Annotated in this window: 209 protein-coding genes, 3 tRNA genes, 3 pseudogenes, 2 riboswitches and 4 other annotated features (1 of these 221 running past the window's edge); of the genes and pseudogenes, 35 read left to right on the top strand and 180 right to left on the bottom strand. The window is 29.1% G+C overall.

The window, feature by feature from the left end; genetic code table 11:
* From CURI_RS04385 to infC, 14 genes are all read right to left on the bottom strand, one after another.
* A protein-coding gene (locus CURI_RS04385; RefSeq protein WP_014967073.1) for a copper amine oxidase N-terminal domain-containing protein crosses the window boundary here: on the bottom strand, positions 1–719 show its 5' portion. The gene continues 88 nt to the left of window position 1, outside the view; the window shows 719 of its 807 coding nt (coding positions 1–719); the start codon lies at positions 717–719; the stop codon falls past the left edge of the window.
* A gap of 351 nt (positions 720–1070) precedes the next feature.
* Complete coding sequence (locus CURI_RS04380; RefSeq protein WP_014967072.1) at positions 1071–1496, bottom strand: 2-thiouracil desulfurase family protein; 426 nt, start codon at positions 1494–1496, stop codon at positions 1071–1073.
* A gap of 8 nt (positions 1497–1504) precedes the next feature.
* Positions 1505–3883, bottom strand: coding sequence for an endonuclease MutS2 (locus tag CURI_RS04375; protein WP_014967071.1), 2379 nt, complete (start codon positions 3881–3883; stop codon positions 1505–1507).
* 9 nt (positions 3884–3892) lie between these two features.
* Positions 3893–6331 (bottom strand): U32 family peptidase, encoded by a 2439-nt coding sequence (locus CURI_RS04370; RefSeq protein WP_014967070.1) that lies wholly within the window; start codon positions 6329–6331, stop codon positions 3893–3895.
* A 45-nt stretch (positions 6332–6376) separates the two neighbouring features.
* The gene (locus CURI_RS04365; RefSeq protein WP_014967069.1) at positions 6377–6997 is read right to left on the bottom strand and encodes a DUF421 domain-containing protein; all 621 of its coding nucleotides are present in this window, start codon (positions 6995–6997) and stop codon (positions 6377–6379) included.
* Positions 6998–7064: 67 nt separating this feature from the next.
* Positions 7065–7703 carry a cell division protein ZapA gene (locus CURI_RS04360; protein ID WP_014967068.1) on the bottom strand — a complete coding sequence of 213 codons (639 nt, stop codon included), beginning with the start codon at positions 7701–7703 and terminating at the stop codon, positions 7065–7067.
* A 295-nt stretch (positions 7704–7998) separates the two neighbouring features.
* Entirely contained in the window at positions 7999–10395 is a 2397-nt protein-coding gene (pheT, locus tag CURI_RS04355) for a phenylalanine--tRNA ligase subunit beta (RefSeq protein WP_014967067.1), read from the bottom strand.
* An 81-nt stretch (positions 10396–10476) separates the two neighbouring features.
* A complete protein-coding gene (gene pheS / locus CURI_RS04350) occupies positions 10477–11499 on the bottom strand; it encodes a phenylalanine--tRNA ligase subunit alpha (protein ID WP_014967066.1) in 1023 nt (340 codons plus the stop codon).
* Positions 11500–11555: 56 nt separating this feature from the next.
* Positions 11556–11781, bottom strand: a binding site (T-box leader).
* A gap of 160 nt (positions 11782–11941) precedes the next feature.
* Positions 11942–12757 carry a 23S rRNA (guanosine(2251)-2'-O)-methyltransferase RlmB gene (rlmB, locus tag CURI_RS04345; RefSeq protein WP_014967065.1) on the bottom strand — a complete coding sequence of 272 codons (816 nt, stop codon included), beginning with the start codon at positions 12755–12757 and terminating at the stop codon, positions 11942–11944.
* A 30-nt stretch (positions 12758–12787) separates the two neighbouring features.
* Positions 12788–13435: a potassium channel family protein gene (locus tag CURI_RS04340; protein ID WP_014967064.1), complete on the bottom strand. Its 648-nt coding sequence runs from the start codon at positions 13433–13435 to the stop codon at positions 12788–12790.
* A 17-nt stretch (positions 13436–13452) separates the two neighbouring features.
* Positions 13453–14778 carry a TrkH family potassium uptake protein gene (locus tag CURI_RS04335; protein ID WP_014967063.1) on the bottom strand — a complete coding sequence of 442 codons (1326 nt, stop codon included), beginning with the start codon at positions 14776–14778 and terminating at the stop codon, positions 13453–13455.
* A gap of 216 nt (positions 14779–14994) precedes the next feature.
* Positions 14995–15345 carry a 50S ribosomal protein L20 gene (gene rplT, locus CURI_RS04330; protein ID WP_014967062.1) on the bottom strand — a complete coding sequence of 117 codons (351 nt, stop codon included), beginning with the start codon at positions 15343–15345 and terminating at the stop codon, positions 14995–14997.
* A 25-nt stretch (positions 15346–15370) separates the two neighbouring features.
* Entirely contained in the window at positions 15371–15565 is a 195-nt protein-coding gene (gene rpmI, locus CURI_RS04325) for a 50S ribosomal protein L35 (RefSeq protein ID WP_014967061.1), read from the bottom strand.
* 22 nt (positions 15566–15587) lie between these two features.
* Complete coding sequence (gene infC / locus CURI_RS04320) at positions 15588–16097, bottom strand: translation initiation factor IF-3 (RefSeq protein WP_041701535.1); 510 nt, start codon at positions 16095–16097, stop codon at positions 15588–15590.
* Positions 16098–16510: 413 nt separating this feature from the next.
* On the opposite strand from infC, the gene CURI_RS04315 reads away from it, so the two are divergent.
* Entirely contained in the window at positions 16511–18046 is a 1536-nt protein-coding gene (locus tag CURI_RS04315; RefSeq protein WP_014967059.1) for an ATP-dependent metallopeptidase FtsH/Yme1/Tma family protein, read from the top strand.
* Positions 18047–18083: 37 nt separating this feature from the next.
* Here the strand turns inward: CURI_RS04315 and CURI_RS04310 are convergent, their stop codons facing one another.
* From CURI_RS04310 to CURI_RS04225, 19 genes are all read right to left on the bottom strand, one after another.
* Positions 18084–18683, bottom strand: coding sequence for a DUF445 domain-containing protein (locus CURI_RS04310; protein ID WP_014967058.1), 600 nt, complete (start codon positions 18681–18683; stop codon positions 18084–18086).
* A gap of 68 nt (positions 18684–18751) precedes the next feature.
* Entirely contained in the window at positions 18752–19618 is an 867-nt protein-coding gene (ytxC, locus tag CURI_RS04305; protein ID WP_014967057.1) for a putative sporulation protein YtxC, read from the bottom strand.
* A gap of 156 nt (positions 19619–19774) precedes the next feature.
* Positions 19775–19849: transfer RNA gene (locus tag CURI_RS04300), tRNA-Cys, on the bottom strand.
* Between the two features lie 7 nt (positions 19850–19856).
* Positions 19857–19931: transfer RNA gene (locus CURI_RS04295), tRNA-Gly, on the bottom strand.
* A 40-nt stretch (positions 19932–19971) separates the two neighbouring features.
* Positions 19972–20047: transfer RNA gene (locus tag CURI_RS04290), tRNA-Phe, on the bottom strand.
* Between the two features lie 163 nt (positions 20048–20210).
* Positions 20211–21092 (bottom strand): Hsp33 family molecular chaperone HslO, encoded by an 882-nt coding sequence (hslO, locus tag CURI_RS04285; RefSeq protein ID WP_014967056.1) that lies wholly within the window; start codon positions 21090–21092, stop codon positions 20211–20213.
* Between the two features lie 194 nt (positions 21093–21286).
* On the bottom strand, positions 21287–21487 hold the full coding sequence (locus tag CURI_RS04280; protein ID WP_014967055.1) for a cold-shock protein: 201 nt from the start codon (positions 21485–21487) through the stop codon (positions 21287–21289).
* Positions 21488–21634: 147 nt separating this feature from the next.
* Positions 21635–22375: a class I SAM-dependent DNA methyltransferase gene (locus tag CURI_RS04275; protein WP_014967054.1), complete on the bottom strand. Its 741-nt coding sequence runs from the start codon at positions 22373–22375 to the stop codon at positions 21635–21637.
* Positions 22376–22467: 92 nt separating this feature from the next.
* The gene (locus CURI_RS04270) at positions 22468–22641 is read right to left on the bottom strand and encodes an alpha/beta-type small acid-soluble spore protein (protein ID WP_228370476.1); all 174 of its coding nucleotides are present in this window, start codon (positions 22639–22641) and stop codon (positions 22468–22470) included.
* A 118-nt stretch (positions 22642–22759) separates the two neighbouring features.
* Positions 22760–23776 (bottom strand): protein-glutamate methylesterase/protein-glutamine glutaminase, encoded by a 1017-nt coding sequence (locus CURI_RS04265; RefSeq protein WP_014967053.1) that lies wholly within the window; start codon positions 23774–23776, stop codon positions 22760–22762.
* A gap of 6 nt (positions 23777–23782) precedes the next feature.
* Positions 23783–24598: a CheR family methyltransferase gene (locus tag CURI_RS04260; RefSeq protein ID WP_014967052.1), complete on the bottom strand. Its 816-nt coding sequence runs from the start codon at positions 24596–24598 to the stop codon at positions 23783–23785.
* A gap of 99 nt (positions 24599–24697) precedes the next feature.
* Positions 24698–26377 (bottom strand): methyl-accepting chemotaxis protein, encoded by a 1680-nt coding sequence (locus CURI_RS04255; RefSeq protein ID WP_014967051.1) that lies wholly within the window; start codon positions 26375–26377, stop codon positions 24698–24700.
* 34 nt (positions 26378–26411) lie between these two features.
* Entirely contained in the window at positions 26412–26870 is a 459-nt protein-coding gene (locus tag CURI_RS04250) for a chemotaxis protein CheW (protein WP_014967050.1), read from the bottom strand.
* Between the two features lies 1 nt (position 26871).
* Entirely contained in the window at positions 26872–28833 is a 1962-nt protein-coding gene (locus CURI_RS04245; RefSeq protein ID WP_041701532.1) for a chemotaxis protein CheA, read from the bottom strand.
* A 138-nt stretch (positions 28834–28971) separates the two neighbouring features.
* Positions 28972–29886, bottom strand: coding sequence for a CPBP family intramembrane glutamic endopeptidase (locus CURI_RS04240; protein WP_014967048.1), 915 nt, complete (start codon positions 29884–29886; stop codon positions 28972–28974).
* Positions 29879–30016 (bottom strand): hypothetical protein, encoded by a 138-nt coding sequence (locus CURI_RS15765; RefSeq protein ID WP_187287420.1) that lies wholly within the window; start codon positions 30014–30016, stop codon positions 29879–29881. The genes CURI_RS04240 and CURI_RS15765 overlap by 8 nt, the downstream gene beginning before the upstream one ends.
* Before the next feature lie 382 nt (positions 30017–30398).
* On the bottom strand, positions 30399–31619 hold the full coding sequence (locus CURI_RS04235) for an amidohydrolase (RefSeq protein WP_014967047.1): 1221 nt from the start codon (positions 31617–31619) through the stop codon (positions 30399–30401).
* Positions 31620–31954: 335 nt separating this feature from the next.
* Positions 31955–32644, bottom strand: a complete 690-nt coding sequence (locus CURI_RS04230) for a single-stranded DNA-binding protein (protein WP_041701531.1) — start codon at positions 32642–32644, stop codon at positions 31955–31957.
* 113 nt (positions 32645–32757) lie between these two features.
* On the bottom strand, positions 32758–33933 hold the full coding sequence (locus tag CURI_RS04225) for a Mur ligase family protein (protein WP_014967045.1): 1176 nt from the start codon (positions 33931–33933) through the stop codon (positions 32758–32760).
* 108 nt (positions 33934–34041) lie between these two features.
* Here CURI_RS04225 and CURI_RS04220 point away from each other — a divergent pair, with 108 nt between their 5' ends.
* Positions 34042–34272 (top strand): hypothetical protein, encoded by a 231-nt coding sequence (locus tag CURI_RS04220; RefSeq protein ID WP_014967044.1) that lies wholly within the window; start codon positions 34042–34044, stop codon positions 34270–34272.
* Between the two features lie 77 nt (positions 34273–34349).
* Here the strand turns inward: CURI_RS04220 and CURI_RS04215 are convergent, their stop codons facing one another.
* On the bottom strand, positions 34350–35120 hold the full coding sequence (locus CURI_RS04215; protein WP_014967043.1) for a polysaccharide deacetylase family protein: 771 nt from the start codon (positions 35118–35120) through the stop codon (positions 34350–34352).
* Positions 35121–35350: 230 nt separating this feature from the next.
* Here CURI_RS04215 and CURI_RS04210 point away from each other — a divergent pair, with 230 nt between their 5' ends.
* The 4 genes from CURI_RS04210 to CURI_RS04195 all read left to right on the top strand — a co-directional run bounded on the left by CURI_RS04210 (position 35351) and on the right by CURI_RS04195 (position 38321).
* Positions 35351–36241, top strand: a complete 891-nt coding sequence (locus tag CURI_RS04210; RefSeq protein ID WP_014967042.1) for a phosphatidylserine decarboxylase — start codon at positions 35351–35353, stop codon at positions 36239–36241.
* 75 nt (positions 36242–36316) lie between these two features.
* A complete protein-coding gene (locus CURI_RS04205; protein WP_014967041.1) occupies positions 36317–37261 on the top strand; it encodes a Na/Pi cotransporter family protein in 945 nt (314 codons plus the stop codon).
* 141 nt (positions 37262–37402) lie between these two features.
* Positions 37403–37615 carry an alpha/beta-type small acid-soluble spore protein gene (locus CURI_RS04200; protein ID WP_014967040.1) on the top strand — a complete coding sequence of 71 codons (213 nt, stop codon included), beginning with the start codon at positions 37403–37405 and terminating at the stop codon, positions 37613–37615.
* 169 nt (positions 37616–37784) lie between these two features.
* The gene (locus CURI_RS04195) at positions 37785–38321 is read left to right on the top strand and encodes a DUF4364 family protein (protein WP_014967039.1); all 537 of its coding nucleotides are present in this window, start codon (positions 37785–37787) and stop codon (positions 38319–38321) included.
* Positions 38322–38379: 58 nt separating this feature from the next.
* Here the strand turns inward: CURI_RS04195 and CURI_RS04190 are convergent, their stop codons facing one another.
* The 8 genes from CURI_RS04190 to CURI_RS15760 form a co-directional block, all read right to left on the bottom strand.
* Positions 38380–41064, bottom strand: a complete 2685-nt coding sequence (locus tag CURI_RS04190; RefSeq protein ID WP_014967038.1) for a calcium-translocating P-type ATPase, PMCA-type — start codon at positions 41062–41064, stop codon at positions 38380–38382.
* Positions 41061–43772, bottom strand: a complete 2712-nt coding sequence (locus CURI_RS04185; RefSeq protein ID WP_014967037.1) for a calcium-translocating P-type ATPase, PMCA-type — start codon at positions 43770–43772, stop codon at positions 41061–41063. Before CURI_RS04185 ends, CURI_RS04190 begins: the two co-directional genes overlap by 4 nt.
* A gap of 15 nt (positions 43773–43787) precedes the next feature.
* Positions 43788–44669 carry a YncE family protein gene (locus CURI_RS14945; RefSeq protein WP_051003969.1) on the bottom strand — a complete coding sequence of 294 codons (882 nt, stop codon included), beginning with the start codon at positions 44667–44669 and terminating at the stop codon, positions 43788–43790.
* Between the two features lie 126 nt (positions 44670–44795).
* Entirely contained in the window at positions 44796–45455 is a 660-nt protein-coding gene (locus CURI_RS04170; RefSeq protein ID WP_051003968.1) for a protein kinase family protein, read from the bottom strand.
* 18 nt (positions 45456–45473) lie between these two features.
* On the bottom strand, positions 45474–45827 hold the full coding sequence (locus tag CURI_RS04165; RefSeq protein ID WP_014967034.1) for a zinc ribbon domain-containing protein: 354 nt from the start codon (positions 45825–45827) through the stop codon (positions 45474–45476).
* Between the two features lie 123 nt (positions 45828–45950).
* Entirely contained in the window at positions 45951–47246 is a 1296-nt protein-coding gene (locus tag CURI_RS04160; RefSeq protein WP_014967033.1) for a bifunctional folylpolyglutamate synthase/dihydrofolate synthase, read from the bottom strand.
* A gap of 21 nt (positions 47247–47267) precedes the next feature.
* A complete protein-coding gene (locus CURI_RS04155) occupies positions 47268–49916 on the bottom strand; it encodes a valine--tRNA ligase (RefSeq protein WP_014967032.1) in 2649 nt (882 codons plus the stop codon).
* A 34-nt stretch (positions 49917–49950) separates the two neighbouring features.
* Positions 49951–50124 carry a hypothetical protein gene (locus CURI_RS15760; protein WP_014967031.1) on the bottom strand — a complete coding sequence of 58 codons (174 nt, stop codon included), beginning with the start codon at positions 50122–50124 and terminating at the stop codon, positions 49951–49953.
* Positions 50125–50170: 46 nt separating this feature from the next.
* Positions 50171–50391, bottom strand: a binding site (T-box leader).
* Between the two features lie 285 nt (positions 50392–50676).
* Here CURI_RS15760 and CURI_RS04145 point away from each other — a divergent pair.
* A complete protein-coding gene (locus CURI_RS04145) occupies positions 50677–51264 on the top strand; it encodes a hypothetical protein (protein WP_014967030.1) in 588 nt (195 codons plus the stop codon).
* Between the two features lie 351 nt (positions 51265–51615).
* Here the strand turns inward: CURI_RS04145 and CURI_RS04140 are convergent, their stop codons facing one another.
* Both CURI_RS04140 and pgsA read right to left on the bottom strand, forming a co-directional pair.
* Positions 51616–52965 (bottom strand): CCA tRNA nucleotidyltransferase, encoded by a 1350-nt coding sequence (locus CURI_RS04140; protein WP_014967029.1) that lies wholly within the window; start codon positions 52963–52965, stop codon positions 51616–51618.
* A gap of 98 nt (positions 52966–53063) precedes the next feature.
* The gene (gene pgsA, locus CURI_RS04135) at positions 53064–53600 is read right to left on the bottom strand and encodes a CDP-diacylglycerol--glycerol-3-phosphate 3-phosphatidyltransferase (protein ID WP_014967028.1); all 537 of its coding nucleotides are present in this window, start codon (positions 53598–53600) and stop codon (positions 53064–53066) included.
* Between the two features lie 202 nt (positions 53601–53802).
* Here pgsA and CURI_RS04130 point away from each other — a divergent pair, with 202 nt between their 5' ends.
* Both CURI_RS04130 and CURI_RS04125 read left to right on the top strand, forming a co-directional pair.
* Positions 53803–54831, top strand: a complete 1029-nt coding sequence (locus tag CURI_RS04130; protein ID WP_014967027.1) for an ABC transporter substrate-binding protein — start codon at positions 53803–53805, stop codon at positions 54829–54831.
* A gap of 135 nt (positions 54832–54966) precedes the next feature.
* Positions 54967–55377, top strand: a complete 411-nt coding sequence (locus CURI_RS04125; protein ID WP_014967026.1) for a YhfM domain-containing protein — start codon at positions 54967–54969, stop codon at positions 55375–55377.
* Between the two features lie 79 nt (positions 55378–55456).
* Here CURI_RS04125 and trpS read toward each other — a convergent pair whose 3' ends face one another.
* The 12 genes and pseudogenes from trpS to CURI_RS04065 all read right to left on the bottom strand — a co-directional run bounded on the left by trpS (position 55457) and on the right by CURI_RS04065 (position 73125).
* Positions 55457–56458 (bottom strand): tryptophan--tRNA ligase, encoded by a 1002-nt coding sequence (gene trpS / locus CURI_RS04120; protein WP_014967025.1) that lies wholly within the window; start codon positions 56456–56458, stop codon positions 55457–55459.
* A gap of 191 nt (positions 56459–56649) precedes the next feature.
* Positions 56650–58932, bottom strand: coding sequence for a YhgE/Pip domain-containing protein (locus CURI_RS04115; protein ID WP_014967024.1), 2283 nt, complete (start codon positions 58930–58932; stop codon positions 56650–56652).
* A 49-nt stretch (positions 58933–58981) separates the two neighbouring features.
* Entirely contained in the window at positions 58982–59467 is a 486-nt protein-coding gene (locus CURI_RS04110; protein WP_187287419.1) for an IS607 family transposase, read from the bottom strand.
* A gap of 122 nt (positions 59468–59589) precedes the next feature.
* Positions 59590–61638 carry a thioredoxin domain-containing protein gene (locus tag CURI_RS04105; protein WP_014967022.1) on the bottom strand — a complete coding sequence of 683 codons (2049 nt, stop codon included), beginning with the start codon at positions 61636–61638 and terminating at the stop codon, positions 59590–59592.
* A 241-nt stretch (positions 61639–61879) separates the two neighbouring features.
* The gene (locus CURI_RS04100) at positions 61880–62122 is read right to left on the bottom strand and encodes a hypothetical protein (protein ID WP_014967021.1); all 243 of its coding nucleotides are present in this window, start codon (positions 62120–62122) and stop codon (positions 61880–61882) included.
* A 443-nt stretch (positions 62123–62565) separates the two neighbouring features.
* Positions 62566–63246, bottom strand: a complete 681-nt coding sequence (locus CURI_RS04095) for an ABC transporter ATP-binding protein (RefSeq protein WP_014967020.1) — start codon at positions 63244–63246, stop codon at positions 62566–62568.
* A gap of 126 nt (positions 63247–63372) precedes the next feature.
* The gene (locus CURI_RS04090) at positions 63373–65937 is read right to left on the bottom strand and encodes an ABC transporter permease (protein ID WP_228370454.1); all 2565 of its coding nucleotides are present in this window, start codon (positions 65935–65937) and stop codon (positions 63373–63375) included.
* A gap of 603 nt (positions 65938–66540) precedes the next feature.
* Positions 66541–67416, bottom strand: a pseudogene (locus CURI_RS04085) (IS982 family transposase).
* Positions 67417–67601: 185 nt separating this feature from the next.
* A complete protein-coding gene (locus tag CURI_RS04080) occupies positions 67602–68285 on the bottom strand; it encodes an ABC transporter ATP-binding protein (RefSeq protein WP_014967018.1) in 684 nt (227 codons plus the stop codon).
* Between the two features lie 39 nt (positions 68286–68324).
* Positions 68325–70898 carry an ABC transporter permease gene (locus tag CURI_RS04075; RefSeq protein WP_014967017.1) on the bottom strand — a complete coding sequence of 858 codons (2574 nt, stop codon included), beginning with the start codon at positions 70896–70898 and terminating at the stop codon, positions 68325–68327.
* A 182-nt stretch (positions 70899–71080) separates the two neighbouring features.
* On the bottom strand, positions 71081–71878 hold the full coding sequence (locus CURI_RS16065; protein ID WP_228370453.1) for a sensor histidine kinase: 798 nt from the start codon (positions 71876–71878) through the stop codon (positions 71081–71083).
* A 536-nt stretch (positions 71879–72414) separates the two neighbouring features.
* A complete protein-coding gene (locus CURI_RS04065) occupies positions 72415–73125 on the bottom strand; it encodes a LytR/AlgR family response regulator transcription factor (RefSeq protein WP_014967015.1) in 711 nt (236 codons plus the stop codon).
* A 527-nt stretch (positions 73126–73652) separates the two neighbouring features.
* Here CURI_RS04065 and CURI_RS04060 point away from each other — a divergent pair.
* Positions 73653–73994 (top strand): TOBE domain-containing protein, encoded by a 342-nt coding sequence (locus CURI_RS04060; RefSeq protein WP_014967014.1) that lies wholly within the window; start codon positions 73653–73655, stop codon positions 73992–73994.
* Positions 73995–74567: 573 nt separating this feature from the next.
* Here CURI_RS04060 and CURI_RS04055 read toward each other — a convergent pair.
* Together CURI_RS04055 and CURI_RS15260 are read right to left on the bottom strand one after the other, a co-directional pair.
* The gene (locus tag CURI_RS04055; RefSeq protein WP_014967013.1) at positions 74568–76346 is read right to left on the bottom strand and encodes an alkaline phosphatase family protein; all 1779 of its coding nucleotides are present in this window, start codon (positions 76344–76346) and stop codon (positions 74568–74570) included.
* Positions 76347–76644: 298 nt separating this feature from the next.
* A complete protein-coding gene (locus CURI_RS15260; RefSeq protein ID WP_014967012.1) occupies positions 76645–77382 on the bottom strand; it encodes a cold shock domain-containing protein in 738 nt (245 codons plus the stop codon).
* A 357-nt stretch (positions 77383–77739) separates the two neighbouring features.
* Here CURI_RS15260 and CURI_RS04045 point away from each other — a divergent pair, with 357 nt between their 5' ends.
* Positions 77740–78498 (top strand): Eco47II family restriction endonuclease, encoded by a 759-nt coding sequence (locus tag CURI_RS04045; protein WP_014967011.1) that lies wholly within the window; start codon positions 77740–77742, stop codon positions 78496–78498.
* A 36-nt stretch (positions 78499–78534) separates the two neighbouring features.
* Here CURI_RS04045 and CURI_RS04040 read toward each other — a convergent pair whose 3' ends face one another.
* From CURI_RS04040 to CURI_RS15245, 5 genes and pseudogenes are all read right to left on the bottom strand, one after another.
* The gene (locus tag CURI_RS04040; protein WP_014967010.1) at positions 78535–79824 is read right to left on the bottom strand and encodes a DNA cytosine methyltransferase; all 1290 of its coding nucleotides are present in this window, start codon (positions 79822–79824) and stop codon (positions 78535–78537) included.
* Positions 79825–80199: 375 nt separating this feature from the next.
* Positions 80200–80268 (bottom strand): annotated as a pseudogene (locus CURI_RS16515) (DUF255 domain-containing protein); the annotation flags it as partial.
* Between the two features lie 615 nt (positions 80269–80883).
* Positions 80884–81153 carry a type II toxin-antitoxin system PemK/MazF family toxin gene (locus CURI_RS04035; RefSeq protein ID WP_014967009.1) on the bottom strand — a complete coding sequence of 90 codons (270 nt, stop codon included), beginning with the start codon at positions 81151–81153 and terminating at the stop codon, positions 80884–80886.
* A complete protein-coding gene (locus CURI_RS04030; protein WP_014967008.1) occupies positions 81138–81344 on the bottom strand; it encodes a hypothetical protein in 207 nt (68 codons plus the stop codon). Before CURI_RS04030 ends, CURI_RS04035 begins: the two co-directional genes overlap by 16 nt.
* A gap of 172 nt (positions 81345–81516) precedes the next feature.
* Positions 81517–81705: pseudogene (locus CURI_RS15245) on the bottom strand (DUF255 domain-containing protein).
* Positions 81706–81971: 266 nt separating this feature from the next.
* Here CURI_RS15245 and CURI_RS04025 point away from each other — a divergent pair.
* On the top strand, positions 81972–82835 hold the full coding sequence (locus CURI_RS04025; protein ID WP_014967007.1) for a YitT family protein: 864 nt from the start codon (positions 81972–81974) through the stop codon (positions 82833–82835).
* A gap of 82 nt (positions 82836–82917) precedes the next feature.
* Here the strand turns inward: CURI_RS04025 and CURI_RS04020 are convergent, their stop codons facing one another.
* From CURI_RS04020 to CURI_RS04010, 3 genes are all read right to left on the bottom strand, one after another.
* Complete coding sequence (locus CURI_RS04020) at positions 82918–83286, bottom strand: HsmA family protein (protein ID WP_014967006.1); 369 nt, start codon at positions 83284–83286, stop codon at positions 82918–82920.
* A 749-nt stretch (positions 83287–84035) separates the two neighbouring features.
* The gene (locus tag CURI_RS04015) at positions 84036–84602 is read right to left on the bottom strand and encodes a TetR/AcrR family transcriptional regulator (protein WP_014967005.1); all 567 of its coding nucleotides are present in this window, start codon (positions 84600–84602) and stop codon (positions 84036–84038) included.
* A 340-nt stretch (positions 84603–84942) separates the two neighbouring features.
* A complete protein-coding gene (locus tag CURI_RS04010) occupies positions 84943–86385 on the bottom strand; it encodes an ATP-binding protein (protein ID WP_014967004.1) in 1443 nt (480 codons plus the stop codon).
* 502 nt (positions 86386–86887) lie between these two features.
* On the opposite strand from CURI_RS04010, the gene CURI_RS16320 reads away from it, so the two are divergent.
* Positions 86888–87013, top strand: a complete 126-nt coding sequence (locus CURI_RS16320; RefSeq protein WP_266353834.1) for a hypothetical protein — start codon at positions 86888–86890, stop codon at positions 87011–87013.
* Between the two features lie 113 nt (positions 87014–87126).
* Here the strand turns inward: CURI_RS16320 and cphA are convergent, their stop codons facing one another.
* The 6 genes from cphA to CURI_RS15755 form a co-directional block, all read right to left on the bottom strand.
* On the bottom strand, positions 87127–89766 hold the full coding sequence (cphA, locus tag CURI_RS04005; RefSeq protein WP_014967003.1) for a cyanophycin synthetase: 2640 nt from the start codon (positions 89764–89766) through the stop codon (positions 87127–87129).
* 41 nt (positions 89767–89807) lie between these two features.
* The gene (locus tag CURI_RS04000; RefSeq protein ID WP_014967002.1) at positions 89808–90614 is read right to left on the bottom strand and encodes a cyanophycinase; all 807 of its coding nucleotides are present in this window, start codon (positions 90612–90614) and stop codon (positions 89808–89810) included.
* Positions 90615–90641: 27 nt separating this feature from the next.
* Positions 90642–91787: a beta-aspartyl-peptidase gene (gene iadA, locus CURI_RS03995; RefSeq protein WP_014967001.1), complete on the bottom strand. Its 1146-nt coding sequence runs from the start codon at positions 91785–91787 to the stop codon at positions 90642–90644.
* A 1865-nt stretch (positions 91788–93652) separates the two neighbouring features.
* Positions 93653–93826: a cyclic lactone autoinducer peptide gene (locus CURI_RS15240; protein WP_014966999.1), complete on the bottom strand. Its 174-nt coding sequence runs from the start codon at positions 93824–93826 to the stop codon at positions 93653–93655.
* Positions 93810–94520: an accessory gene regulator B family protein gene (locus CURI_RS03985; protein WP_014966998.1), complete on the bottom strand. Its 711-nt coding sequence runs from the start codon at positions 94518–94520 to the stop codon at positions 93810–93812. Before CURI_RS03985 ends, CURI_RS15240 begins: the two co-directional genes overlap by 17 nt.
* Before the next feature lie 887 nt (positions 94521–95407).
* Positions 95408–95650 (bottom strand): hypothetical protein, encoded by a 243-nt coding sequence (locus CURI_RS15755; protein WP_051003967.1) that lies wholly within the window; start codon positions 95648–95650, stop codon positions 95408–95410.
* 385 nt (positions 95651–96035) lie between these two features.
* Here CURI_RS15755 and CURI_RS15750 point away from each other — a divergent pair, with 385 nt between their 5' ends.
* Positions 96036–96572 carry a sensor histidine kinase gene (locus tag CURI_RS15750; RefSeq protein ID WP_187287418.1) on the top strand — a complete coding sequence of 179 codons (537 nt, stop codon included), beginning with the start codon at positions 96036–96038 and terminating at the stop codon, positions 96570–96572.
* Positions 96573–96644: 72 nt separating this feature from the next.
* The gene (locus CURI_RS03975) at positions 96645–97373 is read left to right on the top strand and encodes a LytR/AlgR family response regulator transcription factor (protein ID WP_014966995.1); all 729 of its coding nucleotides are present in this window, start codon (positions 96645–96647) and stop codon (positions 97371–97373) included.
* Between the two features lie 238 nt (positions 97374–97611).
* On the opposite strand, the gene CURI_RS03970 is transcribed toward CURI_RS03975, so the two are convergent.
* From CURI_RS03970 to CURI_RS03920, 12 genes are all read right to left on the bottom strand, one after another.
* Positions 97612–99351: an ABC transporter ATP-binding protein gene (locus tag CURI_RS03970; RefSeq protein WP_014966994.1), complete on the bottom strand. Its 1740-nt coding sequence runs from the start codon at positions 99349–99351 to the stop codon at positions 97612–97614.
* 373 nt (positions 99352–99724) lie between these two features.
* The gene (locus CURI_RS03965; protein WP_014966993.1) at positions 99725–102466 is read right to left on the bottom strand and encodes an insulinase family protein; all 2742 of its coding nucleotides are present in this window, start codon (positions 102464–102466) and stop codon (positions 99725–99727) included.
* Between the two features lie 264 nt (positions 102467–102730).
* Positions 102731–103471, bottom strand: coding sequence for a radical SAM protein (locus tag CURI_RS03960; protein WP_014966992.1), 741 nt, complete (start codon positions 103469–103471; stop codon positions 102731–102733).
* Between the two features lie 150 nt (positions 103472–103621).
* A complete protein-coding gene (locus tag CURI_RS03955) occupies positions 103622–104977 on the bottom strand; it encodes a radical SAM/SPASM domain-containing protein (protein ID WP_014966991.1) in 1356 nt (451 codons plus the stop codon).
* A gap of 5 nt (positions 104978–104982) precedes the next feature.
* A complete protein-coding gene (locus CURI_RS03950; RefSeq protein ID WP_144275998.1) occupies positions 104983–106401 on the bottom strand; it encodes a radical SAM/SPASM domain-containing protein in 1419 nt (472 codons plus the stop codon).
* Between the two features lie 23 nt (positions 106402–106424).
* A complete protein-coding gene (locus CURI_RS03945) occupies positions 106425–107744 on the bottom strand; it encodes a radical SAM/SPASM domain-containing protein (RefSeq protein WP_014966989.1) in 1320 nt (439 codons plus the stop codon).
* 462 nt (positions 107745–108206) lie between these two features.
* Entirely contained in the window at positions 108207–109598 is a 1392-nt protein-coding gene (locus CURI_RS03940) for a radical SAM/SPASM domain-containing protein (RefSeq protein WP_014966988.1), read from the bottom strand.
* A gap of 191 nt (positions 109599–109789) precedes the next feature.
* Positions 109790–109918, bottom strand: a complete 129-nt coding sequence (locus tag CURI_RS16315) for a hypothetical protein (RefSeq protein ID WP_266353828.1) — start codon at positions 109916–109918, stop codon at positions 109790–109792.
* Between the two features lie 980 nt (positions 109919–110898).
* Complete coding sequence (locus tag CURI_RS03935) at positions 110899–113313, bottom strand: ABC transporter permease (RefSeq protein WP_014966987.1); 2415 nt, start codon at positions 113311–113313, stop codon at positions 110899–110901.
* Positions 113313–113993, bottom strand: a complete 681-nt coding sequence (locus CURI_RS03930) for an ABC transporter ATP-binding protein (protein WP_041701518.1) — start codon at positions 113991–113993, stop codon at positions 113313–113315. Before CURI_RS03930 ends, CURI_RS03935 begins: the two co-directional genes overlap by 1 nt.
* 72 nt (positions 113994–114065) lie before the next feature.
* Complete coding sequence (locus CURI_RS03925) at positions 114066–115310, bottom strand: sensor histidine kinase (protein ID WP_014966985.1); 1245 nt, start codon at positions 115308–115310, stop codon at positions 114066–114068.
* 10 nt (positions 115311–115320) lie between these two features.
* Positions 115321–116013 (bottom strand): response regulator transcription factor, encoded by a 693-nt coding sequence (locus CURI_RS03920; protein ID WP_014966984.1) that lies wholly within the window; start codon positions 116011–116013, stop codon positions 115321–115323.
* A gap of 442 nt (positions 116014–116455) precedes the next feature.
* Here CURI_RS03920 and CURI_RS03915 point away from each other — a divergent pair, with 442 nt between their 5' ends.
* A complete protein-coding gene (locus CURI_RS03915) occupies positions 116456–116797 on the top strand; it encodes a carboxymuconolactone decarboxylase family protein (protein WP_014966983.1) in 342 nt (113 codons plus the stop codon).
* 226 nt (positions 116798–117023) lie between these two features.
* On the opposite strand, the gene CURI_RS03910 is transcribed toward CURI_RS03915, so the two are convergent.
* A complete protein-coding gene (locus CURI_RS03910; RefSeq protein WP_014966982.1) occupies positions 117024–117713 on the bottom strand; it encodes a DUF421 domain-containing protein in 690 nt (229 codons plus the stop codon).
* A 295-nt stretch (positions 117714–118008) separates the two neighbouring features.
* On the opposite strand from CURI_RS03910, the gene CURI_RS03905 reads away from it, so the two are divergent.
* The gene (locus CURI_RS03905) at positions 118009–118581 is read left to right on the top strand and encodes a cupin domain-containing protein (protein ID WP_144275997.1); all 573 of its coding nucleotides are present in this window, start codon (positions 118009–118011) and stop codon (positions 118579–118581) included.
* 123 nt (positions 118582–118704) lie between these two features.
* On the opposite strand, the gene CURI_RS03900 is transcribed toward CURI_RS03905, so the two are convergent.
* Together CURI_RS03900 and CURI_RS03895 are read right to left on the bottom strand one after the other, a co-directional pair.
* A complete protein-coding gene (locus tag CURI_RS03900) occupies positions 118705–119163 on the bottom strand; it encodes a GyrI-like domain-containing protein (RefSeq protein ID WP_014966980.1) in 459 nt (152 codons plus the stop codon).
* Between the two features lie 69 nt (positions 119164–119232).
* Positions 119233–120135 carry a helix-turn-helix transcriptional regulator gene (locus CURI_RS03895; protein WP_014966979.1) on the bottom strand — a complete coding sequence of 301 codons (903 nt, stop codon included), beginning with the start codon at positions 120133–120135 and terminating at the stop codon, positions 119233–119235.
* A 792-nt stretch (positions 120136–120927) separates the two neighbouring features.
* Here CURI_RS03895 and CURI_RS03890 point away from each other — a divergent pair.
* Positions 120928–121263, top strand: a complete 336-nt coding sequence (locus CURI_RS03890) for a helix-turn-helix domain-containing protein (protein WP_014966978.1) — start codon at positions 120928–120930, stop codon at positions 121261–121263.
* 487 nt (positions 121264–121750) lie between these two features.
* Here CURI_RS03890 and CURI_RS03885 read toward each other — a convergent pair whose 3' ends face one another.
* Positions 121751–122509: an AIM24 family protein gene (locus tag CURI_RS03885; RefSeq protein WP_014966977.1), complete on the bottom strand. Its 759-nt coding sequence runs from the start codon at positions 122507–122509 to the stop codon at positions 121751–121753.
* Between the two features lie 303 nt (positions 122510–122812).
* The gene (locus tag CURI_RS03880; protein ID WP_014966976.1) at positions 122813–123757 is read right to left on the bottom strand and encodes a DMT family transporter; all 945 of its coding nucleotides are present in this window, start codon (positions 123755–123757) and stop codon (positions 122813–122815) included.
* A 146-nt stretch (positions 123758–123903) separates the two neighbouring features.
* Between CURI_RS03880 and CURI_RS03875 the strand changes: the two genes are divergently transcribed.
* Positions 123904–124470: a helix-turn-helix domain-containing protein gene (locus CURI_RS03875; protein WP_014966975.1), complete on the top strand. Its 567-nt coding sequence runs from the start codon at positions 123904–123906 to the stop codon at positions 124468–124470.
* Between the two features lie 376 nt (positions 124471–124846).
* Here the strand turns inward: CURI_RS03875 and CURI_RS03870 are convergent, their stop codons facing one another.
* From CURI_RS03870 to CURI_RS03855, 4 genes are all read right to left on the bottom strand, one after another.
* Positions 124847–125536 (bottom strand): YczE/YyaS/YitT family protein, encoded by a 690-nt coding sequence (locus CURI_RS03870; RefSeq protein ID WP_014966974.1) that lies wholly within the window; start codon positions 125534–125536, stop codon positions 124847–124849.
* A 186-nt stretch (positions 125537–125722) separates the two neighbouring features.
* Positions 125723–126328, bottom strand: a complete 606-nt coding sequence (locus CURI_RS03865; RefSeq protein ID WP_041701938.1) for a CatB-related O-acetyltransferase — start codon at positions 126326–126328, stop codon at positions 125723–125725.
* 110 nt (positions 126329–126438) lie between these two features.
* Positions 126439–127986, bottom strand: coding sequence for an ABC-F family ATP-binding cassette domain-containing protein (locus CURI_RS03860; protein ID WP_014966972.1), 1548 nt, complete (start codon positions 127984–127986; stop codon positions 126439–126441).
* A 215-nt stretch (positions 127987–128201) separates the two neighbouring features.
* The gene (locus CURI_RS03855) at positions 128202–128468 is read right to left on the bottom strand and encodes a CD3324 family protein (RefSeq protein WP_014966971.1); all 267 of its coding nucleotides are present in this window, start codon (positions 128466–128468) and stop codon (positions 128202–128204) included.
* A gap of 355 nt (positions 128469–128823) precedes the next feature.
* Between CURI_RS03855 and CURI_RS03850 the strand changes: the two genes are divergently transcribed.
* On the top strand, positions 128824–129693 hold the full coding sequence (locus CURI_RS03850) for a methionyl aminopeptidase (protein WP_014966970.1): 870 nt from the start codon (positions 128824–128826) through the stop codon (positions 129691–129693).
* Between the two features lie 190 nt (positions 129694–129883).
* Here the strand turns inward: CURI_RS03850 and CURI_RS03845 are convergent, their stop codons facing one another.
* Complete coding sequence (locus tag CURI_RS03845; protein ID WP_014966969.1) at positions 129884–131182, bottom strand: acetamidase/formamidase family protein; 1299 nt, start codon at positions 131180–131182, stop codon at positions 129884–129886.
* A gap of 423 nt (positions 131183–131605) precedes the next feature.
* Positions 131606–132145 carry a PadR family transcriptional regulator gene (locus tag CURI_RS03840; RefSeq protein ID WP_014966968.1) on the bottom strand — a complete coding sequence of 180 codons (540 nt, stop codon included), beginning with the start codon at positions 132143–132145 and terminating at the stop codon, positions 131606–131608.
* A 232-nt stretch (positions 132146–132377) separates the two neighbouring features.
* Here CURI_RS03840 and CURI_RS03835 point away from each other — a divergent pair, with 232 nt between their 5' ends.
* The gene (locus CURI_RS03835) at positions 132378–133271 is read left to right on the top strand and encodes a CPBP family intramembrane glutamic endopeptidase (protein ID WP_014966967.1); all 894 of its coding nucleotides are present in this window, start codon (positions 132378–132380) and stop codon (positions 133269–133271) included.
* Between the two features lie 212 nt (positions 133272–133483).
* On the opposite strand, the gene CURI_RS03830 is transcribed toward CURI_RS03835, so the two are convergent.
* The 18 genes from CURI_RS03830 to CURI_RS03750 form a co-directional block, all read right to left on the bottom strand.
* Entirely contained in the window at positions 133484–133981 is a 498-nt protein-coding gene (locus CURI_RS03830; protein WP_014966966.1) for a GNAT family N-acetyltransferase, read from the bottom strand.
* Positions 133982–134090: 109 nt separating this feature from the next.
* Complete coding sequence (locus CURI_RS03825; protein WP_014966965.1) at positions 134091–134606, bottom strand: GrpB family protein; 516 nt, start codon at positions 134604–134606, stop codon at positions 134091–134093.
* 41 nt (positions 134607–134647) lie between these two features.
* Positions 134648–135346: an MBL fold metallo-hydrolase gene (locus CURI_RS03820; RefSeq protein ID WP_014966964.1), complete on the bottom strand. Its 699-nt coding sequence runs from the start codon at positions 135344–135346 to the stop codon at positions 134648–134650.
* 144 nt (positions 135347–135490) lie between these two features.
* A complete protein-coding gene (locus CURI_RS03815; RefSeq protein ID WP_014966963.1) occupies positions 135491–135865 on the bottom strand; it encodes a cytidine deaminase family protein in 375 nt (124 codons plus the stop codon).
* Positions 135866–135977: 112 nt separating this feature from the next.
* Positions 135978–136448 carry a GNAT family N-acetyltransferase gene (locus CURI_RS03810; RefSeq protein WP_014966962.1) on the bottom strand — a complete coding sequence of 157 codons (471 nt, stop codon included), beginning with the start codon at positions 136446–136448 and terminating at the stop codon, positions 135978–135980.
* Positions 136449–136695: 247 nt separating this feature from the next.
* Positions 136696–137091 (bottom strand): RidA family protein, encoded by a 396-nt coding sequence (locus tag CURI_RS03805; protein ID WP_014966961.1) that lies wholly within the window; start codon positions 137089–137091, stop codon positions 136696–136698.
* Positions 137092–137363: 272 nt separating this feature from the next.
* Positions 137364–138176, bottom strand: coding sequence for a MerR family transcriptional regulator (locus CURI_RS03800; RefSeq protein WP_014966960.1), 813 nt, complete (start codon positions 138174–138176; stop codon positions 137364–137366).
* 226 nt (positions 138177–138402) lie between these two features.
* Positions 138403–139959, bottom strand: coding sequence for a 2-isopropylmalate synthase (locus CURI_RS03795; RefSeq protein ID WP_014966959.1), 1557 nt, complete (start codon positions 139957–139959; stop codon positions 138403–138405).
* Between the two features lie 50 nt (positions 139960–140009).
* Positions 140010–140277: a binding site (T-box leader), on the bottom strand.
* A gap of 129 nt (positions 140278–140406) precedes the next feature.
* The gene (locus CURI_RS03790) at positions 140407–141096 is read right to left on the bottom strand and encodes a Fic/DOC family protein (protein ID WP_014966958.1); all 690 of its coding nucleotides are present in this window, start codon (positions 141094–141096) and stop codon (positions 140407–140409) included.
* A 12-nt stretch (positions 141097–141108) separates the two neighbouring features.
* Complete coding sequence (locus tag CURI_RS16310; RefSeq protein ID WP_266353824.1) at positions 141109–141231, bottom strand: hypothetical protein; 123 nt, start codon at positions 141229–141231, stop codon at positions 141109–141111.
* 326 nt (positions 141232–141557) lie between these two features.
* Positions 141558–142058 carry a CD3072 family TudS-related putative desulfidase gene (locus tag CURI_RS03785; RefSeq protein ID WP_014966957.1) on the bottom strand — a complete coding sequence of 167 codons (501 nt, stop codon included), beginning with the start codon at positions 142056–142058 and terminating at the stop codon, positions 141558–141560.
* Positions 142051–142626, bottom strand: coding sequence for a CD3073 family putative ECF transporter S component (locus CURI_RS03780; protein WP_014966956.1), 576 nt, complete (start codon positions 142624–142626; stop codon positions 142051–142053). Before CURI_RS03780 ends, CURI_RS03785 begins: the two co-directional genes overlap by 8 nt.
* 321 nt (positions 142627–142947) lie before the next feature.
* Entirely contained in the window at positions 142948–144951 is a 2004-nt protein-coding gene (locus tag CURI_RS03775; protein ID WP_014966955.1) for a methyl-accepting chemotaxis protein, read from the bottom strand.
* Between the two features lie 292 nt (positions 144952–145243).
* Positions 145244–145930: a CDGSH iron-sulfur domain-containing protein gene (locus tag CURI_RS03770; RefSeq protein WP_014966954.1), complete on the bottom strand. Its 687-nt coding sequence runs from the start codon at positions 145928–145930 to the stop codon at positions 145244–145246.
* Between the two features lie 331 nt (positions 145931–146261).
* Positions 146262–146996, bottom strand: a complete 735-nt coding sequence (locus tag CURI_RS03765; protein ID WP_014966953.1) for an amino acid ABC transporter ATP-binding protein — start codon at positions 146994–146996, stop codon at positions 146262–146264.
* Between the two features lie 17 nt (positions 146997–147013).
* Complete coding sequence (locus CURI_RS03760; RefSeq protein WP_041701511.1) at positions 147014–147787, bottom strand: amino acid ABC transporter permease; 774 nt, start codon at positions 147785–147787, stop codon at positions 147014–147016.
* Between the two features lie 67 nt (positions 147788–147854).
* Positions 147855–148691: a transporter substrate-binding domain-containing protein gene (locus CURI_RS03755; protein WP_014966951.1), complete on the bottom strand. Its 837-nt coding sequence runs from the start codon at positions 148689–148691 to the stop codon at positions 147855–147857.
* A 145-nt stretch (positions 148692–148836) separates the two neighbouring features.
* A riboswitch (Lysine riboswitch) is annotated at positions 148837–149018 on the bottom strand.
* 210 nt (positions 149019–149228) lie between these two features.
* The gene (locus tag CURI_RS03750; RefSeq protein ID WP_014966950.1) at positions 149229–150299 is read right to left on the bottom strand and encodes a tetratricopeptide repeat-containing glycosyltransferase family 2 protein; all 1071 of its coding nucleotides are present in this window, start codon (positions 150297–150299) and stop codon (positions 149229–149231) included.
* A 2513-nt stretch (positions 150300–152812) separates the two neighbouring features.
* Between CURI_RS03750 and CURI_RS03745 the strand changes: the two genes are divergently transcribed.
* Positions 152813–154123, top strand: coding sequence for a BclA C-terminal domain-containing protein (locus CURI_RS03745; protein ID WP_014966949.1), 1311 nt, complete (start codon positions 152813–152815; stop codon positions 154121–154123).
* 175 nt (positions 154124–154298) lie between these two features.
* Here the strand turns inward: CURI_RS03745 and CURI_RS03740 are convergent, their stop codons facing one another.
* From CURI_RS03740 to CURI_RS03720, 5 genes are all read right to left on the bottom strand, one after another.
* Positions 154299–155897, bottom strand: a complete 1599-nt coding sequence (locus tag CURI_RS03740; RefSeq protein ID WP_144275996.1) for a putative polysaccharide biosynthesis protein — start codon at positions 155895–155897, stop codon at positions 154299–154301.
* A 305-nt stretch (positions 155898–156202) separates the two neighbouring features.
* The gene (locus CURI_RS03735; protein WP_014966947.1) at positions 156203–156493 is read right to left on the bottom strand and encodes a rhodanese-like domain-containing protein; all 291 of its coding nucleotides are present in this window, start codon (positions 156491–156493) and stop codon (positions 156203–156205) included.
* A gap of 119 nt (positions 156494–156612) precedes the next feature.
* Positions 156613–157206, bottom strand: a complete 594-nt coding sequence (locus CURI_RS03730; RefSeq protein WP_014966946.1) for a 4Fe-4S binding protein — start codon at positions 157204–157206, stop codon at positions 156613–156615.
* Positions 157207–157212: 6 nt separating this feature from the next.
* Complete coding sequence (locus tag CURI_RS03725; RefSeq protein WP_014966945.1) at positions 157213–157404, bottom strand: ATP-binding protein; 192 nt, start codon at positions 157402–157404, stop codon at positions 157213–157215.
* Between the two features lie 110 nt (positions 157405–157514).
* Positions 157515–159590 (bottom strand): methyl-accepting chemotaxis protein, encoded by a 2076-nt coding sequence (locus tag CURI_RS03720; protein ID WP_014966944.1) that lies wholly within the window; start codon positions 159588–159590, stop codon positions 157515–157517.
* A 234-nt stretch (positions 159591–159824) separates the two neighbouring features.
* On the opposite strand from CURI_RS03720, the gene CURI_RS03715 reads away from it, so the two are divergent.
* Positions 159825–160031: a TOBE domain-containing protein gene (locus tag CURI_RS03715; protein WP_014966943.1), complete on the top strand. Its 207-nt coding sequence runs from the start codon at positions 159825–159827 to the stop codon at positions 160029–160031.
* Positions 160032–160174: 143 nt separating this feature from the next.
* Positions 160175–160429, top strand: coding sequence for a glutaredoxin 3 (gene grxC / locus CURI_RS03710; protein WP_014966942.1), 255 nt, complete (start codon positions 160175–160177; stop codon positions 160427–160429).
* A 56-nt stretch (positions 160430–160485) separates the two neighbouring features.
* On the opposite strand, the gene CURI_RS03705 is transcribed toward grxC, so the two are convergent.
* From CURI_RS03705 to CURI_RS03660, 10 genes are all read right to left on the bottom strand, one after another.
* On the bottom strand, positions 160486–160707 hold the full coding sequence (locus CURI_RS03705; RefSeq protein ID WP_041701509.1) for a heavy-metal-associated domain-containing protein: 222 nt from the start codon (positions 160705–160707) through the stop codon (positions 160486–160488).
* A 350-nt stretch (positions 160708–161057) separates the two neighbouring features.
* Positions 161058–162341, bottom strand: coding sequence for a hypothetical protein (locus CURI_RS03700; protein ID WP_014966941.1), 1284 nt, complete (start codon positions 162339–162341; stop codon positions 161058–161060).
* Complete coding sequence (locus tag CURI_RS03695; protein WP_014966940.1) at positions 162328–162957, bottom strand: PilN domain-containing protein; 630 nt, start codon at positions 162955–162957, stop codon at positions 162328–162330. Before CURI_RS03695 ends, CURI_RS03700 begins: the two co-directional genes overlap by 14 nt.
* A gap of 10 nt (positions 162958–162967) precedes the next feature.
* Positions 162968–163951 carry a type IV pilus biogenesis protein PilM gene (pilM, locus tag CURI_RS03690; protein WP_014966939.1) on the bottom strand — a complete coding sequence of 328 codons (984 nt, stop codon included), beginning with the start codon at positions 163949–163951 and terminating at the stop codon, positions 162968–162970.
* A 276-nt stretch (positions 163952–164227) separates the two neighbouring features.
* Positions 164228–165022 carry a prepilin peptidase gene (locus CURI_RS03685; protein ID WP_014966938.1) on the bottom strand — a complete coding sequence of 265 codons (795 nt, stop codon included), beginning with the start codon at positions 165020–165022 and terminating at the stop codon, positions 164228–164230.
* A gap of 165 nt (positions 165023–165187) precedes the next feature.
* Positions 165188–166300, bottom strand: coding sequence for an RNA-guided endonuclease InsQ/TnpB family protein (locus CURI_RS03680; RefSeq protein ID WP_014966937.1), 1113 nt, complete (start codon positions 166298–166300; stop codon positions 165188–165190).
* A gap of 243 nt (positions 166301–166543) precedes the next feature.
* Positions 166544–166951: a type II secretion system protein gene (locus CURI_RS16440; RefSeq protein WP_051003964.1), complete on the bottom strand. Its 408-nt coding sequence runs from the start codon at positions 166949–166951 to the stop codon at positions 166544–166546.
* 76 nt (positions 166952–167027) lie between these two features.
* Positions 167028–168236 (bottom strand): type II secretion system F family protein, encoded by a 1209-nt coding sequence (locus CURI_RS03670; protein WP_014966935.1) that lies wholly within the window; start codon positions 168234–168236, stop codon positions 167028–167030.
* A gap of 161 nt (positions 168237–168397) precedes the next feature.
* Positions 168398–170086 (bottom strand): GspE/PulE family protein, encoded by a 1689-nt coding sequence (locus tag CURI_RS03665; RefSeq protein ID WP_014966934.1) that lies wholly within the window; start codon positions 170084–170086, stop codon positions 168398–168400.
* 108 nt (positions 170087–170194) lie between these two features.
* Positions 170195–170278, bottom strand: a riboswitch (cyclic di-GMP riboswitch).
* Positions 170279–170443: 165 nt separating this feature from the next.
* Positions 170444–170914 carry a 4Fe-4S binding protein gene (locus CURI_RS03660; RefSeq protein WP_014966933.1) on the bottom strand — a complete coding sequence of 157 codons (471 nt, stop codon included), beginning with the start codon at positions 170912–170914 and terminating at the stop codon, positions 170444–170446.
* Positions 170915–171082: 168 nt separating this feature from the next.
* On the opposite strand from CURI_RS03660, the gene CURI_RS03655 reads away from it, so the two are divergent.
* Both CURI_RS03655 and ytvI read left to right on the top strand, forming a co-directional pair.
* The gene (locus CURI_RS03655) at positions 171083–171370 is read left to right on the top strand and encodes an ArsR/SmtB family transcription factor (protein WP_014966932.1); all 288 of its coding nucleotides are present in this window, start codon (positions 171083–171085) and stop codon (positions 171368–171370) included.
* A 123-nt stretch (positions 171371–171493) separates the two neighbouring features.
* Positions 171494–172540 (top strand): sporulation integral membrane protein YtvI, encoded by a 1047-nt coding sequence (ytvI, locus tag CURI_RS03650; RefSeq protein ID WP_014966931.1) that lies wholly within the window; start codon positions 171494–171496, stop codon positions 172538–172540.
* A 46-nt stretch (positions 172541–172586) separates the two neighbouring features.
* Here the strand turns inward: ytvI and CURI_RS03645 are convergent, their stop codons facing one another.
* Positions 172587–173141 (bottom strand): class I SAM-dependent methyltransferase, encoded by a 555-nt coding sequence (locus tag CURI_RS03645; RefSeq protein ID WP_014966930.1) that lies wholly within the window; start codon positions 173139–173141, stop codon positions 172587–172589.
* Between the two features lie 140 nt (positions 173142–173281).
* Here CURI_RS03645 and CURI_RS16305 point away from each other — a divergent pair, with 140 nt between their 5' ends.
* Positions 173282–173407 (top strand): hypothetical protein, encoded by a 126-nt coding sequence (locus tag CURI_RS16305; RefSeq protein WP_266353811.1) that lies wholly within the window; start codon positions 173282–173284, stop codon positions 173405–173407.
* 202 nt (positions 173408–173609) lie between these two features.
* Positions 173610–173759 (top strand): hypothetical protein, encoded by a 150-nt coding sequence (locus CURI_RS15745; protein WP_014966929.1) that lies wholly within the window; start codon positions 173610–173612, stop codon positions 173757–173759.
* Between the two features lie 200 nt (positions 173760–173959).
* On the opposite strand, the gene CURI_RS03640 is transcribed toward CURI_RS15745, so the two are convergent.
* From CURI_RS03640 to CURI_RS03550, 20 genes are all read right to left on the bottom strand, one after another.
* Entirely contained in the window at positions 173960–175417 is a 1458-nt protein-coding gene (locus tag CURI_RS03640; RefSeq protein WP_014966928.1) for an aryl-sulfate sulfotransferase, read from the bottom strand.
* 29 nt (positions 175418–175446) lie between these two features.
* Positions 175447–176478, bottom strand: a complete 1032-nt coding sequence (locus tag CURI_RS03635) for an ABC transporter substrate-binding protein (RefSeq protein WP_014966927.1) — start codon at positions 176476–176478, stop codon at positions 175447–175449.
* Positions 176479–176513: 35 nt separating this feature from the next.
* Positions 176514–177287: an ABC transporter ATP-binding protein gene (locus CURI_RS03630; protein ID WP_041701506.1), complete on the bottom strand. Its 774-nt coding sequence runs from the start codon at positions 177285–177287 to the stop codon at positions 176514–176516.
* A 14-nt stretch (positions 177288–177301) separates the two neighbouring features.
* On the bottom strand, positions 177302–178129 hold the full coding sequence (locus CURI_RS03625; protein WP_014966925.1) for an ABC transporter permease: 828 nt from the start codon (positions 178127–178129) through the stop codon (positions 177302–177304).
* Between the two features lie 250 nt (positions 178130–178379).
* A complete protein-coding gene (locus CURI_RS03620) occupies positions 178380–179516 on the bottom strand; it encodes an aryl-sulfate sulfotransferase (RefSeq protein ID WP_014966924.1) in 1137 nt (378 codons plus the stop codon).
* A gap of 11 nt (positions 179517–179527) precedes the next feature.
* Positions 179528–180319 (bottom strand): ABC transporter ATP-binding protein, encoded by a 792-nt coding sequence (locus tag CURI_RS03615; protein WP_014966923.1) that lies wholly within the window; start codon positions 180317–180319, stop codon positions 179528–179530.
* An 11-nt stretch (positions 180320–180330) separates the two neighbouring features.
* On the bottom strand, positions 180331–181167 hold the full coding sequence (locus CURI_RS03610; RefSeq protein ID WP_014966922.1) for an ABC transporter permease: 837 nt from the start codon (positions 181165–181167) through the stop codon (positions 180331–180333).
* A 70-nt stretch (positions 181168–181237) separates the two neighbouring features.
* Complete coding sequence (locus CURI_RS03605; protein WP_041701504.1) at positions 181238–182236, bottom strand: ABC transporter substrate-binding protein; 999 nt, start codon at positions 182234–182236, stop codon at positions 181238–181240.
* A 29-nt stretch (positions 182237–182265) separates the two neighbouring features.
* Positions 182266–183174 (bottom strand): methyltransferase, encoded by a 909-nt coding sequence (locus CURI_RS03600; protein ID WP_014966920.1) that lies wholly within the window; start codon positions 183172–183174, stop codon positions 182266–182268.
* Between the two features lie 269 nt (positions 183175–183443).
* Positions 183444–183611: a hypothetical protein gene (locus tag CURI_RS15740; RefSeq protein WP_187287417.1), complete on the bottom strand. Its 168-nt coding sequence runs from the start codon at positions 183609–183611 to the stop codon at positions 183444–183446.
* 33 nt (positions 183612–183644) lie between these two features.
* On the bottom strand, positions 183645–184277 hold the full coding sequence (locus CURI_RS03595; protein ID WP_014966919.1) for a CatA-like O-acetyltransferase: 633 nt from the start codon (positions 184275–184277) through the stop codon (positions 183645–183647).
* A 193-nt stretch (positions 184278–184470) separates the two neighbouring features.
* Positions 184471–185043 (bottom strand): orotate phosphoribosyltransferase, encoded by a 573-nt coding sequence (gene pyrE / locus CURI_RS03590; RefSeq protein ID WP_014966918.1) that lies wholly within the window; start codon positions 185041–185043, stop codon positions 184471–184473.
* 44 nt (positions 185044–185087) lie between these two features.
* Positions 185088–185987 (bottom strand): dihydroorotate dehydrogenase, encoded by a 900-nt coding sequence (locus CURI_RS03585; RefSeq protein ID WP_014966917.1) that lies wholly within the window; start codon positions 185985–185987, stop codon positions 185088–185090.
* A gap of 18 nt (positions 185988–186005) precedes the next feature.
* Positions 186006–186728: a dihydroorotate dehydrogenase electron transfer subunit gene (locus CURI_RS03580; protein WP_014966916.1), complete on the bottom strand. Its 723-nt coding sequence runs from the start codon at positions 186726–186728 to the stop codon at positions 186006–186008.
* The gene (gene pyrF, locus CURI_RS03575; protein ID WP_014966915.1) at positions 186718–187578 is read right to left on the bottom strand and encodes an orotidine-5'-phosphate decarboxylase; all 861 of its coding nucleotides are present in this window, start codon (positions 187576–187578) and stop codon (positions 186718–186720) included. Before pyrF ends, CURI_RS03580 begins: the two co-directional genes overlap by 11 nt.
* 25 nt (positions 187579–187603) lie before the next feature.
* Positions 187604–188788: a dihydroorotase gene (locus CURI_RS03570; RefSeq protein ID WP_014966914.1), complete on the bottom strand. Its 1185-nt coding sequence runs from the start codon at positions 188786–188788 to the stop codon at positions 187604–187606.
* Between the two features lie 12 nt (positions 188789–188800).
* Positions 188801–189232, bottom strand: a complete 432-nt coding sequence (locus CURI_RS03565; RefSeq protein WP_014966913.1) for an aspartate carbamoyltransferase regulatory subunit — start codon at positions 189230–189232, stop codon at positions 188801–188803.
* Positions 189233–190156, bottom strand: coding sequence for an aspartate carbamoyltransferase (gene pyrB, locus CURI_RS03560; protein WP_014966912.1), 924 nt, complete (start codon positions 190154–190156; stop codon positions 189233–189235).
* A gap of 244 nt (positions 190157–190400) precedes the next feature.
* Complete coding sequence (locus tag CURI_RS03555) at positions 190401–190655, bottom strand: spore coat protein (RefSeq protein ID WP_014966911.1); 255 nt, start codon at positions 190653–190655, stop codon at positions 190401–190403.
* Between the two features lie 16 nt (positions 190656–190671).
* Positions 190672–190878 (bottom strand): hypothetical protein, encoded by a 207-nt coding sequence (locus CURI_RS03550; RefSeq protein WP_041701501.1) that lies wholly within the window; start codon positions 190876–190878, stop codon positions 190672–190674.
* Positions 190879–191135: 257 nt separating this feature from the next.
* Between CURI_RS03550 and CURI_RS03545 the strand changes: the two genes are divergently transcribed.
* From CURI_RS03545 to CURI_RS03535, 3 genes are read left to right on the top strand one after another with little or no spacing between them, the layout of a single operon-like run.
* Complete coding sequence (locus tag CURI_RS03545) at positions 191136–192149, top strand: methionine ABC transporter ATP-binding protein (RefSeq protein ID WP_014966909.1); 1014 nt, start codon at positions 191136–191138, stop codon at positions 192147–192149.
* A complete protein-coding gene (locus tag CURI_RS03540; RefSeq protein ID WP_014966908.1) occupies positions 192142–192795 on the top strand; it encodes a methionine ABC transporter permease in 654 nt (217 codons plus the stop codon). Before CURI_RS03545 ends, CURI_RS03540 begins: the two co-directional genes overlap by 8 nt.
* 42 nt (positions 192796–192837) lie before the next feature.
* Positions 192838–193686 (top strand): MetQ/NlpA family ABC transporter substrate-binding protein, encoded by an 849-nt coding sequence (locus CURI_RS03535; RefSeq protein ID WP_014966907.1) that lies wholly within the window; start codon positions 192838–192840, stop codon positions 193684–193686.
* A gap of 87 nt (positions 193687–193773) precedes the next feature.
* Here the strand turns inward: CURI_RS03535 and CURI_RS03530 are convergent, their stop codons facing one another.
* From CURI_RS03530 to splB, 10 genes are all read right to left on the bottom strand, one after another.
* Complete coding sequence (locus CURI_RS03530; RefSeq protein WP_014966906.1) at positions 193774–194541, bottom strand: DUF4097 family beta strand repeat-containing protein; 768 nt, start codon at positions 194539–194541, stop codon at positions 193774–193776.
* A 16-nt stretch (positions 194542–194557) separates the two neighbouring features.
* The gene (locus tag CURI_RS03525; protein WP_014966905.1) at positions 194558–194872 is read right to left on the bottom strand and encodes a PadR family transcriptional regulator; all 315 of its coding nucleotides are present in this window, start codon (positions 194870–194872) and stop codon (positions 194558–194560) included.
* 39 nt (positions 194873–194911) lie between these two features.
* On the bottom strand, positions 194912–195496 hold the full coding sequence (locus tag CURI_RS03520) for a DUF1700 domain-containing protein (RefSeq protein WP_014966904.1): 585 nt from the start codon (positions 195494–195496) through the stop codon (positions 194912–194914).
* A 253-nt stretch (positions 195497–195749) separates the two neighbouring features.
* Positions 195750–196193 (bottom strand): GNAT family N-acetyltransferase, encoded by a 444-nt coding sequence (locus tag CURI_RS03515; protein ID WP_014966903.1) that lies wholly within the window; start codon positions 196191–196193, stop codon positions 195750–195752.
* Positions 196194–196270: 77 nt separating this feature from the next.
* Complete coding sequence (gene ppsA, locus CURI_RS03510; protein WP_014966902.1) at positions 196271–198628, bottom strand: phosphoenolpyruvate synthase; 2358 nt, start codon at positions 198626–198628, stop codon at positions 196271–196273.
* A gap of 99 nt (positions 198629–198727) precedes the next feature.
* Entirely contained in the window at positions 198728–200080 is a 1353-nt protein-coding gene (locus CURI_RS03505) for a L,D-transpeptidase (protein WP_041701500.1), read from the bottom strand.
* A 79-nt stretch (positions 200081–200159) separates the two neighbouring features.
* Positions 200160–200891, bottom strand: a complete 732-nt coding sequence (locus CURI_RS03500; protein WP_014966900.1) for a DUF881 domain-containing protein — start codon at positions 200889–200891, stop codon at positions 200160–200162.
* 122 nt (positions 200892–201013) lie between these two features.
* Entirely contained in the window at positions 201014–202327 is a 1314-nt protein-coding gene (gene argH / locus CURI_RS03495; protein WP_014966899.1) for an argininosuccinate lyase, read from the bottom strand.
* Positions 202328–202344: 17 nt separating this feature from the next.
* Positions 202345–203544: an argininosuccinate synthase gene (locus CURI_RS03490; protein WP_041701498.1), complete on the bottom strand. Its 1200-nt coding sequence runs from the start codon at positions 203542–203544 to the stop codon at positions 202345–202347.
* Positions 203545–203778: 234 nt separating this feature from the next.
* Positions 203779–204795: a spore photoproduct lyase gene (gene splB / locus CURI_RS03485; RefSeq protein ID WP_014966897.1), complete on the bottom strand. Its 1017-nt coding sequence runs from the start codon at positions 204793–204795 to the stop codon at positions 203779–203781.
* A gap of 225 nt (positions 204796–205020) precedes the next feature.
* Here splB and CURI_RS03480 point away from each other — a divergent pair, with 225 nt between their 5' ends.
* A complete protein-coding gene (locus CURI_RS03480; protein ID WP_014966896.1) occupies positions 205021–206088 on the top strand; it encodes an HD-GYP domain-containing protein in 1068 nt (355 codons plus the stop codon).
* A gap of 72 nt (positions 206089–206160) precedes the next feature.
* Here CURI_RS03480 and CURI_RS03475 read toward each other — a convergent pair whose 3' ends face one another.
* The gene (locus tag CURI_RS03475) at positions 206161–206424 is read right to left on the bottom strand and encodes a hypothetical protein (RefSeq protein ID WP_014966895.1); all 264 of its coding nucleotides are present in this window, start codon (positions 206422–206424) and stop codon (positions 206161–206163) included.
* 153 nt (positions 206425–206577) lie between these two features.
* On the opposite strand from CURI_RS03475, the gene CURI_RS03470 reads away from it, so the two are divergent.
* Positions 206578–206802 (top strand): DUF378 domain-containing protein, encoded by a 225-nt coding sequence (locus CURI_RS03470; RefSeq protein WP_014966894.1) that lies wholly within the window; start codon positions 206578–206580, stop codon positions 206800–206802.
* 102 nt (positions 206803–206904) lie between these two features.
* Here the strand turns inward: CURI_RS03470 and CURI_RS03465 are convergent, their stop codons facing one another.
* From CURI_RS03465 to trpE, 13 genes are all read right to left on the bottom strand, one after another.
* Positions 206905–208245: a TldD/PmbA family protein gene (locus CURI_RS03465; protein WP_014966893.1), complete on the bottom strand. Its 1341-nt coding sequence runs from the start codon at positions 208243–208245 to the stop codon at positions 206905–206907.
* 3 nt (positions 208246–208248) lie between these two features.
* The gene (locus tag CURI_RS03460) at positions 208249–209637 is read right to left on the bottom strand and encodes a TldD/PmbA family protein (protein WP_014966892.1); all 1389 of its coding nucleotides are present in this window, start codon (positions 209635–209637) and stop codon (positions 208249–208251) included.
* A 131-nt stretch (positions 209638–209768) separates the two neighbouring features.
* Positions 209769–210314: a class IV adenylate cyclase gene (locus CURI_RS03455; protein ID WP_014966891.1), complete on the bottom strand. Its 546-nt coding sequence runs from the start codon at positions 210312–210314 to the stop codon at positions 209769–209771.
* A 111-nt stretch (positions 210315–210425) separates the two neighbouring features.
* Positions 210426–211358 (bottom strand): NAD(P)H-dependent flavin oxidoreductase, encoded by a 933-nt coding sequence (locus CURI_RS03450; RefSeq protein ID WP_014966890.1) that lies wholly within the window; start codon positions 211356–211358, stop codon positions 210426–210428.
* Between the two features lie 331 nt (positions 211359–211689).
* Positions 211690–213516, bottom strand: coding sequence for an ABC transporter ATP-binding protein (locus CURI_RS03445; RefSeq protein WP_014966889.1), 1827 nt, complete (start codon positions 213514–213516; stop codon positions 211690–211692).
* Between the two features lie 15 nt (positions 213517–213531).
* Positions 213532–215322 carry an ABC transporter ATP-binding protein gene (locus CURI_RS03440; protein WP_014966888.1) on the bottom strand — a complete coding sequence of 597 codons (1791 nt, stop codon included), beginning with the start codon at positions 215320–215322 and terminating at the stop codon, positions 213532–213534.
* A 648-nt stretch (positions 215323–215970) separates the two neighbouring features.
* A complete protein-coding gene (locus tag CURI_RS03435; RefSeq protein WP_041701497.1) occupies positions 215971–217002 on the bottom strand; it encodes an ABC transporter substrate-binding protein in 1032 nt (343 codons plus the stop codon).
* A 49-nt stretch (positions 217003–217051) separates the two neighbouring features.
* Positions 217052–217852: a tryptophan synthase subunit alpha gene (gene trpA / locus CURI_RS03430; RefSeq protein ID WP_014966886.1), complete on the bottom strand. Its 801-nt coding sequence runs from the start codon at positions 217850–217852 to the stop codon at positions 217052–217054.
* Positions 217853–217999: 147 nt separating this feature from the next.
* Positions 218000–219202, bottom strand: coding sequence for a tryptophan synthase subunit beta (gene trpB, locus CURI_RS03425; RefSeq protein WP_014966885.1), 1203 nt, complete (start codon positions 219200–219202; stop codon positions 218000–218002).
* The gene (locus tag CURI_RS03420) at positions 219202–219822 is read right to left on the bottom strand and encodes a phosphoribosylanthranilate isomerase (protein WP_014966884.1); all 621 of its coding nucleotides are present in this window, start codon (positions 219820–219822) and stop codon (positions 219202–219204) included. The genes trpB and CURI_RS03420 overlap by 1 nt, the downstream gene beginning before the upstream one ends.
* A gap of 56 nt (positions 219823–219878) precedes the next feature.
* Positions 219879–220661 carry an indole-3-glycerol phosphate synthase TrpC gene (gene trpC / locus CURI_RS03415; RefSeq protein ID WP_014966883.1) on the bottom strand — a complete coding sequence of 261 codons (783 nt, stop codon included), beginning with the start codon at positions 220659–220661 and terminating at the stop codon, positions 219879–219881.
* Complete coding sequence (trpD, locus tag CURI_RS03410) at positions 220649–221671, bottom strand: anthranilate phosphoribosyltransferase (RefSeq protein ID WP_014966882.1); 1023 nt, start codon at positions 221669–221671, stop codon at positions 220649–220651. The genes trpC and trpD overlap by 13 nt, the downstream gene beginning before the upstream one ends.
* 116 nt (positions 221672–221787) lie before the next feature.
* Entirely contained in the window at positions 221788–223218 is a 1431-nt protein-coding gene (gene trpE / locus CURI_RS03405) for an anthranilate synthase component I (protein ID WP_041701495.1), read from the bottom strand.
* Positions 223219–223323: 105 nt separating this feature from the next.
* Positions 223324–223646 (bottom strand) — a binding site (T-box leader).
* Positions 223647–224095: 449 nt separating this feature from the next.
* Here trpE and CURI_RS03400 point away from each other — a divergent pair.
* The gene (locus CURI_RS03400) at positions 224096–224674 is read left to right on the top strand and encodes an accessory gene regulator B family protein (protein ID WP_014966880.1); all 579 of its coding nucleotides are present in this window, start codon (positions 224096–224098) and stop codon (positions 224672–224674) included.
* On the top strand, positions 224649–224807 hold the full coding sequence (locus CURI_RS15735; RefSeq protein WP_187287416.1) for a hypothetical protein: 159 nt from the start codon (positions 224649–224651) through the stop codon (positions 224805–224807). Before CURI_RS03400 ends, CURI_RS15735 begins: the two co-directional genes overlap by 26 nt.
* On the opposite strand, the gene CURI_RS03395 is transcribed toward CURI_RS15735, so the two are convergent.
* From CURI_RS03395 to CURI_RS03365, 7 genes are all read right to left on the bottom strand, one after another.
* Positions 224790–225797, bottom strand: coding sequence for a sensor histidine kinase (locus tag CURI_RS03395; protein ID WP_144275995.1), 1008 nt, complete (start codon positions 225795–225797; stop codon positions 224790–224792). The genes CURI_RS15735 and CURI_RS03395 overlap by 18 nt on opposite strands.
* Before the next feature lie 29 nt (positions 225798–225826).
* Positions 225827–226081: a hypothetical protein gene (locus CURI_RS03390; protein ID WP_041701494.1), complete on the bottom strand. Its 255-nt coding sequence runs from the start codon at positions 226079–226081 to the stop codon at positions 225827–225829.
* Positions 226072–226782, bottom strand: coding sequence for a LytR/AlgR family response regulator transcription factor (locus tag CURI_RS03385; RefSeq protein WP_014966878.1), 711 nt, complete (start codon positions 226780–226782; stop codon positions 226072–226074). The genes CURI_RS03390 and CURI_RS03385 overlap by 10 nt, the downstream gene beginning before the upstream one ends.
* A gap of 191 nt (positions 226783–226973) precedes the next feature.
* Entirely contained in the window at positions 226974–227792 is an 819-nt protein-coding gene (locus tag CURI_RS03380) for a hypothetical protein (protein ID WP_014966877.1), read from the bottom strand.
* Positions 227793–228023: 231 nt separating this feature from the next.
* Positions 228024–228857 (bottom strand): hypothetical protein, encoded by an 834-nt coding sequence (locus CURI_RS03375; protein WP_014966876.1) that lies wholly within the window; start codon positions 228855–228857, stop codon positions 228024–228026.
* Between the two features lie 235 nt (positions 228858–229092).
* Positions 229093–229926: a hypothetical protein gene (locus tag CURI_RS03370; protein ID WP_014966875.1), complete on the bottom strand. Its 834-nt coding sequence runs from the start codon at positions 229924–229926 to the stop codon at positions 229093–229095.
* Between the two features lie 122 nt (positions 229927–230048).
* Positions 230049–230294 (bottom strand): hypothetical protein, encoded by a 246-nt coding sequence (locus tag CURI_RS03365; RefSeq protein WP_041701492.1) that lies wholly within the window; start codon positions 230292–230294, stop codon positions 230049–230051.
* Positions 230295–230686 lie beyond the last annotated feature (392 nt).

Genomic DNA, 230686 nt, shown 5'->3' with positions numbered 1-230686 from the left:
TATTGTACATCTGATGCAAACTCAGCTATATAGTAAACACCGCTATCATAGTTTAATAAATACCCTGGAATAATGTCTAACACTTGTGGACTATAAGTTTTAGAAACTCTAAACAATAGACCTCCCTCATCTTTTGTTTTATCTCCATGGCTATATGCATCATAAAAGATAACTCTGTTTTTACTTTCCTTTATTATTAGTTTATCTTTAAGTTCACTTGGTATTTTTAAACTAAATCCATTTTCTAAAGACTCATATTTAAAATAATTTTCTTCTTCTAAATATCCTTTTGTTGTATAATCTCCTACTATCGCTACTCTATTATTGTTGTCCCAGCTTACTTCTCTATTAAAAACTTCAGATATAAATCTCAAAGGAACATAAGTTATATTGTTTTTTATAAACGGTTTTACATCAATTGTTAATATCTTTCCATTAAATATAGCTTCTTTTTTGCCAATACCAATTTGTAATATATTTTCTGCATTTTCTATCTTAACAGTCGCTGTTTCAGAATCCCAATGTACATCATATCCTAGCTTTTCACTTATAATTCTTAAAGGAACTATCAATCTACTATCTTTAAGAATTGACTCATTTCCGCCTTCTACTAGTTCTCCATCTATTATAGTGATTATATTACTTTCTTCTATTGCATAACTCGGAACAGATACCATTAAAAGAATAGTAATTATAAAAATAGAAATAACTCTTGACACCCCTATCAACATCTCCTTTTTTAAATAATACTAATTTATTATAGAACCCAGTAGTAAACTTAAGTCTATATTCATATTGCCTTTGATTATATATTAGTGGCTTTCACAATATAATGTTACATTTATTTTAGAAACTTTCTATATGATAATTTGGAAGTGTAACATAAATTCAAACATTTGATTTATATTCACATGAAATCCTATCATAAATTATATACGTGTCAAATATAGAATTATTATTTATAGCTTGTTTTTGTATATATAATATTTATATTGATTTAATCTTGTCTTTTCTCAAATTCTTATTTTATAAAATAGTATACAACTATAGATAAAGGACTTGTGTAGTAATCACAAGTCCTCTTCAGTATATATCTTTATTCCATTTTTCTCTAATAACTCAGATGTTACTCCATTTCCTTTAATGATAGTCTTCGAAAAAGTTCCATCATATATTTTCCCATATCCACAAGAAGGACTTCTAGCCTTTAATATTGCTTTTTTTATTCCCATCATTTTTGCTATTTTAAGAGTTTCTTCTGCTCCCTTAAGAAAGTTTTCTGTTACATCTTTTCCATTGTTTGATATAACTTTTACATTTCCATTATCAGGCACTATTTCGCTAGGTAGTCTAGGGGTGCTTAGACCTCCTAATTGTTCTGGACATACTAAAATAGCTTTACCTTCTTGTACTAGTTTTAAGATCTTTTCATTTTTATTGTTTTTCCCATCATATTTACAGTCTATTCCTGCTAAGCAAGCACTTATTATATACATTTTTTCACCTACTTAATTTCAACTACAGTTACTCCAGTTCCACCTTCACCGTAGTTACCTAGTCTACTTGCTTTTACATGTCTATGTCTTTTTAACAACTGTCCTATTCCTTCTCTCAGTATACCCGTACCTTTTCCGTGAATGATATTAACAACTTTTAATCCTGCTAGGTATGCATCGTCTAAGAACTTGTCTACCTCTAACATAGCTTCTTCTAAATTCTGTCCTCTAAGGTCAAGATCTGATTTTACATTCACTGATTTACTTTTTATAACAGATTTTGCTGACCCTTTAGTTTGTACTTTACTTTCTTTCTTAGACTTTTCTATAGTATCTAGTGGTACTGTTATCTTCATTATACCTACTTGAACTAAAACATTTCCATTTTCATCTGGTGCTGATAAAACTGTACCCGTTTGATTTAATGAAAGTATTTTAACATTCTCTCCTATGTCTACACTAGCTAGAGGTTTTGCACTTTTCTTAGATAATATCTGTTCAGATAAGTCACCTTCTATATTATCTATATTTCCTTTAAGTTTTTCCTTAGCTTCTTGTAATCTTCTACTTTGTTCTTTTTCTATTTCTATAGATACTTCTTTTAGTTCATTTAGTATTTCTTCAGATTCTGCTCTTGCTTTTAACAGAACATTTCTAGCTTCTTCTCTTGCTTCTCTTAGAATTTTTTCTCTATTATTTTCTATTTTTAATGTCTTTTCTTCTAATTCTTCTTTTAGTTGATTTACTTCTCTTCTAAGTCTATTAGCTTCTTCTCTGTTCTTTTCAGTTTCTATTCTGTCTTTTTCTATACTTGCTAATACATCCTCAAATGCTATGTTCTCTTTAGATATAAATTCCTTTGCGCTATCTATTATAAAGTCCTGAAGTCCTAGTCTTTTAGAAATTTCAAAAGCATTAGACTTTCCTGGTACTCCTATTAATAGTCTATATGTTGGGCTAAGAGTTTCCACATTAAACTCTACGGATGCATTTTCTATACCTTCAGTTGTAAGTGCATATACTTTTAACTCACTATAGTGAGTAGTTGCTACGGTTCTTATCTTTCTATTATAAAGATAGTCTAATATAGACATAGCTAATGCTGCTCCTTCAGTAGGATCAGTCCCAGCACCTAATTCATCAAATAATACTAGAGAATTATCGTCTAAGTTATTAAGAATATCTACTATATTTGTCATATGAGATGAAAATGTACTTAAACTCTGCTCGATACTCTGTTCATCACCGATATCTGCAAATATATTTTCAAATACAGCCATTTCAGTTCCATGTTCTACCGGAACTTGTAGTCCTGACTGCATCATAAGTGTAAAGAGACCTACTGTTTTTAATGTAACAGTTTTACCTCCAGTATTCGGTCCTGTGATCAAAAGTGTAGTGAAATTATCACCTAAGTAGATATCCGTAGGAACTACATCTTTAACACCAAGTAATGGATGTCTACCTTTTTTAATATTTATATATCCTCTGTTGTTTATGTTTGGCTTACTTCCATTCATATCTAGTGATAATTTTCCCTTTGCAAATATAAAGTCTATTTGGCTAAGTATCTTTTGATTTGATCTAATTCCTTCATTTTCTTCTCCGACCATCTCACTAAGTTCTGTAAGAATTTTTTCTATTTCTTTCTTTTCATTAAGCTTAAGTTCTTTCAGCTCGTTATTTAAGTTTACTATTGCCATAGGCTCTATAAATAAAGTTGCCCCACTAGATGATTGATCGTGAATAAGTCCAGGAAATATACTTCTATATTCTTGCTTTACAGGAACTACATATCTCTCACTTCTAATAGTTATAATCGCATCTTGAAGATACTTTTTATTTGTACTAGAGTTTATTATAGAGTTTAATTTAGTTCTTATATTATCATTTTTAATTTGTATTTGTTTTCTTATATTTCTTAAGTTAGAACTTGCATTGTCAGATATCTCTTCTTCGCTTACTATAGCATTAAAAATATTATCTTCTATTTCTCTATATGAGTTTAAATCTCCAATCAAACTCTCTAGTATTGGATAGCTTGAATTATTTTCATCTTTTTCTTGTTTTAAAAATCCTTTTATCTTTCTTGCTGCTCTTATAGTATCAGCTACTCTTAATAATCCGCCCGGAGAAAGTATACCACCTATTTCTGCTCTTTTAACTTCTGATAATACATCATGTATTCCCCCTAATGGTGGACTCCCTCTTTTTAAAAGTAAACTAACTGCTTCATCGGTTTCATCTTGTAGATATTTAACTTCCTCGTAGTTTAAACTTGGACTTAGTTTTAAAGCTATTTCTTCTCCTAGAGATGATTCCGTCTTATCTGTTAATTTTTCTATTATTTTGCTATACTCAAGTACCCTTAAAGTCTTTTCGTTCATATACTCCTCCTATAATACACCTCTAAAAAAGTGACCGTTAGTTATCCCCTCTTTAGTTTTAAGCTTATCTACAAACCTCTCTATTTCACTTATGTCTATTTTTCCATTAGCAAAATCATAATATGCTGCTTGTATATCTTTTACTTCTTCTTCCAAGGTAAAGTCTAATCTAACCATATCCACTTTACTAGAGTATATTTTTGCCAAATGCTCTGGAACTACTATTGGCTGACTATTGTAGATAATAGTACTATTTTCTTTTCTTTTGAAATCAAAAATCATATCTTTTCTATCTAAAAGTCCATAACCTTCTCTTAAGTTACAATTTTTACATTCTTTCATGGATTTACAGTTTTTTATTACTGACATAGGACAGTGTTTCATAACCATTACAGGTAAATATCCATATCCTATTACTTCGTATTGCATAATATCACTTCTACATATTTTCTCTATCTGACTAAGTTTGAGTTCTGGCGATAGTGTAGAGCTACTTACTTTGTTTTCCGAAAGCAATTTTACTGTAGACGTGTTAAATATATTTAAACCTATATCACAGTGAATTTTAGTATCATATCTATCTTTAACAAGTTTTAATGTACCTAAGTTAGACACACTTATTCCATCTATATCCTCTATTATTTTATCAAATATTTCCTGTAGTTTGTTAAACTCTTTATTTTCTACTATTTTTTCTGTTGATATATATACTTCCTTATTATATTTCTTAACTTCTTTCACTAGGTCATCTATATCTTCTTTGAAATTTAGATACACTCTATCTAATTTATCAAGATTTAATTCTTTAAATTGCCCGATATTGTCTACCTTTACACTTATTTTTCTACTTTTATTTTCATTTTTTCCCGGGAAATTAAAAAGTTCTTTTATTTTCTCTTCTAAATCACTTCTTTTTACTATTATTCTACCATTAAAATTACCTCTTTTTTCAACTAGCTTTGATATAGCTTCTCTTCTTAGCTTATTCAGTACACTTACGGGTACCATAACTTCATCTTCTAGTGATACTTCTATACTCTCCAATATATAAGGAGTATCCCCTAATTTCTCCATTTGACCTCTAACTTTTTCTTCTGTCAAACTAACTTTCATTGCCTTCTCAGCTAATTCTTCACTTTTAACTACTGCTTGGTTTTCATTATCTAATACTTTTAGACATACAGGTTTTCCTATCTTTATTTCTATTTCCATGTATATTGGATGTTTTTTATTCTTCTTACTTTTTTCAAAACTAGCTCTAGCTTTTTCATTTAAGTCTATATCTAAAGTTTTATTTACTATATCACCAGGTTTAGCTTCCCTAATACATCTTATCTTAGCAACATTCTTATTATCAATAGTTATAGAGTCTATTATAAGACCTTTACCTTCTCCATCTTTTCCTACTATTTCTATTCCGTCGCCTTTTTTTAGAGAGTCCTCTAATTTTATATAAGTAAATTCTCGATCTGCCTTGATAACTTTTCCTATATATATCCCCCTATTATTAGGCTTATCAAGTGATACTATATTTCTTCCAAAGTCTTGCTTCAGGAATCCACTAGTAAACCCACGATTAAACATTTGAGCTATATCTTTTTGATCCTTTTCTGTTATACTTTTCTTTTCTTTACCTAATATGTTGTCTATAGCTTTTCTATATCTATTTACTATTACTGCTACATATTCTGGCTTTTTCATTCTTCCCTCTAATTTCAGAGAAATTACACCTGCATTTATTATATCGTTTAAATTTTCTATACTATTTAAGTCTTTTAAGCTCATTATATGTTTTTCATCAAATTCTCTGTTTAATGATTTATTATTTTTAGTATCTACTATTGTATATTTCATTCTACATGGTTGGGCACAAGTTCCCCTATTTCCACTCCTACCTCCTATCATACTACTTATCAGGCATTGTCCAGAGTAACTAACACAAAGCGCACCATGTACGAAAGTTTCTAACTCTATATTATTTTTTTCACTTATTTCTTTAGTTTCTTCTACCGATAATTCTCTAGCTAGAATAGCTCTTTTAAATCCTATTTCTTCTAGAAAACTTGCTCCCATATAGTTATTTATACTCATCTGTGTACTTCCATGTATCTCGAAGTCTGGAAGCATTGTCTTAATAATTCTATATAGTCCTAGATCTTGTATTATGAGTGCGTCCACATCTATATTATAAAGATATATTATATAGTCTATAGCTTCTTTTAACTCTTCATCTTTTAATATTATATTTACTACTACATATACTTTTACATCTCTTAAGTGAGCGTATTCTACAGCTGATTTAAGTTCATCATAATCGAAATTAGATGCATATTGTCTGGCGTTAAAAAGTTTACCTCCTAAGTAAACAGCATCTGCTCCATTTTTTATAGCTGCATATAATGACTCCACACTTCCAACCGGTGCTAGTAGTTCTAGTTCTTTTAACATAAATACATCCTCTCCAAAATTAAATAAAAGAGTAGTAGCCTACTCTTATTTATTGTTATTTCTAAGTTCTATTATAAGGTTATTAATCGTTGTATTCAATCTATTGATTTCTTTTTCTACCTGTGAAAATCTTTCATCTATATACTGTGATGTTTTTCCCTCACCATGTATTCCTAAATCTTTCTTTGTAACAGGCCCTTCTTCTTCTTTTAAGATAACACTAAATTGACCACACGATTCTATAGTCATCTTTTCAACCACTGATTCGTCTTCTAGACCATAGCCTCTGAGCTCTTTTCTTACATCTTCATAACTTATTTTTTCTTTTTCTAAATTCTCTCTTATAAGCTTTCCACCTTCAATTAATACAGTAGGCTCTCCTTCTATAATCTTAGCCATTTTCTGACTCTTTATTGTGATTTTTGAAAGTATTAGCTCTAAGCTCGCCAATGTAGCTATTACTAGCACTCCATCATGAAAAGGCACCTTTCTTTCGACCATCATGAATGCCATTACATCTCCTATACTTGCCATAAGTACAAAATCAAAAGGGCCTAATTCTCCTATTGATCTTTTACCCATTATTCTAACTATCAAAAGTGTTACAAAATATCCACCAAATGCTCTTAACATATAAATTGGATCTATAGATAAATGATTGTGCATAGTATTCCCTCCAAAAAAAACATGTTTCGTTTAGTTTTCCAGAGTAAACTATTTCTTATTCACTTGATTATTTATCTAGTAACTTTAAAGATTCTTCCAATTGCTTCTTCATCTGTACTATTTCCATTTGATGTTCAAATATTTTATCTTGTAAATCATTTATTATTTTTTGATTGCTTAAAAGTTCATCTTCTTTTATTTGTATAGCGTTTTCAAATTGTTTGTTCTTTTTAGTCAATTGTTCTATTTCATTTTTCGCTTTCAATAGTTGCTCTTTATATGGTTCATTTTCTTCTTTTAAATTTTTTATTTCATTCTCATTTTCTTCTATTATAGATTGTATTTTTGTTTCACTTTCTTCTTTTATAGCTTTTACTTTAGCTTCGCTCTCTTCTTTTATAATTTCTATTTTAATTTTAGTTTCTTCTAATTCTTTTTTAGTTTCTTCTAGTTCATTCAATGGCTTTACTACATTTTCTTTTATATCTTTTAATTCATATGACTTTTTATAATATCTATCCGCTATATTAAAAGCAGCTAATACTCCCGCCATAGTATTGCTTAGCTTGCTATTTTTATCCAATATTTCTTTTATATTCTCATCTACATATCGTGCTATTTCTTTTATATATTCTTCTGATTCTATACTTACTACAGTATAGTCTTGCCTATTTATATTAACTATAACTTTTTTTCTATCAGTCACAACGCTAACCCTCTCTTTCAACCTATCTAATTACTATTTCGTCTTTATATATGTATTTTCCTTTATATTTTATAAGAGTTATATTTAATTTTATTTCTTTTAGTATTATAACATAAACTATGTTAATCTTTTATGTTATTCTTAGCCATTTAACTTAGAGTAACATAAAAATAAAGAATAGAATCCTAAAAGTTTAAACTAAACTTCTGGAATTCTATTCTTTAATTGATATTAACTCTCTAAGAGTATTGATTGCCTTAGATCACTTAAAATTTTTTTAATTATTTACTTATACTTAGCTTCTTAAAGTTGCATTTAATTTTTCTTCTAATTCTTGTAAAATCTTATCATGCACTTTTACTACTTCTTCATCTGTTAGTGTCTTCTCACTTGATCTATATACTATAGAGTAAGCAACACTTTTCTTTCCTTCTTCTACTTGACTACCAGTATATACGTCAAATAACTTTATACTTTCAACTAATCCTTTTCCATTTGCAAGAATTATTTTTTCTATTTCTCTAACCAATACATCTTCATCTATTAAAAGTGCTATATCTCTAGCTGTTGATGGATATTTAGGAAGAGGCTTATATTTTTTCTCTAAGTTTGATAACTCAACTATAGCATCAAAATCTAATTCTCCTATTAGACATCTTTCTTTCATGTCATAGTTCTCAAGCACGTCTGGATGTATTTCTCCTATTATTCCTAAAACTTTATTACCTACTACTATTTTTGCAGTTCTTCCTGGATGGAAAGTTGTATTGTCTGATACCGGCTCATATTCACTTTCACTTATTCCAAGTCTATTTAATAATTCTTCTACTACTCCTTTTAGTGAGAAAAAGTCTACTTCTCCATACATTCCTAACGAAAGAAGTTTCTTTTCTTCTGGAAGTTCTGTAACTGGTAGTTGTTTTGGTATGAAAGTATTTCCAACTTCGAAAGTAGATGCACTTTCAACCCCATATTTATAGTTTCTTGATAAAACTTCCATTGTGTTTCCTATAAGTGTAGTTCTCATTACACTATAGTCTTCTCCTAAAGGATTTCTAAGTTTAATATAGTTTCTCTTTGGATCATCCTTAGGTAGAGCTATTTTGTCATAAGTTCTAGGGCTTATAAATGAGTAAGTCATTATTTCATTTAGACCAATACCATAAAGTATATTTTTAGCCATATCTTCTAAAACTCTAGTTGCAGACTTTTCTCCTCTTGTTAAAGTTCCTACTAAAGGTGCAAATCCTATATTATCAAATCCATAGATTCTAGCTATTTCTTCTACTAAATCCGTTGCCATTTCTAAATCATTTCTAAATGTAGGTCTTTTAGATATATATACGCCGTCTTTGAATTCAGTTTCTATTTCTAATTCACTTAGTATTTCTATTACTTTTTCTCTAGCTATTTCTTTTCCTATGATTTTAGCTATCTTTTCTTCTGGAAGCTCAATAGTTCTCTCTTCCACTTTATTTTCATATACATCTATAACTCCGCCGATTACTTTACCAGCACCTATTTCTTCTATAAGCTGACAAACTCTTTCACAAGCTATTTCTGCAGTATTAGGATCTAATCCTTTTTCATACTTAGTAGATGCTTCTGTTCTAAGTCCTAGTTTTTTAGAAGTAAGTCTTACACATCTACCTTTAAAGTTTGCTGATTCTATAAGAATATTTTTCGTATTTTCAGTTATTTCTGTATCAAAGCCCCCCATAACTCCTGCAATTGCAACTGGGTCACTTTCATCTGCTATTACAAGCATAGAAGGATCTAACTTTCTCTCTACTTCATCAAGAGTTTTTATTTTTTCCCCTTCTTTTGCTTCCCTTACTACTATCTTCTTACCTTTTAGTGTATCAAGATCAAAAGCATGTAGTGGTTGACCGAATTCCAGCATAACATAGTTTGTTATATCCACTATATTATTTATAGGTCTTACTCCTGCTTCCATAAGTCTAGTTTGCATCCAAATTGGAGACTCTTTTATTTGTACATCTTTTATAACTCTAGCATAGTATCTTTTACAAAGTGACGAATCTTCTACTTCTATTCCGTTTAAGAAGTCTTTAATATTGCCTTCTTCATTTACTATGCTTATCTTTGGTGCTTTTAAATGTTCACCTAAAGTCGCAGCCGTTTCTCTAGCCATTCCAATAATACTTAGACAATCTGGTCTATTAGGAGTTATTTCGAACTCTATAACCTCACCAGTTAATGAAAGTTCTTCTTTTATATCAGTTCCTAGTTTATAGTTTCCATTTAATATATAGATACCGTCTTTTTGGTTCTTAGGTATTACATTGTCTGCTATTCCTAACTCTTCCGCTGAACAAAGCATTCCAAAAGATTCTACTCCTCTAAGCTTACCTTTCTTTATCTTAACTCCTCCTGGTAACTTTGCTCCTACTTTAGCAACGGGAACTATATCTCCTTCACTTATATTGTTAGCTCCAGTAACTATTTGAACTACTTCTGTTCCTGTGTCTATTTGAGTTATTACAAGTTTATCTGCATCTGGATGTTTTTCTATTTTTAATATTTTACCTACAACTACATTTTCTACACCTTTATCAACACTTTCTATAGTCTCAACATGTGATCCTGAAGCTGTAAGTTTTTCTGCTAATTCTTTACTATCTATCTCAATATCAACATAATCATTAAGCCACTTAACAGGTACTAGCATTTTATCATTCCTTTCTTATTTCTATCAGTAATAATTATAATCTCGCTCTATTTTACAAAAATATTAAAGTTGATTCGCTACTTAAAATTGTTTTAAGAATCTCATATCATTTTCAAATAATAGTCTTATATTATTTATTCCGTATTTAACCATTGCAATTCTATCTACACCTAATCCAAAAGCAAATCCACTATATTCGTTTGGATCTATTCCACAGTTTTCTAAAACTTTAGGATGTACCATTCCACAGCCTAAAAGCTCCATACTCCATCCTGTTCCTCCGCAAACACTACAACCTTCACCTAAACATTTGAAACAAGTTACGTCTACTTCTAAACTTGGTTCTGTAAATGGGAAGTAATGTGGTCTAAATCTAGTCTTCATTTCACTTCCGAATATTTCTTTTATAAATAGATCTATAGTGTGCATAAGATTTTGTACTGTAACATGTTTATCTACAACTAATCCTTCTAGCTGGTGGAACATTGGTGAATGAGTATCATCAACATCATCAAATCTAAACGTTCTTCCTGCTGATACTATTCTAATAGGTGGCTCAGTAGCTTTCATAGTTCTTATTTGAACTGCAGATGTATGAGTTCTTAAAAGAATATCGTCATTTATATAGAACGTATCCGATTCATCTCTTGAAGGGTGATTCTCTGGTGAATTTAGAGCATCAAAGTTATTATATACAGTTTCAACTTCTGGCCCTTCAACTATATCAAATCCCATATTCATAAATATATTTTCAAGCTCTTCCTTAACTAAAAGTAGTGGATGTCTATGACCAAGAGTTACTGAACTTCCTGCCATTGTAACATCTAATTTTTCTACCTTTAACTTTTCAAGCTTTTCTTTGTTTTTAAGGTTGTTCTTCACTTCTTCTATCTTTTCTTCTATAGCTTCTCTAACCTCATTAGCTATTTGACCTATTACTGGTCTTTCCTCTTTAGTTAAGTCCTTCATACCTTTTAATATGTTTGTTAGTTCACCTTTTTTTCCTAAGTATTCAATTCTTATCTCTTCTAACCCATTTAAATTGCTTACACTATCAATTTTTGAAAGTACAATTTCTTTTATATTCAATAATTTTTCTCTCATGATAATTCTCCTTTCTTACTTTTCTATATATATACACAATAAAAAAGACTCCGTCCGCAAGGGACGAAGTCTTTCCGTGGTACCACCCTAATAGCATAGTTTTATAATAAAATTATGCCACTTAACTTATTTAACGGTAATCCCGAATAAGCTTACTTATATATTTCAGCCTATTTGTTCAGGAGTGAACTTCTGTGTCTAGAGCTTTGGAAGTACTTTCAGCCATGATACTTCCTCTCTGAAAAGTCATTTGACACATACTCTCTCCATCATAACATTTAAATATTAAATTACTTCACTTTCTAATAATAATTTCTTATATATTAGATAAGCATCAATAGACCCTGTAATTTTAAAAATTACCCAATAAAAATTAGCCCCCATATTCTCTAAACACCCCTTTTAGGATATTTAAATAGATTATAGCATGATATATTGTAAATTACAAGGTTTTACTTCTTTGCCTCAACACTTCATACATAACTACACCCGATGCCACAGCGGCATTTAATGACTCTGCTTCTCCAGTCATCGGAATTTTTATCAAGTAGTCCGAGTTATCTAGTACATCTTTAGATATGCCTGATGCCTCGTTTCCTATCACTAGTGCACAGTCTGATTTAAGATCTACATCATAGCTATATTTATTAGTATCTAGTGAAGTTGCTATAATCTCTATATTGTTCTTTTTTAAGTTCATAATACATTCTTTTATATCATCAAAATGTACTATCGGTATTTGAAATATAGATCCCATAGTAGATCTAATCGTCTTTGGATTATATATATCCACACATCCACTTGTTACTATTATGCCATTAGCCCCAAAAGCATCTGCTGTTCTAATTATAGTTCCCATATTACCTGGATCTTGCACTCTGTCTAATACTATTAAAAAATTACTCTCTGAAAGTAGAATATCTTCTAGTTCATACTCTTTAAATCTAACTACTGCTAAAATTCCTTGAGGTTGCTCAGTATCTCCTATATCTTTAAAAAGCTTATCTGATATATGATATGTTTTATAGTTTCTTTTCTTTACTTCTTCAAGAAGGTCCTTTCCACCGTTGTTAGTAAATAATTTTTCAGAGTATACTATATATTCAATCTCTGCTTTAGCTAATATGCTTTGCTCTACAGCCCTAATTCCTTCTATAAAGAAACTCTTTTTATTCCATCGTTCTCTCTTTTTATGGAGAAGCTTAATTTGTTTAACTATACTATTTGAAGAACTAGTTATAATATCTGTATCTACCAAAACTATCTATTCATCCTTTCCATAAAAAGTTTAGTCTTCTAACTTTCTCAAACTCTCTGTATCTCCTATAAATATTAGTATGTCTCCTTTTTGAATAACACTTTCAGCATAAGGTGATATGTTTATATTGTCTCCTTGTTTTATAGCGATAACATTTATACCATATCTATTAGATAACTTTAATTCACTTAGCTTTTTATCTACCCAATCTTTAGGAGCTTCTATTTCTACTACATTATAGTCTTGTGTAAGTTCTATATAGTCTAAAACATTTGATGTTACTAAGCTATTTGCAAGTCTTATTCCCATATCTCTTTCTGGAAATACTACTCTGTCTGCACCTATTTTATATAGAACTTTTGCGTGTACATTATTCTGTGCTTTTGCTACTACAGTTTTTACACCTTCTTCTTTTGCTATAAGTGTAGCTAGTATAGATGCTTGTATATCTGCACCTATACTTATAATTGCAATATCGAAGTTTCTAATACCTATTGACTTTAATGCACTTTCATCCGTAGCATCAACTTGAATAGCATGTGTTACATATTCCGATACCTCTTGAATTATTTCTTCGTCCTCATCTAACACCAAAACCTCATGTCCGTATTCACAAAGTGTTTTAGCAACACCTTGCCCAAATCTACCACAGCCTATAACTACAAACTGCTTTTTCATAATTTCATTTTCCTCCCCTATCCAATAATAATTTTTCCTTCAGGATATTTATAGTTTTTCTTATTTGGTGTTCCTTTTCCTCTATTGGTAAGGGCAAGTGCTAGTGTAAGAAAACCTACCTTACCTGAGTACATTGTAAAGGTTATTAATAATTTTCCCATATCAGATAGCTCTGGAGTTATGTTTCTTGTAGAACCAACAGTAGCAAATGCCGACATAGTTTCAAATAAAAGGTCTATGAAAGGCTTAGTTGGTTCTGTCATGGTAAGTAAGAATGCCACTACTAGAACTAATGTTAACCCAGCTGATAATAATATAAATGCTTTAGATATATGCCATTGAGGTATTCTCTTTTTAAAAACCTCTACATCCTCTTTTCCTCTTATAACAGATATTAGTGTTAATACTATAGTTGCAAATGTTGTTGTTTTAATCCCTCCAGCTGTTGAACCTGGAGAACCTCCTATAAACATGAGTATTATGAGAAAAAATACACTAGAGTTAACCATACCATTTAAATCTATACTATAGAAACCTGCCGTTCTTGCCACTACTGATTGGAAGAAAGATGCTAATACTTTTTCATACAGTGTCAAGTTACCCATAGTGTTTGGATTGTTATGTTCTGATATAAATATAACAACTCCTCCCACCACTATGAGTAGTGCTGAAACAATTAAGACAATTTTAGAATGTAAAGAAAGCATTCTATAGCTTTTTCTTTGTTTTATATCTATATATACTGTATATCCAAGACCTCCTAATATTATAAGTCCGCCAATAGTAAGATTCATAACTGTATCTCCTACAAATGGTACCAAACTATCTCCGAATAAATCAAATCCTGCATTACAAAATGCTGATATAGCATGAAACACAGAATATCCTATGCCCTTTATAGGACCATATATCGGTATGAGTCTTGTAGATAGTAATAATGCCCCTATACCTTCGATAGCTAAAGTAGCTAATATTGCAAATCTAGTTAATTTAACTATGCCTGATAATGAATCTTGATTTAGTTGTTCTTGCATTATTAATCTCTCTTTTAAACCTATTCTTTTTCCTGTTATAAGTGCTACTAAGGTAGCTAGAGTCATGAACCCAAGTCCACCTGCTTGTATTAAAAGTATTATTACGACTTTTCCAAAAATAGTCCAATGCTCTGCGGTATTAACCACTACAAGACCCGTTACACTCACTGCTGAAGTTGCTGTAAGTAATGCATTTAAAAAACCTATACTTTGCCCATTATTTGATGATATAGGTAAGTTTAATAATATTGCCCCTATTAACATTATGGCCGCTATACCAAGTGAAAGTACTAGTGCAGGTTTTTGCATTAATTTTTGATAAAAACCAGGTTTTATTCCAATCTCCTCCTTCTAAATATCCTTTATTGTTTTATCTATCATTTTATTGCCTACACAATAAAATGTAAATTCTCATTATTCATTATATTGAACTATATTGACCCTATATAAACCTTTTTTACACATAAAAATAAAAGTTCCACACTGGGAACTTTTATTTCTATAGTTTATTCGATTTTTCTATGCTTAAGCGTTTTTTGCAACTTCTACTAACTTAGCAAAACCTTGTGGGTCATGAATACCCATTTCTGATAACATTTTTCTATTTACTTCAATACCAGCTTTTTTAAGCCCATTTATAAATGTGCTATATGACATTCCATTCATTCTAGCTGCTGCATTAATTCTTGTTATCCATAACTTTCTAAAGTCTCTTTTTCTTAATTTACGTCCAATATATGAATATTGTAAAGACTTCATAACTGCTTGGTTTGCTGGTCTATATAATTTGCTTTTAGCACCGTAGTATCCTTTAGCAAGTTTTAGTACTTTTTTATGTTTTTTTCTTGCATTTATAGCTTTTTTAACTCTTGCCATTTTTTTGCTCCTCCTCGATCACTTATTAGTATGGTAGTAATGGGCTTATTCTTTTTAAATCTCCACTACTTACTAATGTTGCTTTTCTTAGTTTTCTCACTCTTTTAGGACTTTTTTTACCTGTTAAGTGACTTTTGTACGCTTTATATCTTCTTAATTTTCCTGAGCCAGTCTTTTTGAATCTTTTAGCTGCTCCTCTGTGTGTTTTCATTTTTGGCATTATGTTTCCTCCTTCCAGATTATCAGTTTTTAGGATTTAAGAACATGACCATGTTTCTGCCTTCAAGTCTCGGTTGCTTTTCTATAACCCCATATTCTGAAGTTAATTCTGCAAATTTTAGAAGAACCACTTTTCCAGCTTCCGTATGCCCTAGTTCTCTACCTCTAAATCTAACTGATACTTTAACTTTATCTTCATCTTTTAAGAAATCTATAGCTCTGTTTGCTTTTACTCTTAAGTCATTTTCTTCTATAACAGGAGTTAATCTGATTTCTTTAACGTTTATAACTTTTTGTTTCTTTCTAGCTTCTTTTTCTTTTTTAGCTAGTTCGTACTTGTACTTTCCGTAGTCCATTATTTTACATACTGGTGGATTTGCAGTAGGAGCTATTTTAACTAAATCTAATTTTTTTTCATCTGCTAGTTCCTGTGCTTCCCTAGACGATACTACCCCTAGCTGTTCTCCTTCTACTCCGATAAGTCTTACTTCTTTATCCCTGATCTCTTCATTAATTTGAAGTTCTTTAATGATAAGACACCTCCTGAGTTTTTTATATAATAGAAAAGCGAATAGTCTTTAATAACTATCCGCTCTATTATACAATAATACAATAATCAACTATAATACATCAGAAGTAACAAGTAGTTACTATTAATAGTTGTTAATGCTTTATATTAACCTTATAAGTTACATAACCATAAGGTGAGAAGCGGATACTTCTACTTTATTTTTAAATTGTCACTGCTTTACATTTAGTTATTATATTCTAATTTTTATTTTTTGTCAATTATAAAGTATAATTTTTTTTATTTTTTTATATTAATTTTGATTAATTTTCTAATTTATAACATTTTATTGATATTATATTTACCTTTATCTTGGTTAAACTACTATCATAACAAAGAATTTTCAACTTAATTAAATAGTAGAGAGGTGATAATACATTGAAAAAAACTATACTTTTAACTACAATTGTCTATGCTTTTGCACTAGTTCTGATTCCAACAGCTAGTGTTGATAATTATAGTATATTAAGAAAAGTTGGATTATTTATTTTTGCCGTATCGCTTCTAGTCTATTACTTAAAATCAAATAAAAGAAATATGTTAGTTACTGCCTCTATAGCTACTGATAATAAATTCGAAGAAAAAGGTAAGAACAATAGGTCTGACATATCTTTTAAAGACGTCGCTGGTCTTGATGAAATTAAGGATGAGTTAGAAGAGATTATAGCATTTTTTAATAATCACGATAAGTTCAACAAAATGGGTGCAAAAATACCTAGTGGTGTTCTTTTTTATGGTCCTCCTGGAACGGGAAAAACTTTACTTGCTAAGGCATTAGCTGGTGAAGCTAATTCAAATTTTCTGTATTCAAGTGGTTCAGAATTTGTGGAAAAATATGTTGGTATAGGAGCTAAAAGAGTAAGAAGTCTTTTTGAAAAAGCTAGAAAAGATTCCCCTACGATAATATTTATAGATGAAATAGATGCTATAGGTACTAGAAGAAACTCTGACAGCAACAATGAAAAAGACCAAACCCTTAATCAATTACTAATAGAAATGGATGGCTTTAATAAAGATAAAAATGTGGTAGTGATAGGTGCAACTAATAGGTTAGATTTACTAGATGAAGCGCTCTTAAGACCTGGTAGATTCGACAGACATATATATGTTGGTAATCCTAATGCAAATTCTAGAGTTAAGATACTAGATAATCACACTAAGAATAAGCCTCTTCATTCTAACGTTAACATTTCTGATATAGCAAGAAAAACTCATGGTTTTTCAAGTGCACAACTTGCCAATATTGTAAATGAAGCTGCTATAATTGCAGTTAGGAACAATAAAGATAATATAGATAACGATGATTTTAATGCTGCAATCGAACGTATAGTTGCAGGATTAGAGTTAAAAAATCCATCTGTCCTAGAAAAAGAGCGAAAGGTTGTAGCATATCACGAGGCAGGTCATGCTTTGGTTGGTAAACTACTTAGTGTAGATATGATTCAAAAAGTTTCAATAATACCTAGAGGTCAAGCACTTGGATATGTTTTAAAACTACCAGATGAAGAACGGTACTTATTAACTCAAGTAGAACTATTAAATAAAATTAAAGTATTACTTGGAGGAAGAGTAACTGAAAAAGTAATGTTTAATGAAGTAACTACAGGTGCTAAAGACGACCTTGAAAAAGCTACTGAAATTGCTCATCAAATGGTATGTAATTACGGTATGAGTTCTATAGGTAATATATCTATAAAAAAAGAACATATTGAGTATTCTTTTAAAGAAATAGATAGAGAAGTAAAATATATAATTAATTCTTGCTTCAAGGAAACATTGACTATTATAGAACAAAATAAAGATTTAATTTCTCGTATAGCAGATTATCTAATACAGAATGAAACTATGACTGGCGATGAGCTAGATTTACTTGTCGAAAATTTTAATACAGAAAAACTATCTAATATTGTTTAATATAAAAAAGCATGTCTGTTTAAATACGACATGCTTTTTATATTAGTGTTACTATTAGGCCTTGTACTACTCCTATTAAAAATCCTAATACTCCACCTAAGATTTCTATATGTTTCAATTCCCTCTTAGCAATAGATATAATTATCTTTTCTATTTTTTCTAACTCAAATGAATTTATCTTTTCTTCGACTATTTTAGAAAGGCTTATATTTTTTAAGGCTTTATCACTTACTCTATCTATAAGTTCTTCTATAATGTCATCACCTTCATTATCTATCATATTGTCCACATAAGAATCCACCTTATCCTTAAATGGTCCAAGTATGAATGAAGGAACCTTCTGAATTATCACATCTTTTATTTTTACCTTTAAAACCTCTTTAACACTATCTATGTTTTCATCAGTTACTATAGTATTCATTATATCTGTTATAGATATAAGCTCATTTTCTACTACTTCCCCTATACTTTTAGCTATTTCATCTCTTCTTTTTGGTATAAGTCCCTGAATTTTTATACCTAAAAAAGATACAGGTTTTAATGGTCTAAATATTAATTTTATAGCTAGTACATTAGTTATCCAGCCTATTAAAGCGCCTATACTAGCTAATATTAGTATCTTTATAACATTATCCATCTTCTAAAGCACCTCCACAATAATAATTGATTATATCATATTTCGTGGAATTGTAAAAACCCCTAAGATTACTTAGAGGTTTTGCATATAGTTACCTTATCTTCAAAAACACTTTTTATTATATTTACTACTTCTCTTTCTGATTGCTCTTTGTCAGTATGAATTATAACTTCCTTTGGAGCTATCGTTATAAGAGAACTTATTAAAAGATCATCGTAAGTTATATCTATATCACTTAATTCACTTGCTATCTCTTCTAAATAATCATTACTTATAACGTTGTTATTATTATCAATAAGTTTATATTTCTCATCTTCTATCATTATATTTATTAGATCAACCTTAGGCTCTTGTATCTCTATAAAGTACTGTAGGATTTCTATAAATTCTCTATATTCCTTTTCAATTGCTAATTCTTCTAACTTTCTTTGTATAATATTTTCTAAATGATCTTTATAAAATCCAAGTCTAAAATCTATAAATCCATCTATATTTATATTAGTATCTTCATCAAAGTAATTCATAATTTTCATAAGTATCTTATTTCGAATATTTTGTCTATAGAAACTATTGCTTATTCCAATATACTCTTGATTATACAAATCTTCTTTTACTCTATCTTTTACAAATTCCATATCCGATTTATTTAAAGGATAAAATCTATCAATTATAGTCTCCTCTATTATATCTAATATATAAATATTAAATATTATATCTAATATTCCATTTGATATATAAATCTTAAGTGTGTCATAATAATTTAATAAGGTACTTCTATCTTTATCTACTTTGCATTTTATGGTACTAAATGCATCTAATTTATCTACATAGTAATCTATATATAATCCTTCTTTTTTAAGGAATGATAACTTTTTATCTAATATATCACATATAGTATCTACATTGTAAGTTGTTGTTATAGAAATTTCATTCAAATATTTCACTCCTTTTTCATTTTTCTAATAGTAGTATATGTCTTCTGCATGTCTATATTCACTAATTATTTATATACATTAATTACATTTTTGAATTTTTTCTAAAATTAAGAAAAACAAAAAAGCAGCTTATATATAAGCTGCTTTTCATAATTATGGAGGCGGCACCCAGATTTGAACTGGGGAATAAAGGTTTTGCAGACCTCTGCCTTACCACTTGGCTATGCCGCCGTATTTTTGGAGCGGAAGACGAGATTCGAACTCGCGACCCTCGCCTTGGCAAGGCGATGCTCTACCACTGAGCCACTTCCGCATACTACTCTATTATATGTATCTAACGTAATTATGTTACCTGGTGCCCAGAGGCGGAATCGAACCACCGACACGGGGATTTTCAGTCCCCTGCTCTACCGACTGAGCTATCTGGGCTTATGTAATTCTTTCGGCGACATATGTTATTATATTATAACTAATTTATAATGTCAACTATATTTTTATGTTTTTTTAAAAAACATAGGATAAATCCTTATGGTTTATTTTTTAGCTTATATATAGGTATAGGATTTATCCATTAGCTATTTTAATTCATCTGTTAAATTTTTGCTTGCTCTAATATTTTTATAAGTTCTTCTTTATTAAATTTATACTTATGATTACAGAAGTGACATACAACCTCTGCTTCTCCATCTTCTTCAATTATATCTGTTAATTCTCTTTCTCCCATACTTATAAGAACCTTTTCTATTCTATCCGTTGAACAATCACATACTAGTTTTAGATCTTTAGTCTCCGTAATCTTCATCTCTATACCATCACATATATATTCTAATATATCCTCTGGGCTATATTTTTTATCTATTAGTGTAGATACTGGTTCTACATTTGATAGTCGTTGCTCTAGTTTACTTATTATTTCTTCATCTGCGTTCGGTAGAATTTGAATTATATATCCACCAGCTGCTCTTACACTTAAGTCAACATCTACTAATACCCCAAGTGCTACTGCTGATGGTTGCTGTTCAGAGTACACAAAATAATTAGTTAAATCTTCTGCTATTTCTCCAGATACTAAATCAGATTGGCCTATATAAGGCTCTCTAAGTCCTAAATCTCTTATAACTATAAGTTTACCTTCCCCTATTGCAGCACCCACATCTAACTTTCCTTTTCTTTTTAATGGTGGATTTGCATTAGGATTTGATATATATCCTTTTACTTCACCTTTATTATTAGATACCGCTAAAACATTTTTTATTAAAGCACTACCCATTATTTGAAGTGAAATAGTATCACTATCATTCTTTAACGTATTTCCCATAAGTGACGCAGCTGTGAGTGTTCTTCCTAAAGCAGCTGTAGCTGTAGGTGCTGTGTTATGTGTTTGTCTAGCTTCTTCTACTAAGTTAGTTGTGCTTGCTACAAACACTCTAATATTTCCACCCTTATCCATAGCTCTAACTATATAATCTTTCATACATTACTCCTTTCTAAATTCATTTCTTTCTATTTATATTATTTATTATTCTCATTTTTTTATTATTTAACAAAAAACATCAAAAGCCCCTATTACGGGGCTTTTCTTGGTGCTTGCAAAACTATATGATTTAAGTAGGTCGAACATAATCTATATATTTAAATCAATTAAATCTTGAATTTTTTATTCAGTGATTATAGTTTTGAAACGTTTGTAGCTTGAGGACCTTTTTCGCCTTCAACTATTTCAAACTCAACGTTTTGTCCTTCTTCTAAAGTTTTGAATCCATCTCCTGATATAGCTGAGTAGTGTACGAATACATCTTCTCCGTTTTCAGATGAAATAAATCCATATCCTTTTGTTGCGTTAAACCATTTAACTGTTCCTTTAATCATTTAGAATTCCTCCATATAAAAAAAATTATCGAATGAGTATGTACTTCATTCTATTTAAGTTTATCATAGCATAATTCTATTGTCAACAAGTTTTCGGTGCATTTTGCAAATATCTTTTTCCTATGTTTTATCTTTCCAATTCGTCCTTCACTTTCTAGCCACAAAAAATATTCTTTCACTTTCATATTGCGGATCGTCAAAAGTAAAGTTATCGTACATGAAAACTTCTTTAAATTTAACTCGTTTTAAGTAATTTAATATATCTTCATTTTTATAAGCCTTCTCTATATGAACTTCATCAAATCTTTCATACATCTCATCTTCTTTAACAAAAAAAGTTAAATAGAAGTTGCAAACTTCATCTTCTTCTATAAACTCATTTTCCCACACATAAAATATATCTTCTCTATCCTGTACAAACGTATTTTCTCCAATTATGTTTTTTAGTTTATAGTAAGAGTTTATGTCAAAAATAAATAATCCATCATCAGATAAATGATTGTATGCATTCTCAAATACCTTTAATAGATCATTCTTATCTGTAACATAATTTATGCTATCACATGCACATATTATAGAATCAAATTTTTTATTACTCAGATTTAAAGTTACCATATCTTGTTTTATAATATTTACATTTTTAAAGCTTCCTAATTTATCATATGCTATAGATAGCATATCATCTGACAAGTCAAAACAAGTTACATCATATCTTTCTTCACAAAAATATTTAGTCAGATTTCCAGTACCACAAGCCATCTCTAATATACTTTTAGGACTCTTATCACATTTTTTAAATATATCTTTTATATAATTAAACCACTTATAGTAATCTATATCATCCATAAGTTCATCATATAGCAATGCAAAGTCTTGATAAGCTGTCATTGTATTCCTCTTCCTTTATCTTAAGTTAATACTAATTATTATTCAATACAGCTTATTTTATTATAGATTTTCTTTTATTTCAAGTTTTCTAGTTATTCTGTTTCTTTTTTACTACTTTCCTTGTCTTTCATTTCTTTCTTCCTAACAGTAATTAAACCACCGATTCTTCCCGTTTCCTTGGCAGTCAATCCACCCCAACCTTCTGCTTTTATTTTATCTAGCAATCCTAGTTCTCCTGCTATTTCATACTTTAACTTATCTTCAATTGTCTCTATTTTTTCTTCTTGTTTTTCCTAGTATTTTTCCCCATAAAAATCCCTCCTTATTTTTTTATTCTTTCTATAAGGAGGGGTTCTTATACATTATAAATCTTTTAGTATAATATTACTTGCTTACTGATTTATAAACTTCTCTTGATATTTTATGAATAGGTAACACTTTAGTAGTTGCACCTATTTGATAAGCTACTCTAGGCATACCGTATACTACAGATGTCTTCTCATCTTGGGCTATAGTTATTGCTCCTGACTCCTTCATCTTAAGTAATCCCTTTGATCCATCACACCCCATTCCTGTGAGTATAACGCCTACAGCTTTCTTCCCAAAACAGTCTGCTACAGAATTGAATAGTACATCTACAGAAGGTCTGTGTCCATTTACTTTTTCATCTCTAAAGCAGTCTACTATATATTTATCTCCTCTTTTCTTAACTTCCATATGATATCCTCCTGGAGCAATTAATGCTTTCCCAGGGGTTACAATATCTCCTTTTTCAGCTTCTTTTATGTCTATTTCACATATGTTATTTATTCTGTCCGCATACATTTTTGTAAATTTAGCTGGCATATGCTGAACTATTACTATGCCTGGAATATCCTTATGGAAGTCTTTTAATATTTTAAGAATAGCTTCTGTTCCTCCTGTAGATGCCCCGATTGCTATAATCATATTTTTATTTATATTACTCGTATCATAAATACTTTCTATATTTACATACCCTTCTTGAGGATATCCTACTTTAGATATCGATGCTATTTTTATCTTTCTTATGAGTTCACTTATAAAATAATCTCTATTATTAATATCAGATTTGGTTACAAAATCTATAGCCCCATATCTAAGTGCATCGAGTACCCCACTATCTATAGCACTAACTACTATTACTGGTATTGGATACTGCGGCATAAGTTTTTTCAAGAATTCTATTCCATTCATTCTAGGCATATCTATATCTAATGTTATAACATCTGGTTCAAATTCTATTATTTTATCTCTTGCTATATAAGGATCAGTAGCTGTTGCTACTACATCTATTAAGGGATCTTGTGATATTCCCATTGATACAACTTCCCTAAACATAAAAGAATCATCTACTACAAGTACTTTTATTTTCCTTGCCATACATATCTATTCCTTTCTATATACTGATGGAAGTACATACTTATATTTTGTATCATTTTTATTGATAGTTTCTGAATGTCCAATAAACAAATATCCACCTTCTTCTGTCATTTCATAGAATTTGTCTATTAGCTCTTTTTTCGTTTTTTCATCAAAGTAAATCATAACGTTCCTACAGAATATAGCATGGAACTTCTTTTTAAAAGGAAATATATTATTCATAAGATTAAATCTTCTAAAAATCACTTCATCCTTTATATTATTATTTATCATATATCGATCACTATCTATCTTTGTAAAGTACTTGTTTGTCCAATATGGCGAAACATTAAATAAACTTTGTGAATCGTATATTCCAACTTTGCCTTTATTTAATGTTTTTTCGCATATATCAGTAGCCAATATTTTTGTATTCCATAGAAAACCTTCTTTATCGAAGTATTCGTCTATAAACATTGCTATTGTATATGGTTCTTCTCCACTTGAACATCCTGCACTCCATATTCTCAAATCTTTAGAAGTCTTTTCATATTCCTTTATATAGGGTAGTACAGTATTTTTTAAAAATTCAAAGTGTTCAGACTCTCTAAAAAAAAACGTATGATTTGTTGTAAGCTTGTCTATGAGCAATGAAACTGCTATACCTGTTTTGTCAGATATCATATAGTTATAAAACTCAGTAAAGCTTTCAAAGTCATTTTGAACTAAATAGTTTTGCATTCTGTTGTGTATTAGACTTCTCTTTTGCGCTAAGTCTATCCCAAAATTCAGATGAACATATTCTATTATTCTTTGAAATTCTATATCAGTCATCTTTATCATGTCTAACCACCTTTTTTATTTCACATACTATTAAAGTTTCAACCTACTATATAGAATATAAATAGGTTGAAACTTATAACTTTATTTAAAAGATATACCTTAAGAATATTTATCGAATTCTGTATCATCTAATTTTATTTCTATTTTATCTTTGTTTTCTTTTTTCATTTTATTCTTCGGCTTTAGAATTATTTCATTTCTATTCATATTATTTGTATTTCTTTTCATGTCTTTTAATTTAAAACCCTCTAGCATCTTTTTAAGCATTTCTGCTTGGCTAGATAATTCTTGACTTGCAGATGCACTTTCTTGTGATGTTGCTGTATTAGCTTGCGTTACCATCGATACTTGATCTATAGCTTGACTTATCTGGCTCATAGCGATAGCTTGTTCATTAGAAGCAGTTGATATTTCCTCCACTAAGTCTGATATGTTATATGCTCCCTGTACTATAGTCTCAAGCTCTTTAGCTGTTTTATTAGCTATTTTTGTTCCGTTTTCAGCTATTATAACTGAACCTTCTATAATCTCAGTAGTTTCTCTCGCTGCTTTTGCACTTCTCGCAGCTAAGTTTCTTACCTCTTCTGCTACTACTGCAAATCCTTTTCCATGTTGACCTGCCCTTGCTGCCTCTACTGCTGCATTTAATGCTAATATATTAGTCTGAAACGCGATCTCATCTATTACCTTTATTATTTTAGAAATATTAGAAGAGTATTCGTTTATTTCTTTCATAGCCTTTAGCATCTCTTTCATCTGGTTATTGGCCTCTTCACCCTCAGCCTTAGTCATATCCGTTATCTCATTTGCTTTGTTTGCATTTAATGCATTTTGTTTAATTTGCTCAGATATCTCTGTTATAGAAGCCGTTATTTCTTCAACTGAACTTGCTTGTTCAGATGTTCCCTGAGCCAATGTCTGACTTGTATGAGAGACTTGTACTGAACCTGCTGATACTTGATCTGCTGCAGAGCTTATTCTCCACATAATATCATTCATATTTCGTGCCATATCATTAAAAGCTCTAGATAAATCTCCTATTTCATCTTTTGTATCTATATTTAGCTTCACATCCAAATTACCTCGTGAGAAACTATCTATTTCTTTTGATAACTTAGCAATAGGTTTGCTTATTGATCTATAAGTTACTAAATATATTAGAGTTGAAATTATAGTTCCAAGTATTATAGTATTTAGCATCAGTTTTGTTGCAAGATCAATTTCTTGGGTGTTTTTTGCTTCTTCTTCAATAACTTGTTCCCTTTTTTTACTATAGAACTGATCTATATATTGTTCCGTTTCTCTTAACAGCCTACTAACTTCAGCATCACTTACTAAAGCTATTGCTTCATCCCTTTGTTCCGATAAAATTAATGCTTCAAACTGATTTACTATAGACTTTACTTGATTTATATTATCTAATATCTTTTCATATTCTTTTTTATCACTTTCATCCTTTAATCTTTCTTTAATTTTATCTAAATTATCATCTATATTTTTTTGAATTCTTTCTATATTTTCTATTTCTGTTTTTATATTACTCATGTCATTTGAAATTATTTGACTAGTAATACTTACACTAATTTTTTGAAATTCAACACCTATATCTGCTAAGCTATCTTTCGAATCTACTATTCGATATCTATATTCTTTAGTAGATTTTTTTACATCTAAAAGACTTTTTATGCCTATATATCCCGTTATAGAAGATGTCGTCATCATAACTATAAATGCTATAAGAAGTTTTTTCCTTATTTTCAAGTTATAGAACCATCTCATTATATTTCCCCCTTCTATATTTAAAAACTAATTTCTATTTAGTCGATATAAAATTATCATTATTTAGTAGGTTTTCTAAATCTAAAATTAACCTTATTTTGTCTCCTACTTTCCCAATTCCTTTTATATATCTTTGGTATGATTGCTTTGATACTTTTGGTGGCTCTGATATATTATATTCAGGTATGTTTAATACTTCCACTACTTTGTCCACTATAAGACCTACAGACACATCTTCCATATTTACTACTATTATGCAAGTCCTATCATGATAGTCTATAGCTTCTTTTAGAAATCTATTTCTTACATCTATAACAGGTATTATCTTTCCTCTTAAATTTATTACACCTTTTATATAGTCAGGTGTATCTGGTATTACTGTTATAGGATGTATTCCTACTATTTCTATTACATATTTTATTTCTATACCATAGTCTTCTTTGCCTAATGAGAATATAAGATATCTATCTTTCTGAGTATCCTCTTTAATCAAATTAACCTACCTCCTCACCTGCATATTTACTTATTAAACCTTTTATATCTATTATCAGGCTTATACTTCCGTCGCCTAGTAGCGTACATCCTGCTAAAGTTTTAACTTGTTCCATATACTTTGGTAGAGGTTTTATGACTACTTGTTGCTCTCCTATTAATTCGTTCGCAAAGATACATACCGTTTCAGATCCTGATTCTATAGTTATTAATATTCCTTCCTTTGTACTTTCTTGATTTACAGGTATATTTAATAGCTCATGAAGTCTTAATATAGGATAATTTTTATTTCTTACCATAATCATTTCATTTCCATCTGGATCTATTATTATTTCATCTTCTTTTGGTCTAAAGGATTCTTTTATAGATATAGTTGGTATCGTAAATTTAGAATCTCCTACACCTATAATCATTCCATCTATTATTGCTAGAGTAAGAGGAATCTTTATAGTTATAGTTGTCCCTACGTTACTTTGACTATCTATAGATATAGTTCCTTTTACCTTTTCTATGTTTTTAACTACTACATCCATTCCCACACCCCTACCCGATAGCTCGGTTACACTTTCTTTCGTAGAAAACCCCGGCATCAGTATAAGTGAATATATCTCTTTATCAGTAAGTTTTGATGTTTCCTTGTCCACTAATCCATTTTGAATTGCTTTTTTTAATATCTTATCTTTATCTAGTCCCTTACCATCATCTTTTACGATTATATAGACGTCTCCTCCAGAGTTTTGAGCTTCTAGTGTTATCTTTCCCTTTTTTCCTTTCCCCTTAGACAATCTTTCTTCTCCAGTCTCTATTCCATGATCTAATGAGTTTCTGATTATATGCATTATTGGGTCAGATATATGTTCTATTATATTTTTATCTACTTCTGTTTCTTCACCTATAATTTCTAATTCTACTTCTTTATTTACTTTTCTTGACATATCTCTAACTATTCTATTCATTTTTTGAAAAGTTAAAGAAAGTGGAACCATTCTAACTGACATTACAACATCTTGAAGATTATTTGTTATTCTTGTCAGCTGACTTGTTGCCTTATAAAAATCATCTAATACAAGTCCTTCTAACTCAGGATTTCTAGTAACCATAGCTTCAGCTATTACTAACTCTCCTATTAAGTCCATAAGCAAATCTAGTTTTTCTACTTGTACACTTATACTTTTCTGAGCTTTAATACCCTGAGTCTTATTTAACTTTAATTCTTTCTTTGTTGGTGGTGTCTCTTTTACAACTATTTCTTCTAGATGATATTCTTTTAAAAATGCACTATTATTTAGAAATTCTTTAATAAAAGTTTTGTCCTCACTAGTATTAAAAGTTATTTCAAATCCCTTTTTTATAATTTCCTTTGCACTATCTTCATTCTCAACTATATCTCCTGGTATGAATTCCTCTATATCTGAGAAGTCTTTCATTTTGTGTATAATAGTATATGCCCTTATATTTTCCATTCCACATCCTTCTTCAAAGTGTATCCTTACCTTGTACACATTACTTTCCTTTTTAGATGTGTCTATTAAAAGTTTATTAGACTTTTGACCTTTCCCTGTTTTTATATCTTCAAGATATTCTCTTATAGCTTGAATAAAGCTTTTAGGATCTCCATCGGCTTCTTCTCCACTTTCTATTTTTTCTACTTCATTTTTTATAAAGTCTATAACTTCTAATAATTTGTCTGTTAATAAATTTATATCTATATCTTTAGGTTTTTGTTTTCTTATATAATCAAATAAATCTTCAACAGCATGTGCAATAGTAGATATATTATTAAAAAGCATCATTGAAGAGTTTCCTTTTATCGTATGCATAGCTCTAAATATCTCATCAACGGACTTTTCAAATTCTCCTTCTTTTTCACTACTTATAATATGATTCTCTATTTGTTCCAATAACTGATGCATTTCAGTTATATATATATCTAGCATTGGATCTCGCTCTATATTGTCACTCAACAAAATCCCCCCTAACAAAATAAAAAAGTAACTATCTCAAGATGCTAAGCACTTAAAATAGTTACTTTTTTATACATTTGCATCATTATATATAATATGCAAATTGTACATGTTTTGATTCTATATATGATTTTTTATTTACTTCATTATATATTGAAAGTAGTTATAGGTTACAAATGTAAATATAATTAGAGTAGCCAGTATAGGAACTAGGTGCATTACGGTAACTTTTTCACTTTCCATATAAATATAGTTATATGAATTAGATTCAAAAGTTAGTTCATTAGATGATAGTTGTCTTAATAGAAGATATACTATCATTAGCAGAAATAACGAGAATAGTCCTAGACCTATTAAACCCGTTATAAGCTGATCTGTCTCCAATGCACCTTGTGGTGCTTCTGGACTTTGTACAAACCTTGTTAATATGAGAGCTATACTATTGTTCACAGTATGAGCTACAATTCCTGTATATAGGGAGTTTGTCTTATATACCATATATCCAAACAGTACTCCTAAGAACGTAGGCCCTAAAAAGTTCTGTATATTAAAGTGGAAAATTCCGAAAAGTATTCCTGTGAAAAGTATAGACTTTATATAACCCTTTTTTTCATAAGAGCTCATCATGATACCCCTAAACATCATTTCTTCACATATTCCAGGTGTTATAGCAAACAAAAACAACCCTAGTAAAAATTCAGGAGTATTTTCAGGTATGGGTAATGGTGATGGCTGAATCTCTCCAAATATGTTTATAATAACTATCATTATGTAGTTAAAAAACATTCCAATAGGATACGACAATATAACTATAAGTATTGTCAACATTATCTGCTTTAAAGTGATTTTATTTAATCTAAAAACTTTCTTAAAGTCATATTTTTTAACAAGTACTAACATAACTACAGGTAAAAGCACTATAATATATTCAGTTATAAATATACCACTATAAATATTCTTATACTGTGCGAATGCACCTACAGTTAATAGTAGTATTGCTAGTATTAAGTAAAGATAGTTCACTTCTAATATTGAGGGAACTTTTTTATTCATTTAATTTACCTCGATTCCTAGCTATTAGCTTTTTTATATCTTTTAATTCGTATAATATTTTATTTAGTGAATATTGCATACTTATTAGTATAGTGAAAAATATAAATATAATTACTATGTCGCTATTCAAGTAGCATATCTCCTTTCTTTAATATTAAACAACTATTTTGCTATAATGAAATTTTGTGATAATTATCATTATACCACTTTATGTCTAATTCTTCCACGGTGAATAAGAAATCATACTTTTAGCAATGTCTCTTAATCTCTCTTTTATTTATATATCCTTTATCTCTTACTTTAATACTTTTCTTTTATTCAACTTAAAGATAATTTACTTTTTTATTAATAAAACTTAACTTTTATACAAATATTCAATGTAGCGTATTTTTCATATCCTTATCTAGACATCATAATTTAAATTACTTGTATAAAAAAACGGTATTTCACAGATTCATAGTGAAATACCGTTTTTAAAACTATTCATTCTTTATATTAAAAGGCTTTTATGACTAAAAAGTTCCTGATACAATAGAGCCTCTAAACATAACCGTTCTTCTTTCTGGTACTCTAGCTATAGACTCTGCTGAACATGAACTGTTAATGAAGATCATACTGGCTTCATCTCCAATTTGAGGCCAATTACGTTTTCCTTCTCTATCTAAAGGTATCTTGCTATTTGTAATAAATCCAATAGCTCTTGTTAGTGAATATTCATCAATCCATCCAAACTTTTCTGCCATTCTACTAGCTCTTTGTAAAAGATCTCCAGTTCCAAAAGGGCTCCAATGGTCATTAATATTATCATTAATTATATATATTTTTACTCCCTTTTCATAAAGCAGCGGAATTGGAGGACCTGGTACATCTATTGGAGATGTAGTAGCTAAACTTATTTCTAACTCTGTCAATACTTCAGCTAACTCACTAACCTCTTCTAAGGTAATATCTCCCATACAATATCCATGACTGATATTAACTCTTCCTTGCCATTTAGCTTCTTCTACTAGTTGAGCAAGTCGTTTAATAGTATACACTCCTAATGAACCTCTATCGTGAAGATGTATATCTACATCAGCATTAAATTCTACTGCAATATCCATCATTTTTTGTAAAGAGGATTCAATATCATTGTCAATAGTTGCCGGATCTAATCCTCCTACAACTTCTACACCATTTCTCATAGCCTCTTTCATAAATGGTATAGAATCACTTCGCAGCAACCCGTGCTGTGGAAATGCAGTTAATTTATATGTTAACTTATCTTTATAGCTTTCTAAAGCTTCTGAAACTTTTTCTACATTACTCAGTCCTATAACAGGATCCACATTACACTGAACACTAGCATGAGTTACTCCGTAGCTTGTGATTAAATGTAAGAGCTTCTCTGCTCTTTCTTTAGTATAAGGTAGAAAGCTTCGAAGAAAACCTTCTTCTTCCTTAATTCTATCAAAAACACTTGTAAATGGTGTACTAGCTTTCCATGGACCACCAAAGTGGCCTTTATCTAAATGAATATGTTTCTCTATAAGGGAAGGTAAAGCCAGTAGTCCTTTTGCATCTATTACTGGTGTTCCATCCTTTGGTATTTCATCTACCCTAATATCTATAATTTTTCCGTCGTCAATTAGTAGGTTCTCAATATTTGCTCTTGTACCAATAATATTATTGTTACTATCATATTTAAAGCCTTTTTCTAACAATACATTACTTAACCAAAATTTTTTACTCATTTTTTACTCCTTTCAATCGCTCATAAGTTACTTTTTATTTATCTTTGGTTATATTATTTAACTTTTATGTTATGATATCACATAAAAACATATACAAAAAATATTAATTATATTTCATTTGTATACGTTTTTCATATATTAGAAAAAACATAAAAATCACATTTTTATATTTACTGTTATATGAAAAACAATAAACATAGAAATGTGATTTTTAAATATTTAATATATTCCATTGTATAAGTTAAGATCTAGCAATATTTTTACATATTGCTAGATAGAAAAGAGTTAATTAAAGTTTTAATTTAATACTATTCTTACGACTCATCTTTATATATTTATGCTTCTAACTCCTCAACTTCATCTTCTTTACCTTCTCTGTTATTATCTTCTGCTAAGTACTCTAGCTTAGAAACTGAAACTTCAAAAGCTACTCTGCTTATCACTTCTCCATCTTCTTTTTTCTTCTGATAATCTCTACTTTGAATTCTTCCCCAGATTCTTATGTGATCTCCTACTTTTAAATTCTCACAAAATCTTGCATTTCTTCCCCAAGCTATAGACGGTATGTAATCTGATTTATTATATGGTCTATTCACGGCGATTAATAAGTCTGTTATTTCTCTTCCAAATGGCGTAGTTCTGTAAATAGGTGACTTGCATATAAATCCATCTAGGTAAATTTCATTTGGCTTTCTCATTAACTCATTTAACTCTTCATCATCTTTTGGAGAATATACTTCTCTTGCAAATATAGTTAATATAAGTCTATTTTTCCCATTTATATACCTGTTGTACGATCGTAACTGTCCTTCTACTACTATATGATCTCCTTCCTTTAGCTCACTGTCTATTAAAAGTCTTTCTGATACAGTTATAGGTAGTATGTCCGATTGGTCACTTAATCTAGACACCTCTAAGTTAAAAGTATAAAATCCTTCTCCATACATTTCATGACTAAATTCTTTTTCACCTACAACTTTTCCTATTAGTGAAACCATATTTGTATCAATTACTTGATCAGCCATTTTAGCCTTACTCCCCTTTCTAGTCTTATGTTTTTTGATATTATACAATTATCTTTATTCAGAATAGTTCAGTATTATGATTATTTTCTTTTATATTTTAAAAAATCATAAGACTATATTAACTTCTGTAGTCTTATGATTTCTTTTCCATTATCCATGTCTTTTCCACCTAATAGTAGAAATATATCATCTGATTTTATATTATTTAATCCCTCTTTTATGCTATCTTCTAGACTTCTATATGTTTTACATTTTATATTATTGTCTTTAAACATTTTTCCATAGTAATCTGCTGTCTTCTCATTATCTTCATTAGAAGCAAATAGTACCATCTCCAAGTTTAATATATCTTTCCATTCAATAATTATATTTGCTATTTTATCATTTACTTCTTTGCTTTTCTCATCTGATATAGAGTTTACTATTATCAACTTATTATAGTCTAAGCTTTGTATAGTATAAAGTGCACTTTCATAATTAGATGGAGAATCAGCAAAACAGTCTATTACTATAAATTCTTTATCATATATCTTTTTTAGCATCCTATGAATCCCTTCAGTGTTTAAAAGAGTCCTAGATATAGTATCTAAACTTATATCAAGATAAAGACACGCACCTATAGCTGCTAATGTATTATACATACTATCTCTACCCAATAAATTTGAAGATATAGGAAACTCTAATGGATCAATTTTATTCCCACATGCTGTAGTTATTCCTCTTTGTAAACATAGGTTAAATTTACTTACTTTATCCAATGATAAACTTGAAGCTGTTATACTCGATTTTCCGTTAAGTCCATAGCTTATAACTATTATATCTTTATTTTTTTCAATTAACCTTATGGAGTTATCATCATCTATATTTATTATTGCTATTTTACTATCTTCTAGAGAACTGATTAATTTAATTTTATCTTCTAGATATCTGTCATTTTTATATTCATCTAACATTGTATTTGTATGAATCAAAATATCTATTTCTAAATTTTCTTCACATAGTGCTTTTATTTGTGATGATTGAATTTCTATTATAATTACATCTATATTTTCATGCTTCATATTTTTTACTATGTTATTTATTTTAAATTGTTCTCTATCTCTTTCACTGATAATATAGTTTTTACCATCAACTAATATATTTGATTTACTTATTAGTCCAGTTCTATATCCTGCATTTCTTAATATCTCCTCAAGAATATATGCCGTTATAATTTTGTCATCACTTCCTATTATTCCGATTATCTTTGTACTATCTAGTTTTCTATAGACATTAGATTCATTTTTCATAATCCTATTTCTCCTTTAATTAAAATGATTTAAGATATTGTTCTCCTACTATTATTTGTATTAATAAATTATTTAATTCTGCTAATAATACTATTGAGGTGATAAATTGTGAAAAAAAGTTCAAAAATTAAAAATTCATTAACTAATAAAAGTATTAATAGAGAGTATAAAGAAGAATTAGCAAAAGAAATGGAAACAAGTTTTATTGATCAAGATAATTTTGCGACAAAAGTTATTACTAATGAATCTTCTGATATAGAGTCAAGTTTTAAATCAAGCACCGCATCTAAATCTAAAAAAGGTAGAAGTAATAGCGACTATCGTTTAGGTAGATCTTAGTTTAAAAATTTTCTATAAAACATTAGAGCACCATCAAGATTATTGAATTTCAATAACTTTGATGGTGCTTCTTTTAATTATTTTTTATTTTGAACTTGTTTACCGTCACTTTCCATTCGATAGTTTTCTTTATATATAAGTTCTGATATAGGAACTATTTCATATCCATCCTTTTGCAGCTTATCAATTACTAATGGAAGATACTCTTGTACATACTTTGCATTATTATGGAACAAAACTATAGACCCATTCTTTACATTTCTAGTAACCCTATCTACTACAGGTTGTGCTCCCATCTCTTTCCAATCTAGTGAATCAACATCCCATTGTATTACATGATAATTAATTTCTCTAGAAGTTTGTATTAGACTATCGTTATAGTCTCCAAAAGGCGGTCTGAATAATGTTGTTTTTTTTCCGATTATTTTTTCTATACTTTCCTCAGTTGTTTTAATTTCTTTTATCATATCTTCTTTTGATAACTCAGACATTTTGGGATGTGTTGTCGAGTGGTTTGCCACTTCATGCCCTCTACGATCTATCTCTTTTACCATATCAGGATGTTTGGTTACCCAAAAGTCCACTAGAAAAAAAGTAGTCTTAACATTGTATTTATCAAGTATATCTAGTATAGCCTCAGTATGTTCCGTACCCCATGCTGCATCAAAACTTATTGAGACTTTCTTTTCTTTACTGTCTACATAGTATATGGGCAGTTCCTTGTTAGGATTAAATACAGATTCTATATTTATATTAAACTCATTAGTTCCTATTATAGAAACGCCTAAAACTAACAGTACTACTGCCATTTTTAATATAGTTTTTCTATTTATTAAATATATTTTCAAAATTTTATCCCCCTTTTTAAAATCATGACAATATATTATATTATTTATATGTGTAAAATATTACAAAAGTATTAAGTGGATATCTTAATTCAATTCTTCTAAATATTTAGTGGCTTAATATAATTACTTTTGATTAAGGAAATTTATTAAAATTCTTTATGCTTTTTATCGTTTATGAGTTATATTAGATAAGGGGTAGAATTAAAATAGTTCTTGAGGATGTGTTTTAAATGGATATTTATTATATTGATAGAAAAACAGGAGAGAAGAAAAAGGAAATAGTGGCTGGTTCAAAATTATTAACTTGGTTATATGAAACAAATACCGGTCTTAATATATTAGAGCTTATTGTAAAAAAGAAACTTTTTTCTTCGTTTTATGGAAAGTTACAGGATTTATCATACAGTAGAAGAAAAATAGATAAATTTATATCAGAATTGAATATAAATATAGATGAAGCTAAAATAGATAATACATCTGACTACAAAAACTTCAATGACTTTTTCACTAGAGAATTAAAAAGCGAATCTAGACCTATATGTAGTAGTAACAATATTTTGATATCACCAGCTGATGGGAAGATTTTAGCTTATGAAAATATAGATATAAATAATATTATTCAAGTAAAAGGAATGTCTTATAGCTTAAAAGATTTAATTAACGACCAAGATTTATCAAATAATTATACTGGTGGTACTTGTTTGGTTATTAGGCTATCACCTTCAGACTATCATAGGTTTCATTTTCCAGATAGCGGTGTACCAAGCGAAACTAAGAAAATTAAAGGTCTTTTTTATTCTGTAAATCCTATTTCATTAAGAAACATTGCTAATATATATTGCCAAAACAAAAGGGAGTTTTCTATATTTAAATCTGATAATTTTGATGAAATTATTATGATGGAAGTTGGAGCAACTTGTGTTGGAAGTATAATCCAAACTTATGAACCCAAAGTTCATGTAGAAAAAGGATCCGAAAAAGGCTATTTTAAATTTGGTGGATCTACAGTTATTTTGTTTTTCAAAAAAGATTCTCTAAAAATAGACAAGGATATTATTTACAATACAATTAATGGATTTGAAACTAAAGTTAATATGGGAGAACAAATAGGGGAAAAGTAATATATAAACTTCTTTCTTTCTTTTTATCTGCATATATATTATTTAAAATATATTGCATAGTTAGGAGGAAGTTTCTTGTTTGTTATAAGTGGAGTATTAGGTTTACTGTTATTTCTGCTAGGAATAAAGTTTATGTCTAGCAGCTTTAAAGGCTTAGTATCAAATAAATTTAAATATAAAATAGATAAATTTACTTCAAATAAAGTTTTAAGTGTTTTTAGTGGCATTATTATAACTTCTATACTTCAAAGCAGTAGCGCCACTACTCTTATAGTAGTAGGTTTAGTTCATAGTAATATGCTAAGTCTTTATAATGCTGTTCCAATAATAATGGGGGCAAATATAGGCACCACAATCACTTCTCAGCTTGTAGCTTTTAACTTTAATATTCCTATTGAGATTATTTTATTTGTTAGTGCTTTTTTATTTATCATATTTAGAAAAACTAAATTTAATATAATTTCAAAGTTGATAATAAGTGTTTCACTAATTTTTTTAGGTTTAGATATGGTTTCAACCGCTATAACTCCATTAAAAGGAAGTGAAACGTTTTTTAATTTTATAGCTTTTATAAGTAAAAACAAAATTTTATCGTTCTCTGGCGGTATTCTTTTAACTGCTATAATACAGAGTACCACTACTGGTATCACTATTTTACAAGTTATGGCTTCTAGTAGCATAGTTTCTGTAAAAGCTGCTATTCCAATTATCTTAGGACAGAATGTTGGAACTTGCTTAGATACCGTAATTGGAAGTCTTGCCACTAACAAATCTGGAAAACAAGCTGCTCTCGTTCAAGTTTTATTTAATTTATCCGGTGCTTTAATATTTTTATTTTTAACCGACTACATATATGCTACAGTTACTTATTTATCTCCTGACAATATATCAAGACAAATTGCTAATGCTCATACTTTATTTAATGTTTTGTCAACTATTTTGCTACTTCCTTTTTCCAATATTTTAGCTGATATCTCAAAAAAATTATTAAATAACTTAGTCCTGTTTTTAAGATTCTAATTATAACCAATAACTCTATGCTTTATACCATATTCATTATTTTACCAGAGTATTATTTTTGCTATCCGGTTATATTAATATTACAATAGCTCACAGTAGTTATTGTAAAAAAATTATAAAATTATACTGGAGGTAATATAAATGGCTAACAACAGATCTTCAAACAGAATAGTAGTTCCTGAAGCTCGTCAAGCATTAGATCAATTAAAATTAGAGATTGCTAGTGAATTAGGACTAAGCAATTACGATTCTATAGATAAAGGTAATCTATCTTCTAGACAAAATGGATATGTTGGTGGATATATTACTAAAAGATTAGTAGAACAAGCTCAAAGATCATTAGCTGGTAAATAGTTTAAATATTTATCTAAATAATCTTTAACTTAAATTGTTACTAAACCTATCCTAGCACTTAATAATTTATATAAATTATTAAATGCTAGGATAACTATAAAGATAAGTGGAAAACTTCCACTTATCTTTTTTTATATGATATAATCTAAATATATCTTTAAAGAAGGTGATGATTTTGTTTACTGAAGATACTAATGAGTTAGTCCAGTATAAGTTGCTTATTTTATACATATTAGAAAAAGTCGATATACCTATGACTAATTCAGAGATTACACAGTTTATATTAGAAAACAATTATATGAACTATTTTATGGTTCAACAATTTCTAAGCGAACTAGTTAACTCTAAGTTTGTGGAATTTTCAACGAAAGATGGAAGTGAGTATTATCATCTTTCTAAGGCAGGAAAAGATACTTTAGTTTATTTTAATGATAGAATACCACAACATTTAAAAGATGAAGTAGATAGAAAACATGAAGATAAAAAGATAGAAATGATTAAAGAAACTCAAGTTATAGGACACTATTTTAAGAAAAGTGATTCAGAGTATATAGTTAATCTAAGGGCAGTTGAAAAAGATATGGTTTTACTGAATCTATCTTTAAGTGTAGTTTCTAGTAAACAAGCTAAGCTAATATGTAATAATTGGAAAGAGAATCCTCATGATATTTATAAAAAAGTAGTTGATTTACTTATTCAAGAATAATTCAAGAGCAAAATAAGCTTGCTAGATTAACTGTTATTTTCTAGCAAGCTTATTTTTATTACTTAGCATCTGTTGATTTTATTTTGTAAGAATACTTATAATTAGGTTCTTTAGTCTCTTCATCTTTAAATAGCTTTGAGAACTCAACTATAATTAGTGGTACTAGTGAAAGTAATATAATTGTGATCCAATTCATAAATCCTAGCTTAGATAGTTTAAATATATCTCTAAGTGCAGGAATAACCGTTACTGATATCACTAGTAATGCAGAACATATATTAGCCTTAATTAAGTATTTATTTGAAGCTATTCCAATCTTAAATATAGACTTATCTGATGATCTTACATTAAATGAGTGTGCTAGTTGAGAAAAACATAGTGTACATAAAGCCATAGTTCTTCCTACAGCTAAATTTTGCATCATACCAAATTGGAATGCTATCTTTGTTAGTAAACCTATCATAATTCCTTGTACTATCAGTGTAAACCCTAATCCATTAGTGAACATACTTTTCTTAGGATCTCTAGGCTTTCTCTTCATTATATCTGGTTCTGCTGGATCTAAACCTAGTGCTAGGGCTGGTAAGCTATCTGTCACTAGATTTACCCATAGTATGTGTATTGGCAATAATGGTAATGGTGCTCCTAATACTACTGCTATAAAAAGAGCTACTATTTCACCTATGTTGCAAGATAATAAAAAGTGAATTGATTTTTTTATATTATCAAATATATGTCTTCCTTCTTCTATGGCTGATACTATCGTTGCAAAGTTATCGTCTGTTAATATCATATCTGCAGCTTGTTTAGATACATCTGTTCCTGCTATTCCCATAGCACAACCTATATTGGCTCTTTTCAATGCTGGGGCATCATTTACTCCATCACCTGTCATCGCTACTACTTTCCCTTTTTTCTGCCATGCACTTACTATCCTTACCTTATGTTCTGGAGATACTCTTGCATATACTGAATATTTCTCTATATTCTTAGTTAAGTCTGCATCTGACATATTCTCGATTTCTTTTCCTTCTATAGCTTCATTTTCATTTTTTAATATTCCTAATTGTTTCGCTATAGCTATTGCTGTTATTTTATGATCTCCTGTTATCATAACTGGCTGTATACCTGCTACTTTACATGTACTTACTGCTACTTTTGCTTCTTCTCTTGGTGGATCTATCATACCTTGCATTCCTACAAACACCAAGTCTTTTTCTATTACTTCAGGTGTAATTTTGTTTGGCATTTGGTTTTCATTTCTATATGCAAATCCTATTACTCTTAAAGCTTTTGAAGACATTTCATAGTTTACTTTCCTTATCTCTTCTTTTATACTATCTGTAAGTATCTGCTCTCTTCCATCTATAAGAACCTTTTTACACTTGTCCATTAAAAAGTCTAACGCACCTTTTGTAAAAACTTTATATTTATGTCCATCTCTATGAACTGTTGTCATGAGCTTTCTATTAGAGTCAAATGGTATTTCCCCTACTCTTTCTAATTTTTGTTCCTCTTCTTTTTTATTTATATTAAGTTTTCGTCCTGACGATACTAACGCTATTTCAGTTGGATCTCCTATTCCATTTTCCTCACCAAATACTATATCTATCTCAGAATCATTACATAATACTCCTATTTTTAGTGCTAGTTTCTCACTTTTATTTGAAAGATTTACTTCATCTATATCTTTTAATTGTCTATAAGTATATACTTGTGTTACTTCCATTTTGTTTTGTGTAAGTGTTCCAGTTTTATCTGAGCATATCACCGATGCAGTTCCTAGTGTTTCCACTGCTGGTAGTTTTCTTATTATTGCATTTTTACCTATCATTTTTTGAACACCTATAGAAAGAACTATTGTCACTATTGCAGGTAGTCCCTCCGGGATTGCTGCCACAGCTAATGATACTGATGTCATAAACATTTGAAGCAATGGTCTTCCTTGCAAATATCCCATTATAAATATTACTGCACATATTCCTAATGCTCCAATTCCTAATACTTTTCCGAGTTCATCTAGCTTTTCTTGCAGTGGTGTTCTTACTTCCTTCTGATTTTCAAGTAATCCTGCTATCATTCCTATTTCTGTACTCATACCTGTTTCTGTTACTACAAATTTTCCTCTACCTTTAGTTACTAAACTTGATGTAAATACACAGTTTTTTCTATCCCCGAGAGGTATTTCTTCTCCAGCTGGTATTTTTGTTTCTTTTTCTACTGGCACCGATTCTCCTGTAAGGGCTGATTCTTCTATCATTAAACCTATACTTTCAAATAATACTCCATCCGCTGGGACAAAGTCTCCCGATTCTAAAAGTACTATGTCTCCAGGTACTAATTCTTCTGATCTAACTTCTAATCTTCTTCCATCTCTTTTTACTGTGGCTATTGGACTAGATAACTTTTTCAGGGCTTCTAATGATTTTTCTGCTTTATTTTCTTGTATTACTCCTAATAATGCGTTTAGAAGTACTACTAACATTATTATAGCTGTATCTCCTATTTCTCCTAAGAAGCCTGATATTATAGATGCTATAATCAATATGATTACCATAAAGTCTTTAAACTGATTTATAAACATACTGATTATGCCATTTCTCTTAGCCGAGACTAATACATTCTCTCCATATTCTTCTCGCCTCTTTAAGACTTCTTCTTCAGAAAGTCCTTGTTCCATACTTACTCCTAATTCACTTTCTAGCTCTTCTCTGTTCTTTTTAAACCATAGTTTTTTACTCATTTAGTTCCCTCACTTTCTTTATCTGTTATAGCTTGTCTTTGGCTTTCTATAAATTTATATGTGAGAGAACTAAAATAATTCCTATTTTTTATTTTTCTTTTAAATAACTTTACAATTTCTACTACAATTAATGGAGTTAATGTAAGTCCTATTATGTCTAATAGCTGTGTACCACTTATTGTAGTTAACTTAAACACCTCTCTTAACTTTGGTATAATAATTATTATAGATACTGAAAGTATTGATAACAAATCAGCCCCTACTAGATACTTATTTGAAAATAATCCCATTTTGAATATAGATTTATCTATTGATCTTACATTAAGTGTATGGACTATTTGTGATAAGCTAAGAGTTATAAAAGCCATTGTTCTTCCTAACTCTATACTAGTTCTTCTACCTACATTAAATGATATTAATGTTATTACTCCTATTATTACACCTTGTACTATTATTGTAGTCCAAAGTCCACCCGCAAATATACTTTTCTTAGGATCTCTTGGTTTTCTCTTCATTATATCTGGCTCTGCCGGATCCATTCCTAGCGCTAGTGCTGGTAGGCTATCTGTCACTAGATTTACCCATAGTATGTGTATTGGTAGCAACGGTATTGGCATTCCTAATACTACTGCTATAAAAAGAGCTACTACTTCACCTATATTACAAGATAATAAAAAGTGAATTGATTTTTTTATATTATCAAATATACTTCTTCCTTCTTCTACTGCTGAAACTATAGTTGCAAAGTTATCGTCTGTTAATATCATATCCGCAGCTTGTTTAGATACATCTGTTCCTGTTATCCCCATTGCACATCCTATATTTGCCTTTTTTAATGCTGGAGCATCATTTACTCCATCACCTGTCATTGCCACTACCTTTCCGTTATTCTGCCATGCGCTCACTATTCTTACCTTATGCTCTGGAGATACTCTTGCATATACAGAGTATTTTTCTACATTTTTATTAAGATCTTCATCTGACATATTTTCGATTTCTTTTCCTTCTATTGCTTCTACTTGATTCTCTAGTATTCCTAATTCTTTAGCTATAGCCATTGCAGTTATCTTATGATCCCCTGTTATCATTACTGGTTTTATACCTGCCATTTTGCACTTTTCTACAGCTACTTTTGCTTCTTCTCTTGGAGGATCTATCATGCCTTCCATTCCTACAAATATTAAATCATTTTCCACCTTCTCTGATGTCATTTCAGCTGGTATTTTACTCTCTTCCTTATATGCTAATGCAATTACTCTAAGTGCTTCTTCTGACATTTCATGATTTACTTTTCTTATATCTTCTTTTATTTCTTCAGTTAAATCTTTTATCTCACTATCTATAAGTATACTTTTACATCTTTCTAGTAAGACATCTAGTGCTCCCTTAGTGAATACTTTATATCCATCATTGTCTTTATGTACTGTAGTCATAAGTTTTCGATCTGAATCAAATGGTATTTCTTCAACTCTTTCTAATTTTTTTTCTTCATTTGTTTTATCCATTCCATGACGACTCGCTGAAACAACTAATGCAATTTCAGTTGGATCTCCTAAACCACCTTCAGATTCTTTACTAGTTTCTATTACTGAGTCGTTACACAGTAACCCTATTTTTAAAGCTAATTCTGTATCTTTATTTGAAATATTTATATCTTCTATATTCTCAAGATTGCCATAAGTATATAATTTTGTTACTGTCATTTTATTTTGTGTAAGTGTTCCAGTTTTATCTGAACATATCACTGATGCAGTTCCTAATGTTTCTACTGCTGGTAGTTTTCTTATTATTGCATTTTTACTTATCATTCTTTGAACGCCTATAGATAATACTACTGTCACTATTGCTGGTAATCCCTCTGGAATTGCTGCTACGGCTAACGATACTGATGTCATGAACATTTCTAGTAGGGGAGTTCCTTGTAAATATCCTATTATAAATATTACTACGCATATTCCTAATGCACCTATCCCCAGCATTTTTCCTAGTTCATCTAGCTTCTCTTGTAGTGGCGTTTTCATATCTTCTTGATTTTGAAGCATACCTGCTATCTTACCTATCTCTGTATTCATTCCCGTTTCTGTTACTATAACTTTTCCTCTACCATTAGTTACTAAGCTCGATGTGAAAACATAGTTCTTTCTATCTCCAAGAGGTATATTTTCACCCTCTGGTATATTAATCTGCTTTTCTACAGGTACAGATTCACCTGTTAAAGCTGACTCTTCTATCATTAAGCTTGCACTTTCAAATAATACTCCATCAGCTGGAACAAAGTCACCAGCCTCTAGTAGTATTATGTCTCCCGGAACTAGTTCAGATGATTTCACTTCTAATCTTTTTCCATTCCTTATTACTTTAGCTATTGGACTTGATAAACTTTTAAGTGCTTCTAAAGATTTTTCTGCTTTGTTTTCTTGTATTACCCCCAAGAGCGCGTTTAGTAATACTACTAGAAGAATTATTACTGTATCACTTATTTCACCTAATAATCCTGATACTATTGACGCTATCAGAAGTATTATTACCATAAAGTCCTTGAATTGACTAAAAAACATACTTATTATAGACTTTCGCTTTCCTTCTTTTAATATGTTTTCTCCATATTTTTCTTTTCTTAGTTTTACTTCTTCTTCACTTAATCCAACACTAATATCTACATTTAGCTCACTAGATAGTTCTTCTATATCTTTTTCATACCAAGACATTTTATCACTCACCTTTCATCGTAAAAGTAAACCACTTGGCTCTAACCCTACACTAATTTTAGAAGTTATTTCTTCTGAGTCATATTTAAATACTATTATCATATTATTTAATGTATCTGAGATATATAATCGATCTCCACTGCATACTATATTATTAAGCATACCCCCTATTATATATTTTTCTAATATAACTTCTTTATTATAATCTACTTTATATAAACATCCATTTTCAGCATTAGTGACATATATTATGTCCTCTCCGTCTATCTTTACCATATCTACAACTATTCCATCTATTTCTATGCTTTTTTCTAATATTTCATCGTCTAAATCTATTACTTTTATTTGACTATTTTTATTTCCATGGCAGAGTACGAACATAAGTCCATCAATTATAGCTAAGTGAAATGGATTACAGTCTAGAGTAATCTTTGCTTCTATATTTCTTTCCAAATCTATAGTATTTATACTGTACCCATTATGATTAGTAATAAATATTTTTTTATTGTTACTCTCTATTTTTATATCGTGTGGCTTTTCCCCAACAGATATACTGCCTATGACACTAAAATTTTTCTCATCTACTATAGTTACCACATTGGAGTCACTACATACAACATACATACTTCCATTTATAGTTTCAATGTGTGTAGGGTATCTTCCCACAAATACTATATCCTCTATCTCCTTTTTTTCAATATTTATTTTATATATACTATTGTTATAAGAATTTACTAGATATACTCTTTCGTCGTCTTTGTTTACTAGCTCATGAGGCCCTACATTTTCTTCCCCTATATACATTTCTTCAACTTTTTCATCTTTTTCTATATCTATAATAGATATAGAGTTACTCCCCGTATTAGCCACTATCAACTTGTTTTTGCACTCCTCCAACAGCATCACCTCCGCACTTCTCGTCATACGTTTAGTTTATGCATAGTACATTTTTAGGTGATTAGCTAAAAACTAAAAAAAGTGTAAACATAGAGTTTACACTTAGCATAATATTTAATCATTATTTTAAATTTTATATAAATTCAAAAAATCATATTCTATTTTTTCAATAGTTTTATATGGTTCTTCTAATCTCAGTAGCTTTTTCAAAAAAAGCTTTTCGTCATTAGATATGGGTAGCTCATCATACCAAGGGATTTTTTTATCTTCTTTTACTTCTATTGAAGAATATAATAAGTATAATAATAAGTCTCCTAAGTATGAAAAGTCAATGTCTCTTGTGTATATTTTATTATCTATAAATCTTGCTAGACCAAAATCAATAAGTGAAACTGTACCTTCATTTACGATAATATTCGGTATTCTAATATCTCTATGGACTATATTGTTCTTATGAAGATAATTTATTATTTGTATAAGCTGTTTTCCAATATTATAAATCTCTTTTTTTGAAAAACTATATTTTTGTTTAAAAAGCATATGTTCAACCGTATATCCTGTCTTTTCTTCTATCACTATACCCTTAAAACTTTTTTCATCGATTATATCAATTAGTTTAGGGATAGATTTATGATCTAGTCTTGAAAGAATAATAGGCTCAAATTTATTCTTTTCATAGTATCGCTTAAAAAAGTTAGTCTTATTTTTTTTAACTACAACCCTTTCTCCTTTTAATTTAGCTAAAAAGCATACCCCATATCTACCTTCACCAATCTTATTTAATATTTCATAGTTGCTTAAAACTCAAACTTTTTTACCACAACTTGAACAAAAACTATCATTCGGAGAGATATCTTTACCACAATTAGGACAATACTGTCTACTTATCATCTTTTCTCCACAACTATTACAAAACTTTGCTTCATGAGAATTTGGAGTTTTACATCTTGAACATATTATTGATCCATTTGTATTTTGTTTATGAAATGATTCACCAAAATATTTATTATGTTCCCTATACTTTCTATGAGATCTACTACTAGAATTCAAAATATTAAATATATTGTCTATCAATCCCTTTTTCTTGTAGTGTTTACTTCCATAATGTCCATGCTTATATTTGTGTTTGTCAGATGATGATCTGGAAAAAAAACCCATGATTAAATCCTCCCTTTCAGCATAAAATATAATAATATTCTTATTCTATACTAAAATTAAATAAATAAACAGTAAAAAAAACAGCTAAAAAGTTTTTTACTTCTTAACTGTTTTTTTATTTCTCTATTTATTTTTAGCATACTTTCTAACATCACCTATTAAATAAAGCGATCCTGAGAATAATATTAAGTCATTTTCTCCTGCCATTTCTATAGCTTTATCTATAGCTTTTTCTATATCTTTTTCTACTATATAGTTTTTGTTGTATTTACTTATTCTTTCTGCTAATTCTTCTGCTTTCATGGCTCTAAATATATTTGCTTCTGTAACTATTATTTGATCTCCTAATGGTGCCATTTCTGCTATCATATGATCTACGTCTTTATCTGCTAATATTCCTAATCCTAAAATTAGTTTATCGTAGTTAAATATTTCTTGTAATGTTTTCTTCAGCGCTTCTATACCTTGCATATTGTGAGCACCATCAATTATAAATCTAGGAGATTTTTTTAGTAACTCTAATCTTCCTATCCATTTAGTTTCTTCTAATCCTTTTCTTACATGCTCTTCTGTTATATTTATCTCACCTTTGTCTCTAAGAGCAAATAGAGTTGTTAAAGCTGTAGATGCGTTATATGCTTGATGTTTTCCTATAAGGCTTATTTGTAAATCTTCTAGTTCATAATTTCCATATTTAAAATTGAACTTAGTTCCCATTTCACTTACTTCTTTTATACTAACATTTTCAGTTGGAACTGTGATTAATTCTGCATTTTGCTCTTTTGCTACAGTTTCTACTACTTCTTTTGCTTCTGGCTCTTGTGGATAAGTTATTACAAATCCATTTTCTTTTATAATACCAGCTTTTTCATAAGCTATTTTTCCTAAAGTATCCCCTAGTACATCTATATGATCCATAGCTATAGGAACTATTACAGATGCTATCGATTTATCTATAATATTAGTTGAGTCATATCTTCCACCAAGTCCAACTTCTAGTACTACATAATCTACTTTTTTTCTTTTATAGTATTCAAAAGCTATAGCAGTTACCAGTTCAAATTCTGTTGGATGATTGAATCCTTTTTCTAGCATTTTTTCTACACTTTCTTTAGCAAAAGTAGTTACTTCTGCTAAGTCATCATTAGGTATGTTTTCACTACCGATTCTTATTCTTTCATTAAATGTCTCAAGATATGGAGAAGTAAACAGCCCTACATTATATCCAGCTTTACTTAATATACTAGTAATGTATGAGCAAGTAGAACCTTTTCCATTTGTTCCAGCAACGTGAATAAACTTTAAGTCTTTTTGAGGATTGCCCATTAATTCTAAAAGTTCTTTTATATTTTCTAGTCCTAATACACTTCCAAATTTATTAGTTTCGTGTATATATTCTAGTGCTTCATTATAGTTCATTTTATCACCTCATGTAGTATTTTACTTATTTTTTAAACTTTCTAGTCTTTCAACTACTTTATCCATCATATCTTGATATTTTTCTTGTTTTTCTTTTTCTTCATCTATTACTTTTTGTGGTGCTTTGCTTACAAATCCTTCATTTGAAAGTTTACCACTAACTCTTTTTAATTCATCTTCAAGTCTTTTTCTTTCTTTTTCAAGTCTTTCTATCTCTTTTTGTAAATCTACTAATTCTTCTAATGGTAAGAATATTTCACACTTACCAACCACTGCTGACATTGCATCCTCTCCAACGCCATCTTTATCTTCTTTTAACTCTATATTAGATGCAGACGCTAGTGTAGTAAAGTATATTTCTGATTTACTAAGTATTTCTTTTAATCTTTCATCTTTAGTAACAAATATAGCCTTAGCTTTTTTAGAAGGAATTACATTCATCTCAGCTCTTATATTTCTTATATCTTTAATACACTCCATTACAAATTCCATAGCCTTTTCAGACTCTATATATTGATTTTCATCACTATATACTGGCCACACTTCTACTATTAAGCTTTTCTCCGTATGAGGTAAGTGTCTCCAGATTTCCTCTGTTATATATGGCATAAATGGATGTAATAACTTTAATATATCTTTTAATACTTTTAAAAGTACCGACTTAGCTGTATCTTTATCTATACCGTCTTCTCCATATAATCTAGGTTTAGCTAATTCTATATACCAGTCGCAGTATTCGTTCCAAGTAAAGTCATATACTTTTTGTGCAGCTATCCCTAGCTCATATTTATTTAGATTTTCAGTTACTTCTTTAGCTAAATTATTAACTCTCGATATAATCCATTCATCTTCTTGTTTTAAAGAGTCCTTTATACTTTCAAAATCTACTACGTTTTCATCTAGGTTCATAAGAACAAATCTAGAAGCATTCCATAACTTATTTGCAAAATTTCTACTTGATTCTACTTTTTCAACGTGGAATCTCATATCATTTCCTGGACTATTTCCTGTAATTAGCATAAATCTAAGCGCATCCGCACCATACTCATCTATAAGTTCTAGAGGATCTATTCCATTTCCTAAAGACTTACTCATTTTTCTACCTTGAGCATCTCTAACTAGTCCATTTATAAGAACATCTTTAAATGGAACTTCTCCCATTTGCTCAATTCCTGAGAATACCATTCTAACTACCCAGAAGAATATAATATCGTATCCAGTAACTAATACGTTCGTTGGATAGAAATATTTTAAGTCCTCAGTACTTTCTGGCCATCCTAGTGTTGAGAAAGGCCAAAGCGCTGATGAGAACCAAGTGTCCAATGTGTCATTATCCTGCACTACATTTGAACTATTACATTTAGAGCAAGTTTTTACATTGTCTTTAGATACCATTACTTCTCCACAATCATTACAGTAGTAAACTGGTAGTCTATGTCCCCACCAAAGTTGTCTAGATATACACCAATCCTTTATATTTTCAAGCCAATGAGTATATATCTTACCAAATCTATCCGGAACAAAGTTTACTTTTTGTTCTCTATAAGCTTCTAGTGCTGGCTTTGCCATGCTTTCCATTGCAACAAACCATTGCTTAGATATTATAGGCTCTACTATTGTTCCACATCTTTCACAATGTCCCACGTTGTTGTTGTGATCTTTTACTTCTACTAGTAGTCCATTCTCTTCTAAATCTTTAACCATTTGCTTTCTAGCTTCATATCTTTCTAAGCCTTCATATTTTCCACCTTGAGCATTTATAGTTCCATCATCATTCATGATTCTTAGTTGCCCTAAGTTATGTCTAGCTCCAACTTCAAAGTCATTAGGGTCATGTGATGGAGTTATTTTAACTGCCCCTGTACCAAATTCCATTTCTACGTAATCATCTGCTATTACTGGTATTTCTCTGTTTACTAATGGTAGTATAAGTGTTTTTCCTATTAAGTTTTTGTATCTATCATCTTCAGGATTAACTGCTACTGCAAGATCTCCTAACATAGTCTCCGGTCTAGTAGTAGCTATTACTATAGATTCATCGCTATCTTTAACTGGATATCTTATATGCCAGATACTTCCTTGTGATTCTTCATGTTCAACCTCTGCATCCGATATAGCAGTTCCACAACTTATACACCAGTTTATTATTCTATCGCCTCTATATATAAGTCCTTTTTCATATAGTCTTATAAAAACTTCCTCTACTGCCTCACTTAGTCCTTCATCAAGAGTAAATCTCTCTCTAAACCAGTCACAAGATACTCCTAGTTTTCTTAATTGATTTCTAATATTTCCACCATATTTTTCTGTCCATGCCCATGCTTCTTCTAAAAACTTTTCTCTTCCTAGTTCATATTTGTTTTTTCCTTCTGATTCTATCTTCTCAACTACTTTAGCCTCTGTTGATATACTTGCATGGTCTGTACCCGGTAGCCATAGTGCTGAATACCCTTCCATACGCTTCCATCTTATTAAAATATCTTGCATTGTATTTACTAGTGCATGTCCCATATGCAAGTTACCAGTTACATTTGGCGGAGGCATCATTATAGTATAAGGTTTTTTATTTTTATCTACCTCTGCTCTAAAATAGTCTTTATCTTCCCAGTATTTATATATCCTATCCTCAAATTCTTTAGGACTATATGTTTTTGCCATATCTTCGTTCATATTAAAATCCTCCTATCTTCTTTCAATCTTTACTTTATCTATTCCCTAAAAGCATAAATATTACAGATATAAATAGTAGACCTGTTCCTACACTTTTAATTTTCACTAGACCTTCTAATGTATTTATTTTACCCCGTCTATAGAGATTATCTGGTACAAACATTACTAAAGTTGCAAAAATGAATAAAATATATCCGAAAATAGCCATAGTTTCACCCTTTTTTATTATAAATAAAAAAACCTTCATCCTGAAATATAAGGACGAAGGTTATCTCGCGGTACCACCTTAGTTCTAGATACATAGTATCTAGCGCTTAAAAAATTATAACGGAATCTCCCGTTCAAACTTACTGCTATTTCAGTTTGAAAGCTCAGAAGCTACTTTCAGTAAATAGTGCCTTGCATAGTTTTCCAGCCAATGAACTATACTCTCTTGTTAGGATGTTTACTTACTCCTCTTCTTCATAGCAAAATATTATATTCTCCTTATAAGTTATTATATTAATTGTTTCTTGTCAAGATAGTAAAATTAAATTTTGTAAGTTAACTCTTTTCTAATTAGTAAAAAATATCATATGCTGTAATCAGCATATGATTATCTTATTTTCAATATATAGCCATATACAAAACAATATAATGGAATATTGTATAACCATTAACATGTATGCCAATATTGTGCTATAATCTTTATAGCATTCTTTTTATTTCTTAACTTAAGGTGAGTATAATTGATTTTATTACAATACGGAGGTTATTTTATATGAAAAAATTTAATTTTTTAAAAAACATTACTTTATTTTTAGGTCTACTTATCTTATTGGTAGGATGCAACAATAAAGGAGAAAAGGTTAGTAAAGTAGAGCCTATGAAAGTAGATTTTGAATCAAAAGAGTATGCAGGAGAAGGATTTACAGTTAATTATCCAAGTTCATGGGAAATTACGCCAAATCCCCTTGTTCCAAGTCAAGATATGTTCGTATTAGACAATCAAGATAAAAGTAGTAATTTTTTAGGTAATGTTATAATACAAATATCAAGTGACAAGCCAGAAGTTGAATCAGTAGATGAATATGTTGAAGAAATGAAAAAATTTATAGAATCTGAAGAGTCAGCAGATTCTCCCTTAACAGAATTTGTTAATGTAGAAAAAGTAACTTTAAGTAGTGGAGAAGTAGCTAAACTTGAAGCTGTAACGACTATTAATGATCTCAAAGTTAAGCAGATTCAGTTTCATGTATTCAATAAAGACAATTTAGCGACTATAACATACTCCAACCTTCCACAAAACTTTGATGTAGGTATAGAAGCTACTACATATATGGCTGATACATTCAAGTTTACAAAGTAAATTTATTAAACTTTAAAACTCACTTTATACATACATATAAGAATGTTATAAAGAAGCTAGCTATTAAAAATAGCTAATTTCTTTTATTTTTGTAGATGTTTATATTTTTTATACTAAATTATCTGTATTGAAATAATACTTAGAAAAGTTTATAACAAGTTCACTAGATATCTAATGTTTTTATAGTCCTGTAGAGAAACCAGAGCATTTATAGTGAGAAGTTTTTGTAAACATAAAAAATAACTAAAATATAGTCAAGTTTCCCTACTATTCAAAACTAATTTTTTAAATTTTTGATATATGTTCAGTATGATAAATATAAAAATAGATTTATTTGTAATCATCTTTTTCTTATTCAGACTTATTTTTTTTCATACTTTTCACTTTATCTAGCAAAATACCTTTTTCATTTAATTCAGGCTTATCTATAACTTTTTCTAAAAGTTTATTTAAAATTATACCAATTTCTTTACCTGGCTCTATCCCTATATCTATTAAGTCTCTACCGTTAATTGCTAAGTTTTTTAAGCTAAAGCACTGTTCTTGCTCTACAACTTCCTTATAAACCTCTTTTATTTTTTCTATGGTATCAAGCCTATCAATATATTCTATATTTTGTCCCTTTATATCTGCCTCTTTTAATTTTAATAAATCTAAAAATATATCTTCTCCTACTTGATTTAATGCTCTTCTTACGCTTTTTTCTCTTGGTTCTATAGGTCTATCATGATAATAAACTAATCTTTCAACTTTGTTTAATATATCATTGCTAAATCTTAATTCTTTTAAGAATCTTTTTGCTACCTTTGTACTCACTTTATTATGTCCATAAAAATGATCTATACCTTTTTCATCCGTAGTCCTACACTTTGGTTTTCCCATGTCGTGTAGTAATGCTGAAAGCTTTAACACTATATCATTATCCACACTATTCACTACCTTTATTGTATGTATGCCTACATTATACATATGGTATGGATGATTCTGCGGTGTCTCTAAACTCTCAGATAATTCAGGTAGTACGTCTTCTAGTAAAATTGACATTAATCTTATGTACTTTAGTCTATTATTCGATAGTAGAGTCTTAGTTAATTCCTCATTTATTCTTTCCTTACTAATGTTTCTAACTAAACTCTTATTTTTATCTATAGTAACTTTTATTGACTTTTCTATCTTCATATCTAGTTGATTTGCAAATCTCACTGCTCTGAAAGCTCTTAAGAAATCTTCTTTCATCCTATCTTCTGCATTTCCTACAGCTCTTATTATTCCTTCCTCCAAATCAACTCTTCCACCATAATTGTCTACAAGTCCTTTATTCGGATTATATGCCATTGCATTTATAGTAAAATCTCTGCGTTTTAAATCTTCATCTATTGACTTAGAAAAGTTGACTTTACTTGGCCTTCTTCCATCATTATAATCACCATCTGCACGATAAGTAGTTATTTCAAATGATTCATCATCTATTATAACTGTGATAGTTCCATATTCTATCCCTGTAGGTATTGTCTTATATCCCATAGACTCAAATATCATTATTATATTTTCAGGTACTGCATCCGTAGTAAAATCATAATCTTTTGGTTCTTTTCCAAGCAATTTATCTCTAACAGAGCCACCAACTAAAAATGCTTCATGATTATATGATTCCAATATTTCAAATACCCTTTGTACTTCATTTGGTAATTTAATGTTCATTTTTTTTTAATCTCCCCCTATAAATCGAATTATATTAATATTTCAATTTAAACTTCTCTATTTTCATGCTTCCATATTTAAAGTATTTTATACTTTCTTTATTTTTTTAAGTCTTTGTGTGCTTGTGTGAAATCCATAAAATAGTTAATAAAAGCTATTATAGTTAATACTACTGTAAGTGATATTAGTACTAAGCTCAGTATACTACTAATATTTGTTGCTACTATAAATATAGCAACATAGAATGATATCGTCGCTATTTTACCAAACTTATTTGCAGGTATTACAGTCTTGTCTCCAAAATAATACAAGAATATTCCTCCAAATATCATCAGTACCTCTTTTATACCTATTACAACTATAACCCACATAGGTATATAATCTTTAATAGTGAAACAAATCAGTACAGTAAGTTGCATAAGTTTATCAGCCAACGGATCTAATACTATTCCTAACTTAGTAACCATGTTATAAGTCCTAGCTATGTAACCATCTATTACATCTGTGACCCCAGCTATTGCAAATATCAGTGTTGAGTACATCAAACTATTCTCTACAGAAGAAAAAAACATAACTACAAATGCGGGTATTAAAAAAAATCTCATAGTTGTTATCAAATTTGGCAAGTTTGTCATATTTATCACACCTCTTATCATCCTACATAGTCTTAATATTAATTTTTCTCGTAATATAGTCTACATTATAACATACATTTTAAGTATTTTAGATAATTGATTTACATAATAAAACTTATTTCCTAGATATTAATCTTGTAACCATTGTTTTTTGTAAGAATATATTAAAATTAAGATTTTTTTAGTATTAGGAGGTTTTCTTATGTATAAAAAGAGATTATTATCTTTGCTTTTAATAGTTTTAATAATATCTAGCTTATTCTTGGTTGGTTGTCAGGAAAAAGGCAACTTAACTAAAGTTCGCCTTATAGAAGTTACTCACTCGTTTTTTTATGCACCTCAATATGTTGCTATGTCTAAAGGCTTTTTTGAAGAAGAAGGTATTAAGATAGAGCTAATTAATGGTAAGGGCGCTGATAAGTGTATGACTGCTCTTTTAAGTGGTGAGGCTGATATTAGTTTCATGGGATCAGAAGCTTCTATTTACGTTTATAATCAAGGTAAAGATGACTTCGCTATAAATTTTGCTCAATTAACTCAAAAAGATGGTTCCTTTTTAGTCTCTAGAGAAAAAGAAAAAAACTTTTCTTTCGATAATTTAAAAGGAAAGACTATAATAGGTGGGCGTATAGGTGGTATGCCTGAGATGACACTTGAATATGTGCTTAGAAAAAATGGAATAGATCCAAGTAAAGATGTTAAGCTACGTACTGATATTCAGTTTGATGTTATGGCTGGTGCTTTTGTAGGTGGGGAAGGAGACTATGTAGCACTCTTTGAGCCTATTGCAACCTCTATTGAAAAAGAAGGTAAAGGGCACATTGTTGCCTCAATAGGTGCAGAAGGTGGATATATTCCCTATACATCTTATAGTACAACTAAAGACTATCTAGCGAAAAATCCTGATACTGTTCAAAAGTTTACTAATGCCATTTATAAAGGAATGTTGTGGGTACAGTCTCACTCTCCTGAAGAAGTAGCAAGTGTTTTAAAAGAGCATTTTCCAGATGCTGATGAAGATACTTTATCTACTTTAGTTGCCAGATATAAAGATCAAGATACTTGGAAGCCAGATCCTGTAATGACTGAAGAAGGATTTGATCACATTCAGAATATTATGATAGAAGCTGGACAATTGGATAAAAAAGTTCCTTATGAGAGCTTAGTTATAACCGATTTTGCTAAAAAAGCTATAGAAAGCATTAAACTAGACGATATCAACAATAAATAAAGTTTTTTAAAAATAAAAATCAAGTAATATTTAAATATTACTTTGATTTTTATTTATTTTATGCCTAATTTGAAAATATCATTTCTTTTTAGTATAATCTAACTATTATTTATATATCTTATGAAGGAGCTTAATATGAAAAAATTTTTTCCATTGATCTTGTCTATAGCATTTGGAATTTCAGGATTTTTATATTTTAATAATAGTAACGTCTATAATTTTAAAGTAGAGAAAGTACATATATACACTTACGAAAATTATAAATCTAAAAGTCCTTCACCAACTATACTATTAAATAAAAAAGAACTTATAAATATACTCGTGAATACTATTAACTCTAGTAATAAAATTCAAGATACATTAAATTTAACTTCACCTAATTATGTGGTGGATATTTTATATTCTAAAAAGAAAAAAGATACTTTTTACCTATGGATAAGTGATAATTCTAATAGTGGAATATATGTAAATGCTAAAGATACTAGCAAGGGATATGCTATTTTGAAAGATGATACCAGCAAGTTAAAAACTTTGCTTTATAGATAACTTCTATTTACATATGATTGATTCTGTCATTCCGAATAAGTTAGTAAAATTTTACTTATTCAGAATGACAGTTTTTATTTTAGTACTTTCTTTCAATAAATCCTATCTTTTTATAAACTTTTCTTAGTGTTTTTCTAGCAACCTTTTCTGCTTTTTCCGCTCCCTTAGTGTAAACCAATTCTAACTGATCTTTGTTCTTTAAAAGATATTCTGCTTTTTCCCTAACTGGTCTTAATCCTTCTGCTACTACTTCAGCTAAATCTTCTTTAAATACACCATAACCTTTACCTTCATATTTATTTTGTATAGACTCTATGCTTTCTCCAGATAGTTTAGAGTATATAGTCATTAAATTCTTTACTCCTAATTGTTCATCATTATAACTAACTACTCCTATTGAGTCTGTAACTGCTCTCTTAATTTTTCTCTTAATAGTATCTGCATCGTCTAATAAAAGTATAAATGCATTTGCATCACTATCTGATTTTGACATTTTTTTAGTTGGTTCTTGTAAACTCATTATTCTAGAACCAAATTTAGATATCATTGGCTCTGGAACTTTGAATGTTTCACTATATCTACTATTAAATCTTTCTGCTAAGTCTCTAGCTAACTCTATATGTTGTTTTTGATCATCACCAACTGGAACTGCATCTGTTTGATAAAGTAATATATCTGCAGCCATTAATACAGGATATGTAAAAAGACCTGCATTTAAGTTTGCTTCACTTTTTTCAGATTTTTCTTTATACTGAGTCATTCTATTCAGTTGTCCCATATATGTCATTGTATTTAATACCCAGCTTAATTCTGCATGCGCACTTACATGGGACTGAATGAATAGTGAACTTTTCTCTGGATCAATTCCACAAGCTATATATAATGCCAATACTTCTAATGTATTTTTTCTTAAATTTTTTGCCTCTTGTGGAACTGTTATTGCGTGTTGATCTACTACACAAAAGTAACAATCATTTTCTTCTTGTAAATTTACCCAGTTTTTTAGAGCTCCTAGATAATTTCCTAATGTTAGTGCTCCAGAAGGCTGTATCCCACTGAATATAATTTTCTTTTCCGTCATATTATCATCTCCTATTAACTTTCATATAAAAAGACTTTCATCATTATAGTTATGATGAAAGTCTAAAATTTAAAATTATTTTATTATTTACTATTATACAACAGTGTGAAGATTTGTAAAATACATAAATAACGATTTAATCTACGTTTATATTGTATCTCTAAAGAATAACTATTCTATACTCATTTCTTTTATATACTTTCTTTTATTCTATCTGTACGCTGCTTCATTATAACTCCTAGCCCTAAAAATCCAATAAGAATTATTGATAATACTAATATATCTTTTCTTACTACCATTTTATCCGCCCCTAATCCTAACTCTCTTAAGGCTGATATTGAATAGGTAAATGGTAGTAGTGGATTTGCATTCTTAAAGAATCCTGGTAAAAGTTCTTTTGGGAATGTTCCTCCCGAAGATGTAAGTTGTAAGAGTAACATTATAACTACACCAAGTCTTCCTATATCCCCCAATAAAAATACTAAAGTCATAGATATAGAAATAAATACCCATGATAAAAATATATTAAATCCTATATAAGGTAATATATTAGGTGGATGTAGTCCTAGTTTCATAACAGCTAAACTTAATAAAATAGCTTGAAATACTCCTATAATGCAACAGAAAAGATATTTTCCAAGCATTACTGATGAAGCTTTTACATTCCCTAAACTATTATCAACTTTATCGTTTATTATAAAGAACAACATCAATGCTCCCATCCATAATCCTAGTGATACAAAGTTTGGAGCAAGACCAACACCATATTTATCTACATCATATAATGCAGTATTATCCATATTCACGGGCTTTGATACAAAATTACTCATTTTTTCTTTATCTGTTACTAGCTTATCTGATAATTTTTTTTCTCCATCTAAAAGATTCGAATTTAGTTTATCAGACCCTTCATAAAGTTTACCTACACCATCTTTAAGTTCTGGAATTTTTCCACTTAAGGTTTGTGCCCCATCTTTCAATTGTAGAGAACCTTCATATAAAGCCCCTACTCCATTTTGCATTTCTTTAGTCTTTTTATTCATTGTGTCTAGTCCTGAATATAAGTTTTCAGAGCCATTATATAGTTCATTAACACCTGTCTGTAACTTACTTACTCCACTTGTGGCTTGTCCTATTCCATCTGATATAGTATATATTCCTTGATACAAGCTAAGTGCTGTCTTTAACTCTAAAAGGCTAGCATCAAGACCTAGCATACCTTGAGATAGTGTCTTAATATTAGTATCTAAAGCTTTAAGACTCTCTGTAGTTCCGTAATTAGGCATGTTTTTTATTTCATCAGATATCTTTTCTAAATCCTTTCCTGAAGTATATATACTAGATACTGGTGAATCTGGATTAGTTCCATTAAGGATAGCTGATAGCTTTAATAGTAATTCTTCACTATTACCTTTATTACTATTAGACTTTATACTACTTAATATGGAATTTAAACTGTTTATATTATTTATATCTCTTTGTAAGCTCGATTTCATTTCGCTTGAAATGGGAATATTTTTAGAATCAATTATCTGCCCTATTTGAGTGATACCAGCAGATAATTGTGATATCCCATTAGATAAATCATTATTACTTGTTAATCCATTGTACACTTGATGAGCTATTCGGTTTTTCATTTTATCAGATCCACTTTTTATAGCAGGTAGTCCTTTATCTTTGTTATTTAGATTATCCATACCTTGTGATAATTGTGATAACCCTAACTTAAGTTGATTTGAACCATCTTTGAGTTTCTCCGTTCCATCTATCATTTGTGGTATTTTATTATTTAATTCTCCAATCCCTAAACTTATACTATTAGCTCCATCTGCAAGACTTTCTACTCCATTTGATAATTGTGGCATCTTTCCATTCATAGTTAAAATACCATCTTTCAAAAGTGTACTTCCATCAGATGCTTTTTTAAATCCATCTCTCAATTCACTTAAATTATCCATTACTAATTCTGTGAATTTAATACTTGTTTTTTCTCTTATTCCTTTTTCTATAGCATCTGAAGCTTTATCTGTAATAATCCCAACTATATAGTTTTTCTTTTTATTAGTTTCAAATATAACTTTAGGTTTATTTATTTTTCCTTTTTCAACATCTAATAGTTGATTAGTAAAATTTTCAGGTATTACTACCATAGCAAAGTATTTGTCACCTTTAACTCCTTTTTCTGCGCTTTCTACAGTCTTTACAAATTTCCAACCTAAGCTGTCGTTACCTTTTAAATTATCTACTAGTTCGTCTCCAAAATTATATAATTTATTTTCTCTGTTTGCACCCTTATCAAGATTTACTACTGCAACCGGTATGTCTTCTGTATTTCCATATGGATCCCAGAAAGCTGCTAAATATAATCCACCATAAGCAAGTGGCATTAGCGTAATTACGATTAAGGCTATTATCAAATACTTGCTTTTTTTAATATTTTTAATCTCACTTAAAAACACTTTCAAAAAGTCCATGTATATAATCTCCTTTTACTTTAGCTTAAAAATAGTTTATTATTTGTGTTTATCCAGCTGAGTTTTCTTTTACTACTATTATCTCTACATCTAGTGAATTTAAGAATCTTTCAAACCATTCATATCCGATTTTTACAAATCTGTCTTTACTGTATATTATTACTCTTCTTATTTCATTGTCTCTGCATCTCTCTATTATTTCATTCCATTTTTCTCGGTTAAAATTAAATCCACTTCCTACTTCTTCATATACTTCATCTACTATAATATTATTATCTTCAGCATATTGTTTTAATGTCTCTACCTGTTTTTTTAGTCCATCCTTTATTCTATTTCTTAGTACTCTAGCATAGATTACAGTCTTACCTCTATTTTCTTCATTAAACGAACGCCTTATAAACTCTAAGTACTGCTCGTACTTATAGTACCTCCTATCTGTTGGTGTACGGTATGCTTTTAATATACCGTCATTATCCCATCTTTGTAACGTTTTAACTGATACATTTAATAGTTTTGCTAACTCATTTGGTTTCAAAATGTCTCTTTTCATTTTTTTATTATAGCACAAAATATACATTTGTCTATGTTTTTGGACATTAAAAAAATCTTCATAAGTATACTCTTTTATCATACTCATGAAGATTTTTACTATTGGTATTAATCTTTTAATAGACCCGAAAACTGCTCTACGTCTGCTGTTGGGTCATTGCATGTAAAATTCTTGCAAATATATGCTGTAGTTTTATCTTCTACTTTTTTATAGTCTTTTAGCCTTGGTATAACGTTTAATTCTTCTTCACTATTATTACTTAGTACAACTGTTGTAAACGGTGTAAAATTGTCATTTACTTTATCTATCATTTCTTGAGTATCAGAGTCATTTTTATTACCTAATATAACTATCTCCTGAGTTGAAACTATATTGAACAAACAAGACATTAGTAGATAAGAATGACCTATTACAGTATTTTTTACGTTTCCTCCAAATGCTTTTAATATCGCTTTGCTCTTCTCCTCTAAAGAAGGATCTTCTAAAATCTTAGATAACCTTATTAAGTTTAAAGATGCCACTGAGTTCCCTGAAGGTTGAGCACCATCATAAATTTCTTTATGCTGTAATACTAGTTGTTCACTATCTTTTCCGTATATGAATAATCCACCTTCATTATCATCCCAAAATAGATCTAACATATCTTGATTTAGCTTTATAGCTTTTTCTAGATACTCCATTTTAAAAGTACTCTGATAAAGTTCTATAAGCCCGTGAACCAAGTATGCATAGTCTTCTAAATATGCTTTGTACTTAGTTTCTCCATCTCTATATCTAGCTAGTAACCTACCCTCTCTATCTATAAGATTTTCTAATATAAAGTTAGCACTTCTTTCAGCTCTCTCTATATATTTATCATCTTTAAATACTCTTCCACCCAGGGCTAAAGCTCCTATCATAAGTCCGTTCCATGATGTAAGTATCTTATCATCTTTATGAGGATAGACTCTTTTGTTTCTATATGTGTATAGTTTTTTTATACAAGCTCTTAGTCTTTCTTGCAAAACACTGTTTGTGTCCATATTAGGTAGCCCTGTTATTATTAAATTAGGTATGTTTTTTCCTTCAAAGTTACCATCATAAGTTATGTCATAGTAATGTGCAAATAGTTCTGAATCTTCGAGCCCTAATTGTTCTGATATTTCACTATGGTCAAATAAGTAGAATTTTCCTTCTACACCTTCTGAATCAGCATCTATAGCAGAATAAAATCCTCCTTCTTCTGAAGTCATTTCTCTTTCTATAAATTCAAATATTTTTTCTGCGATTTCCTTATATAAATCTCGCTTTGTAATTTGATATGCTTCTATATATGCAACTGCAAGTAGTGCATTGTCATATAGCATTTTTTCAAAATGAGGAACTAACCATTTTTCATCTACAGAATATCTAGCAAATCCATAACCTATATGATCAAATATTCCACCTTTGTACATTGATTCTAATGTTTTTTCTACTACTTCTAAGGCACTTTCATCTCCCTTGACTTTATAATATCTAAGTAAAAAGTTAAGGTTATGCGGTGTAGGAAACTTTGGTGCTTTACCAAATCCACCATACTCAGGATCAAAAGAGTTTTTAAGTAAGTTGAATGCATTCTCTATGTCTTCCATATCTAAATTACCTTGTTCACTAGCAACTATATTTGTTTTCATAAATTCTAATATTTCTTCACTTGAATTTATAAGATCATCTTTATTGCTTTTCCATTTTTCATTTACTTTGTTTAAGAGCTCTATTATTCCTATCCTTCCATGCATGCTATGCTTTGGATAGTATGTTCCCGCTATAAACGGTTTTTTATCTGGTGTCATAATAATAGTCATAGGCCATCCACCACTTCCAGTCATAGCCTGACAAAAGTTCATATATATACTGTCTATATCTGGTCTTTCTTCTCTGTCTACTTTTATAGATATAAAGTATTTATTTAAAACTTCTGCTACCTCATCATCTTCAAAAGATTCTCTTTCCATTACATGACACCAATGACAAGTCGAATATCCGATACTTAAAAATATTGGCTTATCTTCTTGCTTCGCTTTTTCAAAAGCTTCTTCATCCCATGGATACCAGTTTACTGGGTTGTATGCGTGTTGCAATAGATAAGGACTTTTTTCATTAATAAGTCTATTGGTTTTAACATTTGAATTCATATGTATCAACTCCTAGGTTAGTTATTATCATAGTTATAATGTCCTTTTGATTATTAAATTATTAGTAGGTATAAAAAATAGAGGTTACTTATATACTTTTAGTATTTAAGTTTCCTCTATTAATTAAAGTTAATATGTTATTGAGTTTATTGTACCTATAATATCTATCATATATGCTATTTTTAAGTAATTAACACATGTTTCAGTTACCAAACTTAACAAATCTAACAAGTAAAATATCTTATTCTTGGACTAACAAACTAGCATTTAGTAAGTTAACACTTTTCACTTTTTTCTGAGTATCTTTTTTACCAATACGTCCCTTACTTACTATACCGCCTGATAAAATACCTTTTTTCTTCAAAGATTCAACTGCTTTGCCTAAGTCATCTGCATTTATTCCATAAACTTGCTCATATCTTGCAACGTTTATTAGTTCTTTATCTTCTTTAAACTCTTCTATTACTAAAGTTTCTATATCCATTTATTCTCACTCCTATTCTATATACCCGACCACCTGACCTCTATAGGATAAATCACCATTATTTATTATATCACTTTTAAGCAATATAATCTCTTTTTAATAAAGGTCATTTGAAATTTACTTATATGTATATATATTTTTTTACATAGTAAAAACACCTAACTATTTTGTAATAATATATTAAGTTCCTAACACCTATAATTTTTCTTGTTTTATTTTTTCTTTTAACTGCTACAGTATGCCCTACAATTTTATTAAAATAACCTGTTGTGCTAGTAAAGTCGTAAGAATGTTGAAAATACTATATTGATATTTTTTTATGTGAATAACTTAGTATGCTTAAGCCTGTAATTTTAGCATAAGTAATCAACTAGCACAACGAGTTAAATTATTACCTTAACTATATTTCTGGTATTTTGTCTTCTTTAACTGGAGTTCCTAAATCACTTGTTTTTTGAATCTTTAATTATCTTTCCATCACTTATAGTTATTATTCTATCTGCAGTTTCTGCTATCTCATCATTATGAGTTATCATAACTAGAGTTTGATTAAATTCTTTTACGCACATTTTAAATATATCCATTACTTCTCTAGTTGTCTTTGAATCTAAATTTCCTGTTGGCTCATCTGCAAATATTATAGAAGGTTTATTTGAAAGTGCCCTTACTATTGCAGCTCTTTGTTGTTGTCCCCCTGAAAGTTCGTTTGGAAACTTCATTATTTGTGACTTTAAACCAAAATTTTCTATAAGTTCATCTATATACTGTTTGTCCACTTTGTTTCCATCTATTGAAGCTGGAAGTATTATATTATCATATACATTTATTACAGGAATAAGGTTATAGCTTTGAAACACAAACCCAAATTCCTGTCTTCTTATTTTTGATAATTCATCATCTTTTAAAGTATAGATATCTATATCATCTAAATATACCTTTCCTGATGTTGGTTTATCAAGTCCTGCTATACAATGTAAAATTGTACTCTTACCTGATCCACTTGCACCGATTATAGATGTAAATTTATTTGATTCTATCTCAACACTTACACCATCTAACGCATGAACTTCATTTTTTCCTTTTCCGTAGATTTTCTTTAGATTATTTGCTTTTAATTTTTTCATAACTTCTTACCTTACCCCTCATAAATTATCGTCATCAACTTTTCATAATTTTTTATTATATAAGTAATACACTATAACTTTTATATCATTAGACATTCTTTTTACCCCATATTGATAAGATATTAATTATTCATTTTTTGAAATTCCTTCAGTTATATTAAGATTTTCAATTTTATCTTTAGAAATATATACTGCAATAAAACACATTATAATAGAAACTATAAAGACTGTTAGTATCTGCTTAAAAGGGATGACATATGAAACAGTTTGAGTATAACCCGCTTCTAAACTTGCACTATTTATTCCTGAAATGCCTTTATAACAGATATATATTCCAATAATTGCAGCCAATGCTGAAGTAATAATACCATACATATTAGATTCAAGTAGTATTATCTTCTTTAAACTTTTAGTACTCATCCCAATCGCTCTTAAAATTGATAATTCTTTTATCTTTGAAACAATATTACTTCTCACAATAACAATGATATTTACGGATAATATTAGAATCATTAAAGTCTGGTATATTATACCTAGTTTCTTTTCTGAAGTTCGCACTGTATACTTCTTATCTTCATTTTTACCACCTACTAAAGAAAAAGAATAGTCTTTAACCATTTGTTCTATTTTTTCTTCAACTGGCTCTAACTTGCCATCATCAACCATCACAAAAAGTTTATTATAATTTTGTTGATTAGTTAATTCTTTATAATCTTCTTCCCTAAAAATTACCTGTCCACCTAAAAATTCAGGATCACCATCTTGAGTTGCGATATAAGAATTCTTCATTATGCCTGCAACCTCTACTTTAAATTTTTCATATTTCTCTAGTCCATCTCTATAAATAGGTAATTTTATTTCTAAAATATCTCCAACTTTTACATCATTAATAACTTCTGTTGAATATGAATCAATGACTCTAGAGTAAATGTTGTTAACTAATATTACTTTTTTATAATCTCCTGAACTAACATCAATTATATTTTTTCCTTTATCCACAAATGAGTCTATATTTTTTAATAAATTATCATTATAGCCTTTTACAAGTAGTGGATATTCTTTATCATAATCAGAATCATATTTTTGATCTCTTTGCTTTAATTCATTTATTAAATCACTAGATACTTTCTCCTTATTAATTGATAAAAAACTGTCTTTGTTATAAAAAATAGGTTCGGCTTTTTTTACACCCTTTTCTTTTTTTATTTTTTGTATAATAGTATCATTTATATTATAAAATATATCCTCTGTGTTTCTAATGTTTCCAGTTAAGGTTATATCAATATTTCCATATGAAATAGGCCTCAGTCCACTTGTTATATTAGTTTTAAGTTTCATTAGATCATTAATAACAGACGTTTCTATAAACAGTACTCCAACTAAACACATTGCTGTAATTGTTAAAATAGTTCTTGATTTATTTCTCCATATATTTCTATTTACAAATTTAATCAATACATTTCCACCAGTCTTTTCCTTTCCACTAAAGCTTTTTCTTGATCTTTTTTCATATTTATCACTTTTCTTTATAGAATCAATTATAGACATTTTTAATGATTTTCTAACTATTATAAAGTTTGAAATTGTTACTGCTATTATTGAAACTAAGAAAGAATAAAGTATACTCATTTTGTCTATGGATAATGTTGAACTATATCCATAAACTATCCTAACACCTATATATGAAAAAATCGATCCAGCTAACATACCAATTAATGTTCCAACTATTATATAAATTAAACTTAATACTCTGAACATTCGCTTAATTTTTTTATTTGGCATACCAATAGCTCTTAGCATTCCAATTTGATTTATCATATCTGCTAATATAATATTAAGTACATTGTACATCACAAGACTGGATACAATAATTAAAATAATTGAGTTTTGAATATTCTCTATGCTATATTTTGATGCTAATTTGTTGTATTCTGCTTGCTTTACCTCAATATTATAGTATAAGTTATATTCATGGAGATTTAATTCTTTATACATTTTATTTACAAACTGAGATTTGTTCTTCTCATCTTTAAGATACAAGTTCCCTTTATATTTATCTTCTATTTTTGATATTGGTAACTTAGATTCTTCAGTAATAAAAGCTTGTGACTTAAAACCATTTAATGCTTCATAATATTTATCAGGTTTATGTAATAAACCAACTATTTTAAATTTCTTATTACCACTATCTATTTGTGGAATATTATTTTTATCTAAATATTTATTTAATAACATTAAATCAATATCTTTATTTAATGGATCTTTAATTCCCATTTGTTGAATTGCTTTTTCTTCTATTACAATTTCTCCATCTTTCATTGGTTCTCTTCCTATAAACTTATAATTAAGAGAATCAATATACTCTCTATCATATGTATTTAGATCGAGTGTAACTCCATTATTTGTATTAACTATTTCACATAAATATTTAACACCAATTAACTTTTTTATTTCTTTCTGTTCTTCTAACTTTTTAACTGTATTTTTATCGAGATCATCAAAAAATAAAGTATAATCTCCATGTAAGTTTTTTGCTTCTCTCATCTGACTATCATATCCTGAATCCCTAATTACAAACATTGAAAAAATCAACATAACTGCTAATCCTATACCGGATAAAACTGCTATTGTTTTTTCTTTTTGCCTTTTCATATAAGAAAGAGCTAATTTAATTGTTATCAAATCTCTCACTCCTTTATAAAAACAATATATGCGAGCAACTAATTTTAAAAATGAATCACCTGCTTATGAATATCAACTGACTAACAACGGCTTTTTAACAATATTAGTAACACATACCACCTTTTCGAGTTTGATTAACACAATCTCTTAAACAGTCAACTACTCCAGGAATTTTATCTTTATACGGATCATTAGATTTTATTTCTACATCTTCAAGTTCAATCTGGTCCTCAATTATGCTAACTTATAATTTTTTTCTTTCATATCAGTCCCCCTTTCTTCAACTCTATATAGCTCGTTGCAAAACTCTACAACTTACATAAATATTGTATTTAAATCTATAGAAATGACTAAGTTTCTCCCATTTTAGGTATATATACATTGCCTAGATGTGTATGACTCGAAACAAAAAAGAAAGGAGAAGATTTATGCCAGCTCCAGCTAAGCAATTAAACCTTTATGATATTTCTAATGATTTTGAAAAATTTTTTAATTAAAATCAAAGTAACTTGACCTGTTGTGATAGTTAAAATTAATCATCTATAAGGAAAATACGGTAATGCATAAAGTTAGACTAATCTTAGGAATTTAGAGTCAACATATATGGGTTATTCATCCAAATACTAATTCTTTGATATTTGCTAAATTAACAGTCTTGTTTAAACATTTATTAATAAAGTAGCAAATATTATGACCTAAAATTTTAGTTCTTAGTCTTGTAATTAAGCCTCATAGAGACTTAGCTTTAAAATTTAACTGTCTAAAGGTCTTTAGAAATTGAGACTTACTGTTATTTCTTTTCATAGAAATTAACTCTATTTCTTTTTCCTATTTTAACTCCAGGGCCAATTTTTCACCTGTATAACCTTTATGTCCTGTAATGGTTAAAGAAATTATAGGATGAAACTAAATCCCAAACAGCACTAGGGTCACCCTTACTAGCATCTGTTAAAACAAAGTCTGTAATGTAACCATCTAAAATAAATAACATGTGAATCTTAAAACCAAGATAGGTCTCTTTTTTAGATGGACATTTACCATAAGTGGTATACCCTTAAATGCCTTATGAAATACAGCTCTACCAAATTTACAAACGGGTATAGGTATACTATCAATAATCCTATGACTGTTACTAGTATATCCAAGTTTAGAAGAAAGCTTTTTTCTAATTTCATCTAAAATGGAATGTAGATTTCTATGTGTTTTGTTAAATCTAGTTCTATTACAAAACTTTGGGAATATATCTCTTAGGTTTTTTCTACAAAAGTTAAACCAAGTTTTTTCAGAGTTTATAGACAGTACTTCACCTACGATACCGGTTGTGATAATTTCACTATCAGATAATTTTGAATAGTTAATATTTTTACGTGATTAAATGTATTCTGGAGTAAATTCTTGGTACAGATCATCAATGACTACATAAGTTACCAAGAAAAGATCCTTTAGACTTTCTAATTCTTTTATAGAATATTTATATAGCTCTAGCATATATTATCATCCTATCTTGATTTCGTTGTTGGCATCAGTGGTAGGTTACCATAATTGTTAAAGTTTTTTATTAGTAAGTTTCACTAGCACAACGGATTAAATTAGGATAATAATTAAATGACATTTACATTCTCATTTAGTTTACAGTATAATAAATATACTTAAAATATTAATACATATGATTATCATATGTTTACCTGTGCTCTTGAAATAACCTTGCCATCACTAATACTTATAATATTATCTGCACTATTCGCAATTTCATTATTATGAGTTATCATAACCAATGTCTGTTTATACTCATCTACGCAAGACTTTAGTAAGTTTATAACTTCGTCAGTAGTTTTACTATCTAAGTTTCCGGTAGGCTCATCTGCAAATATTATTGAAGGTTTATTAGCAAGTGCTCTTGCAATAGCTACCCTTTGTTGTTGTCCACCTGACAGTTCATTTGGGTATTTATTTATTTGAGATTCTATTCCTAATTTAACTATTAAATCATCTATATAGTTTTTATCTATTTTTCCTCCATCAAGTAAAATAGGCAAAACTATATTATCATAAACATTCACAACCGGTATTAAATTAAAGCTTTGAAATATAAATCCAAACTCTTTCCTTCTTATTTTTGACAGCTTGTCATCATTTAAAGTATATAAATCTAAAGCATCTATAAATACTTTTCCATAAGTAGGTTTATCAATCCCCGCCATACAGTGAAGCAATGTGCTTTTACCCGAACCACTTTGGCCAACTATAGATGTAAATTTTCCAGGTTCTATTTCTAAATTTATACCATTTAGTGCATATACTTTATTATTATCTTTACCATATACCTTCTCTATATTTTTAACTATTAATTTCTTCATAGCTCCGTCTCCCTTATTTTTATCTTATACTTTCTAAACTTAATCATTTTCTGAAATTCCCTCTGTTATTGCTCCTTCTATCTTATCCTTAGATAAATATACTGATATAAATCCTATAATTATAAAAATTGCAAATAATATAAGTATCTGATTTAAAGGAATTTTATAGGCTATAGCTCTTTCAAAACTTCCCGCTCTAAGAATTTTATTCGCTCTTAAAATCCCTAAATTATTATTTATAGTTGCAATTATAGCCCCTATAATAGAAGCAACTACTCCATAAAACTCACTTTCAATTATCAAGGTTTTTTTAATATCCTTAATACTCATTCCCAACGCTCTTAACGTTGATATTTCTTTTCTTCTTGCAATTATATTACTTCTCATAATAAAAATACTATTAACGCAAAGTATAAGTAAAATTAAGCACTGATATATCACTGCAAGTCTATCCTCTGAATTTTGCTGAGCTCCAATAAATTGTAAATCTTCACCTTTACCTCCAATAGATGTGTTTGCATAATTCTTTGTTAACTCTTCTAATTCTTTTTCAACAGAATATATTTTACCTTTCTTAGTCATCACATATAGCTTATTATAATCTTTTTGATTAGTTAATTCTCTATAATCATCTTCCCTAAATATAACCTGTGCTCCATCTGCACCAACATTTCCATCTTGTGATGCTGCATAAACTTCCTTCATAATCGCACTAACCTCAACCTTTATATTTTCATACTTTTCTATATTATCTTTATATACAGGTATTTTGATGTCTATAATATCTCCAACCCTTGCATCTTCAATAACCTTAGCTTCAAATGAGTGTGTAACTAGGGAGTTAGTATTGTTTACTAGTATAACTTTTTTGTACTGTCCTTCTTTTGTATTTATCAAGTTTTCTCCTACTTCAATAAAAGACTCTCTACTCTTTAATAACTTATCACTATATCCTCTTATAAGAAGTGGATATTCATTATTATGTTCTTCTTGAAATAATTCATTTCTTCTGTTTAATTCATCTTGATAAGCTTTAGATATTTTATCTTTATAAAGTAAAATATATCCATCTAGACTAAAGAAATTAGGCTCTATACTTTCAACATCATCTATATTATTTATTTTTTCTAGCATATTTTTATCTAGTTTGTAAAATAAACTTTCCGTACCATTTAAACTACCGCTTACGGACTTATCTACACTTCCATAGGACATTCCCCAACTACCACCTGTTATACCTTCCTCTATGTTGTGCTTTAAGTGACTTTTAATACCAAAGTGAAGTATAAACATTGTACCAACCATAGTAATTGCAAGCATGGTTATAATAGTTCTAGATTTATTTCTCCATATGTTTCTATTCGCAATACTTTTGATTATGTTTCCATGTGTTGTATTTATTTTTATTTTCTTTAATTTTGACTTTCTTTCATACTTCTCACTACTTTTTATTGAGGTAATTATAGACATTTTCATAGCTTTTCTAATTACTATAAAACTACTTATTGATACTGATAATGTTGAAACTATAAAAGAATAAATTATACTTAAAGCTCTTATTGTTAGGGTAGTGCTGTATCCGTATACTAATCTTACTCCTATGTATGATAAAACTATTCCACATAACATACCAATCAAGGTTCCTAAAACTATATAAATAAGACTTAGCTTAACAAACATAAGTTGGGTTTTCTTCTTTGACATTCCAATAGCTCTCATGAGTCCTATTTGAATTATCATGTCTTTTAGTATAATATTGAAAATATTGTATATTACAAGGCTAGATACAATAACTAAAAGAATTATCTTTTTAATATTTTCCTTATTGTTAGTAGACATACTTTTAAATAATTTAGCAGTGCTAACCTCATCATTTTCACGCAAATAACTATAACTAAGATTTAGTTCTTTTTTCATTTTACTTAAAAATTTAGTGGTGTTTTTTTCATTTTTAAGGAATACAATTCCCTTGTAGGTATTCTCAGTTTTTAGTGGGTAATTTGCTTCCTTATATACATAGGCTTGAGCATTAAACCCACCCATAGAATTAGATGCTGAACTATAATATCTATCTGGCTTTTCAATTAGACCAACGATTTTAAAAGTTTTATTTACGCTATCTATTTGATTAGCACCCTTGTCATCCAGATATTTATTAATTAACATTAAATCAATATTCTTATTCAATGGGTCACTTATTCCCATTTGACTAATAGCTTCTTTTTCTACAACTATTTCTCCATCTTTTAAGGGCTCTTTTCCTACCATCTTATAGTTAAGGGATTCTATAAAGTCTATATCAAAGGAATTTACATCAACTTTAACACCATTGGTTTTGTTGACGGCTTCACAGAAATATTTAACTTTACTTGATTTTTTCACTTCATTATCATTTTCCAGTTTCTTAACTTTATCTATATCAATTCCTTCAAACCATACTTGATAATCTCCATGTAAGTCTTTTGCTTCTTGGATGTGAGAATCATATCCTGAATCACGAATTACAATCATTGAGAAAATAAGTATTACCGAAAGTGCTATACATGATAATAGTGCTATTGTTTTCCCCTTTTGTTTTTTCATATAAGCTATTGCTAATTTAAATGTAATCAAAACTTTCCCTCTCTTTCTTGTATTAAATCTTTACATAAAAAAATGCTACCTTCTTTGTGTAAAAGATAACATTTCTGAAAAATTGATTCAATATAAGTCCGACAAGTAGTCTTTTTTTACCGACAACTAGCATACTAAAGCTTAATTAATAAGTTTTATAAGTAAGTGACTGTATTATATTTTTATTCAATTGGTATATGAACAGTAGCTATAAATTTATACTCACTATCTTTTATTTTTAATTCTCCATTATATTTTTTTATTGAAGATTTTATACTATCTATGCCTATTCCATGAAAGAATTTATCTTTTTTAGAGGTAAAAATCCTATTATTTTTAATTATTATTTTATTGATTTTGCTGTTCTCACATCTAATTACATAGTATCCCTTTATAAAAGTACTTTTTATATTTATGTATTTTTCTACCTTATTATCGCAAATTTTATCACAGGCTTCAATTGCATTATCTATTAGATTTGAAAAAATACTACTTATATCTATCATCTCAATAAACTCACATTTACTAAAATCTATGCCTACATTAAAGTCTATATTATTTTCCCTACAAATTTTACTTTTTTCATATAATATAATATCTAAAAGTACATTTCCTGTATTATAAATATTTCTATTTTCTTTAACTTGATCTTCTATGTTATTAATATATTTATCTACATCTCCACTACTATTTTTTAAATATTTTATATTTTGTATATGGTTATTCATATCATGATAAACTTGTTTCATTTTCTCTTGTGATTCTTTAACCATTAAATAATACTTATACTGCATATCTAACTTTTCATTTACAAATTCTGATTCAGCTTTTTTTTGTGCTGATTTTATAGCGTTTAAAAACATCAGTATTAATAATACATTAACTATTAATAAAAGGTATGGAAATGTATTTTTGACCATTCCCGAAAACTTAAGCATATCTGAAACATGATAAAAATCTATTTTATTTTTAACTATCATATCGTATAAAGAACCTATATCTGTATAAGATTTATTTACAAATAAGATTATTAGTAAGTTAATTATAGTAGTTAGTATAATATATAAATAATATTTTTTATTTGTATATATTTTTTCAAATATATTAATGAAATATATTATTGTGAAAAAAATAAGAAAGCTAGTTATAAGAGTTATTTCTATTAGATACTTTAAATCTACATAATTAAGTAAACGTTGTAAAAACCAATAAATGCAACCTTGTATTAAAACATATACTAGACTATATATTATTGAGGTAGGAATGGACTTTTTAAAGTTAAATTTGTAATAGATTTTACAAATTAAACATATACTTATAAGCATGAGCAAAAGCTTTTTCACAGATATAACTCCAAAGGGTAATCCACTTATAGTTATAAGAAATAGTGCAATACTTGTCAATATAAATATAAAATCAAATTTATAACTATAAACATAACCTTTTTTACTCATTAGCATAAAAAATAAACCTATAAACGATAACATATTTAAAACTGCTAAGCTATAGCCGCTAGCTAACATAACTTTTCCTCAATTAAGTCGAAAAATTTATCTTTTGTAGCTTTAAATCTATATCTACTTATGGGTACTTCCTCTTTATTTTCAAGTATAGCAACATATTGTTTTATGCTCTTTATGTATTCTAAGTTTATTAAATAACTTTTATGGCATCTGAAAAATCTACAACAGTTTATTTCTTTTTCAATATTATTCATTGTACCTTTTATTTTATATATCTGATCTAGGGTATGTATTGTTAGGTTTTCTTTTTGAACTTCTGTGTAAGTTATTTCATTTATATCTAACTTAATTCTATTTCCTTGTTCATTTATAATAATGTACTTATTTTTTATATCTATTTCCTTTATACAATTTATTATATTATTTTTTAAATCATCGTATTTTATTGGTTTTATTAAATATCTATAAGCTCTTACTTCATAACCTTCTAGTGCATATTCTATTAATGATGTAATAAAGATTATCTCTACTTTGTCGTCTAGTTCCCTAATTTTTCTTGCTGTATCTATTCCATTTATTTGTTCCATTTGTATATCTAATAAAAGTACATCCGTACCTTTTGGATAGCTTTCTAGTAATTCTTCTCCTGAGTTAAATATTTCTAAATTATATTCAACATATAATCCCTCAAATATTTGAACTATATATAGTCTCAATAACTCTTGTTGCTCTTTTTCATCTTCACATATTACTATTTTTATCAACTAATTTCAATCCCCCTGCTCATTTCTATTACTTAATTTATCCAATGCTTAGCATATCTATTTTTTGTTCTTTTTATGAATTTATTAAACTTAAGTACACAATACTTAACATATGTATATTAATTATATCAAGTTTCTACTCTAATTGTAATATTATTTCAGCTAATAAGACTCAATCTGAACTATTTTAGATCTTCTCAGCTATACTTACACTATTAAACTTTTAGTCGATTATTTTTAGCTTGTCCTCTCTAGTCCTGATTTATTATCTATCTTAGAAAAGGGGCATAGTACACAGCTAGTTAGCACCTCTAATGAGTTGATCTTTGTCTAATTTAAATAACTTCTATTCATAAAAATTAATTTGTTAACCATGTGTAAATCAATTCAGATGAGATATCTTTTATTTGTTGTTAACATAAAACACCTTAGAAGAGTGGATATACAGAACTATTTGATATAAGCTGAATAATATAAAAATATGAAAATATAGAAATATAAAATTGCCTTTTGAAAGGAGAATATATATGAATTCATACTATTATCCAAATAGTAATGTACACTTTAACCCAAATTTAATCTATGGATCATATCCATATCCAATACACCCTAATGTATATCAGAGAAATGATAAGGGGACTCGTTGTGATGTTAAAATTAGCGCAAGAAATCAATTAACAGGAAAAGTAGTTGATATAGAAGAAGGAGCTGTTAATGCAAGAGTAGTTATTGACGTTGGATGTAATAATCTTATAACTTCTATCATTACAATGGCTTCTTTAAGAGATTTAGAAATCACTTTAGGTAAAACAGTTACTGCATTTGTAAAGTCATCAGATGTAATGATCATGACGAAAACTTGTGAATAGATATAAATACCTACTTACTAGTTTTGATTTTCATTTATAAGCTATAATTATTTACTGTCAAATAGAAATTTAATATAACATTTGACTATTTGAATAACTCCGCATTTAGTGCAGTAAGTAACTCCTTTCTAGTGAGAATCAAAATATGAATGCTCTAGGAAGGAGATTTTTTTATAAGCTTATCAATTCAACTACACTTCCTAACATATAGTATTATTTTCATAAAAACTTTATATTTCTTCTATGATAAAGTCATAATGTTTATTTAAATAGATGCTGTGGTATTCTCCTATCCTCTTTGAACAGGAGATGGATAACATCAATTTAGTGAATACTCTATGTATTTGCTAAATTATGATAGTCCTAAGAACAATTAAAGACTGAATATATGGAGTTGGTGTAGAAAATGCTCTACACCGTAAATTATTCAAGCACTCTCCAAAACTAGCATAGCTAAAAACAAGCATATATGTCAGTTACAAGAGTTCTTGCACTGCATTTCGAGGTTGTGCAACCTTTAGAGCCTAGATAAACTCGCTACATTGATAGTATTGAATAGGAAGTCGTATACTTCTATAAGTGGTGGTAGTTGTTGTCCTGATGAGAATTTATGTTCTCATTAGATTCAACATATATTACAAAAAGTTCTTTTCTAGTTTGTTTATTCCCTAATTCAACTTGCACGATTAATCTATTTAATCCTAAAGAAAGCTTTGTGAATGTGTTAAATGTACCATTAATATCAGCATTACCTATTACTTTATCTTTAATCTTTACCAGAGCATTTTTTTCCGTTTTTAATTTAATCTCAACAGTATCTTGCCCAACTACTTTTTCATTGCCATTAAAGTTTATAATTTCTAGTATAGGACCTTTGTATTTATCTACTAAAACTTCATCTATAACCCTGGCTGTTGCATTGTTAGGACCCTCAAATCCTAATAATCTTGCCATTAATGGAGTCATACTTATATTGTAGATTTGTTCATCATAAATTATATCATGTTTAACATTTGCACCTGAAATCATAGTGAATACCCTCTGAGCATCTTCATCTAATGAGTCATGTTGCCCCATAACATTATATGCGCTCTGAAAATTATGCTTAAAATGATATGGTTGCTTTGGGGAAATAAGCAGGTCTGCAAATTTAGCAGGTGTTCCACGTTTTATTAAGTCCTCTTGATACATATGGGTACCGTAATAAGCTTTATATTTTACACTATTAACAATCTCCTCTAATACTTTTCTAGATATCTTTTCTCTAAACTTAACTTGTACTTGAAGTCCTACCGTAGTTAGTATTATATCAGTATCTGCGGAAGCTTTTGCCTCCCCGGTATTTACCATTTCAACCTTGTAATTTTTTCCTATAAACTTCTGTCCCACATTAGATATAGTATCAATCAAATCAGGCATGCTACTATAAGTAGCTGGGTGTAAATTATTATCTACCTCATCCGAACCATAAGCTACCATTCCATGATCACTAGTTATTACAATTGTGGTTCTATCATATATTTTTCTATCTTTAAGAGCTTCTACAATCTTTCCTATCTCTTCATCTAATTTTATTAATCTCTCTACTAATAAGTTCCTGAGCTCATTTATGTTTTTTGCTCTTCCAGTATCACTATATGTATTATGAAAGTTGTGACCTATAGTGTCTAGGTCATCAACATATATTGACATGAATTGTGGTGGAGCTTTATACTCAATATAGTTACTACCTGACCATACTTTCTCTCCTCTAATAATTTTTTCTAATATATCAAATCTCTCTTTTGAACTTCTCGAATCAGAAGCTTGAATATATAATCTATCTTTATCTCCAGCGATTGCTCCACGATTTTCAAAATACCAAGCATTTACAGCCGCTAATTTAATGTTATTTTTATATGCTGCTTCTGCTATATTTTCTAGAACGTTATCTCTGTCATATTGAATAACTTGATCTTTTTCTAAATCATAATATCTATAGCAATTACCTGTGTCTATCGACCATGCTCCAGAAACGATTGATTGATTCATAGATGCAGTAATACTAGGTATGCCTGTTATCGTATTTTTAAACAGTACTCCATCTTTTAATAATGAATTTATATTTTTAGTTCCTTTATAAGTTGTATCGTTTGCTATTTCATAATACCTATAGCTAAAGCCATCTAAATTAATATATAGTACATAATTATCTACTTTTTCTTCATCTAAATCATTACGTAGATTTTGGGGTTTATATTCTGATATACGGGATTCATTTTGTTCACTAGCCAAGGTAGTAGTACTTAACATTTCAAATGATGTTATTAACAAAACGAAAGTAATTGCTAGTTTTATTCTATCGTTTATCAATTACAATACCTCCTTTTTTTTAATTTAGTTGACTTATTTTATTGTTATTTATATTAATCTCTTCTTATTTCAATTCTTCATTAGATTTTGTAAGTCCTCTAAAGTAACCTGTTGTATTAGCTAACCAACTAACACAACAGGTTACTCTATTTATATATAATAAATATAATATTATTTAATTCATATTTTTCTTATTTTTTCTGTAATTTTTATACTATAAATATAAGGTATCTTTGTATCTAGTATAAATACATCTATTTCTTTACTTTTTATTATTTTAAAGTACTACTATACTCTATTATAGTAATCTTCTAAATGAATTTAAATCAAACAAATAGCTTTCTGTAGCATTAATTGGGTCATCTACTCTTTGTTTATACTTATGTAAAGGAGCTTCTCCCTTTTGTATTTTTTCTAACATAAATTTGAATTCAATTTCCCATACACCATATAACGGATCAACACTAAATTTTCTCAAGCTCAATTGCTTCCAATTAACCCACCAGTATATTATTACATTTGGATAATTTTTTTTATAATTTATATAATCTTTATGATTAAATGTAACTGTATATTGCGGATTATATCCATATCTATAGGCTGTAAAAAAAGGGGTTTCTTGTGTTTTTAGATCAGCTTTCCTGTTTAAATCTAAATTTAATAAATCTATAACCTTAGGATTTTTAACTTTTTCTGGATTTATAATAATATTTGTTTTCAATTTAGGAACAATTTCTTTAACAAACTCTTCTTCCAATTTACTGCCCTTTTTACACCAATATCCTTTGTCCTCTACATCATGTGTGATTTTCGGATTTATTTCCATTCCAGGAGTAATATATTCATCTATTACTTTAACATTAATAGCTGTTTCTTTTCCATAATATTCTCCGATATTATATTCAACAAGCTGACCTACTGTTAGACTTTTAAATCCTTTCATTTCAATATTAACAAAATGTACAGGTATTTCTTTTTTATTTTCACTAATAATAACTCCAAGCCCTCTTTCAAATTTTTTTACTCTTCCCCTCATTTTATCAGCCCCATTTTTTAATTCTTAATTTAATTTTGATTTATTAATATTATAATCATACTAAAACCATATGAATATTTTACCATATATATCTTAACTAATTCATAATAGTCTATACCCTAGTCCAAATAAAACATACTATCAAGTAATCATTAAACATCTATTGTTGTAAGTGTCATGGATTTTTTCAACTATACTGGAATGATATTTCAATTTATTTATAATGATATACCTCTTAACGTTCAAAAGTCCACTCATTAACAAAACTCTGCACTCTTCAAATGCAATATTTCACAAAACTATATATATGTGTTAATATCTAATCAAACTACATTATTAGACATTGGAGGAATTCATATGAATTTGGTTTCATTTTTAGATGATACTCATCTATTTAACTGTCTTATTGACTTGCATAAAACTTATGTTAGTTGTAAAAACAATATGACTCTTTCAAAATTTTATAAAAACAAGATTGACCCTATAAAGTTACAATTTGATATGACTTTTAATAATCTGAATTTAGAGGAGTATATAAATCTAGAAGTTACACGACAAAATGATAAAACTATTAGCAATGCAATCGGACACTTTCATCAAGAGTTATTAGGGGGAATTTCTGGATTGGAAAGTTTAGGAGTAGGTGGAGGTTGTGATATAAGAAGTTTAGATAATACAATTTTTGCAGAGATTAAAAATAAACATAATACTATGAATAGTAGTTCTCAAGAGTCGACATACCAGAAACTTATCAAGTTTGCAGATGAGTATCCTAATGCTACTTGCTATTTAGTAGAAATTATAGCCACCCAAAGCCAAGATATACAATGGCAAGGAACTTTTAACGGTACATATTATAGTCACCCTAAAGTGCGTAGAATCTCTGCTGATAGATTTTATGCATTAGTAACTGGTAAGCAAAATGCTTTTTATGAGTTGTGTTCCGCTATTCCAAAAGCAACACAAATACTTCTATCTAATATTGCTCAACAAAATAACGATGTTCTTAATCAGAATGCTGTTTTAAGTTCACTTATTCAAAGATCAAATAATAATAATGTAGATATTCTTACTCAAATTATGAAAGATAATTTTACTAATTACTATGGATTTTAAAAAATAGAAGTAGGTATTTATATCCTACTTCTATTTTTAGATTTTATTTAAAAAGTCTATTATAGATAATCCTACTGCTTTTGCTAATTCTACAGGAACAGCATTACCTATCTGTTTATATTGTTGATTAGTTGATCCGTGAAACTCCCATTCATCTGGAAAGCTTTGAATACGAGCATATTCTCTTACCCTAAATGGTCGTGTTTCATCAGGATGACATCTTTCAGTTTGCTTTTGAGCTGGACTACACGTTAATGTTAGACAAGGTTCATCCCATGAAATCCTTCTTGCCATTCCAGTTCTACCTCCCCCTGAGTAATAACTCTTTCCCATATACTCTTTAGCAATCTCTTCTGGTAAGTCTCTCCAATAACCTCCCGGTGGAACTAAGTCTAGCACAGCTTTCTTTTTGCTTGGATACTTAGCACCATCAGAAATTGGCACATCTTTTAAAGCGTCTTTAAGTACAGGTTTATACTCATATGGTTTAGGGAACTTATACTCTATATCTATATCTTTTCTTATACCTACAATAACTATTCTTTCACGCTTTTGAGCAACTCCATAATCTAATGCTTTTAGAACTTTCCATTGTATTTTATACCCTAGTTCACTAAAAACATCAATCATAGTTTGTAATGTTCTTCCATTATCATGTGATACTAATCCTTTTACATTCTCTGCTAAAAACACCTTAGGTTTTAGTTGATCTAAAATCTGAGCATAATAGTAAAACATTGTTCCTCTAGTATCCTCTAATCCTTTCTTATTTCCTGCGTAACTAAAAGTTTGACAAGGATATCCTCCCGATAATAAATCAATTTCTATATCATTATCTATGTATTTCCTTATTCCATCTTCTGAAACCTTTACTATATCTTTTTCTATAACATTCCAGTGTGGTCTATTTTTTCTAAGTGTTTCACTAGCAAATCTATCAATTTCAACTAGTCCAAGTGTTCTAAATCCTGCTTTTTCTAAACCTAAGGCAAGTCCACCAGCACCAGCAAATAATTCTATTCCTGTGAAATTTCTAGTAGGCTTAATTGTTGAAGTATCAATAAATTGTATGTCATTAATATCCATCGTTAGTTGCTTGACTTGGTTCTTATTTTGGATAGCTTGATTCTCATTACTTAATATCTCTTGTATATTTACTTCTAATACTTCACATAAGGTTCTTACGTTGCTTTTTATTGGATCAAATTTTTCTGATAATATAACAGATAATTGATTTTTAGTTATTCCCATCTTTTCTGATAATTCTACTTGTGTCTTTATACCTTTTTTCTCCATTATGTCTCGTATTTTTTCTTTATCCAGCACTTTACAGTACCCCCTTGGTATGTTGTGAAAATATATTAACACAATCAAAGGTTATTTGCAACTGATTTTTAATGTTTTTTATTTATACTCTACTAATTAAGTATATCTTACTAATTATTTTGGTATATAAATTTGTTATTATATCCATGGTAAGTAAATATTAAATATAATATTTTCATTCTTAGACTACATAGCGAACAGAATTTATTTCAATCCTCTTTATTATATTAAAATTTGTTTTTAAGAACTCAACACGTAGTATCGTTAATGAACGTGACATCAATGACAAGTTGATTTGTTGCACCGTCAAGAATACCCTATAGAAAGAAACATTGGTTTGTTTTCTATTTTAGATTTTTTAAAAGCTTCTTCATCTCAAGAAAACCAGTCTACAGGGTTATATGCATGTTGTAATAGATATGGACTTTTTTCATTTACCAGTCTATTAGGTTTTGATGCATATTTTCTTTTGGCATTTTATCACACGCCCTTCATGCTTATTAAAGTGTATTATGCCCAAAATGTTATCAAAAAATAATAAAACACCTTCTATTAAAGAAAGTGTTAACTATACTTAATCAATTATTATAGTGCTATCGAGATAGATACTGTCTTAATAATTACTCTCCTTTTGCCACCATTTTATTAGATAATTTTTCTTTATATATACAAATCAATTGTTCATCTTCTAAAACTATGCTTATGAACCTTTCAATAGATTCTGGTTCCATTACTACTATCTCTTTATCAAATGATACTGTAGCAATAGTATAAACGCCTCTTGCTATAAATATTTTATTCTTTATACTAAACTTGCATATCTACAGTATACTTTTCAATAATTCTTTTTTTCATTTCTTCAAAACTTATTTTCTCAGTTAAGCACTCTTTAACTATTTCTTTATCGCTTAACCTAAAGGCATGACATCAATAGTCACAGTTCCGTTTACTTCTCTAATAATCTGTTCTATATCTCTCATGTACAAAATTTTTTTATTATTTAGTGAAAATTTCAATAACTTTTCTTATAACTTCATTCATATTTTCTTCACTCAATTGTCAAATCTTATATAAAACAATATCTTCATCAGCTGTAAATATTTTATTAGGTCTGATGTTACTTGTTCTATTTAGTGAGCCTTCGCCAAAATCATCAGTTTCTATTTTTATTGAATAATTATCATATATATTTTGACTTGTTATTTGAGATAGTATTAGGTCATCGCCATTTAAGTCCACTAGCACTAGTGCTGGTCTCTTTTTAGACTGAGATAAATCTGAGAATGGAAAAGGAACTACTACAACATCACCTTTTACAAATCTGCCCACGCTTCATCCTCCTCAGGTTTAAGCCAGTCTTTAGATAAACTTTTTTCACTCGCTAATGTTATATCCTCTACTTCGTATATATTTTCTTTTATTCTTTTAAATTCTATATAGTCTATATAATTAGATACTTCCTCTAGTAAATAAGGTGGTGATTTTTGTATTCTCTTTACTAAAACTTCTCTATTGATCACTTATAAATCACCCTCCTTTTAAATTTTATTCTAATCTATATTATATCATAAGTTGAATAAGCATCAAGATAAATATGTAAATATATTCAAGTATAATAAAAAGTACCCTCCGCTTTCAGATGCTTTTTATTATATATGAACATATTTCTAAAAAACTTAACACTTGGTATTCTCAATGAACCTTACACCAATGGCATGTTGAATATCCAACACTTAAGAAGATTGGTTCATCTTATTGTCTTGCCTTTTCAAATTCTTCTTCATCCCAAAGATGCCAGTTTACTGGATTATATACGTGTTGTAATAGATAAGGACTTTTCTCTTCAATCAGTCTATTGGACTTTCTTTCTGTTAGATTCATATTACACCTTCTCTTATAAGTTATTTACTATTATTTCAACCATAAGAGGATCTTCATATCATAATCTCATATAAACTACACTATTTAGCAAGTTCTTAAATAATTTCTTTTCGTTTTTTATTCTATTCCACTATTTATGTGTATTCTGAAGTAAAAGATTATTATTAAAATTTTATATTAATTAGAAGTTTTATGATACAATTATAGTTGATTTTTTCGCTAAAAAATAACGTATAAGATTAGTAGCTTAATAAGGAGGAGTTTATATGTTTAAGAGACAATCAGCAATCTTAAAAAATATAGGATTGATTCTTATGGGTAATACCCTTTATGCCTTGGCAGTTACCTCTTTTATTCTTCCAAATGGTCTGATTACTGGAGGAACTACAGGATTAGCATTATTATTTTATCATGAAATGAGTATTCCTATTTCAGTATTTGTTTCAATTTTCAATATTATAATGTTTGTTTTGGGAGCAATGATGCTCGGTAGAAAGTTTGCACTTACCACATTGATAAGTACATTCTTTTATCCCTTTATTCTAGGTGTTTTTCAAAACGTTTTTTGGCTTCAGGACTTTACATCTGATAAACTACTTTCAGCTATTTATGCTGGTATTCTGATTGGTTTCAGCATAGGCATTGTAATTAAAGCAGAGGCTTCTACTGGCGGTATGAGTATACCTCCCATTATACTTAATAAGAAATTTGGAGTTTCAATTTCACTCTCGATGTATGTATTTGACTTCCTTATTCTAATATCACAAATTATTTTTGCAAGCAAAGAGCAAGTACTGTATGGACTTTTATTAGTTATTATTTATACTATTGTATTAGATAAAGTACTTCTATTAGGAAGATCGCGTACGCAAGTAAAAATAATTAGTAAAAAGTATGAGGAAATTAATGAGATAATTACACATCATCTTGATAGGGGATCCACTTTAATTCATGCTGAGACAGGATATTGTCGTGATGAAAACCTAGTTGTTCTTACAGTAGTCTCAAGTCGTGAATTACCTAAACTAAATAAACTTGTTACTTCTATAGATCCTAATGCTTTTATGATTATTAGCCAAGTGAATGAGGTAAAAGGACGTGGCTTTACTATAGACAAGTTATATAAGTAATCTTTAGATATAAATAACTCTTAAGTTCATCTATATAAAAAATCTGAGGTCATATTATAATATGCCTCAGATTTTATTTACGCTATTTAACCATACCGAATATAGCACCTGAAATAAAAGGTATTAACCATATGATCCAAACAACAATACTTAACTTATGGAAATCTGCCTTAGCTTTTTCATCATTCTTAATTAATACCACGGTTGCCCAAAGTGCATGAAATAGCATTAGAATAATTGCTAACAGTCCTGTGACACCATGAAAATTAATTTTAAATCCACCTGATGCAATCTTACTCATTATTACTGTTCCTATAGTATCAAATACTAATCCTAGATAAAATACACCTAAATGCCACTTCTTTAATTTACCCTGTATTTTTTCACTCCATACACCTATAGTATATAGTGCAAGAGCCAATGTAATTGTTACTATTGCATATATTATCATCAAATATTCCTCCTAATATTAAAGCATAAACTTAGAGTGTTCATACGTATAAATTTTATGAACATCGTTCATTAGATTCCATTTAAAAATCATATCTATCTTAAGATATGATCTACCCAATAAGCCACAGATTGTTGATATATTGCATATCACTTGAGTTTTTCTTTGAATAACAAATTATTTATAGTTTTTTCTTATATCCTCTCAATTTCTTTTATCCTATAATAATCATTCAAGCATATGCAAGAGTTTCTATAGTCATCAAAACTCCTATATCAGTAATTGCTGGCTACACAAATTTAAAATTATTATCATTATACTTTTCTCTGAGTATAAAATAGAGATGGTTATTATGTCATAATGGAGAAAATAAGATTTCTGTAAATACTCTAAGATACGAATTATAATAATTAAGTCACTATTCATGTGGAAAAGATATAATGTAATACAAGTAATACTTATAAATACATTAAAATAGTAATTCTATTACGCTCTACAATTTGTGTTGTAGTTAATCCGTATTGAACCATACATGAGACTAAATACATATCTTACATTTAATAAAAACATTCTTCTACCAAACTGTTATTGTTGTCTTCCTTTGTGCTCATTCTTAATTAAAGCATAGTACATGACTAGATAGATTCTATTAAAAATAAATTCCTTAGTTATGCTAATGCTGTCTTAGCATTTTTCATGAACGATGTTCATGGTTGCTTATATTAAAAATCATACTTTAAGTATGATTTTTAATAAGCTAATATTTTTTTTATAACAATAATAAAGAAACTTATATCTGGTTCACCTTTTCGAAGCTTAATAAACATGTTGTCAAAGATAAACTCTGCCATTTTTTCTTTTGAAATTCCCTCACTCCATGGATAAGTTCTTAAATCATCATCCATATCCATCATAGCCATAATTCTATTGGTAATTATTTTAAAATATTCACTTTGCTTTTGCTTACCAAGTTGCTTTTCATGAGTCTTTAAAAATGAAAGCTCCTCTAACCAGTTTTCTTTGAATTTTTTCAGATATTCATTTAGGATGCTGTACATTCTCTCTAAGTTGATATAAAAACTACTATGCGTAAAATGCTTACATTCAATATTACTAAAGGCATCCTCCCAAAAACTCTCAATAACTGCAACAAGTAAATCTCCCTTTGAAGGAAAATAGTTATATACTGTTCCAGATGCAATACCGCAATTTTTTGCAACAGAACGAATATCAATATTTGTTATACCTTGCTTTAAAGCAATTTCTTGGGCTGATAATAGTATTTTTTCTCTATAATTTTTACTACTTCTATCCATTATTTTAACCACCTCATGAACAATGTTCATATTTATTTTATATTAATTAACGTATAATGTCAATCATTTATAAAGTTTTTTGTTAAGCATTTGCTTAATCTACTATTTTTATATGTATGTATTTTCCTGATCTCTTTTAAATATTTCTATCTTTTATTATAGCTTAGTATATTTAAGATTCACCCTTATTGTATAATACGCTATCGTCTTAAATCAATATCTGCTATCTGCGTTCTAGCTTTTATTGATAACTACAAACAGTAATTCATACGTATGTAAGTTTTTTCAAATTATACGCTATAAATATATCATTGTATATACAAGTTCTTAAATAGTATTCTCAAAAGTAAATATCGGAAAATTCCACTTTAATGGCATTCGCTAGTCCATTTCCAGAGTCTATACAGACTTGATTTTCTTCATCAACTATACCTTCTTTTATTGGCAATGTTATAGTAAACGTGCTTCCAACACCTAGTTCACTATCTACTTGTATTTCTCCCTCCATAATATCTATTAGCATCTTTACAATAGCTAGTCCAATACCACTTCCTTCAACTTGTCTAGAAAGAATATTTTCAACCTGTTCAAATTGATCAAAAATCTTCTCATACTTTTCCTTTGGAATTCCTATACCAGTATCACTTACATCAACAGTTATTGTATTTTCATTTGTGTTTTCTTTAATCTTTACACTTATACTTTCACCCTCAGGTGTAAATTTCACAGCATTTGACATAAGATTTAAAATTACACGATTATACTTCTCATCATCTATCATGATATTCTTACTATTGATAGTAGATTTAAAGTATATATTAATTTTCTTCTGCTCCGCATATGGTTTTACAGATTCTGTTATTAGTTTTGTTAAAAATACAATATCTATCTTCTTCAAATTTAATTTAAACTGATCTGAGTCTAGTTTGATAATATCTAGTAAATTATTTACAAGGCGCAATTGTCTAAATGTATTCAGTTTTATGCTACCTATAAGATTTCTAACATCCTTAGGAACCTTATTAATATGTACATGTTCAATCAATTGGATAGCAGAATAAATAACGTTTATCGGAGTTTTGAATTCATGAGTCATAAGTGTTATGAACTCGTCTTTCATGCTAATGTCTTTTTCAAGAAGCTCTCTTTGCTTTTCTTCAAATTTATACAATAGTTCCTGCTGCTTATCAATTCTACGTCTTTGTTTTCTAAGTAGTAATTCACGCCCTATTGTATCCACTATGGCAGTCAGTATCATCAAGAAAAAAGGATTCGGTAGTACTGCTCCAGTCATAATACATATAGTACCCGATAATTTATTATTATCTAAGTGATGAAACGGAACTCCATAACAAACACTATTATGGAAGTGTTTATGATAGTGATTAGTTCCTATTAACTGTATAGGATGATCTTGTTCAAGTGTTAATGTAACTACATTTGTGCCTACATGTTCTTCAATATATTGAACACCCGGTTTAATTGACAGTTTATCTGCCATTGGCTTTATCGTTTCATCTTCCAAAGTATCTAACACATACCCCTTTTCGTCTGAAATACCTATTAGTATAGGAGTACCTTTTAATGATCTAATTATCTTTTTACCAGAGGATATCACAATATCTAAAATTTCTTTATAAGCTTCTTTCTTTTTAGCTAATTCCAATTCTGACATAATATTTTGAGGTACACTAAGCTTATTAGGATCCATCCCTAAGTTCCTACACCTCTTTTTTGATTCTAAAATATAACTTGCCTCTTGTTCATGCATATGTTTCAGCATATATGAATACCTCCTTAAGAACTAAACCTATTACCATTTCTGTCTTAGAATACCATTATAATCACTCCAAATAAGTTTAAATTAGTACCTTTGTCTATTAGAAAATTAATAATAAGGAGAATGATCACCTAATTTTCTTTTACCGTAAAAATACATTTAAACTATTTTAAATGCTTATAAGTATTATAAATAGTTTAAATGATATAAATCAATACTTTATATCCTATAATTGTATTTTTAGCTAGGTTGCTAACAAAAAAGAAATAAACTCACACTTTTTTCTTTTTAATTACTTAAGTATAATATCGTCAATGGATATTATATCTTTGACCATTGAATGTTTTTTGCTTATGAGTATCTACATATTTAATTATAACTTTATCTACCACAAGATTATGTAGTATTTGTAAATGGTAAAATAATTTCTAGATATATAATTTACCAAGCTAACTTTTAACACATAATGTATTATAAACATATTAAAGTATGAGTTGAAGATATAGTGAGAGATTACTTTGGTAGTCTAGATGTTATTGAAGGAAGTTTCAAATATTTTGTGGAAAATCGTGATGAACTTTTCGAGACTTATGGGAAACTGGTTAATGAATACGGTGGTACAATAGACTAGCAAATACGTTGACCTATTAAAAAGGGGCTGACTGCTATAGGATTTATTCCTATTTTGAGTCATCCCCAATTAAATTTATAGTACTTATGGTTTACTTACGGATTACTGACTTTCTAACTTAGTGCTGATAACATAACGTTGTTTTTATTTAACTTTTCACTTTGAAGTTGAGTGACTAATTTTACGGCTGGATTAAGCTCTTCATAAAATAGTGTAACAAAATCTCCATCTTCAGATTCAGAAACTGCAATTTTTAATGCTTCAATTTCTGATGGTACAATTTTAATATTATCCTCGTTAAAATTGCCACTCAGTAGTCCTTCATAAAGTATATTAGCAACTTCACCTGGCTTCCTTCCTCTTAAAACCATATCCTCTTTTATATATACTTTTGAGAAAATTTCAGAACATCTTACTCCTATATTAAAAATTTGTTCATCTGATCTATCACCCGGTACTCCTATTATTCCAATAGATCTAGAAACATTTAACTTACTTATAAACTTTCCAACTTCCTCGTAACCTCCGATATTATGTCCGTAATCTATCATTACTTTTATATTTCCTAATTCAAAAATATTAAACCTACCTGGATTCATCTTTACATCACATCTAAATGTCTCTAGTCCCTCTCTAATAGTATCTAGTGGTGTTCCTAAACCATACAAAGCACTAGATCCTGCAAGTACGTTTTCTACATTGCATTCTAGTGTTCCATTAAACGTAATTGGAATGCTATTTAAATCAATAAGTTTGGTTTTTTCAAAATTATTATATATATATATGCTATCTTCTTCTATACATAATGCTATATTGCCTTCTTTAATATGTTTAATTAAAATTTCATTCTTATGAGTTTGTGAAAATAGAATTAATTTTCCACTTGCTCTATTAATCAAATATTCAGCCATTTTATCATCAGCGTTTATAACAGAATATCCATTTGGCTTTACCGCTTCTAAAACTAGACTTTTTGCAAAGGCTAAATCTTCGACACTTTCTATACCATCTAGACCAATATGGTCGTCTCCGATATTTGTTAGTATTGCAATATCTGCAACATCATACCCTAAACCTCTTCTTACAAGCCCACCTCTAGCCACCTCTAGTAATGCAATATCTATTTCTTTAGAGCTTAATACATTTCTTGCACTAACTGGTCCTGTATTATCTCCTTTTAATATGCATTTATTATCAATATAAATTCCACTTGATGTTGTCATTCCAACTTTCTTTCCAGCTCTTGAAAGTGAATGACCAATTAATCTTGTAGTTGTAGTTTTTCCATTCGTTCCAGTTGTAGCAACAATAGGAACAGAGTATGGAGTACCTTCTGGATAAATAGAATCTAGAATATCAGAAGCAACATTAATACTATTGCCTATAGTTGGATGTAGATGCATACGAAGTCCTGGAACTGCATTAACCTCTATTATTGCACCTCCACAATCTGTAATAGGTTTTGATATATCTTTTGCAATAATATCAATTCCAGCAATATCTAAACCTATTATTTTAGCTGCTTTTATGGCAAGCTCTATATTATATGGGTGGATATTATTTGTACATTCTATAGCACTTCCTCCTGTACTAATATTCCCATTTGATCTTAGCTTAACAATCTGACCTACTTCTGGAACTGAGTCCTCTGTTAAATTGTTTTTCTCTAAATAGTTTAATGCGACTCTATCAAGCCTTATTTTAGTTTGAGGTTTCTCATGACCATAACCTCTTAATTTATTTTCATTTTCCATACTAACTAATTCTTTAATTGTATGTACTCCATCTCCAACTATTTTTGGTGCTCTCCTCTCAGCAACTGCTGATACCTTATCTTTAACTACAAGTACCCTATAGTCTTTTCCTTGTATATATTTTTCTACTAATATACTGTCACTATATCTTGTTGGTATCCTAAAATTATCTTCTAGTTCTTCAGGTGAATTGATATTAAGTACAACTCCCTTGCCTTGATTTCCATCTAAAGGCTTTAAAACTACTGGATATCCAATTTCTTTAGCAATTTCTAATGCTTCATCTATTGAATTAGCTGTATCCCCATATGAAACAGGAATATTATTTTCCATAAGAAGTTGTTTAGTCAATTGCTTGTTGCAAGAAATATCTATAGATATTGAATTAGTTGAATCAGTTAAAGCAGCTTGAACTAACCTTGAGTATTTTCCATAACCTAGTTCTAGTATACTGTCATTTCCTAATCTTCTTGCAGGTATTCCTCGTTTCTTCGCTTCATCAAAAATAGCTTTAGTGCTTGGTCCTAATTCATAACGTTCCTTAATTTCATTTAAATCATATAATATATTATCTAAATCAATACTTTCATTTTTTATAATACTTTCAATAATATAGATTGATTGTTTAACACATTCAACAGCCACATTTTCATTACAATATTCAATTATCATATTATATAAAGAAGGGCTTTCTTCCATGCGCGTTTTACCAAAAAATACTTCATATCCTAAGATTGCTTGCAGTTCTAGAATCAAGTGTTCAACAACATGTGCAAAGTAGGTTCCTTCATTAATCCTTTCAACAAAGCCACCATGTTTTCGAAGCCCACAATGATGCTCTATTAAACTTGGAAATAGTTCTAGCAAATGATCATTAAAACCATCAAAATCTACTGTAGTTTTATCACTTAATTCTTCAAGATCCACTAATACCTTTATCACAGGTTTATGGCTGTATATATTTCTTCCACTAAATATCTTTGTATCTATAATCCTCAAAACTCTTTCCCTCCCAAATTCTTCTTATAAAATATCAGTTATTATGCTCTAAAAACTTCTCTATTTTTTAAGTCAAAACCATATCCCTCTGGCAATACATGTAATGTTATGTTTGTTATTGCTAAAACCTCATCTGGTTTAAGTTCAGAAACATTAGAACTTTTAATAGATTTACCATCAACAATAGTTACTGAATTTGTTCCAAGTACATCAAAAGTATTATCTGGGTATACAATTATAGAAGTATCCTCATCTATTCCAATTCCTAAAATTTCTGGATTTTCTGCTACGCCATAAAGTAAGCGTCCAATTCTGCCTCTTTGAGCAAAATGTTGATCAATTATCGTATTGTTTAATAAATTTAATCCTGGCGCAACCTTTAAAACACACTTTTTGGCTGGCTCATTATTATCTCCTTCAATTATCATAATATTACTCATTACAGAAGCACCCGCACTGGTTCCAGCTATAACTCCACCATTTAAGTAACATTCATGTAGGGCTTCAGAAGCTTTAGTTCCTCCAATTATGCTAGTTATTCTTAATTGATCTCCACCGGTAAAAAAAATACCCTCAGATCTTCTTATTTCTTCAGTGTACTCTTCATCATTTGCATCTTCTCTACTATCTATATTTAATATGTCAATATTAGTCATACCTAGTTTTTCAAATACTCTACGATATTCATTTCCAACAGCATCTGGCTCTTTAGTCGCTGTAGTTAATACTAAAAGTTTTGAATCATTATGTTTCAAAAGTCTAGTGAATTTTTTAAGTATTATCATTTTATCTTCTTTATCCTCTGCTCCTCCTACTATTAGAAGAACTCCTCTTTTATCTGATTCCATATACAGCCGTGACCTCCTTAAACATAATTAGTTAATATTACTTTCAAATTTACCTTTCCTAATTATCTCTCCATTTTTCATAAAAATTTTTCCACCTATAATTACAGTATCTATATTAAGTGTCTCTTTATCTAAAATAAGAATATCAGCATCACTTCCATCTTTAATAGTGCCTTTTTGGGGATAAATTTTTAAAAACTTGGCCACATTTGTTGTTGAAACTTTTAAAACAGATGTTATATCTATTTTTTTCTCAATAATACAGTCTCTCATATCATCAAATAGTTGAGACATTTTACATATGCCATTTCCCCCATTACTACCATTACCATCTGAAGATGCTGTTACATTATCTAAATTTTTATTATCTTTTATAAGTTTTTCTATAGCATCAGGTAAACTATAGCCTTTTTCTGAAGACTCACCTGCTGTAATATCAATAAATCCTCCCATATCAAGAAATTCTAGACTTTGTTCAAAGAGTTTCTTATTTCTATTTATATGAGTTGGAATAAACATGTCAATTGGAAAGTCTGATTCTTCAATTAGTCTAAATAGAAGCTTTAGACCCTCTTTTCCATCTCCAACATGAATATGAACAATCCCAGCTTTTGATCCTATTAGTCCACCTGTCATTGCTTCACTTGCAAGTTCTTTTAACATTTGAAGATTAGGGTGTGATGATCTATAATCAGCCAAGGCAACTTCTCCAACACCTATAACCTTATCTACAAGAGATATATCACTAACTACATTTCCTGTTAGGGTTGAAGTTGGAATAGAATAGCTTCCAGTATAAATATATGATGTAATACCTTCAGTTTGGAGTGCATTAGCTTTCGCTAAAAGATTTGATATGTTTCTTGTAATACTATCAAACCCTAAAACTCCTACTAGCGTAGTAACTCCAGCACTAACAATTTCACTTAATTGTATCTCCGGAATTCTACTAACTGGACCTTCTTCACCGCCTCCTCCAGTAATATGAACATGCTGATCAATTAAACCAGGGATAATTATCTTGTCAGTACAGTCAATAATATTTGTATCCCATAATTTTTCCTTAGAAATTTCATCTTCTATTTTATATATTTTGTCAAATGCAATTAAAATATCTTTTTTACCTATACTTTCTGGAGTGTAACACTCTCCACTCTTAAGCAGTATAAACATAAATATCCTCCCGATTTTTATTAGACTCTTGTTAGTATTGACATATAACTTTAAAAAATACCAATTATTTGTTCTAATAGTCTTTTAATATTAAATTAATTAAGTATCAAATAAAACTTTTATGAAGATTTTAATATAATTACAAAGTGTTATTCCAAAATTTGGATAATATATTAGGGAAAATATATGAAATAGGATTTGAAAGTGAATAATTTAGAATTAGCACCATATGAAGCATCAGATTTGCGTCAAATAAAGGTTAAATATTAATATTAGATAATTTACTTTAAGAAAATATAACTTTAGGAGATAAAGAAATATGATCTGATGTGTTAAAGTATTTGAAGATTCAAAAGTTTGATATAAGTTATTTACCACTCGAGGCAACAGAATCTATTAGTCCTGATATAAGAAAATTGATTAGTTCAAAAGTAACTGTATATGTAACTGAACATCAATAATTGTGATACTTATTGATTAAAAAGAGCTAATGTACATCATATCAACACCAAATGACCAACTATAAAATAACAACTCTCAAAACACAAGATAGTAAATATAAATCATATATACCCTCTTAATATATAAAAAGCAATTCTAAAGTTTAATAACTTAGAATTGCTTTTTTATGTAAGTTAACTTTTTACCACATAAAGAATACTTAATAAGTAAAAATATCATATTATCTTCTGCTTTTGTAAAAGCTTCATTCCCCATAGATACTAGTTTATTGGGCTATAGGCATTTTGGAGTAAATATAGATTTTTTTCTTTAATCAGTTTATTAGGTTTCTTTGAAATGATGATGACACACATTTCTCTTCTTTTTGAAATAAAAAATATTATTCCTTGTTTGTCGTAGGTTACGCATCTTATCATAGTTTTAAATAAATCATTATATTTAAACCTAAATAATGATTAACACATGACATTATACATTCCTCCTTATTTCCAGAACCCTCCGTGATAACACTTGAAAAGTTAGATGATCTATATTCCATATACCTATCATATTCGTATCCAGTAGATGTATTTTCTTTATTAATGAAATCCTGTATATATCCTACTCTTTCTTCCATACCGATTATATTATTAATTTAAAAATACGATGATACTTCTCTCATAGAACTGAATTGCTTGTCTACTCGATCATCTTCTTAATAATTGAAACTTTTTGAGCATTTATATTTCTTTATTACGTAGTTATTATATAATTTTGTAGAACATCTTACCTTTTTTCGGCTACAATATAATAAATCAAACTTTTTATCAATATCCGCAAGCTTTCTAGAAATATTAGCTTTTAATTATTCATCAAAATTATTTTTAATCAATAGTATTTTGTAAATTAAGTAGTATTTAAAACTTATCTATTGTCCAATCTCTCCTGTATATTATGAAAAGTACAGAAATTCTTCTATCTTGACTAGCAAATAGTTACAAAACAGTATACTTTAAATCATGATGAGATATTTGATACTTATAAAAATTGTAGAAAGTAACTTTCTGAAAAAGGCAGTATTTTATATGGAAAAACACTTCGGCTTATCAAAGTGTTCCCTAAAAGCTTTCAATATGAATATGCTTTAAGAACACATATTTAAAGAGCATTACTCAGTATATGTACAGTGAAAGAAATAGAATACGCTATACTTATAGACTCTCAAAGATGATGGAAGGTTTGCTTATATTAAGATAACTCATCGAGGAAGAAGGCTATAAGTACTTTCAGCAATAATGATCCGTTATAAATTCTATATTTTGAAACATTCTAATCTTCTTTATCTATTTAATAGATGTAATAAAAAATTATCTCATAACTTTGAAGTCATGAGATAATAATTTTCTATTATGTATGTTTGTAACTTAATCTTCTTCTTTCATATTTTGTATTAGTTCTTCTGGAAGTTTTGGTTCATATGCAAAGTAAGCTATGCATGCTCCCATTGAACGGTCTGCTATCTTTTCAGATATGCTTGCTAATACATCAAAAAACTTTTCTTCAAACTTAGATATAGAGTTTTTATTTATATTGCTCATAATTATTGTACCTCCTTTTTAATATTTTATAAGTTATTGGTAGTATAGATATGCATTCCATAGTAGCACCTAAAGTAATTAACATACTTATAGTTCCATTGTTAACTATTAATGCAATAGCTAATAATATTAAAACTGTAACTATAGTATCTCTTTTTAATTTACTTCTAAGTTTTTTTCCTACTAAAGGCCTTGATTCAGTATCTGATGGTGCATATTTCATAAATAAACCTATTTGTATTAAAAATATTAGTACCATAATTTTCATTTCTAGTGGATAGTATATACTTATATATGCCCCACCTATAAAATATGAAGTGCTTATTATTGTGCATACTATACTATTTTTTGCATGCAAACCAAATGCACTTCTTCTTATTAGTCCAAAACTAATAAAAAGAATCAGGGTTAAAGGTATTATCTTTAAAAAGTACGATATAGTTATTATCAGTAAAAATTTCGATATATTAATAATTAGTACTTCTATTCCAAACTTTATCTTTGTTAGCTCTATGTCCGTCCTATTCGTATGCTTACTTATACCTCTTGTAAGCTTTATAGCTATTTTTTCATACATATAACTCAACTCACCCCACACTATATTAACACATTCTTCAAATATCTTTATATTAATATAACAAATGCTCCCTTTTCCATAATAATTGTATATTTTTATATCAATTCTATTAATCATGTAAAATACCTCTATAATTTTATAATTAAATAAAGTAAGAAGTATATATGCAAAGTTCTGTTATAATTAAGTTCTTATACAAAGTATAAAAAAGAAGTCATTCGCAAATATTTCAAAACTTAGTTATAACAAACTATAAATATACAGTTTTTTTTAAAATCAAATCCCATTTATATTTAACTAAATCTTAAACCAGACATTTGCAAATCATTATAAATGGTATAATTTCTAAGTAATATAAGGTAAAGCGTTATATAGTTAAGTTTACTTCATTAAGAAACACAATAAATTTTCCCAATTTTCATTAGAATTTAATAGAAACAAAAGCTTGATTATGAAGTTTTTCAAAACTAAGTTTTAAACCTTATTTAGAGTATGGTAAAGAAAACTAGTAGACCTACTGATGAGACATTTTCTGAAAAACTAAATTTATTCACTAGTAAGGATGTATCTACTGATAAAATAGTTGCATATATCTTATTAAATGAATTTTACTGTAAATATATCAATAATTACGATATATAAATTAATTAACAGCTTTCAAGTTTTAGATTAATTCAAAGAACAAAGTCGATGAGTATATGTCTTACTATAATATTTATATAAGTCAATAGTGATTAAAGAATTTAACTTATATTCAATATAGAAATTATCTTTTAACCGTTGATTAATAGTCTTTATAATTTATGCTCGATACAGGTTATACTTTACATTTTTGTTATCACCTTTACATTTTAGTGACTTTATTACCATAATGTGATAAGATTTATTTATGTATATTTTTTATATTGGTGGTGTCATATGTATTATATATTTTCTTTATTAAGCATATATTTAATTATTTTTATAGTTTATAAACTTAATATTACTATACTATCTAGAAATTATTATATATTTTTATCAATAATATCATCTATTATCTTAATTCCAATTTTCAAGTATGAGGACTTAGGAATACCTGTATTAATAATATTTTTAATTGTAATGATATATATTAAAACAAAGCAATTAATTCCCACACTAGTGTCTGTAACATTAAGTTTCATACTGTTTTTATTTGTAGATTTCTTATCTTGTACCTTAGCGTTAAGTATACTACCATTAGATAGTGTTTTAGATATTAAAGCCAACTTTTTTTACTATACCTTATTTTATTGTTTTCACTATCTAATATCATATTCTATATGCTTTTTAATTAATAAATTTTTCAAACAAAAACTAATGTTGATTAATTTAAACTTTAAAAATAAATTCAGTATTTTTGTTTTATCTAGTTTGTTGCTAACTTTTTTAATTTTTTACATTAATTCAGTTTTATTTTTTAATAGTAACCTCTTGTCCCAGAATCAAGTAAATATTAATATATTTATGTTTCTACTATATTTTGTTTTGTTAATTTTAATTTATTATGCATTTTCACAAAATGTAAAAAAAGAATCTGAATTTATACATAGAAAAACTGAATTTGAGAATTTGAAAGAATATACACAAAATATAGAGTCTTTATATAATGAAATGAAAAGTTTTAAACATGATTACATAAATATATTAATATCTATGGCTGAGTATATAAATCAAAATGATATGGAGAATTTGAAAGAATATTTTGATAATAACATACTATCTATAAGTAAAGATATAGATAGCAGAGATTTTAAGCTAGGTTTGATTCAAAATATAAAGATACCGGAGTTAAAAGGTATAGTATCTTCAAAAATTATAAGAGCTCATAAAGATAATATTAATATATTTATAGATATATTAGAACCTATACAAAATATTAATATGAATATAGTGGACTTGTGTAGAGTAATAGGTATACTTTTAGACAACGCTATAGAAGCGGCTAAAAAAACTTCTAGTAAATCTATAAAGTTTGGACTAGTTAGTAGGAAAAATTCTGTGACTATTATAGTAATTAATTCATGTCCACATGATACTATTGAAATTTTTAAAATTTATGAAAATGGTTTTTCTACTAAAGGTTTAAATAGAGGTGTAGGATTAAGTAACCTAAAAAAATATTATCTCAATATAACAATATTTGTTTAGACACCTTTTTAGAAAACAATGAGTTTAATCAGATTTTAGAAATTCAAAATGAATAGGAGTGACTTCATAAGTATGCTTAAAGTTTTTATATGTGAGGATAATAGAAATTATATGGATAAGCTAAAAAAAATTATAGAAAACGCAATAATTATTGAAGACCTAGACATGGAACTAACCTTAGCAACTGAAGATCCTTATGAGGTTTTAAAGTATTTAGAGGATAATGAAGTAAACGGACTATATTTTTTAGATGTTGACTTAAAGTCTTCTATAAATGGTATTCAGTTGTCCGAACGAATAAGAGAGTATGATCCTAGGGGCTTTATTATATTCGTAACAACACATGCCGAAATGAGTTATTTAACTTTTAAGTATAAAGCTGAGGCTATGGATTATATAATCAAAGATAATTTCACTGAAGTTTGTTATAGGGTGCGTGACTGTATATTGAATGCTCATAAGAGATATTCATCCTTGTCTAATACTATCCAGAACATATTTATCTTAAATATTGGCTCTAAAGTTATTACTATAGAATATAATAAAATTTTATTTTTTGAAACGTCAGATACTGTACATAAATTAAGGCTACATGCGATAGATAGACAAGTGGAGTTTTATAGTAAAATGAAAAGTATAGAAGAAAAGTTAGATAAAAGATTTTATAGATGTCACCAATCATTTATAGTTAATAAAGATAATATTAAAGAAATAGATAAAACTAATAGAATAATACATATGATCAATGGTGAAACATGCATGGCTTCTGTACGTGGAATTAGAGGACTTGATTTTCTATAAATAGCAAAAGTGTATATATTATAAACACTATGTTAAGTTTCCACATATAAATGTATATGTTATGGTTTTGAATTTATATGACTTTCTTAATTAGGTAAAGTCAAGAACTTCATAGACAATAATCTCATCTCTTTATAGTAGATCAGAATAAGTATAAAAAACCTGAAAAACTATAAAGAGAGCTTTTTCATGCTTAAAAGGTCAGGAGGTCTAGAATGTAAATAACTCTGTACCTTGGTTATCCTAGGCTAGTTTCCAAACATTGCTCATTTAAAAGGTTATAGTAATATCCCTCATTTTCAATAAGCTCTTCATGATTACCTTCCTCTATAACTTTACCTTTATCAAGAACATATATATTATCAGCATCTTTTATCGTTGATAGTCTGTGAGCTATAATAATAGTTGTTTTATCCATTAAATATTCTCTTATATTCTCTAATATATGTTTTTGAGATATATTGTCTAGTGCAGAGGTAGCCTCGTCAAACACTACAATTTTAGGATTACTTAATAGTGTCCTTGCAATTGATATTCTTTGTTTTTGACCACCAGATAATTTTATACCATTCTCCCCAACTCTAGTGTTAAATCCGTCTGACAGGTTAAGTATGAGGTTATAAATACCAACTCTTTTACATATGTCTATTACTCTTTCTTTACATATATTTTTATTACCTAATGTTAAATTATTAAGTACGGTATCATCAAATAGAAATAGGTCTTGGGTAACTATAGATATATTTTTTCTTATATACTTAAGATTATAATTCTTTAATGATATATTATCTATAAATATGTTTCCATCATCGACATCCCATAACCTAAATAGCAATTTAACTATAGTAGACTTACCACAACCACTTGAACCAACTAATGCAGTTACTTTTCCTTTTTCAAACCTTATATTTATATTATCTATAACTTTAGTATTCTTTTCATAAAAAAAACTAACCTCATTAAAACTTATATCCCCATTAAAGCTGTCTACATACTTTTTTCCTTTATTATTTTGATTTATAGTTATAGGTTCTTCTATTATACTAAATATGCGATTCATAGATACAATAGATTGTTGAATTTGGGCATTAGACCTTATTATTTTCATACATGGACCTATGAGCCTGTTTGCATATTGTTGAAATGCAATAAGCTCACCTATTGTCATCTGTCCTTTTATTACCTTTAAACCACCGTATCCATAAATACATATCGTTATCAATCTATTTAAGATACTCGATATAGCTATATTACTCGAAACAGTAATATTTAAGTTAATAGATTTTTTTATAAGTTCCTTCTCTTTATTTATATAATTTTGAAAAAACATAAAGTTGGATTTTGACAACACAATATTTATTATATTAGATATGTACTCTTGAACTATACCAGATATATTTCCCTCATCTTTTCTAACCTCTCTAGTTTTGTTTAATATAACTTCAGCAAATTTTGATTGACTAAATCCTATTAATATTTGAAGTACTATTATCATGAGTAATAAGTCAAATTCCATTCTTATCAAGAATATTAAGGCTATTAAAGCTGTAATACTCTCTATTATTAAAGAAAATAGTATATCTGCTCCAAAGTTTTTTAAAGTAGATATGTCATTTTCTATTATGCTTAATATATTTCCTGTTTTTACATTTGTGTAATAATCTCCTGATAAATTGCCTATACGCCTTAATAATTTTATTTTTAAATTAACTAAAGCTCTTTTTTGCATTATGGAATTTATGTACCCTAAAACTATATCAGATAAAGCCGATATAATACTTATTACAGCGTATATAATTATTAGGTTCATTAATAAACTCTTTTCACCAAGTTTTATAGCGTCATCTAATATCATTTTAGTTAACTGTGGTGTTAACAAATCTAAAATACATATAATTAGCATAATTCCAAATGATAAGCATCCAATTAGCTTATTTCCCTTAAATATTATTTTTAGAAACTTTTTTATATTATTCAATCTATCCTCTCCAATGCTAATATTATCTTAATCATTAGCTTTCAGTAACTTTATATTTTTATTAACTATATTTAGTTATCTAACTTTAACTCCATTTTTATCTAAATAATATATATATCTTTTTTCAACTGTTTATTAATAATATATTCTTTAGGTCTATATTATACTTCTACTAAGTCTCTATAAAAATATTATCTTAAGTAATTTACTTAAGATTAAAGTAACAAATCATCGCAGTACTTTTGGTATACTTTTCAACTTATGAACTATATACTTGTCACTAAGGTTACTTTATTATAATATTATATCTAAATAATTATTGCTAATATTTAAGTATTTTTAGTCTGAAGATTGTAAATACAATAATCTTTTATTATATTTGATAAATAGGTAAATAATTTATAGAAGAAAATAATTCTTCATTCTCTTTTATAATTTCTTCATTTCCGAATATACAATAATAGTTTTCAGTTACTGCTTTTTCAACCATATCGCAAAAAATAAAAATATCTTCTTTTGTTATATTGTCCTCTAACTCTGATAATATTTTCGATCTATCTTTGAATAGATTTGGATATAGTAATTTAATAGTTGCCAAATCATTTTCACATGTTATTATGGGATCTTTAGCCTTTATTATGTAATTATACTTGTATAAGTTAAAGTCTTTAAGTATTGTATTTATATTAGTAGTTATATATTTACCGGTATTTCTGAATACTTCAAACGTAGTAGCAAAATTTGGATCCTTCATTGAGAAAAAGATTAAATTATTTTCGATTATAGATAATTCTGATGCATAAACATTATATTTATTTCTTAAACTTGAAAATAGATAATTATGAGTTATTATATTACACAGTATCTTGTATTTTGAAGAATATTTAAATCCAAGTTCGCTATAATTAAACCCAAGGGCTATATAGTTTGTTTTTATAGTAGAAATAAATCCTTCATTTTTCTTATTAGTGTATAGTGCATTAGTTCTTTTAAATCTACCTTTTTTTAGTTGTAATAAAAAATCACTAATATTATTAAAAACATAATCTTTATTTTTAGCATAAATACTGACAAACAATTTATCTACTGTAAAGATATGTTTAGAAATATCAAATATCTTTTTAATTACCAAATCATAATTATCATTATTATTTAGCATTGTAGTCAGAAAATTATAAAATCCAATTCCATTGGTAGCATCTTTATGAAAATTACAATTTGAAAAGTATGACAATAACCTTATAGGTAATAGACTTCTTATATTGTTTACTAGATTTATATCAATATTTACTTTTAAGTCACATAATTTTTCTTTTATTATATCTGAATCCTTGTATAAGTTACTTAATGTTAATAATTCTTTCAATTTAATCAATAAATCTTTAAAATCAACTTCATTAGTAGATAAGTGTACTACTAATTTTGATGAAACCGAATTATTTTTTTCATCAAATATTGGATAAATACCTATTCTAATTTTATCTTTACAATTAATTCTGTCTAAGTAAGATTTAAAATATATATTTAAAATACTTGTTAAGCATAATTCCTCATATGTAAATTCTGTTATATCAAAGTATATATGAGTATTTATTTTTGAATCATTTTTGCTATAAAAGAAATACTTTATATCATCATGTATTTTTAATTCAGGATTTTCAAATAATAAGTTTCTCTTTACTTCATTGAAGATATTTTTATTAATATTTATGAAGCTATCTGTTATCAAATGTGTACTAGCTCTTATTGGATTGTATTCATTTACAATACTCTTTTTTCTAGCTTTCCTTATCAAATCATTACTTTTTATCTTTTCAGGTTTTACATATGGATATAATGTTATAATTGAATAATTAGGAGAAGCAATTAGTTCCTCTTTAATCTTATTTATGAACTTAATTTTTTCTTTATCGTCCTTGCTCTCTACTATATAAGAAAAGCAAGGAATATTTGAAAAAAAAGCCTCCATAACATAAGTACCTAGTTTTAGTCCATCAATATTATAATAATTATCAAATATATCACCTAGTACAAAGTTAGGTATTTGATCTATATTAATATTACTAATCACATCACTTAAAATCTCTTTGCAAATTTTTAAGAAAATATCATTTGTATTACTTCTGCAGTAATATAATATTATGGAAAAGAAGGGCTTATATAATGAGTTTTTAAAAATTGCACTAACTTTTTTTCCAATTTTATATTTCTTTATGTCTTTTATAAATATTTCATTTTTATGTTCCAGCATGTCTCTACATATTAGATAATATATATTATATTCAAATTGATTTTTGGGCTTGTCAATTGCAAAGTTAACACTTTTGAAGTTATAACCATCTATATCTTCAACTGTTGATAGATATGCACCACTATAATTAGATATTTTCTCATATTCTTTTAACTTTATGTCCTCTATAAAATCAACTTCATTACCTATCGAAAGCTTATTAATGATCGGAGATAAGATTTTTATTATATTATTGATACAATGATTGCCATGTATAAATATACAGCAGTTACGTAACGTATAGTACCTATTATAGTACTCTATAAGATCATCATAAGATAAATCTAGAATGTCCTCTATCAATCCCCCAGATACATTTCCATACACAGAGCCGTTATATAAAGTGAATGGTATATAGTTTATAATATTATAAATAGGCGATGCAAACGCGTCTCTAATCTCATCGAAAACTACTCCTTTTATAGACAACTTATTGTTGTATTCTTCAAGCCGCCAGCCTTCTTTTAAGAAAATATTTTTATTTTTTTTAAAAGAAGGCACAAATATTCCATTAATTATGCTATCAATTTCCTCTATATCATTTTCATTTAGAACATATTCATAACTTGTTTTATCTTGATAGGTTTTAGCAAAATGTTTTAAAAATTTCATACTATTCATCTGACTAGCTATACAATGTTCTATTATATGAGCTGCTCCTCTATTATCTATTGCTGGAGTATATATTGATATATTTATACTTGTCTTTTGGTTACAGTTCTTATCTTTTACAAAAATCAAAGTTAACCCACTTTTATGCTTATACTCATGTCCATATGTTTTTAAGCCTTTTAAGTAAGTTTTTGATATTAACTTAAACTCCACTTTGTATCACCTATCTTTCTATAACAACTTACTAAAAAATTTCTCAATATAATAATTGTACCTCGACTTTATCCATATACCTTTTCAAGTCTATCTACTATGTCATCAAGATATTGTATATTTTGGTCATTATTAAAAAGTTCGTAGCATGCATGACATGAGTCTACAAACTCCTTTTTGATATTTATTGGTAAATTATTTTCTATTATATATTCATAGTATGGCTTTATCCCATATTTACTTATAAATTTATTATGCTTATTTTCATGTACTTTTTTTAGCGATTAACTCATAAGAATGTTCACACATAGATCCAACTAGTCTATTAGATATAATTGAAAACATAGAGCCACAAGGATATACACTTCCATCCGGTGTTATTGTTATCATTCCACCGTCTTTACAGAATCTATCTATATTTTTTTTATAAATAAATTGATCCTCTTTAAAGTATTCCTTTGCTCTACCTAAAGGATAGCATGTTTGCTCTAGTAAAATTGTACCTGTTGATTCATCCTCAATATGACTTAATAAACCTCTTAGACGATCACTATTTTTCGTGACAGTACACCCTACTACTACTTTTAAATTTATATTTTTTGCAGCATTTAATACATTTTTTATATTTTCATATGGAATATATTTGCCATGAAATTCATCTGAACTTATTTTGATATGATTTATACCCGCATTACGTAAAGTTTCTAAAATTTCAAGTGAGATATTATAAGATTCTGCCCAAAAACAATTTGTTGTAAGTGTAATATTCATTCCAAGACTTTTTGTATATTTTGCAAGTTCGATGATTTCATCAAAAAATATAAGTGGTTCTCCACCAGCTATTCCTACCATTTTTACTCCACATTTCTTAGCTTCACTTACATATCTTTTTGCATCAGATAAACTCATCTTTTCCTCTCTTTCAGGAGAACATGAAAAACAACAGATATCACATGACGCAGTACATTTATACGTATATATAAGTGCTAATAAATAGTGTTGCATATTCTTAACCCCCTAATTTTATGTGCTTATTAGCTATTTTTGTACTTCAGTTAGTTAATTCATATAAATATATATAATTTTATTATAAAAAAACTAACTTTGTTTAACCTCTCTATTGTTACTATGTTGCTTATTAGTCCCAACTTAATTTTATAATGCGCGCTCCTCATTACTTTCAAAAAAAGAGTAGTATTTTAGAGCATTTTCCATAATAATTTTTGAATATTCGCATGATACATCATCATTTGAATACAAGTGACATCCGCCTCCACACAACCTTTTTGCCCAACAGTTGAGGCATCTTTCTTCTGGAGTAAATGTCTTTTTAAACTTATCCCATTCAATTCCTTTAGATATACTTCCTACATAATTTTCTTTTTCATTTAAGGCAAATTCACACTTATATATTTCCCCTTTAGGAGTAAACTTTATTGTAAAGGGATTAAAGTATGTACACTCTGCTTTTATAGTTCTATTTTTAATAATACTCTCCATATCAGTTATATTTCTAATACACTTCATATTGCCATTTAATAGTTCTTCTTTCATCATTATCATAATTTCTTCTAATTCTTGTTTAAGTAAACATATTGAGTCCTTGTCGATTGCTAACTCTTTTATATCTGTCTTAACAATATCTATGAATACATGATTAAAACCAAAGTCCCAAAGAAACTTTACATCTTCTTTTAGCGATTTAATTCCAGGCTTAGTTAATGTTACCCTCGCTCCAATATTTCTGTAGCCTCGTTCTTTAATCATATTTATATTATTTGCAACTATACCAAAAGTTTCTTCTCCACTAGAGAACTTACGATTTAAATTATGAATATCTTTTGAACCGTCAATACTTATGTGTACATACATTCTATTACTTATTATCACATCTAAAATATCATTGTCCATGATTGTTCCGTTTGTAGTTATTATATAGTTGGGTTTCAAGCCTAATTCACTTGATTTTTGATTAATATATTCTGTAGCAAAAATAAATACCTCTTTATTGAGTAAAGGTTCACCACCAAAATATTGAACATTAAACCTATTAGCTTTTTTATTTACATATTTAAAAAAATAATCTATACATTTCTTTGCAGTTTCAATAGTCATCATAGATTCATTTCCATAGGTTCCACTATCAGCAAAGCAGTAGGTGCATTTCATGTTACATGAGTATGATATTGACAGCCACATCTTACTCAAAACTTGTCCATCCAACCATAAAGATTCTTCTATATTTTTATTTTTTCTAACAAGGTCTTTATTTTGTCCTTCTCTTAGGTTATATTGTTTAGAAAGCTGCTTGAGAAAGTTTATACTATTTTCTACTTCATTTTTATCAAGCCTATATAATGAATCTATAATATTTTGTTTACCATACTTTAAATTTATTAGTTCAACAACTCGATTCATAGTTTCAGTTGAAGTAAATACTAAACCTGTATCTGAATCATATAGAAAATATTTATTGTCGAAGTCATATGAAAAATATCTTTTGTTAAGCATGTTTATCATCTCCACTTAAAAAATTCTTTTGCCTTCTCAGGATTATTTGACATTAGTTTAGCATAAAGAGTTAAGCTTTCTTTAAGTAATATTTTAGTTTTCGTACACCATTGATCCGATGGAGTATTTATATTATTACCATATATATAGTTTTCGTATGCACATCCATCTCCACAGTAAAGTTGAGCCCAACAGTTTAAGCATTTTTCTATCTTCTCTTTTTTAAATCTATGTTTAAGCAATTCAAGGTCTTTATCTTCTATATTTCCAATACTATACTCTTCATTCCCAATAAATCTATAACACTTATGGGCTATACCCTCTGGAGAAAATATAAAAGCTCCATTATGCCAGAAAAAACAGTTAGTAGAGAAGTTTTTTTTATGTATATTACCTACTAGCCTAACAAGACCATTATACGTATGTTCTCTGCCTTCTATTATGTTGTTATAGGTTATCTCTGATAGTTCTCTTACTTGTGAGTCTAGTGTTTCATAATCCTCATATTCATAAAGTTCATCTTTACTAAAAACTAGATTTGAATATACTAGATTTATTCCTATATCCCAAAGCTTTTGAACTGACTGTTTCAGGAAAGGAATATCGCTCTTAGTTAAAGTAATTTGAGATGATATATTTTTAATGTGTGGTTGTAATTTTTTAACATTATTAACTATATCATTAAAGCTTCCTTTTCCAGAAGCATATGGACGATTCTTATTATGCATTTTCTCAATTCCATCTATACTTATACTTATTTTAAAGTTATTATCACAAAATAATTTAATAATATCATCATTCAAAATCGTTCCATTTGTAGTAATATTATATCTTGCTTTCGCATTTATGCTTTGTAGTAAACTATTTATATAGTCAACTGTAAAAAACATAGTATCTTGATTCATTAGTGGCTCTCCTCCAAAGAAAGCAACCTCAAAAAATTTTTGTTCTTTATTTATATTGCTAAACCAGTAGTCAATACACTTTTTAGCAGTATCTCTGGTCATTAGCATCCTTTTATGTCCATAATCACCCCCATTACCAAAGCAATAATTACACCTTAAATTACAATCATGTGAAATATTAATCCACAAACATCCTGTAAATGAATCTCTTTCATCACACTCGTATTTTTCATTAAATAATTCATATACCTTACCTTTATATTTTAAAAAACCATCTTTATTATAATCTTTTATTGTTTGTATAGCTTCATTAATCTCTTTAGATGAAAAGTCTTTTTTCAAACTCCTTATTATGTCAATGCAATCATCGTCATCATATAAGTTATACATTTTATTTAGATTCAAAATATCATATATTATTCTATTCACTTCTGATAAAGTAGCGCTACCTCCATCATATATAAAAAATTTATCTTCTACTATTAATGGTAGAAAAGGACTTTCTATAGCTTTCTCCATATCCAATAGTTCCTCCTATAGTACTAGTATTTATTAAAATCAAAATCTTTAAAGTTTTTAACAATATAATCATAAATATACAATTTTAAAGATAGAACATGTCTTTTTAGATCACATCTTAAAGCTTTCTGTTCTTTATTTTCCCAAAGCTTATCTGCTAAACATTCACCACCACACAAGTATCTAGCCCAACATTCTTCACAGTTATCTTCATTATTTAAGAGCTCCTTTATTTCTATAATTCTATCCTTATAAATTCCTTCATTTATATTACCAATTTTATACTTGTCCCACATAAGCATATCACATGGATAAATATTTCCATCTGGAGCAAATGAAACTCTATTATTGAATGTACCGCATGTTAGGAATACAGGTTTCTTATAGTGAAGTTTATCTAAATAATTTAGTAATGGATAACAGCTAATATTCTTACCTTCTGTTATTTTTTGTATTATTAAATCAGACAATTTTTCATATTCTTTTTTTAGGTATTCTATATCATCTACTGTAAATTGTAGATCTTCATTATCAGTTTTAACTTCAAAAAAGTGTATATGATACACACCTTGGTCAAATAAGTTTTGTGCTATTTCAAATATATTTTTATTATGTGGAGTTACTGTAACGTGAACACTGCTTTTTTTTGTCTTAGTTATAAGTGGCCAATTACTCATAATATCATCGTAGGAACTTTCTCCATTTTTACCTGGTCTTAGATAATCGTTAGTTTCCTTTATGTGACTGTCTAAGCTAACCATATAAGGGATATTGTGTTTTTCAAATATATTAACGTTATTAGCATCTAACAATGTTCCATTTGTAGTTGTAGCAAAATATATTTTTTTGTTCCTTTTTTTAGCTTCTATACTACCATATTCAATTATCTCCTTAAACGCTGACATATTTAATAGGGGCTCTCCTCCTATTATTGTAACTTTTATTTTTGGGGATTCTTCAGAGTTATCTAAAATATAATCTATTGTTTTCCTAGCAATCTCTTTTGTCATAGTATATTGTTTTCCGTGTCCTCCATCACATGCAAAGCAATATTTACACGCAAGATTACATCCATAAAATACATTAATTTCACACCCAGTTATTCTAATTTTGCTACTGTTAAATTTATTAATAAATTCTTTGTTATATTGTTCCGCCTTTTTATCTTTTTCTAAATAATCTTTAATAACTTTCTTATTATTAGTATCAATTCTATTATTAAATCCATCTATTTTTCCTATATCATTTGCAATTTGCATTATTTCACTATCAAAATCAAATAAAAAAAGGGAATTAGGTAAAAATAAGTATTTCCTTTTATTTATATCTATAGTATGAAACATTTTTTCTTATTCCTCCTAACTTTCTTTAACTAAGAAATTTTAATATATCTATTCTTATTGTATTGGTTTAAACTTTTTACTGTATCTTATTTAAAAGTGCACTTTTTGATTGTTAAACTTTTATTTAAACTTATATGCCCTTCTATTAAAGTAAATATGTCACAACAATAACGATATAAAGAATACGGTTATACTAACTATGAGTTCCATATATTTCTTAATAATATAATCTAAAACGTAATTATTTTTGTAACAGAGATATTAATAAGTGAGAAAAAGAAGTTGTGAGAAATGTTTTACAGTAGATTTTACATAAATAATAAAAGTAGACACTTACGTTAATTTTACTAAAAGTTTTTCTTATATCTTTTTATATTTGAATGCCTTTCTTAGCTAATAAAAAAATATTTATTTCTTTCTCTCTTTCTTTAAGGCCTTACTATTAAGTCAAATTTATAAATACTAGCATTTATAAATTTGACTTAATAGCTTAGGATAATTTTCATATATACTACAATATAATTTTAGACTTTCTTCAACAATTATTTTTGTAAGCTCACATGATAATTCATATGGGTCATAAATATTGTTATTAAATGTATAGTTTATCTGCGGACATTGAAAGCATAATTTATTTATCCAACAATCATCACATTTTGAATTTGTGTTTTTATTTTTATTATACTTTCCCCAGTCTAGTTCATTCGATATATTTCCAACCATAAATTCTTCTTGTTCAATCAATCTATGACATTTGAAAATTTCGCCGTCAGGATCTACCATTAGACTATTTTTAGAATAGAAAGTACAGCTATTATCCAAATAATTATGTAATATTTTTCCGTATTTTATAAAGGTCAAAATATATTTATTATTATTATCAATAATATTACGATAGGTTATTTTTGCCAAATCCTGTATTTGTGGTTTTAATATTTTGATATCTTCTTCTGTTAATTTAAGACTTTTGTCTTTAGAAGAAACTATTTCAAAGTTAACATTTGTAATACCTAAGTTCCATAAATCTTCTATAGATTGTTTTAATCTTGGAACATTATCATGTGTTAAAGTTAATCTTGCGGTTAATTTATTATAACTTTTTTTCAACAAACCTATAGTTTCTATAACTTTATTAAAAGTTCCTTCACCAGAACAATATGGTCTATTTTTATCTTGTATTTCTTTCTCACCATCAATACTAAGAGTAATACTAAATTTATTTTTAGTAAACAAGTCCAAAAGTTTACTATCCATAATAGTAGCATTAGTCGTCAACATGTATTTGATATTTTTGTTATGGCCAATTAAATTATTTATATAGTCTACAGCAAAAAATAGAACATCTTTGTTCATTAAAGGTTCTCCTCCAAAAAAAACAACATTTACTTCTTTGGACTCTTTATTTAAATACTTAAACCAATAATCAATTATTTCTTTAGCCTTTTCGACAGTCATAAGTTCTGTTCTTTTTCCATAATTTCCACCATCTCCATAACAGTATATACATCTCAAGTTACAATCATGGGATATATTTAACCATAATGATTTAAGCACTTTTTCTTTGTGCCAATAATCTCTTTCAATGTTATTATTTAAATTATATTGATTTTCATTATGAGAATTAATCTTTAATATCCATTCCTTTATAATAGAAACTTGTTCTCTTACAAGCTTACTAGAATACTTTCCTTCTAACTTATTAACTATTTCATCATCATTATGATTAGATAGAAGTTTTAAAATGTCATTAAGTAAATCTGTGTATTCGAATAAAGTTTTATAGTTTCCAATGAAAATAAATTTTTTGCTATTATAATTAAGTATTTCATATGAGTTGGTATTTATAGGATGCATAATTTAATTTTGTCAGATTTATTCTGACTTCCTCCTTATAATTATTAATAGTAAGTATAGACTATAGTCTATACTTACTATTTTATTAGAAGAAATATATTTATGTTTTTACTTGTGTTTTGTATGTATCACCTAAAACACATTATTTATTAGTTAATTAATTAATTTTAATAAATGTGTATCTTTAGTTTTTAATGAAATGTTGGATCACAGATTCCTATACAGTCATCACACACATCGTCATTACCACATAGTATCCAATCATTTTTATCCTCAGTTATCTCCTCATTGATAGGTTTAATTAAGTTATTATCTTTCATTTTATCTAACTCCCTTCATATTTTTTATAATAGCTTATATAGCATAAATATATTTCTTTCTATCTATATGGTTAATATACAGGTGTGAACATATTTTCTATAGTATAAATAATGTTATACTTGTCCAATAAAATATCATGTCTAGTTTTATAATTACACCATATATTAATAACTAATTTATTTTTAATATCGTTATACCTTATATAAATATTTTTTTATACATCTTAGTTTATATATTACTCAATTATATTTTCAAAAGTGTAAATATTTAGTTAGTAGTTATATAAGTTAAATGTATATACAATTTTTATCACTTCTTGTTTTCATATTACTATACTAAAATGATTTATATATATATATATAATAAGTTATCATATTTTGGTAATATTCGTTATTTTATATTTATAATTAGTACATAATTTATATAATTAACGTTTGATACTATTATAGAATTATAGCTAATACAATTATTTAAAAACATTAAAAGATATACGCCTAAAGATTATCTAATTTTTACTTTTACGTATGTTAACCATTGTAAAACCTTTACCAGATAGTATAAATATTTTTAGAAGTGAATTTTAGAAGTTTCAAATATGTATAAGAGAGATAGATTAGATAAACTGGATATTTAAAGATTTAGTTTGAAATATTAAATAAAATTAAGATTAAAAACTGCAAGATATGATAATATTAAAATTACTTCTTAAAAAGTTAAATAAATGCTTAAATCTATGATCTTCACAATTAAAATTTTTCTCTTATTCTCAAAAAAATAATATCCAAACCCCATATACAATATAAATAGGTTCTGGATATTATTTTTTAAATGTTATATTGTTAAATCTCCACTAAGTGTTTTGCAAACAAATTTTAATAAATCAATATATTTACTTTCCTCTTAGAGTAACGTTATGTATCTAGAAGTATAAACTTTACTTTTCCTATCATTAGTTTATTTTCTACTTAACCCTAAAATATTATATTGATCCTATTATTTCTGAAATTCTTTTATTTTTAATACGTTTCAATGGCCCTAAAATAGAAACTAGTGTCATAGCTATAGTTATTATTAATATCAATGCAATTTGAATGAAAGGAAGTTTCCAAACTACATGGTAATGTGAAAGGAAGTTTGAAATTAATGTTCTTTGTAGCAAGGTTCCAATTATAAAGCCTGAGATGCATCCTATAAAACTATATGTGGTAGCTTCAATTAAAACCATCTTATTCAATTGAGTATCTGACATGCCTATAGCCCTCATTACCCCTAAGTATCTAACCTTAGACTCAACACTTGTATTCATAGTATTTATTATATTTAAAATACTTATCAAAGCAATTACTATAACGAACCCATATATAAAAACTGCCATAGTAAAAAAAGTTTGATCCATTTCAGCATTTTGTTGACGTGAATCCAAGAAAGTAATTGAATCATTTGTGGCATCCTTTATTTTATTAACTGTTTGATCTTGATATTTTTTGTCAAGTTGAATATCAATAGTTTTAAACTGTGATTTACCAGTTAGTTCTGTAAACTGCTTTTCTGTAGTTATGAATGTAGCTAAATTTAGTTGAGAACTACTAAATGGAACAGAGCGTATTATACCCATTACTTTCATTTCTTTTACTCCATTAGAAGTTTGAAGATAAATTTTATCTCCAAGTTTCAGGTCAGCTGTTTGTATAGAAATATTATTTCTTAAATTCATAGCAACCGCTATTATACCATTCTCTTTATTAAGTTTATCTTCCGACAGTTCTCCATCAACTAAATCTTCTTTCGCCCAGTTTAATTGATTTCTATCATAAGATATGAGCCAAGATTTTTCAGGAGGAATAAATAAACTATCATCCTTAATTGTAATATTTCCCATGTCCTTTTTATATGATTCAGTTAGTCTATTTGAGTCGAAAGTAGCATTTACATAATCAAACATTCTTCCATAAACCCTTTTAACACCATCAATTTTTTCTAACTTTTTATACAAATCATTATTTATACCTTCTTCTGATACAAGTGTAATGTCTGGTGTATATGGTTTAGTAGTTTTAAGACTTATATTAAGAAAGTCAATAAATACCTGAAATCCTAAAAACATGACAATACTTATAGCTATAGAACATGACATTAAAAAAAGAGTTTTCTTTTTCATAATAGCATTATTTATTCCCATTGCAATTTCGGCATGAAGTATTTTAGTCAATGTACCTAGTTTCTTTTTCTTAAAAACTTTTATGTCTTCACTTCCTGTTACTGCATTTACAGGAGAAATCCGTGATGCTTTTTTAGCTGGTAAAAGTGACGCTATGAATACAGTAAAAAAACCAATTAAAATTCCTGAAACTATTCCTATAGTGCTAAAGGTAAATAGTGAAATGTCAGAAAAAAGATTTTTATTAAAAAGCTTCAATATAGCTGAACAAACAAAAGTCAAAAACATACCTATAAGCAATCCAATAGGTATTGCTTTAATAACTATAATAAAAGCTTCTCTTCTAACTAATTTTTTAATTTGTGACTTTGATGCACCAATACATCTTAAGAGTCCAAACTGTCTTACTCTTTCCATAATAGAAATATTAAATGTATTATATATCATCATAACACCAGCAATGAGAACAATAAAAAATAATACCGATCCAGTAATATATAATCCCATAACTGTGTTATTTGTACTTTGCCCCATAATAGCAAGTAAACGTTCGTTACGTCCTATATTATCATCTGGTATATCTAATAATTTCTTTATATCGTTTTCTGCTTTAATTATATTAGCTCCATTTTTAAACTCTATAAGATAAAGGCTTTGTTTTTTTACCATTATATCTTTAGCACCACTAGTAGACATAATTACTCCTGGTATTCCTGATGCTTTCATATTTCCTAAGTCATTATATATACCACTTATCACAAATTCTCTTTCAATATTATCTGAAAAGGCAATCTTAACACTATCATTTACTTTTAAATTCTTATTAAATACTTCTGTTGCCCATTTTTCTAACATAATTTCATTTTTATTTGTAGGATATCTTCCCTCAGCAACCTTTAAATTCATATTTGTAGCAAATTTTTCGTCAATTGCTCCTAACTTACACTTTACATTTTCTATACTTCCATCTTCAAAAGTTAACCATGTTCCTGAATTTTGTACATCAATGCGACTTGATATTATAGATATATCTTCTTCAGACGCATCTTTAATCAAAAGATGATAATTCCCTACATCATTTATTACCTGTATCCTTTCAAATCGTAAGAAAATATCCAACATAGAGAATATTCCTGTAATAAGAGCAACAGATATTGCAACACTAATAACAGTTAATCGTGTTTTCTTCTTATGAACCTTTAAATACTTTGAGGCAAAGTCAAGATAGACTTTCATTATTTAACACACCCCAATTCTGTTACAATACCATCCTCTACATTTAAAACTCGGTCTGCAAATGAAGCTATATTTGGATTATGAGTTATCATTATTAAAGTCTGATTATATCTCTGAACAGATAACTTCAATAGATCAATTACATCTTTAGTGTTTTTAGTATCAAGATTTCCAGTTGGTTCATCTGCTAAAATAATAGAGGGTTTAGTTGCTAGGGCTCTACCAATAGCTACACGTTGTTGCTGTCCACCCGATAATTGATTAGTAAGATGGTGTTTTCTCTCCGTTAATCCAAGGACTTCTAGCAATTCTTCAATATAGTTCTTATCTGGTTTTTTATAGTCAAGCAATAAAGGTAATGTAATATTCTCTTCAACATTTAATTCTGGTACTAAGTTATAAGATTGGAAAACAAATCCGATATTGCGTCTGCGAAAAACTGTTAGTTCTTTTTCTTTCATAGTAAATATATCATTACCATCTAAAAATACCTTTCCTGATGTAGGCACATCTAATGCTCCAAGCATATTAAGAAGTGTACTTTTTCCTGAGCCTGATGGTCCTACGATAGCAACAAATTCTCCTTTTGCAACAGAAATTGTCACGTTCTTTAATGCTTCTACCTTTGTTTCACCTTTTCCATATGTTTTACACAAATTTTCAGTTACTAATATATCCAATATAAGCACCTCACTCACTGTTCTTTTAAAAAGATAATAATATAGTAATCTTACTTACAAGTGAATTTAATCTTACATATTAGTAAGTTTAGGGAAGGTTAAATAAAAAATAGTTCCTTTGTCTAGTTCACTTTCAACAGCTATGGTTCCGCCATGTTTTTCTACGATAAATTTAGAAAAAGTAAGTCCAATACCTATTCCTTGTTTATTTTTTGAAAATCTACTTCTATAAAACTTTTTAAAAACATAGTAAATGTCTTCTGAATGAATACCACTTCCATTATCTTTGATTGTTATAGTTGTTGATAAAAATGTTTTATCACATATAATTTCAACTATGCCATTACACGCAGTGTGGTCTAATGCATTCTTAATTATATTGCTTATAGCTTCTAGTAACCACTCTTCATCAAAGTTTAAAATAATATTATCATTACAATTTAGTATGAGTAACTTATTTTCTAGTTCAGCACAAGTATAGAATCTTTTTATCAATTGTTCAAGAGAACTTTTTAAATTATGATTTTTTCTATCAAGTTCGATGGTGCCTGCATCTAACCTTGCTAGTTTTAACAGACTCTGAATCAAACTTTCCATACGACTTAATTCGCTATCACTTTTAAGTGCAAAATTATGTACTACTTCATTTTCTATTTTTTCATCTATTATAATCTCATTATACATCTTTAGTGCAGCAATAGGAGTTTTTAACTGATGTGATATATCTGAAATTATGTCTTTTAAAAACTCTCTGTTTTGCTTTTCTTTTAATATATGTGATGTTAAAGATGTTGCCATTCTATTAATAGAGGTAAAAAGTTTTGACAAATTTCCCTCCTTATTGTCATCTAAGCGTATTCTTATATCTCCATCCATAAATTTTGAAATATCTTTACTGGCTTTTTCAATTTTTCTTTGTTGATGTGTGTCAAAGATTAATAAGGCAGTGATAATAGTTATAGAAAAAAATATAGAAGTTATCATAAAGAGTATTGAATACTTTTGATGAAAGTTTTTTATTTGAGGAATTAAATTATTCTGTATACTATCATTATATCCTGCCATTTTCAATATCTCTTTTCCCAGCTCAAACTCTTTTTCTGTCTTTGATATAGTAAAGGCATTTATAATTTCAGACTGATCAATATTATTTTGGTATAAATATCCTGCAATCTTATAGTCATGTTCTATCATTTCTTTTCTATAATTATCTGTAAGAATATTTACTACTAATTGTCCTGATATAGTTGAACTCAAAAGAATAAATATTATAATACAAAATAGCACTTTAAAATCCTTATCAACAAATATTCTCATATGTAAATCCTCACTTTATAATATTCCATTTGTAACCTATTTTTCGTATTGTTAATATAGCCTGTGGATTATCAGGATCATCTTCGATTTTATTTCTTAGTCTCTTAATATATACAGACAAAGTATTATCTTCTACAAAGTTGCCTTCTCCATCGCCATCCCAAAGTCTATTAAAAATCAATTCTCTTTTTAAAACTATATTAGGATTCTTCATTAGTAGACATAAAAGTCTATACTCAGCAGTAGTAACATCTATTTCTTTATTATTTTTGAATACACGACTTTCCATTAGCTTTACAGTTATACCATTCGATTTGAGCTCATTTGGATCCGTATTCAACAATTTAGCACGACGAAGTAAAGCATTTATTCTGGATATAAGTTCATTTAACTTAAAAGGTTTCGTTATGTAGTCATCTCCTCCTATATCAAGCCCCATTACAATATTTACTTCCTCATCTGAAGCAGTTAAGAATATAATTGGTATAGAGGATGCTTGTCTCACTTTTTTACAGATCTCAAATCCACTACCATCTGGTAAATTTAAGTCAAGAATCAACAAGTCATATCTTAGACTTTGATACATAGAAAAAGCCTCTTTTATAGTTCTAGCTATATCAACATAAAATCCACTTTTTATGAGAGAAAATTCAAGTCCTTCAATTATACTTAAGTCATCTTCTACTAGTAAAATACTATTCATTGATGATTTATCCCCCTTTTTAGCCTATATAGTTTCTATTATAGTAAATTAAATAGTGAAATATTATTTAACATATTTTTATTTTATTATAATCTTATTACCATAAATATCAATTATAAGCACTATTCTATGTTAACATATTATTTTATCACTAGCACGTATTTTAAGTAATTCTTTTCATATAGAATTTTTTAAATAAAAATATTTATATTGTTAAGTGTTTTTTACAATTAAAAATATGATATTATCTATAGACATGTCATATTTGGAACATTAAATATCTTTACTTAAAAGTATTCACATAATTAATTATCACTATATATATCACAATATTAAATATCCTTTCTAACTATAGTAAAATAATTTTTAATTATATGTTTATTAAACTAACTCCTAACACATAATATACTGTCAATATATTAAAATATGAGGTGAAGATATAATGAAAGATTATTTTGACAATTTAGATGTTATTGAAAGGAATCTTAAATATTTTACTGACAATCATGGTGAGATTTTTGATGCCTATGAGAATTATGGAAAACTAGTTCATGAAAATGGTGCCATATTAGATGAGAAAACACGCTGGCTTATCAAAGTAGCTCTATCTACAAGCTGTCAGTATGAATATGCTTTAAGAACACATATTCAAAAAGCATTACACAGTGGATGTACAGAAGAAGAAATAGAGCACGCTATACTTCTTGTATCGCCAACATGTGGATTTCCAAAGATGATGGAAGGATTACTGATACTAAGACATCTTATAGAAGAAAAAGTATAGCAACTTTCGATAATAAATATCTGTTACATATTCTACATTACAAAACATCAACTATCTTTGTTAAGTTTGAAAGTATAATATAGTAAAAAGTGTACGTTTCTAGAAAAGTAATACTTTTTAAAATCTGTTGTGTTTTGTAATGATAGAATAATCTTTTATGTTAATAGTAAACATGAGTTAATATATTTATATCAATACGAATTTCAGCTCATTCAGAATTTATAAGCTAATCATTTCTTTGTATATATAAACTACCATCACTTTGTATTTCTGCATAAAACACTTCGTTAATTGACTTTATATTTAATTTCGATAATTCTTTATTTAACCACGCTCTTGTTAAACCCAACTCTCTTAAATTCTTTTTAACTAAACTTCCGTCAGTAATTATTTCTGTAGGAATATGCTTAATTTCAGATGATGATATTAACTCTAAATCACTCTTTTGTGCTGATTGATATTGCATTTTTTTCAATATGCTAATAGTTCCATTAGGTTCTAGAATAGCATAGTCTACTTCATTTATAGAGAATACTCCTCTCTGTCTAATTAGCATAGTAAGGTCATCTAAGTTCAGTCTTGCTAAATGTAGTGCTCTTTTATCTATAACACCTTTTTTCACCAAAATTGTAGGCTCACCATCTAGCAATATTCTCATTTTAGGTGATTTCAATCCAATATAACCTATTATTACCGTAAGGATACACCATATGACTAGACTTGTAAGCTCTTTCATATATGATTTTGTATCTAATATTACCATATTAGCAGCAATTGAACCAATTGTAATCCCTGTAATGTAATTAAAAAAAGTTAAGTGACTTAGTTGTTTTTTTCCTAAAAACCTTGTGAGTAATAGTAATATAAAAAACGTTATAGTAGTCTCTAAAGCTATTTTCAGATATCCTACATTCACTCCTTAATCCCTCCCTTTTGATAAGCTGTATAGATAATATAATTAATAGTTCAAAACAAAATATACTTCTGATCTAATTATATTATTTGTATGTTAGTCATAAAAATCATTATATATACCATATGAGTTGAAGTGTAATAATGTAGCGTACCTAATTATATAAATAATTTTGATTTCATTATCATACCTTTTATTCAAATTTTATATCCTCAAACATATTCTAACTCTAGAATTAAATCACCTTATTAACTATAGAGCATATGATATTACAAAACATATGAAAGGAATGAGAAATATGTATAATGCTTATGGAATATATCCATGTCCTTGGTATGTTGATGCTACAGCCCATTACTTAGACAATATGTATGATGCTTATAGAGGCTATTCATATCCTTACTGGGCTGACGAACCATACTATGGATCGGACTTATATACAAAATACATTGAATTAAAGGACTATGGACCAGAACCATTTGTAGTTGATATCGAAGATGCTACTAAGCAAAATAATAATTTTCGTACTACTTTATGGACAGGAGATTACTTACAGCTCACTTTAATGAGCATTGATGTTGGTGAAGATATAGGTCTGGAAATTCATTACGATGTTGATCAGTTTATACGTATTGAAGAGGGTCAAGGCCTTGTGAAAATGGGAGATGATAAAGACAATTTAGATTTTCAAAGAAGAGTATCTGATGACTCTGCATTTATCATACCTGCTGGAACATGGCACAATCTAGTCAATATAGGTCATAAGCCTATTAAGCTATACTCTATTTATGCACCACCTCAGCATCCACATGGCACAGTTCATAGAACTAAAGCAGATGCAGAAGCTGATGAGGAAGCCCATGGACATTAGTATTAAAGATATCACTTCTTTTTAAAATTCAGATTAACATATTATTTAAAAACAAAAAGCACCTACAGATAACTTGTAGGTGCTTTTTGTTTCTTCTAAATAATTTACTCTTAATTTTTTATATTAATTTATTGAAATATAAATATGTATTTCTGTATTACTCATATCACTTCCACTTTGATATTCTTCAAAATCACAACTGCATTTTCGGTCTAAATCCATTGACCATAGCTTATTCCAGAACTCCGACACAGCTTTTTGCACATCACCATTTACAATAAACTTAGCATATTTACCATCAGGTATTATATATGTCTCTACAACATCAACCATATTTGAAGAGTCTGATATCTCACAACAAACCATAATATCATATGTTCCATTAATACCACTTTCATAGTTTGTGTATAGACCAATTGATTTTTCATTTTTTTTATTTGGTATAGACTCATAAATTCCTTTTTCAAAATACTTTTGCCAAAGCTCTCCTATTACTTTTGACATATTAGGATCACTATTACTTGTTTGAGATTTCAAGCCTGATACTGTTTTTTCCTTTAAATATACTACTTCATAATTCATTTTTTATACCTCTTTTCATTTAATAATGAATTCAGTATAGCACTCATAACTTGACAACTATATGTCATATTATAAATATTTCTTTAATCCGTTCTCTAATTTTATTTTTATTTCTTCTCTAATATGTTTAGGACTTAGCACCTCTATACTATTTCCATATGAAAGTATATATCCATAAATCCATTCAGCTTCAGGAAAAGTTGTATTTACAATAAAATGTCCATCATTATCTTTTTGAATACATTCTGGATCAAATTCATCATAAACTCTATAAGCCATACTTTTATCAATCTTTAGTACCAGTGTTATTACACTGTTGTTACGTGATTTGAAGTTGCTCCAAATATCTTTGGGAGTTTCCCTTTTAAAGGTTTCATTTAAAGAACAGATATTTTTAATTCTTTTGATTTTAAATATTCTAAAATCATTTTTAACTCTACAAAATCCATGTATGTACCAACCCTGTCCTTTAAATAGAAGCTTCATAGGTTCAACAGTTCTTTTTGTTTTCTCACCATAAGAACTAAAGTAGTCAAATACTAAAACGCTCTTATTCAAAATTGCAATCTTTATCAAATTAAACTTTTCTGATTCACTATCATCACTACTCCAGTCAGAAAAATCAACGTCTATCCATTCCTTTTCTCGCTTATTAAAAAAGGTACTCAATTTATTAAGCACAGAGTCAATCTCAGGAAATTTTATAGACTTCAAACTTTGTAAGCTCATCAATATTTCATTTTGTTCCTGATCTGATAATATCGACTTATTTAATACAAAATTATCCAAAATGCTAATACCACCATACTTCCCCTTATTAGTATATAGTGGTATTCCAATACCTGAAAGAGTATCAATGTCACGATAAATTGTTCTTGTGGAAACTTCAAAATGTTCAGATAACTCTTTTGCAGTCACTGTTCCTTTATCAAGTAAAATATATACTATCCCAAATAACCTATTAATTTTCATATAATATCACCTAAATATATGATACCACAATAAATTGATGTTAAAGAGACAGTCGTTTTTAATTTACCAATGACTCATATTTTTCAGATTTATTTTGAATAATTTTTATACAATATTAAGTTTAACCACATATATTTTTATTTTACTATTATATTGGAGACACGCATGACAGTAAGCATGGGTAGACTTTATGGGGATTTACTCTAATAGCTTATACCAGCTATATTATACGCAACATGGTGTCTCCATGAATTATTTCTATAGTTAGATTATTCGTTTATATTGATAGTTGTAATTATCAAATTCTTAGCTTCCTATTCAAGCCATCTTATTACTCAACAAATTATAATCAGTATAAAGACTAAGTCTATTATGTATATATATTTTAAAGTCATAACCTTTTTATATATTAGATAATTTCTATTTTAATTAAAAGTTGTTTAAAGCTTATGATCCTAACTATCGGAGTAAATCAACAGCTCTAAAAAGAGATGATATTGCACGTAATAGTTAACATATATGAATATCTTAACTATTTAGAATTATCTTTAAAACATACTTGCTAAGCTTGATACAAGTTGTAGAACATAATTATATTAGTTTTTAGTATTACTTACATATGACATTACACTAATTAATTTAAGTATGTTTAAACTTTTTTGCTACATATAATAATATCATTCAGGAATAATATAGTCAACGAAATTATACTCCTTGAGAGTTATTTTAAATCTATAGGAGTATTAAAACTATTCTCTCATCTATATATACTTATTCTAGGAGCGTGATATTGTGGACAATGTTTATTTAGGTAGTAGGATAAAAGAATTAAGAAGACATAAAAATTTAACACAAGAGCAATTAGCTGAATTAGTTAATATAAGCACTACACATATAGGACAAATTGAACGTGGTGAAAGAGGAGCTTCTTTAGATACTTTAATTAGTATTTGTAATTGCTTAGAAGTTACACTTGACTATCTCCTAAAAGATTATATAGATAATGAGGATGAGCTTCTAAGAAATCAATGGAATGTTATGTTAAAAGGAAGAAGTGATAAGGAAAAGGATTTAGTTATAAAAATGGTCAGAACCCTAATTGAAGGTTTAGATGAATGTAAAGAATAGTTATAAGCTAAATATATTAAAATAACCTCTATATAAATAATAGGAAGTAAATGTTCTATATAGATAAAACATTAAAATAAAAAGGCAAGCCAAAAACTAAAATTTCCTTTAATTAAAATACTTAATATTTTCTCTTTATTCTAAGGATATTCATATTTCGGCTTGTTTTTTATTTCTAAAACTTTATAATCTAAAAACTTTGATAGAATCAATATTATTAGTTTAAAATTAATAATTAACCTTAATACTCTTATCGTTAAATATGTAAGCTTTATCTAATTGACTAGTTATTAGAATCGTTTTTTTATATACCTATCTTTTCTACCATTTATGTATTCTATAATAACTAATTTTCCTGTACATTCTTATGTTAAGTAACATATGGTATCAAAAGCATTACTATTCTTATCATAAAATATCTTAGCTTATTTTATTGAATTCATATTCAAAGTATTATATTGATTTGTTTAATTTGAATTATCTTCTACTATATCATTTTTAGAGTAGGAGCAAGCCAAACAGTTCCTGTTCCCTTATAAACATTCACAAGTCCTTCTCCAGACGCAGCAGAACCTATTAAGGATTTAGTAGATTTCTGAACAGTAAATTCTAGTGAAGAGCTCCACAGTACTACAAAATTTCCATCTACTTTTAATGTATCATTTACAAGGTTATATACCAGAATCTCACTTAAAGGCACTTTAGACTCTAATAAAAGAGGTCCAGAACCCTCTGCACATAAGTTAAATAAGCCCTCTCCTCCAGCTACTGCAGCAGAAAGTCTTTGAATAGGTTTAGCAGATATTTTTATACCTTCTCCTGCTGCAAAGAACATACCGTCATCCATGCAGATACTTTCATTCTTCAATTCATGTAAAATAAAATGCTTATATGATGGTTCTAGATAAATCTCTCCTACTCCCTTATAAAGAGGTTTTATTGCTTTTTCTCCTGTTACTTTAGAAGATACAAATTTACCTAGGAAATCCCCTACTCCTTTTACATTAGTACCTATATCTATATCACCTTTCATGAAACTCATAGCTCCACTAGATAACTGAACTCCTCTTGTACCGTCTAGTGTAACACAACATTGTCTTAACTTTACACCAGCTTTATTCATATAAAATATATTTTCTGCCTCTTGCGCGTTAGTCGCTGTAAGATTGTCGTATTCTAAAACTTCAATATTAATACCATCACTCTTTAAGCTTTCTGCTACTGTTAAATTTTTTCTTAAAGACACTTTGTTCTCCCCCATTTTATAAATTTCCTTACTCATCAGTGATGAGATAAAGTAATTTGATTTTTAGAAAAATATTAAATTCCACAATATATTATATATTAAAGTATTTGCTATGCATACCTTACATAAAAAAGATATTATTCCGTGCGAAATAATATCACTTTCTTTAGAATATTAATTAAATATAACAAAATGGTGCCTTGTTTATAGAAAATACTTTCTATTATAGGGCACCACTTTATGAATCATGAATATGAATCTAAACTCATAAATATTATCCAATTTATTTAATACGATAAAATTCTATGATGATTTTATACCTATAAACAAACCATTCATAATCATACCAACAATAATTAAGATAATTCCAACTAGTGATAAGCCACTTGGCATAGATCCTCCAAGTAAAAGTATATCTCCAAGTACTGTAAATACCATTGTACCAGACTGAGTAGATTCAACAGCTGCTAAAAGTGAAGACTGATTTTTTACCATATCTGTTGCATAATAGTACAGAACCGTAGCAAAAACTCCAGAAAATAAAGCTAGTAAAAATGTATTTAAAATATGTCCACCATTTGGAATACCGGTTGAGTTGAATCCGTATATAGCCAATACTATACAAATAGGTATACTGGATATAGCCATACCTAGTGAACGTTGAAAAGTATTAAGTCTTCCTTGAACTACCTCCATCATTTTACGATTTCCCAATGGAAAGAAAAATGCGGCTATTATGACAGGGATGAATCCCATCAAGAACGAAAGTAAACTAATAGAAGTTGCTTCTTTAGCTTGCATACATATAACGCCTAAAAGAATAATCATTGAAATTTTCAAATTAGAAAGTGGAATTTTTTCTTTTACTTTTTTCATACCTTCTGGAGTTTTAATAATTTTGTAGAACATAGGACTTAACAGAGCACCCGCTATAATAGTTATTTGCCATGTACCTGCAGTAAGCCAAGCAGGAGCAAATATAGATGAAAAACTTAAAAGCGCATAGAAACCAATATTACCTATAGAACCCCATATAAGCCATTTAAAAGGATTTATCTTTATTTCTTTAAATAAAGGTTTAAGTTCTCCTCGAATTGCAACAATAATAAATAATATTGGAATTGCCATAAAATATCTTAATGATGCTGTCCATGCCCAGCTCAGTCCACTAACATTCATTGCACGATTTATAATGAATGTTGCTGAAAAAAACAGTGATGATAATATTCCAATAAGAATTGCACGCATATAAACACTCCTTTATAATATATAATATATTTGTCTTTCACAAAGGTTACGTATAATATACTATACTTTTTTATTGAAAAAGTAAATTATATTATGCATTTTTTATAAAAAAATATAAAATAATAGATTGATCGGGAGGTTTAAATTTGTCAATACAAGAAAATAATCCAGATTACTTTATTCAAAACATAGGAAGTATAGTTAGATCATTAAGAAAAGAAAGAGGTTTTAGTTTAGAAGAGCTTTCTTCGAAGGCAGGAATTAGTAAAATAACTCTTGGTAATATTGAAAGAGGAGAAGGTAACCCAACTATCTCAGTTATTTGGAAGATAGCTAAAGCTCTCTCTGTTCAACTAATGGATATTCTTAATATACAAAACACTGTTAATATATCACGCTTTGGAGAAGGAATAAAAATTTCTGATGAAGGCAAAGATTGGCAAATTGAGCCTATGTTTTCTGAAAGCGATGGGAAATTAGAAGTATATAGAGCCTACTTAGCTCCAAAAGGCACCTATACAACAAAAGTAAATCATCCTAATGCAAAGAAGATAATAACTGTTATGTCAGGTACAACGGATATTACAGTTTCTAGTAAGAAACATACATTAAATGAATATGACTCTATTTCTTTTCATGCTAATGAGGAACATAGTTACTTTAATTTTTCAGATGAGCTATGTATTCTTCATTTAACAATGATTTATCTATAATTTTCAAACAAAGATACTCTTTAGTCAACAGCTAATTTTTGCTTTTTTGTATCTAAAAAGGATGTTACAGTATCAGAAATTTATATTCCATACCATGACATCCTTTTTTTATTATTCAATAGAGTTTCTAAGATAAATTTTCTCTTAAATATAACTGTATTACTTTCTAACGTGACTTATACTTTTCTAGTACTATAGAGACTTTGTCTATATAGCTATTACTCATATAGGTTGACCTTAGAGTATAAATGAACATGAATCAAGCCGTTTTATATTTTTAGATTCAGTAATTTTTCTTATCTTCATGTATATCCTGCAGTTCTAAATAAATATTCTTCTTCTAAAACATTAATTAAATAAAATCTAATATATAATACTAACTTTCTTTTTTATCTGATAATTGTGTCCTTAACAACTTCCTCTTCAGTGCTTTTATATCATCTACAATTAGTCTATGCTTAACTTTCTTAACATCAAACTTAAATATCTTAAAGGCAAGTTGAACAAAGTACCCCATTCCTAATGATATAATTAACGTTCCAATGCCTGCAAATCCACCTAAAACATATCCAACTGTTAATACACTTATTTCAATAGAATTTCTAACAAACCTTACAGACTTATTAGTCTTTTTTACTAATGCAACCATTAGTCCATCCCTAGGACCTGCTCCCATACCCGAACTTATATAAAGGTATGAAGCTACACCACTTATAAACATTCCAACCAATATCATAATAACTCCTTGTGTAAAAGTATCCATAACTGATATGAGGCTGGTCGATGTTATGAAATCCATAAATATACCAACAAAAAACATATTACATAGTGTTCCCCATCCTATTTTTTCACCCAACAAACTGTCTAAGATAACAATAAAAACTCCTATTATAATATTAGATTGCCCTATGGTAGTACCTAGTATATTTGAAATTCCTTTATGAAATACGTCCCATGGAGCAAGGCCTAAATTTGCGTTAATAGTCATAACTATTCCAAGAGCACATAGAAAAAGTCCTATAAATAACTTTATAAAATTTAAAAAAGTTTTCCTTATATCATGCATGATGTACACTTCCCTCTCAAGACTAAACAAACTATATATTTCTTACTATATTATTTTATTATATTTTCTAATAAATTTCTTGAAAATCTTTAAGCGATTTGTATTATTTAGCTAACAATAACTTTCAATATATTGTAATATAGATAATTATTTATTTCTTTAATGTATTTTAAAATTATTAAAACTTTACCTGATTTCATCTTTAATCTTAAGAACAAATTCTTTAATATTATTACTGCACATAAGTGGAATGTATTTTTTTATTATATTTATATCTACATCCCACCATTTACATTCGAGTAGCATTTGTATTTCTTCCTTTGAGAATCTTTTCTTTATCTCTTTAGCTGGATTACCACCTACTATTGTATATGGTTCAATATTTTTAGTTACTACTGATCTTGACGCTATAACAGCTCCATCACCAATTTTAACTCCAGGCATTATCATAGCCTCAGTTCCTATCCATACATCATTTCCAATAATAGTATCTCCTTTTCTCTCAAATCCATCTAAAGCATTTTCATTGAGGTCTGGCGTATAAAAAAATGGATATGTTGTAACCCAGTCATACTTATGTCCTTGATTACCTGACATTATGAATGTCGCTCCAGAACCAATCGAGCAAAACTTTCCTATTTTAAGTTTATCTACGTCATCCATATCTGGCGAAAGATATCTAACACAGTAGTCCTCAAAGTGTTTCTCATGATAATATCCTGAATAGTATGTGTAGTCTCCTACTTCTATATTTTTATTTGTTATATGATCTTTAATTATATATCCTTTCATCCAAGTTTCGAAAATTTTGTTTTCCAATTTCGGTCTCCCCTATTCTATACTATTTACTCTGATTATATAAATATAGTTTTACATAAAGTCTCTATGACATTCTTTATTAGTTATTTAATCCAGTCCTCACAGTTCCATATATCAGTCACAACATCCCTGTAAAACTCTGACTCATGACATACTAAGAGTATACTTCCCTCGTATTCTTTTAATGCTCTTTTAAGCTCACGTTTTGCTTCAACATCTAAATGATTTGTTGGCTCATCTAGTATCAGTGTGTTTGTAGGCTTATTTATAAGCTTACATAGTCTAACCTTTGCTTGCTCTCCTCCACTTAACATTGATATCTTGCTATCTATATGTTTGTTTGTTAGTCCGCATCTAGCTAACGCACCTCTTATTTGATGTCTATTGTATTCAATAAGGTCATTCCACACCTCATCTACAACACTATTATTATTTAATTCTTTAATTTCTTGTTCAAAGTAACCTATATCTTGATAACTACCCGATTTGACGCTTCCACTTATAGGCTTAATTAATCCAATTAGACTTTTCAGTAGTGTGGATTTTCCTAAACCATTAGCTCCAACTAGAGCTATTTTTTGATCTCTTTCCATTATCAAGTTTAGAGGTTTTGTTAGAGGCTCTTTATATCCTATAACTAAATCTTTTGCTTCAAAAATCACCTTTCCTGACGCTCTAGAAAACTTGAATTGAAACTGTGGTTTTGATTTTTCACTTGAAATCTTTATCCTTTGCATCTTATCCAACTTTTTTTGTCTAGCAGTTGCCATACCTTTTGTGGCAGCTCTTGCTTTATTCTTTTTAACAAAATTCTCAAGCCTAGCTATCTCTTCTTGTTGTTTTTCATATGCAGATTTTAATTGTTTTTTATTTGCTTCATATTCCTTTAGAAAGCTATCATAATTCCCTATATATCTTGTTAATGTCTTGTTTTCAACATGACATATTACGTTAACTACACTGTTTAGAAACTGTACATCATGTGATATTAGTATGAACGCATTACGATAGTTTTTTAGATATGCTCTCAACCACTCTATATGATCTTCATCAAGATAGTTTGTAGGTTCATCTAATAGTAGTATATCTGGTGATTCTAAAAGAAGTTTAGCTAATAAAACCTTAGTTCTCTGTCCACCACTTAAATCTGTAACTTCCTTATTTAATCCTAAATTTCTAAGTCCAAGTCCTGTTGCAACTGCTTCTATCTTAGAATCTATACTGTAAAAACCATTGTTATCTAATATATCCTGAATATTACCTATTTGCTTAAGGGCTCTACTCATTTCTTCGTCATTCATTTTGCCCATTCTATTATATAAATCATTCATCTTCATTTCCATATCAAATAGATATGCGAATGCTTCTTCTAACACAGATTTTATGGTTTTTCCTTTTTTAAGCTCAGTATGTTGATCCATATATCCAACACTAACTTTATTGCTCCAATCTATTTGTCCTTTATCTGGTATTAATTTATTTGTTATTATATTCATAAAAGTGGACTTACCTTCGCCATTATCTCCTATAAGTCCAACATGTTCCCCTTTTAATAGTCTAAAAGACACATTTTCAAATATAGCTCTATCTCCAAATCCATGGCTCATATTTTTAACAGTTAAAATACTCATTGTTATACTTTCCTTTTCTAAAAATTCTTATTTTAAAATTTGCTTATTAAATATAAGTCTTTCTAGTCACATAATAACATTGGTGCTTTATACTACTCAAGTTCATGAATGATTCTGTATCAAAGTTGTTTATATTCACTTATAAAAATGTACAAAAAATCGGTATTTAATATCAATGTCTATAATATTAAAATACCGATTTGTATTTATATTATTTATTTTTCTTGTCTTATTATTCTTCTAATGCTATGCTCAGTAAGATAGTACTGCCCAGCAAGCTCTTTAATAGGCACTCCTTGATTGTATAAATCAAATATCTCTTTATTTCTTTCCTTCAAGCTATCTTTTGCACCACTGTTTTCTCCCCAAGCTTTCTTATTTTTATTCTTTACAGGTATATATAAATATCCGCCTTCTATATATTCTTGAATTAATTCAATTATATCTTTTGGCAATATATTTTGTGCCTTTTCATATTTCATAATCTTTGCTCCTATCTACTATTTAATCTGTAAATAATGAAGCAAAGACCACACAAAACAGTTTTAATCCAATCTAATTTAGTCTAATAAAATTCGGCTCTGATGCTTCATGTAGTCTTTGCACAGAGCCTACAACTCTAGTAAAATTTAGTTGAGATCTCATATATAACCCTCCTATCAATTTTATTTTATACTTCTGACCCAATTCTAAAGTAATTTTACCATATATATTTATAAAGTAAAGCTATATGACTTTGATTATAGTAACAACTACTGTTACAATTAAATCATACTTTTAAAATGTAATTGCATTAAAGCTATTTAAATAATCAATAAAATATTAGGAGATGTTAATATGAATCTAAGTAGAAATGACTTATGTTGGTGCGGAAGTGGACTAAAATATAAAAAGTGCCATATAGAATTTGATAAGAAGTTAAATTCTTTAGAATCACAAGGATTTCAAGTTCCACAAAGACAAATTATCAAAACTAAAGAACAGATTGAGGGTATAAGAAAGAGTGCTATAGTTAATAGTGCTGTACTTGACTTAGTAGCTAAAAATATAAAAGAAGGTATGAGTACTGAAGAAATAGATAAGTTAGTTCATGACTATACTATATCTCAAGGAGCAGTTCCAGCAACTCTCAACTTCCAAGGGTATACTAAGAGTTTATGCACATCAATAAATAGCGAAGTATGCCATGGTATACCTAGTGAAAATGTAATACTCAAAAATGGAGACATAGTAAATATAGATGTGTCAACTATATTAGATGGCTATTTTTCAGACGCTTCAAGAATGTTCATAATTGGTGAAACAAGTGAGGAAGCAAAAAAATTAGTGGAAGTTTCAAGAGAATGTCTATATAAAGGTATTGAGGCAGTAAAGCCTTGGGGATTTTTAGACGACATTGGTGCGGCAGTTCAAGAGCATGCAGAAAAACACGGTTATTCTGTAGTAAAAGATTTTGGAGGCCATGGTATCGGACTTGAATTTCATGAAGAACCTTTTGTAGCTCACTATGGTAATAGGGGTGAAGGAATGATTTTAGTACCTGGAATGATATTCACTATAGAACCTATGATAAATGAGGGGTCGCATGAAATAGTAGTAGATTCTGAAGATGGTTGGACAGTATATACTGAAGATGGATCTCTTTCTTCACAATGGGAGCATACCATATTAGTAACAGAAGATGGTGTAGAGATACTTAGTAAGTAATTTTTTATAAATTTCAGCTGGAGCAAGTATGTCTTCTAAGAAACTCCAGCTGAAGTCAAGTATTACTCAATTAATTATCTATCTTTAATCTTATTTTTAATCTCTTCGATTTTTAAACTTTTTATATTTTATTGTCTCAGTAAATAAAATAAAGAATTTAAAATATTTAAATAATTTATCTAAGACTATTTTATATAAGATTGTACTGTTCTTTTACTAAACTATAGATACCTACTTTTTCTAATAACTCAATGGGTGCTAGAAATGTAACTGTAGCAGTTCCTGGATATCTTCCAATTTCCACTGCTCCATTTATTGTAGTTCTATTCTTTACTTCTGGAACACTTATATTAAAAAGTTCAGCTGCTCTAGTAAGTCCATTATCTATTGCTTCATTTAGGTTTGACCCAGTTCCAACAAAGCTTATTGGAGCAGTATTTTCTAGTGACTCTATTCCCCATTCACTTGCTAATTCCATTGCTCTTTTCTTTTCCTCTACATTTAGTGGCTTAGCTAAGTATGGAAGGTCTTCTTCAACAGGTAATATTATTGGCCCATCAATATTTAAGTTTTTGATTACTTTTACCTTTAAAGTGACAACTGAAGAAACGTCACAGGTATGTCCTGCTATTTCTCCATCTCCCTGCATAGCATGAACGTCTCCTACATAGACTCCTCCACCCTTTACTTTAACAGGACATATAACTATTGCTCCTTCTCTTGCTCTATTAATATCCATGTGTCCATCAGTTTTATGTTTTAACAATTCTTCCTCTGTTAATGCATACTCGTGTGGAGCACCTAATAAGAATGATCCGAAATCTCCAGCATTGTGAGAATCAGGCATAGGTATAGATGGAGTTGTTCCTAGTTGACCAATAAATGGTTTCAATCTTGAAATATTACCTACTATATCATGAGGTGCAAATGTTACTACTGGGTTTTGAATTGAATTATCTGGAACAGCCATGTATGACTTTGCCTTTTTAGCAGCTTCTTCTGATGCTTCTTTAGTTAGCGTAACTCCTATCGTTTTATTTTCATTTAAAGCAATAGTATAACCGTTAGTAAACTGAAACGCAGCGATTTCCTCATCACACTTTGCACAATGTACAGAAGCTGATCCAATACCCTCTAATTTTGTTTCTGGATAAAGTGTTCCACAATTAGGACATCTTCCAGCCACAAAAGGATCTCCAACAAAATTTTTCTCTACTGCAACTTCATTTCCTGAAGATGCTACTGAAGAAGTTACTGTAATTGATTTAATATAGATTGCAACTGCATCTCCTATTTCCGCGTTTTCTACGAACACAGGTCTTGTTACTTCATGACCTCCTCTTAATGCAGGAGTAATCATAGGTCCCCAACATCCAGGTGCAGTATTGGCTACTATTATTCCTCCATCCTTAACAGGACCAAGCATTGATCCATTTGGATCTAATATTCCATTTGTAAAATCATTAACAAATACACTTTCCTTTGGCAAAATATATCCTCCTTTTTTATTTAAGTTCATTGAGTATTTTTCATATTTTTATTTATCTAATATATTTAGCGTAATTACCTAAAAGATTAAGTAACTCTTATAAAATACTTAAAAATCATTATCTAATACAAAATAGAGAATGATTTTAATTGTATTGAAATCTGATACTTAGTTGTATTTTTCATTACATTGTAATTAAGTTTATATCTATTATTTGAACCTATATGTAAAGTCTCATAAGTAACTATTATAATGTCCTTTTTACTATATAATTATTAATGCTTATACAATAAAAACTCTTGTCATTTATACTTTGACAAGAGTTTTACTCATTAATATTTCACTACTATTTTTCATTTTCATCCCATACATATCACTAAAAAAATATCTAATTGTTGTACTTTAAATAAAGCTATTTCTTTATTATTTACTTTCCTCTAGCTCTTTTAATATATCTTCAAACATATCTTTCGAAAAATTACAGCTTTGTATCCCATAATTAAGTGTCTTCAATCGGTAATACGCTATATCTTCATATCCATCAGGAATCTTTTCTTCTTTTATTGACTCTTCTAAATTTTCAAGATTATCTTTTTCAACATCAGTAGTTTCTATGATGTTTTTTAGTATAGCCTTCTTATTTTCATTACTCTCAACTAAACCTAGAAAGAAAAGCTTAGTTAAAGCTTCCACTTCTAATTTACTTTGAGATACCTCAGAATACATCCATTTAAAAAACTCTTCTTTTCCCTCATCTAAAATAGTGTAAATTTTTTTATTACGACCATTTTCTTTTCTTTCCTCAAAATGGATAAGCCCTTTTTTTAATAGTTTATTAGTTGTAGTTCTAAGACTACCATAGCTAGCACTATAAAATAGTGATATGCTTGTCTCGAAATGTTTGTTTAGTTCATAAATAGTTTGACTTTTTAAAATTAATAAACCCAAAATTACATATTCCATAATTTTCCCCCTTCTATATTGACAATAAATTCAACCAATGTTACTATTAGTAATATATCTAATAGTAACACTTATTGTTATTAAATTCAATATGAGTTTAATATATCAACAAGGTAATATCAATTTCAAGTATCATAAATATTTTCTGTGGAGGTGTTTATATACTGACAATTTAAAGATGAATTTGGGACTATAAGTATATTAAGAGTTTATAAAGTTAAGGGGGATAATTATGAATGAACATGTAAAAAAAATTACTATACGCAATGTATCTATCTTTGCTATTATAGTGCTTACTTCTGGCTGGATAGGCAAAGTAATAGATTTAATGATGGGAGTACAGTCATATGAAATTGAAAGTCTTGGAATGCTTATATGGCTTATTGCACCAATAGTTTGTTCTATAGCTCTTAGGTTCTTTGGAGGAGATGGTTGGAAGGATATTGGATTTAAACCTTATTTAAAGAAAAATATCAGATGGTATATTGTTTCATCATTAGTCTTTCCTATCCTTACAACGTTTGTTATATTTATAGGAAGTGCTTTAGGATGGATATCTTTTGACACTTCACAATTTGAAATATATATTCAGGCATTCATAGTTGCGCTTATACCTAACTTCTTAAAAAACATCCCTGAAGAATTTGCATGGCAAGGATATCTTACCCCTAAGCTACGCTATCTTATTAAAAATGATTTTATTCTTTATATCGGAGTTGGATTAATTTGGGGGTTATGGCATGCTCCATATTATATATATTTCTTAACTGACGCCACTATCAATAGTATTACTGGATTAAGCAGATTTACATTTATCTTGGTAGCAACTATTACAATGATAGCTTGGTCTATACCTTTTATAGAATTACGTCTTTTGACTAAATCAGTTTGGCCTTGTGTCTTAATGCATATGGTTGAAGATGCTTTTCTTAATCCTTTAATCTTAGTAGGATTCATAAAAATATCACGTTCAAAAGAATTATTTATTTCTCCGATATATGGCCTAATCTCTATAGCACTTTATATCACATTAGGCTTAATATTACGTAAGGTTAGAATAAATAGAGATAAGGCTATTCAATCTTCTGAAGAAAATCCTATAATATCTGGTAGTAATATAACTTGAGATAAATAGATAATATAACAAAGCTAATATACTTGATATAACTTAAAGGCTACCTGTTCTTACTATGTTATATAAGTGAAAATAATTATAGCTCTTTGAATTACAAAGTCATTTTAATTTTCCAATAATAAAAGAGCAATCATGTTGATTGCTCTTTTATTATTTATTTTTTACTTTTACTGTCCTCTTAAGTACGTAGGCTACAATATATCTTATAATGATTTTTCTCTTTTATTTCCGATATATAGTCCATCTTGTACTTCCTCAATATAAATAAATCCTAAATTTTCGTAGTATTGATTTAATTTATTATTTGATGACTGACAATCTAAGCGTAGTTTATCTTTCCCATGTTCAATGGCTATATCTTCACAGTATTTTATGATTGCTGAACCCGCACCCTTAGCATCTAAGTCTGTTACTAGGTTATGTATATAGTAAGCTGGTATCTTATCTTCCCATAATTTATCACTATCACTCAATACAACAGCTCCAACAATTTTGTCAAATTCTTTTTCACTCAGAGTATATAGGCTATTTTGTAAAATACAATCACTAAAGTATTCCTTCGGATACCATTCCATATAATTTGTCTTATTCCACTGCTCGATACCATAGTCATCCATCCACATTATTCTCTTTTTAATTAATTCCAAAATGTGGTCTATATCTTTTTCTCGTGCCAATTTAAAATTATATTTTTCCTTCATATAACTATCCCTCACAAAATGTACTTATCATTAAGTAAACTTTTATATCTTTCAAGCAAATAAAATGCATCTACTATAATTCTTAGTATTTTTCGAAATGTTATGCATATTACTTGTTCTTATACCAATCTAATGCTTTTCTTTCTAACTCCTTAACAAATTCATCTTTACCATCACAGTAAGCCTCTATGTCTGAAGGAAACATTATAGCTAGTTTGCTCTTCAATTCTCCATATTCAATTGCATAGTCTGGATGTTCTCTTAAGTAATCACGAACAGCTAAATGTCTTTCAATATCATTAGAATTACTACTTTCAAATATATGTATTTGATGAGTTCTATTTTCTAACCCTTTTCTAAAGTATCTTCTTCCGATCATACCATATTCGCCTTTTGGCTCATAACCAAGTGATTCAAATTCTTTATTATGGTTGTCAACTTTTGTAATACCCTTTACTACAACCATAATATCAATAATCGGTTTTGCCTTTAGGTTTTCCACTGAAGTACTTCCAATGTGATAAATATTGACTAATTCATCTTTGAGTATATTTTTAATCTTCTCAGCTTCATCCAGATATAATCCAGGCCATTCTCTTTTATATTCTACAACTCTAACCTTCATCTAATCACCTTCTTCCTCAAACTAAATATATCTTTTTATCATTATCTCTGATTCTCAAATTTTCCACCATGATAGCAGTAATAATTATCTGCATCTATAGATATAAGTTTCTCAAGTGAATCTTTAGCCATATCTAAATCTAATGTAAATTGTGGATTAGCAATAGTGAGTTTATTATTATCAATAACTGCAGCGTCTCCTGTGATAATAGAGTTACACTCACTCAAATATAAGGAAATGTGTCCTGGCATATGTCCGGGAGTCTCCAATATCTCACAACCACCAGCCCAATCAAAGTAATCTCCATCTTTAACCTTTATGTCCACGTATACTGGTTTGACTTTTTCTAAAGATTCACAGAATTCGACTCCAAATTGTTTCTGTTCTTCTGGTAACATCTCTAACACTTCTTCTGCTTGTAACAAACGTAATGATTTTTTATTACCACAAATATAATCACTTTCTATTTGACTCGCTATGACTCTAATATTAGGATACTTTTGTTTAATTTCAAATAAAGCTCCCATATGATCATCATCGTGGTGAGTAATCAATACTTTGGTTATTGAGCTAGGATCAACACCTTTTGATCTCATCTCGTCTTCCAATAGTGGTAAAAAACCAGGATATCCACAGTCTACCAAAACAACATCATTATCACTCATCAACAATACTGGATGTATCGACTGTATTTCATCCTGATATTTAAATTTTATATCTAACATTATTATTTTGTTCATTTTATTTCACCTCATAAAATATAATGACTTACATTGCCTGCATATAGATACTATATAGTATGAGTATAATTTCTTTATTTATCAACATGTTCTCTCTCTGCTAATATAAGCTTCTGGCAAGATGTAAAATGTTCATTATATATATTAGTTCCATCTCTCAGGCAATAGTTCTGCAATAGTTACTATTTTATCTTTTAGCTGTACCTGACATTTATAATTTTCATCATGTATTTGGTTAATAAATTCTCTACATCTTCCACAAGGGGGGACAATTTCTCCAGTTTCGCATATAGCAACTAACTTATCAATTCGACTTTCACCGGCAGTAATCATTGCTGCAATAGCTGCATGTTCGGCACAGAATCCCATTGAACATGGACTATCAATACAAACGCCTTTATAAATATTACCTTTGTCAGTTAATATTACAGCGGCAACTGAACCTGCATAGGTACTTCTTGACAATTCACGTGGATTCAAGGTTGATTTAGCAATATCTATTAACTTAATAAATTCCATATTTATTTCTCTTCTATCTTAAAAATTAGCTTTTAATACTTTAGGTATCAGATTGGTTACTTAAAAAATACTTTCTAGAATCAAACAGAAAGACACCAAAATCCAGTTATATTTATTCCACACTTTTATCCTTAATAAACTTCATATGCAGAATTGGAAATGGATTTCCTTGTTCATCAGTTTCTGATCTATCATAAACTTCAAACCCTAAATGTTTATAAAATTCTAGTGCTTGTGGATTTTGTTCATTTACATCAACTAGATTTGCTTCAAGTGTATTTATTACATAATTAATAAGCAATTTTCCAATACCCTTCCCAAAATGCTCTGAACTTATAAATAGCATTTCTATCTTTTTATTTTCCACACCTATAAAGCCAAGAGGTTCTCCTAATTTATCCTTTGCCACAATAAGTTTATCAATTCCTTCAATACCTAATTCTACATGTGGAATTAACATCTTGATATCATCTTGTGTTAAAAATAAATGAGTTGCCTTTACAGAATTCTCCCAAATATATAAAAGCTTTTCTATATCAGTTGAGTTTCTTAATATAACCTGTTCAATTAAAACATCTACCATAATACAGTAGTTCACCTCCACTATAAATCTTTGAATATTATAATTCATTGTAATTTAAGATTCTAGTATTCGTAATATTTTATAAAATAATTAATGAGAATTAAAGCGTTTTTATCTTATTCTTTGTTAATAAGATATTTAAGAGAAGAATAAAGAGCAATCTAATATTAGATTGCTCTTTATTGACTTAAGAACTAAAATCTATATAAAAGAGATAAGTTTTCTTAATTCAAATAACCTAGATTAACTACTTTGCAGCCCATACTTCTATTTCAATTTTTAATTCAGGTAATCCTAATCCACTTATATATGCAATTGTCATAGACGGTGGATTATCACCAAAAAGTTCATCCCACTTAGAATCAAAGAAATCCCAATCTATTTGTTCAGTAGCCCAGATATTTATCTTTATAACATCATCTGCATGCAAACCTTGGCTAGATAGTAAATTTGATATATTAAAGAAAGTGTTGCTTACCTGATCATTAAGGTTTGAAGGAATATTTCCTTTAAGGTCTACTCCTACTTGACCTGATGAAACATAAATTTCAGAATCTCTTGGTATTTTAGTAATATGGCTATATCTACCAACCGGCTCTGGAACCCCAACCGGATTTATTCTTTGTATTCTATTGTTTTTCATTAAATTACCTTCTTTCAGATATAAATTAGCTACTATTTCTATTAACTTAAGAAGATTTTAGTAACTTATCTCTTTCTTAAGTCAATTCAGAAAAAAATAGCCGTAGAATGTCCAATTCCAGAAGATAAAAATTTTAAGATTCTCTTTTTCATGTCTTCTTTCTCCCTATATTTACTATATTAATGTCTTATATTATAAACTAAGTTGATTTATATAACAAACTTATTTTTAAATTATAGGATGATATAAAGATAACATACTTACCCTTCTATTTATAGTTTTTCAACCGGTATTTGTACTTCACTAAGATAATTGCTTGTATTTTTCTCATTCCAAGGTCCTTTTATAGGTAACTGGCGTGTTTTTCCAACTATGACATATCCATTTTCCTCTATCCAATTACCTAAAAAATTGTATGCTGGTAAAAGATTTGAATAATCACCTGGAACTAAAATACTCACTGCCTGTTTTATTGGTTCACTTTGTTTAAAAACGAAATCTCCATCACTTTCTAATAATTCTGCAACATCCATAACAACTTCTACATCAACTTCATTTTCTTTATATCCCTCTTCATGATATGTAGCATAATAGACATTACCACATTGAATACCCTTATTTTCTATATATTTACTTAATCTTTCCCAAAGTAAACCTTCTTTATCATGTGCAGGTATAGTATCTCTCAATGAAACCACATTATATGATGGTACAGTTTTTAAAGTAACATTATAACTCATATTGACTCTCTCCTTTTTTAAGTTTTTAATTACGGAGTTGATTTTCTTCAATTTTTCTTGCTCTAATATAATCTTACTCTCAGCCTCATCCCTTTTCTGGCTTAACATTTCCTTTAACCTATTATCAGATTCTTCATTTATAGCTACTGATATTTCGGCTACATTAAATCCCATATCACGTAACGACACTATAAGATTTAGCTTTGTAATTTGTTTAGCTGAATAATATCTATATCCTGTGAAATCATCTACCTTAGTAGGATTAAAAAGTCCCACTTCATCATAGTATCTGAGCATACGTATAGATACTCTTGCTAGCTTCGAAAAATCTCCAATCTTAAACATAAAATCAACTCCTTAAAACATCATTATTCTAGCTACAATTTAACAATAGTACCTCACATAATGTGAGAGTCAATACCTTATTTAATTTCTTAATTTTCTATAACTACTATATTAATAAAGGTAATATGTAAAAGTGATATAACACTTTCTATTTCTAAGAAAGTGTTATATTCTAATAATTATTAATCTTAATATCAATTTAGTAGATAGTTCACTTCAGTTCAAACTATATCAACTCATCATCTAGTATTATAGAATTAATTCCATTTATAAATGCTACAGCACTCGATCTTATTATATCTGTCTCTGTTGCCTTAGAAGAGTATTCTTTTCCATTGTAATCTATTACTATAGATACTCTTCCTAGTGCATCTTTGCCTCTTGACATACTATTTATTTTATATTCCTTTAATTCTACATCCAGTTTAACTGCATTTTTTATAGCCGTATAAAGGGCATCTATAGGTCCATGCCCTACTGAGCTTTCTATTAGAATTTCGTCTCCCTTTTTTATCTTTACTGTTGCTGTAGGGAATATATCATTGCTTATTACCTGTAAAGACTCTATCTCATACAGTTTTTTTCCTATTTCCATAAATCTCTCATTAGCCATACTGTCATTATCATGATAGTATTTTTCTATTAAATAGATTAAATCATGATGATAGACTTCTTTTTTCATATCTGCAAGTTCTAAAAATCTCTTAAATAAATCATCGAATTCTATTTCATTACCTATTTCTAATCCTAAGCTAGTAATAGCATCCTTAAATGCATGTCTTCCTGATCTAGCAGTTAAGACTAACTCCATATTATTAACGCCTACGTCTTCTGGTCTTATAACCTCATAAACGTCTCTATTTTTTAATAGTCCATCTTGGTGAATACCAGATGAATGAGAGAAAGCATTATCTCCAGTTATAGCTTTATTAACTTGAACATCCAATCCCATCAAGCCACTTACTAAATTTGATGTTTTCTTTATTTCCCTAGTTACTATGTTAGTATCGGCATTATAATATTCTTTTCTTAACTTAAGTCCCATAACTACTTCTTCTAATGCTGTATTTCCTGCTCTTTCCCCTATTCCGTTTATAGTACACTCTATTTTATCTGCACCATTTTTTATAGCTGCAAGAGTATTTGCAGTAGCTAATCCAGTATCATTATGACAATGAACACTTAATATCACTTTGTCATTAAGGTTTTTAAGACGATAGTTTATTTTTCTTATTAGTTCTCCAAACTCTTCTGGTACTGCATAGCCGACAGTGTCAGGTATATTAATCATAGTAGCTCCAGCCTTCACTACAGCCTCTATGGTTTTCCAAAGATATTCAAAGTCACTTCTTGATGCATCTTCTGTTGAGTACTGAACATTTGGAAGAAGACTCTTTGCATACTTTACTGCTTCAACTCCAGTTTCCAATACCTGTTCTTTTGTTTTACTGAATTTCTTTTCTACGTGTACATTAGATGTACCTAATACAATATGAATAAGTGGATCTTGTGCATGTTTTACGCTTTCATATACGGATGTAATATCAGATTTAACTGCTCTAGCAAGAGCTGTTATCATAGCTTTATCTCCTATCTTTTTTGCTATAGTTTCTACTGATTTAAAATCTCCAGGTGATGATGATGGAAATCCTGCTTCTATAATGTCTACATTTAATTTTATAAGTTGTTTAGCTATTTCTATTTTTTGATGTAAGTTAAGCTTTGCTCCAGGTACTTGTTCACCATCTCTTAATGTAGTATCAAAAACTAATATCTTTTTCATTATTACCAACTCCTTTGCTTAATTTAAAATACAAAAAAACCTCGTCTCATTTAAGAGACGAGGTTATATTCCCGTGGTACCACTCTAATTGATTTTTTATAAATTTATATACACTTAAAAAAGTATATAAATATACAAAAAATCCACTCTTTCAATAGCTAACACTATCTATTCTGATAACGGAGAATTCCGATATACCCTACATTGTCAGGCAATTACTCATAGGTGAGTTCAAGAGTCTAAACCTACTGATTCTCACCAACCATCAGCTCGCTGAAAAATTTATTGCTCTCTACTATTCCTAATCTTAGTCTTAATATTTAGTTTTGTTTTTACAATACTACTATAATTTATCACTTATGTCAATGCATTATTATAATTTTTTTATTCATTATGTTTTAATAATTATTAAATAAAAAAACGCCTTCTATTTTAAAGAAAGTGTTTTTATTTCTGATTTAAATTATTATATGCTTTTAATATCAAACTATTTTTAGTTGCTATTTTATCTATAAAGATTTTTTGTTCTTCTCTTATAATCGGTGTTGTTATTTTTTTAAACATTTCTATCATTTTAGTATAATCACAATTAAAAGAGTCAACACTTGCTTCAATCATTTCTATATCTAACACATCAGAAAAGTCAATATTGTATCCTGATACTTGTGCTAAATATTCTATCATTACTCTTTGGCACCTTCCATTACCTTCTCTGAAAGGATGTATTACATTAATTTCTCCCAAATAGTAAGCAAGCCTACTGTATATATCTTTTTGTGATGTTTCGAGTAAATAGTTTTCCTTTTTCAGTTCAGAAAATATATTGTTTGCACCATCTATGATATACATATGGTTATAAAATGCATTTCCTTTTGATATGTTAACAGTTCTTATTTCACCAGCCCATTCATAAATATCTCTAAAAATATGTTTGTGTATATCCTGCAAATGCTTTAGATCAAAATCACCCTTAATAGGTGTGTATTTTATTTCAGCTATTGATAAAGATGTATATTCTCTTTCAGCTGAGCTAAGCTCTTTTCCATCAATTATATTAAACTTATTTTTTAGTATAAATGAATTTTCATAACAATATTTACTGTCCCATTCATAACTATATGTATAGTCTTTATTCATAGTATTTCATACCTATCGCTTAGTGTGCTTCACAATAATTTTTCTTTTCATTTCTTCAAAACTTACTTTCTCACTTAAACATTCTCTAATTCTTTCTTTATCCTCTTCATTCAAAGGCATACCTTCCATAGCCATTGTACCATTAACTTCTTTAATAATTTTTCTATATCTTTCATATGCCTCACCCGCTTTCTATTTATATATAACTTTATCATACTTGTAATCTATAAACAATAAGCCATTTTCTATTATAAAGTATACTTTATTAACTGGATTATATGCTTATTATAATAAATACAGACCTATAACACATTACTGTATACCCTCTTATTTCTTTACATATATTATGTTCAAAAATCTATCAAAAAATAATAAAGTACTTTCTTTAACTATAGAAAGTATTTATTATTTTTTTATAGTATTTTGCTTTTTGATACTTTTAGCCTAACATAGCTTTATTTTTAACCTATATTTCTATTTTTATTAATAAACACCCTAAATTCATCTATAACCTTTTCATGTTCTCCCTCAACATAATCCCCAGGAATTTCAAACACTTCTAAGCGTATATCCTCGTTAGTCATTAACTGTTGTAGTTCTTCCATAAATATTCCTCTTTCACCTAGAATATCACAAGATGGACTTCCTGTTATACCTACTAGTCCAATAATTTTATAATTATTATTTATATACTCTTTCATTTGTTCTACAACTTTTTTAGATATATCTGAACATGCACTTCTATATTCTTTTGTATTATATTCTTCTTTCGTCATAGGAGGACGAGCTTCGCCTAAAAAGCTAAATTCAGGACAAGGTAGTTGTATTATGGAAATATTATTATCTAATATAACTCTTATAATATCATTAAAAGCACCTATGGCTCTTTCCCAGTCTCTTATAACAGAATTTTGGTTTAGTACACAGTGAGCTGTGTATATTATTTCTTTTCCTCTATGCATCTTTACTAGCCTTTTTTGGTATTAAATTACTAGGTATCGCTTCTATTAATAAAGCGACCATGATACAACTAGCTATTTTATCTATAAGATTACCCGCTATTCTAGGTATAAATGCAGCAGTAAATATTTTATGACCACTTGCTAGTAACCAAGCAAAAATAATATCAGTTCCTCCCCCTGTTGCTCCTCCAGAAATAAACACGGCTATTGGAGTTCCTATTAAAGGTGCCACTACTGATATGATCAATCCAGTAATTATAGCTACTTTAAAATTGAATTTATACTTTTTAGCTATAAAACCTACTACTAAACCAACAACTATATTAACTATAGCAAAAGGAATGTCTTTAGGATTAGTAAGTATACCTTGAATGATATTTGTTAATCCCCCTGTCAATGCTCCAGCAAATGGACCTAGTACTACAGCCACAAATATAGTTCCTATAGTATCTAGGAATAGTAGTGGAATTTGAATGATCTGCAACAGTGTTCCAAGTGCAATATTAATAACAATACCTAGTGATGCTATAATCATATTATTTGTTGACTGAAATGGCGAATTTTTCACATTATTCCTCCTTATCAAACATTTCTCATTAAGATTCCCTATAATTATATTATTTGAATAAAGCTTAGTAAAATTAAAATAATTAATACATTATAGCTTGTTTATAGATATGTCCTATATCTATTTTGCTATAGATTTAACTTTAATTAATAAAAACATAATAAAACAATGTATCTATCTGAAATATTCATCTATATTATTTTCGTATATTCAATAAATCTTAAAATAAAAGATTTAACTATTTAAAATTAAGTAATAATCATTTTTTAATATAAAAAAACACCCGAATTTACATTCAGGTGTCTTTGTCTTATATAGTACTTATATATTAAATTTATTAACTATACTTTGTAAATCTTGAGCCAAGCTCGCTAAAGCTTCATTAGAGTTAGCAAGTTCTTCAATGGATGCGGATTGTTCTTCCATAGATGCAGTTACTTGTTGATTAGCTGCAGAGTTTTCTTCTGCAATACTAGAAAGATTTTGTAAAATATCTAGTATTTCATTTTTCATTTTATTCATTTCTTCTCCAGAAACGTTTAATTGACCTACAGCATCGCTTGCATTTGATGTTGCTTCTTTAATTGCAATATAGTTATTCTTATTATTATTTACACTGTATGTTTGCTCTTCTATTACCTTGTCCATTTCTATTATTGTATTAACAGCATCTTTAGAATTTTTTTGTAAATCCTTTACCATATCATCAATATCTTTAGTTGAAACTGATGACTGTTCTGCAAGTTTTCTAATCTCTTCTGCTACTACAGAGAATCCTTTTCCAGCATCACCTGCCCTTGCTGCTTCTATAGCTGCATTTAGAGCTAATAAGTTAGTTTGATCTGCAATAGAAGATATCAAATTACTTGCCTGTCCAATTCTAGTAGAGCTTTCATTAGTTTTTAATATAACGTCATGTATTTCCTTTGAGGCTCGATTGCTTTCTTCCGTTTTTTTAGATAAATACTCTATTTCTTTTAGACCTTCAATTAATACTTGTCCTACCTTTTCTGTAGCACTATTTAGTTCATTTAAATGATTTTGATTTTTTTCAATCATTTCTCCTAGTACGTTCGCCTTTGTAGATCCAATTTCAGTGCTTCTTGCCTGATCATAAGCCCCTCTTGCTATTTCACCTACGGTAATAGATACTTCTTCAGCAGCATTTGCTGATTGTTGTGAAGTTGCTGTTAGTTCCTCTGATGAAGCAGCTAATTGCTCTGATGAGTTACTTATGTCTCCTACAATTTCTCTAACTCCATAAGCTATGCTTTGAAGAGCTCTTGACAGTACCCCTATCTCATCTTTCTTATCTAGATACTTTTTATCAATGTCACTAGATATATCTAACTTAGCTATTTTTTCAGAATGACGAACCATTTCAATAATTGGTTTAACAATAGAATTACCAATCATATATGAAATTAATATGCTTATTAATAAAACTATTGATACAACTATTATTATTTTATTTTGTAACATAGATATTGCAGACAAGACTTCATCTTGATTTGCAGTAATCACAAATATCCAGTCACTACCTTTAATTTCTGCATATCCTGCATATAAATCATTTCCGTTATAGTTGTATGTACTAACTCCATTTTTCTCTTTTATTATTTTTTTAAATATATTAGATATGGACATCAAACTATTATCTTTCTTAGCTTCTTCAATTGGTGAAAACTGACTAAGCACTTTATCTCTGTCTGGGTGAGCTATTATAGTACCTTTACTATTTACAATATAACCATATCCCTTTTTACCATATCCAGTATCATCCACAATCTCACTTAGAGAATTTCCATCTTTACGACCAATTAAAGCTCCAACTACCATATTATCTTTGTATATAGGAGTAGCTATCATAATAACAGGCTCATTTGTCACCTTACTGATTAATACGTCAGATATAGCAGTTTCACCATTTAGTGCTTTTTGAATATAATCTCTGTCACCTAATTGACTCGTAGTACCATCTGGGTAGTTAGCAGTTCCATCCATTTGAACAATTGCCATAACTATAAAATCTGTTTTACTTAACTGTGTCTGTAGCACTTGTTGCTGCCTATTCCAATCCATACTATAAATAGCCTCGTTCAATGCTAACATTTCTAATGTACGTTTTTCAGTTTCTAATCTGCTAGATGTCAGTTTTGAGTCCTCAACAGCTAGAGAAGAAAGTGAATTTTCAGCTTCTTTTATAAGGGTACTATTAAAACTTGTTAAAGAAACAATTCCCAAAATTATTGAAGATAATATAATTAATATAGAAAAGCTGATAATTAGTTTTGTCTTAATACTCTTCATTTGAATTCTTTTCATTTGAATCCTCCTTTCAATTTTAATTATTGTGCTTAATTATTTCTATATATTCAATCATTGATCTAAATAAAAAGCATATTAAAATGAGGATGTCTCTCTGTAAAATAGTAAGTTACTAAACGAACTAAGTCGAAAGAACATCCTCATCTGGAAAAATTTTAACATGATTTTTCAATGTATTCAAGATTTTTAAGTAAATAACTTGGTTATGTTAAATTTAATTTTTCAATACGGCAATATAATTTATTTCTTTGACATTATATTAGTAAGTATTTTTATAGTAAAAAGCTTTTTATTCTCTATCTAAAAACTTTACTGAGTCATGTGTACCATCACAGAAAGGCTTATTCTTAGATTTCCCACAGCGACATAGGGTTACTCTATTTCTTCTTTCATAGATATCTCCATCTGCCGACTCAATTGGAATACCTCCCTTTACAAATATTCCAGCACTTGCTTGTTTTTCTGGATCTTGAAGGATTTCTATAGAAGGTTCGTATTCAGGTTCAATCATATTTCCATCTTTATCCACGGCTACCAATCTTCCAGCTGGACATTCACTAGCTGCCTTTATAGCTTCATTACGCTTTTCGTCAGTATCTGAACTTTTTGTCAGCTCCCACGCACTTCCGTTTTCGCTATGACAGAAACGGGCAAAAGCACATCTTTTATCATCTAAAAGATCTATAGTAGTCCCCTCTAATATCTCTGCTCTATCTTCAAATTTGGATTTTTCTGCAGTTTCAGTTCCAACAAAATCTTCTTTCACATGAGAACCATCACAAAATGGTGGATTTTTAGACTTACCACAGCGACATAGAGCATATTCACTAGATTGCTGTATCTCACGTCCATCTTTAAGTTCATATCCTTTTCCCTTTTTAACTATTATTTTCTCATATAATGGTACATTACCAGAAACAATATATGGACCATCCTTTATTACTTTTATTTTGCATTCTTTTTTATCATTTGACATTGTTAACATCACCCTTCTATTCCTTTGACTTCATTTAATAAGTACATCTAGACATTTATATTTCCCATATAGTAAAAGTTAATATACTTTTTATCAGATAATTTATCTGAATATATTTCTAGATTATTCTACTCTCACTATCTTCTTTAAGTATGCTATCATTTAACTAATAAGCAAAGCTAATATAAGATCATACTTATAGAAAACCTTAACACGATTACTTAATACATTCAACCTTCCTTATCTAAGAACAGCATTTTTCATATAAAAATAGGGGAAATACAATTTCCCCTATTTTAATGTTCATTTATTCTTTTATATTTATAGTATATTACGCTAAAGTACGTTTTAGGAATTCCCTTGTACGCTCTTGTGTTGGATTATTAAAAATTTGCTCTGGACTTCCTTCTTCTGCTATAACCCCTTTATCCATAAATACTACACGATCAGATACATCTTTGGCAAATTCCATTTCATGAGTAACTATTAACATCGTAAGACCTGTTTCAGCAAGCTCTTTCATAATTTTAAGAACTTCCCCTACCATCTCAGGATCTAGTGCAGATGTTGGCTCATCAAACAGCATAACGTCTGGCTCCATAGAAAGTGCTCTAGCAATAGCAACTCGTTGCTTTTGACCACCAGATAGTTGTTTTGGTTTAGCATTTATATATTTATCCATTCCAACAACTTTTAAATATTTCATTGCTATTTTTTCCGCTTCTTCTTTTGAACGTTTCAATACTTTCATTTGACCTACCACGCAGTTACTTAAAACGTCATGATTATTAAATAGATTAAACTGCTGGAATACCATTCCTAATTTTGTACGATATTCATAAATATCATGCTTATCATCTAAAATATTTTCTCCATGATAAATAATTTCTCCACCACTTGGCTTTTCTAATAAATTAACACAACGAAGAAGAGTCGATTTACCAGATCCAGATGATCCTATTATGCAAACTACTTCTCCTTTATTTACTGAAAAATCAATATCTTTTAGAACTTCATGACTACCAAATGATTTACTTAAATGCTTAATCTCAATTACTTTCTCCATGATTATCCTCCTTTCTTTTATCTATTTTCTTTGTTTTTTCTCTTTAATATGTCTTCAGGTGTTTCTACTTGCATCTGATTAGCAATCATAATGTAATTTTCCGGACCATCTAATCTTCTTTCAATATATCTTAATATTCTTGTAATTGTAAAAGTCATTACCAAATAAATAACACTTGCAACAAAGAATGACTCAAAATATCTAAAGTTATTTCCTGCGATTGACTTTGTTTGGAAAAATAGCTCTGTTACAGATATAACATTAAGGACTGATGTATCTTTTATATTTATAACAAATTCATTACCTGTTGCTGGTAAAATGTTACGAATTACTTGTGGTAAAACTACATTTTTCATAGTTTGAATATGGTTCATACCTACTGCTTGAGCTGCTTCAAATTGTCCCTTATCTATAGAAACAATACCACCACGAACAATCTCTGACATGTACGCTCCTGTATTAATAGAAACAATAAAAATTGCTGCATATAATCTATTCATATCTATACCGAATGCCAGGGCTGATCCATAGTATATTACCATAGCTTGTACAATCATAGGTGTTCCACGGAATATTTCTATATAAATAGAAAGTATAGAGTTAATAACTTTTAAAGTAGTTCTTTTTAATCCTCTTTCAGGCACTGGAACAGTTCTTATAACTCCTATTAATAAACCAATACCTGTACCTATAATCGTACCTATAATTGAAATTACAAGTGTTACACCAGCTCCACGAATAAACATGGGCCAGTTTTCTGAGACAATCTTTACTATCCAATCAAAACTCATCTTTATCCTCCTTTAGAAAAACCATAAAACAGAATGCATTAAATCGCATTCTGTTTTTAATTATAAATTATTTTGCTGATGGCTGATTTTTTATTGCATTATCCATTATATTTAAACGTTCTTCTTCAGAAATACCTGCTAAAACTTTATTAATCTTTTCAGCCAGTTCACTGCCTTTTGGTATTCCTACAGCAATTGAAGTATCATCATCTGAAGTTTCAAATCCATCTTTAAATTCTACCATTTTAAGATTCTTATTAACAGCAGTAGCACTAACACCTTCTGGACGTTCAGAAATATATCCATCAATAACTCCTGATTCAAGTGCAACTCTCATTGCTGTAAAGTTATCCATAGCTGGTTGCTTAGATACACCTTTAATTTGATCTATTACTGAGTAATGGAATGTATTTAATTGACCAGTCACTTTAGCACCTTTAAAGTCTTGTATAGATGCTGCATTTTCGTACTTACTACCTTTCTTAACAACCATAACTAAGTCAGATTTATAGTAGTTATCTGAAAAGTCTATTGTTTCTTTACGCAGATTTGTTGGTGACATACCCGCTATTATGGCATCGATTTTGCCTGAAGTTAATGCTGGTACAAGACCATCCCATTCAACTTTAACAACAACTAATTTTTTTCCTAGTCCTTCAGCTATCTTTTTAGCCATTTCTATATCATATCCACCCGCATATTCTGCATTTCCATCAATTTTAACTGCACCGTTAGAATCATTCATTTGAGTCCAGTTAAATGGTGGATATCCACATTCAAGACCAACTCTAAATGTGTCTGACTCTGCATTTCCATTTTTAGAACTATCACTTCCGCCACATCCCGCTAAAATTAAAACGGATGATAGAATCATTATTGTTAATAGTGATAATTTTTTTATCATTCTTTTTTCTCCTCCTTTTTATGTTAAGTTTTATAATGACACTATTTATTTAGTTTAGATCCATGACATTATTAAACAAAAAACGACCGGAGATAAACTCTGGTCGTAATTATGCATAGTTGCCATTAAATGCTCTTGTTTTCCATAACGAGATAGCACAACCCAATAACCATGGAAGTTTATTGAGACAGTTCTGTAGCTCTTAACTACAGACCCAGCAGTTAATACTGAGAATATTAACCACTTCGGCGATATTTCCTTCTCCTTAGCATCAATGCTTCTCACGCTCCACTAAAGACTGTTAAATATCGCACCTCTACTCACCTGAAAAAGTGAGATTATATGAAGTTATAATACATATTATACAGTTTACAATAACTTATTTTATATGTCAACCTGACTACGATAATTCTACATAATAAACTTATTTAGGACTATATAAACATAATTAAGATCACAACTTACTTAATATGTATATTTAAGATTAATAGACTATAAGTATCTATTTTCACAAATCTCTATCTTTTTCTTAAGTTTCTATTCATTTTTGCTAAAATAGTCTTTGTTATATAAGAACGCTCTATCATTAGGCTTATAAGTTCCTGCTATTTCATTATACTTTATAGCTTCGCCTATATTTCCGAGTCTGTGGTAGCACACACACAGTTGTATATTAGGTATATATCCATAATAGTCATGATAAACGAATCCACTTTTTTGTAAAGTAGATTTTTGCTGTATAGCTAATTTATACCAAAAAATCGCAGAGTTGTAATCTTCTCTATTAAAATAATATTTACCAATTTCACAACAAATATTTGATCTAGGAACCTCGTACTCAAAACTTCTAAAAAGACTTTTTAAGCTGCTTTTCTCATCCTTTAATTGTGAATAACAGTGTGATATCATCTCGCAAGCATTTATACAGTCTTCTATCCATCCCTTATTAGAATCTAAAAAGTCATTAAAATACTTTATAGCATCCTCATATCTTTTATTGTAGTATAGCTCTCGAGCGTAGTAATAAGTGCCTCTAGTGCTTAATGATTCTCCCTTAGCTAAAATATTTTCATAAATACGAATATTTCTACCTTCCTCGTTCACATGCTCCTTTTTATGAGTAATAGAAGCATCTAAATAATAAATGTTTCCTTGCAGAGGAATTACCTCATGTACTGGCTCAACCCATTGATAATTCATAATTCTTTTAAAGATCCGTTCACGATAATAAGATAAAGTTAGATTACCATTTTCATCAAACCCCACATCATAGTTCATTGATACTAAATCATAATTAGATAAAAGACTTTTCTTAAATTCTATTAGTTTTATTGCATCTTCTTCCATTATTACATCATCAGCATCTAGCCAAATTATATAGTCTTTTGTTGCCAAAGAAAATGAAAAATTTCTTGCTTTAGAAAAGTCATCTACCCATTCAAAATCATATACCTTATCAGTGTATTGTTTAGCTATTTTCTTAGTGTTGTCCGTAGAACCTGTATCTACTATGATGATTTCATCTACAATATTTAGAACACTATCTAAACATCGACTTAAGACGGCTTCCTCGTTTTTAACAATCATACATAGACTAATTTCTGCCATAATCTGTCTCCCCTTTATACTATAGTTTCAATATCTATAAGAATTATATGCTTTGATATAAAAAACTTTCGTATAAGGAAATTATTTTTTATAAAACCTTCTTTAATATAAATATTCTTAATGTTTTTAAACGCTGATGAATCAACCTTTTTATGTTTATCATCATTTATACATCCCTATTAATTACATTTAGATGTTTTTATTTATTTCTTTACATTACTAGCCATAAACTCTCCTTTAAATACCAAGTGTTATTATCATAGCGTCTTGTTTTACGATTTTGTTTATTATTTCTCCTGAAATATTGTGTAATAATTTAATTGCTTATTTATTAAGCTCTCTTAAAATTATAGTAACTTAATGTACAATCTTGCATATAATGAATTAAGGTAACTAACTTATAAGTAATTATCTTAATTAACTGTTGAATCAAGCAGTTTGATTGAATACGGATATATTACATCTAGTAGTATCTTTAAAGACTGTAGACAAGTATTCAAACAACTCACTATTCATAGATTTTATCTGTCTCTAGTTATAAGAGTATAATTGATCAAACAGTAAATATTAGTGCTTCAGAAACTATAAAGAACACAATATCTATAAGCATATCTATAGATACTTTTAAAAAAAGAAACATTTGTCAAGATTAAAACGATTATAGAATACTTTACATTTAATGTTTAATATATAGCTGATCCTACGGAATATTCAGCCTATGTAGTCCATTTTATTATTCTATTTACAAATTTTATTGTTACTCCTATTCAATATACTCATATTTCCAATATGTTTCATACTCTATATAGAAGACACCTTTTCTTGTTAATTAGATAAAAGAATAATATCTAATAATATTACTCTGCTTATAGTACTAGGTCATTGATAAGGAGATATGAAACTTAATAACAAAAGAGTATTCTGAATTAGTCAAAGAATTAGGATTGTATTCCTATTTTCCTTTGGGCTCTAAATACTTTACGTAAGAAAACTTCTCATAACATCTAACAATACCAATTGAAATACCAGATATTAATCGATTAATTCCTAGTCATAGTGAAATAGAAGTATCTTCTTTTCGATTGATGAAAATCATAAAATTATATCTAATTAAGAATAACAGTTCTTATGATACAAGCTTTTAGTAGAACTTAAGTTTAAATATAAGGTAAAATACCCCAATCCAATCTGTTCTTGCAGCTAGTTATGAACACATTCTGAAAACTGCATTCATCGTAATACCCTGTGAAATAGATTGTAATGTAAAAAGTGCTATTTAGAAAAAAGTTATAGTCATATATTCTATTGAAGTTATCTTGGCTAAAGGTGTTAACTTAAGAACTATCTATATCAGTGCAACCTCCTTGTCAATGTTAAGTAAACAAACAGTTCTTAAAAGTAACTATAAAACTATTCACTACCTGGTAATAGCTATACTATAACATGCAAGCTACAAATTAATAATATTATCTCTAACCCTACTATTGATGTAGCTCCGAAAGATGTTATTAAAACAGATACTAGTTTTGTATGCAATAATGTGTAAATAGTATTAATCAGCCAGACGCTAATCTATAGACATGAACAAACCTAGGAAAGATAATATTTAATTCTATCGTACTAGTAAATATCTATGTAGAATAGACGTAGAATTCAATATTAGTCAACTTAGCAACTTTGCAGTAGTAAATTTTGTGGATGAACTAGACCCTTTACTTACAGGATCATCTATCATTAATGAACTTATTATTCCTGGATGAACACCTAATTATATCTGTATAAGTCAGTAAATAAAGGTTTCACTTTAATATAAGCCATAATAAAATTTACAGTAATCTTTATTAATAATAGTGATGTAGCATTGAATAATGCTATATTAAAAGATATTTTACTAAATAAATTAGATTTCTTAATCAATAGTATGAGAGTAAATAGAATAGTTCAAACTATAGTCAAAATTATCGTGTAAATCTTCTATTATTAATAGTTCATCAATTATATTTGAATATAACATACCACTTATACCTCCTGTAAGTTGTTAAAAGTAATACTATAGTAGTTAATCAACAATATGAAAACCAGGCGCGATAGAAATGCTTGATTCCAGTATAAATGTAAAAATATTAAGTTTAAAACTTATTCAAGGTTTAGCGCTGCTTCGTGTGAAGAAACTATATTAACTGAAAATAGACTTATAGTAAATGATCGAAACAGTTAGTTTAGTATTTTGTTACTGGAACTTCTCAATCAGTCCATCCTATAAAATCTGATATAGTCTTTAATACTTCTATAGTTGTTCCAGAAGGTTTTATACTTGATTCCAACATTAAAATTAACTAGATATATACGCCCAGCTATTAAATAAGAGAATTATCCTTAATATCTAAAAGTAGTATGTTGATTAACTGCAACTTTCATAAAGCATTAATTAAATTATTTTATTTGTCTATCACTTATATATATTTAGACTGTTTCATTTAAAGCAACAAACAATTTATAAAGGGGGGATTAGCATGAGCTCAAGGTGTAATAGATATCAAACAAATTGTAGTTGTAATTGCAATTGCAATTGTAATTGTATACCTTATGATGACGGTTTCATATGTCCTCCAGTTCCTATCGGACCTACTGGGTCGACTGGACCTACTGGACCCACTGGAGCTACTGGAGCTACTGGGGCAACTGGGGCAGGATTAATCGGACCTACTGGGCCTACCGGACCTACTGGATCAGGAATAATTGGACCTACTGGACCGACTGGACCTACTGGATCAGGAATAATTGGACCTACTGGGCCGACTGGAGCTACTGGACTTATTGGACCAATTGGACCAACTGGAGCCACTGGACCTACCGGAGCAGGAATAATTGGACCTACTGGGCCGACCGGAGCTACTGGACTTATTGGACCAATTGGACCAACTGGAGCTACTGGACCTACTGGAGCAGGGATAATTGGACCCACTGGCCCGACTGGACCTACTGGGCCAACTGGGTTAGGAATAACTGGTGCTACTGGACCAATTGGCCCTACTGGACCTACTGGAGCTGATGGAGCTACTGGGCCTACTGGAGCTACTGGGCCTACTGGCGCTAATGGTGTTACTGGACCTACTGGCGCTACTGGGGCTACTGGACCTACTGGCGCTAATGGACTAATTGGACCTACTGGAGCTACTGGGGCTGACGGAGCTACTGGACCTACTGGCGCTACTGGAGCTACTGGAGCTGATGGCGCTACTGGACCTACTGGCGCTACTGGGGCTACTGGACCTACTGGCGCTAATGGACTAATTGGGCCGACTGGACCTACTGGGGCTGACGGAGCTACTGGACCTACTGGGGCTACTGGACCTACTGGGGCTAACGGTGCTACTGGACCTACTGGACCAACCGGAGCTACTGGACCTACTGGACCTGCAGTTACAAGTAATTCTATGTTTGCTGGTAATAGTAGTGGAACTGTAATAGCAGTGGTATTGGGAGGAACTTTAGTTCCATTACCTGACTCTCAAAATTTAGATGGTTTCACTGTAAATGGTGCTAATACTGTATTTACCGTTCCTGTAACAGGACTTTACAGTGTAAGTTATGATGTGAATACTACAGTAGCACTATTGTTAGGAAGTAGGATAATCGTTAATGGTTCGCCTATAACGGCCTTAACACGAAATCCAGTCTTATCTGTTTCCAGCTTTTCTGCAAGTGCTATTATAAATTTAAATGCTGGTGATACTGTATCATTGCAACTTTTCGGTCTACTAGGAGCTGCAACATTACAGGGTGGTGCTGGGGCCGGTCTGAGTATTATACGTCTAGCTTAAGCATTTTTAAGTAATAAAAATAAGGTAGAAAATATTATAATATTTTCTACCTTATTCATTAATTTTGAAAGTCTAAGTATATTAATTACTATAATCCTGTTTATTTCTTTTTTCCAAAACTCCTATAGAATCCTTTTCTAATATAAGTAATAAATTAATTAATTAATTAATAATGCTATCTAAGTATTTTATATTTTTTTAAAAAAGCAGCTATTTTTTGTCCTTTTGGCATAATTAATATTTCTCCCTCACTTATTCCGCCTGTCAAAAGAATGCTCGCACCATATACTAATGTTCCAATCCCAATAGATACTAGACAAGACATAGAATTTCCAAATAAGCTTAGAGATAACTTATAAGAAGTAACAACTATTATGCTCATTATGAGTGAGGATAGCAAAGGTTTTGCTATATAGTGAGTAAATTCAAACTTTATATTTAAAATTTTCTTTATATGATAAAAGTTTAAAATAACAATTACTATATATGCTCCTATATTTCCAAGTGCTGCTCCTTTCACATTAAAGTATGAAACTCCTACCAATGTATAATTTATAGCTATTTTAAATACTAAACCTATTGCTATATTTATTACAGGTATATTTGCTTTCTCTATACCTTGAAGGATAGCAGTAGTAGACTGAATAAGACCAAGCAGTATAACACTCATTGAAAGATATAATAATATTTCTCCTACAGAACTCGGCTCTTTTGGATATAGCAGCTTTATTATAGGAGTAGATAAAGAAGCTAGTCCAAATGAAGCTGGAAGACCTATTAATATTGATGTTCTTATTCCTAACTTCGTATTATGTTTTAAGCTATCTATATCTTTAATAGTATGAAAATGTGATATTACTGGAACTAAACTCATAGCTATAGACATAGTTAAAACTTGTGGAAAGTTTATAAGAGTTCCTGCCATTCCTGTTAACTGTCCAAATAGACTATTAGACTGTTCGTATGAAAATCCAATACTTTGAAGTCTTCTCACTACCATACTTGCATCAACTACATTCATTATAGGAAGTATCGATGTTCCTATAGTTATTGGAATAGCTATTGATAAAAGCTTTTTTATTATTTCACTAGTACTTTCTTCTTTAAAGTTCTTACTATTCTCTATTTCATCTTTTATAGAATTCTTATTTTTAAGATAAATAAACCCAATATATAGTGTTCCAAATATAGCGCCAGCGGTTCCACCGAATGAAGCTCCCGCTGCTGCATACTCTGTTCCTCTTGATAAGAGTATAAATGCTAAGTAAAGTCCGAGTCCAACTCTCCCCAATTGCTCCATTATCTGAGACACAGCCGTAGGTGACATCTCTTGTCTTCCTTGAAAATAGCCTCTAAAAGCAGACATTATTGGGATAAATAAAAGTGCTGGTGATATAGCAAGCATACTATAATATGCTTTTGGACTTTTTATTATATTATTTACTATAAAGCTAGCCCCAAAGAATAATATTATAAACGATACTATTCCAGTTATAATTAAAGCTATAAAAGATACCTTAAATACTTTATAAGCTCCTTTGCTGTCTTCAAGTGCTAACTTCTCAGACACAACCTTTGAAATAGCAGTTGGAAACCCAGACGCTGAAATAGTAACCAATAGTATATATATTGGAAATGAGGTTTGATAGTATCCCATACCTTCTGATCCTATTATATTACCTAGTGGTATCCTAAAGAATGCTCCTAACACGTTGACCATTATACCAGCCAAACCTAATATAAATGCACCTCTTAAAAAAGAATCTTTACCCAATTTTTCCCCTCCCAACATAGCTGATAAACTTTTATAATATAACAATGGATAAATGTGCTAATTCAAAGTTTTTAATAATAATTCATGTCTATAATAGTATACTTGTATCTGTCTATGATGTCGATTAATTTTTATTAATTATTTTGAACTATATCGTATCTACATATTTATAAGATTGATTTTATAGGAAAATTACTTACATTTTCACAAAAATAAATGCATTGACTGATATTTAATAAAACATATCAGTCAATGCATTTATTTTTACTTTTTCTAAAGATATATATGGAAATAAATATCTATTTTTACTCCCAGCTTTTCATACCTGGTAAAACTACAGATATATTCTCAAACCCATTTCTAGCCAATATGTCACTAGCCATAGTAGCTCTTTTTCCTGTAGTACATATTATATTTATTTCATCTTTTTTATTTAATTTATCTAAATTTTCTTCTAATTGTTCTAAAGGAATTGATATTGCATCCTTTATATGATTTTCCTTAAATTGTTCAGGTTTTCTAACATCTAGTATATTAACACTATTTATCTTCATTTTTGCTTTTAATTCACTATTAGTTACACTGCTTACTTTCATTTCATCACTCCTGACGTTAACAATTAATATCTACATAACTTATTCTAACTAATATTTATTAAGTTATACTATAAGTCAAGAAACTTTATTTTTAATATGTTACCTAGTTTTTTCTACTTTTAATTATTTTCTTTAACTTTCTTTTTTAAAATAGAAATGCCTTGAGTCATAGTTCCCATAGGACAATATACACACCATGAACGAGGTTTATATAGAATCATAGTTACTATACCTAGTATAGTTGACGTTAACATTATACTATAAAATCCAAATGCAAATTGAGCTATCCAGGGAGATACAAAGCTAGTATTCACCCATTGCCAAGGAAGCTTCCATGTCCAAAGTATAGTTATTACTTCTCTCAATTCGTTAGCTCCCGCGAATACTAGATAAGTATTAAAAAGCATAATTAAAAACATAGTTAGAAAAAATACTAAAAATCCATACCTAAATATATTCGACCTCATAAATTTAGGCATATGTTTATTTCTAGATAGTTTGAATTTATTACCTAAAAGATGTAATAATTGTCCTCTTCCACAATAAATATTGCAGTAGTTTTTTCCCCCACCAGTTAAAGAAATAATTAGTGGAACAGCAAAACATATCATTCCAAGCCAAGCAAAAAGTATATTAAACATACCTAATATTAAATATGTTGCTGTTGCTATATATAGATAATCATACCAAGACTTTTTCTTTCTCTCAACCATTTTAATTTATCTCTCCTTTTCTACAATTTCTATTATAGACGCTGGGCACTCTCTTTCACATTTTGAACATCCTACACATTTATCTTGATTTACTTCTGCAAATATTCCATCTACTATTTTTATTGCTTTCATAGGGCAAGCCTTTACACATGTTCCACAACCAACACAAAGTTTCTTTAATACCTGAGCTTTTAACATTATATCTTCCTCCTACTATTTGTTTAAATATTATTATATCACAATATTTAGATATATCAATATTCCAAGCAAAAAAATGTCTACATTTAAATAATGTAGACATTTTTTAACTATATCTTAAATCTATTAACTAACTCATTTAAACTTCCTATTACTTCAGCTAGCCTGTCTGTATTACCAGATATTGTTTCCATAGCTGCAGACTGTTCCTCCATAGATGCTGACAGTTCTTCCGTGGATGCTGCTGATTCTTGAGATATGGCTGATATATTTTGCATTGATAATAAAGCTTCTTCTTTATCTTCATCTACTATTTTTAATTTTTCTTCTAATTCATTTATCGAGTCTATAGATTGTGATACTACTGAAAAAATATTTTCGAAAGCTTGCTTAGATTCAACTAATGATTGATTTGCATTAGTAAGTGCTTCTTCTGACATATCCATATTTTGTTTTGTAGTTCCAACTTCATCTTGTATAACACTTAATATCTCTCCTATATTTCCAGTAGCTTGCCCTGTTTCCTCAGATAATTTTCTTATTTCATCTGCAACAACTGCAAATCCTCTACCAGCTTCACCTGCTCTAGCTGCTTCTATAGCTGCATTTAATGCCAGTAGATTTGTTTGCTCAGATATATCTACTATCGTATTTAATATATTTCCTATAGATTGAGATTTATCTAGTAACGAATCAACATTTTTAGCTAAAGTATCCGAGGTGTTATTTACAATGTCAAATGTATCTACCATGCTATTTATCGACTTTATACCTTCTTCATTTATTTTTTGAGCTTCAACAGCCCCATTTACTACTATGTGTCCATTTTCTACTGCTGATCTTATTCCATCAGATAACCTTCTTAGTCTGCTTGATCCTTCTTCTGTATCTGATGCTTGCTCCATAGCAGCATTTGCTAATTCTTCTACAGTTTTTGTTACTTCTCCTATAGACATACTAGTTTCTCTGGTAGCTACCATTAAACTATCTGTATTGTCGACTACATTCTCCGTGGTATCTTCTATTGCTATTATAATGTTTCTTAACTCTTCTTTTAATGTAGATATTGCTCTAAAAATAATTCCTATCTCATCTTTTCTATTCACTAAGGTTTCAATTTTATTATTGTCTTCTGACTCCGTTAAATCTAGCTTAGAAAGCCTATCCAGTGTATTCGTTGCATATATTATAGGATTAGATATTCTTTTACCTAAGTATAAAGCAATAAATACTGACAGTATACCTGTTACAATAATTGTACCTAAAATAATATATATAGTATTATACATATCTTTAAATATCTCACTTTTTGATGCTGTTAAAAAGAATACTCTTCCATCACGTAACTTTGAAAAAGCTAATGTTCTTGCATCTCCACCAAATTCACTATCTACTACCCCTGATCCATTTGCCTCAATTGCCTCAACTACATATTTGAGCTTTCCACCCTCAACAGTTTTTAAATTACTATCATTACCTAAGGTAGGGTGAACTAAATATGAGTAGTCTTTATTAAGTAGAAAAGCATATCCATTATCATATGTCTTTATATCTCCTACTTGCTTTTTTAACCCCTCTATACTTAAATCTATTCCAATAAACCCTATAGATTCCCCATTTATCTTAATAGGTATAGTATAACTCATTTTATATTGACCTAGATCTTCGTAGGGATCTCCCCAAGAAGGTTCGTCAAGGTTAATTGCATTATAAAACCACGCTACATCGGGATCACTTGGATCTATTCCAGATACTTCTGTGTTTGGAGCGTATTCAGCATTTCCCTTTCCGTCTCCAGAATACCAAACTCCTTCTGTTTTACCAGTAATTTTAGGATCTATAGCTATGTATGTTCCGAGGCAGTCTTTCGTTTCCTCAGTAATTTTTTTTATTATAGGACCTAAAAGATTCGCACTATAGTCTTCTAAATATCCCTCTTCATAAAGTCTTGTAGTATCCATTGTACTATCCATAAACTGTTTTAAGTTTAACAATGAAGTTTCATATATAGTCATATCTTCATCAAACTTTCTGGAATATGATATACTCTTTTCTAGTATATTTGCTCTGGATTCTTTATCTATTACACTCATACTCCTTAATATACTAGTAATTCCAACTATCATTGACATAATTATGGAGCAAGTTAGAACTGCTGCTATAATTTTTGTACTAATTTTCCTCATGTTTTTCCCCTTTCTTTTTTCATTTTTTATCATACTTCTACGATATATTATCGGCTTTATATTTTTTTTGTTAAATACTTATTAACTTTTTGTAAAATATATATTTTTTTAAATAAACATTGTACATATTGTCTCATTTTTTGTAATATTGTTTTATTTTTATATATATGGGTATAATTCATAACAAGATACCATTATTTTAAACAAATTAGTAAAGTTGGGAGAGACTTCTACATGAAAATTAGTGCAAGAAATCAACTCAAAGGTAAAGTTTTAAACATTAATGAAGGTTCAGTAAACTCAGAGGTAGAATTAGATCTTGGAAATGGTCAAACTATAGTTAGTATAATTACTAAAAGTTCAGTAGAAAATTTAGACATTAAAGTTGGAGATGAAGTTACAGCTATAATTAAAGCTTCTGCTGTAATGTTAGGTAAATAGTCCATATATCGTTCTAGAGTCTATGTGATAATTTAAACTATAACAAATTAAGTTACCTTGACTCTTTTTTTGATGATAATAAGTTATAATCATAATATAATATTATATATATTCTAATTTTATTTAATGAAAGGATGAACTATATGAAAAAAATTGTTATATATACTAAGAATTATTGTCCATATTGTAAAATGGCGTCTGCTATGCTAAAACGAAAAGGGGCTGACTTTACAGAAGTAGATGTAACTAACGATGAAGATACTTTCAAAGTAGCTAAAGAAAAATCTGGTTCTAGAACTGTACCTCAGATCTTCATTGATGATAAGTTTATTGGTGGATTCGATGATCTAGCTGCATTAGAGTCATCTGGTGATTTAGTTACTACTCTTGGACTATAATTAAAAAAAGTAAGCCTGATATCTAGGATTTAATCCTTAGACATCAGGCTTACTTTTTAAATGAAGTTTCCTTCTTTTAATTTTTGTTCAATTTCTGATGAAGATACCTTTCCCGCATCATAATCAACCGTTACTGTGTTTGCATCAGAATCTATTCTAACAGCATTTACTCCATCAATACTTCTTATCGAGCTGTGTATAGACTCTGACTGTGAATTAAAATCAGATGAATTTTTAAGTGAGCTGCTTAATTTATACTTATTAGCTTTCATGTTCATGAAATCACCTCCATCTATAGTATTGACACTATAGATGAAAATTATAAACAAAATAAAACTATTTTCCGAAACCACAGAAGCATTCAATGAGTGGTGCAATCACACATAGTAGTATTAGAAGTGTAAGTAGACACCAAACCCATCCCCAATCAAAACACTCACATCCTCCGCAACCCATTATGACACCTTCTTTCTTTTAAATATTTATATTTTTTATTGCTATATTATATTTAAGCAATGATCATATTGTTACTATTAAAATAAAAGTCCAAGGACACTAGTATTTATCCTTGGATTTCTATTTTTTTGATTAAATCTGTTGAAATACATGAACTTTTCTCTCATATTTTTTATTTTAAGTATAGCAATTCCATATTATCGATTAGTAGCTTTCCGCTTAATCTTTCAGAACTATCAAGGTTCTCTATATAAAGACCTTCAATTTCTACTGGATATCTTATCTCCATAGGAATTTCTATAGTTAGAGCTCTCCATCCATCCCAGTTCAGATGATCAGTAAGTGAGAGTTTATAATTTTTGCTTTCTTTATCTTTTATTATTACTCCTATACTACAGTTTGATTTATCTATTGGATAAACTGATAGTTCCATACCATAAGCCTGTCCTAAAATAGGAATATTATTATTAATTGAAATATTTACAGTGTTTCTTTCTCTTCCCTCTAGAAAGTTATAACTTATATTTAATGAACTTTCACCCTCTATTTTTCTATTTTTATCTAGAGTTATTTCGCCATAAATTTTCTTATCATTTCCCTCAAAAAACATATCATTCTTATTTTCAAATCCTAATACAGTTCTTCTTACAAGATGCTCATTATTTCTTTTATACTCTGGCATAGGTCTATTATTCATTTTGTCTATGGTGGAAGTAAGTGATGATTCCATTTTGCTTTCAATTATCTCTTCAGAAGCTATTTCTTTTGATTGTTTAGATATAATATAGTCATTAAATTCTAAAAAAGGATCCCCTACTATGGATCCCATATTTGCTTTCCAAGTATATATCGATTCCTTCACCTCTATTATGTTTTCTATAGTGTAAAAATCTAGCATAATGTTTCCTCTTATATATCCATCATCATCTTTATATATATTCATATCTTTAATTATTATCTTTCTATCATAGCCAGATATCTTTTTTAGAAAATCTAAAAGTGAATAGTAATACCCCTCATATTTTAAATCTGCTGAATAAACTTTTAAATCTAGCTCTTTTTCTTTATCATTTTTATTTTCATCTTCCTTATCTTTCTTTTGTAACATAGATTCTATTCTTGTTTCCGGAAAAGTTATTGAGGGTATTTTCAGTTTAGTGGATACTGAGAATTCGTCTACTAGTAAAATAATTTCTTCTTGAGTTATAGATGTGAATAAATTTTTAGACTTACTATATATTTGTTCTTCCAACTTTAATGTCTCTGCATATAATTTACTTTCCAAGGACACCTCTTTTTTAAATCTAAGTAGCTGACTTTTTTTAATATCTCTTTGATTTTTAAGAAATTGAAACTGCTCTTCTTGTGGTTGTATTATAAACTTATATATTCCTATAGAAACTAATATTAAAGCTAGAATTGATAAGCTCATAATTTCTCTTTTACTTAATTTCATTTTTCCTTTCTTCCTCATCTTTTTTTATTTTCTTATTGTTCTTTTCATCTTTTACTTTTTTTGTTTCTTTATTGTTTTCCATAAACTTTATCTTGATATTAAACTTGTAAAACTCTTCTTCTAACACTATGTTTGAAATAAAGACATCTTCAAAATATCTTACTTGTCTTATATTTGCCTCTAGTTTAGCTATTCCTCCCCTGTTTCTCCCTATGCCCTCTATATCTACATCAGATTGATTTATTGTCATGCTCTTTAGAAATATATCTTCGGACATTGAGTTCGTAATAAGTTCTATTATATGTGCCCCCAGGTTGTCCTTTTTTTGTAATTCATTAATTATAATATTCACTTTTTGATCTTTTATCTTTAAATTATCTAGCATATCTTTCTTCTGATTTAGAGATTTTTTCTTTTCTATTGAAGCTACTCCTTCTAACTCTTCTGTGATATTTGCTATTTCCTTATTTAATCTATGCACTCTAACTTTATTTGTAAAAACATATATAGATACTATAAACACTATTAATCCAATTCCTATTAATATAGTTTTTTTCCTATCAATTTTATTATCTTTTTTATTTATATATGATTCAAAAAAGTTTATATCTCTCACTATATTTCCCCTACTTTCTGATTAGTGCGCCTATTGCATTCCCATATAGTGATATATCTAAATCTGTATGATTTTTGTCCAGTATTATATTATTCAGTTTATTTAATTTTAAAGTATGTATACTGAATATATTCTCTATGTATTTATCTATCCCATTTATTTCACTTATAGCGCCATATATGTATATATAGTCTATTGTGTTTACCGAACTTCTACTTGTATAATACCTAAATATCCTTTCCACACCTGCATATAACTTTCCTAATGAGTCTTCTAGTGATACGTTGAAAAAAGCTTCTATATTTAAATCTAGTTCTTTTTCACCAAATTCAACTAATCTACTAAATCTAAAGATTGCATTTTCAATTATAGATACATTTGTATTACTGTATCCTATATCTAATACAGCTATTGTTTTATCTTTTATACTATGCTCTTCAGTATTTAATGCAGATAATGCTATAAGAAATTTATATATTGAGTTGTCATTCATATCTAGCGCTATAGGCTTTAGTCCTAATTTCTTAGTCAAATTCATATATCCTTCACATATTGTTTTTGGTAATGCATAAACGTATAATATGCTTTTTTTCAATTCATTATTATCTATTTGTTCTACGATCTTACTTTGGATAATATATTCTTCTATATTTACTGGAAAGTATTCTTCTACTTGGAACTCTAGCATCTTCTTAATATCCTTTTCTATAATTGATGGTAGTTCTATTTCTCTAGATATGATAGAATTACTTTCAATAGTGTATATAACTCCTTTAGTAGATATATTTTTCTTTTGAAGAGTATCATTTATTACTTCAATCATAACTTCTAAATTAGTTATTTGACCATCACAGTAGCAATTTTCTGGTGTAGGAATCATAATTAAACTTTTTATAGTAATATCTTCGCCATCGCACATACCTTCTACAATTTTTATATTTTTGCTCCCTATATCTATAGATAATTTATTTCTTTTTACCATTTTACTTTTCATTTTTTAATCTTTGAATTTTATTTAGCTTATTCTCTTGTTCTATTTTGTTTTCTAGTATGAATTTTATCATTACTTACCCACCTCCTAATTATATAGTTTTTCGTATATATCATTTTATTTTTTACGCTATATACTCCAAAGTCCTATATCAATATTTAACTGTTAGATTATAAAATAAAAAAGTACAAAAATGCTATTATGACCAACATTAGTGTACTTTCTTTTTTGTCTCTCTTATTTTTTTATAATTAATTTCTTCTTTTTCAGTTCATATATTTAAAATAGATTTGTTATTTTAAAGTATAAGTCTAGAGCCTCTTGCTTGTATATTATTGTTATAAGAGTACCCAATACTATAAAAGGTCCAAAAGGTATAGGATCTTTCCTACTTTTTATCTTGGTTACTAGTAGAAGTATAGATATAATTGCTCCTAGCATAAATGTAATAAATATAGCTATAAATGTATCTTCCCATCCTAACCATATTCCAAGTGCAGCCATAAGCTTTATATCTCCTCCTCCCATATTTCCTTTTGAAATTATAAGTATTAGATAATAAAAGCCTCCACCTACTAAAAATCCTAATATACTACTTACTAATATTATATTTGATTTCAAGTTGAATGTAGAGTACATATAGAAAGAGGCATATATTTTATAAATAATACCCCATATAAATACTAGTAATGTTAACTTGCCAGGTATTATTTGATGATAATAATCTATTGAACTTATTACTATTAATAAGCTTGTCAATAATGCATAGAATACAAACTTTATACTTATTCCAAAGCATAAGAATAATAGTAGATATACTGTACTATTTAAGACTTCTATTAATGGATACTGTATAGATATTAACTTTCCACAATATCTACACTTTCCCCTTAGAAATATATAACTAAGTACGGGAAACAAATCTATTAGCCTTAATTTATTTTTACAAGAAAAACAGTGTGATGAAGGAAATACAATAGATTCTTTCCTTGGTATTCTATATATGCACACATTTAAAAATGATCCTATCATTAAACCTATTATAAGTATGAATAAATAAGCTTCTAATTGCATTTTTCTTTACCGTTGCCATAACTTTGAATAATTCATAAGCTTGTTTAATTCCCTGTTCATCGTGTCCGATTTTGTCTAAACTACTCTCGTTTGATGATATAACACTCCAAGGGCTTAACTTCGGATACAACGAATCCTACATCTCAAACATAACTGTTCAGGTAGTTATGCTGAATATCTGCTTAAATTAATTGAAGCGTTAATATCTCTATCTATTACTGCCCCACATTGTTCACAGATATAAGTTCTTTCTGATAGTGATAGTTTAGCCTTTTTATGTCCACATACGCTACATATTTTTGATGATGGATACCATTTATCAACTTCAACAAACTCAATTCCATAAAACTCGCATTTATATTGAAGCTGTCTTTTAAATTCATATAGTCCTAATTTACTTATTGCTTTAGACAAATGTTTATTCTTCATCATGTTTTTTATATTAAGTGTCTCCATAACTACCCTAGATGGCTTGGTTTTCACAATCTCGGCAGTTATTTGATGTAAGTTGTTGTTTCTAATATTAGACAGTCTTCTATTAATTAATTCTATCTGATTTTCAAGTTTTATAATATTCTTTGTTCTGACGAACTTTCTCCCTTCCTTATTCATTCTATATTTTCTCAATACTTTACGTTGTAATCTATGTAATCTCTTTTCTAAGTTCTTAACTGTTCTTGTCTTATTAATATTTTTAAAAGTCATTCCATTTGAGCATATGGCGATATCTTTAATTCCTACATCTATACCCATGCTTTCATTTGTTAGCTCCATTTTTGGCTTTTCTTTTTCAATACCTACAGATAAATACCAATACTTGCCGTCATAGCTTACTCTTGGATTAGTATATTTAACACCTATAGGCAACTGTTCTGATGTTTTAATCCAACCTACTTTTTCAATTAAAACTCTTTTTGTTTTTACCCTTAACTTAGTATTATCATTATAAAATGATGGCTTACTTTTTCTTCTACTTTTAAATTTCGGCTTATTAGCTAATCCTTTAAAAAATCTTTTATATGCATTACAGGCATCTTTTACAGCTTGTTTTGATATGTTATTGGATACTTCATTAAGCCATGATAACTCACCTTTTTTAAGCCTAGTAATTTCCTTTCTCAAATTACCATCTTTAATAAATTTTCCACCATTTTTATAATTCTCTTCTTGTTTTGCAATTGTCCAATTATATATAAATCTTGCAGTACCAACTGATCTCCATAGCTTTTGTTCTTGTTCTGTGTTTGGAATAATTCTAATCTTTCTAGATAGTATCATTTTCCACTAACTCCTCAATCATTTTTCTAGACTTATTTACATTCTAGTTTAAGCTCACACTTAAGTACTGTAACTATTTGTATAAATAATTAATTTGCTCTTATTCTTTAATTTTTGTATTGTCTATGATTTAAATATTAGCTTCTAATTTGTTATATAGATTCTATATAAGTTCACAATTAAGCCTTACTAATCTATCTTTATATAGAGTTACTATCTCTGAAATTAATGCCAGATAACATATTATTCTTTCTTTGGATACCATTCATTAGTTCCAGCTTTTACTATAAGTTCATGGGTACTATCATCATATAATACAACCCATGTTTCGCCATTAGTTTGTGAGTTTTTAGGTGATTCTATATAACCTTTTGCCACTAGTTCATTAGTTATAAAGTTTATTCCGATATCAGAACTCTCCACTTTCTTATCCTGATCTGATATCCAAGCCTGAGTTGCACTTGCTATTGTTGCTGCTGTTGATAAATCTGCTTTCTCTCTAGCTTTGTCTGTCATACCTGCAAATCTTGATACTCCTATTGCAGCTAAAATTCCTAATATGGCTACAACTACAATTAACTCTACTAGAGTAAAGCCATTTTGATCCTGTCTAAACTGTTCTACCCTCGATTTTACAAACATCTCGAGCATTATTATTTACTCCTTTTGATTTTTACTTATGTATTAATCTATATTTTTTATAATATGCATTTAAGTTAAATCTTTCTTAGTTTATAGTGTTAACCATCTCAAACATTGGCAATATCATGGATACCACCATTCCACCTATTATTACTGCCATGAGTATTATCATTACAGGCTCTATTAGAGATGTCATAGTTTGTACAGCTGCTTCCACCTCCATATCATAAAAGTTAGCCGTCTTGTCCAATATATCATCTATAGTTCCAGACTCTTCACCTATTTCTAACATGTGCGTAAGCATGGGTGGAAACTCTTTTATTCTTTTTATTGACCCTGATAAGTTACTTCCTCTTCTTAGTTCATCTCTCACTTCTTCTAGTTGTAATTGTATTGCCCTATTTGATACTACTCTTCCTAATATACTTATTGCCTCAAGTAGTGGTACTCCACTTGCTATCATGGTAGCTAGAGTCCTACTGAATCTTGATGTTACTATTTTCTGCATCGATTTACCCAATATAGGAATTTTCAACTTAATATTATCTACATTGTACCTACCCCTAGATGACTTATAATATCTAGTAAATAAATACATCATAATTCCAATAGTAAAAAATATAGTGTACCAATTTTGTCCTATAAAACTGCTTACCAACATTAATATTTTAGTTGGAACCGGCAATTCTGTACCGCTTTCTTTAAACATTTCCATAAATGTTGGAACTACAAAGATTAACATTATTGCTATTACTATCACTGATAGTACGAGTAAAATTATAGGGTAAATCATAGCTATTTTTATTTTTCTATTTATTTTATTCTCTTTTTCATAGTGTATAGCCATCCTATACATTATTTCATCTAAGTTACCACTTACTTCCCCAGCTTCCACCATACTTGTTAAAAGTTCAGAGAAAACCTTTTCATGTTTTTTTATTGCTTCTGTAAGTGTTATCCCTATTAAAACATCTTCATATAATTCTTCTGTAACTTTTCTTAATGCCTTGCTTTCGGTCTGCTCTTTTAATATTTCTAAACAGCTTACTATAGTTAATCCTGCATTTAGCATAGTATAGAATTGTCTACAAAATATTGATATATCTTTTATTCTCACTTTATTAAATATATCTAGTTCCATTACATCTTTACTTTTTACTACTTCTTCTATTTCTATTGGTATATTATTGGCTTGCCTTATAATGTTTAACATTTCAGATTTATCTTCAGCTTCGTAAGTTCCTTCTATATTTCTTCCAGTTTTAGTTACAGCTCTGTATTTATATAAAGGCAACTATACTCCTCCTAGACCTTACTAATTCTTTAAAACTAATATAATTTGTTTACTCGGAAATATATAAAACATATTTTCTAATAAAATTATTATTTTTCTTATAATTCCAATATTGATCTATGCATAGTTGTCGTATAAATCTTAGTTTATATTTTATATGTCTATTCTAGACTGTAAGCTACCCCTATTACTTCCTCCACTGTAGTAATGCCTTTTAGAACTAGTTGTACACAGCTATCTCTTAGTGATTTCATTCCTTGTTTTCTAGATTCTTCTCTTATTTCATCTGTAGTTGCATTTTTATCTATTAATTTTTTAATTTCACTATCTACTATTAAGATTTCATGAATTGCTATTCTTCCTTTATAGCCTGTACTATTACAGGTATTACATCCTCTGCCTTTATGTATTATTATGTCTTCATCTTCATCTATAGAAAGTATCTTTTTTTCTTCCATATTAGCTTTATAAGATATTTTACAGTTTTGACATATTCGCTTCACTAATCTTTGTGCTACTACTCCCTTCAGTGATGATGAAACTAAATAGGAATCTATACCTATATCTATTAGCCTTGCTACTGTAGACGACGTGTCATTAGTATGCATTGTACTTAATACTAAATGTCCAGTTATTGCTGCCCTTATTGCTATCTGTGCTGTTTCCTCATCCCTTATCTCCCCTATCATTATTATGTCAGGGTCTTGTCTTAATATAGATCTTAGTGCATTTGCAAATGTCATACCTACTTTTGGATTTACATTTACTTGATTTATGCCTTCTATCTGAAACTCCACTGGTTCCTCTATTGTTATTATATTTCTTCTTGGATCGCTTAATTCTCTTAGGACTGTGTACAGTGTTGTGCTCTTACCACTACCCGTAGGTCCTGTGACTAGTATTATTCCATTAGAGTTTTTTATTAAATTATCAATTTTTTTTAAATTCTCCTCTGTAAAACCTAGTTCTTTTTTAGTTAGCATAAAACTTTCACTGTCTAATATTCTTATAACTGCTTTTTCTCCGTGAATTGTCGGAATTATTGAGACCCTCATATCTATAGCTCTACCATCAATTATCATTTCTATTCTTCCATCTTGTGGAATCCTCTTTTCCACTATGTTCATCTTAGCCATTATCTTTATTCTTGATAATATAGCTGAATGAACTGATTTTGATGGTGTCATAATCTCTTGCAAGTCTCCATCTACTCTTAATCTAATTTTTATGTATTTCTCAAATGGTTCTATATGTATATCACTTACTTTTTGCCTTACTGATTGACCTATTATGGAGTTTACCAGCTTAACTACTGGTGCATTATTTACTTCATCTAATTCTTCTTGATCTAATACTTCTAGATGTTTCATATAGTCTTTTTGTTCAAACTCTTTTAATGCCTTTTTAGCATTTTCTGTCCCATAATATTGATCTATAGCATTTAATATATGTATTTTTGTAGATATTACTGGCTTTATATTTAGTTCAGTCGACATTCTTATATCGTCTATTGCAAATATATTAGTTGGATCTGTCATCGCCACTACTAAAGTTGTTTCTGTCTTAGATATAGGTATTAGAGTATATCTTCTAGCTAGTACTTCATCTATAAGTTTAGTTGCTTCAAGACTTATAAAGAACTTACTTATATCCATATGCGGTATTCCTAATTGAAGCTCTAGAACCTCTATTATCTGTTGTTCACTAACCATTCCCTCGTCATTAAGAATTTCACCTAACTTTTTACCTACTACTTTCTGAACTTTAAGTGCTTCTTTAAGCTGTTTATTAGTAATCAGTCCTATCTCTAATAAAAGTTCTCCTATTTTCCTATTCTTTCTTTGAAGCATATTATCTCACCCTTTTCCTGTACTTTAATACTAGGAACTATAAATATACTTCTTGATTTGCCATATAGGTACAAAAAAAGGCTAATAACAAAAAATATATTACTATTTTTTATCATTAGCCGGTTACGCCACTACATCCCTACAGTATAAGGCGTCCAAATGTAACTGCAGTTCATCTGTTCTAATTCTATATTCATTTGTCTTTAAATTTTGCTATAATTTTCTAACTATAATTAATATAACATTATTTACATACTAAAGTCAACTAAATTCAACCTTTTTTACTAATATAATCATTAATTATTCTTTTTATTTTAAATTATTTCTTGGTTCCACAATCTCTTACATTTAATAATATTAAATCTTTTTATGACTTTTTATCCACCATATAAAGGTAGATATACTACCAATAGGACAAAAACTACACCAAGTTCTATGATTATAAAGAAGCGATATTATCACACTTATAAACGTCGTAACTACTATCATTCTATATAGTATCATTCCTATAGCCAGTGTACTACCCCAGCCTTGTTTTAATCCTATAGCGAATATTGTTAGCATAGTTCCCACTATCATTAATCTAAATATATTAGATCTTAGAATCATTGGTGTTTTTCGCTTACCAGAAGCTTTAGCCATCACGTTGTCTAAAAGATTTCCTCTTGGGCATATATTCTTACACCAATACCTACCTTTACGAAAAGATGTAACTATAGGTCCTATCATGCATACTATCCCTACTAACGCTATTCTAGGATTAAATAATCCTAATATTATAATCATAAGTATAATTATAAATGAATATTTACCCCATAATGTTTTCATCACTTTATTCCCCCTATTAAACTAACTTTTCTTCTATCCGATCGCGTATAATATATATTTATTCTTTATATTAGGATTATAGAACTTTAAGCTGTTGACTATAATATTGATGTATTTTAATATATAGATAGGAATAATTGGTTAAATAATTTAGAGAGGAAGTGTATTATGGATAATAGCATTGATAATATTGAGAAATATAGTGAAGTTGCAGAATTACTTAAAGTTATAGCTCATCCTATTAGACTATGTATAATTAATGGACTTTTAGAAAAAGGAGAATGTAACGTAAGTTTCATTCAGAACTGTCTGGATGCTCCACAATCTACGATATCTCAACATTTGCAAAGATTAAGAACAGCGGGAGTCGTTGAAGGTAAAAGAAATGGTACTGAGATATACTACAGTATTTCTAATGAAGAAATTGCTAGTTTAGTTAAGGCACTTATAAAATAGGTTGCTAATTTATTTTCTTTAAAAATTTATCTGAAATAAGTCTCAATTTATAATATAATTATGTTTTAGATACAATTTAGGATAAATAAATTACTAAGTAATTATAAGAGAAAGGATGAGTGCATGTTTAAACAAATCTTTATAGATAAGAGTAAAAAAACAATTATATTTCTAGTGGTTTATACTATACTATTTTTCTTATTTTTTTCTACTCTATCTTATACGTTACCATTTGTGTTAGCTTTCGCTATATCAATTTTTACTAAACCTTTAAACAGATTCTTAAAAAAGAAGCTAAAGACATCTTCAAGTGTTTCCTCTATATTGTCTACGCTTATAGTTTATACAATATTATTGCTTATTTTATCTGCAATTTTATTCAAAGTTGTAAACGAGATAAGACTATTATTAGAATCTCTCCCGGATATCAATACTCTTGGAGTTTATTTAGATAATTTTATAAATTATTTAGATAAATTTGATTTTCCTAAATTTGATTTTAATTTAATTGATAAGTTTTATAGTCAAATCTCTACTATTATTTCTAGTACTCTAAACGTAACTAGATTTGTTATGAATAAAGCTCTATCATTTGTAGTTGGTCTTCCTATGCTATTGATGGTAGCATTTATAACTTTTTTAGCAACTTACTTTTTCTCAAAAGACATGCCAAATATAGAAACTAGAATTCTTTCAGTGTTTTCTTCTAGTGGTAGATTCAAGGTAAGACATATATTAAGAGAATCTAAGAAAATGTTATTTGGATATTTTAAATCATATGCTTGCATATTATCATTAACTTTTGTTGAAACCCTTGTAGGATTAACTATATTAGGAATTGATTATGCACTTATGCTAAGCTTTCTAACAGCTATTGTTGACTTATTACCTGTTCTAGGTGTTGGATCTGTACTCATGCCTATGGCTCTATATTTTTATTTAACTGGTAATAGTTTCATTGCTATAGGACTTGTTATTATGTTCTTATTAATTACTATAATAAGGCAAGTATTAGAACCTAAGTTAATGTCTACAAATTTAGGAATACATCCTGTTCTTATTTTAGGTTCTATATTCATTGGATTAAAAGCTTATGGATTTTTAGGTGTGATATATCTTCTTGGTATTGTTGTTCTTTACAATATACTTAATAAGGTTGATATGATATAAGTTATATATTTAAAAGCCTCTACTATTATAATAGTAGAGGCTTTCTTTATTTACTACATTTCAAAACATACGCTGGTGGTATGTTCTTAATTTCTCTTTTTATAATTATTTTATTAAAATAATTATTTATTAAATCCTTTTTTAATAGTGTATATTGAAACGTTATAAAGCTACCATCATCTCTTAGTATTTTTTTAGTATTATTGAGTATATTTTGTGAAATTTCTTGTGGTAAGCTTGCAAAAGGTAAGCCAGATATTATATAGTCTACCTTTGAAATTTCATATGCACTTAAATAGTTCTCTATATTTTCAGCTGAATCGTTTATAATATATATGCTTCCATTACTCTTATACTTATCCTTAAGTATTTTATACATGTCATCATTTAACTCTATTAATATGAGCTTTGTGCCCTTCATTTTACTTTCAATTATTTTTTCCGTAAATACACCTGTTCCTGGTCCATATTCCACTATGCATTCACAATTTTTAAAATCTATCCCCTGTATCATCTTCTCGGCAAGATATTTTGAACTTGGAGTTATTGCACCTATAGCTCTAGGATTTTTTATATATTCTTTTATAAATTTTATTCCCATATTGCCTCCCTCCCTTTGTTCTAACTTTTACCATGTTTGTCTTAATATTGAGACACATTACTTCAATGTTTCTAGTAACAATACTGTATTATATTTAGTATAATGTAATATTGTACTAGTGAATTTAAGGGGGGATTTTATTGGCTAGTTCTGAAGAAGCTAAGCATGATATCCTTTTGATTATAGCAGTATCTTTATTTATCTTTATGACAGTAGGTATAGGAGTTTTAGATGAACCAGTTCCTTCTGAAACTATCATTCCTTAGACTTATAACTTTAGGAGGAGTTACTTATGCTTTCACAACAAAATTTAGATGCCTTTATGGAAAAAATCATGAGCCAATTCGGATTAGATGATGGTAAAGATGATAAAAAAACAATAATAAAAAGAAATGTAGAAAAAAACTTGTAAATTTAACTCCTGCTCAAATTCTAGTTATTTCAGGTCTACTTACCGACGTATTGACTGTGCAGTCTTTTCTTGTTGATAGAAATCAAGATATACAAATTATACTTGGTGGTTCTCTTAGAAGAAAAACTGAACTTGAAAAAACTCTAGATGAAATAGGCGATAAGCCTTTTGATGAAGTCTTAAAAGCTCTTCTACGTAGAATGTAAAAGCTCTTTTCTATTTTGAATTATTATCAATTCTTTTTAGAAAAGAGCTTTTATATTTATTATTATTTTAATTTACTTTATTGTGTTAGTTAATTTTTTATATTGAACTTAATAGGTTAAGTTTCTATATAGTTAATGCTATAAAACATCAATATAGTATTTTCAATACTTTCGAGATTTTAATTAACACAACAATTTAATTAATCTATTTTGAGGTCATTGTCGGATAAAACACATAGTGCTCCATCGCCTGTTTTATATGAATCCTTTACACCTTTTACTATAGTCTCTTTATGAGATCCAATTCCCGCTGCTCCTGGTACGCGGAAGAATTTTTTATCCACCTTTTCTATAGCAACTTCTTCAGTGGGTGACTCTATCTGTGGTATCCAAGAATAAGGTACCCTATATGCTCTATAAACCATGTTTAATTTGAAGTTTTCATCACCTTCATAAGGACTTATATATTCCCACACAATTTCATGTTCCTTAGTTACTTCAAAAATACGTCCATCTGATCCTTCAGTAATTAAAGTGTTTCCATTTGGTAGTCTTTGTGCACTACTTATAAATGGGCTATAGAAGCGATAAGAATCTACTGGATGTACAAAGCCTGCTTCACTAGGTGTATATTGCCACTCTATTTCAAGAGTTATAGGATTAATCTCTAGTACTCTTGAGTAGTCCCTTCGTGCATTTTGTCTTCCTGTTGGAGAGTTTGGATTTGGTAACCCATAACCTGCCCAACCACCATTATCAAAGATTAATATATTACCTTCTCCAGGCAATCCTTTTGGAATTAAGTGCACATGATGTTGACCAATTATCCATCCTATTTTCTTAAGTTCTTCATTATTATCAAATGTAGGTCCAAGCTTCCAAACTATCTTCCCTGTTTTCTTGTCAATAATTGCCATTATATTTGCTTCTCTACTATCCCATATTATATTATCAGGATGAAAGCGCTCATCACCTGAATCATACCATCTGTTTGATCCAAGTAGTGACATTGAATTTATATGCAACCAGTCTCCCATACCTCCACCTGCCGGTCTCATATTCGGGTCACGGTATATAATATTTTTAGCTGCTTCATCAAATCCTAGTTCATGAAAATGTTCGTTTGCATTCCATGACCATACAATTTCGCCATCCCAAGTTACCTCTATAATCTTATCATCTAAAAGCAACTTTTCTGATATATCCAGATTTTTAACATTTTCATGGCAAAGTATAAATGTATTACCTCCATCAACTAGTGGCTCCTGATCGGGTGCATAATATCCTACAGTATTACCTTCTCTTTGATAATCATGATGTTGTCTAGCCATCCATTGTGGTTCCTCTCCCGGATCTTCAATATATTCAAGCTTATTAAATCTCCAAACAATATTTCCATCCCAATCTACTTGAACTAGATCTGTCATGTCTTGCATACCATACTTAGGATTTCTTTCACCTGTACTTCCTATTACGTATCCACCTGGCAAAATCTTATTCGGAAATCCATGTAACCCTTTCCATAGGTTAATCTCCTTTCCTGTCATATCTATTAACAATGCACCTTCTCCTGCTGCTTGAAAAATTGTATATCCACTCCAACTTTTCTCTGGATTATATATCGTTACCCCTGTTGGATAAACTGTTGGAAATCCCATAATAATACCCCCTATTTTAAATTATATTTTTATTTTATAGCTTTTTCATAATAAGAATTATCTGACCATTTTTCAGTATCAAATTTATTTGTAATTAACTCCTGATCTATTAAATACTTTTGTGTTTCGTCAAGTCTTTTAATAGAGTCTTGTGTAATATCTAAAGTAAATATCTCAAATTCAGGACTTTCACTATCATATTGTTTTTTTATAGCCTCTAAGTCTAATCCTGACTTTGTTAAGATTTTATAGCTGTCCTCAGTATTATTTTTAAAATACTCTCTCGCCTTTACAAGTGCTTTTTGTATTGCGACTGGAACTTCTGGATTATCCTTAGCAAATTTATGATCTCCTACAAAAACTGATTGTGCACTAAGTTCAGGATAGTTACGCGTACTATCGAGTTCTTTTGCTATCTTTTTAGTTACAGTTAATTGTAATGCCTGTGTATCTGTTTGTACTAGTGCATCTATATTTCCTGTTATTAGTGCTGATTCTGCATCTGTAGTTACATTTATAAGCTCAACATCATTAGTGGTAAGTCCATTTTTATCTAATATCTCTATTAAAAATTTTTGCATATATGTTCCTTTTGTAAATCCTATCTTCTTACCTTTTAAATCCTTGATAGAACTGATCTTAGAGTCATTTTTAATCACTATTGTAGAATGAATTTTATTATCTGTTATTCCTAATAGATCAATATCAATACCTTTTGACTTCAAAACTACTCCTGGAAAATCTGCATATATAGCAAAATCTATTTGCTTTCCTGCTAAAGCTTCATTTACAGCTGGACCTGCTGCCGCAAATGGAACATACTCTATTTTGTATCCTACTTTTTTTAATTCTTCATCGAAAAACTTTTTCTCTTGTGCAATCCCAGCTACTCCTCCTAAAAAATTTTGAGATCCCGGGAAGCCGAGTCTTACCAATTTTTCTCCTTTGACTTCTGTCGATGCCTTTGTAGTTTCCTTAGAAGCTTCTTGCTTTTTTTCACATGCTGTTATTGAAATCCCTATTAATACTACTAAAATAAAACTTAAAAAATTTTTTATCACAGCTATTCCCCCTTTTACTCCGTCTATTTTAATTTTTAAATATTATATTCCGGCAATATTTCTACTTCTTTAAAGAAGTGTGAGTATACTTTTTTCTTTAGTTGTGAAAATTCCGTGCTTGATCTACTTCTAGGTCTTGAAATTTTTACAGATAGAATCTCTTCAATTTGTCCCGTTTTAGCAGACATTATAACTACTCTATCTCCTAGAAATATTGCTTCGTCAATATCATGAGTTACCATTATCATTGTCGTTTTCTCTTTTTCCCATATATTTAGAACTTCTTGTTGCATTTGAATTCTTGTTAATGCATCTAATGCCCCAAACGGTTCATCTAGTAGAAGTATCTTAGGTTTGTTTACTAATGCCCTTGCAATAGCCGCGCGCTGAGCCATTCCACCAGATATTTGATGAGGATATGCATCCTTAAAATCTTCTAGTCCTACTAGTTCTAAATACTCTAGCGTGAGTTTTTCTTTATCTTCTTTTGAAAGATCCTTTAATCCTAGCGATACATTTTCTTTCACTGTTAGCCAAGGAAATAGCCTGTGTTCTTGAAAAACCATTCCTCTATCAGTATCAGGTTCACTAATAGCTTCTTTATCAATAGTTACTTCTCCAGAATCATAATCTAAAAGTCCTGCAATTATTTTAAGCAAAGTACTTTTACCACACCCGCTATGCCCAACTATACTTATAAACTCACCTTGTTTTACATCAAGATTTATATCATTTAGTATATTCCTTTTTTCTTTGTTCACATTAAATGACTTGTTTAAACTTTTGACAACTAAATTGTTTGCACCCATTTGTCCCATCCCCCTTACTTTGTTTGTGACCACGGAGTAATATGTCTTGAAATTACTCCTAGTATTAGATCCATTAGTACTCCTATAAATCCTATTACTAACATTCCCACCATGACCACTTCGGGTTGCATTAAGCTACGGGCATCATTTATTCTATACCCTATACCTGAACTGGATGATATTAACTCTGCTGCAACTACAATCATCCATGAAAATCCTAATGCTAATTTAAGTCCTACAAATATTGAAGGAATAGCTGATGGTAGATAAATCTTTCTAAATAGTTCCCATCTACTTAATCTAAACATTCTACCAACTTCAATATATCCTTTCGGAATTTGTTGTATTCCACTTATAGTGTTCACAAGTACTGGAAAGAATGCTCCTAGCACTATAATAGTTATTTTTGAAGCTTCACCAATACCTACCCATAATATTATTAATGGAATCCAAGCCATCATTGGTATTTGTCTTATTCCTTTAAGTGATAAAGTAAAAAAGCGATTAATTTTTGCTGATATCCCCATCAGTACTCCAAGAGTTATTCCTAGTATAGATGCAATGAGAAATCCTTTAATAACTCTAAATAGACTTATACTTATATCATCAATTAACTGTCCAGATTTCAATTGAGCTATAAAAGACTTTGCTACTGTTGGAATTGAAGGAAGTATGGCTGATGGAAATAGCTCTTTTGTTGTTAATAGCCACCAAACCACTAAAATGATTATGGGAAGAGCAATATAGTTGATAAACTCACCATATTTTTTTATTGTTTTAGTTTTACCTCCTTCTCCATTCTTTTCTTTTTTCTTCGGAGACAATATTACTTCTGTTTGCATAGTTTTAACCCCCTAGTATTGATATTATTTCAAATCTTAAAACAATTTCTAAAGGAATATTACTATAGTTTTATGTGTATGTTAGTTTCACCTTTTATATTCCTACTATTCCAGTATGTTTTGTTTGTATTATTATATTGTAAACACATCTATTTTGTCAACATTGTTTTACGGATTATCCTTATTTTAGATTTAAGATATAAAATAAGGATACATTATAGAGTAGGTTCTATAATATATCCTTATCTTTCTACTTTAAGATTTGTGGTAATTCTGACGGCGCATATCGATATGATCTGAAAACTTGATTATTTAGAAAATTCTTTTCTATCCTACCTTCTTGATACTCTACAAAGTATGGATTTATATATTCCCAAACAACTTCTCCTGACTTGGTGACTTCAAAGAATCTTCCTTTAAAACCTTCAGTTATTAGCGTATTTCCATTTGGCAATCGTCTAGCTCCTGAGACATATGGACTAAAGAAGTTTGTTTTAGGGTTATCTTGATATTCCCAAACAATTTTTGATGTTTTAGGATCTACTTCTATCACTCTTGAATATATAGATGGATCAGCTTTTCTCTGAGAACCATTGTCGAATATAAGAATATTTCCATTATCTAGCCATGTTGGAGCATGTTGCTGTGAAACCACATCATGTCCAAGTTTCCATATAACTTTTCCAGTTTCTTTACTAATAATAACTACTGTACTTATGTTTCTAAAGCTTACTAAAATATCTCCACTTGGTATTACCTCTATACTATTTCCCATTGGCCAATGATCTCTGCAATCTTGATCTGTTATAGGATGATCTAATAACTCATCTACATGTTCCCAAGAGTGCCAATCCCACACAATCTCTCCTTTAGGATTTATCTCTATAATCCTATCAGTCCAAAACCCACTTTCTCCCTCACTTCCGGGAATTCCACCTTTTATCTTGTCAACTATGCCCTCTGGTGCTTTTTCAATAGATAATAAAATTGTATTACCATTTTTAAGCCTACGAGCATCATGACTATGATTTGTATTTTTATACTCCCATACAACTTCACTATTCCAGTTGACTTCAACTAAAGCTCCACCTTTATACAGTGGCCAAAATGGAAAGCGTCTATCATCACTATCTGGAAGCGTCCAAGCATTATAAAAAAGATTTCCATTTTCTAAAATATATCCGTACTGTCCCGGTGGATATGGTAAATGCCACTTGTGAACAATATTTCCCTCCATATCTATTAAATATACTGTTCCATCACTAGCAATAGGTGTAAAAAGAGTATATCCATTAAAAGCCTTTTCCTTATCATAAGCGATGAGTCCAGTTTTTAAACGCCTTTGTGTTTGCTGATCTACCTTTATATTTTTTTCATTTAATAACATAATAATCCCCCTTATATTTCATACTCTATAGTTGGTTCTATTGTTTTAAAGAATTTCTCATAAACGGCCTTTCTTATACTTACATAATTTAAACTACTACTATCTCTAGGTCTTGTAAGCTTAATATCTACTATTTTTTTAATAGTTCCTGGTCTATTTGACATCATAACTACCCTATCTCCAAGGTTAATAGCTTCATCAATATCATGTGTAACCATTATCATAGTAGTTTTTTCTTTTTCCCATATTCTAAGAATCTCCTGTTGCATACTAATACGAGTCATAGCATCTAGTGCTCCAAATGGTTCATCTAACAAAAGTAATTTCGGCTTATTCACTAATGCTCTTGCTATACTTACTCTTTGTTGCATTCCTCCTGACAATTGATAAGGATATGCTTTTTGGAATCCATTTAATCCAACTAACTCTATATGATGTTCTATTATATCTTTTCTGTCTTTTTTACTTACATTGCCTCTTAGTCCAAAGCTTATATTACCTTCAACAGTAAGCCATGGAAAAAGTCTTGCCTCTTGAAACACTACACCCCTCTCAACATTTGGTCCATTGATAGGTTTATCTCCTAAAAGCATTTGCCCTTCATAGTCTCTTTCTAGCCCTAATATTAACTTAAGAAGAGTACTCTTTCCACATCCACTTGCACCTATAATTGAAATGAACTCCCCCTGTTTAACAGTAAGATTAATATTTTCAAGGGCAAGTATATTGTCACTTTCAACTTTGAAATACTTACTTAAATTACTTATTTTTAATGTTAAGTCTAACTTTTTATTATTATCCATAACACTTACCCCTAACTTTTTATATTAACATTCCACTTTAAGATCTTAGATTCTATATGTCCAATAATTTTTTCAATTAGAAATCCTACAAGTCCTATTGAAAACACTCCGGCAAACATTTGATTAGGCTGCATAATTTCTCTTGAATACATTATTTGATACCCTATTCCTGATTCAGCCGCAACAAGCTCGGCTGCAACTACACACATCCACGCTATTCCAATACCGACTCTAATTCCTGTAAATATAGATGGGAGTGCTGAAGGTAACACTACTTTGAATAAAGTATTAATTTTACTTTTTTCAAGTACTATTGCAACTTGAAGATACTTTTTATCTACAGACTTTATACCATCTATCGTATTAATTAATACTGGCCAGAAGCTACCTATTGCAATCACAGCAATTTTAGAACCTTCATCAATTCCCATCCAAAGTATCAGGACGGGTATCCAAGCAATAATTGGAATTGGCCTTAAAAAACTTATTGTAAAGCTTAATGCTTCCTCTACCTTCTTAAACAATGCTATAACTATTCCAAATATTAGCCCTAATATCGATCCAATTAGAAATCCCTCTAAAACTCTAAATAAACTTATTCTGAGATGCCTTGTAAGTTCACCAGATTTTATCATAGCTATAAGTGTATTAAAAATACTAGAAGGCGAAGGTAATATTATTACTTTTACATATCCCAATTTTACAGCTATTTCCCATGCTATTAATATTACTAAAGGAGTCAGTATGGCTGGCAATAATCTATTCAGTAAAGTATATTTTCTAAAAAACTTCTTAGATAACTTACTTTTTATTTTATATGTTTGTAACGCGGTGTTATTTTGAGCCAACTTAAATTCCCCTTTCAAATCTAATAGTTTAAACTTTTAATATTTATCTTTATTATTTTTAAACTATTGATCAACTTAGTATATATCCTACTTTAAAAAACTCTCTGTTAAATACAGACTCTATTTCTATTTTTCTATCTACAATCTTAGATTTCTCTAAAAAAACAAGTGTTGAATTAAATTCTTTAATATCATCTTCTGATAGAGTTACCCCTGGTTTTTTATTTGCACTAATCTTAACTAAAAGCTCTTCAGGAACTTTAGCTTCATTTGCTATAATTTTAGCTGCTTCTTCCTTATTCTCGTCAATCCATATAGTTGTATCGTTATATACCTTCAAAATTCTAGAAGTAATTTCAGGATACTTTTCACTAAAATCGTTTGAGACAGTAAGTGTAACTACTGATCTTTTATATCCAGTACCATCAAAAAGTAACTTTCCAGCATTCTTAGATTCTGCAAGTGAAATAAATGGTTCTATAGAAATAATTGCATCTACATCATTTGTAATTAATGCATTTACACCGTCTCCTGGTTTTAAATTAACCATTTTTACATCACTCTCTTCTAATCCCGCTTTATCCAGATATAAAGATAGTAAGTGTTGATTTACTGTTCCTATTCCTAACCCTATTTTCTTTCCTTTTAGATCTTTTAAATCCTTTATATTTGACTTTTCTGAAACAACTAAGCCTTGATTTTTTACTCCACCATCAATTGCTCCAACTATACTAATCGGAACCCCTTTTGCTATTCCGTTTAATATAGGTTGGTCTCCTGTTAGTGAAATGTCTATCCTTCCGGCTGTAAAGCCCTCTACTATAGGGGCACCTGAGTCAAATATTGAATATTCTATCTTTATATCATCCTTTTCAAATTCTTTTTCAAAGAATTTCTGTTCTTTTGCAACTAAATTTACGGCTTCCGCATTTAGTCTAGCAATTTTAATTACTTGTGGTTTTTTTATCTCAGCTTTTTCAAATGAAACTAGATCGGTTTTACTCTTACATGCTACTAAAAGACTTCCAAATACTATTGTAACTAAGGTTAATGCGACTATTTTTTTCATGATAAAATACTCCACTTCCCTTCTATTTTTTACTTCATACCTCCATAAATAGCATAATTAAAGTATTTGAAGATTATATCTACGTTTTTAAATCCTATATTCTCCAGCCAATGAATTTGATCTATTAATTTTGAAGGATTATCTTCTTCATAATATTTTCTCATTAACTTATTATCTATTTCTTCATTACTTATAGATTTATACATAAATTCTTTCCACTGAGAAATATATAAGTTCTGTATTATATCACTACTTCCCAGAACAAGATCTAAATTATAAAATACACCTTCATCATATAGAAAATCATATATTTTCTTATAGAAATTCTTTTTATCATTGTCTGTAGACAAGTGGTGAAGTGAAAGTGATGATATAACTACATCATATTTTTCTTTAAAACTATATGAGTAAAAGTCTTCTATTTCATACTTCACATCACTATATCCCTTTAATTTTAACTTAGCCACTCCAATCATATTTTTAGAAATATCAAGACAAGTTATTTTGGAATTTTTAAATCTGTCTTTTATCGCCTTAGATACGTTTCCTGTTCCAGCTCCAATATCTATAACATTTATGCTAGTATCTTTATCAAATGGTATTACAGATATCATAGCGTTTATCATCTGTTCATAGCATGGTATTAATTTTAGTATTCTACTATCATACTCCTTGGCTTCCTCTTCAAAATTTTTCTTAATTCTTGTAATAATATCACTTCCATCACTATTTAAGTTGTAACTAAATAACTTATCTATAGACACTTCAAAAATAGCTGCTAAGCTTGGTAATAAAGTAATATCGGGATAAGATAATCCATTTTCCCACTTTGATACTGCTGCAATAGATACTCCTACGCATTCTGCTAGCTGACTTTGCGTAAGTTTTTTTGACTTTCTTAATTTTTGGATCATATCACTTATTTTTAATTCTCTCATTTAGGTGCACCTTTCTGATAAAATATTGATATATTCCATATGTAAAGTATATATACATACCCATTGCAAAACAATGGAGTGGTAGTTGACTTCTGTATCCATATTAAACCTATGGTTGAAGTCGGTTTTTATGTCTATCCTTACATGTGGATACCTTTTATTTATTGTTTTATAATATACAAATAATTGTTAAAAGTAATTATATACTATATAGATTATAAATCTATACTTTTTAGAACTCTTTAGATAAACATAACAAAAAAGATGTTTCATTTTAGAAACATCTTAATACGTCTAATAACTAACTCTTTTTCTGGAGAGAAAATACTCAAATAACTATAATCTTCTAAGTTTCGAGAAATTCTTTCTTCGTATTGTTCCAAATGCTCTTCAACATAATTTATAAAACTTCTTTTCTCAAGTTCATTCTCAAACAATAGAACTACTTCCATATAATTTTGAAGTCTTATTTACGCATTCATTTCTTTTTGGAACTGCTCAAAAAACATAGCTACATGATAGCCATCTACTGTAGCGTGATGAACCTTAATAGTGACAGGCAACAATAACTTTGAATCAATTTCTTCGTATTTTCCAGTTGTAATCATTGGCTTTAAATTGTCATCTATTTTACTCGTATTTGATGAAAATTGCTCAAAGTGAGTCCAAGGAATAGAAGAAATATTAAATACATTACTAGGGATTTCTACCATTGGTGAAATACCAGTTGATGATGAGTAAGTTTGGACTGTTTTCTTAAATTGTTTATCGAATGTTTGATAATCTGGCATATCATCGAGCCACAATGTATAGAACATCTTAGTCTCTTGATTAAAGTTTGTAAATGTAGGAATAATTTTATCCCATTCAATTAATTGACCATTTAATATATCATATTTAAAGTTTTGAATTGTATTCACTGCCTTTGTTAAATTAAAAATTGAATAAGAATAAAAGCTCAAAGCTTCCCCTTTACACTTTTTGACTGCTTTTGTTACATCAATTTTTACAGTCATCTCAAAGGTAGTACCTACTGCCATGAAATATTCATAATATTCCGAACGTGAGAATTTTTTTAAATCAACTACTTTATACTCTTCCATATTTTCAACTCCTATTAATAATAATTTTCTCCAGTATAGAGTATTATACATGAATTGTTTTATGATATAAAACATAATTATTGAAATTAATTATATACTATGCAAATTATAAATCTATACTTTCTAGAACTCTTTTAGTAAATAAAAAAAGTTCTTACATTAACCGTTGTAAGAACTTTTTGTTAGTATTTACCTATGCTTTTATTTGTCTGCTTCCTGGTTTTACTACTTCTATTTTTCCTTCTTTACATAGAGGACAGTCTTCTTTATCGAAGCTTTCTATGTTTAGTTGAATACAGCTGTATATTGGATAGTCTATGTTTGAGCTTTGTCTATCTACTAAACAAGCTATTCCTACTACTTCTCCGCCTGCTTCTTCTATTACTTTTATAGTTTCAAGAGATGATTTTCCTGTAGTTACAACATCTTCTGCTATTATAACTTTTTGTCCAGGTTCCACTTTGAACCCTCTTCTTAAAGTCATTTCTCCATTTTCTCTTTCAGTGAATATAGCTGGTTTTCCAAGTTGTCTTCCTAGTTCATAAGATACTACTACTCCACCCATAGCTGGTCCTACCACTAGATCTATACCTAGGTCTTTTATTTTTTCTACTGCTATTTTAAGTACTTCCGCCGCTTTATCCGGATATTGTAATAACTTCGCACATTGAACGTATCTATTGCTGTGCTTTCCTGATGATAGTAAAAAATGTCCCTCTAATAATGCTTCTACCTCTTTAAATATTTCTATTACTTTATCGCTCATTTATATTCTCCTCCCAGTATATATTTCTCACTTTGGTTCTCTGTTTATCTAGCTATTCCCTTAATTTCATCTAATGATTTTATTCCTTCTTCTATCATGAACTTCTCTATTCCATCTATTATCTCTATTGCAACATCTGGTCTTGCAAAGTTTGCACTTCCTACTTGTATAGCATCAGCACCTGCCATTATGAACTCTACAGCATCTTGCCAATTCATTATTCCACCCATTCCTATTATAGGAACATCCACTGCTCCTGCTACTTCATAAACCATTCTTAGTGCTATTGGCTTTATACATGGTCCTGAAAGTCCTGCAAATACATTGTTAAATACAGGTTTTCTTTTTCTTATATCTATAGCTATAGCTTTAAAAGTATTTACTAGTGAAAGTCCATCTGCTCCACCTTCTACACATTTTACTGCCATATCTACTATATCTTCTGCATTTGGTGAAAGCTTTACTATTACTGGCTTTTCAGCTACTTCTTTTACTTTTTTAACTACATCATATGCTACGTTGGACTGTATACCAAATGCCATACCACCTGATTTAACGTTTGGACATGATATGTTTAACTCTATAAGTTCTATATCTGTTTTATTTAATTTTTCTATACCTGCTAAATAATCTTCTATAGTTCCTCCACCTAAGTTAGCTAGAGTTACTGTCCCTAATTTTTTCATCTTAGGATATTCTCTGTTTATAAATTCATCTATTCCTGGATTTTGAAGTCCTATGCTGTTTATAAGCCCTCCAGTTACTTCATGAATTCTAATTCCGTCATTACCTGCTTTAGGGTTTATAGTAAGACCTTTTGTAGATATCCCTCCAAGCTTAGATACATCATAGTACTCGTTATATTCCTCTCCAAATCCAAAAGTCCCAGAAGCCGTAATCACAGGATTTTTAAGTTCTACTCCACAGATATTTACCTTAAGCATCTACAAACACATCCTTTCCTAAGAAAACTGGGCCTTCTTTACATACTCTTTTTTACCTTCTTTAGTATCACAAGTACAACCTAAACAAGCTCCAACTCCACAAGCCATATGACTCTCTAGTGAAACATAGCTTAAAGTTCCTACTTCATCACACATTTTCGCTACTCTTTCCATCATAGGTGTTGGTCCACATGATAATACTACATCATATTTTTTAGGATCGAATACATCTATTACAAGTCCTTTATGTCCCACACAACCTGAGTCTGTACAAATGCTAACTTCTTTTACATAATCTTTTACATAGTCTAGTGAATATACTTCATCTCTAAATCCTGCATAAAAATCTACTTCTACACCTTTTTCTTTAAGTTTTTTAGCAGTCATATACATTGGTGCTATCCCTATTCCACCAGTTACTATTGCCACTTTTCCACTTATATTCTCAATATAAAATCCATTTCCAACTGGTCCTAGCAATTCTATATAGTCTCCATTTTCAAGTTCACTAAAGATTCTAGTTCCTTCACCCCTAACCTCATAAAGAAACTCTATTCCGCTTTCATTTGCATCATGGATACTTATTGGTCTTGAAAGAAAGGGCTCTATTCCCCATGCTCTTAACATATAAAATTGTCCTGCTTTGTCTTTTGAATAGTCGCCTTCTATAGTCATTTTAAATATATTTTTAGCTATTTCTATATTCTCTATAACTCTTGCTTTTGTATATTTAGATGACATTTCTAATTGCCTCCCTCATGCTTATAGCTTCTTCTCTTGCATATATATCGAATTTTTCTGCTCCATCTTCATGCTTTTTATATGCTAATAGTATCCCTCTAGATGAATTTACTACTCCACCATTTCCATCTTTTAAAAGTGCTTTTACGTCTTCTGCTGCTCCACCTTGCGCTCCATATCCTGGTATTAAGAAAAACATTCTATCTAATGTATTTCTTATTTCCACAGCTTCTTCTCTATGAGTACATCCTACTACTCCACCAATTGAACTATATCCACAGTTTCCTAGATATTTGTCCCCAAGTTGTTGAATCTTCTTTCCAACCACGTTAAATATTCTTTCTCCGTTCTCATCTTTTATATACTGTATATCTTTTGCACCTTGATTTGATGTTCTGATTAGGGGAAATAGCCCCTTTTCATTGTTTTTTACATACTCTAAATATGGCTCTATACTGTCTATTCCCATGTATGGACTAAGTGTTATAAAGTCACTTTCAAAGTCTCCTTCAAAGTGCCCTTTAGCATACATTTCTGCTGTTTTAGATATGTCTCCACGTTTTATATCCGCTATTATAATAGTTTCTTTAGATCTTAAGTATTCTAGTGTTTTTTTGTAAGCTATTATTCCCTCTAGTCCATAAGCTTCATAGTATGCTATTTGAACTTTGAAACAAGATGATGCATCTAGTGTTGCATCTATTATTTTTCTGTTATATTCAAATATCGCATCTGATATTGAGTTGAATTTTTTAAAAAGACCTTCTGGTATATAACTTATATCAGTATCTAGCCCTACACATACGTGTCCCTTCTTTTCTACTGCTTCAAATAATTTATCTATAATCATAAGTTGTAAATCCTCCTCTTTTAGTTTATCTCGAATATAGCACTTTCCCTTTTACTATAGTCTTTTCTACACTTCCGAAAAACTCCATATCTTTAAATACTGTGTTTCTACCCTTTGATGCAAATTCTTCTGGATTTACCTTTATTTTTTTATCTATATCTACTAAAACTAAATCTCCATCTAACCCTATTTTTATCTCGCCTTTATTTACTTTCATAAGTTTAGCTGGGTTTTTACTCATTAATTCTGATAATTTATTTAAACCTATATGTCCCTCTTTTACTAATTTAGTAAGACATACTGAAAATGCAGTTTCTAGTCCAACCATACCTGGTGCTCCATTTTTCTTGTCTTCTTCTGAATGTGGAGCATGATCTGTTGCTATCATATCTACCCAGTTATTTTTTATACAATCTATCAAAAATTCTACATCCTCTTTTTCTCTTAGTGGTGGATTTACTCTGTATTCTACTTCATTTGTTAATGCTATATGATGTGGGGCTACTTCGCAGGTTACATTTGCACCACTTCTTTTAGCTTCTATTATATATTTCATAGCTTCTATTGTACTTACATGAGCCATATGAAGTCTTGCCCCTGTATACTTCGCTAGCTCTATGTCTCTAGATGTAATGATATTTTCTGATAATCTTGTACAGAATGGTGTTATGTCTTCGTCCTCTGCATGTGATATATTCACTAAATCTTTTTCTTTTGATTTTATCATTATATCTAGCATTACTTTATTGTTTTTAACACCCTTACCATCATCTGATATGAACTTTACATAGTCTGGTATATTATCTAAATGACTTATATCTTCTCCATCAAAATCTCTTGTCATAGATACTGTTTGGTGTATGTCTATAAGACCTACTTCTTCAGATGTTTTTAATACATAGTCTACTGTTTCTTTTGTACTGCATATTGGATTTGTGTTTCCCATTAAATTAACTGTTGTATATCCACCTCTTAGTGCTGACAAACTTCCAGTTCTTATATCTTCTTTATATTCATATCCCGGTTCCCTAAAGTGTACATGTAAGTCTATAAACGAGGGCATTAATATTAGCCCTTTAGCATCTACTACTTCACAGTTTATATTTATATCTTTACCTATTTTATCTATAATTCCATCTTTTATATATACATCACCCTTAAAATCTTGAGATGAATCTATTATTCTAGCATTCTTTATAAGTAAGTCCATTTTAAATCCCCCTTATAATTCTGGAAAAGTATATATTTCATCGCAATACTGACATCTATATTGTCCCCTTTCCTCGTCTACTAAGAAAAAAGTATGTGTTATATATTTTTCAACTGAAGTTATACATCTAGGATTCTTACACTTTATAACATCATCTACTCTTTCAGGTATCTTCAATTTTATCTTTTCTTTTATGACTTCGTCTTCTATTATGTTTATAGTAAGATTAGGATCTATAAGTCCTAATACTGTAAAATCCATATCCATAACATTTTCAATTTTTATTATATCTTTTTTATCTCTTTTATCACTAACGGCATTCTTTATAAGTGCTACTGTAAAATCTACTTTATCCAGTCCTAAATAATTATATATTTTTATACCGTATCCAGCTTTTATATGATCTATTACTATACCCTTCTTTATACTATTTATAGAAACCAATTAGCACACCCCCAGTAACTTTACCATTAGTGCCATTCTCACATACATACCAAGTTTCGCTTGTTTGAAATAGTATGCTCTAGGATCATTATCTATTTCGTATGATATCTCATTAACTCTCGGTAATGGATGAAGTACTATCATGTCATCCTTCGCCTTAGCCATTTTTTCACTATCTAGTATATAGCTATCCTTAAGTCTTACGTAGTCCTCTTCGTTAAAAAATCTTTCTTTTTGAACTCTAGTCATGTATAGTATGTCCAATTTGTTTATGCTATCTTCTAAGCTTTCCACTTCTTCAAATTCTATATTATTTTTTCTTAACACTTCGCTTTTTATATATTCTGGTATTTTAAGTTCATTTGGTGAAATTAGTATAAACTTTATATTTTCATATCGAGACATAGCTTTTATAAGTGAATGTACAGTTCTTCCAAATCTTAAGTCACCACAAAGTCCTATAGTTAGGTTATTGCAAGATCCTTTTATGGTTCTTATAGTTAGAAGGTCTGTAAGTGTTTGTGTAGGATGCTGATGTCCACCATCTCCAGCATTTATTACAGGTATGTTTGAATAAAATGATGCTACTTTTGGAGCTCCTTCTTTAGGATGTCTTATAGCAGCTATATCTGCATAGCAACTTACTGTTCTTATAGTATCTGCTATACTTTCTCCCTTAGACACTGAACTTGAGTTTGCATCTGAAAACCCAATTATATTTCCTCCTAGTCTTAACATAGCTGATTCAAAACTAAGTCTCGTCCTTGTACTAGGCTCATAAAAAAGAGTTGCCAATATCTTTCCCTTACAAATATCAGTATATTTTTCTGGGTTCTTTATGATATCATCTGCAACTTCAAATATTTCTTCTAGTTCTTCTATTGTAAAATCCATAGGTTCTATAAGATGTCTTCCTTTTATCATATTGTTTTCCTCCTTTTAAGTCTCACTGGACTGTTTTAAAAGGTATAAAAAAAGCCTTCCCTAGTTACAGGAAGGCTCTATCGTATACAACTATACACAGAAGTGCTAGTAGTATTAGTTTTAGATACTTAATTAAACAACCGATATATCTTCCTTCCTGACCTCTCTGGATCAGAATTAAAGGTTCTTTTTAAGTATCTTATCATAAGTATTTTTAAAAATCAATACCTTAAATTAATTCTTATTATCCTTGTAATAAGCTAGTTTTAGCTTGTTGTAACTCTTGCTGACTAGCTGCTTGTGGAGCTTGATAATATCCTTTTTGTTCAGCTATTTGATATAGTTGATATTGGAACTGTTCTGCTCCATCTCTTAATTGTTGTAATGTATTTCTAAGTTGCATATTTGATGTTTCCATTATAGCCATATTGTATATTCCTAAACTAGATTTTGTAGTCGATAATGCATCTATTAAGATGTCTTTTTCTTGCATACTCATATTCTAAAACCTCCTATTATAATGATTGAATTAAGTTTTGAGCAGTAGTGCTCGCTTCTTGTGAAGCTTGTTGAAAAATTTGTTTTAACTGAGCATCTTGGCATTGATTAGCGTAGTCACCTAATTTTTTAGATATTAATTGATGTGATGATACTATGTCTTGCACAGTTAGTAGTTCTTTTTGATTGATTTGACTTAAACTTACTGGATTTTTTAAACTCATGTTTATCCTCCTTAGTGTTGATATATTTTCTTCTTTTAGTATTATGTCCCACTTATTTTTATTTATAACCATTCTTTTTATTTTTATGCTTTAATAGCGTATTTTTACATTAATCCATGTATTCATATATGAATTGTATGTTTTTTAGATAAATCACCTTGACAATTTACTGGTATCACCTTAAAATAAATAGATACAAAGCTTTTATCTCTTCTTAGTGAAGAGGTTTTTTAGTACAAGGAGTTGGTGAACTTATAATGATAACTATAAAGGATCTAAATAAAGTTTATAAATCTAATAACACTACACTAGAAGCTTTAAAAAATATAAATCTAGAGATATCTAAAGGTGAAATTTTTGGAGTTATAGGTCTAAGTGGTGCTGGAAAGTCTACACTCATTAGAACTTTAAATAGATTAGAAGAGCCTACTAGTGGTTCTATAATAATAGATGGAATTGATATAACTGAGTTAAACAAAAGTCAGCTAAGAAATCTTAGAAAAGAAGTTGGAATGATATTTCAACATTTCAACCTTTTGAGTTCTAGAACTGTGTTTGATAACATAGCTTTTCCATTGGAAATATTGGGGTTAAATAAAAAGGCAATAAAAGAAAGAGTTGTAGAGCTACTATCATTAGTAGGTTTGTCGGACAAGTCTAGTTCATATCCTTCACAATTAAGTGGTGGACAGAAGCAAAGAGTTGCTATAGCTAGAGCTTTGGCTAGCAATCCTAAGGTTTTACTATGTGATGAAGCTACTTCAGCACTTGATCCTCAAACTACTAAATCTATATTAAATCTTCTTAAAGAAATACAAGATAAGTTTAAACTTACTATAGTTTTAATAACTCATCAAATGGAAGTTATTCGTGAGATATGTAATAGAGTCGCTATTATAGAAAATGGTAAAATCATAGAGCTAGATACTGTAGAAGAAGTGTTTTCTAGACCTAAAACAGCTACTGCTAAAGCTTTTATCTCTCATATAGAGCCAAGCAGTAAAAGTGAATTAGTATTCCCTGAGATACCTGGCTCCAAAGTTGTTAAACTTAGTTACTTAGGTGAATCTGCAAAAGAACCTATATTGTCTAACTTAATTAGAAACTTTGAGGTAGATATTAATATAATTGATGGAGATATAAATGAACTCATGAGCACTTGTATAGGAAATTTAACTATACAAATTACTGGTGATGATAATAAAGTTCATGAAGCATTGAGTTGGCTAGAAAGCCATGATATTTCGCTGGAGGTGATATGGAATGGATAGTTTACTAGAATTACTATTACCTTCACTTTGGGAAACTTTATATATGGTATCCGTTTCAACTATTGTATCAGTATTATTAGGGCTACCCCTAGGTATATTGTTAATCATTACTGAAAAAGATGGTTTGTGGGAAAAACCTATTTTAAATTCTATATTAGGTACTGTAGTAAATATAAGTAGATCTTTCCCATTTTTAATACTTATGATACTGCTGTTTCCATTAGCACGTCTTATAGTGGGAACTACTATAGGAACTACAGCAACTATAGTTCCACTATCTATTGCTGCTGCACCTTTTGTTGCTAGAGTTATTGAAAGTTCTCTAAGAGAAGTTGATGGTGGAATAGTCGAAGCTGCTTTAGCTATGGGCTCTACAAATTTGGAAATAATATTTAAAGTGTTGATTCCTGAGGCTATGCCTTCAATAGTTTCTAATATAACTCTTACTATTATAAACTTAATTGGATATTCTGCTATGGCTGGTACTATAGGAGGAGGCGGTCTTGGAGACTTAGCAATGAGATATGGATATCATAGGTTTGATCCAAATATAATGGCTGCATCTGTTATACTCATAATAGTTCTAGTCCAAGTAGTTCAGTTTATAGGCAATCAAGTAGTTTTTGCCATTAACAAAAGAAGATAAATTTTTTATATAAAATAAACAATTCAAAAGGAGGATTTATAAATGAAAAAATCACTAGGTATTTTATTGCTTGTTCTTATACTTGTATCTTCTCTGGCATTAGCAGGATGCCAAAAACAAGCAGATCAGTCAAAAGATAATGGTAATATTGCTGAACAAAATAAAACTGAAAAAATCACTTTAAAAGTAGGAGCGTCTCCTGAACCTCATGCAAAAATGTTAGCTTTAGTTAAGGAAGATTTGGAAAAAGAAGGCATTACTTTAGAAGTAAAAGAATTTAGTGACTATGTTCAACCTAATTTAGTAGTAAATGATAAACAGTTAGATGCTAATTTCTTTCAACATCTACCTTACTTAGAAAACTTCAACAAAGAGAAAGGTACTAATTTAGTATCGTTAGGTTCTATCCACCTTGAGCCAATGGGAGTATACTCTGAGAAAATTAAATCAATAGATGAACTTAAGAATGGCTCTACTGTAACTATACCAGCAGATGCTACTAATGGAGCTAGAGCTCTTTTAATTCTTGAAAAGAATGGACTAATAAAATTAAAAAAAGATGCTGGCTTTAATGCTACTGAAAAAGATATAGTGGAAAATCCTAAAAACTTAAAATTTGAAGCGTTAGATTCAGCTTCACTTCCTAGAACTTTAAAAGACGTTGATATATCTGTTATAAATGGAAACTATGCATTAGAAGCTGGATTTGATCCTCAGAAAGATGCTTTAATATTAGAAGAAAATAGTTCTCCTTATGGTAATATCATTGCTATAAGAAAAGGTGATGAAAACAGACCAGAACTTCAAGCTCTTTTAAAAGCATTACAATCAGATAAAATCAAAAAGTATATAGAAGAAAACTTTAAAGGTGGAGTTATCGCAGGATTTTAGGTGATTTACACGAATAGGGTTCTCATTATTAGAAAAGTAAAACAGACTAGATAAACTTAAATATCTAGTCTGTTTTTTATACTAATATTAGTTATATACCTCTATATCTCCTAATCTAGATTCTAACTTTATTAAACTTCCACCTTCATTCATGTCAAAGTTCATTTTTTGTGACATTCCAGGAAAACTATTATCAGAGCTGTTAAGTTTAGTACTTCTTAATTTATTTTCTATTTCTCCTACACTCGTCTTTATATCAAAAGTTAAGTTATTATTTTCATTTACTTTTAATTTTATTTCTCCTATATCTGTAACTATTTTACCAGATTCTATTTCATTTATTTTTACATCTATATCCCCTAGTTTTGTATTTAAGTTTAGATTTTTACCCGAATATTCCCCTTCAAGTTCACCTATATCTGATGTAATATCCATATCACCTTTATACTTATTAGGTATAGATATCTTAAGAGTTGAACCAACCTTACCTTTCATTATGTCGTTTTTCAAATTTAGCCCTTTATTAACTTTATTGATATCTACTGTTAAAGTATTATTAATATTATTTATTATAATTGGATCCTCTGACTTTTTAAGAGGGTTTATAAGTTCTAGTTTTAAGATGTCCTCATCACTATACTGAAAGTAAACATTTGATATACTAGCTTTTATCTTTATCGATTCTACATTTTCTATAGATTCTTCTTTAGCTATTTTTCTACCTTTAGTCTCAATACTATAGTTATCCTGAGTATTGAAGATTTTATATCCTCCCATCAAGTACAGTGCACCTGCTATTAAGATAGATATCAATCCTACTATAATACATACTATAACTATCCTTTTAATTTCCATAAATTCATCACTCCTTTTACTTTACTTTAGACAATATTCCTTCTACTCCATCTATAAATTCGTACCACTCTTTTATTAGTTTGTTCTTTGTTTCTACTCCTAGTTCTGTGAGAGTGTAATATTTTCTAGGCGGCCCCTCTTGAGATTCTTTCAAGTATGTTGTACAATACTCTTCTTTCACTAGTTTCCTTAATAGTGGATAGATTGTACCCTCTGATATTTGTATATTTTCAGATATAGTCTCAACTAGCTCATATCCATAACAGTCTTTTTGAGAAAGAGCACACAAAACGCATAGTTCTAAGACTCCCTTTTTAAATTGTGAGTTCAATGATTTTCATCCTCTCCATTAAGCGAGATTTTTAGCTGCTTATCCTGTAATTATTTTTGCATTTGCCTTTATATATTTTAATATGCCTTTGAAGAATACTTGTGTTAATTTAAAAACTCCTATTGTAGATGCAATACTTAATAAAAATACTCCTATTCCTAAGAAAAATAACATGAACCTACTAGCCATATTTGGAATGTATACCATATTAATGAATGGTAAGTTTAGCGGCTCTAATAAACTTGCTATAGAAATACTAACTCCTGCGATTCCCATAGATAGCCCCACTGCTAATCCTGATATAAGTAAGGCAACTATAGTAGCTACAATTGGTAGACCTAATACTAAATTAAAGAAACCTAATCCTATACCAGATATTAAAACTCTCATTATATTTAAAGGAGTTGTGTTTTCCTCAGCTTTGTTTACCAGAGAATTGTACTTATATTGTCTACCTATATGTTCAGGATTTCCTAATTTTTTTGATATCTCTTCCTCACTTAAGCCTCTCTCTATTCCAACATTAAAATGCTCTTCGTAATCCTCCATTATCTCCCTTTTTTCTGCTTCAGTGATATTTCTTAGGCTAATATATAGTTTATTTAAGAACTCTTTCTTATTCAAAGTAAATACCTCCTATTAGAATAATTAAAACTTTGATTACCTTTCTATAAAACACGGTACTTTGTAATACAAGGTACTATGTATTACAAATATAAGTATACGTTTACTTATCGTATATGTCAAGTCATAATATGTCCTTCTAGGTATTATCTTTAGTCACTTAATTTACTGCCTATATTACTATATCACAATAAGGAGCTATTTAAGACTTGTAAGTATGCAAAATAAGAGAACTCCCAAAATTGAGGTTCTCTTACTTTATGTATTTACTCATAGTAACTACATCTTCTAATTCCTTATACTCATTTTTTATATAGAAATTTGATACCTCTTTAGCTCTTAAAGTATTTAGTATAATCTTATTTATATTTAATGTATTTAGTTTTGACTCTAATTCTTCAATAATTGTACTTCCAATTCCTCGGCCTTTATGGTCTACATCTATAAATATTTCCTTTAGATTATAGTCTGTTCCATCATACCATGTTTCACAGTTTCCTAGAACTGCACCTTTCACTTCATCATTTTCTATATATACTAGTCCTATAAAGTTAGGAGTTGAGTAAATATCTTTTAATCTTTTATAAGCATTATCGACCGTCCAATTATCATTCCATGGATTAGCATTAAATGCTTTTACAAATAGTTCTCCACATTTTATTAAATGTTTTTCCTCTATATTATAAACATTACTCATAATTATTCTCCTTTAAATTTTTATATAAATTAATAGACTACCTAGTGGTAGTCTATTAAAATTTATATTTTTTTATATTATAATCCTCTTAACTTGTTTAATATTATTTTTTGTTCAACTGAAGCTACTAATCTTCTAGTGTATGCTACAGTATCTGGATTTACACTGATACTATCTATTCCAGCTTGAACTAGGAATTCTGCAAATTCTGGGTAAGTTGATGGACCTTGACCACAGATTGAAACAGTTTTTCCATATTTATGAGCCGCATCTATAAGCATTTTTATAGCTGTTTTTATAGCTGGATTTCTTTCATCAAAGTATCCCATGCTGTTTAATATACCTGAGTCTCTATCTGCTCCTAAAGTTAATTGTGTTAAGTCATTACTTCCTATACTGAATCCGTCTACTAATTGAGCAAATTCTTCTGCTTGGAATATTACTGATGGAACTTCTGCCATTATCCAGATTTTAAAGTCATTGCTTTGAACTAATCCTTCACTAGCCATTATTTCTTTTACTTTTATAAGTTCCCATGTAGTTCTTACAAATGGAAGCATTACATATACATTTGATAGTCCAAATTCTTCTCTTACTTTTCTTATAGCTTTACACTCTAGTCTGAATCCTTCTTCGTATTCCTCAGAGATATATCTTGAAACACCTCTCCAACCAATCATTGGGTTAGCTTCTATAGGCTCAACTTCGTCTCCACCTTTAAGTCCTCTAAACTCATTAGTTCTAAAGTCACTTAATCTTACAACTAATGGTCTTGGATATAATTCCTGAGCAACTTTAGTTATAGCTTGAGACATTTTTTCTATTAGTATATCTCCTTGACCTGTCTTTAATAAATACATAGGATGTGCTCCTATTTCATTATTAAATATAAGTTCTGTTCTCATAAGTCCGATTCCATCAAATGGTAAGTTCTTATATTTTTCTATCATTGATGGCTCTCCAAGGTTCATATATAGCTTTGTTGCAGTTATTGGAGCTGTAAGTTGGCTTATTATATCTTCACTTATTCCTACTGTAGATTCAGAAGATTTTTCAGCTGATTTTTCTTTTTGTTGCATAACTATTCCTTCATATACTACTCCACGAGTTGAATCTACTGTAACTTCCATTCCTTCTGTAAGTATTTCGCTACCGTTTTTAGCTCCTACTATACATGGAATTCCTAACTCTCTAGATACTATAGCCGCATGACAAGTTCTACCACCTTCATCTGTAACTACAGCAGCTGCTTTTCTCATAGCTGGAACCATATCTGGGTTAGTCATAACAGTTACTAGAATATCTCCATCTTCTATTCTATCTATTTCAGATATATCTTTTATGTTTTTAACTTTACCACTACCGATTCCTGGTGAAGCTCCTAATCCTCTAACTAATGATTTTAATTCTTCTACTTGAACATTAGTTTCTTGAGCTTTTGTCTCTTTTAAAGTAGTTATTGGTCTTGATTGTAGTATATATAATTCTCCTGTATCTGAATCTAGTCCCCACTCTATATCTTGAGGTGATTTGTATAGGTTTTCTATTGCCATACCATTTCTAGCTAAATCAGCTACTTCTATATCCGTTAAACATTGTTTATTTACAAATTCTTCACCTAAGAATTCTGATACATGAACTTCTATAGTTCCTACATCATCATTGTTTTTTATTACCATTATATTTTTTTCTGCTACGTTTCTCTCTATTATTGATAGTGGAGATTTGCTTAACACAAAGTCGTCTGGAGTAACCATTCCTGATACTACAGCTTCTCCTAATCCCCAGCTAGCATTTATTAATATTTCATCTGGAGCACTTGTTATAGGGTTTGCAGTGAACATAACCCCTGCTACTTTACTATTTACCATTTTTTGAACTACAACACTTAGTGCCACTTCTTCATGTTTAAATCCTTGGTCTTGTCTGTAGTATATAGCTCTACCTGTCCAAAGTGATGCCCAGCATCTTTTTATATGAGTTATAACTTCTTCTGTTCCATTTATGTGTAAGTAAGTATCTTGTTGTCCTGCAAAAGATGCATCTGGTAAATCTTCTGCTGTAGCTGAACTTCTGATAGCTACTTCTGGATCTTTAACATTTACTTTTTTACTAAATTCTTCATAAGCATCTATTATGTCTTTTTTAATGTCTTCAGGGATTTCTGCTTGTATTATTAACATTCTTACTTCTGCACTTTTTGTTTCTAATTCAGTAGTATCTTCTGTATCTAAATCTTTTAGTATGTCTAATATTTTATCTTGTAAGTTTGCTTTTTCTATAAAATCTGAATATGCTGATGCAGTAACGCAAAATCCTGGAGGAACTTTTACACCTTTTGTAGTTAACTCTCCTAAGTTTGCTCCTTTACCACCTACTAGTGGTATATCTTCTTTATCTACTTCATCAAACCATTTTATATATTTGAAAGCCATAATATCTCCCCTTTTTCGAATTATTATATTATACATTATAACACATATATTTAAATGTGCTATACTTATTTTTATTTTTATATTAATTTATTTTTTAACCTAATCTATAACTATAACTGATGTACTTGTAAGATCTGCCCAATCATATACAAATTTAGCATGACTAGTATAGTTTCTAACACACTTATGAGACCTTGGAGTAGTTCCTATGGTAGCTAAGTATTCTTTCATACCTGGGTCTATATTTTTACCATCTTTCTTTTGAAAATCTATTGGTACTCCATGTATATATGCTCCAGCTGTAAATCTAGTGCCATAAGGGCCATATCCAGCTAATTCCTTAGTTTCATCATTTATATAGTAGAACTTATCTCTTTTCTCTTGAACCTTGAATCTTCCTTTAGGAGTTTCATATTTATATTTTTCTTTTGCTCCAGTAGTTGCTAGAGTATATGAAATTATAGTCCATACATTATCTCTCTTTTCAAATACAGCTTCATTTTGATTAGTAGTATCTATAACAACTGCTTTTGTCAGACTAGATATGTTATTTTCAAAAGACACATATTTCTTGTGTACCCAATACTCACCTTCATATTCAAAATTGGATACTTTATAAAAATCTCCTTTTTCCTCTAATATAAATACTATCATTCCATCTGGAATATATCTAAATTCACTTCTATTTTCTAGATTAGGGTATGCGTCAGCACTTTGATATGCTTGTATTCCATATTGATCTATAGACTCTCCATTTAATAATGGTGCTGTTCCATTTTTATTTTTATAGTTAGAAATATACCCGTAATTCATAATAGCCATCTCTTGATCTAGTCTTTCTATTTCCTCTATCATTTTTTGAAATTTGAAGGTTCTAAATTCTCCTATGCTTGTTGGTGCATATCCATATAAAGTATCATTATCTTCTGTCCAAGATACTATATACCATTCTTTATTATCGTCTCCAATTAATTTTCCTTCTAGCTTTATCTTAGATAGATACTCTGCTTTATATGCAATACTAGAATTAGTATTAGGTTTCTCATAAATTTGTCCATCTTGGCTAGTTATGAGCATATAGTCAAAAGGTATATTATATTTATCATATAGTATATCTACATTTATATTATTTGGTATTTGTGTATCATATACTTCTACTAATCTTAGATAATTTAATTTTCCTGTTAGAGTGTTTTTATCGAAATTCTTTAACTTATTTAATGTTATGTCATAAATATTTTTAACCATATTTTTAGTAATTCTATTATCATCTTTTATTGGAATATAGTTTACATTAGGCTCTAATTCTTGCCCAGTATAATTTCTTATATCTTCTACCAGTTTTTTATTTTCTTCATTTAGCTCATTTTGTTTTATCTTTTTATTCTGTTTATTGTTGCAAGAAGTTGCGATAACGGATAACACAACTATCATTATTAATATCTTTTTCATTTTCATACCTCCAGTTAAACATAGTTTAACCTTAAAATAATAAAGTATAAAAAGAATTTTTTCTTTTTATACTTTATTATTAGTTATTACCTTTGCTAGGCTTAGCATACTTTAGTTTTTCTATTTTTGTATACTTAGGTATGATTATATTTCCAGATTCTTTAATTTTAACACCATATAAGTATCTATGCTCCATATCCCACATTACATTTCCTTTAACCTTTAATCCTCTTTGAAGTTCCTCAGCATTTCCTATTACATTAATTATAAATGGTGGTGAAACTGATATGCCATTTATCTTTATACGATTAACATCTGGCTGTAAGCTAGTGTAGTTAGTATATCTTTGATCATTTATAGATATAGCTTCTGCTCCTAAGTCATTTAATCTGCTTATTAATTGTAATATAAGATCATAGTTTGCAATTAGTATACTACTTTCTTCTCCCATTTTCATTTGCATAGATGGCTCATTTATTTCTATACTAATTCCTGGCCCTTTTATGGTACTGTATCCAACAAACATCTTATATTTTTCTAATTCACTATATAATTTTTCAACATGAGCATCTTTATCCTTTTCAATATCTACGTGCTTTTTTATTTCTTTTTCTACATCATCTAGTTTACTTTTTAATTCTTCTTTTTGATCTTGTAGCTTTTCATATTCTAATGATAATTGCTTTCCCCTTTGATTTGGATTAACACCTTCTCCAACTGTGCTTACCACTGTTTTAAATTGGATAGAAAGTATTACCCCCAAAACTATACAAATCAGGATAAACACTATCTTGTCTTTTATTCCAATCAAATTTCTGCACCTTCTTTCTGTACAGCTTATATTATAGCATATTTTGTAGTCGTATTTTTACTGTTATTTCAAATAAAAAACAGTTATATTTATCCTTTTTGATAAATATAACTGCTTTTTATTTATAATAATTCTCTTTTTATACCTTTATTAAAAACTTGATCATAATCTATGAAATCATATATGTCTTCTGTAAAGTTAGGATCTACTCCATTTAATTCTTCTAAAGATAAATCTTCTATAGCCACACCTTTAGATTCACATAATATAACTATTTCTCCTACTATTTTATGAGCATCTCTAAACGCTACACCTTTATTTACTAAATAATCTGCCACTTCTGTCGCATTTAAGAAACCTGCTTTTACTGCACTTCTTAAAACATCTTTATTTACTTTTAGTGTTTTCAGCATTTCGTTCATTATAGATAAACAAGCTGTAACTGTATCTAGTGCATCAAAAAACTGTTGCTTATCCTCTTGCATATCTTTGTTATATGCTAAAGGTATACCTTTCATAGTAGTAAGCATTCCCATAAGTGCACCATATACTCTACCTGTTTTTCCTCTTATAAGCTCAGCTGCATCTGGGTTTTTCTTTTGTGGCATTATGCTGCTTCCAGTTGCATAAGCATCATCTATTTGGACAAATCTAAATTCTTGACTACTCCATATTATAAGTTCTTCACTTAATCTACTTAAGTGCATCATTATAATTGAAAATGATGAAAGCATTTCTAGTAAATAATCTCTGTCACTTACCCCATCCATAAAATTATCTACTGGTTTTTTAAATCCTAATTTTTCTGCTGTATATGCTCTATCTATAGAGTGAGTAGTTCCAGCTAATGCTCCACACCCTAGTGGTGACTCGTCTAAAATATCTAAACAATTTAAAAGTCTTTTTTTATCTCTTCCAAACATACTATTATAAGCCATCATGTGGTGTTTAAATGTAACTACTTGTGCTCTTTGTAAATGAGTATATCCTGGCATTAGATAGTTATTTTCTTCACCTAATCTTTTTATAGTTTCACCTAGATCTTCTAACATATCTGCTACCATTTGACCATTTTCTTTAGCAAACATTCTCATATCTAGTGCCACTTGGTCATTTCTACTTCTAGAAGTGTGTAGTTTTTTTCCCACATCTCCTATTCTTTGAATAAGGTTTGACTCTACAAATGTATGAATATCTTCGCTTCCCTCTATTAAAAGCTTACCTTCTTCTATATCCTTAAGTATAGTTTCAAGTCCAGACATGATCTGCTCTTTTTCAACTTCTGTCAGTATTCCACTTTTAGCAAGCATCTGTACATGAGCTATACTTCCTGTTATATCTTGCTTATATAGTCTTTTATCAAATGGAAGAGAGCTGTTGAAGTCTTCCATTAGTTTGTTTTCTTCTTTTTGGAATCTTCCACCCCAAAGTTTCATAAAATACACCGCCTAATTTATTTGTTTTTAGCCATAGATCTTATTTTTAATGGTAATGTAAATAATTTTATAAATCCATCAGCATCTTTATGGTCGTAAAGATCACTCGCTCCAAATGATGATATTTGTTCATCATATAGTGCATTAGGTGAATCCATTCCAGCTATCATTATATTTCCTTTATAAAGTTTTAATTTTATCCAACCTGTAACAGTTTCTTGTGTTGAATCTATGAATGCATCTAGTGCTTCCTTAAGTTGACTGAACCATAATCCATCGTAAACAAGTTCTCCGTATTTTATAGCTACAGTTTGTTTAAAGTGATATGTCATTTTATCTAAAGTTAATTTTTCTAAGTCCTTATGAGCTTCCATTAATATTGTAGCTCCTGGTGACTCATATACTCCTCTTGATTTCATTCCTACTAATCTATTCTCTAATATATCTACTATACCTACACCGTTTTCTCCACCAATTCTGTTTAGCTCACCTAGAAGCTCAGCTGGTGACATTGCTTTTCCATCTAATTTTGTAGGAACTCCTTTTTCAAAATGTAATTCTATATAAGTTGGTTCATCTTTAGCTTGCTCTAATGTTTTAGTCATTAAGTATAATTCTTCTGCTTTATGCTCATTTTTAGGATCTTCTAAGTGTCCACCCTCATGGCTTATGTGCATTAAGTTCATATCTCTTGAGTAAATTTTTTCTTTTGTTACTGGAACTGATATTCCTTTTTGATTTGCATAATCTATCGCATCTTCTCTTGAGCTTATATCCCAAATTCTCCAAGGTGCTATAATTTGTATACTTGAGTCTATAGATGCTATTCCAGCTTCGAATCTTACTTGGTCATTTCCTTTACCAGTACATCCATGACAAATATATTTTGCCCCTTCTTTATGAGCTATTTCAACTAACTTTTTAGCTATAAGTGGTCTTGCTACAGCTGTTCCCATTAAATACTTATCTTCATAAACTGCATTTGCTTTTATAGCTTTAAACACATAATCTTTCACAAACTCTTCTTTAACATCTTCTATATATATTTTAGATGCTCCTGACTCTATTGCCTTTTCTCTTACTTTATCCATATCGTCATCTTGTCCAACGTTTATACAAGCTGCTATTATTTCCATATTATAGTTTTCTTTTAACCAAGGTATTACTATTGAAGTATCCAGTCCTCCTGAATATGCTAATACAACTTTTTCTTTCATTTTAAGTCTCCTCCCCATTATCTCCATTTAATATTGACTTTCTTTAAATGATATAGCTATTCGCTAATCTTATAAATATAATTTTTTATCTATATACTATTATAATACTATTTATGCATTCTATAAATCGTTATAGTTAATATTTATTTTTTAATATTTATTAATATTCATGTATTATTATAAACAAATTAGATGTCATTGTCAATATCTTTACCCGATAAACAAATAGAGTTTCTAAATAATATAGTCAACTTCACTACTTGGGAAAAGACTGCTTATATTATTTTGAAAAAACTCCTTCATTTCATTTAATTCCTCCTGTTTATATAAATACTTACCATATCCAAATTGTCCGTACTTGAATTTTCTTTCTTCTTCTACCATAGGTAAAGTAGTTTTAGGAAATATCTCGATTATCTTATTTTTTGCAGCTGTAGTAAATCTATGTGATATTACCTCAAAGTGAATTTTCTCACTTTCATAACCTTTCAGAATTTTTCTTAGTTCATGTAGCATAAATAAATATTCTTTTTTCCAACCTTCATACAATATCACTGGACCTATTATGAACCCTAGGTTATATCCATTACTTATAATTTTTTTAGAAGCCTCTATTCTTTTGTATAAATCTACAGTTCCATGTTCATAAGTTTTTATTACCCTTTCTGTATTTATACTGAATCTAATAGTGGTTTTTCCATTATGATTTAAACCTAGTAAACTATCTATTGTATCAAACTTAGTAACAAATCTAAATTTAGCATATTCCTCCTTCCCTATAAATTCTATCGTCTTAGCAAGCATTCCAGTATATTCTTCTAAAGGTATAGGATCAGAAGTAGCTGCACCTTCAAATATAGTAACTTGTGGTTTTCTTTCCTCTATATATTTTTTTGTTTCTTCTAGTATTTCATCTATATTAGCATATACAGTTATATACGGTTTGTTTCCAAATCTAGTATTCAAATAACAGTATTCACACTTTCCAGCACAACCTGATACTAGTGGTAACTGATAATGTGCAGATGGTTTACAAGTTTGAAATTCACCTTTTTTTCTTACTCTAACTACTAATGTACTTTTCCCTTCTGAATATAAACTTTGAGGACTATCTCCTGGAATTCCAGATACTCTATTTCCTTTTAATATATGAGTTACTACTCCTTTTTCTTTAAAAGATTTATATAATTCGGCTCCTAGCTCATAAGATAGGGCCTTTTCTTCAAACAATACTCTTTTAGGAACATACACCTTTTCTCATCTCTCCTTATATTAGCAATATTTATTCTATTATTAGCTATATATATAAGGTTAATTCATATATTGATAAATAAGGTCTTTATAGTGAAGCTTATGCTATATCTGATTGCTCAATTCTTTAATGGGTAAATATTCTAGTTAAGTAGTATAATTATATAACCACCAAAAGTTTTGTGACATAGAAAAATATAGATAATGTGAGGTAGGTGTTGCATTTTGACAAGATTAGTAACAGTAGATCAGCTTAAAGATGGAGATATACTTGCTGAAGATATATTCACTGATCAGGCAAATATGTCTATAGTAGTAAAAAGTACTGTTATAAACGAACGCGTTATAAAAAGATTAAAAGAGCTAGGCATAGGATCACTATTAATATTTGACTCTAAAGATACAGATGACTATGAACCTAAAGGTAATTCTAGTGAAAAAATAACTAATAAAAAGGAAGTCTTTAAGGAACAATACAAGAATAGTGTTTCCAATGTAAAAAATCTATTTAACGATATTATGGATGGTAAAAGTGTAAGCTTAGAAAAGATCACTGATATATCAGATGAAGTTTTTAAAAGTTCAGAAGATATATATGCTGCTATTGAATCTATAGGTGAGCTTAAAGAAATTGATGAGTATACTTATGCCCATTCCATAAATGTTGCTCTGTATTCTATGCTCTTAGGTAAATGGTTAAATTTAAGCGAAGATAGTATTGAATCACTCGTTAAATCAGCTGTTTTACACGATATAGGTAAATCTAAAATAGACGAAAGTATTTTAAACAAACCTGGAACTCTTTCAGATGAAGAGTTTGAAGAAATAAAAAAACATACTACTTATGGATATAACATATGTCAAAACTTTGAAAATATTAGTGACGAAGTTAAAAATGGAATACTAATGCATCATGAGAGAATAGATGGAACTGGATACCCTATGGGCTTAAAGGATCAAGACATAAGTTTATTTGCAAAAATAATAGGAATTTGTGATGTATATGATGCTATCACTTCTGAAAGAGCCTATAGGGAAAAAAGTACTCCTTTCGATACTTTCAATGAACTTATAGATATCGGATACGATAAATTAGATACTAAAATAATGTTAATATTTTTAAATAATATAGGCAGCTTATATATAGGCTCTAAAGTAAAAATGAATACTGGTGAAATTGGAGAAATTATATTTATTCCTTCTGGAAATATAGATAAGCCCATAGTAAAAATAGGTAATGATTACTGCGATCTTTCTAAAAATAGTCAATATAGAATAATTGAAATGCTTTAAGTCAAAAAATTTAAATAGAGATAGAATCTTATATTCTATCTCTATTTAAGTTAATGTGAATAATAGATTTTATTAAAATATATTGAATAAAACTACTAAAATTAAGAAGAAAAATAATAAGCTTTCATGCGATTCATGCATGGAAAATCCACCTTGATTAAATATTATAACTAACAGAAGGAAAAAGAATAGTAATGAAAAGTTGGTTCTTCCACATTCACCACAATTTTCACTTTCTATACAGTCATCGCTTGTTATGTAATCATCACCTTCTTCACAATCATAGCTAAGAGCATCAAACTCTTCTTCAAAACCAGCACTAGTTTCTAATGCCATGTTATCTCGCCCCTTTCAAATATGTATTAATACCTATATTACATATTCTATTCACAAGATTGAAAATTGTTACTGATTTTTTTAATATTGTATATAAAGTTGCTTTAAGTGAAATAATACTTTTACAACAACTTTAAGGAGTGATTTAATTTCATGGATAGATTATCTTTAGTACTAGTAATTATAGGCGCACTAAACTGGGGACTAATTGCTCTATTTCAATTTGACCTAGTAGCAAACTTATTTGGTGGTCAAGATGCTTTTCTAAGCAGAGTAGTATATGGTCTTGTAGGTCTAGCTGGTATTTACTGTATAACTTTCTTATTTAAAGAAAGAGACAGATATATAGATGAGGATAGAGATAGAGATAGAATCTAAGCTAAGTTTATATATAAATACCTTATAGCTCTAATATATAAATATCCCTTGTAGAAAATGATTATCTACAGGGGATATTTTATTATATTTATATTTAAATGGCTATTCTCCAGCAACTGATAATTTTTTTATCTTTAACGAAGGTGACCCTATATAACCAGCTCCAGGTAATGCGAACTCTAAGTCGCTTCCTACTATTTCTACATCATTTAAAACTTCAAAATAGTTTCCTGCTATAGTTATTTGATTAACTGGTCTTAAGACCCTTCCTCCTTCTATTAAAAAACCGTATGCAGATAGTGAAAAATCACCTGATATAGTGTTAAGCCCTGAGTGTAACCCTTGAACATCTACAATCAGTAATCCTCTATCTATACTTCTTATCATATCTTCTAATTTTGTATCCCCATTTTCTATATACATGTTTGTCGGCGATATAGATATAGATGATTTATATCCTTTAAACCCATTTCCAGTTGGTTCCACTCCATCTTTCTTAGCTGTTTTCAGACTATGAAGGAATGTTTTTAGTACTCCACCATCTATTAACTTTTTATGCTTTGTAGCTACTCCCTCACTATCAAATCCAGTAGACGCTATTCCATCCTTCAGAAAAGGATCATCTACTATAGTTATTAGATTATTAGCTATTTTCTCTCCAATTTTTCCTTTTAATAAAGATAAATCTTTTTGAACTGCTTCCGCTGAGAATATTGAAGAAAATGCTTCAAGTATATTCGCAGATATATCATTTCTTAAAATTATTTCATATTGTCCTGATTTTACAGGTTTTGCACCTAACATAGATACAGCCTCATCAACGGCTCCTTTTGCTAAGGTTTTAGTATCAAACTTATTAAAATCATTAGAAATAGCATATTTAGCTGAAGTTTTTATATCTTCTCCGTCTTTTACTTTTACTCCTAAGTAAGCAAAAGCTAAGTTAGACTTATCTTCAAGTCTTAACCCTTTAGAATTTATAACTATACTTTCACTTGATGACTCACTAAATATACAAGGATCAACTGCTTCTACTCTCTTGTCTAAGCTTAATGCTTCTTTCTCTAATTCAAATGCCAACTTTATCTTTTCTTCATTAGATATATCTTCTAGAGCTTTATTATAGTTATTAACTTCTTTGTATTCCTTCGATCCTTCATATATGAATTCTTCATCATCACTATCTATTATAGTAGCATTTGCTTTAGCCTCTTTTATAAGCATATCTACAGAAGTTTCGTCCACTTTTTCAGTATATGAATATCCCATTTTCTGATTATATATTCCTCTAAATGAAAGCCCTTGTTCATCAGATATCGAATAATTAACTATTTCACCTTCGAATATTTTCAAATTGAAGCTATTATTACTTTGAAAATATACTTCCATATCTTCAAATCCTGCTTCTTTTCCTTTTTGAAATAATATTTCAGCTAATTTCATTTACTAGTCCTCCTTTCTTCCACCAACTGTGATAGATGAAACTCTAATTATAGGTTGACCTACGTTAGTAGGAACAGATCCACTTACTGAACCGCACATTCCTTGACCATATAACAAGTTATTTCCTACCATATCTATTTTGTTTAATACTTCTAATCCATTTCCTATAAGAGTTGCTCCTCTAACTGGTTTATCTATTTTACCATTTTTAATCATATATCCTTCTGTAACAGCAAAGTTAAATTCACCTGTAGTTGGATTTACAGACCCTCCACCCATGTACCTTGCGTAAAGTCCATTTTCTGTATTAGCTATTATTTCCTCTTTTGTAGACTTTCCATTTGCTATATAGGTATTAGTCATTCTTGAAGTAGGCGGATATCTATATGATTGTCTTCTTCCTGAACCAGTTGACTTCATCCCCATTTTTATTCCATTTAATTTATCTACCATATATCCTTTAAGGATACCATTTTCTATTAGAACATTTTTCTGAGTTTTGTGCCCCTCATCGTCTATATTAGAAGATCCCCATTCATTTACCATAGTTCCATCATCTATTGCAGTTACTAAATCTGATGCTACTTTTTGACCTATTTTATCTGTATATACTGACAACTTCTTTGCAACTGATGTAGCTTCTAGTCCATGACCACAAGCCTCATGAAATATTACTCCACCAAATCCATTGTCTATAATTACAGGCATTTTTCCACTTTGACAATGCTCTGCATTTATCATAGTTTTTGCAATTCTAGATGCTTCTTTTGCATAATCTTCTATATTAAAAGTATCGTAGAACTCGAAGCCCATATGAGCTCCTGGTCCAAAGAACCCAGTCTGCATTTCTCCATTTTTAGACGCTACTGATGATATAGACGTTCTTGTTCTAATTCTTTTATCTTCCACAAGAAGTCCTTCTGAATTTGCTACTAATATATTCTGTTCATAATCTCCATATGAAACTGAAACTTGAGATATTATTTCATCATAATTTTTAGCAGCATAATAAGCTCTTTTCATCAAATCTACCTTAGTAGTACTTTTCACTGTATTAGGCATTATTTTTATAGGATTTAAGTTTAATACTTCTCCTTTAGTTAGATCTAGTATTAAATCTTTCTTGGCTTTTTTTATTGCCATAGCTCCCTCTTTTGCTACTTTTAATAGATTGTCTCTATTGCAATTGTTAGTATAAACATATATGCTATTTAATCCATTAAATATCCTTATTCCTACTCCGAAGTCTCTACCAGCCATACCATCTTCTACTTTTCCACCTATTAAATATAGTGAAGTACTATATCTATCTTCTACAAATACCTCTGCAAAGTCTCCACCGGTAGACATTGCTGTATTTATAATGTCCTCTAATAAACTTTTGCTTAGCATATATTCCCCTCCTCTTATTAAAATATCCTTTCTTAGTTTATTCTATTTAGCAACTTTATATCCCTTTATAATTTTAAAAACAAGAAAATCTATCTATTATAGTTTAGATAGGTTTCTAGTATGTATTCTCTTTATTCTAATCCTGCTTCTTGCCTTAATTGTTTTAGTGACTTCAAGGTTATATCTTTCTCATCTACATTAAGTAGTCTTATAGCTTTATCTATATCTTCTTTTTTAGTAACTTCTATTTCTAAATAAGGATATGGATACGTATCTTTATCCCATGTATCTATATCAAATCTTATAGCTTCATATTCATAACTTATTCTTTCTTTACTGCCTTCATTTTTTATATATACGTCTAAGTTTTCTAATATTTCAATCATTGCTTTTTTGTCTGTAAACTTAGTTTCTATCTCTTTGTTTTCTCTTATACCATTATTATTTATATTTTTTTTAAAAGTTAATATATATTCTACTTTGTTATTAGCTAAATCTTTACTCTCTCTTATTCTCAAATATCCTTTTCCAGAGTTCTCTATATTTCCTTCTTTAGTATCTAGTACAGTGTTTATCTGATGCTCTTTCTTAATTAATGTAGCTCCTAATTTTAGTAGCTTTTCCTCTAGCTCTTTTTTATCTATATTTAAAACTTTTACTTCTAATTCTTTAGCCATATTATTTCTCCCTTATTAAAATATATTTTAGCTATAATAAAATAAACACTATCAGATTATTATATTTATACAATAATTTTGATAGTGCTTATGTTCTTAAAGAGACTCGTCTTATTCAAATATAGGTTTAAATCTTTCAAATACTTCTTTAACTGATAATATACTGTCTATTTTCCACACATCTTTTCCTGCAAACATTATTCCACCTTCATGATCCCCTGAATGACCACGAACTAATCTATCATTTACACAAAATTTATGAGTACATTTTTTTAAACAATTATTACACTCGCTAGGTTTATCTGGATTTCCATTTAATATTTTTTCCACAAACGGTGACTTTAAAGCATTTGCTAGTAATCCTGCTGAACTCATTATTTCTACTACATCATCTTCTTTTGCTTCTATATACATTTGCTTAAATTTATCATCAACTTCACACTCTTCTGTTGCCACAAATCTAGTTCCCATTTGTATTCCATCAGCTCCGAGATCTAGCATTTTCTTAGCATCTTCCGGAGTTACTATACCTCCCGCTCCAAATACAGGTATCTTTACTGCTTCTTTAATTCCTTTTATTATATCCCAAGAAGTTAAGTCTGTACCTAAGTGTCCTCCAGCATTTGAACCTTCTGCAACTACTGCACTTGCTCCTAATCTTTCTGATATTTTAGCTAATCTTACTGATGATACTATAGGTATTATTGGAGTGTTGTGTTTTTTACCTATATCAAATATATCTCTTGAAAATCCTGCTCCAAATGTAATAAAGTCTACTTTAGCTTCAATAGCAGCCTCTACTAATTCAAAAAAGTTTGTTACAGCGAACATTATATTAACTCCAATAGCTCCATTGCCTGATGCTATTTCTTTAGCTTTTTTTATTTCTTCTCTTAGCTTCTTAGTAGTTATAGATGTTCCTGCTATTACTCCCATTCCGCCTTCTTTAGCTACTGCACCTGCTAATTTTGCCATGGAAACTTTTATTGCCATTCCACCTTGAATTATAGGGTATTTGATATTTAAACTTCCTATACTGATCATTTCCGTCCCCCTTAACTTAATTTATATTTTTTCTTAATAATTCATTATATCATTTTATTTGTTTTTTTAAATACTAAATTGTATAAATACTATAAAAAGTGGAGACTCAAAATTTAAATCTCCACTTTTTTAATTACTATTATTTATTTTATTAAATCTAATATATATTTAACACTAATAATGTTAAACATACAGCTGTAATACTTAAAACTAAAGCTCTGTATCTGTTTTTAATTTTTTTAGCTCCAAATCATACACCCTTTACTCTTATAATATAACTACTTAAGCTATATTATTTTCCTTTTGATGATTTTTATCCAAATAATATACATTACGAGTGTAAGATTTTTGCTTCTTGCTCTTCTTTAAATTGATTAGTATATAGTCTATAGTAATATCCTTTAAGCTTTAACAGCTCTTGATGTGTTCCTTGCTCCACAACTTTACCTTTTTTTATTACTAATATGCAGTCTGAAGATTTTATGGTAGATAATCTATGAGCTATTATAAAGCTAGTTCTTCCTTTTAATACTTTCTGAAGTGCATCTTGTATTATTTTCTCTGTTTCCGTATCTATTGATGAAGTAGCTTCATCTAGTACAAATATCTTAGGATCACCAAGTACTGCTCTTGCAAAAGATATTAGTTGTTTTTGTCCCGTAGAAAGTCTACTTCCACCTTCACCTACCTCTGTGTCATAGCCTTTTTCTAAATCTTTTATAAATTCATGGGCATTTACTAATTTAGCAGCTTTTATAATGTCTAACTCACTTGCATCCAAATTTCCATAGACTATATTTTCCTTAATGGTTCCACTAAAAAGCTCTGGTGACTGTAGTACGTAACCCAAGTTAGAGTGAAGCCAAAGTTGTGATCTTTCCCTGTAATCTACCCCATCTATTAATATTTCTCCCTTTGTTGGCTCGTAGAATCTACATGCTAGGTTAACTATAGTACTTTTTCCAGATCCAGTCTCTCCTACTAATGCTACTGTTTGACCTGACTTAACTTCAAAATTAAAGTTTTCTAATATCTTCTCCCCTGTCTTATATGAAAATGATACATTTTTAAAACTTATATTCCCTTCAATTTGAGGCCAATTTTCTTTCTTAGGATTAAATGTATCTCCATATTTCTCTATCACTTCATGTTTATCTTTTATTTCTAGTTCTGTATTTAGAAGAGATAGTATTCTTTCTGCTGAAGCTTGAGCAGATTGTAAGTCTGAAAATACACGAGCTAATTCTCTTAATGGTTCAAAAAATTGGACTGTATAAGATATAAATGCTACTAATGTACCATATCCTATAACCTCCATCAATACAGATTTTCCTCCAAACCAAAGAGCTATACCCGTTCCGATACTCCCAAGTGTAATAACTATAGGCTGATAAAGAGACGATAAAACAGTTGCTCTTATTGAATAAAGTTTCATCTCACTAGTGTGTTCTTTAAACTCTTCTAGATTTTTTTCTTCTCTACTTAGAGTTTTAGTAGTTCTAGCACCCATTATTCCCTCATTAAACGCACCTGTAATTTTTGAATTTATTTTTCTAACTTGACGATGAGATTTCAGCATTTTTTTCTGAAAATACATACTCACGACTATAACCACTGGAACTACTGACAGAGTTATAATAGCTAGCTTTAGGTTTAAGTAAAGCATTGCACATATTATAACTACCATCATAGTAAGTCCCCAGATCATGTCTACAAGTCCCCAAGCTACAATATCTCCTAATTTTTGTGTATCCAATGTCATACGAGACATTATCCATCCAACCTGAGTAGTATCAAAATAAGAAAATGACAACTCTTGTAAATGTTTAAATGCCTTTTTTCTTATATTATATGTTATCTGTGTCTGTATTTTTCCAGATGTGTCTATTAGTAACCATACATTTATAGCTTGTAATAGCACTAATATAAAATATATAGCTCCAAAAGAATATAATCCTTTTATATTTCCGGTAGTTACAAAGTTATCTATAGCATATTTATTCATAAGTGGAAATATGGCATCTATTCCTCCTACCCCTACCATTATTATAGCTAAGAATACTAGTAGCTTTTTAGAAGGCATTCCGTATAGTAATATTTCTTTCCATAGTTTCAAGTTAAATTTCCGCTTAAATTCTTCTTCTTCTAAATTAGTCATAATTTTTCCCTCCTTTTAACCTAGTTTTTCTTCTAAAGAATTTTGCATATCCCATATTCTTTTATATAATCCATGCTCATTTAATAATTCTTCATGTTTTCCTATTTGAGTTAATTTTCCCTGCTCTAAAACCAAGATTAAATCAGCTTCGGCAATAGTACCAATTCTATGAGATATTATAAATGTAGTAGTATCTCCATTTCTCTCTTTTAAAGCTTTACGAATATGAGCATCTGTTTCTGTATCTACTGCACTTAATGAGTCATCAAATGCTAGTATTGGATAGTTATTTATTAAGATTCTAGCAATAGCCGATCTTTGCTTTTGACCTCCAGATAGAGTAACTCCACGCTCCCCGACTAATGTGTCATATCCATTTTTAAATCCCATTATTACATCATGAATAGATGTATCCTTAGCTACATTAAATATTTCTTCATCTTCTACATTCTCTTTGGCTATTCCTATATTTGCTTTTATAGTTTTCCCATATAAGAATGGTTCCTGAAGTACTATTCCGATATGACTTCTTACCCACTTCTTATCTATGTTTTTAAGTTCAACACCATCTATCTTTATAGAACCTTTCTGATAGTCATAAAGTCTTCCCAATAGATTTACCAAAGATGTTTTCCCTGATCCGGTAGGACCTAATATTGCTATCGTTTGACCTTTTCCTACTGTGAAAGATATATCTTTAAGTGCCTCTTTACCTTCATCATATTGAAATGTCACATTTTTAAATTCAATATTTCCTAATATTTCAGGTTTAAGTTGTTCAATCTTTTCATACTCTGTATTTTCGTCTAATATCTCTTTTATACGACTTGTAGCAACTATCGTCTTTCCCATATCTGAAAGTATTCTACCCATTTGTCTTACTGGCCATAAAAGTAGACCTTCATAAGTAATAAACACAACTAAAGTTCCTAATGTAATCTCTCCTTTAGCAGATAAGTATGAACCTATGATTAACACAAATGCTATTTGAAGTAAACATATAAAATCCGACAGTGACCAGTACCATGCTAACTGTCTCATAAGTTTATACGTAAGGTCTTTAAACAACTTATTACTCTTATCAAACTTATCTATTTCATAAGATTGTCTTCCGAAAGCTCTTACTACTCTCATTGCGGTAAGATTTTCTTGCAATACATTTGATAATTTTCCTTCTGCTTCGTCTGCAACTTTAAACGTCCGTTTAACAACGTTAAAAAATATTATAGAAAATATAAATATTATTGGAACTACTGCCATAGCAACAAGAGTTAGTTTTATATTTAGTGAAAGCATAACAGTTAGTACACCTGTTAACATAAATACTGCATATCCTATCTCAACGAGTTGTGTAGTTAAGAATTTTTTCACAGTTTCTATATCCGAAGTGCATCTTTGTATAAGATCACCAGTTTCAGATTTAATATGATAGTCATATGAAAGCAATTGTAAGTGCTTATATAGCTCATCTCTCATATTTTTTGCTGTTGACTCTGAAGCTTCTGCTGACCACTTTCCACCTAAATATATAGATATTCCTCTAAAAATTGTGATAAGTACAATAGCCAAACTACATATCCAAATATTTTTAGCCATTACACTTTTTCCGCCAATATATTCTATTCCTTTCATGATAATCATTGGTGCATCTATAGGCTTGTTACCTATTATAGAGTCAATAGTTATACTTATAACTATTGGTACTAGCATAGTAAATGCTATATTTAGCCCGACACATATAATAGAAGCTATATATTTCAGTAATTTACCTCTCATAAATTTAATTAATAATTTACAACTCTCCAAAGACTTCAACTCCTTTTGTATATTTGAGTTTTAATTAAAGCTACCCTGTTCCACCTCTAAAAGTTTTACTTCTGATGTTGTTTCTTGCCATAACTACTCCTCCTTATTTATTTTTTATATAATAAAAGCCATAGGTATACTTTTACCTATGGCTTTTATTAAAGTTATTTATCCACCTGAATTTCTGCACAGAATAAGATAATAGTTGATAACTATATATTCTTACTTACTGCCTATCTCAGTTCTATCCAGAAACTATATATTATCTATACATTAGAGTTTTAGACTGTAAACTATCAATAAAAAAAGCCATAGGTATATACACAAACCTATGGCTCTATTATCAGTATTTTAAAACAGTTATAATAGTAAAATAGCAAACAAAATAAAAATATGTCCTTTATAATTCTTTATAAATTTATCATATTTAACTATTCTAATTAATTAACGATAAAGGTCGTGTATAATTATATAATTTTTTAAGTTATTATATTTATTTAATTTGCCTTTGATAGATTTAACAAGTGTTAACCTAAACATAACACGACCTCCTTTTATTGGTTTTTCATTTCTAACTAATGTTAGCATATATAATTTCCTAATTCAACTACTTTTTTATTTGTAACATAATTTTAACATAATATAAAACTACTTTTTAACTTCTACAAATTTAACTTTATCTTTTATATCCTCCGGTATAGTCAATCCTAACTTCTCTAGTGTTTCTTTATTTACATATATATCCCTATCTTCTAATATCTTAGATGGCATATCTTGAGGTTTACTTTTACCATCTAATATATCTGCTGCCATAAGACCACTTTCATATCCTAACTTATAAAAATCTATTCCTTCCGCTGCTAAAGCTCCAAGCTCTACTTGACCTTTTTCCTCTGGTATTATTGGAATTTTCTTTTCTAATGCTTTTGTTATGATAATAGGCATTGCTGGAACCACTGTGCTATCTGTTGGTACATATAATATATCTATTTTTCCTAACAGCGATTCCACTGTTTGACCTACATCATTAGTAGTTGCAGCTCCTTGTGCTATTATTTCAAGTCCATATTCACTAGCTATAGATTTTGCTTCCTTTACTTTTACTGATGAATTTGCATCACTAGAACTATAAACTATCCCTAGTTTTTTTGCTTCTGGAAAGAATTTTTTAATTAAGTTAAATTGTGCTTTCATAGGAACCATATCTGACATTCCTACAACATTAGTACCTGATTTGTCTAGATTTTTAACTATTCCCGCATCTACAGGATCTGTAACTGCTGTAAATACTATTGGTATATCTTTAGTTGCATTATATGATGCCTGTGCAACAGGTGTTGCTACAGCATGTATAAGATCTTTATTACTATTTGCAAAACTTTGAGCTATATTTTGTCCTACACTCTGGTCACTTTGCGCATTTGCATACTCAATTTCAATATTTTCTCCCTCTTTGTAGCCTCTAGATGCCAGGGCTGCTCTAAATCCCTCACGACTTAAATCAAGTCCAAAGTATTCTGTAACCTGAACTTCACCTATCTTTATAATGTCTTTTTTATCTTTACCTGTACTTGAATTAACACTACCATCACTATTGTTTTTCTGAGTTCCACATCCTGATAGTAAAGTCAATATCATTACAGTTACTAACGTTAATATTATACCTTTTCTTTTTAACATTTGATCCACCTTCCTTTTTATGACTACATGAATATATCGTACAAGTATACTATTTATCTAATACAGCATCTTTTAATTCTTTTACAAAACTGCTTATACTTTTCACTATCTCTTCTCTACTATTTCCCTCTAGTATTTTTCTAACTATTGCACTTCCTACTATTACTCCATCTGAGTAGTCCTTATACTCCTTAGCCATTTCTGGACTTGATATACCAAATCCTATAGCTTTTGGTGTGTCTGTAAATTTTGATACCGTGTCCATATATTCTTGAATATTTTCATTTATACTATCTCTAGTTCCAGTAACCCCATTCACTGCTACACAGTAAACAAATCCACCTGTACCTTCAGTTATTTCTTTTATTCTATCTTTAGATGTAGGTGCTACTAACGGTATTAAGTGAACATAGTTTTCTTTACAAGCTTCTAGCACTTCATCCCTTTCTTCTATCGGAAGATCAGGTATGATTATTCCATCTATTCCTACCTCATTGCATTTACTTAGAAATCTATCTACACCGTAAGCAAATACAGTATTAAAATATACTAGGTAAACTAGTGGTAATTCTGTTTTCTCTCTTAAATTCTTTACCATTTCCATAACTTTAGATGTCTTAATTCCGTTTTCTAAAGCTCTTTTAGATGCTTCTGCTATAATTTTACCGTCAGCTATAGGGCGAGAATATGGAATACCAAGTTCCACTACATCTGCTCCTGCCTTTTCCATTTCGAGAACTAGTTCTTCTGTAGTTTCAAGATCTGGAACTCCACTAGTTATAAATGTAATAAGAGCTTTTTCATTTCTTTCCTTTAAATCCTTAAATCTTTTATCTAATCTATTCAACACCTTCAGCCCCTTTATATTTGCTCACTCAAAATACCACTTTTATTGTTCTTTAAGTAAACTAACCTCCCCTTAACCACTAAATATTTAAAATTAAGCAATTGACACCAACAAGAATATGTTGGGTCATCTGCTTAATTAACTCGTTTCTTATTCTTCGTCTGTTACATTTACTCCCTTTAATCTTGCTATTCTAGCTATATCTTTATCTCCTCTACCTGAAAGTGAGATTATTATTATCTTTTCTTCTTCTAATGATTTTGCAAGTTTTAATACATGTGCTACTGCATGCGCACTTTCAATAGCTGGTATTATACCTTCTACTTTAGTTAATTCCATAAGAGCATCAACTGATTCATCATCTGTTACGCTAACATATTCTGCTCTTCCGATATCTTTTAAGTGAGAATGCTCAGGTCCTACTCCTGGATAGTCTAATCCTGCTGATATAGAGTGTACTGGTAATATTTGACCATCTTCATCTTGAAGTACGTATGTCTTCATTCCGTGTAATATTCCAACACTTCCTTTTGTCATTGTAGCTGCATGTTTATCAGTGTCTAATCCAAGACCTGCTGGTTCTACCCCTATTAATTTTACTTCTTCATCTTCTATAAATTCACTAAACATTCCAATAGCATTACTTCCTCCACCTACACAAGCTACTACATAGTCTGGTAATCTGTTTTCTTTCTCTAATATTTGTTTTTTAGCTTCTTTAGAGATAATACTTTGGAAGTATTTCACTATAGTTGGATATGGATGTGGTCCTACTGCTGAACCTAAGATATAGAATGTAGTATCTATATTTTCTACCCAATCTTGTAATGCTGCGTCTACAGCATCTGCTAGAGTTTTACTTCCTGTAGTTACAGAGTTAACTTTAGCTCCTAGAGCTTCCATTTTAAATACGTTAAGTGCCTGTCTTTTTGTATCTTCTTCTCCCATAAATATTTCACATTCCATACCAAATAGTGCTGCCGCTGTAGCTGTTGCAACTCCATGTTGACCTGCTCCTGTTTCTGCGATTATTCTTTTTTTACCCATTCTTTTAGCTAGAAGTACTTGACCTATAGCGTTATTTATTTTGTGTGCTCCTGTATGGTTTAAATCTTCTCTTTTTAAGTATATTTTTGCTTTTCCATATTTTTTTGAAAGATTTTCTGCATAGTATAATGGATTTTCTCTTCCTACATAATCTTTCATATAGTAATTAAATTCATCTGCAAAGCTTTGGTCGTTCTTAGCTTCCTCAAATGCTACCTCTAATTCTCCTAAAACATTCATTACTGATTCTGCTACATATTGTCCTCCGAATTTTCCAAACTTACCCTTAACTATCGTATTTGTCATTATAACTTCCTCCCTTTTTTTATGAAACTTTTCATTTTATTAAAATCTTTATATCCATCTGTTTCTACACCACTAGAAACATCTATTATATCAGGGCGCACCTTGTTTATGCCTCTTTCTACATTATCAGAATTAAGTCCACCCGCTAAAATAACTTTTTTGTTTGTCTTTAAGTTCCTCACTATATTCCAATCAAATGATTCTCCAAGTCCACCATATGCTTCTTTAGAGTAAGTATCTAAAAGTATTCCATCTACATTGAACTGTTCTATATCTTTTAAACTATTTTCATCTTTTATTCTAACAGCTTTCCAAATACTTTTATTTATAAGTTCGCTTTTAAGACTATCTATATATCTTGCATCTTCATCTCCATGTAATTGTACTATGTCTAAACCTACAAAGTTAGCTATGTCTTTTACATTTTTTAAATCTTCATTTACAAATATACCCACAGTTTTAATATCTTTATTTAGTAATTCTTTTAGAGTAAAAGCTTCCTCTTTAGTCACTTTTCTCTTACTTTCTGCAAATATAAATCCTATATATTCTGGCCTTAAAGTATTTACATACTCTATATCTTGATTTCTTCTTATCCCACAAACTTTTATTTTAACCATAATATAATTACATCCTTTTTATATGCTGTATTGTAAAGATACTAAATTCCTTATGATTATGGAGTAAGTATATCGCCTAAAATTATAGACTTTGGTTCATTACTTAAATTTCTCATAAGTGTTTCTCCTACAAGTACTCCTTTTACTCCTAAGTATTTTAAGTATTCCATATCCTCATAACCCTTAATTCCACTTTCTGAAATAACTATTTTATCACTAGGTAGTAGTTTTATTAGCTTCTCAGTATGCTTTAAATCTACATCAAAGGTTTTTAGATTTCTGTTGTTTATTCCTATTAATCTACATCCACTTTCTATAGCTTCTTCTATTTCATCTTCTCCATGAACCTCTACTAACACATGAAGTCCTAGACTTTTAGCTAAATCATAATAGCTTTTAAGTTTTCCTTTTAATATAGCTGCTATTAAAAGTATTGCATCTGCTCCTATCACCTTTGATTGATATATTTGATATTCATCTATTATAAAGTCTTTTCTTAATATAGGCTTAGTAGTTACTTCTTTAACCATATTTATATACTTATCATCACCTAGAAAAAACTCTCTTTCTGTTAAAACTGATATAGCATTGAATGGACTTTCTTCATATATTTTTGCTGTAAAAACTGGGTTAAAATCTTCTTTTATTATTCCTCTAGAAGGTGATGCCTTTTTTATTTCAGATATAACTGATATATCATCATTGTCTAGTGCATCTTCAAAATCTCTTATAATTCTATCTTCCTTAGATTTTTCTATCATTTCTTCTAGACTAATTTCTTGCTTTTCAATCTCTAGCTGCTTCTTTTTAACCTCAACTATTTTATCTAAGATAAACATAATATCCTCCTATTGTACTCTATTAGTTCATTTAATTTATCTAGTGCTTTTCCTGAATCTATTACTTCCTCTGCTAACTTTATTCCTTCCTTTAAGTTACTAGCCATCTTTCCTACATATAATGCTGCTCCAGCATTAAGAACTACTATATCTCTTTCTGGACCTTTTTTTCCTTTTAAGATGTTTAGTATTATCTCTGCATTTTCTTTTGCATCTCCACCAGATATGTCTTTTGGATCTGCAAGACTCATTCCGAATTCCTCTGGACTTATCTTGTAATCTATTACTCTTCCATCTCTAACTTCACTTACTGTAGTAGTCGTTGTCGTTGTTATTTCGTCTAGCCCATCATCTCCATGTACCACTAATGCTCTTTCCATTCCTAACTTTAGCAACACATTTGCTATAGTGTTAGTAAGCCTTCCATCATAAATTCCTAGAACTTGACCTTTTATATCTACTGGATTACTTAATGGACCCAGCATATTAAATATTGTTCTTATTCCTAAGTCACGTCTTACTGGTGCTACATTCTTCATAGCTGTATGATAGTTTGGTGCAAATAAAAATGCCATACCTTTTTCTTTCAAGCAACTTTCAGCTATATGTGGATCTATATCTATATTAAAGCCTAATTCTACTAATACATCAGCACTTCCACTTTTACTAGATACCGCCCTGTTTCCATGCTTTGCTACTGAAACCCCCGCAGCGGATGCTACTATAGATACTGCTGTTGATATATTGAAAGTCTTTCCTCCGTCTCCACCAGTTCCACAAGTATCTATACTATAGCTATCTACACTTACTCTTCTAGCATTGTTTTTCATACCTCTAGCAAACCCTGTTATTTCTTCTACCGTTTCACCTTTCATTCTTAACCCTATTAGTAGTGCAGATATTTGTGATTCTGATAGTTCTCCTTGCATTATTGAATGCATTATTAGTTGTGCATTTTCTTCCGTTAAATTTTTCCCATCTAATATATCATTTAAAGACTTACTAAACATATATCTTCCCCCTTAAGCAAAGTATTTGTATTAAAATTGATTTTTGGTCAATTACTCTAACTCTGTTTATAAGAAATTTCAGCCTTCTACCTTTCACTGAGTAAATAATTCTTTATTTATATAACTTCTATTAAAGCTTTAGCTTTATTTATAGTCTCTTCATACTCATTTTCTGGCTTAGAGTCTAGTACTATGCCTGCCCCCGCTTGTATATATGCCTTGTTGTCTTTAAATACTATACTTCTTATTCCTATACAGAAGTCCATATCTCCATTTAGAGAAAAGTATCCTACTGCTCCTGAATATATTTCTCTTTTAACATTTTCAAGTTCCTCTATTATTTCCATTGATCTTCTTCTAGGCGATCCAGATACTGTTCCAGCTGGAAAACATGATTTAAATGCATCTACTGAATCTAACCCTTCTTTTAGCTTTCCAGATACAGTTGCTACTAAGTGCATTACATGTGAATAGTTTTCTATTTCCATATATCTTTCTACTTCTATGCTTCCTTCTTTACTTACTGTAGCTAAGTCTTCTTTTCCAAGCTCTACTAACATGTCGTGCTCTGACTTTTCTTTAGGATCATTTATAAGTTCTTCTCTTAATGCTATATCTTCTTCTCTTGTTTTCCCTCTTTTTCTGGTACCTGCTATTGGATTTGTAATAACTTTATCTCCACTTAAACTTACTAAGCTCTCTGGTGAAGCTCCAACAACTTGAAAATCTTCATAATCTATATAGAATAAATATGGTGATGGATTTAAACTTCTAAGTCTTCTATAAACATCAAATGGTTCTGAGTTTGAATCTATAGTAAATCTTTGTGAAATTACTATTTGAGATGCTTCCCCACTTTTTATATAATCCCTTACTTTATCTACTGCACTACAAAACTCCTTTTTAGTAAAGTTAGATTTAAACGACTTCTCTTTGCCTACTATTTCTAACTTTCTTGCTTCCTGTAACTTTGTTATATTTTCATAAGTCTCTTCTATCCCTCTTAATATTTCTTCATAATTTTTACTATCTTCAGGATAAACATTGTATATTATAGAAATATTTCTTTTAAGATGATCGTAGCATATAACTATTTTGTACTTTAGCAAATAAGTCTCTGGAACATTTATTTCTCTTGAATTGTTATCATCTATATCTTCTATTTGTCTTATAACGTCATAACCTATATATCCTACTAAACCACCTACAAAAGGAATTTCTGAATTACAGTCTTCATAATCTACTTTTAAATAATCTTTTATAAAGTTTAGTATATTTCCTTGGTTACTTTTTTCACCGTCTGAACTACTTACAATTATGTTTGTTTTATCACTTTTTATAGTAGTTATAGGATCCTGACCTAAAAATGAATATCTCCCCTGTTTTTCACCAGTCCCAGCACTTTCTAATAAAAATTTGTATTTTCCGTCTAAGTTGTAAAAGATATTTATAGGCGTTGTCTGATCTCCACTGTAGTCAACTATTACCGGGAACACCTTTCCACTTGCTTTTAAACCTTCAAACTGATCTCTCGATAAATTAATCATTATAATTCCCCCCAAATCAAATTTAATTTTATATGATTTTAGGAATCGACAAGCTTCTGATAATCAGATAATTGGATATACAAAAAGAGCCACTTCGTCCATAGTTCATGGGACGAAGTGACTCGTGGTGCCACCCATATTTTATTTGTATTTAAATAGCATATTTCTATAAAAAAAAGCACTTCACCCTTTTTTAGGACGAAATGCTATACATTCGTTATGCCACCTAAGTACAAACTTATCTCTATCAGGTACAGATACATATCGATACCCTGTCTTGTTAACGGTAGACCTCCGGGTAATGCTACTATAATTCACACACCATCTCACAGACCCATTCAATATAGACTACAGTATCTAGCTTTCACCACCCTAGACTCGCTTCGACTAAACATCCATATTTACTCTCTCTGTTTCATAGATTTTAATTACTTAACAACTTTATTTCTTATCATTATATACAGCTATATTATTTGTGTCAACACTTTTTTAATAAAATAAAATAAAACATTATAAAAAGCGTAAAATTTACTTCCCCAATACTCTACGCTTTTTATAATGTTCTTAAATTCCCAATATCCCCTTGACGTTTTCATGTAAGTAACAAATATTACTTAACTTGAAAGATTAAATATTCATCCCCTCAATTAGTACTTTAACACTTTAGTGACTATTTTTACAATACATTTGGACAAACAGCATTTAAAACAGTATGAATAACATTTTATTTTTTATTTTTTGTCGTTCATACATCTAAACATGTCGTTCATACATGTCATTCATACGTCTAAACGTGTCGTTCATCCCGTTTGTGTTTATAACCCTATATTCTATGGTATATTGATAATAAAAATACAATAGATAATGGGTGATTTTAGTGATTATTGTAGATAAATTTCATAAATACTGCGAAAATGAGTTTAATCTTTCTGAACTTGACAGTGCTAAGTTAAAATATTCATTGCAACTTATAACCGGTAATCTATCTAAACTTCTAATACTGTTTTTTTTATTCTCAGTATTAGGATACAGAAAAGATTTTATTTATTCTTTCTTATCTTTATTATCAATAAGGATATTTACAGGAGGATTACATTTAAAAACATATACTGGATGCTTAATATTCTCTGCCTTTTTCTTTTGCATATCTATATTCTTAAAGAATAACATTGCTCTTAATCATTCAATAGTAACTATTTTATTTATATTATCTATACTTATAACTATAACTATGGCTCCAGTGTGTGGAAAATCTAGACCTGATTATTCTTATGCGAAGAGGATGCAATTTAAAATAACAGGTATATCATTTATCCTTATTCATTTTTTAATGTACTTTTTTAAAAGTAATAATTCATATTTTATTAATGCTATATGGGCTATGTCTTTACAGTGTATTCAAATATTGATAGCAAAAGGAGGCATTGTTTATGAAAAGTTTAAACCCAATGTTTAAAAAAATTTTAAGAACTATATGTAGCTTTTTAATTTTAATGGTACCTTTAATAACTACTTACGTAAATTGTCTTGGTTTATGGGGTGAGCCAGAGTATCCTGATCTATTAAAAAACTCATTTTCTAACAAATAGCACCTTAAAAACAACATAATTTTCATCACGATATGATTTGTTTAATATCTCAATTTTCCCATTATATTTTTCAACTATTTTCTTTACATTGTACAAGCCATATCCTCTTCCAGTAGAGGATTTAGTAGAAAATCCTTTACTAAAAATTTTATCTAGATTTTCTTTTTTTAGATATGGATGTTTATTTCTAATTTCAATAACATTCATATCTTTTTCTTTTGATATTATAAGTATAACAGAGTTATTTTCTATGTTAGTTTCAAATGCATTATTAATTAAATTCCCCATAACTTCAACTACCTCATAATCTTTTAGACCAGTATTAAATTCATAGTCTTGTATTATAATATCAAATTGAATGTCCAGTTTCTCAGCATTTTTAATTTTATTATATAAAAATCCAGCTAATATTTTATTATCAATTTTAATTAAATCTTTTAAGTCATTAGTAACTTCTAAATCTCTCATGTAATGTTTCATAGATCCGATAACACTTTCATAATCTTCACTTGTTACTGTAATCATCTTTAGTGCCTGTATATGATTATCGAATTCATGCTGTCTTTTTCTGATTTCACTTATAAGTTCATCAATAACTGGCAAGTACTCTTCATAAATCCTTAATTGCTGTTCTTCCAACTCATTTTTAAGTCCATTCTTCAGTAACACAAAGTTTACTAAAATAACCCATGTCAGCACAACAGCTATAGCAATGATATTTTTCAAGACTCCATTAACGTCTATATACCAATATGCAAGTAAAGATATTAGTATAATAAATATGTTTAGGGACAAATACTTAAATACTCTATTATCTTTATTGACATAATTAAACACTATATTAATTGGTAAAAGTCTACTTATAGCAATAGTTATTGGCAATATAATAGTATGTGCTGTAAGTCCATCATTAAAACTATTATCTAATTCTATGCCTAAATGATTTAAAGTTATTAAGACTACAAATTGAATCAGTAAAAAAATTATCATACTAATCAAATATATATAAATAGTTTCTTTTATTTTTTCCTATAAAGTACAAATGTAATAAGTACCGTTGATATCACTGATATTACCACCATACTATATTTACCGGGTAGAAATTCACCCAATATTCCCACTATGATTGATAATACTAAAATATTTTTAATATAGAACAGTATTTTCCCTTTTTCAAGGTCATATACCTTGTTACCACTTATTAACTTACCTGATATAATTATATACTCTATCGCATCAAGCATTGTCATTATAATTGATTCAATTATTGACATTGTGTCTTCCCTCTCAAGCTATCCTTATATTTTCTTCCTATTGGTATTGATGTTTCTATATCTTTAAGCGTTACTAAATTATCTACTGTATCTATCTTTTCAATATAATTCATGTTAATTATATAGCTCTTATGGCACTGAATAAAACTTTCTGATAACTCATCTAAAAGCTTATATAGTGTGTACGTAGATATTTTAAAAGCTTCATTAATAGTTGTAATTATTAACTTTCTGCTTTTACTTTCGACATAAATAATTTCATTTTGATCTATACTATAAGAATACCTTCCTTGATCTAGTCTAAGATATTCTTTTTTATCTTCATTCTTAATTCCATAATTGATTACAGTTTCTAATGCTGTTCTTACTTGTTCTTCTCTAAAAGGTTTTATTATATAATCATAACAGTGTATTTCCTTAAAAGCCATAATCTCATTTGTAGGAATTGCAGTAATAAATATAATAGGGGTCATTTTATAGATATCTATGTTCCTTATCTCTTTAGCTAATTCAAGCCCCGAATAGTCTTTAAGTTGAATATCTAGTAAAAACATATCATAATACTCCATATTCGCGTACTTTAAAGCCTCTTCAGCATATCCAGTTATATTGACCTCTAATGTATCATCAATACTTCTAACAATAGTTGCTAATCCTTTTGCTACTATGCTCTCATCTTCTACGACTAGTACCTTAGCCATTAAATCACCTCTATATCTTATAGCACTTGCAGTTCTAATTATATTTAAAAAACATTATAAATGCAATTAATATCTCGATAAAAAGGTTCTTTTTATGTCAAATATGAACAAATACTTTTAAAAATAGACTTTTTATGCTCTCAATATTAGATAAATAATTCTAATTTTATTATTTATACTTTAGCTTATTACTACTTAAATTTTCCATTTTCTTTTTTAGCTTCACTATAATCAGACTTTTTATAATCTTCATTTTCAGTTATTGTCATTCTTAATACTTGTATGTTATTATCACACTCATGTTGTTTTTTTCTAAGATTTTTTATGAGTTCATTTATAGTTGGTAAGTATCCCTCATAGGCCTTAAGCTTCTCACCCTCTACTTGATTTTTATATCCATTCCTTAATATTATAAAATTAACTAAAATAGTCCAAACAAGAATGATGGCTACTATGGCTACATTTTTTAATATACTATCAATATCTACATACCAATAGAATAATAATGACACTATTATAATAAAAATATTTAATACTAAAAGTTTAAAGACCCTGTTACCTTCTCTTACATATCTAAATATAGAGTTAATAGGTACATATAAAACTATAGTAAAAATTATGAGTAATGTAACTGTATGAGCAAGAAGTCCAGATTTAAAATTAAACCCAATCTCGACGCTAAAAATTCTAAATAGAATTATAGAGGCAAATTGAATAATAATCATCATTACAGTAGAAATTCCATATAAATATATTATCTCTTTTATTTTTCTTCTATATATAAAGAAAAACATAATAATAATTAACGGACATGATGCAAATATATTATATTTACCGTTTAAAAGATACGAAGAAAATCCTATAGCTAGCGAAAACCCAATAAAATATAAGCCAAGCAATAATTTATTTAATTTATAACTATGCATATCATCATATATTAGTTTATATGATACAATTGTGTATTCAGCTACATCAAACATAGCCATTATAATTAATTCTAATAATCCCATAACTTCACCCTTTGATAAAACTTTTTACTTTCATCTTGGTAGAAACCTTAAAGCGCCACTCAGATAAAGTTTTCTAGAATATTCAGCTGTAGTAAACCTTTTATTCTATAAGTCTAGTATTTAGAATACTAAATCAAATCTGTAGAGTTAGTATATATTTCTGACTTATATTAATGGTAGTCGTCTAGTCCGCTATATACTTCTTAATTTATTTCTCATCAACTTTTTATCTTACTCTATTGAATTTCTTTTCATATCTTCTTTCTTTATAATATCACTGTCGATAATTTCTTCATTCTCCTCACCTGTGATTGCAAGCATTCTTAACTTTTGAATATGATTGTCACATTCATGTTGCTTCTTTCTAACATCCTTTATTAATTCATCTATAGCTGGTAAGTATGACTCATAAGCTTTGAGATTGTGTTCTTTTATTTCATTTTTAAGACTATTCTTTAATATTATAAAATTGACTAGGATAGTCCATATAAGAACAATAGATACTATAGCTATATTTTTTAGTATAGTATCTATATCTATATACCAGTACATCAATAGTGATACTAATATGATAAATACATTTAATCCTAAAAACTTGAAGACTTTATTCCCTTTGATTACATATTTAAACATAGAGTTAACTGGTACATATAAAGCTATAATGATAGCTAAAAACAACGTAACAGTTTGAGCAAGAAGACCAGATTTAAAGTTAAATTCTAGCTCTACGCTAACCATTCTAAGTAAAACTGGAACGGATAATTGAATTATTATCATCATTATCGAAGTAATTCCATATACGTAAATTGTGTCCCTTATCTTCCTTCTATATATTAAAAAAGTCATAAACATAAGCAAAGGTCCTGAAACAAAGATATTATATTTGCCATCTAAAAGGTATGAAGAAAATCCTATAGATAGTGAAAATCCTAAAAAACATATACAAAGTAACAGTCTATTTAATTTAGAAGTATATACATCCCTATCATGTACTAGTTTACCTGATAAAATAATGTATTGAACTACATCAAACATAGCCATTACAATTAACTCTATTAATCCCATAGTTTCTCCTTTTTTATAATTTTTTTCATTTTTTCTTACAAAAATTCTTGAACTTTTATTTAGACAAAATTATCTATCATGATTCTAATTATATTTAAGAAAGGCTAAAAATGCAATCAAGATAGCAATATAAAATTTTTTATATCATGTAAACGTAAATGCCCCTTAATATGATATTATAAAAATATCATATTAAGGGGCATTTTTCTAATTATATCATATAATTGTTAGTTTATTAATTCTCAATTTCTTTATTTTCCTCTTTTATATCTTTTTTATTTATAGCATCAATATCGATAATTTTTCCTTTCTCTTCACTTGTAATTATAAGCATTCTTAACTTTTGAATGTAGTTATCACACTGATGTTGTTTCTTTCTAAGGTCTTTATCAACGACTGGTAAATATCCTTCATAAGATTTGAGTTTTTGTTCCCCTATGTCATTTTTAAGTCCATTCTTCAACAATATAAGGTTTATAACAAATATCACTGAACAAATAGCTGCTAAAAAGGCTATATTTTGGAATACTCCATTAACATCTACATACCAGTATAGTAATATTGAAATAGATATAATGAACATATTTAGCACTAATAATTTAAAAACTTTATTATCTCTATTTACATATTTAAATATCATGTCAATAGGTACATACATGTATATAATACTAGTCAAAAACAATGTAACAATATGAACGAAAATTCCACTTGTAAAACTATAATCTAGGTCTACTATAAAGATTCTAAGTAATACTATCGAAGAAAATTGTATTGATATAATTACTATCATAGTAATTATATATGTATATATAGTCTCTTTTATTTTTCTTCTGTATACAAAAAAAGTCATAGTTACAAGTAAGATTCCTGACGTAACTATACTATACTTTCCAGCTATGTATTTAGCAAAGAATGATATAGCTAAAGCAAATCCTAGAATATATATACCCAGTATTACTTTACTATTTTTATGATTACATATATTATCTTTTTGTATTAATTTACTTGATATAATTATGTATTCTAAGACATCAAGTGTACTCATTATAATAGATTCTATTAGTCCCATTTATTTAATCTCGTATACTCCCTTATATTTTTACCTTAATGATTCATTAAATTATATTAAAAATTAATCATCACTACTTTCTTCTATCTTCTCATTTTCTTGATTTGTGAGTGCAAGCATTCTTAACTTTTGAATATGATTGTCACACTCATGTTGTTTTTTCTAAGTTTCTTTACAGTTTTATCTACAGAAGGTAGGTATCCTTCATAAGTTTTAAGTTTTTCCTCTTCTAGCTTATTCTTTAGCCCATTCTTTATAATTATAAAATTAACTACAACAATAAATATAAGAATAATAGTTATAGCAGCTACATTTTCAAAAATACCATCAATATCTATATACCAGTATGCTAATAAAGATATTAGCATAATGAATGCATTTAATACTAAACAGTCAAATATTTTATTTTTTTGTTTATGTAATTAAACATGACATCAATCGGTATGTACTTTTTGACCATGATACTTAACGGCAATATCATAGAATGAGCAGTCATTCCATCTTTAAAATTAAGCATTAAATCTTTTCCTAAATGATTGAATGTTACAAAAACACCAAACTGAATTAACATCATAATTATTGTTGTAATAACATATATGTATATAGTTTCTTTTAGCTTTCTTCTATATAATAAAAATGTCATACATATCAACAAAGTTGCTGATAATATCCTTTGACTATATACGCTTATTAGATATTCACTTGAAGTCCCCATCATTATTGCTTGTATTAATATAACTACACTATATAATTAGGGTTT

It is taken from the genome of Gottschalkia acidurici 9a (assembly GCF_000299355.1).
GTDB lineage: Bacteria > Bacillota > Clostridia > Tissierellales > Gottschalkiaceae > Gottschalkia > Gottschalkia acidurici.
Note: the sequence above shows the minus strand (reverse complement) of the source record. Positions and strands in the feature narration are given on the sequence as shown.

Bases quoted from the DNA above. Each gene is read 5' to 3' on its own strand.
- CURI_RS03655 (WP_014966932.1), top strand. From the start codon at position 171,083: ATGGATAATAGCATTGATAATATTGAGAAATATAGTGAAGTTGCAGAA.
- CURI_RS03555 (WP_014966911.1), bottom strand. From the start codon at position 190,655: ATGAGTATGCAAGAAAAAGACATCTTAATAGATGCATTATCGACTACA.
- CURI_RS04000 (WP_014967002.1), bottom strand. From the start codon at position 90,614: ATGGAATCAGATAAAAGAGGAGTTCTTCTAATAGTAGGAGGAGCAGAG.
- CURI_RS03385 (WP_014966878.1), bottom strand. From the start codon at position 226,782: ATGGCTAAGGTACTAGTCGTAGAAGATGAGAGCATAGTAGCAAAAGGA.
- trpC (WP_014966883.1), bottom strand. From the start codon at position 220,661: ATGTTTATCTTAGATAAAATAGTTGAGGTTAAAAAGAAGCAGCTAGAG.
- CURI_RS03940 (WP_014966988.1), bottom strand. From the start codon at position 109,598: ATGCATCCTATAAATACCAACTCATATGAAATACTTAATTATAATAGC.
- CURI_RS04335 (WP_014967063.1), bottom strand. From the start codon at position 14,778: ATGCAAAAACCTGCACTAGTACTTTCACTTGGTATAGCGGCCATAATG.
- CURI_RS16440 (WP_051003964.1), bottom strand. From the start codon at position 166,951: ATGCTCGAGATGTTTGTAAAATCGAGGGTAGAACAGTTTAGACAGGAT.
- CURI_RS03545 (WP_014966909.1), top strand. From the start codon at position 191,136: ATGATAACTATAAAGGATCTAAATAAAGTTTATAAATCTAATAACACT.
- trpE (WP_041701495.1), bottom strand. From the start codon at position 223,218: ATGATTAATTTATCGAGAGATCAGTTTGAAGGTTTAAAAGCAAGTGGA.
- CURI_RS03475 (WP_014966895.1), bottom strand. From the start codon at position 206,424: ATGGCATTAGAAACTAGTGCTGGTTTTGAAGAAGAGTTTGATGCTCTT.
- CURI_RS03645 (WP_014966930.1), bottom strand. From the start codon at position 173,141: ATGGGAATAAAATTTATAAAAGAATATATAAAAAATCCTAGAGCTATA.
- CURI_RS03925 (WP_014966985.1), bottom strand. From the start codon at position 115,310: ATGAGAATATTTGTTGATAAGGATTTTAAAGTGCTATTTTGTATTATA.
- CURI_RS03505 (WP_041701500.1), bottom strand. From the start codon at position 200,080: ATGAAAAAGATATTAATAATGATAGTTGTGTTATCCGTTATCGCAACT.
- CURI_RS03895 (WP_014966979.1), bottom strand. From the start codon at position 120,135: ATGAAAATTAATAGGTTATTTGGGATAGTATATATTTTACTTGATAAA.
- CURI_RS03540 (WP_014966908.1), top strand. From the start codon at position 192,142: ATGGATAGTTTACTAGAATTACTATTACCTTCACTTTGGGAAACTTTA.
- CURI_RS04240 (WP_014967048.1), bottom strand. From the start codon at position 29,886: ATGAATAAAAAAGTTCCCTCAATATTAGAAGTGAACTATCTTTACTTA.
- CURI_RS04195 (WP_014967039.1), top strand. From the start codon at position 37,785: ATGATTTTGTTTACTGAAGATACTAATGAGTTAGTCCAGTATAAGTTG.
- CURI_RS03775 (WP_014966955.1), bottom strand. From the start codon at position 144,951: ATGAAAAGAATTCAAATGAAGAGTATTAAGACAAAACTAATTATCAGC.
- CURI_RS03840 (WP_014966968.1), bottom strand. From the start codon at position 132,145: ATGGAATATGTAATTTTGGGTTTATTAATTTTAAAAAGTCAAACTATT.
- CURI_RS03960 (WP_014966992.1), bottom strand. From the start codon at position 103,471: ATGCAACACTATTTATTAGCACTTATATATACGTATAAATGTACTGCG.
- CURI_RS04310 (WP_014967058.1), bottom strand. From the start codon at position 18,683: ATGGATAATGTTATAAAGATACTAATATTAGCTAGTATAGGCGCTTTA.
- pyrF (WP_014966915.1), bottom strand. From the start codon at position 187,578: ATGATTATAGATAAATTATTTGAAGCAGTAGAAAAGAAGGGACACGTA.
- CURI_RS03870 (WP_014966974.1), bottom strand. From the start codon at position 125,536: ATGCATGATATAAGGAAAACTTTTTTAAATTTTATAAAGTTATTTATA.
- CURI_RS03790 (WP_014966958.1), bottom strand. From the start codon at position 141,096: ATGAATAAAGACTATACATATAGTTATGAATGGGACAGTAAATATTGT.
- CURI_RS03390 (WP_041701494.1), bottom strand. From the start codon at position 226,081: ATGTCAATAATTGAATCAATTATAATGACAATGCTTGATGCGATAGAG.
- CURI_RS15260 (WP_014967012.1), bottom strand. From the start codon at position 77,382: ATGAGGGGAAGAGTAAAAAAATTTGAAAGAGGGCTTGGAGTTATTATT.
- CURI_RS03745 (WP_014966949.1), top strand. From the start codon at position 152,813: ATGAGCTCAAGGTGTAATAGATATCAAACAAATTGTAGTTGTAATTGC.
- CURI_RS03380 (WP_014966877.1), bottom strand. From the start codon at position 227,792: ATGGGATTATTAGAATTAATTATAATGGCTATGTTTGATGTAGCTGAA.
- CURI_RS04145 (WP_014967030.1), top strand. From the start codon at position 50,677: ATGAAAAAATTTAATTTTTTAAAAAACATTACTTTATTTTTAGGTCTA.
- CURI_RS04080 (WP_014967018.1), bottom strand. From the start codon at position 68,285: ATGAAGAAATTAATAGTTAAAAATATAGAGAAGGTATATGGTAAAGAT.
- CURI_RS04100 (WP_014967021.1), bottom strand. From the start codon at position 62,122: ATGGATATAGAAACTTTAGTAATAGAAGAGTTTAAAGAAGATAAAGAA.
- CURI_RS03770 (WP_014966954.1), bottom strand. From the start codon at position 145,930: ATGTCAAATGATAAAAAAGAATGCAAAATAAAAGTAATAAAGGATGGT.
- CURI_RS03835 (WP_014966967.1), top strand. From the start codon at position 132,378: ATGAATGAACATGTAAAAAAAATTACTATACGCAATGTATCTATCTTT.
- CURI_RS03720 (WP_014966944.1), bottom strand. From the start codon at position 159,590: ATGAGGAAAATTAGTACAAAAATTATAGCAGCAGTTCTAACTTGCTCC.
- CURI_RS04095 (WP_014967020.1), bottom strand. From the start codon at position 63,246: ATGAAAAAATTAAAAGCAAATAATCTAAAGAAAATCTACGGAAAAGGA.
- CURI_RS04060 (WP_014967014.1), top strand. From the start codon at position 73,653: ATGAATTCATACTATTATCCAAATAGTAATGTACACTTTAACCCAAAT.
- CURI_RS04160 (WP_014967033.1), bottom strand. From the start codon at position 47,246: ATGAACTATAATGAAGCACTAGAATATATACACGAAACTAATAAATTT.
- trpS (WP_014967025.1), bottom strand. From the start codon at position 56,458: ATGACGGAAAAGAAAATTATATTCAGTGGGATACAGCCTTCTGGAGCA.
- CURI_RS04130 (WP_014967027.1), top strand. From the start codon at position 53,803: ATGTATAAAAAGAGATTATTATCTTTGCTTTTAATAGTTTTAATAATA.
- CURI_RS03900 (WP_014966980.1), bottom strand. From the start codon at position 119,163: ATGAATTATGAAGTAGTATATTTAAAGGAAAAAACAGTATCAGGCTTG.
- CURI_RS04340 (WP_014967064.1), bottom strand. From the start codon at position 13,435: ATGAAAAAGCAGTTTGTAGTTATAGGCTGTGGTAGATTTGGGCAAGGT.
- CURI_RS03605 (WP_041701504.1), bottom strand. From the start codon at position 182,236: ATGAAAAAAATAGTCGCATTAACCTTAGTTACAATAGTATTTGGAAGT.
- hslO (WP_014967056.1), bottom strand. From the start codon at position 21,092: ATGAAAGATTATATAGTTAGAGCTATGGATAAGGGTGGAAATATTAGA.
- CURI_RS04280 (WP_014967055.1), bottom strand. From the start codon at position 21,487: ATGATTAAAGGAACAGTTAAATGGTTTAACGCAACAAAAGGATATGGA.
- CURI_RS03365 (WP_041701492.1), bottom strand. From the start codon at position 230,294: ATGCTAATATCTTTATTAGCATACTGGTATATAGATATTGATGGTATT.
- CURI_RS04045 (WP_014967011.1), top strand. From the start codon at position 77,740: ATGAATTTGGTTTCATTTTTAGATGATACTCATCTATTTAACTGTCTT.
- CURI_RS03810 (WP_014966962.1), bottom strand. From the start codon at position 136,448: ATGGTAGATGTTTTAATTGAACAGGTTATATTAAGAAACTCAACTGAT.
- CURI_RS04230 (WP_041701531.1), bottom strand. From the start codon at position 32,644: ATGGCTGATCAAGTAATTGATACAAATATGGTTTCACTAATAGGAAAA.
- pilM (WP_014966939.1), bottom strand. From the start codon at position 163,951: ATGAAAAGTAAAATGGTAAAAAGAAATAAATTATCTATAGATATAGGG.
- ppsA (WP_014966902.1), bottom strand. From the start codon at position 198,628: ATGGCTTTCAAATATATAAAATGGTTTGATGAAGTAGATAAAGAAGAT.
- CURI_RS04200 (WP_014967040.1), top strand. From the start codon at position 37,403: ATGGCTAACAACAGATCTTCAAACAGAATAGTAGTTCCTGAAGCTCGT.
- CURI_RS03860 (WP_014966972.1), bottom strand. From the start codon at position 127,986: ATGAGTATTTTAACTGTTAAAAATATGAGCCATGGATTTGGAGATAGA.
- CURI_RS03470 (WP_014966894.1), top strand. From the start codon at position 206,578: ATGGATAGATTATCTTTAGTACTAGTAATTATAGGCGCACTAAACTGG.
- CURI_RS15760 (WP_014967031.1), bottom strand. From the start codon at position 50,124: ATGGCTATTTTCGGATATATTTTATTCATTTTTGCAACTTTAGTAATG.
- CURI_RS03685 (WP_014966938.1), bottom strand. From the start codon at position 165,022: ATGCAATTAGAAGCTTATTTATTCATACTTATAATAGGTTTAATGATA.
- CURI_RS04255 (WP_014967051.1), bottom strand. From the start codon at position 26,377: ATGAGATGGTTCTATAACTTGAAAATAAGGAAAAAACTTCTTATAGCA.
- CURI_RS03795 (WP_014966959.1), bottom strand. From the start codon at position 139,959: ATGAAAAAGATATTAGTTTTTGATACTACATTAAGAGATGGTGAACAA.
- CURI_RS03815 (WP_014966963.1), bottom strand. From the start codon at position 135,865: ATGGAATTTATTAAGTTAATAGATATTGCTAAATCAACCTTGAATCCA.
- CURI_RS15750 (WP_187287418.1), top strand. From the start codon at position 96,036: ATGAAAAGTTTTAAACATGATTACATAAATATATTAATATCTATGGCT.
- CURI_RS03915 (WP_014966983.1), top strand. From the start codon at position 116,456: ATGAAAGATTATTTTGACAATTTAGATGTTATTGAAAGGAATCTTAAA.
- CURI_RS03625 (WP_014966925.1), bottom strand. From the start codon at position 178,129: ATGCAAACAGAAGTAATATTGTCTCCGAAGAAAAAAGAAAAGAATGGA.
- rpmI (WP_014967061.1), bottom strand. From the start codon at position 15,565: ATGCCAAAAATGAAAACACACAGAGGAGCAGCTAAAAGATTCAAAAAG.
- CURI_RS04140 (WP_014967029.1), bottom strand. From the start codon at position 52,965: ATGAACATTAAATTACCAAATGAAGTACAAAGGGTATTTGAAATATTG.
- CURI_RS03855 (WP_014966971.1), bottom strand. From the start codon at position 128,468: ATGAAATATGAAAAGGCACAAAATATATTGCCAAAAGATATAATTGAA.
- CURI_RS04015 (WP_014967005.1), bottom strand. From the start codon at position 84,602: ATGGATAGAAGTAGTAAAAATTATAGAGAAAAAATACTATTATCAGCC.
- CURI_RS03950 (WP_144275998.1), bottom strand. From the start codon at position 106,401: ATGGAGAAAGCTATAGAAAGTCCTTTTCTACCATTAATAGTAGAAGAT.
- CURI_RS03945 (WP_014966989.1), bottom strand. From the start codon at position 107,744: ATGTTTCATACTATAGATATAAATAAAAGGAAATACTTATTTTTACCT.
- argH (WP_014966899.1), bottom strand. From the start codon at position 202,327: ATGAAACTTTGGGGTGGAAGATTCCAAAAAGAAGAAAACAAACTAATG.
- CURI_RS03570 (WP_014966914.1), bottom strand. From the start codon at position 188,788: ATGGACTTACTTATAAAGAATGCTAGAATAATAGATTCATCTCAAGAT.
- CURI_RS03905 (WP_144275997.1), top strand. From the start codon at position 118,009: ATGTATAATGCTTATGGAATATATCCATGTCCTTGGTATGTTGATGCT.
- rplT (WP_014967062.1), bottom strand. From the start codon at position 15,345: ATGGCAAGAGTTAAAAAAGCTATAAATGCAAGAAAAAAACATAAAAAA.
- pheT (WP_014967067.1), bottom strand. From the start codon at position 10,395: ATGCTAGTACCTGTTAAGTGGCTTAATGATTATGTTGATATTGAGATA.
- CURI_RS03450 (WP_014966890.1), bottom strand. From the start codon at position 211,358: ATGATCAGTATAGGAAGTTTAAATATCAAATACCCTATAATTCAAGGT.
- trpD (WP_014966882.1), bottom strand. From the start codon at position 221,671: ATGTTTAGTAAGTCTTTAAATGATATATTAGATGGGAAAAATTTAACG.
- CURI_RS04210 (WP_014967042.1), top strand. From the start codon at position 35,351: ATGGATATTTATTATATTGATAGAAAAACAGGAGAGAAGAAAAAGGAA.
- CURI_RS03460 (WP_014966892.1), bottom strand. From the start codon at position 209,637: ATGCTAAGCAAAAGTTTATTAGAGGACATTATAAATACAGCAATGTCT.
- iadA (WP_014967001.1), bottom strand. From the start codon at position 91,787: ATGTTTATACTGCTTAAGAGTGGAGAGTGTTACACTCCAGAAAGTATA.
- CURI_RS04375 (WP_014967071.1), bottom strand. From the start codon at position 3,883: ATGAACGAAAAGACTTTAAGGGTACTTGAGTATAGCAAAATAATAGAA.
- CURI_RS03535 (WP_014966907.1), top strand. From the start codon at position 192,838: ATGAAAAAATCACTAGGTATTTTATTGCTTGTTCTTATACTTGTATCT.
- CURI_RS04025 (WP_014967007.1), top strand. From the start codon at position 81,972: ATGTTTAAGAGACAATCAGCAATCTTAAAAAATATAGGATTGATTCTT.
- CURI_RS04165 (WP_014967034.1), bottom strand. From the start codon at position 45,827: ATGGGTTTTTTTTCCAGATCATCATCTGACAAACACAAATATAAGCAT.
- CURI_RS03640 (WP_014966928.1), bottom strand. From the start codon at position 175,417: ATGGGATTTCCAACAGTTTATCCAACAGGGGTAACGATATATAATCCA.
- CURI_RS03820 (WP_014966964.1), bottom strand. From the start codon at position 135,346: ATGAACAAAATAATAATGTTAGATATAAAATTTAAATATCAGGATGAA.
- CURI_RS03755 (WP_014966951.1), bottom strand. From the start codon at position 148,691: ATGATAAAAAAATTATCACTATTAACAATAATGATTCTATCATCCGTT.
- CURI_RS03935 (WP_014966987.1), bottom strand. From the start codon at position 113,313: ATGAAAGTCTATCTTGACTTTGCCTCAAAGTATTTAAAGGTTCATAAG.
- CURI_RS03985 (WP_014966998.1), bottom strand. From the start codon at position 94,520: ATGATTAATAGAATTGATATAAAAATATACAATTATTATGGAAAAGGG.
- CURI_RS03825 (WP_014966965.1), bottom strand. From the start codon at position 134,606: ATGAAGGTTAGAGTTGTAGAATATAAAAGAGAATGGCCTGGATTATAT.
- CURI_RS04265 (WP_014967053.1), bottom strand. From the start codon at position 23,776: ATGGCAAGGAAAATAAAAGTACTTGTAGTAGATGATTCTTTTATGTTT.
- CURI_RS03550 (WP_041701501.1), bottom strand. From the start codon at position 190,878: ATGAGTTTAAAAAATCCAGTAAGTTTAAGTCAAATCAATCAAAAAGAA.
- CURI_RS03715 (WP_014966943.1), top strand. From the start codon at position 159,825: ATGAAAATTAGTGCAAGAAATCAACTCAAAGGTAAAGTTTTAAACATT.
- CURI_RS03595 (WP_014966919.1), bottom strand. From the start codon at position 184,277: ATGGAAGAGTATAAAGTAGTTGATTTAAAAAAATTCTCACGTTCGGAA.
- CURI_RS03760 (WP_041701511.1), bottom strand. From the start codon at position 147,787: ATGAGTTTTGATTGGATAGTAAAGATTGTCTCAGAAAACTGGCCCATG.
- CURI_RS03515 (WP_014966903.1), bottom strand. From the start codon at position 196,193: ATGAGTAATGTTTATAATATAGAGGAAAAACATTTAATAAAATGTGGA.
- CURI_RS15240 (WP_014966999.1), bottom strand. From the start codon at position 93,826: ATGAGCAATATAAATAAAAACTCTATATCTAAGTTTGAAGAAAAGTTT.
- CURI_RS03435 (WP_041701497.1), bottom strand. From the start codon at position 217,002: ATGTTAAAAAGAAAAGGTATAATATTAACGTTAGTAACTGTAATGATA.
- pyrE (WP_014966918.1), bottom strand. From the start codon at position 185,043: ATGAGCGATAAAGTAATAGAAATATTTAAAGAGGTAGAAGCATTATTA.
- CURI_RS03765 (WP_014966953.1), bottom strand. From the start codon at position 146,996: ATGGAGAAAGTAATTGAGATTAAGCATTTAAGTAAATCATTTGGTAGT.
- CURI_RS03585 (WP_014966917.1), bottom strand. From the start codon at position 185,987: ATGCTTAAGGTAAATATCTGTGGAGTAGAACTTAAAAATCCTGTGATT.
- CURI_RS03850 (WP_014966970.1), top strand. From the start codon at position 128,824: ATGAATCTAAGTAGAAATGACTTATGTTGGTGCGGAAGTGGACTAAAA.
- CURI_RS03465 (WP_014966893.1), bottom strand. From the start codon at position 208,245: ATGAAATTAGCTGAAATATTATTTCAAAAAGGAAAAGAAGCAGGATTT.
- CURI_RS03630 (WP_041701506.1), bottom strand. From the start codon at position 177,287: ATGGGTGCAAACAATTTAGTTGTCAAAAGTTTAAACAAGTCATTTAAT.
- CURI_RS04185 (WP_014967037.1), bottom strand. From the start codon at position 43,772: ATGTCTTGGTATGAAAAAGATATAGAAGAACTATCTAGTGAGCTAAAT.
- pheS (WP_014967066.1), bottom strand. From the start codon at position 11,499: ATGAGAGAAAAATTATTGAATATAAAAGAAATTGTACTTTCAAAAATT.
- CURI_RS03800 (WP_014966960.1), bottom strand. From the start codon at position 138,176: ATGTTTAAGATTGGAGATTTTTCGAAGCTAGCAAGAGTATCTATACGT.
- CURI_RS03530 (WP_014966906.1), bottom strand. From the start codon at position 194,541: ATGGAAATTAAAAGGATAGTTATAGTATGTATTATAGTAGGATTGATA.
- CURI_RS16310 (WP_266353824.1), bottom strand. From the start codon at position 141,231: ATGGCTATGGAAGGTATGCCTTTGAATGAAGAGGATAAAGAAAGAATT.
- CURI_RS03705 (WP_041701509.1), bottom strand. From the start codon at position 160,707: ATGAACATGAAAGCTAATAAGTATAAATTAAGCAGCTCACTTAAAAAT.
- CURI_RS04235 (WP_014967047.1), bottom strand. From the start codon at position 31,619: ATGAGTAAAAAATTTTGGTTAAGTAATGTATTGTTAGAAAAAGGCTTT.
- CURI_RS03620 (WP_014966924.1), bottom strand. From the start codon at position 179,516: ATGTTATTAAATGAAAAAAATATAAAGGTAGATCAGCAAACACAAAGG.
- CURI_RS04115 (WP_014967024.1), bottom strand. From the start codon at position 58,932: ATGGACTTTTTGAAAGTGTTTTTAAGTGAGATTAAAAATATTAAAAAA.
- CURI_RS03455 (WP_014966891.1), bottom strand. From the start codon at position 210,314: ATGGCTAAAGAATTAGAAGTAAAAGTTTTAAATATAGATAAAAAAGAG.
- CURI_RS03725 (WP_014966945.1), bottom strand. From the start codon at position 157,404: ATGTTAAAAGCTCAGGTATTAAAGAAACTTTGTGTTGGTTGTGGAACA.
- CURI_RS03700 (WP_014966941.1), bottom strand. From the start codon at position 162,341: ATGAAATTAAGTAAAAGAGAAATTATGAGCTTATCAATTCTAGCTTTA.
- CURI_RS04365 (WP_014967069.1), bottom strand. From the start codon at position 6,997: ATGCACAATCATTTATCTATAGATCCAATTTATATGTTAAGAGCATTT.
- CURI_RS03955 (WP_014966991.1), bottom strand. From the start codon at position 104,977: ATGCTTAACAAAAGATATTTTTCATATGACTTCGACAATAAATATTTT.
- CURI_RS03445 (WP_014966889.1), bottom strand. From the start codon at position 213,516: ATGACTAATTTAGAAGAAGAAGAATTTAAGCGGAAATTTAACTTGAAA.
- CURI_RS04380 (WP_014967072.1), bottom strand. From the start codon at position 1,496: ATGTATATAATAAGTGCTTGCTTAGCAGGAATAGACTGTAAATATGAT.
- CURI_RS03785 (WP_014966957.1), bottom strand. From the start codon at position 142,058: ATGCATAGAGGAAAAGAAATAATATACACAGCTCACTGTGTACTAAAC.
- grxC (WP_014966942.1), top strand. From the start codon at position 160,175: ATGAAAAAAATTGTTATATATACTAAGAATTATTGTCCATATTGTAAA.
- CURI_RS03490 (WP_041701498.1), bottom strand. From the start codon at position 203,544: ATGAAAGAAAAAGTTGTATTAGCATATTCAGGAGGACTGGATACTTCA.
- CURI_RS03420 (WP_014966884.1), bottom strand. From the start codon at position 219,822: ATGGTTAAAATAAAAGTTTGTGGGATAAGAAGAAATCAAGATATAGAG.
- pgsA (WP_014967028.1), bottom strand. From the start codon at position 53,600: ATGACAAACTTGCCAAATTTGATAACAACTATGAGATTTTTTTTAATA.
- CURI_RS04275 (WP_014967054.1), bottom strand. From the start codon at position 22,375: ATGACAGCTTATCAAGACTTTGCATTGCTATATGATGAACTTATGGAT.
- CURI_RS03805 (WP_014966961.1), bottom strand. From the start codon at position 137,091: ATGAAAAACAATAGAATACAAAGAATAAATCCGGTTGGGGTTCCAGAG.
- CURI_RS15735 (WP_187287416.1), top strand. From the start codon at position 224,649: ATGAAAAGTTTAAACCCAATGTTTAAAAAAATTTTAAGAACTATATGT.
- CURI_RS03730 (WP_014966946.1), bottom strand. From the start codon at position 157,206: ATGGTTGAGAGAAAGAAAAAGTCTTGGTATGATTATCTATATATAGCA.
- CURI_RS16065 (WP_228370453.1), bottom strand. From the start codon at position 71,878: ATGATAGTTAAAAATAAAATAGATTTTTATCATGTTTCAGATATGCTT.
- CURI_RS03615 (WP_014966923.1), bottom strand. From the start codon at position 180,319: ATGGATAATAATAAAAAGTTAGACTTAACATTAAAAATAAGTAATTTA.
- CURI_RS03395 (WP_144275995.1), bottom strand. From the start codon at position 225,797: ATGATAATTTTTTTACTGATTCAATTTGTAGTCTTAATAACTTTAAAT.
- CURI_RS03370 (WP_014966875.1), bottom strand. From the start codon at position 229,926: ATGGGACTAATAGAATCTATTATAATGAGTACACTTGATGTCTTAGAA.
- CURI_RS16315 (WP_266353828.1), bottom strand. From the start codon at position 109,918: ATGAAAGATAATAACTTAATTAAACCTATCAATGAGGAGATAACTGAG.
- CURI_RS03580 (WP_014966916.1), bottom strand. From the start codon at position 186,728: ATGTCATCTAAATATACAAAAGCAAGAGTTATAGAGAATATAGAAATA.
- ytvI (WP_014966931.1), top strand. From the start codon at position 171,494: ATGTTTAAACAAATCTTTATAGATAAGAGTAAAAAAACAATTATATTT.
- trpB (WP_014966885.1), bottom strand. From the start codon at position 219,202: ATGACAAATACGATAGTTAAGGGTAAGTTTGGAAAATTCGGAGGACAA.
- CURI_RS03830 (WP_014966966.1), bottom strand. From the start codon at position 133,981: ATGAAGGAAAAATATAATTTTAAATTGGCACGAGAAAAAGATATAGAC.
- CURI_RS04260 (WP_014967052.1), bottom strand. From the start codon at position 24,598: ATGATAAAGATGACTGATATAGAATTTCAAAGAATAATAGAATATGTT.
- CURI_RS03680 (WP_014966937.1), bottom strand. From the start codon at position 166,300: ATGATACTATCTAGAAAGATTAGAATTATTCCAAACACAGAACAAGAA.
- CURI_RS04020 (WP_014967006.1), bottom strand. From the start codon at position 83,286: ATGATAATATATGCAATAGTAACAATTACATTGGCTCTTGCACTATAT.
- CURI_RS04105 (WP_014967022.1), bottom strand. From the start codon at position 61,638: ATGAATTCAAATGTTAAAACCAATAGACTTATTAATGAAAAAAGTCCT.
- CURI_RS03880 (WP_014966976.1), bottom strand. From the start codon at position 123,757: ATGCGTGCAATTCTTATTGGAATATTATCATCACTGTTTTTTTCAGCA.
- CURI_RS04125 (WP_014967026.1), top strand. From the start codon at position 54,967: ATGAAAAAATTTTTTCCATTGATCTTGTCTATAGCATTTGGAATTTCA.
- pyrB (WP_014966912.1), bottom strand. From the start codon at position 190,156: ATGATAAAAGGAAGACATCTTATAGAACCTATGGATTTTACAATAGAA.
- CURI_RS04190 (WP_014967038.1), bottom strand. From the start codon at position 41,064: ATGAGTAAAAAACTATGGTTTAAAAAGAACAGAGAAGAGCTAGAAAGT.
- CURI_RS03600 (WP_014966920.1), bottom strand. From the start codon at position 183,174: ATGAGAGAATTAAAAATAAGTGATATGATCCAAAAATTAAGAAAGTCA.
- CURI_RS03375 (WP_014966876.1), bottom strand. From the start codon at position 228,857: ATGGGATTAATAGAGTTAATTGTAATGGCTATGTTTGATGTAGTTCAA.
- CURI_RS03865 (WP_041701938.1), bottom strand. From the start codon at position 126,328: ATGAAAGGATATATAATTAAAGATCATATAACAAATAAAAATATAGAA.
- CURI_RS03665 (WP_014966934.1), bottom strand. From the start codon at position 170,086: ATGCTTCAAAGAAAGAATAGGAAAATAGGAGAACTTTTATTAGAGATA.
- CURI_RS03750 (WP_014966950.1), bottom strand. From the start codon at position 150,299: ATGGCAGAAATTAGTCTATGTATGATTGTTAAAAACGAGGAAGCCGTC.
- CURI_RS03920 (WP_014966984.1), bottom strand. From the start codon at position 116,013: ATGAATAGTATTTTACTAGTAGAAGATGACTTAAGTATAATTGAAGGA.
- CURI_RS03660 (WP_014966933.1), bottom strand. From the start codon at position 170,914: ATGAAAACATTATGGGGTAAATATTCATTTATAATTATACTTATGATT.
- CURI_RS04370 (WP_014967070.1), bottom strand. From the start codon at position 6,331: ATGTTAAAAGAACTAGAACTACTAGCACCGGTTGGAAGTGTGGAGTCA.
- CURI_RS04010 (WP_014967004.1), bottom strand. From the start codon at position 86,385: ATGCTGAAACATATGCATGAACAAGAGGCAAGTTATATTTTAGAATCA.
- CURI_RS03735 (WP_014966947.1), bottom strand. From the start codon at position 156,493: ATGAAAGTAAGCAGTGTAACTAATAGTGAATTAAAAGCAAAAATGAAG.
- CURI_RS04225 (WP_014967045.1), bottom strand. From the start codon at position 33,933: ATGAAAAATGAATCTAATGTCTATAGAAAACTAGATAGTACAAAGATA.
- CURI_RS04155 (WP_014967032.1), bottom strand. From the start codon at position 49,916: ATGAACGAAGATATGGCAAAAACATATAGTCCTAAAGAATTTGAGGAT.
- CURI_RS03975 (WP_014966995.1), top strand. From the start codon at position 96,645: ATGCTTAAAGTTTTTATATGTGAGGATAATAGAAATTATATGGATAAG.